The following is a 211,051-nucleotide window of genomic DNA, read 5'->3' as shown; positions in this document are numbered from 1 at the left end:
ATATGGCTCGGTAGCTCAGTCGGTAGAGCAGAGGACTGAAAATCCTCGTGTCGGCGGTTCGATTCCGTCCCGAGCCACCTTTATATGGAGGATTAGCGAAGTGGCCAAACGCATCAGACTGTAAATCTGCTCCCTTACGGGTTCGGTGGTTCGAATCCATCATCCTCCACCAGTTTTACGAGCCATTAGCTCAGTTGGTAGAGCACCTGACTTTTAATCAGGGTGTCGAAGGTTCGAGTCCTTCATGGCTCATCAGAAGTCATCAACCTATAGTTGATGGCTTTTTTTGTGTTGTTTTAAGTTATGTTTTTATATAGCTTTTTTATTTTACGGTATCGACAGGTTATAATGAGTTCATTATGTTCGCTTAGTGCTTATTCTATATTCTAAAAAAAGTGAAGTGGTGATCGCGTGACTCTGAATACAGAATGGATTCAGCAACAGCTTCAGAATATTATTCAAGCGCCTTTTACCATAGTGCCTTGGTACCCGGAAATGATGGCAGAGGGAGAGACAGCCGATTCAGTTATACCGGATAGATCGTTTGTCCATGACAACAAGCTATATTTTCCGTTTCGTGCGTCGGCAGGTGAACTGGCTGCCTTTGTGGTAGAGGCCAGATATTTGACGGATCGAGAACGGAAACTGGTAGAAGCGCTATTGGGGAACATGGAGCAGGTCTGGCAGAACGGTCCACAATTGTCGGATAACCCAGTTTATAGCGAGGAAGAGCGGATGAATCGTTTTGGACAATGGCTCATACAGCAGGCTGCCAATCTAAACAGGGAAGAAGAGGTTCCTGATGAATTGCAGCTTCGTGATTCGCTATCAGCGTGCATGGTCCCGATTTTACTGAATGGCGAGGGAACACAGGAGGGGGCTATTACTTATACGCAGCTCCATCGATTGTTCGCGAGCTATTTTGGGGGGGAAGTGCTGCTTACTCCATTGGACGAACAGTCTTGGCTGATTATGGCTAAAAAGGAGCTTTTATTAGGAGCGGACGATGAACGGGATAAAGACACTGAATCCAGGGATGCAGATTTTACGGAATCGCTGGAGGAGGTTCTTACAGCTTTTAGCTTGGGCCTATATGAGCTTATTGCGAATGAGTGGGTGGGTGTATTCCATTTGGCGGTTTCTAAGCCTTCGATCCCTTTGCAAAGTCTTCCCCAAGAGCTGAATTTGTTATGGGAGACGATACATCTGGGCAAGATTTTTCATGTAACAGAGCACATCCACTTTTCATGGGAGCTTCATTTAGAAAGGCTGTTAAACCGCATTCCCAAGGAACAACGCGTACTATTTTTAGAACAGGTAATGAAATCATCTGTCATACTGGAAGACTCAGAAACGATGGCTACATTAGATATCTTTTTTCAATTGGATTGTAATGTGAGTGAGACAGCTAAGCGTCTCTATGTGCATCGAAATACATTGATTTACCGTTTGGACAAGATCAAACAGGAGACCGGATTGGACGTGCGGACGTTTAATGATGCAGTTTTGGTCAAGCTCTATCTGCTATTGTACAAAGTGACAAAAAGGAAATAGCATCTTTGTGCAGTTTGCGAATAGCCACGCTACAAGGACTAGGGTAAGATACAAGTAAGAAATGTATTCGATTTCATAACTTGATCTTAGGGAGGCAAATGCTATGGCTGGTGTACGTTTAGAGCATATTTTCAAAAAATATCCGGGTGCAGATAAAGCTACGGTTGTTGATGTCAATTTGGACATTCGAGATAAAGAATTCCTCGTATTGGTTGGTCCCTCCGGTTGCGGGAAGTCTACTACACTTCGTATGATTGCTGGTCTGGAGGAAATTTCAGATGGTAAATTGTACATTGGGGATCGCGTTGTGAATGACGTGGCTCCAAAGGACCGCGATATAGCGATGGTATTCCAATCCTACGCCCTGTATCCGCACATGAGCGTGTACCAGAACATGGCGTTTGGTCTGAAACTGCGCAAAGTTAAGAAAGAAGAAATCGACAAGAAAGTACGCGAAGCTGCCAAAATCCTCGATATCGAGCACTTGTTGGAACGTAAACCTAAGGCGCTGTCCGGTGGTCAACGCCAACGTGTCGCTCTGGGCCGTGCGATCGTCCGCGATCCTCAAGTCTTCCTGATGGATGAGCCGCTCTCCAACTTGGATGCTAAACTTCGTGGTCAAATGCGTGCTGAAATCACTAAACTGGTTAAACGCCTTGAAACCACTTGTATCTATGTAACACATGACCAGATTGAAGCCATGACGATGGGTGATCGGATTGTAGTTATGAAGGATGGTATTATCCAACAAGCTGCATCCCCAGATGAACTGTACAACCGTCCAGTGAATCTGTTCGTTGCTGGTTTTATCGGCTCTCCTACGATGAACTTTATCACAGGTCAGCTGGTTGAAAAAGCAGGTGCATTGCATTTTACTGCGCCAGGTCTGGATCTGTTCGTACCAGAAGGTAAAGGACAGATTTTAAAAGCGAAGGGCTATATCGGCAAAGATGTGATCTTGGGTATCCGTCCTGAGGATATTCATGAAGAGCCTGTATTCTTGGAGGCTTCTCCGAATACGATCTTTACATCCACTGTGGATGTAACGGAAAATCTCGGTCATGAAATGCTGTTGTACCTGAGCGGTGCCGGAAATGATACGATTATTGCCCGTGTAGACGGACGTTCCAATACTCGTGATGGTGTCAAAGCAAAGTTGGCTGTTGATATGAACAAGGTTCATATTTTTGATAAGGAATCGGAATTGAGTATTCTGGTTGGCGAATAAAATTTGCCTCTGGAAGAGAGTCGTAGTTTTCCCCAAGCGGAGAACTGCGACTCTTTTTGTATATCGTATACGGCTACTAGCTTCGGCATTGCATTCATTGGAAAATTCCGATACGATGGGTACAATGGTACAGGTCTACATGCAGGCAAGGTTCGTTGGCAGGAGTCCTAGATGGGATCAACCCAGCTGTCGGAATAGAGTTAGCCTGGAACCATAGTGTTAAATCAAGTGGAGTGTGGATTGATGCAGTGCAGCATAGACTGGCGTTGGGCTGTTGGTTAATAGGGTAAAGCTACATAAATCAAATGACGTATAGAATCCGGTGTTGCAGATGAAGGGGAGAATACAATGGCTAAACAGGTAAAGGTATCCGAGCTTGTACAGCAGTTTCAAATGGAAGTTATTTCTGGTGAAAAAGGTCTGCGAAGACTGATCACAGTGGATGATTTGAATCGCCCAGGTCTGGAGATGGCCGGGTATTTTGAATATCATACACAGGAGCGGGTACAGCTTCTGGGAAGGTCTGAGTTGGCTTTTCTGGGGATGCTTCCTCCTGAGGAGCGACGGGATCGGATGGAGCGTCTGTGTACAGAGCTGACTCCATGTATCATCATCACACGTGGTCTGGAGGTACCGGCTGAGTTAGTGGAGGCGAGCGCAGAGCGAGATATTCCTGTACTGCGCACTAATATGGCGACGACGATTTTATCAAGCCGCATCACAGGCTTTCTCGAAAGAAAGCTGGCTCCTACGGCGACTATTCATGGTGTACTATGTGACGTGTATGGCGTGGGAATGCTTATCACAGGAAGTAGTGGAATTGGTAAAAGTGAAACGGCGCTGGAGCTGGTTAAGCGTGGACATCGCTTGGTAGCAGATGATGCGGTAGAAATTCGGCAAACGTCCGATTTTCAGCTGCATGGTACAGCACCTGAGCTGATCCGTCACCTGTTGGAAATTCGTGGCGTGGGCATTATTAATGTGATGACGCTGTTTGGTGCTGGTGCAGTTCGTAACAACAAACGGATTACATTGGTTGTCCGTCTGGAGGCATGGCAGCAGGACAAGCAGTATGACCGTCTTGGTCTTGATGAGGAAACGACACGCATTATTGATACAGATGTTCCACTGGTTACGATCCCAGTTCGTCCGGGCCGAAACTTGGCTGTTATTATCGAGGTGGCGGCGATGAACTATCGTTTGAAACAAATGGGCGTTAATGCAGCCCTGCAATTTACAAACAAGCTGACTGCTACGATTTCTGAAGATATGGAAGAGATGGATTAAGTTTGGTTTGTTCGTTTGCAAGGAAGAACGAGGAGTGAGAGAAACATATGTCAACGGCAACATTACTGCTGAATCCGATCGCTTTTTCAATCGGGGCAATCAAGGTCCACTGGTATGGGCTTATTTTGGGGCTGGCGGCGCTTGTGGGTTTATATCTCGCCATCCGTGAAGGAAAAAGATTCGGTATTCCGCAGGACTTTTTTATGGATATGCTGCTTCTGGGTGTTCCATCAGCTATTATTGGAGCGCGTATTTATTATGTAGCCTTCAAATGGGAAGACTACCGAGATAATAATCTATGGGATGTTTTTAAAATTTGGAATGGCGGTATTGCGATATACGGTGCCTTGATCGGGGCCATTATATGTGCGGTCATTTATTTCCGGTATAAAGGGTATAACTTCTGGCGTATCGCTGATATTTGTGCACCAGGCCTACTGATCGGTCAAGCGATTGGACGCTGGGGTAATTTTGTCAATCAGGAAGCCTACGGTGGACCGACGGAAGAGACTTTTTTGCGAAATCAACTGCATCTGCCGGACTTCATTGTGAATCAGATGAACGTTAACGGGGTGTTTCATCACCCTACATTTTTATATGAATCACTGTGGAGTATTGTAGGTGTGATTTTGCTGCTCGTCATTCGTCGTATGAAATTTGTACGTGCAGGCGAAATGTTTGCGTTTTACTTCATTTGGTACTCGATTGGTCGTTTTTTCATCGAGCGTGTACGGACGGACAGTTTGGCTTTTCAGGGACCGGATTGGCTCGCTTCCTTTGTAAATGCCCTGTGGTCTCCTATGGTATGGTTAGGGTTTGAACCAGGGCATCTGGACCCAAGTTACGGTAACGTACGGATATCACAATTGCTGCCTATTTTCATTGTGGTAGCTGCCGTGATCTTCATTTTGGTTCGTCGCCGGAAGGGCACATCTGTTGCTCGGTATAGCGATCCGATTATCTCTAGCAAAGCGGGGATTGATCAGGTACCTGACGTGACGCCAGAACAGGTATCCCGTCCAGGACAAGATGCGGTTCCTCCAACAGCTACGGCGGATAAGCTACCTAAGGAAGACACGGACGAGGACAAGAAGGAGCATCTATGATAAATACGATTTTGTTTGATTTAGACGGCACCATCATGGATACGAATGAGTTGATTATTAGCACATTTCTACACATTTTGAATCATCCGGATGCTGATCCGCTGACGCGGGAGCATATTATTCCTCATATGGGTGGAACGCTGGACGATCAACTCCGTACTTTTTCGGGATTAACGGATGTATCTGGGCTAGTTAAGGACTACCGTGCTTATAATCAGATTCATCATGATCAAATGGTGAAGCCATTTCCATATGTCATTGAGGTTATTCAGGAGTTGCGTGCGAGAGGAATTAAGCTAGGGGTTGTGACCACTAAAATACGACCATCCACGATACGTGTACTTAATCTGTTCAATCTGACTTCCTCTATGGATTATATTGTGACGGTGGACGATGTAGAGCATCCTAAGCCACACGCTGAGCCAGTCCTTAAGGCCTTAGCAGGCTTGAATGCTGATGCAGAGCATACATTGATGGTCGGAGACAGTTCTTTTGATATTTTGTCAGCTCAGGCAGCAGGTGTGAAATCGGCTGGTGTAGCTTGGTCGCTCAAGGGCGAGGAAACTCTGCGCGGATATGGGCCTGACTACATGTTGTATGATATGCGGGATTTGCTGAAGCTGGAGCTTCAAGGTGTCAACGTATCGTGAGAAAGGTGAACCGCTATCCTGTAGAAGGTCCCAATGCGTTGTGGCAGATTTATCGGACGGTGAGCCGCTGGAAAGGCATTAAGAACTTTATTTTTATACAGATTGCCCGGTATTGTCCTGTGCTTTCTCTGAAAAACGTCATTTACCGCAGAATGCTGGGAATGAAGGTGGGGCAACATGCGGCCTTCGGCCTGATGGTGATGGTGGATGTTTTTTTTCCGGAGCATATTACGATAGGGAACAATTCGGTCATTGGATATAACACGACGATACTGGCTCATGAATACCTCATTGAGGAGTATCGTATCGGTAAAGTGGTGATTGGTGATCATGTGCTGATCGGCGCCAACACAACCATTCTGCCGGGTGTCACCATTGGTGACGGAGCTATCGTAGCGGCTGGAGCGGTCGTGCATAAAGACGTGCCCGCAGGTGCATTTGTGGGTGGCAATCCGTTGCGTGATTTAAGACGCTCTGGTGTGGATGAGTAGTAAATAGCACAATAAGGAAGGCCCCTTATGTATTAAGGGGTCTTTCTTGTGTTGTTTTTCTGTATAATAAGTGGGTAATGCATGTTGATTATGTTTAAAAATTGATAAAAGACATATTTGCAAGGCGATATGGGGAGCGTGTTGATTTGGTCAAAAAAGAACGTATACCAGAGCTTGATATTTACCGGGGAATATTAATTGCAGCCGTTGTTACCATTCATGCGACTTCAATGGCTTTAATTGATGCGCGTCATTCTCTATTGTTTTATCCTTTTCTATTTTTAAATATGTTTAGTAGCTTTGCGGTGCCCGTATTTATTTTTGTGAGCGGATTTGTTTTATTTTACAATTATGTCGATAGGCCGCTTCGTGGTAAGAATATGCTTCTATTTTTCCGAAAAAGACTGATGTTTATTGTGTTACCGTACGTTTTGTTTTCTCTTGTGTATTATTTGACCTTGGTAACACGTGGGTTGATGCCGCTCAGTGATCTTCCACTCGTGCTGTTAACGGGAAAGGCATACACGCATTTGTATTATGTCATCATCATCATCCAATTTTATTTGGTCTTCCCGCTGTTGTTGTGGGGAGTGCAGCGCTTATGTCATTGGATATCGAGTCCACGGAGAGCAGCCTGTATCATTCTGACAGTAGGGTTAGCCATTCAATGGGGATTCGTATTGCTGAACAAATACGTTTGGCAAGAGGAAAGAGGAAGTCTTGCGATTACGTATATCAGTTATTTTGCCTTGGGCGCAGCTGTAGCGATTGGATATGAAGGGTTTAAAAAGTGGCTTTTTCCAGTGTCAGGTACAGTAATTAGACGTGGTCAGTTGATCAGTTGGTGGGGGTTGTGGGCGGCTTGGCTACTCGTGGGTATAGCTTATGTACAAATATGGTTTGTAGCATATCGCAAAGGCATCTATGCAGACTCACTGATCTATGAACTACTCCGTAATGCACATGCCCTCGTATCTGCATTAGTGTTGTTTCAGTGCTCGGTTTTATTATATCGTCATACTAATGATAGGCTGCGAATGTTAATCAGTTGGTTGGGGGCATGTTCTTTCGGTATTTATTTACTTCACCCGGCGTTACTGCGGGTGTATCGCAAGTTAGATTTGCATGGAACACCGATAGAATATATCTTCTCCGTTGCCGGTGGATGGTTGTTGGCGCTGTTTGGCTCATGGCTGATTGTGACGTTGTGTTTTCGATATGTTCCATTTGCATGGATCGGTTTGGGCACGGTTCCGAAGTTTCCTTCCCGGAGTAAAGATGAACAGGTGAATAATAGCTAAATATTTTGATTTGGACTGTTAGCTTAAAGCTGGCAGTCTTTTTTTAGAGTATAGAGTTTTTAAATTTTCAGTGGAGCTGAACAACTCTATATGCACAAAAAAATTAACGTAGGCGCGGTCTTGCTCCGTGAAAATACGTTGATAGATGTTTTTCATATAGGATTCATGTATTTTGCATTGGATAAAATATAGAGAGGGCAGCAGCTTGGCGAATCTGTAAAAAAGGGCTGCGCCGTTCGGTTGACGTTCACAAGTAGAGCATGATAATATATCGAATATACTTTAGTTTGTTAGCACTTTACCATGATAAAGATATTGTGAAATCATGAGGTGATAGAGATGTCTAAGCCAAAAGGATTCGAGATCCCTGTAGGGGTTCGAGATTATCTTCCGCGTGCAGTGTCGAAGCTGCGGGCCATTGAACTGAATGTACTCGAATGCATGGAGCGTTGGGGTTACCGCCAGATTATGACGCCTACGATGGAATACTACGATACGGTGGGAGTGGCTAGTTCTACTTCCGATCGGAAGCTGTTTAAATTACTCAATAACCGGGGGACCACGTTGGTGCTGCGATCGGATATGACCGCTCCAATTGCACGGGTGGTATCTTCGTTGCTAAAGGAAGAGGAAGTACCTCTCCGACTTTCCTATCACGCAAATGTATTTCGGGCGATTGAGGAAGAGGCAGGAAGAGAAGCGGAGTTTTTTCAGACGGGTGTGGAACTGGTGGGTGATGATTCACCTGAGGCTGATGCAGAAGTTGTAGCATTGGCAATTGCATCATTACAGGCAGCAGGGGTGACCTCTTTTAAAATTGCGATGGGGCATGTGGGATTCCTGAACGGTTTGTTTGAGGAAATCATTCCAGGCCGCCAGGCTGAACAACAAGCGCTAAAGGAACTATTGCTCAGTCGTGATGTAGTGGGCTACCGAACAGCGATTGAAGCTTTGGGCTTGGCTCCCGAACATCGGGATAAACTTGAGGCTATTCTGCGGCTGCGCGGTGGAAAGGAAATTTGCGAACAGGCTACTCGTCTTAGTGTGGAGCAGCAGACGATTCAATCCATTGCACATTTGTGTGAGGTATGGGAAGTGCTGGAGGCTTACGGCGTATCTGAGCATGTGTTAATCGACCTTACCATGATTGGGGATTTCTCATATTATACAGGAATGACTTTTGAGGGCTATGCGGCGGAGATTGGGTTTCCCGTATGCAACGGAGGTCGCTATGACAATCTGCTTCAGCAGTTTGGTCGATCCGTACCTGCAACGGGATTTGCATTGAAGACAAACCGGATCGTCGATGGTGTGGATGGTATCCAAATGGAGACGAAGCTTCCTGTACTTATCCGCTATGACGAACAGGGACGCCAAGAGGCGTTATCCGTAGCGGCAGAGCTACGCGCAACAGGTCTTACTGTGGTGACAGGGCTCACGGGTGGCCCGGAAGACCGACGCCGTGAGCAGCAGGGCCTGTACGCAGAGGTATACAGCTATACAGCTGAAGGAAGACAGCCAGTACAAAGGAGGGAATTGCCATGACGGAAACATTGAAGGTAGCCATGCCAAAGGGACGGATTTATAAGCAGGCTTCTGAGCTGTTTCGCCGAGCAGGGGTTCCCATTCCGCTGGATGTGGACGAGACGCGCAAGCTGGTCATCCCACTGCCCGAGCTGGGTATGGAATTTATTATGGCGAAGCCCGTTGATGTTCCTACGTATGTGGAGTACGGGGCGGCGGACATCGGCATTGTGGGCAAGGATGTTTTGCTGGAAGAAAACAAGGATGTGTATGAACTGCTGGATCTCGGGATAGCCCGTTGTCGGATGTCGGTGATTGCTTTACCAGATTGGCAGCCAGGTATTCGTCAGCGGGTCGCTACAAAATATCCGAATGTGGCTTCCCAGTATTTTCGGGAGCAAGGCCAGCAGGTGGAGGTTATTAAGCTGAATGGCTCCATTGAGCTGGCGCCGTTAATTGGTCTGGCAGACCGCATTGTTGATATGGTGGAAACGGGTCAGACCTTGCGGGAGAATGGATTGGTCGAGCAGATCAGCATACTGGATATTACCAGTCGCCTGATTGCCAATCGGGTCAGCTACCGGATGAAAAACAGCTCGATTCAGGCATTGTGTGATCGATTGCATCAGGTGATTCCAAATGCGGTGGCACCCCGGGAGTAAATGGACTAAAGGAATAAGCGAAGGGTTAAAGGGGCATTCTGCAAGCTGCAAGTAAGGGGGAATGGACAAATGAAGATCGTATCAGCCCGTGATTTCAGTCTCCAACGGGAGGTGGATTACGGCACACCTGAGCAAAATGAGGCTGTGCGTACCATTATTCAGTCGGTACGCCAAGAGGGGGATGAGGCTGTCCTGCGGTATACGCAATCGTTTGATGGTGTATCGCTGATAGCAGAGCAACTTCGTGTGACGGAGGAAGAATTGAAGGTGGCATATGATAAGGTAGAGCCTTCTTTTTTACAGGCGATTCGAGAGGCAGCGGATAATATCCGTGCTTTTCACGTGAAGCAAAAACGTAATTCGTGGATGGACTTACAGCCAGATGGTAGCTTGCTCGGTCAAATTATCCGACCGTTGAAACGTGTAGGCGTGTATGTTCCGGGCGGTAAAGCAGCCTATCCATCCTCGGTGCTGATGAATGTTATTCCCGCTCAGGTGGCTGGTGTACCGGAGATTGTCATGGTGACCCCCCCGGCGACGGGCGGCAAGGCAGGGATAGATCCATATACACTGGTGGCTGCGGCAGAGGCTGGTGTAACGGAAATATATAGGGTTGGCGGAGCGCAGGCGATCGCCTCTCTCGCTTACGGAACACATAGCATTGAGCCAGTCGATAAAATTTGCGGTCCAGGCAACATTTATGTAGCGTTGGCGAAGCGCGAGGTGTATGGCGCGGTGGATATCGACAGTATAGCGGGACCAAGTGAAATTGTTGTGTTGGCTGACGATACAGCAAATGCCTCTTATGTAGCAGCTGACCTGCTTTCACAAGCAGAACATGACGAAATGGCCTCAGCCATACTGGTTACGCCTTCGCAACGCTTGGCCGAAGATGTATCAGGTGAAGTACAGCGCCAATTGGCGGAGCTGCCGCGCAGAGATATTGCTGCTGCATCGGTGGAGGCATATGGGGCTATCATTGTCGTCGACACTTTGGAAGAGGGCATCCATATTGTAAACCGACTGGCGCCGGAACATTTGGAAATTATGACAGAGCAGCCGATGGAGCATGTGGGTCTGATTGAAAACGCGGGAGCTATTTTCCTAGGAGCATACAGCTCGGAGCCAGTAGGCGATTATTTTGCCGGACCTAACCACATTATCCCGACGAATGGAACGGCGCGGTTTTCTTCGCCAGTGGATATTGATGATTTTATCAAGAAGTCGAGTATGATCTATTACAGCAAGGAAGCACTGCTGCGCAATGGAGAGACGATTATGCAGCTTGCCCGCCATGAAGGACTGGAAGGACACGCACGGGCGATACAAGTTCGATTGGACAATGAAAGGAAGGCGGTGGATGGCGATGGGGAACGAAAATAACGTAACAGAACGTACAGGCAGCGTCAGCCGAAAGACGAACGAAACGGATATTCAGCTATCTTTTGCAGTAGACGGCACAGGGCAGGCTGAGATTGAAACGGATGTCCCGTTTCTGAATCACATGCTGGATTTATTCACCAAGCACGGACACTTTGACCTGAATGTACAGGCCAGAGGGGATGTTGATATCGACGATCATCATACCGTAGAGGATATTGGTATTTGTCTGGGGCAAACCTTGCTGGAAGCGTTGGGTGATAAAAAAGGAATCAAGCGCTACGCCAGCGTCTTTGTACCGATGGATGAGGCGCTCGCGCAGGTTGCCATTGATCTGAGTAACCGCCCTCACTTTGAGTATCGTGCGGAGTATCCGTCACAGCAGGTAGGGAGTTTTTCGACGGAGCTGGTGCATGAATTTTTGTGGAAATTTGCGTTGGAGGCTCGCATGACGCTACACGTCATCGTTCACTACGGGCAAAATACCCACCATATGATTGAGGCGGTGTTCAAAGCGCTGGGACGTGCACTGGATGAAGCGACATCCATTGATCCGCGGGTGACGGGAGTGCCTTCAACGAAGGGAGTGCTGTAGTCCATGTCCATTGCTATTGTGGATTACGGCAGAGGCAATCTGCATAGTGTGAGCAAGGCGGTTGAACGTCTTGGCTATGAGGCTGTAGTAACGGGAGATGCCCAAGTGATTCGTTCCTCCAGCGGTGTGATTTTGCCGGGTGTAGGGGCATTCGGGGACGCTATGGAGCATTTGCGTTCCAGCGGATTGGATCGGGTAATTCAGGAGGTTGCCAGCGCTGGACAACCACTGCTCGGTGTTTGTCTAGGAATGCAACTGTTGTTCACTCGTGGTGAAGAATACGGCAGTCACGAAGGGCTTAATATTTTACCAGGCGAGGTCGTTCGATTTGCTCCTGATCTGGGGGTTAAAGTGCCGCATATGGGCTGGAATCGTCTGTGTATGATTCAGCCGGACCACCCGTTGTTACAGGGCTTGGAGGAAGGACATGTGTATTTTGTGCATTCCTATCATGCGAAGCCGGAGGTCGAAAGTGACCTGCTGGCGGTGACCGATTATGGCGGGCCCGTAACAGCTATCGTGGGCAGAGGCCATGTATATGGCATGCAGTTCCACCCAGAGAAAAGCGGGGCAATGGGGATGCGACTGCTTCGTCAGTTTTTGGAACTAGCGGAAGTGGAAAAGCGAGCGTAACGATTCGTGAGTATGCAGTTGGTGGTACGCCCACTTTGGTCGTTGATTGATGTAAAGGCATATAGATGTTGAATAGCTCACAAGGGGGTCATACTTTGTTCACGATATACCCGGCGATTGATATTCGCGATGGCAAATGTGTACGACTGGTACAAGGAGATTATAACCAGGAGACGATATACAACGAAAACCCGGTGGAGGTTGCCCAAGAATGGGAGCGTTTGGGCGGCTCCTACATTCATTTGGTTGATTTGGACGGTGCTAAAGCAGGTCAACCGGTGAACGATGAGCTCATTGGGCGCATCGCTTCTGCGGTGCAAGTGCCTGTACAAGTGGGTGGCGGCTTGCGTACACGTGAACATGTAGAGCGACTGTTGTCGCTGGGCGTGAGCCGTGTGATCTTGGGTACGGCAGCGATTGAGGACCGTGCTTTTACGGAAGCGGTATTGGGTACCTACGGTGATCGGATCGCCATTGGTCTGGATGCACGGAATGGCTATGTGGCCACGCGCGGATGGCTTGAAACCTCGGAGGTTCGAGCGGACGAATTGGCTGCTGAGTTGGCCTCCAAGGGAGCTGAAACGTTCATTTTTACAGACATTTCCCGCGACGGAATGATGCAAGGCCCGAATGTGGAGGCGATCGTAGCGCTTGCGAAAAGCAGTCGACGAACCGTGATCGCTTCCGGCGGTGTCAGCAAGATGGACGATCTAATCACGCTGAGCACCTATGCGAAAGAGGGTGTAGGCGGTGCTATTGTGGGTAAGGCATTGTATACGGGCAGCATTGATTTACAGGTCGCCGTACAAGCTGTAGCAAAGGCATAGGGGGAGTAGGCATGCTGGCTAAACGTATTATTCCCTGCTTGGATGTAAAGGATGGCAGGGTGGTTAAGGGCGTTAATTTTGTGAACTTACGCGATGCAGGCGATCCGGTGGAATTGGCGGCACTTTATGATCGAGAAGGGGCGGACGAAATCGTATTTCTGGATATTTCTGCTTCAGTTGAAGGGCGTGCCACCATGGAAGAAGTAGTTCGTCAGACAGCCGGGGAAATTGCCATTCCTTTCACCGTAGGTGGCGGGATATCTCATGTCGATGATATGAAACGCATTTTGCGTGCCGGAGCTGATAAAATCGGCGTAAATACGGCAGCTGTCCGTAACCCTCAGTTGATTGCGGAGGGTGCGCGCAGCTTTGGCTCACAATGTATCGTTGTTGCCATTGATGCCAAGTACAACGAGGCGTGGGACGAGTGGGAAGTGTATACACACGGAGGTCGCACGCCATCTGGTATCCGAGCCTTGGCCTGGGCCAAGGAAGCTGAACAGTTGGGAGCCGGTGAGATTCTGCTGACCAGCATGAATGCGGACGGAACCAAGGACGGCTTTGACCTGCCACTGACTTCCGCGGTATCGGATACCGTCGGGATTCCAGTTATCGCTTCTGGCGGAGCAGGAAAACAGGAGCATTTCTATGACGTGTTTACGGCGGGTAAAGCGGATGCTGGATTAGCAGCAACGATTTTTCATTATAAAGAAATAGGAATCCCTGAGCTAAAACGGGATTTGAAGCGCAGAGGAGTGGAGATACGATGAGCAACGAATTGAACCAACAGCTATCTCTGGAGCAGATACTGGATAATGTACGCTGGAATGAGGCAGGACTTGTCTCGGCGATTGTGCAGGATGATGCTACGCTTCAGGTGCTTACGCTGGCCTACATGAACCGCGAGTCGCTGAAACTATCTTTGGAGTCGGGAGAGACCTGGTTCTGGTCACGTTCCAGACAGGAGCTGTGGCACAAGGGGGCTACTTCGGGGAATACACAAAAAATCACCTCCATCCAGCTGGATTGTGACGGTGATGCCCTGTTGGTACGTGTCATTCCGAGCGGTCCTGCCTGTCATACAGGAGCAACGAGCTGTTTTTTTCGTAATATTTCCGCGCTAGGAACGGCTGTAGCACCTATTGCAGGAAATGCAGTAGACCACACGTTGGTAAATGATGTTTCCAGTGCTTCAGCAGACCGCTTTGAGGTACTTGCCCAGCTGGAGGCGATTATTAAGGAGCGCGAAGAGACACGTCCTGAAGGGGCCTACACGACTTATCTTTTTGATAAAGGTGTAGATAAAATCTTGAAAAAGGTTGGCGAAGAAGCATCCGAGACAATCATTGCCGCCAAAAATAAAGATAATGACGAACTGCGCCTGGAGGTCAGCGATTTGATTTATCACCTGCTGGTGCTGTTGCAGGAGCGCAAGCTACCGCTCGATGACGTTCTGGCTGAGCTGAATCGCCGTCATGAACGTCCTCGTCGTGATTAGTACGGTTTGTTGTAGTGTTGAAAGGGGGAGGGTCGCATGAAAATTGACTATCATACGCATCACGCCCGCTGCGGGCATGCCATAGGGAGTCTGGAAGAGTATGTACAGCAGGGAATTCGGCTAGGGCTGGATCAGCTCGGCTTGTCCGATCACATGCCACTACTGCATGTAAAACCGGCTGACTATTACCCGGAAATGGCAATGCCTATGGAGGAGCTGCCCCGATACGTGGAAGAATGTTTGGAACTGAAGGAACGTTTTAAAGGGCAAATTGATATTCGTGTTGGCTTGGAAGGCGACTACATCGAGGGCTGGGAACGAGAAATCGAAGACATCATCACCGCGTATCCCTGGGATTATGTGATTGGTTCCGTCCACTTTCTCGGTGAATGGGATGTCACGGACTTCCGTCAGGTACACCATTGGGAAGGCAAAAATGTGCTTGAAGTGTATCGCACGTATTATGATGCGGTTTCTAAAGCGGCAGCTACCGGTTTGTATGACATCATGGGTCATTTGGATGTCATTAAGCGCTTCGGCTATCATCCGAGGCCGGAGGAAATGGAGGAGCTGCGTGAACTGGAGCGTGCCGCAATTTCAGCCGTTGCCCGAAGCGGTCGGGCGATGGAACTGAATGCATCAGGGCTTTCGAAGCCCTGTGCCGAGATGTTCCCGAGCCGCCGCATGCTGGAAGAAGCTTTTTCGCTAAGCATCCCACTGACCGTAGGATCGGATGCTCATGATCCGGCGAAGCTGTCCGAGCACTTGGAGAAGGCACGCGCGCTTCTATATGAAGTCGGCTATCGCGAGCTTGCCGTATTTCAGCATCGCGAGCGCTCGCTGGTGCCGCTGACGCTTTAATTATACGTTTATTGGGTCTAAGTATTATTTCCAGTGGTTAGCCGAACGCTCCCTATTTCTACAGGGAAAAAGCGCTCGGCTATTTAGCGTATTCTTATATACATATCTATAGGTATACAAGAGTGTATCCGATTTTTGGAATGAGGCAGGATCGACTGTCAAGTCGTTTTGAAGTTGTGGTATACTGAAGGGTATGAACATGCCAGTTACTTTTAAAGGAGGTGCCTTGGTTATTTATGAAAGGGAAACATCTGCGAGTATCGGAACCTAGCCCTAAAATTATTGCTTTGCGTTTCGACGCATCTTTCTTTTTTGAGAAAGCTGTGCGCTCGCTTGATCGCAATCATTATGACAAGGCATTGAAATATTTTCGCAAAGCCGTTGAATATGAACCGGATAATCCGGTGAATCATTGCAATATGGCGGGTATATTATCAGAGATGGGGGATTATGCAGGTTCGAATGAGATCCTGTCCTCTGTTCTGAGTGACGTAGACTCGTCGATGACAGAGTGTTATTTCTATATGGCGAATAATTACGCTAATATGGAGCAGTTTGAAGAAGCGGAGAAAGCATTGGTCACGTACCTGGAGGAGGACGAAGAAGGCCAGTTTCTTGATGAAGCGGAGGAAATGATGGAGCTGCTCTATTATGAGCTGGACCGTCCAACGAAGCTGAACCGCATTAAGGCCCGGCAGGGAGTAGTAGAGCATGATCAGGCTCGTGTCCTGCTGGAGGAGGGGGAATTTGCTCAGGCAGCCCAGTTGCTCAAGCAAATTTCAGAGGAACAACCGGATATGTTCGCTGCGCGGAATAATCTGGCGCTGGCGTATTACTACATGGGATTGTTCCAAAATGCTAAGGCTACCATTATTCAAGTGCTGGAAGATGAGCCGGGTAATTTACACGCATTGTGCAACTTGGCGATCTTTTATCAGCACGAGGGCGGCGGCCCGGAATTGGATCGTCTGGTGCAGACTTTGGCGGTTACTATACCGTTTCAGGAGGAGCAGGTATTCAAGCTGGCGACCACTATGGGGATTCTCGGACGCCATGAGGAGGCCTACAGACATTTCCGCAGGTTGCTTCATGGCGATGGAGAGAACAATGCGGATGCTTCTTTGTACCATTACACGGCGGTAGCTGCTAGCAATACCGGAAGATATGCGGAAGCTCGGCGGTTGTGGAGTCATTTGCAAAAGCAGGATGCTTCCTCGGAAGTTCCGCGGTTTTTCCTGTCCCGACTGGAGGAACTCCAGCAGGAGGGTACACCGTTGCAAGTGCTCAGCTATCATTATCATCTCCCGTTTGAGGAGCAATTCCGCATGTGGGAGAAGTTTGGTGCTGACCAGGTGCCTGACAGTATGAAGAAGGACCCGCTAATCCGGTCATCCTTCTTCTGGGCCTTGCGCCACGGGGATCGGGCGACTCAGCTTCAGGTCATTCAGGCGTTAAGCTTGATCGGTGATGATGAGGTGCGTCAGGCACTGGAGTCCTTCGTAGAAGACCCGGACCAGGAGGATGAGCTGAAACGCCGTGCCTTGCAAGTATTGCAAGAACTGGCGGAGCAGGGTGAGCAGAAAATGTACCCGGAAACGGAACATTCTGATCAGTTGGAGGTTGAGAACGATCCGCATACAATTGAAGGTGGTGTATCTGCTTCCCCGGTCGATCCACAATGGCAGGCAGTGCTGGATAAGGTACTGACCGTCATGAGCAAGCCATCAGATCCGGCCATGCAGCACGATTTGAGATCGCTTTGGCTGGAGTATTTGGATCGGCTTGCCCCGGAAGTTCCGATGGTTCAGCACACTGAGGGATGGGCAGCGGCGCTGGAATATTTGACAGCTAAAATGCATCATCATTCAGTCACCTATCAGGAAGTAGCCGATCGTTATGGTATTTCCGTATCGACCGTAAGCCGCTATGCACGCCAGATTGACAGCGTGTGTGGTATCAAACAGAAGCTGAAGCAACCGCTCTCCACGTTTAAAAAGCAGGTCTGAGACCTGCTCCAAACATCACTTAAAGGAGGCAACAAACGTATGTATAAATCCATAATTATTGGTACAGGTCCTGCAGGCTACACAGCCGCTATTTATTTGGCACGCGCTAACATGAATCCGCTGATCATTGAAGGGATGCAGCCCGGTGGGCAGCTTACTACAACGACCGAAATTGAAAATTTCCCGGGTTTTGAGCAAGGTATCCTCGGGCCTGAACTGATGGATAATATGCGCAAGCAGGCTGAACGTTTTGGCGCTGAATTTACTTCCGGTTGGGTTGAGGAAGTGGATTTCAGCAAACGTCCTTTTAAAGTGAAGGTAGAGGGTAAAGGCATCATTGAGGCGGAGTCGGTCATTATTGCTACAGGTGCGTCCGCCAAATATCTAGGCATTCCGGGCGAGCAAGACAATGTAGGTCGCGGAGTCAGCACGTGCGCAACTTGCGATGGCTTCTTTTTCCGCGGGAAAAAGATTGTCGTGGTTGGCGGTGGCGATTCAGCCATGGAGGAAGCGAGCTTCTTGACCCGTTTTGCCTCCAGTGTAACCTTGGTCCATCGTCGCGATGAGTTGCGGGCGTCCAAAATTATGCAAGATCGCGCGCGTGAGAACGAAAAAGTACATTGGGCATTAAACCGGACTCCTCTGGAAGTTGTAACGGGAGAAGCTGGCTTAAAGGGTTTGAAGGTACACAATAATGAGACCAATCAGGATGAGCTGATTGAGGTAGATGGCGTATTCGTAGCCATCGGTCATACACCGAACACAGGTTTCCTGAACGGACAAATCCATACCGATGAACACGGCTATATTGTAGTGAAGCCAGGCACAACAGAAACGAATATCCCCGGAGTTTTTGCCTGTGGGGATGTACAGGATAACCGTTACCGGCAAGCTATTACGGCTGCGGGAACGGGCTGTATGGCGGCTATGGACTGCGAGAAGTATCTCGAAGGCAGTGCTGTTCACGACTGGAGCGAAACACTGGATCAATAAAAGAGTGACTATAGTACACAAAAAGGCTAACGGGAGAGCGAAGGAAGCCTCTGTTATGCCGTATCTTTTGTTCAGGAAGAGAAAGCCTGCTGCGTTTGCACAGGCTTTCTCCTTTTTATGGGTGCATGAGGTTAAAAGTTCCGCTAATCGTACACTTTTCAACAAGGAAGTGTCCTTGACCGTAACGGGGGCTTCAATTATAGTTGGAACGTAGGATTACTATTGTGAAGTAGGAATTGTAAGCATATATTTCATACCAGGTTTTTAAGTAAACATAAAGGTGGCTTGAAACATGTCTGAAAGTATCTATGTAGGTGTCGATTTGGGCGGTACCGCGATTAAAGTCGGCATTTGTAATGAAAACGGACAGCTTTTGCACACATATGAGGGACCAACCGAAACCGATAAAGGTGTAGACGTTGTCATCGGTAATATCGAAAAATATGTGCGGCATATTGTTGAGCAATCTCCTTATGAGTGGGATCAACTAAAGGGTGTCGGTGCAGGCGTTGCAGGTTTTACGAATGTTCGTGATGGTATTATTGTCCTCGCTCCTAATATTGGCTTTCGTGACGTACCGATCCGTGCGCTCCTAGAGAACCGGATTGGCAAGCCTGTGAAAATAGACAACGATGCGAATGTTGCTGCGCTGGGTGAGGCTTGGGCTGGTGCAGGCAAAGGCATCGAAAACTGCGTGTGCTATACCCTGGGAACAGGAGTAGGTGGCGGAATTATTATAAACGGTAAAATATACCAAGGTTCTTCGGGCATGGCCGGAGAAATTGGCCATATCAGCGTCGTACCTGATCTGGAGGCTATTCAGTGTGGATGCGGCAAAATGGGTTGCTTGGAAACTGTATCTTCCGCAACAGGCATCATTCGTATGGCCAAGGACGCTGTGGAACGTGGCGACCGGACCTCTCTGGCGCTGGAAGATCAAATTGCTGCCAAGGAAGTATTTGATGCTGCTAAAGCTGGAGATGAAGTCGCGCTGCGTATCGTGAACCGGGCTGCCTTTTATTTGGGGAAATCCATGGCAGCGGTTGCCGCTGTGCTTAATCCAGAGTTGTTTATTATAGGCGGCGGTGTTTCTAAAGCAGGCGACTTTTTATTTGAAGAGATGCGTCGCGTATACGCCAAGTTGGCACCTGAACCGCTTCAAAAGGGTGTATATATCGTACCAGCGGTGTTAGGCAATGACGCAGGTATCGTAGGGGCTGCAGGGTTGCTGCTACGCTCCTGATTCACAGGTTATTGATAATACGGGTACTGGTATAGAGCGAAGAAGCAAAAGGAGAGGGAAGTCCATATGACAGACAACCTAAAAAATGCTGCGCCGTGGGCAACGCTCATTATTATTACGGGGATGTCAGGCGCAGGGAAGACCATTGCGGTTCAGAGCCTGGAAGACTTGGGCTTCTTCTGCGTTGATAATTTGCCCCCTGTACTGATTCCCAAATTTGCCGAGTTGATTGAGCAGTCGAACGGTAAAATAGGCAAGGTGGCACTCGTAATTGATTTACGCGGACGAGAATTTTTCACTGCCTTGTCGGAATCTTTGAATTATATTAAAGATCATTTTACGATTCATTGTGAAATTTTATTCTTAAATGCGAATGATGGCGTTCTCGTACAGCGATATAAGGAAAGCCGTAGACGTCATCCGTTGGCTCCAGACGGCATGCCTTTGGATGGGATTCGGTTGGAGCGCAAGATGTTGGAAGAACTAAAAAGCTCAGCTACACAGGTTATTGATACAAGTGTGATGAAGCCTGCAACCTTAAAGGCGAGGATTATTTCACGATTTTCTCATTTGGAGAGCAGTATGCTTTCCGTGAACATTACTTCTTTTGGCTTCAAGTATGGTATTCCCATTGATGCCGATCTTATATTCGATGTGCGCTTCCTGCCTAATCCCCACTACGTGGACCAACTACGTCCCCACACGGGACAGGATAGCGATGTATATGATTATGTCATGAAATGGCCCGAGACTCAGGCATTCTTGACCAAGTTGCTGGATATGTTACACTTTTTGATTCCGCAATATCGCAAAGAAGGCAAAAGCCAGGTCATTATTGGCATTGGCTGTACTGGCGGTAAGCATCGTTCTGTTGCAATATCGGAGTATTTAGGAAAAATGCTGGGTGCCAGCGAGACAGAATCTGTTTCTGTTTCGCATCGGGATGCTGATCGGGACCGGCATTAATGAGGTGAAATCATGAAAGAGACCGGATCACAACGGGAGCGCCCACGTATTGTTGTTATGGGCGGCGGAACCGGCTTGTCCGTCATGCTGCGGGGCTTAAAGCAAAAGCCGCTAGATATTACGGCTATTGTTACAGTCGCTGACGATGGCGGAAGTTCCGGGATTTTGCGCAGTGAGCTGCAGATGCCCCCTCCAGGGGATATTCGCAATGTGCTGACTGCCTTGGCTGACGTGGAACCAGTGATGTCAGATATGCTGAAATACCGTTTCGGTGCGGGATCAGGATTGTCAGGCCATAGCCTAGGTAATCTGATTTTAGCAGCGATGACCGATATATCGGGAGATTTCGTAACGGCGGTGCGTGAGCTTAGCCGTGTATTTGCTGTCCGGGGACGTGTGTTGCCGGCAGCCGAGGAAGGCGTTGTGCTAAGCGCCGAGATGGAGGATGGCACGGTGATTACCGGGGAGTCCAAGATCCCGGAAGCGGGCGGACGCATCAAACGCGTCTTTCTTGAACCGACTCACGTGGAGCCGTTGCCTGAGGCTGTAGAGGCCATTAATGAAGCCGATGCGATTTTGATTGGCCCCGGCAGTCTATATACCAGCATATTACCAAATTTGCTTGTACCTAAACTCGCTGAAGCTGTAGTAAAATCAGACGCTATCAAAATATTTGTCTGTAACGTTATGACCCAGCCTGGGGAAACTGATGGTTATACGGTAGGAGATCACCTGCAAGCTATTTTTGAGCATGTAGGGCATCATCTCTTCGACTATGTCATTGTAAATAACGGAGAAATTCCACCCCAAGTACAGGAAATGTATGCCGAGCAGGGAGCCAAGCCAGTTCAAGTAGACATGGGCGAGCTGACCGACCGGGGATATAAAGTGGTGGCAGATACATTAGTTCTGTTCCGCACGTATTTACGGCATGATGCCGACAAATTGAGCCAGCATATTTACCAATTGGTACAAAACTGGATATTAAGAAGGAGGTGAGTCCCTTGTCCTTTGCGGCACAAACGAAAAAAGAGCTTACGATGATTGAAAGCCAGTCCTGCTGTGAGAAAGCGGAACTATCTGCACTTATACGTATGCTCGGATCCGTACAACTGTCGAATAAAAGGGTGATATTGGACGTGTCCACAGAAAATGCCGCGATTGCAAGGCGGATTTACTCCTTGATCAAGAAGCATTTTCAACTTCATATCGAACTGCTTGTACGGAAAAAAATGCGCTTGAAAAAAAATAATGTGTACATTGTCCGTATTCCCAATGGTGTGCAGCAACTGCTAAAGGATCTTTATATCGTCACAGAAGGTTTCTTATTCACTGACGGGATTAATCGGGATATCGTTCGGAAAAACTGTTGTAAGAGGGCTTATTTGCGGGGCGCCTTTATGGCAGGTGGCTCTGTCAACAATCCTGAAGGATCGTCTTACCACCTTGAAATTTCTTCGATGTATGAGGAGCATTGTCAGGCACTCGTTGATCTTGCGAATGAATTTCATCTAAATGCTCGCTGTATTGAGCGAAAAAAAGGTTTTATTCTCTACATCAAGGAAGGCGAGAAGATCATCGAGCTGCTCAGCATCATTGGGGCGCATCAAGCCTTGTTCAAATTTGAAGATGTACGCATTATGCGCGATATGCGCAATTCCGTAAATCGCATTGTCAATTGTGAAACGGCTAATTTGAACAAGACGATCGGAGCTGCTGTCCGGCAAATTGAGAATATTAAGTTGCTGGAGAGGGAAGTTGGTTTGGAGACCTTGCCGGATAAACTGCGAGAAGTGGCAGAAATTCGGCTCGCTCATCCCGATTTGAATTTGAAAGAAGTCGGGGAAATGCTCAAAGGGGTCGTGAGTAAATCGGGTGTAAATCATCGGCTTCGCAAAATTGATGAGATGGCTGACAAAATTAGGGGCGAAAATGGCCTGATTCCGTAAAAAGAGTGTCCATGGGGCTTTTAGCCCCGGTTTTTTTAGTTTTTTTTCTAGTGTCTGTCCCGGGTTAATGTTATAATGTGATAAATAAAATGGAGTAAGTAGTGTCCAGATTTATTTGATGAGGGGGTAAGCTGACATGTCAAAACATCCGGTAGTCGTACGCTTGAAAACAGGACTGCACGCCAGACCTGCTGCGTTGTTCGTACAGGAAGCGAATAAATATTCATCTGAGATTTTTGTGGAAAAAGATGACAAAAAGGTTAATGCCAAAAGCATTATGGGTATTATGAGTCTTGCCATCAGTACAGGTACTGAAATCAATATTAGTGCTGAAGGTGCGGACGCCGAACAGGCTGTAAACGCTTTAGTAAGTCTGGTTAGTAAGGTAGAGCTGGAAAATCAATAAACAAAGATTTGCTTTGTAATATGGTGTATGCTCTTAGTGAAAAGCCCCCTTTGGGGCTTTTTTTTGTATCCAGAAAAAAGTCTTCGAACGCTCCTCCGTTAACTGTTCTATGTGTGGATTTGTTGAATTCCATGGTCATGCTCTGTTTCGGAAATATGTATGCTTGGCTGCAACCTTTTTCCGTCATTTCCGTCTGGAAGGTACAAACATTTACAAGAAAGAGGTTGAATTCAATGAGACTTTGGACAAAAACAGTAGCCACGGCAGTTCTCGCAGGAGCATTAATGGCAGGGGGAGTAGCAGGAGGATTATGGACAGGGGCAGATCGTGCTTATGCTGCGTCAACAGCTTCGACGGTAAACGGTGTAATTAATGTGACTGGAAGCGGGGAAGTACTGGCGAAGCCCGATATTGCTTATCTCTCTATCGGTGTACAATCGGAAGGGAATACGGCAGCCGCTGCTCAAAAAGCCAATGCTACAAAATTGAACAAGGTTACACAACTGCTGAAAGAAAAGTGGAGCATCAGCGCAGATGACATTCAGACCAGCCAATTTTATGTACAGCCTAACTACACCTATAACGAAAAAGAAGGGCAGAAGCTCAAAGGCTACACTGCCAACCATACACTTTCCGTCAAATACCGAGATTTGGATAAAATTGGTCAGTTATTGGATGAGGCGACCAAGTCTGGAGCCAATAACGTAGATAATGTACGTTTTTCCGTGGAAGATCCTTCGACTTATGAAGAGGAAGCCATTACTAAGGCATTGGGAAGCGCACAATCTAAAGCCAGTGCTGTAGCTAAAGCAGCCAAACGCGGGTTAGGTGCCCTTGTGAGTGTGACGGTAGATGGCGGAGAAGCACAAGTCTTTACACAACGTGAAAATGCCATGTCAAAATCGCTCTTGGACGTAGCAGGTGGCGGGACAGAGATCCAATCGGGACAAGTAACAGTGAAAGTTCAGGTGTCGGCTCAGTACGAAATGAACTAATACAGATCATCAAACGAAGCCACAAGCGGCCTGCATCATGCGTAGGCTGGCTTGCTGGCTCTTTTTGTATATCGAAACCTTTTTGTAATGAGTCTGTCATAGCTAAGGGTTATTAGGTGTACATATTGAAATCGGAGAGTGTACAGATTGTAAACTACATACAATAGGGTATAGATATAATAGGAAAAGTAATTATCACACATAGACAATACAGATCAATAACAGGAGGAATACTTAATATGAGTAAGCATGCGAAAAAATGGGGTTCAGCACTGCTGGCAGCAGGGATTTTAGCAGGAGTCGCAGCTGTTCCCGTTTCCTATATCCAGGCAGCATCGATCAAACAAGCGACAACACAGCAACCAGGAATCACCATCCAATGGAATGGTAAAACGTTGCCCGCTAAAGGTGTTCAAGTGAACGGGAGTACAATGATTCCGGTGGCCGCACTGCGTGACAGCCTGGGGATTCCAGTAAGCTATGATGCGAAAACAACGACATATACCGTAGGTAGCGGGTACAATAAACTTTACATTATGGCTTCTTCCTCGGATGCCTACGTCAACGTCAATGGAATCAATACACGTAGTATGGATGCCAAACAGATCGCTGGGAAGCTATACATTCCTATGAGTCTGCTGAAAGACTATCTAGGCATAGATGCTCAATGGAATGCTGCTCAGAAAACAGTAACGCTGAGTAAAAGCCAGCTAAATCCGATCACCATTGCGTCTCAAACACTTCCAGCGTCGAGTAATGCAAAGGTGTCCTACAAGATTAAGTACCCGCAAATCAGCGGCAGCCAGCTGAATCCTGAGGCTCAACAGGCCATTAACAATGTGCTTAAAAAGCATGCAGAGGGTATATTGGCAGCAGGCAAAAAGATGATGTCTGAGGGAGAGGCTACAACAGAAAGACCGTATGAGTTCGGAAATGATTTTGCAATTGCCTATAACAAAGATGGTATTCTGAGTGTGATTATGCAGGATTACTCGTATACGGGTGGCGCACATGGCATGACGGCACGTAAAGGATATACGTTCTCGCTCGCTGATGGTAAACTGCTGCAATTGTCTGACGTTTTGAAGGCAAATCCGAACTACAAAAAGTTCCTCAATGCTGATTTGAAGAAAAAAATCGATGCGCTTCAGGCTGGCGAAGGATTCGGCAAATTTAAAGAGCTGGCGGCAGATCAGAATTTTTATGTGACGAGCAGTGGAGTAACAATTGTGTTTGATTTGTATGATTATGCGCCATACGCGTATGGAATTCCGGAGTTTACCTACTCGTTCGGTCAACTGCTGCCTCAAGGCGGAAAGCCTTTTGCGGGACAGCATGAATAGTAGGAGTAAACAATTCCAATTGTCTATAACCTAAAAAACAATAAAGCAAAAAAAGCTGCCTACCGGATAAGAACATCCGGGGCAGCTTTTTCATTTACCAGCTATCGAGAGGCGAATTTCTTCTCTTATACACCTTCTGGAGAGGAGCTAGTTAGCACTTTATCAATAATACCGTATTCCTTGGCATCATCAGCGGACATGAAGTAGTCACGGTCTGTGTCTTTTTCAATGCGCTCCAGTGGTTGGCCTGTGCGATCTGCGAGAATGCGGTTCAATTTGTCACGCATTTTCAGAATGCGGCGTGCACGGATTTCAATATCCGTTGCCTGGCCTTGTGCACCACCCAGTGGTTGGTGAATCATAATTTCACTGTTTGGCAAAGCGAAACGTTTACCTTTGGCGCCTGCATTCAGCAAGAATGCGCCCATGGAAGCCGCCATACCTACGCAAATCGTAGATACGTCAGGTTTAATGTATTGCATCGTATCGAAAATGGCCATACCAGCTGTAATGGAACCGCCAGGACTGTTAACATACAAGTGAATATCTTTTTCAGGATCTTCGGCAGCCAAAAACAGCATTTGCGCAATAATAGAGTTGGCTACAACGTCATTGACGTCCGAGCCTAACAAAATAATGCGATCCTTCAACAGTCTGGAATAAATGTCATAGGCGCGTTCGCCGCGGTTACTTTGTTCTACTACCATAGGAACATAGCTCACGTCAAAAAACCTCCCTTAAATATCGTTAGTGGATTTGGTGGACATGCCGATTACACGTCCCTTATTTATAAACTGTTACCGTATTAACCACATGATAAACAATTTCAAACAAAAAGTCAAAGAAAGTCAAACTAATGATTAAAAAAAAGAGCCCTCAGCGCTCTTATTGGTTAAAACATTATATAGAAGCATTTATGCGTTCATTAAAATGGCGCGCCCGCGAGGAATCGAACCTCGATCTCAGGCTCCGGAGGCCTACGTCATATCCGTTGGACCACGGGCGCATAGTTCAATCAATGCAAACAACTAACTAATTAAACAGCTAATTGGAAACAAAGATGATTATATGATATACAGCAGTGAATTGCAAGCTTTTATTAAATGCGCATATTCAGGCAAATGGTTGAGAAATATAGGTTCAGATAGACTTGCATGTGGAGCAAATATTGGTTAAGATATACGTGGGACTTAAAAAGTTATCCCGGGACGTTTTAAGACCAGTTAGAGATAGAGCATTAGAGACAGAACTTAGAAGTGTGCGGGAGTGGAAAGCATGCGAAAGATATTAGAAATACAGAAGCAGCTTCTGCCCGACCTCATGGATGTTTTGAAAAAAAGGTACACGATCCTGCATCAGATTATGCTGTCCGATGTTGTTGGACGCAGAACACTGGCAGCTTCACTGAACATGACTGAGCGCGTGTTGCGCGCCGAAACCGATCTTCTTAAAGCTCAAGGGCTAATTGAGATTGAGAGTGTAGGCATGAAGGTGAGCAAAGCAGGACTGGATCTGCTGGAACAGCTGGAGCCGATTGCGAACAACTTGTTCGGCCTGTCCCAATTGGAGGACCAGATTCGTCAAGCCTATGGTTTGAGGAAGGTGGTTGTCGTTCCTGGGGATTCGGATGCTTCTCCGTTAACAAAGCAGGAGCTGGGGCGCGCTGGAGCAAAAGCGTTGCTGAGTGTTATGGACGACGAGGATGTGGTCGCTGTAACAGGTGGCACGACGATTGCCGACGTGGCGGAACAACTGGCACTACCTTCTAATGGCCCACTTAAGGGTGGGTGGTTTGTACCGGCACGCGGGGGTTTGGGAGAAAGCATGGAAATGCAGGCCAACACAATTGCTTCCACAATGGCTCGCAAGGTAGGCGCTCAATACCGTCTGCTCCATGTACCGGATTTGCTCAGCAATCATGCTTACAACTCCTTGCTTGAAGATACGAACATTCAGGATATATTGAACCTGATTCGCGAGAGTCGTATCATCATTCACGGGATAGGCAACGCCATAGCGATGGCACATAGACGTAAACTTGATCCCGAAACCTTTGCCCAGATCAGCAGTGAGGGGGCCGTTGCCGAATCGTTTGGTTACTACTTTAACGAAGATGGCGTCGTTGTTCACAGAATGCTGACGCTTGGACTTCGATTAGAGGACATCAGGCGTACCGATACGGTTCTAGGCGTAGCTGGAGGTAAGAGCAAGGCGGCCGCTATTCATGCGGTACTGCGTTTCGGACAAGAAGACATTCTAGTCACCGACGAAGGCGCTGCTGCCGAGATTGTAAGTCATTATTTAAATGGTTAAGATGGATTTATGAATGGTGTTGTCTTGACAGGCTTTCGGGTCTGTCTTGAATATATAAAACTAAACTAAACGAACTTTGGGAGGAACTCACTCATGACAGTTAAAGTTGGTATTAACGGTTTCGGACGTATTGGACGCCTTGCTTTCCGCCGGATTCAAAACGTGGAAGGTATTGAAGTAGTAGCAATCAATGACTTGACAGATTCCAAAATGTTGGCACATTTGTTGAAATATGATACAACACAAGGTAATTTCCAAGGACAAGTAGAAGTACATGATGGCTTCTTCAAAGTAAATGGTAAAGAAGTTAAAGTTTTGGCTAACCGCAACCCTGAAGAACTGCCTTGGGGAGACCTGGGTGTAGACATCGTTCTGGAATGCACAGGTTTCTTCACAACAAAAGAAGCTGCTGAGAAACATTTGAAAGGCGGCGCTAAAAAAGTTGTTATCTCCGCTCCAGCTACTGGCGACATGAAAACTGTCGTTTACAACGTAAACCATGAAATTCTGGACGGTACTGAAACTGTAATCTCCGGTGCTTCTTGCACAACTAACTGCCTGGCTCCTATGGCTAAAACACTGCAAGATAAATTTGGTATCGTTGAAGGTTTGATGACTACAATTCATGCTTACACTGGCGACCAAAACACTTTGGATGCTCCACATGCTAAAGGTGACTTCCGTCGTGCTCGTGCAGCAGCTGAAAACATCATTCCTAACACAACTGGTGCTGCTAAAGCAATCGGTTTGGTTATCCCTGAGTTGAAAGGTAAACTGGATGGCGCGGCTCAACGTGTTCCAGTACCTACAGGTTCCCTGACTGAGCTGGTAACAGTTCTGGAGAAAAACGTAACTGCTGAAGAAATCAACGCAGCGATGAAAGAAGCTTCCGATCCTGAAACTTATGGATACACTGAAGATCAAATCGTTTCTTCTGACATCAAAGGTCTCACTTTCGGTTCTTTGTTTGATGCAACTCAAACTAAAGTTCTGACTGTTGGCGACAAACAACTGGTGAAAACTGTAGCTTGGTATGATAATGAAATGTCCTACACTGCACAATTGATCCGCACGTTGGAATACTTCGCTAAACTGGCTAAATAAGAACCTTTTTATTGAGCAACATCATAGAGCGGAAACAGGTTATTGTTTCCGCTCTTTATATATCAAATGTGCCTTAAATTCCTGTTTCGTAAAATTATAAGGGTGCGGAGGAATATGGAGATGAACAAAAAGAGCGTACGTGATATAGAGCTGAATGGAAAACGGGTGTTTGTTCGTGTAGATTTTAACGTTCCGGTTGAGGACGGTAAAATTACGGATGACAAGCGTATTCGTGAAACCTTGCCAACCATTAACTACTTGATTGAAAAAGGTGCAAAAGTTATTTTGGCGAGTCACTTTGGACGTCCAAAAGGTCAGGTTGTTGAATCCATGCGTCTGACTCCTGTTGGCGTACGTTTGTCTGAGCTGCTGAAAAAGCCAGTAGTTAAAGTGGACGAATCAGTAGGCGAAGCTGTTAAAGCGAAAGTGGCTGAACTGCAAAACGGCGACGTGCTGTTGCTTGAAAATGTACGTTTTTATGCAGGAGAAGAAAAGAATGATCCTGAATTGGCGAAGCAATTTGCTGAATTGGCCGACGTTTTCGTGAATGACGCATTTGGTGCAGCACACCGTGCTCATGCTTCCACTGAAGGTATCGCTCATATTCTTCCGGCTGTTTCTGGCTTGCTGATGGAAAGAGAATTGTCTGTTATTGGTAAAGCTTTGTCGAATCCAGACCGTCCTTTTACAGCCATTATTGGCGGTTCCAAAGTAAAAGACAAAATCGACGTGATCGACAACCTGCTGAACATTGCAGATAACGTAATCATTGGCGGCGGTTTGGCTTATACATTTTTTAAAGCTCAAGGTCATGAAGTGGGTCAATCTTTGCTGGATGAATCCAAACTGGACGTAGCTCTTGGATTTATTGAAAAAGCGAAGAAGCTCGGCAAAAAATTCTACCTTCCGGTGGATATTGTCATTTCTGACGATTTCAGCGCTACGGCGAATACTAACATTGTGGACATCGATGGTATTCCTGCAGATTGGGAAGGCGTGGATATCGGACCCAAAACACGTAAAATCTATGCAGATGTGATCAAAAACTCCAAACTGGTTGTATGGAACGGACCAATGGGCGTATTTGAAATCGAGCCCTTCGCTGGTGGTACTCGTGAAGTAGCGGAAGCTTGCGCAACTACTGAAGCATACACCATCATTGGTGGCGGTGATTCTGCGGCTGCGGCTGAAAAATTCCACTTGGCTGACAAAATGGATCATATCTCTACTGGCGGCGGCGCATCACTTGAATTTATGGAAGGCAAAGCACTTCCGGGTGTTGTTGCACTGAACGATAAATAATCAAACGCACTATGCGTGAATAAAGCTTTAGGGCACCTAATAGTTAGGAGTTGAAACCATTGAGAACACCGATTATCGCGGGTAACTGGAAGATGTTTAAAACCGTACCAGAAGCTAAAACTTTCATCGAAGAGATCAAAGGCAAAGCAGAGGTTGCAGGAGTGGAAAGCGTGATTTGCGCACCATTTACGAATCTTCCTGCTCTGGTTGAAGCAGTAAAAGGTACGTCTATTAAAATCGGCGCACAAAACCTGCACTTTGCAGAAGATGGTGCATTTACAGGTGAAATTAGCGGTGGAATGCTGAAAGATCTGGGCGTAGATTACGTTGTGATCGGACACTCCGAGCGTCGTGAATATTTTAATGAAACAGACGAAACGGTGAACAAAAAGGTTCATGCGGCATTCCGTCATGGCCTGACTCCAATCGTGTGTGTAGGCGAAAAGCTGGAAGATCGTGAAGCTGGACAAACCAAAGAGGTTGTAAAAGTGCAAACTGTAGCAGCTTTTGCTGGTTTGGCTAAGGATCAGGCTGCACAAGTAGTTGTTGCTTATGAGCCGATCTGGGCCATCGGAACAGGCAAATCCTCCACTTCGCAGGATGCGAATGAAGTGATTTCCTATATCCGCAGTCTGATTAAAGAGCTGTATGATGAAAATACAGCAAATGCTGTACGTATTCAGTATGGTGGCAGTGTAAAACCTGAAAATGTTACTGAGTACCTGGGTCAAAGCGATATCGACGGCGCGCTCGTGGGCGGTGCCAGTCTTCAACCGGCGTCGTACATCGCGCTTGTTGAGGGGGCGAAGTAAGATGACAGCACCAAAACCGGTAGCTTTAATTATTATGGACGGGTTCGGATTGCGTGACACCGTAGAAGGTAATGCGGTTGCGCAGGCCAACAAACCGAATTACGACCGGTATTTACAACAGTATCCTCATACAACGCTGACGGCTTCTGGCGAAGCAGTGGGTCTGCCTGAAGGACAAATGGGTAACTCCGAAGTAGGTCACTTGAACATCGGCGCAGGCCGAATTGTATATCAAGACTTGACTCGTATTTCGAAGTCCATCCGTGAAGGTGAATTCTACGACAATGAAACACTGGTCAAAGCAGTGCAACATGCCAAGAAGAACAACACGAAACTTCACCTGTACGGACTTCTGTCCGACGGCGGCGTGCATAGCCATATCAGCCATCTGTTCGCTATGCTGGATTTGGCGAAAAAAGAAGGCTTAACAGAAGTGTACATTCATGCTTTCATGGATGGACGCGATGTTATGCCTGACAGCGGCGTAGGCTTCATGCAGCAACTGATCGCTAAAATTCAAGAAGTGGGCGTAGGCAAAATTGCGACTGTACAAGGACGCTATTATGCTATGGACCGCGACAAACGTTGGGAACGTGTAGAGAAATCCTACCGTGCAATCGTGTACGGAGAAGGTCCTCAATACACAGACCCAATGGAAGCATTGAAAGAATCGTACGAAAAATCAGTGTTCGACGAATTTGTGGAGCCAACTGTTATTGTGAAGGCTGACGGAAGTCCTGTAGGGCTGGTCGAAAGCAATGACTCTGTTATCTTCCTCAATTTCCGTCCTGACCGTGCGATTCAACTGTCTCAGGTATTTACAAATGCGGACTTCCGTGGTTTTGACCGTGGCCCGAAATGGCCTAAAGATTTGCACTTTGTTTGCCTGACGTTGTTCAGCGAAACGGTTGAAGGCTTTGTAGCTTACGAACCGAAAAACCTGGATAACACGTTTGGTGAAGTGTTGGTTCAAAACAACAAAAAGCAATTGCGTATTGCTGAGACTGAAAAATATCCGCACGTTACTTTCTTTTTCAGTGGCGGACGTGATGTGGAGCTTCCTGGCGAAACTCGTATTTTGATCAACTCGCCTAAAGTGGCTACATATGACTTACAGCCGGAAATGAGTGCGTATGAAGTAGCGGATGCTGCTGTTAAGGAAATCGAAGCCGACAAGCATGATGCGATTATCCTGAACTTTGCCAATCCGGATATGGTTGGACACTCCGGTATGCTGGAGCCAACGATTAAGGCGGTAGAGACGACAGATGAATGTGTTGGACGTGTTGTAGATGCGGTTAAAGCCAAAGGCGGCGTGGTTATTATCATTGCTGACCATGGTAACGCGGATATGGAAATTGATGAGCAGGGACGTCCGTTCACAGCTCACACAACTAATCCGGTTCCGTTCATTTTGACTGACGAAAATATCGTTTTGCGTGAGCATGGAATACTTGCTGACGTAGCTCCAACGCTTCTGGATTTGATGCAACTTCCGCAACCTGCGGAAATGACAGGAAAATCTATGATTGCATCCCGCAAGTAAGCTTGATTTAATAAGTATAGGCTTGACCAACAAATCATGATTCACAAAGGAGATTAAGTACAAATGACTATTATTTCTGACGTGTACGCTCGCGAAGTCCTCGACTCCCGTGGTAACCCTACGGTTGAAGTTGAAGTTTATCTGGAATCCGGTGCTATCGGTAGTGCTATCGTTCCTTCCGGTGCCTCCACAGGCGCTCACGAAGCTGTAGAGCTTCGTGATAACGACAAATCCCGTTACCTGGGTAAAGGCGTTCTGCAAGCTGTTAAAAACGTGAACGAAATTATTGCTCCTGAAGTAATCGGCTTGGATGCTGTGAACCAAGTAGAAATCGACACGCTGATGATCAAATTGGATGGTACACATAACAAAGGTAAATTGGGTGCAAACGCAATTCTGGCAGTATCCATGGCTGTAGCTCGCGCTGCTGCTGAAGCTCTGGGCTTGCCACTGTACACTTACCTGGGCGGATTCAATGCTAAACAATTGCCAGTACCAATGATGAACATCGTTAACGGTGGCGCTCATGCCGACAATAACGTTGACGTACAAGAGTTCATGGTTCTGCCTGTAGGCGCTCCTACATTTAAAGAAGCTCTGCGTGTAGGCGCAGAAATCTTCCACAACCTGAAATCCGTACTGAACTCCAAAGGTTTGAACACAGCTGTTGGTGATGAAGGTGGTTTTGCTCCTAACTTCAAATCTAACGAAGAAGCTCTGTCCACTATTATCGAAGCGATCGAAAAAGCTGGTTACAAACCAGGTGTTGACGTATTCCTCGGTATGGACGTTGCCTCCACTGAGTTCTTCAAAGATGGAAAATACACTTTGGAAGGCGAAGGCAAATCCTTCACTTCTGCTGAGTTCGTTGACCTGCTTGCTTCTTGGGTTGATAAATACCCAATCATCACTATTGAAGATGGTTGCTCCGAAGATGACTGGGAAGGTTGGAAATTGCTCACTGAAAAATTGGGCAACAAAATCCAATTGGTTGGTGACGACCTGTTCGTAACAAACACAGAGCGTCTGGCTAAAGGTATCGATGAAAACATCGGTAACTCTATCCTGATCAAAGTAAACCAAATCGGTACGCTGACTGAAACATTCGATGCTATCGAATTGGCTAAACGTGCAGGATACACAGCTGTTATCTCTCACCGTTCCGGTGAATCCGAAGACAGCACAATCGCTGATATCGCTGTTGCAACAAATGCAGGCCAAATTAAAACAGGTGCTCCTTCCCGTACTGACCGTATTGCGAAGTACAACCAATTGCTCCGCATTGAGGATCAACTGGGTGAACTGGCTCAATACCACGGCCTGAAATCTTTCTACAACCTGAAAAAATAATATTGCGCAAAAATGCTGATGGCGTCTCTTGACTCATGGTTTATGATCATGAAGTCTGAACGCTCAAAGCTTTTTCGCATGAATAAAACAGGCCTACTCGTCACCGCGAGCAGGTCTGTTTTTTGTTATTATGGATGTGTATGAGAATTTATAACTTTGCAAAGGCTTAATGGCTGAGTGACTTGCTATAGCTGTTGTTATCTACTGGAAGCTGTGGTAGAATAGAAATAGTGTTTTGCGTTAATTTCCGGCTATTTATAACATGATATGTACATGTTTTCATAAAAGAGGCTGTGTTGTTTTGCAAAACAGATGTATAAGCTCAGGAGGTGGGATTTTTCATGGAAATCTTTTTGAAAGTGCTGCTCGTTGTGTTCTCGATTGCTGTTATTGCGGTTGTTTTACTGCAAAAGGGGAAAAGCGCAGGTTTGTCCGGTGCCATCTCTGGCGGTGCTGAGCATCTGTTCGGCAAGACAAAAGCTCGCGGTATGGATTTGATTTTACAACGCGCAACTGCTGTTTTGGGTGCGGGTTTCATGATCGTTTCTGTTTTAGTTGCATTTTTTGCAAAATAAGATAAATATGTACCTTAAGCCTTCGTTTCGCGGGAAACGGGGGCTTTTTTTAGATTTTGGACAGGCAGGGATGCCGTCGATTAAATTCGTGTATACTAGGGTATGAGTATATTAAGAGCCTTGTATCAGGAACAAGGACATGCGGATTTATTACTGAAAATTAAAGGTCACCCGAGGTGGACAATATTATGATAACAGAGCAACAACTACTCGATTTTATGCGCGAGACCGCATACAAACCCATGACTTACCAGGAGCTGGAGCAGCACTTTGATATTAAGGATGCGGAAGATTTTCGTGAATTTCTTAAGCTTTTGAATGCTTTGGAGGAAGAGGGGAAAATTCTGCTGACCCGCACAAACCGTTATGGTGTGCCGGAACGAATGGATTTGCAGCGTGGGCGTTTGCAGGCTCATGCCAAGGGATTTGCTTTTCTGATTCCAGAGGACCGGGAGCACCCGGATGTATATATTCATGCCAATGATTTAAAGAGTGCGATGAATGGAGATACGGTACTGGTAAGAGTGTCCTCGAAGGGACCTGCGGGCGGTCGACTAGAAGGTGAAGTTGTACGGATCGTGAAGCGCGCAGTGCTTCAAGTAGTAGGCGTGTTTCAGAGCCACGAAGCATACGGTTTCGTTTTGCCGGATGATAAGCGTATTAACCGAGATATTTTCATTCCAAAAACAAGCTTCAATGGAGCTGTAAACGGTCAAAAGGTCGTTGTGCGTATTGTGAGCTATCCAGAAGGACGAGCAGCAGCGGAAGGCGAAGTGTTGGAGGTTTTGGGTCATAAGGATGATCCAGGCGTTGACATTTTGTCCGTTATTCGCAAGCATCAGCTTCCAGAAGCTTTTCCAGATGAAGTAACAGAGGAAGCGGAAAAAGCTCCCGACGCGATTACGGAAGAAGAGATTGTCCGTCAGGGACGGCGCGATTTGCGTGATAAGATTATTGTTACCATTGATGGCGAGGATGCTAAAGACCTGGATGATGCTGTCAATGTAGAGCGCTTGCCGAACGGAAACTACCGTCTGGGCGTTCATATTGCCGACGTAGGGTATTATGTGCGTGAGAACTCCAAGCTGGATCAGGAGGCATATAACCGCGGTTGTAGCGTGTATTTGGTTGACCGTGTCATTCCTATGCTTCCACACCGACTTTCGAATGGAATATGTTCTTTGAATCCACAGGTGGACCGACTGACTTTATCCTGTGAGATGGAATTCAATGAGCATATGAAGGTCGTAAAGCATGATATTTTCACCAGTGTGATTAAAACGAAGGAACGGATGACGTACACTAACGTTCGCAAAATCCTCGAAGAGGAAGATGCTGAACTGATGGAACGGTACAAGGATCTCATTGATGTATTCAGCACGATGAAGGAATTGGCATTGAAGCTGCGTGCTAATCGAATGCGCCGAGGTGCGGTTGATTTTGATTTTGATGAAGCCAAGGTGATTGTGGATAATGAAGGCAAAGCTGTCGATATTGTAAAGAGAGATCGTACGATAGCTGAACAAATTATTGAAGAGTTTATGTTGGCGGCCAATGAAACGGTAGCCGAACATTTCCATTGGCTCAAAGTACCTTTCTTGTACCGGATTCATGAGGACCCAGATCCAGAGAAGCTGCAAAACTTTATGGCTTTCGCAGCTAATTTTGGGCATCAGATCAAAGGTAGAGGAAATTCCATTCATCCGCGTGCGCTACAAACGTTGCTAGAGGACATTCAGGGTACGAAGGAGCAAACTGTGCTTAGCACGATGATGCTGCGTTCGATGAAGCAGGCAAAGTATGATGCGGAGTCGACAGGACATTTTGGCTTGGCAGCGGAGTATTACTCTCATTTTACATCGCCGATCCGTCGTTACCCTGATTTGGTGATTCACCGTGTCATTCGTGAGGTATTGGAGAATGGTGGGGCTTTAACAGCCGAACGTCAGGAATATTTGACTGCACGTATGCCTGATATTGCGCAGCAATCTTCCGAGCGTGAGCGTGTGGCTGTGGATGCAGAGCGTGATACAGAGCAGATGAAAAAGGCTGAATACATGCTGGACAAGGTCGGCGAGGAATTCGAGGGGATCATCAGCAGTGTAACCAGCTTCGGAATGTTCATTGAGCTGGACAATACAGTGGAGGGCCTGACGCGTCTGAGTGCGCTTACGGACGACTATTATCACTTTGACGAGCAGCATATGGCGTTGATTGGCGAACGCACCTCCAAGGTGTTCCGCATTGGGGATGAGGTTAAGGTTCGCGTCGCGCGTGTGAATATGGAAGATTACACAATTGACTTTGAACTTGTCGATATGAAGCAACGGCAACGCCGTGAACGGACGGGCGGTACAGGACAGGGTGGAGACTTTGCGCGTGGCGAGAGCCGTGGTAAAGGCAAAGGCCGAGAAGGGCGTGACCGCAAGGGCGGCAAGGACAAGACTGGCAAAGAGCGTAAAGGCGGTCATGATGTTACCGGGAAGCCAAAAGAAGCTGGCGCTGGTAACGGAGGGATTAGCACCGCAGGTCGTTCAGGGCGCGGCGGCGGAAACGGAGTTGGAGCCGGCTCAGCTAGCAACTTCGGCTTTGGCAGTGGCAAGGGCGGGTATAACTCGCCAACATCCGGGGCAAGCAAGCGACGGAAGAAGACGTCTGCCAGCGGTATTTTCATCGGCGGAGCAGCTACACCAGGGAGTGATGCCAGACCAAACGGTGAAGGCGCAGCACGTCGCAAGCGGAAGAATAAGGGCGGAAGTGGCGGCAATAGCACCGCGGGCTTTGTGCGGAAAAAGAAGAAGTAGGTAGCTAGAGCTTACTTACTTTGAAGGCTGGAGCTTTCATTGCAGTGAATGAAGCTGATTTGAAGCATAGGTTATACGGGCGGTTTCTGTCTGCTGTATTGGATGGAAGCCGCTTGGTTTTAAGTGTGATATAAGTGCAGTTAGAAATGTAGAAGACTTGACCTTTCTTGCTTTTACCATCTGAAATTTGTTACAATATATTTCTAGGTGGCTCTTTGTAGCCGGATTTTGATACCTGGATTTCAAGAGTGAATTACGTTATTCATAAGGAGTGGTATTCATGGGTAAGAAGGCAGACGGGAAAGTGCTCGCCCAGAACAAAAAAGCTTCCCATGACTATTTTATTGAGGACACTTACGAGGCGGGCATGGTGCTAACGGGAACAGAAATTAAGTCTCTACGGAATGGTCGCTCCAATATAAGTGATGCATTTGCTACGATCCGTAATGGCGAAATTCATATTCACAATATGCATATCAGTCCTTTTGAGCAAGGCAATCGTAATAATCCTACCGATCCGACCCGTACGCGTAAGTTGCTGTTGCATAAAGAACAGATTCGCAAGCTTATCGGATTGTCCAAACAGGAAGGCTACACGATTGTTCCGTTAAAGATTTATGTTCGCAATGGTTATGCTAAGCTTTTACTCGGACTGGGTAGAGGTAAGAAGCAGTATGATAAACGTGATGCTGCCGCTAAACGCGATGCACAGCGTGATATCCAACGTGCTTTGCGCGAGAAGCAGAAAATTGCAAGATAAGTTGCTGTATTATTGGGTATGGTACAAATTACGTGGAGATGTTACTTGTTCCTGTAATGGTGCTATTTTATAAGGCTTAAATAGCTTCATTTCGTTTCGTAATGACCTGTAATATGGTATACTAACGAAGTAGTCAGTTTTAAAGCTTTTAACTTTGTTCGAGTGTTGAATCTTAGAATTCAGCTTTTGATATTATGCATGCTTATGCTCCGGTATTTCCGGATTTATCCGTGGAGCCCTTTTATAATAAGGGGGCGTTTATGGATTCGACGGGGATAGTTCGAGCATGGGTAGCGGGTAGTGGGGACGCGTCCGCTTCATCAACGCTAAAGCCTATTAAACGGCAAACAACAAAACAACTACGCTTTCGCAGCCTAAGAAACTGTGTGCGTGCTTCTACCCAGCATCGTCCATGTGACTGGGATAGGGGCTAACAAATAGTGGAATACGCTGTCTCATCTCCGCCTGCGGTGAGCTGAAGAAGATAATCAGGCTGACCCGAAGGGAATCCGGTGACAGGGAGTTTCTAGGGTGACATCAAAACTGTCACTACACCCGTAGAAGCTTATGTGTCGTTATCTTCGGACAGGGGTTCGACTCCCCTCGCCTCCATTTAAAAAACCCGCTCATTGAGCGGGTTTTTGCTTTTTATGGAGTTAAAATTAGGCGAATGGTAGACATGAAATTATTAAGGGCCAAATTGTACTAGGACTTGTAGACATCATGTCTACAAACCTGTATTGTAATAAATTTATACTTTGGATGGGATGGTGATCGGCGATTTCCTATTGACATGGGCGCATGAGATGTAGAAGAAATGAAACAGTAGGAAACCATAGCCCCAGTCAGCTGAACGTTCCTCTGTCGAATGTCCAGCCTAACATTTGTTTTAGGAGAATTGGAGTAACCGTGGCAGAATTACACAAGACACGCTTTTACTCTTCTAAAGGATATATGGGTATCTGGAAAAAGGAAAGCGAGATAGATGCGTGTCCATCTGCTCTTGAATGAGAGCAACGAGGGCGCGTTTTTCTTTTTCCGTGAAGGTTAACGTTGACATGGTATCGCTCCATTTCTAAATGGGAATAGCGATGGTACTGACTTTGGCGTAGTATGACGCATTCGTGGGTACCATTGCTTTGTGGTGAGATTATACCGTGGAATCTGGAAGATAATTATTAAAAATATAGTACAAAAGTGCTTATTATGAAATTTATTATTAAAATTTTTAATTTAAATATTAAATTTATTCCTTATTGTACCGATAAAGTATATTAAAAGGAGGTGTGAGTATGAATTCTACTGTTAATTCTGTATTACATAAGGCATTCCCAAATGACGGAAATGTTGTGGGCAAATCCACTGCAACCGGTGCAGCAAGAGGAGCTGTAACTGGAGGTATTGCTGGCGCAGCCGCTGGGGGTGTAGGAGCTGTTCCTGGAGCTATTTTAGGAGGAACAATTGGTGCCGCTGGTGGAGCAATAACGGGCGGTATACGTTATGGTATCGGTGTGGCTATTTGGGGTAAAGGTAACTAATTAAAGATGAATCAAAAAACCAATACTGGCTTACTTGAGTATTGGTTTTTTGATTTACAGTATAGAAAGGCAGGTGGCTGAATATGAATATAGAATCTATTACAGTCTGTGAAGATACGACCTCAGATTTTAAACCAATTAATATAACGAATACCTTTTATCCTGAGCAGAGCGGGTCCGTTCAGGTATTAGTTCAGCTATCCGAAATTCATACGACAACAGATGTAAATTTCCAATGGTATATTTCTGATGAGCCAGAGGTTCCTCTTGCTACTTATACGTTCACCTTAGAAAGAAAGAGTAAAAAGACTAGATATGCAGTGGGGGCGTTGGATTTAAGAGCACTACTACAATTAAAAGAATTTAACATTTTTCAAAAATGGTTTACTATTATTGAGGTAGAAGATAGTAAACGTCGGGCGGATTTTTTCTTGAAAAAAATGGGTTATGGTCCTAGTACTCTAAGTAACAATTTTGTCAACGTACCTAGAATTAATCTGAAAGGGTGAAGAGGACTAGTGTCCATTTTATTGCCAGTAATCTATATAATAATTGATTTAATTATAGGATATTTGTTTGCGACAGTGTTTATCTGGATTTCCAATAAAGTGAATAAGACGGGGAAAATGAGCAGCTCCTTTAAAATGAAAGCAACTATTGCTATCGTTTGGACTATTCTGGGTGTGTTGATAAAGATAATTTATAAAAATTAAATACTCGCCGACTTTCAATAATGTAGAGTTTTTTTGGATTGGAAAAAAGCGACAGTACCGGCTCTGGCATAGAATGACACATTCGTCGATACTGTCGCTTTTTGATTGGAAAAGATTCATTTACAGGGTAAAAGGATCATCCTCTTTTTAAAATATCTACAACTCGAGTATCCTGGTCTATCGTCACAAACAGATTCGTACCATCCACATATCTGTTTGTTCCACTCTGATCGGTTGTTCTGATAATCACACGCACAAAAAAGGCCTGTTCGGGATGGAGCACTTCATGCTCTTCCAAACAGGCGGGTAGGAACTGTTTTTGATTGTGGGTGAACGGCCTAATCGCTAGCGCCATGATCCAAGTGTTTCCGAACGATTCAGGATTATTTACAACGTCCTCGTTGTATTCAATGACCTTTTTTAGCTTGTTCAGTACGTTGTCCTCATTTGTCTTTAAACTTCTGCTAGTTCTTTCTGCCATTGTTCGGCCTCCTTCAGGTGAATTCCGACTTGTGTAAACAAAGTGATGATGTAGTCATTGTTGTTCAGGACAGCAATTTTATAAATTTGGATGTTGCCGAGGTCATACAACTCGACGTATTCAGGGCAACTACTGAAAAGTCCGTCGTCTTCTCGTCTAAGACCTACGAGGCTGAATTCCGTGTTCAGATAAGTTGCAAGTTCGAGCAGAGCAGGGAGTCATCATCTTCTTCATCAACACTAATGCCTATTAACCGGCAAACAACATTACAACACGCCGTTGCCGTGCCACGGTTCATGTGCTAAAACCCTTGTCCTGTCAAGGGATTTGAAGATTTTAAGGGCAAGGGTTTGATACGGTCACGTATACTCCTTCCTCCAATCCCCACGATTTATTCAAATGAATTTCCAAATGTACAACCCAAATTTCTTGCTTAGCAGGATTGTATGGAACCTTGTAGAATTTTCTTATATATTACTCATTATCTCAATACATAGAGGTTGGTTATGGACGTAGAAAGATATTTAATTATGATTCGAGGCACAGATAAGACAGACAAAGTTGTTTCGTATGAATATATAAAATCCCGGGTTCGAATATTCTATAACAACTCCTTACAGGATTATAACTATAACTCTGCTGATGTAGTTATTCTGGAACATCCCAAAGTCACGGAGATAACGGAGGGCATGGTAGTTTTTTGTGATGGGTATCCTTTTTTCAATGTGATGCGAGTGCGGGATTTTGGTCCTATGACAAGGGTCCATTTTACAAATGGGACTAGCAGGTCTTATCAACGCGAGCGTATCCAGATTAAAAGTTGTGGCATCCAATACACAGATGCGAAACCGATCATGGAGTATTGGCGGGCTATTTCAAAGTATGTGAAGAATGAAGATGAGCAAGGCGATAAAGAAGCTTTTTTGACCAGAGAATTTACCAAGCTAACTTTTATCCACCCAGATAGCGTATTGAGCCAATATCTTAACGCTACTCCCATTCACAGTGCTAGTCCCGTTGATTCTAGCTGCATATTTCCGTTTCGGTACAATCTCAGTCAGAAGAGTGCGCTCCATCAAGCCTTGCAAAGCACTATCAGTATCATTGAAGGACCACCGGGCACAGGCAAAACCCAGACGATCTTGAACATACTGGCCAATTTAACCGTAATGCAGGGTAAGACTGTGGCCGTAGTTTCAGGTAATAATGCGGCGGTAGCGAATGTCCGGGAGAAGTTGGAACGGGAGGGCTACCACTTCTTTGCCGCTAGTTTAGGAAACCGGGAGAATAAAGAACGCTTCTTCCGGCATCTTCCCGGATGGGATGTCTCTGATTGGCGAAGTGAGCAGCCGGTGGCAGCGATTAAGGAGAAGATAGCTAGCTTGGACAGTAGCATACGCCGCTTGATGGAACTGGACCGAGAAAGGGCTGTTCTCAAACACAAGCTGGCGGAGTATCTGTTGGAGCAGGAGCATTTTGAATATTTTTATGCCCAAAAGGATGTGCAGCAACTAAGCAGATTGTCCTTTTACCGGCAGACGCCTGAGCGAATTTTGGAGTTTATGAAGGATAGCTTTCTAGCAGTAGAGTTGAGGAATGATGACAATCTTTTGTACAAGTTCAAACTGTTCTTCAAGCACGGTTTTACTCGCTTCAAGTTATTGAAGGATCAGGGGCATGAGGTGATGCTGAATTACCAGCGCCAATTCTATGTTCTCAAAGTGAAGAAAATGACCTCACAAATCGATGCCATCGAGCGTGAATTGAACGCTCATTCCTATCAACATTTAATGGATGAGCACCAGATCTATTCGACTAAACTTTTTCGGCATAAATTATATGAAAAATATCATAACCGTCAACAGTTGCTGTGCGACGAGAAATCATATATGAACCGGGAGCATTTTCGGTCTTTTATGGAGCATTATCCGATTGTGTTAAGCACGACTCACTCCTTGCGTAATAGCATCCCGGCCAATTATTTATTTGATTATTGTATTATTGATGAGTCCTCCCAAGTTGACCTGTTGACGGGAGCCTTGGCCTTATCCTGCTGTAAACGGGCGATTATTGTTGGAGATACCAAGCAATTGCCGCAAATCATAGATGTAAAGATCGAGAAGTTAGTGAAACGTGAAGCTTTTGATGGGATTAACGAAGCTTACAATTATTTTCAGTATAATATACTATCTTCGCTGCTGTCCTTATATGGTGATTCCATTCCTAAAGTGATGCTAAGGGAGCATTACCGTTGCCAGCCTCGGATTATAGAGTTTTGTAATAAAAAGTATTACAAAGGGGAACTCATCGTTTTTACACACGAGACTCAAACGGATACCCCGCTATTGATTTATGGAACGGTTGAGGGTAATCATATGAGAGATGGAAGAAAGGGGAAGTTTAATCAGAGGGAATTGGATGTGATTGAGCAGGAGATCCTTAAAGGAATGGTGGATGCTGCTGCAGGCCATACGGATATTGGAGTGGTAACGCCCTATCGCAACCAGGCGGATAAGGCCTCTAAGCAATTTGATGCGCTGGCGGAGAGTGACACTATCCATAAGTATCAAGGCCGTGAGAAACCGACAATGATTATGTCTACAGTGCTAGATCAGACTCGATCGGGAAAAATAGGGATGAAATTTGTCAATGATCCTTGTAAGATCAATGTAGCTGTGTCCCGTGCCCAGAATCAATTTATTCTAGTAACGGATCGAAGAGCATTCAGAAAATACGGGAATGAACTCAGCGACTTAATGAGATATATGGAGTATAGTACACTCGATCCCAATGTAATGGAAAGCGAGGTTATCTCAATCTTCGACTTGCTGTACCGAGACTACTCGGACAAACTCAGGGATTTTCGGGAAAAAGTAGGACAATATCAAAGCTCGCGGCATAAGAGTGAGAATATTATGCATACTTTGTTGGATACGATCTTAAAAGATAACCGCTACAAGGATTTCCGGCTGGCCAATCAGGTGTTGCTCATGAACTTATTTCCCAATCTGGACAAATTGGAAGAAGAGGAGCAGCGGTTCGTTCGGTATCGGGCATCCGTTGATTTTGTTATCTATCATAAGTTTGATAACTCTCCCGCCCTTGCCATCGAAGTGGACGGGTTTGCCTTTCATGAAAATAATCCGAAGCAGCTAGAACGGGATAAGAAGAAAGAGGAGATTTTTGAAAAATATGGCGTTGCCTTGCACCGTTTTCCGACGACAGGAAGTGGAGAGGAATATAAGCTCAAAGGACTACTGGATAAACATATGCTACTGAAGATGGAGTCAATTTAAATGGGTTAAGCTACCTCCCCAAATATCCTCAACATTACAACACGCCGAATTGTGGATTTACCGTGCCACGGTTCGCCTCCATTTAGTAAGCAAGAAAGCCATCAGCCAGTGATTCTGGTTGGTGGCTTTTTATTATGGCTCTAGTAATTGAGTTGAAGAGGTTTTACACAACTTGTAGCTTAAAGGTGTCTCTAAGTGTTCCGGCTGTTTTTTCTTTCACCTTTAAAAGCAACTCAAGAATTCATCTTCTTTTCTTTTAGAAAAAGTATTGACACGAATAAAAAAGTATTATATCTTTATATCAAGATAAATAAATTAAAGATAAAACAACAGCGAATTATGAACAGGGAGGTATATACATGCTTACCATTTTAGAAAGAATTAATCAGCTTGCAAAAAAAGCAAAAGAAGTTGGGTTAACTGAAATCGAAAAAACGGAACAAATGGATCTTCGCAAAGAATACCTTCAAATCTTTCGGGGTTCTGTACAAAGCATTCTCTTGAATGCTACGATTTATGATCCGAATGGAGATGATGTTACTCCTGAAAAGCTTAGAAAAGAACAGGCCCGAATCGCTAAACAATGAATTTAATTTTATCTAATATCTCTAATTTAATAATCTCTAAATAAATATAATGTGGAGGGTGATTTTTATGTTGGCAAGTGGATTGTTACTGATACGTTTGGTGGTTGGATTGTTATTGGTGGGGCACGGAGCACAGAAACTTTTTGGCTGGTTTGGTGGCTATGGTCCAAAAGGTACTGGCGGTTGGATGGAATCGATCGGCATTAAGCCTGGAGTATTCATGGCAGTGTCTGCAGGGTTGATGGAATTGTTGGGAGGAGCTCTATTTGCTTTAGGATTGCTCACTCCACTGGCTGCATTATTGATTGCGGTGACTATGCTCGGAGCAATTTTCAAAGTACATGGCCCAAACGGGATCTGGGCAACAGCTAATGGCTATGAATATCCGCTAGTTCTTATTGCAGTTGTAATTGGTATTGCGTTGACAGGAGCAGGTTCATATTCCATCGATGCATTACTTAGATAAAACATGATATTTAGGTCATTAAAAGTCATCAACAATAAAAATAAAGGTTCCTACGATTAAAGGAGGGTTTCATATGTCACTTCAAACTACAGGTATCCATCATATTACAGCTTTTGCCGGTAATCTGCAGGAAAATGTCGACTTCTATGCCGGCGTCCTGGGACTTCGGTTAGTGAAGAAAACAATCAACTTCGATGCTCCTGAGGTTTACCACTTGTACTTTGGTAGCGAGGCAGGAAGTCCTGGAACGATCATTACTTTTTTTCCTGCACCAGGAACTCCTAAAGGACGAATCGGAGGTGGCCAGGTGGGCATAACCTCGTATGTTGTACCCCCAGGTTCACTTGATTTTTGGCAGCATCGTTTGGAAAGCTTTGATATTCAAGTTACGAAAACAAGCCGTTTTTCTGAACAATATCTTCAATTTGAGGATAATGAGGGCTTACGCCTTGAGCTTGTTGAACGTGAAGCGGGAGCGAATAGTACTTGGTCTTACGGTGGTATTTCGGCTGATAAAGCAATTAAGGGGTTTGGAGGCGCCGTGCTATTTAGCGTCAACCCACAGAGAACGATGGATGCATTGGAGAGCATACTCGGATTTACGAAAATCGCTGAAGACGCCGAATATGCCCGTTATCAGTCCGTAGGAGAAATCGGCAACATCGTAGATGTTCCGCTCGCCAAAATGGGTTTAGGCTTTGGTGGAGCAGGCACGGTACATCACATTGCGTGGCGTGCAAAAGATTTTGAACAACATGAAGAATGGAGAAGCGCAGTCCAGCATTATGGATATCAGCCGACTCCCATTATAGACCGCCAATATTTTAATGCGATATATTTCAGAGAAGCAGGCGGTATCCTATTTGAAATTGCTACAGACCCACCGGGATTTGCTAACGATGAACCTGCCGAATCTTTGGGACAGGAATTAATGCTGCCAGAGTGGTATGAACCGCAGCGGGCTCAAATCGAGGCGAATCTGTATCCTATTAAAGTGAGAACATTAACGGAAAAACAAAAGTAAGAAAAAGTTGCATATGACTCTTCCATAAGACAGCTTGCCGAGTTTGGCCTGCTCTCAGATGGAGGAGTCTTTTTATTACGGGAAAAATTCATGCGTTTCGTGTCCTTCCGGCCTCTTGCTACTCCACCAGCTTTTCAGACTTCACTAGCATTTCTCGTAACACATGAGCGACTCGGCTTTTCCGGTTCGCTGCTTTCTTTTTTATCAAGTGTAATGATTTTTTGTATGCATGAGTATGGCTTTGATCGTAGAACTGTTTGGCTGCAATGCGTAGTGTTCTTCTTAATAACAGTGCTGATGAGCGTGTTAACCTAGAGCGGAATCCCCTGCGCAATACCCGCAATGTATTTTTGTAGGTCTCAAAATCCTCGGATGGAGGGATAAGGGCGAATAAATTTAACGAAGAGTCATTGAATCCGTAGGTTTCATACATGATTCTCAGATTTTCCGTATTTAACACGTTACCTCTAAGATAGGTTGGATGTTCCTGATGATATCCGACCACCTCTTTGATGCAATAAAAAGGGATTTTCAAGCGATGTAGTCTATAGCCAAGGTCCCAGTCTTCGAGTCCATACAGCACAAACCGTTCATTGAAACCTCTAATACGAATCAAGTGACTGCGTCTGATGGCTACACAACGAGTAACCAGCAGCATCCAGGGGGCTACGTCCGTTGAGGCAAATTGTTTCTGCGTATTCGGAGGAACCCTTGTGGGACTAACTACTTTAGACAGTGCACCCGTTTGGTGAAGGATATCTTCTGGGGCTATGATCGGAGTAATTTCGTTCGCTGCTTCATAGTCAGCATTCCATAAGTTGGACTGCGTAAGTATGTTGCGACATTGTTCTTTTTCTTCAGGGGAAAAGTCAGGGTAATAATGGGTAAAAGCATCGTCCCACGAGTGAGGAATGCCTGAAAGCACGGACTTGGGATATTTACGGTGATAACGGCTCACGATCCTAATGAATTCCGGTAATACTACAAAGTCAGCGTCGCAGAAGATGATGTACAGTCCTTTTGCACGGCGCAGTCCTAAATTTCGAACGGCAGATCGACCGCGTTGTTCCTGATGTGACACATAGATAAGAGGATAGGATGCTTTGAAGCCTTCGACCATTTCTTTTGTTCCGTCTGTAGAACCGTCATCAGCTACAATGACTTCGAATAGTTGCTTTGGATAGGTTTGTGTCTCAAATGAAGCGAGTGTAAGCAACAATTGCTGGGCTCGATTATAGGTTGGAATGATGATGCTGTAGCGGATAGCCAATATGATCTCCCCCCCCCACCATTCTTATTAGAAAACGCTTGAACAAGATAAATAATAACAATGTATTCAAGGATTTTAGCCTGGTCTAGTCAAACATCCCTCCAGGTTCGAAACAGGCTTGGTCTTATTACCGATATTAAGGTGGGGATTCTGTATCTTCTGCTGTTTTGCAGGTACGTTCAGTGGTGTTATGTATGTGTAATCATGGTATTATGCATAGAGATGTAAAGTAAAAGCGAGGGCGCTTCCTATCCGCTGAAAGCCCACTCAGCATACAGAAACAAACATGAGATGAAATGGGCAAGTTATGGTAAACTATATAGAGTTATAGAAGACCTGAAAGAGGAGTACTATATGACACAATTTGTCTATAAGCAAATTATTGACGATCTCAAGATGAAAATTTTTGCTGGAAAGTTTGCAGATATGAGATTGCCAGATGAACGTAGTCTTAGTGAGACTTACCAGGTTAGTCGTAGTTCAATTAAACGTGCTCTGACTAAAATGGAGAATGTCGGAATTATTTTCAAAAAACAAGGTTCCGGGACATTTATTAATCCATTATACATAAGAAATGAATCTATCTTTAACTACGAAGGCTCTAATCTAGGAGTCACTGATAATTTTCAAATGCATGGTAAAAAGCCAAAAATCAAAGTATTGAGTTTTGAGGTCATTCCGCCAACAGAAGAGTTACAGCGCGATTTGTTCTTGGAGACTCATGATTTTGTTTACAAAATTGTTCGCTTACGTCTGTTTGATGATGATCCTTTTATGATTGAAACGGGCTATATCCCCATTAAAATTGTCCAGAATTTAAATCAGACCATTATCGAGGGGTCCATTTTTAATTATTTGGAAGACTCGCGGAACTTGGCCGTCACCAAATCTTTTTTATCCATTTTTGCAGAACCGTCCCAAGAGAATGATCAAAAGCTGCTACATTTAAATGAAAACGAGCCTGTAGGTATTATGGAAGGTGTGTTCTTTTTAGATAACGGTACGCCATTTGAGTTTTCTCATATGCGATTTCATTACAAATATTTGAAATTTAATACCTTTGTATCGGTTCACTAATGATAAGACTGGAGAATTCTCCGGTCTTTTTTTTTATGGTTTTGAGAAAAGGATTGGAGCCTGCGTTTGCCTCGTTTATTGCAAATTTTATTGGTTTATACTTCTATATATTTTAATGTAAGAGCTTTTTTACTGTCTTTTTAATTTATATTTCATAGTATGTTCAAAATTTCACAAAATTGGACCGTATCACTTGTGAAAAAGGTTGAATTTAATCGGCGTAGCGTTATGATGTACATGTAGATGAAATTTCCGGAAATAAATTACAAACAAAACTACTTAGGGAGTGGACACCATGTCGTTATCACCCGTGTTAGCAGATTATTCATCTAAAACATATTTAGAAAAACTTGATGCATATTGGCGTGCAACGAACTACATTTCGGTAGGTCAGCTGTATTTAAAAGATAATCCTTTGTTGAGAGAACCTTTAAAAGATTCAGATGTGAAGGTTAAGCCTATTGGACACTGGGGCACAATTCCGGGCCAAAACTTTATTTATGCACATCTAAATCGTGTTATTAATAAATATGATTTGAGCATGCTTTACATTGAAGGTCCTGGTCACGGCGGCCAGGTTATGGTTTCAAATTCTTATCTGGATGGAAGCTACACTGAAATCTATCCGCAAATTACACAAGATATCTCAGGGATGAAGAAATTGTTCAAACAATTCTCTTTCCCTGGCGGTATTGCTTCACATGCTGCTCCTGAAACACCTGGATCTATCCATGAAGGTGGAGAATTAGGCTACTCCCTTTCTCATGGTGTAGGTGCCATTCTGGATAATCCTGATCTGATCTCGGCTGTTGTTATTGGTGATGGTGAAGCTGAAACAGGCCCATTAGCCGCTTCGTGGTTTTCTAACCGATTTATCAACCCCATCACGGATGGTGCAGTACTACCAATCTTGCACTTGAATGGTTTTAAGATTAGTAACCCGACGATTATGTCTCGTCAATCAAAAGAAGAATTGACCTCATACTTTAAAGGTTTGGGTTGGGAGCCGTTCTTTGTTGAAGGTGAAAATCCGGATCACATGCATCCAGAAATGGCGAAAGTATTGGATACGGCCATCGAGAAGATTGAAGCTATTCAAAAGAATGCGCGTGAAAATAATGACCTTACTCGTCCGGCTTGGCCGATGATTGTATTCCGTTCACCTAAAGGCTGGACGGGTCCGAAGGAATGGGACAACGTGCCGAATGAAAATTCATTCCGTGCCCATCAGGTTCCAATTCCGGTTGATCAAAAAAATATGCAGCACGCACCTGCTTTGTTAGAATGGCTGAATAGCTATAGACCAGAGGAATTGTTCGACGAAAACGGTCGTTTAAACCCTGAGCTTGCTGAAATTTTGCCTACAGGCGATAAACGCATGGGAATGAACCCTGCAGCGAATGCGGGTAACCTCATTAAAGACTTGATATTACCGGATTTCCGTAACTATGCGCTGGATAATTCCGTACCTGGTAAAGTGATTGCGCAAGATATGTCGGTTTTAGGGAAATACGTTAAAGATGTGGTTCTTTTAAATGAAGAAAATCGTAATTTCAGAATCTTCGGACCGGATGAAACGATGTCTAATCGCTTGGCTCCTGTTTTTGAAGTAACCAAACGCCAATGGATGGACCAAGTTATTGAACCTAATGATGAATTCTTATCATCCTATGGCCGCGTAATTGATTCTCAATTATCCGAACACCAAGCTGAAGGATTGCTGGAAGGTTATGTATTAACAGGTCGCCATGGTTTCTTTGCAAGTTACGAAGCCTTCCTGCGTGTGGTTGACTCGATGATCACCCAGCACTTTAAGTGGCTGCGTAAAGCAACGGATCAAGGATGGCGTGCAGATATCCCATCACTGAATGTCGTAGCAACTTCAACGGTGTTCCAACAGGATCATAATGGGTATACACACCAAGATCCAGGTTTGTTAGGTCATTTGGCTGATAAAAAACCAGAATTTATTCGGGAATATCTGCCAGCGGATGCCAATTCATTGTTGGCTGTTTTCGACACCATTTTAAACGACCGTCAAAAGATCAATTTGATTGTTTCGTCTAAACACCCACGTCCACAATGGTTTACTGCTGATGAAGCGAAAGAATTGGTGGATAAAGGGTTGAAGATCATTGACTGGGCAAGTACAGATCAAGGTGGAGAACCTGACCTTGTCATTGCTTCTGCTGGTACAGAGCCAACGATTGAAAGTTTAGCTGCAATTTCTATTTTGCATGAAAAACTGCCTGACTTGAAGATTCGGTATATCAACGTGGTAGATTTGCTAAAACTGAGAAGTCAAAAACTAGACCCGCGTGGATTATCCGACGCCGAGTTTGATCATTTTTTCACAAAAGACAAGCCCGTTGTTTTCGCTTTCCATGGTTACGAAGGTCTGATCAAAGATCTGTTCTTTGATCGTCACAATCATAACTTGCATGTACATGGTTACCGTGAGAATGGCGATATTACGACACCATTTGATATGCGTGTATTGAATCAAATGGATCGTTTTGACTTAGTGAAGGAAGCTGTTCTCAACTTACCTGACGCTGGGAAGTACACCAACATTGTGGATGAAATGGATGCTACGATTAAGAAACATCATCAATTCATTCGCGAAGAGGGTATTGACCTACCAGAGGTAGAGAACTGGGTATGGAATGGCTTGAAATAAAAATACAGACACTTCAACTTTGTGTTGGACAACCAAGCCATCAAGCATGAAGTGGAATATATGATTTGGTAGTGGTACAAGTGCCTGCCCCCTTGACTTCGAGTATGATTTCAATGGGGATCAGGCGCTTTTTGATTTAGCACAAAGAGAACTTGGTAGGGAAGTTACGAGCTAGTGGGTATATACATATATAGAGAACGGAATGGATTGGATTGCTATATTTTGCCGGAGCTTTGAAGAGGTGTGATGTTATATGAGAATAGTAAAGGAGGCTGTAATTATGAACCAACAAATTCCGGAGAAGGTATTGAATGATGGCATTAAAGTGCCCGTCATTGGATTTGGGACTGCTGGAATTAAGGGTGCAGATGGAGTAAAGACGATTATCGGGGCGATTGATGCAGGTTACCGTCTGATCGACACAGCGTTCAACTATGAAAATGAGGGTGCTGTTGGGAAAGCGGTCCAGCAGAGCTCTGTGCCCAGAGAAGAATTGTTGATTTGCTCCAAACTACCGGGTCGCCGACATGCTTACCAAGAAGCCATTGTAACGATCGAAGAGTCATTATATAGAGGAGGCCTGGACTATTATGATCTTTATCTGATCCATTGGCCGAATCCCCAAATTGATCGATATGTTGAAGCCTGGCAGGCGTTAATTGAGGCGAAGAAAAGGGGCTATATCCGTTCCATTGGGGTCTGCAATTTCTTGCCCGAGCATAATGAACGTTTAATTCGGGAAACAGGTGTCACGCCGAGCTTAAATCAAGTTGAATTGCATCCATTATTTAATCAGGAACATCAGCGTGCAAAAGATGCTGAACAGGGCATCGTGACGGAATCATGGAGCCCCTTGGGGCGCGGTCACAGCATGCTGGAGAATGAAGAGATTGGGAAAATTGCTTCTGCTCATAATAAAACGACTACACAAGCGATTTTACGTTGGCATATCCAACTTGGAGCAATCCCGATCCCTAAGGCCTCTTCTTTAAAACACCAAACGGAGAATCTAGATATTTTTGACTTTGAGTTGTCTCCAGAGGAAATGAACGTGATTTCGGCATTTAGCAGTGAGGATGGACGGATATGGGGACAGGACCCCAAGTCCTATGAAGAACTATAATCAGGAACAATAAATAGAAGGGTTCAAAAATCTGTCGCGGGTTTTTGGACCCTTTGCTTTTATAATAAAACGAACACACATCTGAAAGTGATCAATGGGCCAGTATATAGAGCTATGATGAACATTTTTTACCGGATTTGATGTATGATATGGTTGAATGTAGTCCTTTCGAAGGAGGTCATTATGGGGATTTTGTCAAGGTTTAGGGATATTATGAAAATGAATGTTAACGCCTTAATGGATAAGGTGGGAGATTCGGAGAAAACCATTGACGATTATATGCGGAATTTGAACAGTGATCTAGGCAAGGTGAAAGCGGAGACGGCTTCAGTGTTGGCTGATGAGAGAAGGACGAAAAGAGCACTGGATGAATGCAAAGCCGAGATCAAAAAGCTCCAGCATTATGCCAGTAAGTCTGTGGAAGCTGGTAATGAAGAGGAAGCTCGAAAGTTTCTGGAGAGAAAAGGTTTGCAGGCGGAGAAATTGGAACAATTACAAACATCCTATGATTTAGCTTCGACAAACGCCGTAAATATGAAACAAATGCAGGAGAAGTTGGTGTCCGATATGGAGCAACTAGAAGCGCGGCACGCTGAACTTAAAGGGAAGATGGCGGTTGCCAAAGCACAGCAAGCCTTGAACTCTATGGGCAGCAAGAATTCTGCTTTTGAGGTCATGGAAGAGCAGGTGAACAGAGCGTATGATGAAGCGATGGCTATAGCCGAGCTTCGGGCAGGAACGAAGGACGACCTGGATTCTTTATAAGGAATCATAACAGTATCTACATGAAGAGGTGAGCAGATGCCGGTTATCGAATACAAATGCCCCAACTGCGGCAGCGGCATGGTCTTTGACGGTGAGACAGGGATGTTATCCTGTCATAGTTGCGGAAGAGAGGACAATATCGAATCTATTCCTGATCCTCTGATAAATCGTATTTTTTCAGAAGATGAGGCCCATGAGTATCATTGTAATAACTGCGGAGCAGTGATTATGACCGAAGTGGAGACGAGTGCAACGGTGTGCAGCTTTTGTGGTTCTGCCGTGGTTCTTGGAGACCGACTGACCGGGAAGCTGGCTCCGGCGCAGGTTATTCCTTTTTCGATCAGTAAGGAGGAGGCCATAGATGCTTTCAAAAAATGGTGTAAGAATGGCCGTCTGACGCCGAATCGGTTCATGATAGCAGACCGAATCAAGGGAATAACCGGGATGTATGTGCCCTTCTGGTTATATGAATTACATAATAAAATTGAGGTTCAAGGTGAAGGTACCCAAGTGAGAACCTATACGAGCGGAGACTACGAATATACGGAAACGAAGCATTTTGATGTATATCGGAAAATCCGTTTGAATTATGTAAAGGTTCCGATTGATGCTGCGGAGAAAATGAACGACGAGCTGATGGATAAATTGGAGCCTTTTCCATACGATCAGCTAAAACCCTTTAAAACGCCATATCTAGCAGGTTATATTGCGGAGAAGTACAGTTATAACGAAGAAGAGCTCTTCCCGCGAGTTAAAGAGAAAGTGAAGGAATATATTGATGCTTATATTCATTCTACGGTGTCGGAGTATACGTCCGTGAGTTATACGGAAAAGCAAATTGATACTACATTAAAACAAGCGGATTATGTTCTACTCCCGGTATGGGTCATACACTATGACTACAATCAATTGGAGCATACGTTTGCTATGAACGGACAGACGGGCAAGGTAGTCGGTAAGCCTCCGATCAGCAAGTTCAAAGTAACAGCTTGGTTTGCAGGCATTTTCGGCATTACTCTCTTCTCATTAAGATTAATCACTTGGCTGATGATGGGAGGGGAATTCTATTGAAAAAGCATAGAGCCATTATAGCCGTCTTGTTGTTCTTTGCTGTTTTTCTGGCAGTTCCGATGGAAATGAAGGGCGAACCAGCAACGACAGAAATGAAGCCATTGATTTATGATGAAGCGGGTCTGCTCAATCAGGAAGAGTATGATGTGTTGAACACTATGGCTAATCAATACGGAGCGGAAAGAGAAACGGACATTATTATTTATACTACTCTCAATCCCGACAATATGGATGTTATGAAAATGACGCAGGACTTTTATGATGACCATGGCCCTGGGTATGACAGATCTCATGGGAACGCGGTCATTTTAACGATGGATATGAGAAATAGAGAGGTGTACTTGGCCGGATTTTATAAGGCAGAACGGTATCTGGATGATGACAGGCTTACTAAAATACGCCATGAGATTAGCCCGGACCTGACCAACGGCAACTATGGGCTTGCATTTCAAAAGTATATTCTGAGTGCACACAAATATTTGGCCATCCGTCCAGGGGTGAATCCAGACAGTATATTTTTTAAAGGATGGCTTCATTTGGCGGTAGCGCTGGGATTGGCGGCGTTGATCGTGGGTAAGATGGTTTCCAATTCTGGCGGTCGGGTTACGGTAAATCGGCAGACCTACGAGGATGCGAACGCTTCGGGAGTTCTGGAGCATCGAGATCAGTATCTTCACACAACGACAACGAAACGGAAGATTGAAAAGAGCAACAGTAGCAGCAGCTCAGGCGGTGGTGGCGGAACTACCAGCGGCGGTCATTCGCATAGCGGCAGCAGAGGATCATTTTAACTGAGGATTTTGCAAAAATCCAATAAGCGACTTTCAATGAAATATATATAGATCGAAATGGTCTAGTTCGTCTATATATTGCACTTTGGAGCGACTGGAATCGAATTTTGCAAAATCCTGAACTGAAAGGATGGATACAGCATGGGATTCTTCAGAAATCAATTTGCAAATGTTGTAGAGTGGGAAGAATTTAGAGATGATATGATTTTCTGGAAGTGGAGTAATCGTGAAATTAAAAAAGGCAGTAAATTAATCATCCGCTCCGGTCAAGACGCGATTTTTGTAAATAACGGCAAAATAGAGGGTATTTTTGAGAATGAAGGGTCATATAACATGGACTCTGACATTATTCCATTTCTATCCACCTTAAAAGGGTTTAAATTTGGTTTTAACAGTGGCATGAGGGTAGAGGTCTTATTCGTTAATACGAAGGAGTTTACGGTCAAATGGGGGACGCAGAATCCAGTGCTGATCCCGACCCCCCAGCTGCCAGGCGGTATGCCGATCCGTGCCAATGGCACATTTAATTTTAAAGTGAACGATTATGTTACGCTCATCGATAAAATTGCCGGAGTGAAGGACAGTTATCTCGTTGAGGATGTGAAAATACGCATTACTTCGGTGTTGGATCAGTTATTAATGAAGTGGATCAGCAGAGAAGGAAAGGACATGTTCAATCTGCAGGCGAATGCTTCTGATATTTCAAAAGGTATTCAAGAAGATCTGGATATGCAAGTGATGGACAATGGTATGACGATTACTGGCTTTCATGTGATGAGCTTCAATTATCCTCAAGAAATCCAAGATATGATCACGAAGACAGCTTCTCATGAAATGATCGGTAATCTGCAAAAGTACCAGCAAGTGACGATGACGGACGGGATTGCATCGGGTAATGTAAAAGGCGGCGGTGCAGCTTCGGATATGGCGAGTATGATGATGGGGATGAATATAGCAAATGAAATGATGAAAAATTTGAACCCGAACCCAAAGCCTTCGGCTGAGACTCAGCCTACACCTGCTGCCCCCTCTCCATCTGGAGACGGTAATAAGCCCAATTTTTGTCCGAATTGCGGTACAAAAAACGAAGGAGCTAATTTCTGTCCGAATTGTGGACAAAAATTGAACGGATAACCATAGCTACGACCAAGCTTCTTTATTTCGGAAAAGTTCCGACTGGGTCAAGCAATCCTGTAAGCCAAAAGGCAGTTGTCGCAGAGTATCTTCTGTGATGGCTGCTTTTTTATGTAGTTCGTTCAAGTATTTTCTTCATAAATCCGATTTATTGGATTGAAAAAGGTACTCAGGATAAGGTACTATAACTATATAGTATGCATTTATATTAACTAATTAGTTATTACATTAATAAACTATAGGTAAAGGAGCAACGAAGATGACCAAATTCCAAGATCAAATCATTGCACGTTACAAGTTTGATGATGCAGAGAACGTCGGCAAAGATAGCTCAGGGCAAGGTAACGATGGGGTTGCTTCAGGCACAGTAACACCTACGATTTCCCATGCTACCGGTAGAGCAGCTTTGACGCTTGAGGGAGGCCCCAACGGTACATCGTATATCCAGCTTCCTTCCGATCTATTCAAAGATGTAAGCGATAACACCGGTGTGACGGTTACTGCTTGGGTCAACTTCGGCAGATTCACAGATATGTGGGAACGTGTCTTTGACTTTGGTAAAGCCCATACAGGGCCCTATATGTTCATGACACGGAATCTGCGCGGAACTCTTTTCACCGAGGTAGATTTGTCCGTAGACCCGGGAAGAGGTTTTGTCAGGGATGAGTGGATTCACATAGCCCTGTCTGTGATCGGCACGGAAGGCGGCACATTAAGCAGTGCGGGTCCGGTGGTATATGTCAATGGTGAGGTAGTAGCGGATGGTTCCATCAGTCAAACTTCCAGCGGTAACTATGCCAAGTTGCGTAAATGGTTCGAAACGTTTACAGACTCGTCCAACTACAGCAACAATTTTATCGGTCGCTCCCAGCATGCGGCGGATGTAGACTTTGCCGGCTCCGTTTCAGACTTTCGAATTTATAAAGCAGGCCTGACGGCGGATGAAGTCATTGAGGTCATGTGCGATTCGTTGACAGATGAAGAGATCGTGAAGCTTGCCAGAGATAAATATTTGTCCTTTCCGACGACGATTGTAACCAAGGACATAACTCTGCCAACGGTTCTGATGGGCGGAAGAGTAGAAGTAACCTGGAAATCCAGCCAGCCTGGTATACTCTCTGACAATGGCCAGATTCAGGCGATTACCTCCGCACAAGGGGTTACCGTCACGGCTCTATTGACGAAGGGCTTAAGCCAGATTGAAGAGAGCTTTGAGGTATCCGTTCTTCCTGAACAGCTACCTCCGTATACGCTGACCATTCATGGAAATAAGGAAGTAGTGGATGTCAGTGAAGTGATGTACGGCTTGTTCTATGAAGATATCAATAACGCAGCAGATGGCGGGATTTATGCAGAACTCGTTCAGAATCGCTCCTTTGAATCTTTCGAGTTCGATACGTATTCCCATGCTTCCGGTGAATGCGGCTGCTCTACAGGACGGAACCGTAACCCGTTGTTCGCCTGGTCTGGTGATACGGATAAGATGACTCCACAACATAGCGGTGGATTAAATGAGTTTTTAGGCGCAAAAGACAAAGAAGTGAACTCTTATTATGTGACGGTAGCGGATGGTGCAACGATTCGGAACAAGGGCTTTTCCGACTCTAACCAGAATTGTGCCATGTCCATCCAAGAGGGTGCCAAATATGAGTTTACCATCTGGGCGAAGGCCGATTCAGCGGGCACAATCACACTGCAACTGCAAGACCCAAATGAAAAGGCTATTAGTGATTCGGTTACGATACAGGTGGAAGGCGGCAACACGTGGAAGAAGTACGGCATCGATTCCAAGCTTGTACTGACAGGCTCAGCTACGGTTCTCGGGCAGCTGGCGCTTACATTTGAAGGGGACATTTCGGTTGATATGGTTTCTTTATTCCCACAAGATGTATGGGGCGCAGGAGAGGAAGAGCAATCCCCATCGGCACATGCTAACTTCCAGGGTAATCCTAACTACCGACTGAGAAAAGATTTGGTGAACGCACTGGTTGGCATGCATCCGAAGTTTTTGCGGTTTCCAGGTGGTTGTATTTCCGAGGGTTCATTTATATGGGAAAATGTATACGATTGGAAGGAATCGATTGGGGATATCGAGCTGCGCAAGGAAAACTTTAATGTATGGGGCTATATGATGACCATGGGTCTTGGTTATATGGAATATTTCCAGTTGGCAGAAGACCTGAATGCAGCTCCGCTTCCGGTTATGGCCTGCGGCGTGCTCTGCCAAGCCCGCTCGGATTATGCTCATCCCGCTGGAGGCGCATTGAGAGAATACTATATTAAGAACTTTACGGATCTGATCGACTTTGCGATTAGTGTGGATTTTGAACATAATGAATGGGCTGCTATGCGTAAAAAAATGGGCCATGAAGCTCCGTTCGATCTGCGTTATTTGGGGGTAGGTAACGAGAACTGGGGTACAGAGTTTTTTGCCAACTTTGAAGTGTTCAAAACATCGATTGATGAGTACATGGAGAAAAACTATCCGGGTTATGAGCTACACATCATCTCCACGGTTGGCGCTCAAGCAGACGACGATGCCTATCAGCAGGGCTGGAAGTTCTTAAGCGGTAATATGACCGGTTCGGCTAAGGTTGCTTTTGCAGATGGTAACCAGGTGACGGAAGAAACGGTAACCTGGTATGAGAAGCAAAAGGACTATATGGACACCATTGCAGATGAGCACTATTATCGTTCTAACGAGTACCTGCTGAATAACGTGGACCGCTATAACTACTACTACAGAGCTTATAATGCGGACGGCAGTATAAATTGGAAAGCAACATCAAAGGTTTTTGTCGGGGAGTACGCCTCAACGGATAAAAATACATTGGCAGGCGCTGTAGCAGAGGCAGCGATGATGACGGGCTTCGAAAATAATGCCGATGTCGTTCGGTTGGCTGCCTATGCACCGCTGTTTAACAAGGTGCTGACAGATGGAACCTACAGATGGACGCCAGACTGCATCTGGTTCGATGACGAAACGGTGTGGTTTACGCCGAACTACTATGTACAGCAAATGTATGCTAAATATTTGGGGAATAAAGTATTGAGTACTTCTTTCTCTACTTACAAAAACGGCAAGCCAACGGATCTCATTCCTCAGGGGGGAATTGAAATCGCGACAGGCAATGCCGAGGTTATGATTAAGCGTGTGACTGTTACTTCCAACCAGGATGGCAGTGTGCTGCTGGATCAAGACTTTACCCAGGGATTAAATTCAGCTTGGCAGGTCATTCCCGGTTCCGTGGGCTCAACAGTAGAGGAAGGCAAGGGGCTTGTGCTCAAAGCTCAGAATAGCGGTCTGAATGGTCTGTACATCTTGAACGATAGCTGGGGTAATTACAAGGTAGAGGTGGTCGCCTCCCGTATTTCCGGCACGGACGGCTTTTATGTGGGTGCGGGTCTCACCGATATTTCTGCGGAGAAAAAGGACGTCGTTGAATACGCGATCGGCTATGGCGGCAAGGCTACCGGCGTGAAGGTTTACAAGCAGGGCATAGAAGGCTACACATTGGGTGACTACTCTTCCAGTACAGCGGCAGGTAACTTGAGAGCAGCTAGCTATGAAGAGTTGGCTGACAACACGGACTACACCATAACAGTGAACTACGGCGGTGAAACGGGTAGTAATCTGATTTGCTCATACACCGACGGCGAGACAACCAGCAAGGTGCTGGACTACAAGCTGGAGGCTTACAACAGAGACGTGTTCAACTCGGTAACCCAAGATGCTGAGCATGTATACGTGAAGCTGGTGAATGCCGACAACGTGGATAAGGTAATACAGCTGAATCTACAAGATTTGAGTGTTGAGTCCATCGCTAAGCTGGTTACACTAACCGGCGATTCCTCGCTTGTTCATGTACCTAACGTGAACAAGAAGAATGATGAGAAGGTAGTGCCTACCGAACAGCAGATCATGCTTCATACAGATTCTGTCCTCTTAGACTTACCGGCCAACTCGGTAAATGTGCTGGTGCTGGATCTTAAACCTATTCTCGCTTAAAAACAAAAAGGGGTGTCCCAAGCAGCCGGTTTATGGCTTTTGGAACACCTCTTTTTTTCTATGAATAGGGTCGGAATGTTGAGTTGATTTCCCCGAGGGGCATTACTTCGTGCTTCTGTTTACCAATTCACGCGGGTTGATGCCATCGTCTATCGTTAGCGGGGTAGGGGCTCCCGTAGCGATTCGCTCCCAGGGCACCATTTTAAAGTTCTGATTTAACTTTTTGCCATTTTGAAGATTTTCGTCATCTTGTGCAACGAAGATACCATGCGGGAAATTCTTGCCTAATCCGTAGCCAAGAACATCAATACCGTCTGTGACAGATGTACCATCAACGGTAGGGCTCGCGCTAATCGTGAAGTTGCTTATATATGCATTGTCGCCTTGTCGTTCATAGATCGCATAGCTGCTGTTTCCTTGGCTGGAGGCCATAAGATACCCTTTGCCATCTTTACCGTAATACAATGTAAGTCCCTCTATGTCATCGTGAAGTCTGCGTCCATCTGCAATATCCACACGTCGCAGCGGCTCGGTTGAACCGTCTGGCTCGGCACTATACTTCCAAATAGCGTAATCCTCTTCAGCGATGTAGACCGTGCCATATTCATCATCAGCAACCATGCCTTCGGATTGCGTATTCAGCTTGAACTGGCGGACAAGCTTACCTGCAATTTTGCCGCTTCCGTCGTCAGTCAGCTCATATTGCTCAAATTCACCCTCTTTGCCCAACACGAGCGCGTAAAATTTATCTGTCTTGAGGCTATGGTATAAGCTGAATCCGTACACTTCTTTCATAGATGCTTTAATAGGTTTGCCAACCACGTTGGTCAGCTTTCCTGATGCACCGTCAATGGAAAAGATATCGATCGTGTTGTTGGTTCGATTGGTTGCCCCTGCGATATCAATTTTTTTGCCGCCCAATGTGAAACCGTAACGAAGATCCACGTTATTCATTTTTCCGACCTTCATGTTTTGCAGTTGCTTGCCTTCCAGATCATAGACTAAAATCCCGCCGCCTTTATTGGTTGCTAAAATTCTACTTTTCTCTGGATCGGCCGGGTTGAGCCAGATTGCAGGGTCGTCGGCTGCATCTTCTCCATCCTCCACAGCTTCTGTTTCAGCAGAAGGGATCACTTTATAGGTAGGGACTGCGTCCTTTGGATCTGCATATTTGCTGTTCTCTGCTTCAAGCGCTGTAAGAAGTTTTGTAGGAAGATATACATTTCCATTCATCATCTTAATTTCCCGGTCCGCTTTTCCGCTTAGTCCAGCTAGACGATATTGTTTCTCACCCACTGTAAAGGTCCCGACAATGCCATTTTTCAGCTTGACCAAAACAGACTGGTCATCACTGTCCCATGTAATTGTCGCCCCCATTTTATCTGCCTGTGTTCGTAGTGATGCATACCCGGATGGCTGAATGTCTGCCGCATGGGTCAGTTCTGGTGATACCAGAATCCCCGTTAACATGGCTAATAATGCTAGTTTAGTTGACTTCATATGTATGCCCCTTTTCTGAAGTGAAAATGATATAACCGACTCAGTATAAAGCGAGAATATCAAAAGGATACAATGAAAATGTAAAGAGAATGTAAAGGAGGTGTAAGCATTCAATGGACTGGTTTCCAGTATTGTTGTCTGTAATTCTTGGGAGACATTCCGAATTTTTCTTTAAAGCATTTGGAGAAATAGCTTGCTTGGGAGAATCCCGTTTCCTCCGTAATTTGTTGGACAGACCAGTCAGTTTGCAGCAAAAGACTGCGTCCTTGATCTAGGCGATAATCCATTAAATACTCAAGCGGTGTGCGCTGGAAAGCGACCTTCATGCATCTGGCGAGATAGTTCTGATGTACGTGAAAATGGGTCTCCAAATCTTTATTGGTGATTGTATTTTTGTAATTCTGTTTTAGGTATATTTCGATCTGTTCCGCCAACTTAGAGGAGCTGTCTTTATTATTCTGATCATACTCCAAACTTTGGAAAACACTCGCAAACGTCTGTTGGGCCTCCCATAGTGCCAGTTTTCTAGGTTTTAAAGTAGAGGCTAGTAAATAGTCTAATTTCGAAAATAGCTCATGTGGATTCACCACTTTTTGAATTTTGGGCAAATGAATGGTCGTATGTTCTGAATGAAAGTGCAGCTCGGGAATGGGGGTGCTGGGTATAATAGGATTGGGCGAGGATTGTGCGCACCACATGCTATTGGTTTGAAAATGGAACCAGTAAAAGGAGGTTTGTTCTGTACATGCCTCAATGGGAAAATGATGTTTATCCGGTTCAAGAATGAGAGCGTAATTTTTAGTTACCTTCCACACTTCGTCCTCTTCGCCAATGTGCAGCAATCCTTCTTTAATGATTATTACGTCAAAATAACCCAGATTATACCTATTCGGGTGCCAATCCCCTTTTTGATATGTAGTAAAATTCCCCTCAATGAAATAAGGCAGCGGAGGAACAAGGAATGATAGAAAGTCTGTTTTGCTCATGGAAGCCAGCTCCTTTGTGTGTGAAATCGTATAAGTTTTAGTTAAAGATCGCGATTTTTTTTATAAATTCAGGTTGATAAAATAAGGACTGTAGCAAGGGGAGCTCAGGTTAGCTTGTACGATATTATCATTACTTTATCCTTATTTTCTCAAAAATGAAAGCGTTCTATTTCCAGGAAGGGATGTTTATCCAATGAAAACGGCAAAGCCAGTTAAGCATGTCATCGTTGACGATTTATTTTGGAAAAAGTATAAGCAGGTTGTGGCGGAAGAGGTTATTCCTTATCAGTGGAAAGCATTAAATGATGAATTACCAGATACAGAACCCAGTCATGCGATTGAAAACTTTAGGATTGCAGCCGGGGAATCTAGTGGGGAGTATTATGGAACCGTTTTCCAGGACAGTGACCTTGCCAAATGGCTGGAGACGGTTGCCTTTAGCTTAAGGGATCATCCGAATCCTGCGCTTGAAGAGCGGGCTGATGAAGTGATTGAATTGTTGGGAAGAGCTCAAGCTGAGGATGGGTATCTAAATACGTACTATCTGCTTAAGGAACCCAACAATCGCTGGACCAACTTAAGAGACAATCATGAGCTGTATTGTGCAGGGCATTTTATAGAAGCGGCTGTTGCTTATTATGAAACGACGGGCAAAACGAAGTTTCTTCACATTATGGAGAAATACGTAGACCTGATTCAGCAGGTTTTTGGTACGGAAGAAGGTAAACGGAAAGGCTATCCGGGACATGAAGAAATTGAGTTGGCCTTGATCAAATTATACGACGTAACTGCAAAGGATCAATATCTCAAATTAGCGCAATATTTTATTGAACAGCGGGGACAGCATCCTATTTACTTTGCAGAGGAACAAGAACAGAGAAAACATATTCAAACAGAGCCCACCTGGAATGATGATAACAATATTAATTTTGGCTTAGGCTTCGAATACCAGCAAGCACACCAACCTGTGCGGGAACAAAAAGAGGCAGTCGGCCATGCGGTAAGAGCGGTGTATCTGTATATTGCAATGGCGGACTTGGCCGCGAAAACAGGGGATGCTTCCCTGTTACAAGCCTGTGAAACGCTGTGGGATGATGTAACGAATCACAAAATGTACATCACCGCAGGGATCGGTTCTACTGTAAACGCGGAAGCATTCACTTGCCATCACGATCTTCCCAATGACAGTATGTACTGTGAGACTTGCGCCTCTGTAGGGCTGGCCTTTTGGGCCAATCGTATGCTGCGTTTAGCGCCAGACCGGAAATACGCCGATGTTCTGGAGCGTGCGCTATACAACGGGACGATTAGTGGGATGGACCTGGATGGGAAACGATTTTTCTACGTGAATCCGTTGGAGGTTAATCCCTTTCAAAAATCCAGAAAAGATCAGGAGCATGTAAAAACAGAACGGCAAAAATGGTTTTTCTGCGCCTGCTGTCCGCCCAATTTGGCACGAATGATTGCATCAGTTGAGGACAATATGTATACCCAAACGGACGATACGTTGTATACGCATCTGTACATTGCCAGCAAGGTGAACATGACTTTATCTGGTCATGAGGTTGAAATTACACAAACTCATCATTATCCATGGGACGCGGATCTAACCTTTTCGATCCACGTAACAGAGCCGACTTCCTTCAAATGGGCACTACGGATTCCTGGGTGGTGCAAGCAGGCAGAGGTAAAGGTGAATGGGGAAACCATATCATTAGACCGTCTGGAAAAAGGCTATATCGAGATTCAGCGCACTTGGAAGGACGGAGATGTGGTAACTCTGCATCTGGCTATGCCGGTTGAGCGCATTCGGAGTAATCCACTGGTCTCCATGAACCAGCAGCAAATTGCTCTCCAACGCGGACCAGTCGTGTTCTGTCTGGAAGAAGTGGATAATGGAGCGAATTTGGCAGGATTAAGATTGACGAAGGATAGCCTCATTACAGAAGAGTTCAGCGAAAATCTGCTGGGTGGCATTGTAAAGCTGACCATAGAGGGATACCGGGTAAAAAATTCGAATGCATTATATAGCTCGGAGCCTCCTGAATTTGTTCCTCAACAAATTACCGCCATTCCTTACTACGCCTGGTGCAATCGGGCCAAAGGGGAAATGCGTGTATGGGTTTATGAATCATAATTCATTCGCATGGGGAGAGGAAAGATCATGAGTACGAGAATTGTGAGTACGGAACCACCGGAAAAGACAGCCAGCACCGTTCCTTTTCATCGTAAAATCAGCTATTCATTAACGGATACAGCAGGCAATCTACTATACTGTGTTATTTCCAGTTATCTATTATATTTTTATACAGATGTATTCGGACTTTCTATCGGGATTGCCGGGACATTACTATTTATCACCCGTTTTATCGATGCCATTGATGCCCCGATTTGGGGCATCCTGATTGACCGAACCAAGTCAAAATACGGCCAGAGCAGACCCTATTTTCTATGGTTAGCGATCCCGTTCGCTGTGTTCATGGTCCTTACGTTTACGACACCCAATTGGAGTGAGTCGGGCAAAATTGCATATGCCGCCATTACGTATATTATAGCCGGCATCCTGTACACAGGGATCAGTACGCCGATTACGTCTATTCTGCCTAATCTGAGCACCAATTCTAACGAACGCGTAGTCTTGAACTCCTTCCGTATGGTCGGGGGGAACGTAGGTTTCTTCATTGCCACGACGTTTACATTACCTTTGGTCGCTTTCTTTGGACAGGGGAATGATCAAAAAGGATTTTCCTTAACGCTCGTTTTATTTGGTATCATGGCGATTATTATGTTTTTCATAGCGTTTGCCGATTTGCGAGAAAATGCAGCAGTGAAAACGAAATCTGTTCCCATTGCTAAAAGCTTTACAGCCATCAAACGAAACTGGCCCTGGATGCTCGTTGTAGCTGCCAACTTGTGTTACTGGATTGGTTTGAATATTCGTTCAGCAACGCTAATTTTTTATCTGCAATACAACCTGGACAGTAAGGACTTAGTGCCTTTAATCAATGGACTGACCTCCTTGCAATTGATCTCGATGGTTCTGATTCCGTTTTTCGCCAGAAAATTAAGTAAAAATGCAATTATGATTATCGGATTGATATTAGCTGCGCTGGGGCAAGTCGTGATTTTAATGGGCAGTACAGACTTAACCCTCATTATTATCGGCTGGATTATTGGTGCGTTAGGATCAGGCTTTGCATGTTCTATGCCGTTTGCGATGTTGTCAGATACAGTCGATTATGGGGAATGGAAAAATGGTATTCGGGCAAGTGGTTTCCTGACCTCGATTGGAAGCGCATTCTGTATTAAAGCGGGTAGCGGAATCGGCGGATTATTGCCAGCACGGATCATGGGCAGCACCGGTTATATCGCTGGGCAAGTTCAAACTCCTACGGCGTTGTCTGGCATTCAGTTTAGCTTTATCTGGCTGCCATTTATCGTCTTCTTGATCGGAATCATTCCTATGTTTTTTTATAAAAAATTCGAAAAGAATGAAGCTTCTATTCAACAAGATTTAATTGCGAGAAGATCATAGACATTCTCTTAACAATGTTTTAATGACATATTAAAACATTATAATGCTGCTCCAAAACCTGTTCACTGAGCTGAGCAGGTTTTTCTGTTGTTTTCTATTCAAATGTGAGCAAGACCATTGACAGGATTTTCTTTTGGAGTAATACTTCTATGTAGAGAAAAGTGTACAGAATCAAGAACTAGACACATCTAGCCTTGCAACTTTATACATTTTTTCGCCATGAAGGCTCTTCTGTTGAAGGGTTTTTTTCAATTTGAGAAAAAGAATGTGATGATATGAGTCAACTGAGTGTAAGGATGAGAACACATGGCTTTCTGAATAAGCATTTTTCAGGAGAGTCTATTGACTATCGACAGATTATTGCGCTGTTTATCCCGCTTTTGATTGATCAGGCTTTTATCGTGGGTCTTAATTTGGTGAACACGGCAATGATTAGCTCGTCGGGAATGGCGGCAGTCAGTGCTGTAAATATGATCGATTCTTTGAATATTTTTCTGATTAATGTGTTTGTTGCAGTGTCTACCGGGGGAACGGTTGTCGTGGCACAGTATAAGGGGAGCGGTAACGACCTCATGGTCTCTAAAGCCGCATCCGGCACCATTTCCTCCGTTTCCTTGCTGGCTTTATGTATCAGTTTGTTTATGATCGTGTTGTACAATCCGATTTTAAGTGTTCTGTTTGGTTCCGCCTCGCCTGATGTATTAGCCAATGGTAAGGTATATCTGCTGGGAAGCTGTATGTCTTTTGTGGGGATTGCAATCGTTGAGGCAGTGTGTGGAGCGCTGAGAGGAATCGGGAAGACGAGGGCATCGCTGGCTCTTTCGCTCATCATGAACCTCTCGTACGTGCTCCTCAATGTGGTATTCATTAATGTATTAGATATGGGTGTGCTGGGCATGACGATTGCCGTCAATGTGTCCAGATATGCAGGGGCAGTGTGCGCATTGATCTATTTGGTCAGAGTAGATGACGACTTGCGTGTTCAGCTTAGAGATATGCTTTATTTTAATCTGGCTATGCTTAAAAAGATTCTGTTTATCGGGCTTCCCTTTGCAGCGGAACAGATGTTTTTCAATGGGGGCAAAATTTTGACCCAAATTTTCATTGTGAGTCTGGGGACCAATGCATTGGCGACGAATGCCATTTGCTCATCCCTAGCTAACGTGTTCCAAATCCCTGCGAATGCTTTGGCTCTTACGATTGTAACCGTGGTCGGTCAATGTATGGGACGTCGAAATGTCGAGGATGCCCGGAAGTTTACCAAATCGTTTATTTGGCTGTCGTCTTGTTCGTTTATTGTAATGGGGCTCATACTGATGCCTTTGTTTGAGCCGATGGTGGGGCTGTTTCATCCGCCTGCTGAAATCGTAGATGACATTTTTGTTGTCATACTGATTAATACGTTGGCCCAGATTCCGCTCTGGTCCATTGCCTTTATTACACCCTCTGCGCTTAGGGCAGCAGGTGATTCAAAATTTACGTCCCTCACCTCAATGCTGTCCATGTGGTTGTGCCGGGTGGTGCTCGGGTATATTTTGGGCATTGTGTTCAACCTGGGGATTGTTGGTGTCTGGCTGGCCATGGATATTGAATGGGGCGTGCGGGGACTCGTTTTCCTTTGGCGCTTCCGCGGCAACAAATGGGTCCAGCATCGTTTGATCGACTGAATAGGTCCACTACCATAAAATTGACTTCTGGATGAAGGCATTTTACGGTAGTGGATTTTTTTCTATTCCTATACTTCGTTCAGATCTCTTACCCTATCCTGATCCCTATATTGCCTAACTGCGCTCCCTGCTGCATACGGTGGAAGGCTTGTGCTGTGTCTTGTAGAGGAAATACGCTATCTATAATCGGATGGAGTGCATGGCGCTCCATGAACTGAAGCATAGCTACGAATTCCTCGCCACTGCCCATAGAGGTGCCGATGATGCTGATTTGAGGGAAAAATATAGACCGCAGTGGAATCTCTATTCGGTCTCCTGAGCTTGCGCCAAATGTAACAATCCGACCGTTCGGCTTGAGGATATCCAAATATTTATCGAACGTAGCAGGACCGATACTGTCAAGGACCAGATCCACGGTGTCTCCGTTCATACTTTCTTTCCATTCGCTATGGCTGTCGAATGCATGATTAGCGCCATGAGCGAGGGCAGCCTGCCTTTTTGCTTCGTTGCGTGACGTGGCGGTGACCCGTGCGCCTGCTGCTAAAGCCATAAGCATGGCATACGTGGCTACACCACCGCCAATACCGGGAATGAGGACGTGCTCACCCTCCTGCAATTGGCCTCTTGTGAAGAGCGCGCGATAAGCGGTCAAAGCAGACAAAGGCAGCACCCCTGCTTCTTCCCATGAAAGGTATGCTGGCTTGCTGACCGCATTTTGGACGGGGATGATAACCGATTCAGCGAATGTCCCGTCTGAAGGTCCGCCCAGAATGGCTGGAACCAAGGGAACATGATGCGTATTCTCCCATCCGATACATGGATTGATAATTACATCAGTACCTACTAGCGAGGTTGGGACACCATCACCCACAGCCTCGATCACGCCTGCTCCATCCGACCCCAGAATGAGTGGAGCATCGTGGGCTGTTCGATCCGCCATGAGGAACAGATCCCGATGGTTTAAGCCTGCAGCTTTAAGTCTTACCTTCACTTCGTTGTGCCACGGCTGTCTGTCCGTGATGTCTGTATACATCAGGCCCTCAGGGCCGCTTTTGCTGGCATGGATTACGGCTTTCATTTTAAAACCTCCCGTGGTTCGAATTTAGATGCAATTGCATGTATATTGAATTGTACAGAGCGGCAAGCGTCCGGTAAAATGAACAAAATCGAATGTGAGTATCATAAATGATCATACCAAGCAGGTGACATATACATGGAAAGCAGTGATTTGAAAATTTTTCAGGCTGTCGCTCGCGAGGGCAGTATCACGAAGGCTGCGCAAGTTTTGAATTATGTACAGTCCAATGTGACCTCGCGGATTCAGCAGCTTGAGGCACAACTGAACGTACCGCTATTTCGTCGATCTAATCGGGGAATGACGTTAACGCCGGCAGGAGAGAACCTGCTGAAATACGCGGATACCATACTGACCTTGCTCGACGAGGCTGTAAAGTCCACTCAATATTCAGACCATCCTGCGGGACCTTTGCGACTGGGATCGATTGAGACGGCGGCGGTTACGCATCTGACTTCTTTATTGACGGAGTATCACGCTCAATATCCTGATGTCCATCTATCGCTTATGACAGGCAGCACCCATGATCTCGTACAAAAGGTATTGAATTACGAATTAGATGGAGCGTTCGTCTATGGCCCCGTCGATGATCCGCATATAGAGTATGTTGCAGCTTTTGAAGAGGAATTGGTGCTCATCTCGGAACCAGGGAAAAAGGACATGAACGAGCTGCTTGCCAAGCCTATGCTGTTTTTCGACGTAGGGTGCACGCATCGTACAAGAGCGGAAAGCTTTCTGAGTGAAGCAGGTGTGGCTGCGTATCAGGTTATGGAGTTTGGGACATTGGAAGTCATTTTGGGTGGTGTAGCCTCTGGCCTGGGAGTGTCCATGCTGCCACAATCGTCGATTGCAAAGGCAGAGGAGGCGGGAAGTATTGCTTCTCATCGTTTACCTGAAAAATATCGCAAATTAGAGGTGTGGTTTGTTCATCGGCGGGATTCGGTTTACTCCAGTGCACTGTCAGGCTTGCTCCGCTGGATGAAAAAGGATGTTATACTTAACTGGGATTAAATTGACATCAGGGGTGTATCATTTGGAAGAACAAGATGTAACGAACAATCCATCTACAGTAGCTCCGGGACCATATGCGACGTATGGCAACTACCATCGACGAGAACCGGATAAGATGGCGGTATTATCAGAAACATACGGAGGCTCTATCTTCTTCAGAAGATGGGCGGCCTGGATGATTGACTTCATTCTTATCGTCTTCGGGTATGGAGGGCTGGTTTATTTTACAGCGAAAAAAGTATCTGAAGTAGGAACCCCAAATATGGGCATGGTAGTGATGCTCTTCCTGATGGGCTCCTTCTGCTATTATTTATTGCTGGAAGGACTTACAGGCTATACGCTGGGTAAGTTTGTACTTCGCATTCAGGTCGTAAATGGAGAAGGGAAACCGCCGGGCATTGTGAAATCCTTGATCCGTACCCTTATACATTTGGTGGATACGAATCCGCTGCTTTTCTTCGGGCTACCCGCTGGTATATGTGTGCTGGTGACACCTCGGAAACAACGGATTGGAGATATGGCTGCGAATACGTATGTGGTTAAGGTACGGGATTTGGGGACAGTGAGCAGAAAAAAAACCGGAATTTTGTCCGGGGTAATCATCCTGATGACGATCATTTCGGTCATCTTCGCTGTATCCCTTATTTCTTCGCTCATCACACAAATGGTGAAGCCCGAGGTTTTTGTTAGTAAGGATGATCAGTTTGCGGTTACGGCTCCGTGGAATTGGTCACGAGATGATAGGATTAATGAGGACGCGGACATCTCCATTAAAAATGAATTTACCGAAAGATATCTGATTGTATTGTCTGAACCGAAAAGCGATTTTGACAGCAGTATGACTCTTCAAGAATATAAAGGAATCATTGAGGATCATTTGGTGTCAGGAATTATGGACCCTGAATTGGGGAACCCTTCCGACATCGAGGTAAATGGATACCCTGCCATCGAATTTACCCTGAAAGGAGAAGTGGAAGGTACTCCAATTATGTATAACGTGACTACGATTGAAACACCTTCGCATTATCATCAGGTGCTTGCCTGGACCTACGCTTCCCGATACAGTAGGGCACAGCAAGAGCTGCTCAAGATTAGAGACAGCTTCCGTGAAATGAACATGCTGTGAAGTGAACATGAAGCAATAACGATGATTCGAAGGTATAAGGCAGTAAGCAGAACAAGCAGACAGCTTATAGGAGCGTCTGCTTGTTGTTATATAAGCTTACTTTAAAAAATGAACAATTAAAACGGAGTAGGCGGAATAGTAGATTTATATAAATAATTTGATCATACAATAGAATGTCTGATTATCCGCAATCCGGCCACTTTCGCCACCTTACCTTGTGGATGGGCTGTGAATTGAATCGTCACTTCATTCTTGTGGCCCGTCACAGATAGAGGAAGCTCATAGGTGAACGTTTCGAATTTATTCATTTCCTCAGACTCCAGCTTGCCTTCCCCTAAAATCTGACCATCCGCAGTGATGTCAAAGTCACCATGAGGACGGCTCAAGTCCTTCAAATAAGTGACCGCCAATTGGACAGGCTCATCCGGAAGCACCTTCATGACAAAAGAGAACCAGCCCCCTGGCCAGGTATCGCGATATTTGCGGTTATAGATGGACCCCAGACCTACATGCTCACCAGTAAAGGCATGATCCCGTTCAGGTTGCATTTCGGCAGGCTGCACAACGTCCACTGTAAGTCGTTCCAGCTCTAGCTGATACGCTAACGCGGTACGATATTCTGCCTCTGTTGCTACCCATTCCTCCTGGGAAAAGAGATCCCAATAGACGGTATATGAACGATCATACATCTGATAAAACGGACGAAGCTTCAAGTCTCCGATATAGCCTAAGTCGGTCATATGGAACGTATTAGGCTCGTTCCCGTCAGCAATCAGCTTCGTTGTCAGGGAATCGGCCGATCCGATCAGAACAGACGCAAGCAGACGTTCCTCGTTGGACTCCTGTTCAACAGGGCCAAGGTCCCCAGCCAGTACAAGCGGGCCGTACATAAATGCAATTCGGCGCGGATTGTCCGGCATTTCCTCGACTCTCACGGTCATAGGAATGTCGTACTCGATCGTATCCCCATTGTTCCATTTCCGTTCAATTACAACGTAGCTGGTAGGACAAGCCTCTGTGACGTACTCTTCCCCGTTGATTTTAATTATCATCCCTTGCTCCGCCCAATGCGGGCATCTTAACTTGATCGCGAAGGATTTGGGCTCCTTGCTGATGACGCGTAGCGTTCCCCGTCCATTTTGCGGAAAGAGAGTGTCTTGTTTGAGCTGTACGCCCATCTCGTCCCATGTCACGGTAGAAGGGACATATTGATTGACATAGATCGTTTCTGGCGTGTGAAAATAAATCGCAGTGCCGTACATGGAGTGACTTTCCATACCGGAACCGACACAGCATGTAAAATCCTCATATTGAGAATTAAAGGACTTGTGTCCTCCCATTTCCAGCGATACAAAATAGCACACACGTCCATCGACAGGCTGCTGTGAAGCCAGGATATGATTGAACATCGCTCGTTCATAGTAGTCGGCATAGGCTGCATAGGCATCCCACTCGAACATATGTCTTGTTAATTTCAGCATATTGTAGGTGTTACAAGTTTCACAGGTACCTTCACCCAAACGGTCATTCAGCTTCCCGGGTTCACCAAAATGTTCATTATAGCTATTGCCGCCGATCACGTAGGAATGCTTGTGAACAACCCGATCCCAGAAAAAGCGGGAGAGGTCCGCATATTGCAGTTTGCCCGTCATTTCAAATTGCCGTGCAGCGCCAATGATTTTGGGAATTTGCGTATTGGCATGTCGCCCTGCCAACGTATCTTGGCTATCCGCGAGATCATTGAGCACCTCTCCGTGATAAAAGCGTTCCGCCAGGCTCAAAAAGCGTTCTTCTCCCGAATGTTCCGCCAAATCCGTTAGAACTTCATTCATACCGCCAAACTCGCAATGCAGCACCTGCTGCACCTGATCATCGTCCAGCCCTTGAAGTACATCCTCCAGCCAGTTGCCGAGTTTGATTTCTATAGACAGGGCCTTGGGATGATGCGCCAGCAGATGTGCATCACGCAAGCCCGCAAAAAGTTTGTGCATGGTATATAGTGGCACCCAACCGCCGTTCAGATCAAAGCCCTGGGAGCGAATATCTCCGGCTTTTACTTCCTCGAAAATCTCTTTCCCACGTGGAATGCCGGAAATGTATCCGTTTCCATGACTGTTTTGGCATATTTCCAGTTCGTCGACTACATAGTTCACGCGTTCCAACAGTCTTTCGTCGCCTGTGGAGGCAAACATCAGCGCACATCCGGACAGGTAGTGACCGAGTGTATGTCCGCTGATGCCACGCGCTTCCCAGCCTTCATAGTGAGCCGCTTTGGGCTTCAGTCCCGCATATTCACGAAAGCGCGATAATAAACGGTCGGATTCCAAACTCAGCAGGTAGGCCGTATTCAGTTTCATCGCATGTAAAAGAGGGCCGGAATCAATTCTTACTTTATGCAAGTTAAAAGCTTTAGCTTTCAAAATCATCGCTCCTTAGCTAAGATGAAAGTGTATATTTCTCCACTACATTAGCATTGCAATCGCGGTATGTCAGTAGCTTAACCATACAATGGGTGGACAAATCCGAACATGAATTTAAAGAGGCGATAACATGACCTATCTAAAAGTAAATGTAGATGCTCCGATCCAACTGATCTCGGCAGGCGAGTTTGTTAACGAGGTACCTTGGAAGCATATGAGTCGTTCCATTGAGAATTTTGAGCTGATCCTGGGTGTCCAAGAGACGGTATATATACGGGAGGAACGGGAAGATTTTGAAGTAGGAGAGGGAGATATTCTATTGCTTTACCCCGGTCGTACGCATAAAGGATACCGGGAATCTTTGCCGGGCGTGAAATTTTATTGGTTCCATTTCGATGTTCCCACGACCCCGAATGTATTATCTAATGAGGAAATGAAGCAGGAAACAAGTGCTTTGGATGGACGTTTGCAGCGTCACGGTGTGATGCGGGATATCTATTTACCGCAATGTGTACAGGCAGATAACGGAGATCGGATTCATATTATCGTCAATCAGATTTTGCATGTAGCCAACTCACATTATCTTACGTATCACAGCGCAAATTATTTGTTCACCTCGCTACTGATCGAGATATCTGAATTGGCGCTCAGCCGCTTGCTTTCCAATCCTGCCAGTTCACAGGGAAATGTGAGTTTTAACAAAATTATTGAGTGGACCCGTATTCATGCTGAAGAACCGCTGACCGTGACGGATTTAGCTCGAAAATTCAATTACAACAAGGATTATATCTCTCGTTTGTTCAAGCAAAATACAGGCATGCGTCCCCTGGAGTTCATTCATAGTATTCGTATTAACAAAGCCAAAGAGTTGATTTCCCGTACAGATATGAGCATTAAGCAGGTTGCCGAAGAGGCAGGATATACCGATGAGAAATATTTTATGCGTTTGTTCAAAAAGAGAGCCCATATGACTCCTTCCCAATACCGGAATGCCTATCACAAAACATTTATGAACAATGTATAGTGCATTTCCGCTTGGATCGTAAATGCAGAGCTGGATGTATCCACCATTCGCTTGCAGCGAAGATCGATGATTTGACCGAGGACTGACCAACCTGTCACCAGAGAAATAGCTTGTCAGACTGTAATTTGGTAATCTGATATAAGAGATTAAATGAGAGCAAGTAATACATAATACTTCAATGTAAAGGGGCGAGTGAGATGCTACAACCACCATTAAAGGATGAACTGACTCGAATACTGGAAGGGCATTCACTGGATGAAGATTTAAAAGAAGAGATTCATCAGGAAGCTGAAGTTACTATACAATTTCATGTGGAGCATGAGGAAAACTACGAACACATTGGAAATAGTCGGATCGCCGGCTATCCAGACCTGCCACCCACAATAGAGTGGCCTTGTAGTTCAGACGGGGAATATTATACATTTATTGCTCAAATTAATTTGGGGGAGCTACCTTTTTCACCATTTGAGGGATTGCCTCATCAGGGCATACTTTACTTTTTTCTTGGGCTGGATGAGCCCGCCTATGATATTGACCATAAAATCTTTTACTATAACGGTGACAGCAGCGTTTTGCAGAAAACATTACCGCCCGCTGGGCGCGTAGAGGTGTCAGCGGAACAACGGGGTTTCACCGCGTATGCAATTTCTTTTCATCCGATCCTGACGCTACCATCGGAGGGTGAGCTAGGAGATATTCTTGTAGATCAGTACGAAGAGCTTTATGAGCTTCTATATGAACATAGCGACACGGTGTGGGGGCAACATCAATCTTTTGCCGGGAATACCCGGCGGGATGCTTATCTACGCCGAAACGGGCTGGAGGGTCTTCTGTTTAACTGGCATAAGAGTGAGAGCCAGATTCATAAGGAAATCGAGCAAGCTATGCATAGGGGAAATACGGATTATGCGAAGCATTTACGATCCGAAGTGCTGACTCAGCTGCAAGAATATCAGACGAATCGGGAAAAGCACGATCAGGCTTCGGAAAATTGGCATGTTCTGCTCTCGGTATCTTCTTTGGATGAGGTTGGCATGTGTTGGTGGAACGCAGGGTATTTGGAATTTTTGATTGATCAAAGAGACTTGAAGAACCTTGATTTCTCGAAGACATATGTCAATCTTGCTACGAGCTAGCTAAAGTTCTAGACTGGGAAAATAAAGTATTAAAGGGACGTTGCTTCATTAAGTTGGCAAATAGCAACAAATCACAGATTAGTTTTGCCCACCAGCTCCATAAATCGTGAGAGAGCACTGGTCATGTATGAGTCACGACGCCTTATAAACACAGTGGGCACTGTTCTGTACGGTTCCGGTAATGGATGACAGTTAAGTCTTCCCTGCATCCGTGATTCAACCATAGATATTGGTAAGACGGTGACTCCTAACCCGTTTTCAACGCATTTAAGGACACCCTCTAGAGTGCCATATTCCATCACCTTCATAGGAGCATAGCCATTGTCCTCTAGCCATCGCTGCCAACGTCCCAAATAGATGCAATGCGCGAATGACGAAAGCAGTGGTTCATGTAAAATCAATTCTAATTGGAATGGTTCCGGAGAGTAGCTTGTAATCAAAACTAGAGATTCTTCAAAGACAGGGTATTCAACAATTTCCGGATGAAGAATTGGCCCATCCACAAATGCGCCGTCTACCTTATATTTGAGAATGGTACTAACCTGATCTACAGTAGGTGCCATATATAAGCTTAATTCTACTTGTGGAAATTTCTTGTGATATTGTGTAAAAATCAATGGCAATCGTGTAGAAGCAGTTGACTCCATAGCTCCAATGCGCAAAGTTCCCCGCGGGGCAGAAGAAAGCTTAACTGCCTCAATCGCTTCCTCGAAATCGTAAAGCAACTTGTTTACATGCGGCAACAGTTCACGTCCTGCAGGCGTTAAGGATACCTTCTTATGATATCGATATAACAGGGGAACGCCCAACTCTTGCTCAAGACGTTGTATTCGTGCAGTAACATTGGACTGTACATAATTCAATTTCTCAGCAGCTTTTGTAATGCTTTGTTCAATTGCTACTGCCTTAAACACCTCCAAAGATCTAATGTCCAAAACAACTCTCTCCTTTTTGCATCACAAAATGTGATTATCTATACACTATTTTTTAATTTTACGTGATGCATCGCAGTATGTAAACTTAGTGAATAAGAGGGATTTACACCAAAACCAAGTGATTGAGTACCTCGTTATCTGATGATGAGGAGGAGAATGGGGGAAAAGGAGATTCTAGCCGGGGCAAAATGCAGTACACGTTACCAATAATGAGGAGGGAATCTCATGATTTCGAAGGTCAATGTACAAGATAAATTTTTGCAAATAATTGATTATTGGAATCCCAGAATAGGTGGAGAGTTGAACGATTCATACGTAAAAATGGCAAAGATCAAGGGTGAATTCATTTGGCATCACCATGATCACGAGGACGAAATGTTCTTCGTATGGAAAGGGAGACTACTAATCCGTTTGAGAGACGGTGAAATAGCTGTTAACGAAGGGGAGTTTGTTATTATACCTAAAGGGGTTGAACATCAGCCAATTGCTGAAGAAGAGGTCCATTTACTATTAATCGAACCAAAAACTACTCTAAACACGGGAAATGTGGTAAATGAACGAACCGTTTCGATTCCTCAACGAATTTGATGAAACGCTAGTTGAACAAATAGTCTAAACCTCCTAATAGAAGCAAAACTAGAATTAATTGCCCAAGTAGGAGGCTTTATTATGATTTTAAGCGAACTTTGGCGTCATTATGAAGCGGATAAGCGAAATTCCTAAGTTCTTGATGGAGGAAGATGTAATTCATCTGATGACCTCTTGTCAGATACTAAGAGAAAGAGCTTTACTTGAGTTTCTCTACAGCACAGGCTGCCGAATTGGAGAGGTCGAACTGTATCGTCGATTTTTTTAGTATGTTAGCGGCTGATTCTCCTTTAGAGATCCGCCGCATTCAACTAAAGGGCAGGATAGTTAACAACGAACCAAGTTAATAATATGGTATATTGAACAATAAAAAGGAGGTATTAGTATTAATTACCAATCTATTAATCTGAATGAGAAGTTATCTAAGTTTAATGAGCATTGGTCTCCGAAAGTCATTGGTGAAATGAATGACTATCAATTTAAATTGGTCAAGATAGATGGGGATTTTGTATGGCACGATCATCAAGATACCGACGAGGTGTTTATCGTGCTCGAAGGGGAGATGTTCATCGATTTCCGAGATGGCCAAGTAAAGATTTCCCAAGGGGAGATGTTTATTGTACCAAGGAGTGTCGAACACAAAACTTTCGCTAACCAGGAGTGTCATATCATGTTGGTAGAGCCCAGGGGCGTAGTAAACACTGGCGAGACTGAGTCAGAATTAACAGCAGTCAATGATATTTGGATCTAATGCATTTAGCTTCAGTTCGATTACATCGTTAAAGTAACGGGACACGTTAACTAAACATTAAGGGGTAGTATGCCATTTGGCAGCTGCTCCTTTTTCATTAAATCAACGGGTAGGGGGTTAGAATTAATGACCGATATAGGAGTGGTTATTATGAAACGTGGGGGAGTAAAAATGCCAAATAGTATGTGTTTAGGGTGTCAATTTGCAAATAAAATAATTGAAACGAACACTGTTTATGAGAACGATTACGTTGCTTGCATTCTGGATATCGCACCATTAAATGAGGGCATGTTCTCATACTTCCTAAAAAACATTACCACGGAGTCGGTGACTTGGACGAAATTACTGCCAACGAGATTATGAAGGCATCTATAATGCTAAAAAAGATTGATAGTAACACAATTCCATCCTGATGGGATAACCTTCATTCAAAATGGTGGAATTTAATGATTTGTCACATTATCATATGTATTTCCTTCCACGCTATGATTCTGATAGTTTTGCTTGGGTGGAACCCTCCGACACCACGAATGCAAAGGGGCGTTTAAACGAAACCAGAGAAAAGTTGGTGAAATGAATAAACTAGCTGTAATTGCGCTATCGGGAAATGTTAGTTCAATAGAACAACGACAATCTAGGACTTTATTTTCTGCTGACAGTATGATTGGAATGATAAAATGCTAAAGCCCTTCCGGCTTTCCATGAGGGAAGCAGCGGAAGGGCTTTTGTTATATCTACTTGTCTAACAGTGAGCGTGCTTATTTATACTCGTTGCATGGTAAATTCGAATTCCAGCTTTTGATCGGCTGCGATTTGGTATTCTTCATGTACGGGAGCTCCCCAGCTGTCGTCGCCGCCTACACCCATTTGCTTTCCAGCTACGGTGACAACGGTGTAATACACGTTCGGCAGCTCATACAGATGGTAGGCACTTTCCAGCTCAAACGCTGTATACGGCGAAATATTGCATTCCACAGGTGCGGTGGCAGGAGCAGTAATGCGAATACCACGCTGAGAATCGTCGGTAATATCGACACGGCGCACGCCTGTACGGTTGCCGGATTCCTGCGGTACGACATACCCGGACACGTTATCCGCAGCTTCGTTGCGGAATACGCCTAGTCTTGCGCCAAAGGCACGGTCGATGTAATTCTCTTCCGGTCCCATCGCGTACCAGTCCAGATGGCGGTAGTCCGCTGGAACCTTGAACGAAAGGGCAAAGATCGGCAGGTTAGGTAGTCCTGAGATGCCTTCATAAGTCGAATTTACGTTCAGACTGCCATCCGCCAAGACGGTGTAGGCTACCGTTACCTGTACGTCTGCATGGATGCTCAGCGTGTAGCGGAATGTAACGGTTACACGGTCTGTCTGTTCTTCCGTGACCTCGATGCCCACGCATTTACGTGTCAGACTTGCAGCGAACCAGCCAGCGGCTTCAAAGCCTAGTGCGGTTCCCCGATCATTGTCTGTGGTCGCCCGCCAGAATAATGGGGCAGGAGGGATGGCGATCATCTCACGTCCGGCGTAGCGAAGTGAAGTCAGGCTACCTGCCCCTTTGGAGAACATCATACTGAAATCTGCACCGTGAACGCCAATGTTAACATCGCCATGCACCACTCGTAAGGCGCCACCCGAAGGGATTTTCAGTGGATTTGGATCTTCCACGATGAAAATATGCTGTCCAAAGGCCACTTCGTGTCCAGCCTCAGCCCAGAGCGTCGCTTCCTTCAAAACCAGAGCGGTGTGAATAACGTACTCACCAGGCTTTCCATCCGTATTAGGGAACGTTAGTGGAATATAGGCTTCGGTCTGAGCCGCTACATCTACATGAATGGCATTACGTGCGATTTCTTGGCCTTCATGCAGCAGGCTATATACTAACTCATAGTCGCCTGTTCCCTCGAACAGGTTTTCATTGCGCAGGGTTACACCGCTGCGATCCGGGGTGAGCTTCAGATTTTGATACAGGAATTTGACCTCCTGCATCTTCGGCGAAACCTTCCGGTCTGCATAGACAATTCCGTCCGTACAGAAGCCATAGTCTGTAGCACGGTCGTCAAAGTCGCCGCCGATTGCGAGGTACTCGCGTCCGTAGCGATCTTTTTTCATAACAGCCTGATCAATATAATCCCAAATAAAACCGCCCTGATACAGCTCGTATTTGTTCTCCAGCTCTGTATACTTGTGCATGCCACCTACGGAATTACCCATCGCATGCATGTATTCGCAACTGATATACGGCTTTTGCGGATTGTCGTTCAGATATTGCTCGATATCTGCGGGTTTGGCGTACATCCGGCTCTCCATATCGCTGGTATCATCGTACGTACGGTTGTGAAACACGCCTTCGTAGTGCACCAAACGGCTCGGGTCGGTGGCTCGGAAATAGTTGGCGACATTGCGCAGCACTTCACCTGCATACGACTCATTGCCGCAGGACCAGATTAGAATGGACGCATGGTTTTTGTCCCGTTCCAGCATGGAAATGGCGCGATCCATGACGATATCTTGCCACTCAGGCAGATTGGCGGGAATATTCCACGATGGCTCGACGGCACCGAGTTTTTGCCAGGAACCGTGTGTTTCCAAGTTCATTTCATCAATTACATAGACTCCGTACTCATCGCATAGCTCATACCACAGCGTCTGATTTGGATAATGAGAGGTGCGGACAGCGTTCATATTATTCTGCTTGAGCGTCCGAATATCCCACAGCATATCTTCACGGGAAATCGCACGTCCGGTGCGAGCGTTGAATTCATGGCGGTTCACACCTTTAAAGACGATACGTTTGCCGTTCAAATGCATGACCTTGTTGATCAGCTCAAATTTACGGAAGCCGATTTTTTGTGGAATGACTTCCACGAGCGATCCACTGGCATCATAAATTTGAATAAACAACGTGTACAAATAGGGTTTTTCCGCGCTCCACCGCTGCACTTGCTCCAAGGTTGCTGACAGTGAAGCCGTGCCATCCGTAAAGTCAGCTTTCAAAGAAGCTACAACATGACCGGTAGCATCTTTCACATCGACAGTTGCATAGGCCGTTGTCGGCTTTTCCAAGGTCAATTTCAGTTCCAGAAGGCCCTGCGTGTAGGAAGCATCCAGATCTGCCTTGGCATGCAGGTCACGTACGTGAAGCGTAGGGATGGTATAGAGGTACACATCTCTGAAAATACCGGAAAAACGCCAAAAGTCTTGATCCTCTAGCCACGCTCCCGTACTTCTTTGATATACCTCTACTGCCAGCTTGTTTTCGCCTGCTTGCAGGAATGGTGTCAGTTCAAAATCAGACGGTGTAAAGCTGTCCTCGCTGTAACCGACAAATTGTCCGTTCAACCATACATAGAAAGCCGACTCAACGCCTTGGAAAGAAATGAACACAGGTTGCGCGTCGGAAGCCATATTTTCCGGCAAAACAAAGCTTTTGATATAGCTTCCGACCGGGTTGTGATCCTCCGGAATATGGGGTGGGCGAACGTCCGAATGTCCGTCCCACGGATACATCGTATTCACGTACTGCATTTGGCCAAAGCCTTGCGTCTGAATGTGACCCGGTACCTGAATATCGCTCCAGCCGCCGTACTCAAAGCCTGGGGTATAGAACTCTACCGGACGGCTGGCTGGATTTGTTGCATAGTTAAACTTCCAGCTCCCATTCAGGCTATGACGCCAAGCCATATCAGCTTGCTGCTCCGCTTCCTGAAGCGTAGCGTAATATTTGTGATCGGAATAGGCGGGCAGCCGATGTACAGCAAATTTGGTTACGTCGGTCAGCCAGTCCAGACTAGGGGTATGGATGGTCAAGGCGAACACTCCTTATTTATAAAATGAAATGAAGATCGTACACAGAAGTTTGTTATTTAACCGAACCCACCATGCCCGCTACAAAGTGTTTCTGCATCAGGAAGAATACCAGTGCAGTCGGCAGTGTGGACAGGACAATGGCGATCATGATGACACCGTAATCCGGTGCATAGCTGGAGCCGAGGTTCGAGATCAACAGCGGAATCGTTTGATTCTCCGGCGTTTGCAGCACAATCAGAGGCCAGAGGTAGTTGTTCCAGCTGGACATGAATGTGATGATCGCGGCAGCGGCATAGGTTGTTTTCATCGTAGGCATATACACCCGGAAGAACAGACCCAGCTCGGATAATCCATCCATACGACCTGCTTCCAGTAGATCCTTTGGAAACATCTTGGTGCTTTGACGGAAAAAGAAGATCAGGAACGCCGTAGTTACGGTCGGAATGACGACAGAAGAGAGTGTATCAATACCGATCCACGGTATGACATTAGAAATGCTGCCGAACATCCGGTAGAGCGGGATCATGATCGCCGCAAACGGAATCATCATAGACATCAGCAGGATATTGAAGACAACGTCTTTCGCTTTACTTCTGTAAATTTCAAAGCCATAACCGGCCAGTGATGCGATTAGCATAGCCAGCAGCGTAGTTGAGATAGAGACTTTTGCAGAGTTACTTAGTGCGGTAACGATGTCTACTTTTTCAAGCAAATTGTGCATGTTATCCATCAGATGAGAGCCAGGCAGAAGCTTGCCTTTGGTCACATCGACCGACAGGTTCGTGGAGCTGGATATCATCCAGAGGAACGGGAAAATCGAAACGAACGACACAATGATCAGAAAGGCGTACGTAAATGCTCTTTTTGTTTTCATCATTTTTTCTCACCTGCCACTTTGAACTGGATAATCGACAAGATAATGATCATAATGACGATGGAATAAGATACGGTCGCCGCATAACCAAAGTCGGATGAATATTTGAAGGACAAATTGTAAATATATTGCGAAATTGAAGATGTTGCGTTCCCTGGCCCACCCTTGGTAATATTCATAATTTCATCGAAGAGTTGAAGTGTACCAATCGTTGATGTAATCGAAGTGAACAGGATAATCGGCTTAAGCAGTGGAACCGTAATGCTAAAAAACTGTCGGATCGGGGAAGCTCCGTCAATACGGGCCGCTTCGTAGATGGAACTGTCAATGTTCTGAAGACCGGACAGGTAAAAGATCATATTGTAACCAGTCCAGCGCCATGTGATCGCGATAATAATCGTAACCTTGGCCCAGAAAGGATCTGTAATCCATTGGATGGGCGTGCCAATCACGTGCAGATTCAGCAATAAGGAGTTTACCAGACCGTCGGACGAGAACAGGTACTTGAAGACAACCGAGTATGCTACAAGGGATGTGATACACGGCAAGAAGATAGCTGTGCGGAAAAAGCCCTTGAATTTCAGGTTTTTATCGTTCAACAATACCGAAATGAACAGAGCCAGAATGACCATCAAAGGTACCTGGAAAATTAAATAGATAAACGTATTCTTCACGGCGGTTATAAACATTTTATCGGTGAACAATCGCTTGTAGTTATCAATGCCGTTAAAGCTCAGATTAGACCCTGTACCTGTCTTAAAGGACAAGATAAGCGCCTGAATCATCGGATAGAAATAAAAAGCGGCAATCATGATCACTGCGATGGATATGAACAACCATCCTGTCATACCTGCTTTGAGACGTGTTGTAGTTATTTTGGGCGCGGCTGTCTTCATACCATGTCAACTCCCTGTGCAGCAATAAAACCTTGAACTCGCAAGCCCAAGGTTTTAAGTGCTTATCGTTTTATTGTTTAGCCTTGGCTAGATGGACTGTCTTATTTAAGCTGTGCTTCCGCCTGTCCTTGAGCATCTTTCAGAACTGCGTCTACATCTTTTCCGTTCAGATAGTTTTGAATTTCAACGGTCATGATATCCTCAATGGCATACGTGTGCAGGCCATAATTGACTTTTGGAACTTGTTTAGTCCATTCTGCAAATTTCTTGTATACTTTGTCCCCACCGAAGTACGGATCTTCTACGTCATAAGCTTTACCACTGGAAGCTGCGTTCAATGAACCAACAATTCCAATTTTGCTCAGCATATCTTGATACAGCTCTGGATCTGTTCCGAATGTCTCTTTCAGGAAATCAGCAGCGGTATCTTGACCGTCCGAGTTAAGAACATACCAGGAGCTGCCACCGAGGCTGGAAGCATTCACGGATTCAGGTATATTTTTCAGCTTAGGGAAAGGAACAACGGCCCATTTACCCGATTGCGAAGCTTCTGCTTTGATCGAAGGTGTAATCCAGTTACCTGTAGGTACGGAAGCAACTGCACCGCTGTTGAATGCGGCCAGGAACTGACTCCAGTCGGCATTCATTTTAACAATGTTAGCGTCGAACAAGGATTTGTACGTCAAGAGCGCTTCTTTCAGAGCTGGATTACCAGCCAGGTTTGGTGTTTTACCGTCTTCTTTCAGGTACCATGAACCTGCGGCTTGGATCATACCACGGATCAGACCGAGGTCATTCGGATCTTGAGTCAGCATTTCTTTGCCTGTTTTTTGTTTTACGGCTTTACCAATTTCAATAAATTTGTCCCAATCAATATTGGTCAGGTCTGCTACTTTGTAGCCGGCTTGTTCCAAATAATCCGTTCTTACATACAATCCCATAACACCGGAGTCGAATGGAACACCGTATTGCTTGCCGTTGTAGCTAGTCGGTCCGATTTTATAATCAGCGAAGTCGGATGCTTTGATCGTGCTGCTCATATCATGGAAAGAATCGGGATAGGCTTGCAGGAAGTTCTGTGCCCGATAATCCTCAATCAGAACCACGTTCGGCAGTCCTTTGGTAGAACCAGAGTTAAGACCGGCATTCATTTTTTGTACGATATCGTTTTGAGCATATTCAACAATGTTTACGGTTACATCTGGATGTTTGGCAACGTATCGATCTTTTGCCAGCTTCAGAGCTGCGATATTAAAGTTCGGGTCCCAAGCCCAGACGGTGATTTCTTTTTTGCCTGAATCTGTGGTAGTAGCTGCTTTCTCGGAATTGCTGGAGCACGCGGATAGCAAGATCAAGCTTGCAATCAGCAGAAGGAAAGTCATTTTTTTCATTTTGTTCAACCCCTACTCTTTTTTTATATGTTGCTTGCTAGTTCTAAATCTCTTAAATGAAAGCGGTTACCTTATTTATAAATCTAGTGTACCATCCATACTTTGTCGGCGTTAGGAATATCTTTATACGGATTGGTGTTATTATTATGATTTATCAAAAAAGGCACCGCTTACATTTGTATTTTGTTTTGGTTTAGGTACTTTTTTTAGGTTGAACTAAAGTTGTTCACGAAGCGCCACTGCGCGGCCGGATGGTGCTTCCCATCGCTGTTGCTTGTACAGCACCATTCCGCCCACTCCGTTCTTGTTCCACCTTCTTTGTTTAGTTCAGCCTATATTTTTTATGGGGTAGGAGGGGCGGGTTTTACGATCAATGGCAGGGTCATTCTGACTTTGGTGCCCTCGCCTTTTTTACTGGAGATGGTCACGCCGTATTCTTCTCCATATAAAAGGGTAATGCGGTTGTGCACATTCTGGATGCCGATGCCTGTGAACAGTTGGCGCTTGCTCTTGGGATTCGGCAGTCCGTCCTGCGCCGTATGCCCGTCCAATTCCATACCGTCTCCATCATCGACCACCTCACAGATCAATGTATCCTCCGTTTTGGACGCCAATATATAGATGTGGCCTACATTTTTTTCATTAAACGCATGGAAAAAAGAGTTTTCGATAAAAGGCTGAATGATGAGCTTGGGCACATGGTACTCCAGACAATCGGGTGATACAAAATAATTCACTTGTACCCGCTGCCCGTAGCGTACATGGTTAATGAACACATAATTTTGCATGTTGGCCATTTCCTGCTCGATGGTGATCGTTTCACTCACATTGCTGATTGTATTTTGCAGTAAGGAAATGAGTGCATTGATCGTCTCGGCGGCTGTTTCCTTGTTTCCTTTGAGCACCAGCATTTTGATCGAAGCCAGAGTATTGTACAGAAAATGCGGATTGATCTGCCGTTGTAGTGCAGCAAGCTCTGCATTCCGTTGACCCTTTTGCGTCTCTAAAAGCTTACGGATATAGTCATTTAGTTCATCCAGCATGTAGTTGTAAGCATGACTTAATTGTCTAACCTCATAGCTGCCCGTTACCGGGATATAATTATCAAAATTTTTCTCGCGTATGGTCGACATTTGCTTCACCAGTCGAGTCAACGAACGAATCAGTCGACGGGATATCAGAAAAACGATCACCAAAGCAATCAGTACGATGGCAATGCAGATCCATACAACGGATTTAACGTCTATAATTTGCCCAATGGCGGCTTGTCTGTCAATCATGTTCACCAGATAAAAATCAAATGAAGGGATATAGTTGGAAAGGAGGATACTCTCCTTATTCATCACATTCGCATTAATGTAGTTAAGTCCCTGTTCATTGATTTTTGTGGCATAGCCTAGCAGCTCACTGGAGCGTTGTCCGATCAGATCCTGGCGATTGCTCGATACAATCAGTCCCGACTTGTCCAAAATAAGCACATCATTGCCGTTGCTCGTGAAATTGTTGTAGAAACGGCGAAATTCAGGCTCTCGGATAGCGATGTAGATCATGCCGTACAGGGTGCCGCTGGTCCGCTCCATAAATGGTTTGGAGGCGATGATATAGGGTGTTGGCTTTTGCGGGGTACTATTCATTTGTTGCTGCAACAATTCAGTATCCAATTGATACATAAGCTGTGCCGGTCGTGCTACACTTCGGGCTGTAATAGCACTGCTCTTAAGCTCTTCCGCAGTTACAGGCCAATAGGACGAGTCGGAGTAAAAGCTCCGCCCGTTCAGACCTGTTACAGCGACACCGACATCATAGGCATCGACGTTCGATTTAATTTGCTTCATTTGCTGTGCCATTCCGAAGTAAATCCTCGCCGAGTTAATCGAGTCAGATTGACCGCCAGTCAGATAGTTCTTGACCGTTCCATTTTCCGAAGCATGGGTTACGGCATTCACGATAGAATCATTGAAGGATTCAAAGCTGGATTGAATCTGGCTGAGTACCTTGGCATTTGTAATACTGAATGTCTCAGCAAAAAGTCGTTCAGACATCCGAATCGTCACCAAAGAGGTCAGCAAGGACACCGCAGTGATGCTGACCACCATAACAATAAAGATTTTGAAGAACAGACCTTGATATTTGATCTTATGGATATATCTTTTCATATGCAATCTCTTTTCTACTGGCAGATGTGGCTTACTCTCTAATAGAGATGCTCCCGGCGGTACTGACTGGGCGAGTAACCCTTCACTTTTTTGAACACTTTGGTAAAATAGCTGGGGTCCGAATAGCCTACCGTGCTGCTAATATCCGAAATGGACATCGTCCCCGACCGTAGTAACTCCGCGGCTTTTTCAACCCGAATTTTGTTGAGATACTCGCTAAAGCCTTCTGTATGGTGTGCCGTAAAATAACTGGACAAGTAGGAAGGGTTAAAGTGAAAATATTGCCCAAGTGTCGTCAAATTGAGTGTTTCAGCATGATGCTCCTCAATATACTCCAGCAGTTTTTTCATGCTTGCGCTACTTCCTTGCTGTGTTTTAGCCATGATCTGCCTGTTCGCTTCCTCCAAAAAAGTCTCCAGAAGGCGCACGGCTTCATGTACATGAGGGGCGTCATTAATTGTTTTGAAATAGGAATATTTCGCCGCATCCAGCTCCTTCATATCATACCCCTGATTCCCGAGCAAAATCGTAATGTTGAACACGATATTTCCGAGAAGCGATTTGAATTCAAAAGCGGTAGAGGTATAGTTACCGGACATGGCGGCTACATAGGATCTCAAATCCTGAAAAGCTGTATCAAAATGCTCACGCTTCATCTCTTCTGTAAATTGTTTTAAGTTAAACGAGCTGTTTACCTGTACAGGCTGAGGGAGTTCGTCTTCTATTAACAGCGCTGTTCCTGGGAAATAAAAGCGGTAACTCAGCAGTTTTGGCAGTTCATCCTGATAGACGTCACTAATCTGATTGAACTCATCAAATAAATGGCTGACTGCCCAGCCTGTCTGTGGATCGACTCGCTTTGTCTCCTGAGCAACTTCCCTAACCGCAGCCATCCAGGCGTCTACTTCCCGTAGATCAAGATTGGCTAAAAACACAGCCGCATAGACATCAGACGGCAGTTGTCGCAGTACGATGGACTCACAGGCAGAGGCTACTCGATCTGTAAGCTTGGAAAATAGGTCCGAGGCAGAGATGGAGCGCCCTTTATCCTGCTGTGCCAGCTGTTCTATACCTATGAGCGCAAAACGGGCATAAGGAAATGCTTGCTTCAGCAGCTCGGCGTCATAGTCCATGCTATAACCGGAGATCAGCTTTTCGATCACATGATCTATCGTAATTTGACTATTCCCGGCATTCGCTTGATATTGAATGGATGGAATTTTGCGAGCGGTTCTCTGGAGCACTTGGAGCAGCTCATCCGTGTCCAGCTTGGGCTTTAAAATATAGTCAGCAACCCCTTGCTGAAAGGTGGATCGCACGTAATTAAACTCGCCGTAACTGCTAAGTACAATGACCTCGATATCTGGATAGTTTTGTCTGACTATGCGCGTCAGCTCTTCGCCATCCATGATCGGCATTACGATATCTGTAATGACAATATGAGGGCGCAAGGTTTCAATCAGCTCCAATGCTTCTTTCCCATTAGAAGCCTCACCTACAATTCGAAACCCATACTGTTCCCACGATAAATGGTGTTTAATTCCTTGCCGTACCAATATCTCATCATCCACAATCAAAATGTTGCATAGCTCATTCATGGCAGCACTCTCCGTAATTATACCTATTCGAGGATTTTGCAAAAATCCTGATTCAAAAAAGACCTCCATCACGTGGACGTTATATCATCTGAGGCACATATTTGACAACGCTTCCAAATTTAGCCCAAATCTAAAGCATTTAATCTTTACATGCTAACATAAACCACACGGGGATTCCAAAAAAATTTAGTCCAAATGGCATATAAAACAACAAAAAAGGCAGCCGAGAAAATCTCGACAGCCTAAACAACCGGGATTACCTTATACAGTACCCCATGTTCGATCTCCCGCCAAATATTTTTCAGTCAAAATAGACAGCAGTTGAATACCAACCTCATTGTGTCCTCCCTCAGGAAGGATCAGGTCAGCGTATTTCTTGGAAGGCTCAATAAATGCCTCATGCATCGGCTTAACGGTAGTCAAATAGTGATCGTGGATCGAATGGATGGTGCGGCCGCGTTCCTCAATATCACGAAGAACCCGACGGAGAATGCGCACATCAGGGTCAGTATCCACAAATACTTTGATGTCAAGCAAGCTGCGGAGCTTTTCGTCTGACAGTACGTGCAGACCTTCCAACATAACGATGTGATTTGGCAGAAGCTCTACCGTCTCGTCCGTGGAGCGTGCATGAACCGTAAAGTCATACACTGGCGCTTGTGTCGCTTGTCCTTTTTTCAGACATTGGAGATGCTCAATAAGCAATTCGTTGTCAAAGGCAAACGGATGATCATAATTGACCAAAGCACGTTCATCATAACTCAGATGTGAATGGTCTTTATAATAGTTATCCTGAGATATGAAAGTCACTTTATTAGATCCCAGACGCTCAACGACGGCGCGTGCTACCGTCGATTTACCGGAACCTGTACCGCCGGCAATACCAATAATAAGCATGGCGTTTCACTTACCCTTCCCTAAATGTATCCCGATACAACTCAAGTATTGTAGCACAATGCACACTTTTTTTCATCACTGTTGGACTTTGTATTTCTTCCATTTCCGTATCTTGGCTCTGAATGTTTTAAACGGTGCCACCGAGTTGATATGAATCCATCTTGCCATGGGCCATTTCGGATTAGTCCCTGTCCAGTCGTGAACGCCTTGAGTGAAGAGCTCTTCATGACTAAGTGTGTCGATCCAATCCAGCCACTTTTGCTCAGCCAACTTGAACATATCGCGTAATTCACGTAAAGATTGGTGGGAGTAGGTCTTGTAAAATGATTGATATAGTTCGCCTAGTCTATTCCATTTATAATTGGGGGCGGGCATGATCACGGTTTTTCCTTCCCGTTCGTCCCTGTCCCATGTCATGACAAGATGAAGCCATCCGAGCTGGTAGGCAATCATTTCTGCGGGTGTTTTATCTACTTCAGGGATACGGATATCCTTTTGGCTCTCGTCGATCTCCTGGAACTCACCGTCAAATCGTAAGTAGGAGACATGAATGGCTTCCTTTAACTCTGATTTGGAGGCGTATTCGTAACTGGACATCTCATCGCTCCTTTAAATGATATGGATGATACTCACCCCTTTATATGTACCATTCCCAATATGACAACCGTATGTCTTATTCAAAAATAAAAAAATATCGTTTTTTGTGATTTTATGAAACAGCAGTTGGTGTGTTCACGAAAAAGGATGCAAAATTAATAGAGAAATTAAGACAAAAGATAAGTAATTAGACATATTTTAATATTTATTTAAGTGTCTATAATTATTGGAGTATAGCGCTTAGGGCCCTCATTGGTGTTGGAATATTATTCCCTTCATCAGTACGTTATATACCGTTGGGCATGTCATGTCCGATAAACGGTGCAACCTTTGCTTTAGTATTCATGAATCTAATCGAGAAGGAGACTGTTATATGAAGTCGAGTTTGTTAAAAAAATGTGCAAGTGTAATGTTAAGCAGTACGTTGGTACTGTCTTTATCATTACCGTTGCTGGGTCATGCACATGCGGATGGGAATTTACAGATAAGTGATGATTTTGAACAAGGGGAAGCTCAAGGCTGGACCGCAGGATCGGGGAACTGGTCTGTGGTCAAGGATGGGAATGGATCTACATACCAACAATCTACTCGAAGCGAAAGCCATTCCGTCAAAGGTAACGCCTCATGGACGAACTATAGCGTGCAAGCAGATGTATATGTAAATGATTTTAATGGCTCCAATCGAGTCTACGTTGCAGGTAGATACACAGATTCCAACAACTTCTATGCAGCATCGTTGTATAACAAGAAAGACGGAGCTCTTGAGATTCGAAAAAAAGTCAAAGGCTCTATGAAGACACTGGCTACGAATAAAAAATACAAACTGGACACGAATACATGGTACAGAGTCAAGCTGGAACTATCCGGTTCGGAAATCAAAATGTATGTCAATGATCAACTGGAACTGTCCGCAACAGACACCAGCCTCACTGCTGGAGCCATTGGATTGGTAACCTCCAAAGCAGCTGCCCAATTCGATAATGTGATGGTATCCGGTGCTTCTTCTGAGGTAGATCCAGGAACACCGCCTGTGAATCCGACACCAGGTACAGAACAACCGACTCCTGGGGTGGACCCTGATGTAACCTCCAAAAATAACTATAATTTGACTGGATTTTCGTATGGTAACACCGGTGGTGGCAATATTGCGGATACCGATGCCAACTACAAAAAGGTATACAATGCTGTAGATCTCAACGAAGCACTGAAGAAAGGCAGCAAAGTCAAAGTGATTGAGATTATGAACGATCTTGATCTCGGTTGGAATGAAATTCCTAGTGCTGCCAAAGTAATGCCTTTTAGTGCCAACAATCCTGTACAGACGCATCCTGTTCTGAAAAAGACAGGAGTGAGCAAAGTCTATATCGAAAATATGAATGGGGTTACGATTTTCTCTGCCAATGGTGCGAAAATCAAACATGCTGGCTTTGTCATCAAAAGAAGCTCTAATTTGATTTTCCGTAACCTCGAATTTGATGAGCTTTGGGAGTGGGATGAAGCAACCAAAGGGAACTATGATAAGAATGACTGGGATTATGTTACCATCGAAGGTACAAGTTCCAAGGTATGGATCGACCACTGTACATTTAACAAAGCCTATGATGGTTTGGTAGATGTGAAAAAAGGTAGTAACGGAGTTACGATTTCCTGGTCTTTGTTCAAAGGAGATGACCGCAGCTCCAACAGCTGGGTAACCCAACAAGTCAACGCGATGGAAGCAGACAAGTCTTCCTATCCTATGTACGCGTATCTGAGAAGCAGTGCAGTAGGCATGAGTAAAGAAGATATCATTGATATTGCAGCAGGACAAAAGAAGGCTCATCTAATCGGTGCTACGGAAATGGCTTCCGACAATGCAGACCTGGAGGTGACGCTGCATCATAATTACTATTTGGATATTCAGGATCGCATGCCTCGTCTGCGTGGGGGTAATGCTCATGCATATAACATCGTTATGGACGATGCCGGATTGGCCAGAGCCAAAAAAAGAATTACTTCTGACATGGCTAAAGCAATTGCTGCAAAAGGATACCATTTTGATGTCGTGGGTAATGGTGCAATTTCAACAGAAAACGGCGCGGTGTTGCTAGAAAAGTCTTATTTGATTGATGTGTTCTCTCCAGTGCGTAATAATCAAAAAGATCCTAACAAAGCGGATTACACAGGTAAAATCAAAGCCGAAGACGTTATCTTTTCGAACAACGGTACCGTATTCAGAGGAGGCAGTGACGATGCGAATAGCCCGTTAGCCCCTTATCCTGCCAAGACCAAGGACTTCTCTTGGAATGGGTTCACAACGTTGCCATACAGCTATACAGCCGAAGACCCTGCCAATCTGGTTGCTCAATTGCAGGCCAAGGATGGAGCGGGTGCAGGTAAGCTGAACTGGTCGAGTGAAAACTGGCTCAAAACGGTGTACAATACGTCCGTTACGAAAAATGCAATAGTGGAAGAAGATTCCGAATAGGTAGGCCATATAAAAAAGCAGCCAGTACAGATAAGCTCTGTTGCTGGCTGCTTTTTTTGTTAACTACGTCTAGGCTGCGTTCGGTACGAACTTAACCAATAACGACAAACGAGGATACGCCAGCAGGTACGGATCTAACGCGGAATAATACTCCATCATCTCTAAAAGTACGCAGAATATAAGGCTGGTTCGTAGGTGTGCGAACATTGTTAAATCGCGCAGTACCAAAACCATCGAAGCCTGCAGCTTGGACAAAGCTTCCATCTAGACGCCGGAGTATAGCAAAGAATCCGGTTGTGTTAAAAGGAACACCGTTTGTGTTAGCCCAGATAACTGTAAATCGGCGTAGAGTTTGTGTAGGGCTCACATTGCGATATCTCGTAACAGGAACCTTTCTGCCCGTAGATTTCAATGTTTGTGGAGGACGAATGGCCACTTCAAATCAACTCCTTTGTTGTGATGAGATAGTAAATGCACACAAAGGAGTTTTGGACTGTGTTATTAACTACGACTTCTTAGAAATAGGTATATATATCGAACTCAAAATGACACTCCATGTACATTATCGTTCGATTCGGGACCTCATCATGCCCAATCGCGTCGTAGCGTAAAGAGGTCTTTTAACGCGTCTGTAGACAGCTCAGTAATCCAGCCCTCGGTACTGGTTATGATCTGGTCGCTAAGCTGCTGCTTGCTTTCCAGCATTTCATCAATGCGTTCCTCCAGCGTGCCCAACGAGATAAATTTGTGCACCTGTACATCCTTCGTTTGTCCCATCCGGTAGGCTCGGTCTGTGGCCTGATTTTCAACAGCTGGATTCCACCAGCGATCAAAGTGAAAGACGTGGTTGGCGGCCGTCAGATTCAGACCCACCCCCCCGGCTTTGAGCGACAAAATAAACACGGACGGCTGCTCGGCAGGGGAGAGCGTGTGAGATTGGAATTGATCAATCATTCGGTCACGCGCAGTTTTGGATGTGCTGCCGTTCAGATAGAGCACAGGCTCTTGCAGCTCCTGAGCGAGTACCCGCTGGAGCATCTGCCCCATACCAATATACTGTGTAAAAATAAGGCAGCGCTCGCCCTCCTCCCGCAGTTCCTTGACCATAGCCAGAATGCGTTCCAGCTTGGATGAACGGCTAATGACCGCTTCAAGATCGGACTGACTATAACCGGAATCCGCAGCATTCGGGAGTGCCTCCTTGGTTAAGAGGGCAGGATGGTCACAAAGCTGCTTCAACTGGGTAAGGGCGGATAAAATGGCTCCTTTCCGTTCAATCCCTTCCAGCTTCTGCATCCGTTCCATCAACTCTTTGACAATCTGGTCATAGAGCGCGCCCTGCTCAGAGGTCAGATGAATGTACGTTTTCATCTCATTCTTGTCAGGCAAATCAAGCTGTATAGCTGGGTCCTTCTTCTTGCGTCGCAGCATGAAGGGCTGAACCAGCTTTTGCAAATCTAACGTGCGCTGCTCGTTATGTTCCTTCTCAATAGCATTAATGAAGCGATTGCTAAAGGCGCGTGAGCTGCCCAGATAACCTGGGTTGATAAAATCATAAATGGACCATAGCTCGGACAACCGATTTTCAATAGGTGTCCCGGTCAACGCGATCCGATGACGTGCAGGAAAGCTGCGCACGGCTGTGGATTGCTTGGTTTGCGCATTTTTAATGTTTTGCGCTTCATCCAGGCAGACTGAATCCCAAGTCATGCTTTGTAGCAGCTCTTGATCCAGGGTTGCCGTAGCGAAGGAGGTCAGGATGACATCGGCCTGCTCGACTTCTTCGCGGAACAAGTCTCCCTGCTCCCGCTTGCTTCCATAGTGCAGCATCACCTTCAGCGAAGGGGCGAAGCGGCTGAGTTCCTTCTGCCAGTTGCCCAGCACCGAAGTCGGGCAAATCAGCAGTGAGCTGGAACGGACGCCCGTCTCGGCGGCAATATTCTGTAGGTGCAGTAAATAAGTAATAAACTGCACCGTTTTACCGAGTCCCATGTCATCGGCCAGACAGGCACCCAGTCCAAAACGCCGTAAAAAGGCAAGCCATGCATACCCGTCCCGCTGATACGTCCGTAGCTCGGCTTGCAGCCCGTCCGGCACGTCCAATGCAGGCCATTCCGACTGCCGTCCGAGCTGGCTGATCAGCTTCAGCAGATGGGCATTCAGCTCGACTTCCAGTCGGAAGCGTGCCGCATCCTCCGGCTGCTCGCCCGAGGCGTCGCCTTCAGGCTCGTCGGCGTTGCCGAGCAGGTGTAGCTGTAGGATGTCCTGAAAGGACAATCCCTGAGCACTGTCGATCCCGGCCATGGCCCGGCGGATCTGTGCCAGCAGCGCGGGGTCGAGCGCGATCCATTGCCCGCGGAAGCGCACCAAGCGCTCGTTGCGAGCGACCAGCTCGGCGAATTCCGACTCGCTCAGATCGGCGTCGCCAATGGCAACACGCCAATCGAACTGGACAATCGAGTCCAGTCCGAACAGCGAACTGCCTTTCGTGCGCTCTCCCGCCCCTTCGCCTGGGCGTACCTTGGCCCGCAGCTTCGGCTTCTTGCGGGTAGCTGCCTCCCACCAAGCCGGGAGCAGCACCTGCCAACCGCTTTCCAGCAGACGCTGGCTGTCGGTCGTCAGAAATTGCCACGCCGCTTCGTCGGAGAGCGGGTGATTCAGCACGTCATCGCGGCTTCCGGCACGCTGCCCGGCAGGCAAAATCGAGGTCAAGCGTTCTAGCCACCCGGCTGAGCGCTCACGGACATGTGCTGTCCAGGCATCGGGCCATGAGCCGGATGCGTACCCATCATCGGCGAGCTGTACAGACACCAGCAACGCCGGGTCCTGCTTGTCCTGCAACACAAGCTTGAGCTGCCAGGACGGCTCGTCGTCCTCCAGCTCTGGCTCCAGCAGTTGCAGAAGCGGCCGAAATGGCGCGGTATCGGCTTTCCAGCCGATGGCGATGAGCCAGGCCCGAACGTCTAGACCCGCCGCGGCCGGGCGGTTGGGGGCGAAGAGAATCGGATATTCTCTTCGCAAATCGGCGGCTTCCGCTTCGGTGCCGTACCAGCGCTGAAATACGGCAGCCGAGAACGCCGCTATCAGCCCATCCTGCTCGTCCTTCTCCAAGCTGCCTAGCAAAGCAAGCTCTGCCGGTTGGATGTTTTCCAGTGCTTCCGCATCCCACATCCATTGCAGCTTCCCTGCCTGGAATGCCGTGAAGCTGGGCACATATGCTTTCGCTTCAATACAGTGAGCAAGTAAAGGGATCAGCCGAAGCCACGGGGCATGGGCCTCGTCCCAGATCCATTCGATATGCTTTAGAAGCTCGCGCTCTGCCAGAAAAGGAATCACCTGCTCCGAAGGCAGCAGGATAATATCCGTATCTTGAACATGTTGAATCTCCAGCTCGGTGCCATAAAACGAAGCCTCATGCCAAGCAAACAAACGCTGCTTCAGAATTTGGCCGGAAATGCTATAGTTCATGGAGGAATCGCCATAGATCAGCGCGTCTCCATAGGTAGTTAATTGGATATGCACGGTAATCGTTTCGGTATATTGACTCATGATAACAATTTCCCTTTCCGCAATTCCTCCTGTAGCGCCCGCAGGCGGCTATGACGGCTGGTGAAGGTCGTGAAGAACAGCTCCCAGCGTGATTCTTGCTTCATTTTCTTGTACAGCTTGAACAGTCGCTTTAACAGCTTGACTGCTGCTTTATAGCTGGCCCTGTTTTTTTCTAGCACATAACGTTCTACCGCTTGATGGTAAAAGGGGAGTAGTAACTCAGGCGCGTTCTTTTCAATGGGCTGTAACACGCTCACTCGAAAACTCAATGGTTCACTGCATATGCTTAGCTGATAGTCGATCCATGACCGCCATTTTTCGTGGGCAAGCAGCGCCTCTTCATACATTCCTCCGGCAAATGGAAGCATACCCACTAGCGTGTCCCACATGTCCTGCTCCGCTTCTGGAAGGTGCTGCAAAACCATATCCCAATCATGCATATAATCCTGTAAATGGTCATCCCGATGACTGTGAAGCAGGGGACCGATATGCCGCAGTCCGTCCTTGAGACGTGCCCAATCCTCGGATTTGCGCAACGCATGTAAGAACAAAAGCAATTGGTTGGAAGAGATTTTTAGTGGAAAAGCTCGTTCCGCTTCCTGAAGAAGTACCCAGGCTTCATTATCCTGCGATTGGTAAATATGCATCCAGCTACGAGCCAACATCCATGGAAGTCGTGCTAAAGTTGTGCCGAGATCCTCCTCAGCCGCCTGTAAATGCTGTAATTCCTCCGTATATATGCTGGAGTCCTGTCTTTCGGGGTGCATCCAGTTCAGCCAAAACTGATAATACGTGTCTGAAAAATAAGTACCGTTACGCGATTCTGTCAGCATTTTTCGGCGCAAATAGGCTAAGGTTTCTGCGATACGGGCTTCTTGCATCGGTTCATCGGTCAGCCCCAGCGGGCTTTCAAAATCACGCTCGATAGCTTCTTTAAGCTCATCGGCGGCGATTTGCGTGTAATACCCCATATAGGTATGAGAGGGATAGCCCGGCATGGGAGACTGAGGCACCAGCTTTTCCAGCACACGCAGATGAGCATGCAGTCCGTATAGCTGTTGCATGCCAGGTGAAAGCGGCGGCATCACAGCATAGATCGAGGCTAAAGCGCTTTGGACATATTGGGAATTTTGTGTGTTCACACGGTTAAGGGCGATACACTGATCGAACAGATCATGCCACTCTGAAATGGGCATGTCCGGTATTTTGCTTGCTGTTTTGCTGAGAGCGTTTTTTGTTGCTTCCTTGTGATCCGGTGAAAGATTCGACCGGGAAGGAGGTGTGGTACGCGTGTCAGCTTTTGCCGCCAATCGGGTGAATCCCGCCGAATGAGCGTTCACTAAAGCATGTACAGAACGTTCCTGTTCATTCGCGTAATTCAGTAGTACGGCGATCATATGCTTGCAGTTGGTGTGGACAGGGCATGTACATCTGCTGGCAGCAAAAGCACTCAAGTGAAGATCCACCTCGTATAGCTCGCTTCCATCCACGACAGCTGCGATATGGTCGGCATCAGGCATTGCGAATTCTTTTACCTTTCCCTGCTTAAAATATTGAAAGCCTCGTTTGATCGTCACGTCATTAAAATGGTCAGCCACGTTTTGAATAAGCTGTTGCCACTGTATATCATCCATAAGATAGGTTGGTTTCATATGATTAGTCTCCTAAAAGAGAATAGTTGATCAGGTAGTAGCTTAACTCTTCCATTATATCAGTTCACGAATATAAATTGAGTGGAGGGAGAGTTGGAAAATTTCGAAGATATCCGCTGGATAAAGCAAAAAGCCCCCTTACTCTATAACGTAAGGGGACTTGAGTCATCGGGCAAGAATGGGGGCTATCCTCTACTGTTTCCCATCCAAATTCTCAACTCGGCGGAAGACCATGGAGATGACAAGAAGTACCAAGGGGACTGCCGCGCATATAATAATGCCGAAGTAACCTGTTATTTTATCGAAATTGCCTATTTCAATAAAACTTTGGGGATACATGCTCAGGGAAAATAATAAAATTAACGGGAGATAACAGATGTACCTGTTCCACTTTTGGGTGAGCTGGCTGATCCCCGCAACAATATAGAAATAATAGTTTGAGGCGGTCATGAAGATTTTGATCGTCCACAAAATGATAAATAATATTTCAAATCGTTCCAGGAATGCACCGGGGAATTCAATTTGCTGTGCAAAAGAAACGACCGGCCATTGCAATCGGGAAACTTCTTCAACTGACATACAGCCAACGACCATCGTTACCATCAAGAGATACAAACCCATTGCAATCGAGTAGCCGATCCAGCCTGCCTTCCACGCCTTTTGTGGATTGGCCATAACATTTGTTAATATGAGCACCGATTCAAAACCCATTGCCGAAAAAGGTACAACTTTAAGAGATTGGAAGATCGGGCCCCATCCTTTATGAAAAACAGGACGCAAATTATCGATGTCAAAATGATTGATATTGAAAACGATCAACAATAAAAAAACAATAAGGGTTAAAGGAAAAAAAAGCTCGACCAATCGAACCATCGCATGGAGACCGCCCCAAGTCAAATACCCTATAAGCAGAAGAAACGGAAAAATAATCATGCCTATTGGCGTTCTCTCCAATGCAAGGCCTTTGAGGAATTCCGCCATCATTCTGCATACAAGCGAGCAGATCATCGTGCAATATACAATAAATGCGATATTGATGAGTTGACCGATGAATTTACCTGCGATCACAGGATTGAACTCATAGAACGTCTTCCCTGGAAATCGTTGACACAATTTAACATGGATAAAAATCACGCCTATCCCAAGCAGACTTGCCAGCAAAAGTCCCTGCCACACGTCGGGCGTTTTTGTCTGCTCCGCAATGGTTCTTGGTAAACTGACAATACCCACAGCATACACGGTCGAAGTGACGGTAAATAAGGCTTGCAGAGTAGATATTTTTTCCTGTTTCATGGAAGGTATGTTGGACATTACGCTCCCTCTCCTTTTGTATAAGCACCTGTTCGTTCGATCTGTACTTTAGCTTGAACATAGATCGGTATTTGACTGAATGTATCTTGCCAATTTTCCTTTACCCGATCCCAGTAAGCGGGATAGTTCACTTTTACTTTTGTGCCAAAACCGACTACATCTGCTCTCATTTCTTTCTGGAGCGTGTTTAACGATAGGGATACTGTTTGTTTGATTTCATCTTGCGCCGCTTCTTTAGCGGTTTGGATGAATGATTCCTTCAGGAAGTCTACAGAATTATCCGAGCTTTCGTTTAGTTTGATATCTGCTTTAATACGAACTGTGAATGAGAGATCCTGCCCGTTGAGGTGGGGGATAAGTTTTGTATGGACATCCTCAACTTCAAACACCATGGATTGTTCCGATTTTGGGCCTTCGGTTCTAATAATTGAACCCTTCGTTTTTCCCAGCATCCAGTTGATCCCGGTGACTTCCTTTTCATCTATCCAATTAGCAAATTTCTTCGTTTTACCGCGGACCAAAGCTGCGCCTGAGAAGTGGTTGCCTCCATTGGTTTCTATGCATTGAATGATGAAGTCAGCGTCTTGTGAAGTGTGTGTAGAGATTTCTCCTAATGTTATTTCTTGGGGAATCTCGGAGTTGAGATCGCTATTTTTGGCCAAAGCCTCAAGGTCAATGGTAGGTATATCTTGATGTTTGCCCATCTTATTAAACGCTTCTTTCGCGCTGCCTTTTGTGATCATGACAAGTGATTTTCGACTCGGTTTATAGGAGCGAGTAAACGTATCTAACAATTGGTCGATTCTTGTTTTTTGTATAGCTTGGTCACTAATTAAAATCAAGCGAATAAAACTATATAAAGGAGCATGGGATACCTGCTTGGCCTGTTCCCTGGAGGCAGACTGAATGGAATCCTTGTTAAAGGTGGTTACGTTGCTGTACATACTTTTTTTGGATTTCTGAGCTATTAAGTGCTGGTAGGTTAGTTCCAACATATCCTGATCCATATCAATTGCGACGCCCTGAATGATACTCAATTTATCGATCTCCTTGCTATCCCAACAACCGATGAGGAGGGCACATGCGATCCATACGGTGATGCATTTTTGCACCCAGAGGGTTCGACGAAACAGAAAGATATAGGAGCGCATAGGCTTACTTCCTTTTCCATTTAGAATGTGTCTCATCCTTTGTCTTTAGCATCAAAGGACGCTTTTTGAGATATTTAAAAGGAACCCGAACGAAAGTATCCTGTTGATCTCTTAGCCGAATTGGGGCTAGAGGTGACATGTAAGGAACTCCAAAGCTTTTGATCTGGACCATGTGTACGCCTAAGCAAATAAAGGCTAAAATCACGCCATACAGCCCATAAATCCCTGCAATCATCATAATGGGGAAACGAAGAAGCCGTATTCCAATACTCCCGCTGTACTGCGGGCTTGCAAAGGACGCGATGGCCGTAAGACCAACGACAATAATCAGAAAAGCACTTACGACCGCCGCCTCGACCGCTGCTTGTCCAATCACAAGACCGCCTACAATACCGATGACTTGTCCTATGCCTTTAGGTAGCCGCAGACTTGCCTCGCGTAATATTTCCAATGATAACTCCATAATTAGAGCTTCCACAAAAACGGGAAAAGGAATTCCTTCCCTTGAGGCAACGATAGACATCACCAGCTCAGGCGGGATTAATCCAGGATGGAAAGAAATAAGTGCAACGTATAGCGAAGGCAGGAATGTTGCAATGAACAGAGCCATTAAACGAAGCATACGAAAAAATGTTCCTAAAGGGAAACGCTCGTAATAATCCTCTGGGGATTGAGCCAGCATCCAGAAGGTCATGGGAGCAATCAGGACAAAAGGAGTGCCATCAAGCATAATGACAACTCTTCCGGACATTAAAGCATTTATAGCTTTATCCGAGCGTTCAGAGGCTTGAATCTGTGGGAATGGAGACCATGAATGTTCCTCAATCCATTGCTCAATAATCCCGGTATCGGAAGCATCGTCCACATCAATCGTTTCGACTCTTCGTTTAACTTCCTGAACTAGCTCTGGATTTGCGATATCTGATATGTACAAGATCGCTAATTTCCGTGAAGATCTCCTTCCTATGGTCATTTTATCTATTTTGAAACTTAGATCTTTGATATGCCGCCTTACCATTGCCAAGTTGCTTTCCAAATCTTCAATAAAACCTTCTCTCGGCCCTCTAACCAAAGTTTCGGTGCTCGGTTCATCGACACTTCGCGAAGGAAACTGGCCCGTAGAAGCAAAAAAAACTTCATCGGTTCCTTCGATCAGCAGACAAGTATTTCCCGATAACACTTCAATTACACATGTCTCAAGGTCTGCCCCTTCTTTCGTACCGATCGTAAATGCCGTCTGCTGTATCAGTTCCTCCTTTATTTTCTCCAGATTAACTTGGGAGTGGTTTTCACGGATTCCAGTCAAAATGAGTGGCTTAACGATTTGTTCGTTAATTATGCCCGTATTCGCAATACCGGAGAGATAAACCATCACTACATGAATTCCCGTTTGTCCCACGTCCATTTTTTTGAAGACGACATCAGGAAGATGACCCAGGGTCTTTTTTAGATGGTCCAATTTCTCCTCGAGTGATCTCGCCATGACTTGTCCTCCTTCAAAAGCTTAAATCAACGATATACATGTAATATGTGTAAAATGGTAATATATATTCATGAAATGGTAATTTAGCGTGTTCGACGATGGAGGAGCTGAAGACGTGAGAGACAGAGGGAGTTTTTTGGAGTATATGTAAACAAAAACGAACACCAGTGGTGTCCGTCGTTGGTCATACATATGAGGCGAGAGTGCTCTATCCCTAAGATAACGCCATATAAACTACTCCGAGTGGAGGTCACTTTTTGAACTGGTAGAAATGTGCCTCCAACATGCTCAGAGAAAGCTCGGCAGTAGTGGCTACCACGATATCCGCACCTTGCATTTGCGAAGGTGTTCCTACACCGACCGCGAACATCCCGGCGCCTTTGATCGCCTGTATGCCAGCCTGTGCGTCCTCTATACCGATACAGTCGGCAGGCTGAACGCCCAGATTTGCGGCTCCGGTGAGGAAAATTTCCGGGTCAGGTTTGCCATGCCGAATGGCGGTAACATCCACCACACTGTCAAAATAGTACGCTAGCTCCAGTCGCTCCAGGATAAATGCTGCATTTTTGCTTGCAGAGGCCAGCGCGATGCCGATTCGGGCTTCACGAAGCTCTGTCAGAAGCGCTTTAATGCCTGGAAGAATGTCCGAGGGAGTTACAGCTGAGATGAGCCGCTGATACTCCGTATTTTTCCGTGTGGCCAGTTCTTGCTTGCCTTCTTCTGAAAACGTATCGGACAGGTTACCGCGCGCCAGTATTTTGTCGAGCGATTCCGTACGGCTGATTCCTTTTAACTGTTCATTGAATTCCCGATCAAAAGGGATGCTAAGCGCTGCCGCCAAGCTGCCCCATGCCTGAAAATGATATTCGGCGGTATCTGTAATGACTCCGTCCAGATCAAAAATGACTGCTTTCATTTGGTTTCCCCCCTGTCTGCCCGATTTATGAAACGCTGTTCGTCATTAACGACTGTCCACTGGTAATGTGCGTTGGCTCTCCATACAGCTCCAGCGTCAGCGGTTCTCCGTCCAACAGGGTAATGATCACTTCATTTTCCTGTACGAGAATACTTAACAAGCGACCGCGATAGTTGATTTTAAACGTATATTTGTTCCAGCCTTGAGGCAGGAAGGGGGAGAAGCTTAATGTTTCACGATACGTTCTCATCCCGGCAAATCCCTGTACAATCGCCAGCCAGCTTCCTGTCATGGAAGTGATATGAAGTCCGTCTTCGGTATCGTTATTGTAGTTATCCAGATCCAGACGGGCCGTCCGCTTATACATCTCGACTGCCTTTTCCTCCATTTTGAGTTCGGCAGCCAGCACGGCATGAATGGACGGGGACAGACTGGATTCATGAACAGTCATTGGCTCGTAAAATGCAAAATTGCGCGCTTTTTCCTCCAGCGTAAACTGGTCTCCAAAGAAATACAGCCCTTGCAGCACATCTGCCTGCTTAATGAAGCAGGAACGAAGGATTTTATCCCATGACCATTTCTGGTTTAGTGGAAGGTTGCTGGGATCAAGGGAGGATACAGGCTGCAAATCCTTATCCATAAAGGTATCGTGCTGTACGAAGACTTCCCGCTCCTCATCATAGGGATAATACATGTGAGTGATGATATCCTGCCAATGGGCAAGCTCATCAGCCGTAACCGCTAGATGCATTGATTTTTCTGCTGAAATTTGAGGTAAGACCGATAAGGTATATTTCAAAACCCATGCAGCCAGCGTGTTGGTATACCAGTTGTTATTGACGTTATTTTCGTATTCGTTCGGCCCGGTAACCCCGTGGATCATATACTGCTGCTGGCTTTTGGAAAAGTGAACCCGGTCGGCCCAGAAGCGGCTAATTTCGACCAGTACATCTATGCCGTACTGATGAAGGTAGGAGGAGTCCCCCGTATAGTTGGTGTAATTGTAAATGGCATACGCAATGGCCCCGTTACGGTGGATTTCCTCAAAGGTAATCTCCCATTCGTTATGGCACTCCACACCTGTAAAAGTGACCATAGGGTATAGTGCACCCCGTAGCCCTTGCTGGGCTGCGTTATGCTTGGCACCCTCTAGTTGTTGGTGACGGTACAGCAGCAGATTTCGGGTTACATCCGGGTCTGCAAGCGCCAGGTACATAGGCACGGCATATGCTTCTGTGTCCCAATAGGTGGCACCACCATATTTTTCACCTGTAAAGCCCTTGGGACCAATGTTCAGACGGGCATCTTCGCCGTAGTACGTAGAGAACAGCTGAAAAATGTTAAAGCGTATTCCCTGCTGGGCCTCTGTATCTCCCTCGATTTCTACATCGGCTTTGTCCCAACGTCGGGCCCAAGCTGCGATATGCTCCTGCTTGAGCGAAGCATAGCCTTTGTTCACAGCTTCCACGGCAAGTCGTTCAGCTTGTGGAATTAACGCATCCTTTTCCATATCCCGTGAGGTGGTAACCGCCACAATTTTTTGCAGCTGGATACTGTCGCCCGGAGCGACGCTGTATTGATAGTGGCGTGCAGCATACAAAAAGCTCTCTTCCGTCGTCTGCAGATCCTGTCCCTCGGTCACAATACCCATGGTAGCGTTTACGGTAAAGCGCGGAATACCGAAGGGATTATCTATAGTTGTTGTGGACAGGCTGATGAATTGTTCTTGAACTTCTCGGGCCTCCTCCAACCAAAAAACCTCATCATAGTTCGTGTCTTCATTCTTCGTATTGCCGTCCAAATAAGGGACAAGCTCTATGGTTAGAGGCTGCTCGCTTATATTCGTTGCTTGGTAATCAATCAGGCATAGCTCACGAGTGGTGATGCTCAGAAAACGCTCCGTAGTGATACGAACCTGATCGTTCACGGTGCAGGTGCGTCGCAGGATACCCTGTTTCATGTCCAACTCCTGCACAAAATCGCTGATGTGTGCCGTAAATAAGTCTACTTCCTCTTGGTTTATGATCAGACGGATGCCGATGAAGTTCATGGCATTGATGACCTTACCAAAATATTCAGGATAGCCGTTTTTCCACCAGCCGACCTTTGTTTTGTCGGGGAACCATACACCGGAGATATAAGTTCCCTGATGATGATCACCTGAATAAGCTTCTTCAAAATTGCCGCGCATGCCCATATAACCGTTGCCTATGGACGTTATACTTTCCTGTAATCGCATGTGTGTGCTATGTAGAGTGTGTGTTGTCAGCTTCCAGCTATCTACGTCAAATAATCGGTTGTAAACCATGATTGCGTACCCCTCTCGGAAAATGAGATCGTTGTTTTAACGAAACCAGTATATGAGCGAGTTCAGTATATAGTGCAACCGTTTGCCCTGTCAACGCAAAAAAACTGATTTTATGGGTTTCCACAAAATCAGTTCTTGTTCATTCCGCTAAGAATCATAGTAATTGGCTGGATTTGCGCTCCACGATTCGGTGGGGAACAATGATGTGTTTGGTCAATTCCTTGGGGTCCTCGATTTTTTCAATCAGGCTTTTGGCTGCCTGATAACCTAGAGTAAAGATATCAATATCCACGGAAGTCAGAGGGGGATTCATCAGCTCAGCTAGCATTAGATTATTGAAGCTCACCATGGATAACTGCTCTGGCATGGACACGCCTAGCTGAGAAAGCATTTTCTGTACTGCCATGGCTACAAGGTCGTCGCTAACGATCATCGCGGTAGGCGGCGGGGTGGCCTGCAATAATGTCCGCATGTCCTCCAGATTAAATGGCTCCCTGACCACGTATTCCTTGGGTAAAGGCAAGCCTGCCTCTCGCAACGCATCCTGGTAGCCTCGAAGTCTTTCAATATTCACGATGTGTTCATGATCACCGCCAACATAAGCAATGTGCTGATGATTCAGCCCAGTCAAATAAGTGACCACATCCTTGGCAGCCTGGTAGTTATCGTTATCTACATGGGTAGTTTCACTGACAAATTGCTGAGGCTTACCGATTACGGTGTAAGGTATTTTTTCTTTATGAAGGTACTCCACAATGCTATCTTTTTGCTTGGAGTACAGAACAATATAGCCGTCAACACGCCCGGTCCGGGTCATCAGCTTCACGCGGGATAGCAATTCATCGCTCGTTTTTCCTGTGACAATGGACAGTGTATAGTTGTGCTCATTTACCCATTCGCTGATCCCACGAAGGCTTTCCGGAAAGAACGGATTTTGAAAGATTGCCACATCCGATTCAGGCATAATGATGCCAATTGACTGTGTGACACGGTTAGCCAGACTCTGAGCTGAATAGTTGGGTTCATAGCCAAGCGCCTTCATTTCTTTACGGACACGTGCCTTGGTCGCTTCGCTGATTTTGGGGCTGTCTTGAATGACACGGGATACGGTGGAAGTAGCAACATTAGCACGTTTTGCGACATCTTTGATGGTTACTGCCATCGTCTTCGTCTCCTTTTGCTATCTCAAGCAGGAAATATTATGTTCTATCATACGATATTGCTCGAAAATCAACAAATTCGCGGCTTTTTCGAGTATTTCTATGATCATTAGCCAAGATATTTACAATTAGGGTATTGCCAATAGAAAGCGATATCATTATAATAATTGTGCAACCGATTGCATAATGTTTATAGGGTACAAACAACGCTGTACATACTATAAGGGATGGGGATTGAAGGAGCATGAAAAAACTTCTATCATTTGATTTTTGGCAAAAGCTCGGGAAAGCACTGCTAGTGGTTGTTGCTGTTATGCCGGCAGCCGGGATTATGATTTCGCTTGGTAAAGTAGTGGCGATGTTGGCTGGTGATATCCATTTCTGGTTGACCGTCGGCGGGGTTATGGAGAATTTGGGTTGGGGTATTATCAATAATTTACACATACTGTTTGCCGTGGCGATTGGTGGTTCCTGGGCTAAGGAACGGGCGGGCGGAGCTTTTGCGGCCTTAATTGCCTTTATTCTCATTAATATTTCAACAGGAACGATTTTGGGTGTGTCCTCGAAAATGCTAACCCAGGAGGGTGCCACCACCCACACTCTTTTTGGTGCATCCATTCCGGTTAGTGGCTATTTTACCTCTGTCTTAGGGGCACCTGCACTTAATATGGGTGTGTTTGTCGGTATCATCTCCGGCTTTGTCGGAGCCGTGGTATTTAACAAGTACTACAATTACCGCAAGCTGCCAGATGCTTTAGCTTTTTTTAACGGCAAACGTTTTGTTCCTTTTGTCGTGATTTTATGGTCTGTCATCGTAAGTTTGATCATGTCTGCCATCTGGCCATTTGTTCAGGGGGGGATTAATCAGTTCGGTATTTGGTTAGCGACTTCAGGGGAGTCGGCTCCTTTTGTAGCGCCATTTGTCTATGGTACACTGGAAAGACTACTAATTCCTTTTGGACTTCACCATATGCTGACCGTTCCTATTAACTATACTCAACTTGGTGGCGTTTACACGACACTTACGGGTTCCGGGGCAGGAAGCGTCGTTGCCGGGCAAGATCCGCTGTGGCTGGCTTGGGCAAGTGACCTGAGTGCGCTTCGTGGTACTGATCCGACAGCCTACAATAGCTTGTTGGAAGGCGTGACGCCTGCTCGCTTCAAGGTAGGACAAATGATCGGTGGAGCAGGAATCCTTATGGGACTAGCGGTGGCTATGTATCGCCGTGTAGACAAAGATAAACGCAGCAAGTACAAGTCGATGATCTTTTCGGCAGCCGCAGCTGTCTTTTTAACAGGGGTAACGGAGCCACTGGAATTCATGTTTATGTTCGTGGCGCCTGTGCTGTATGTGGTTTATGCTATTCTTACCGGTATTGCGTTCGGAATGGCCGACATCATACATTTACGTTTACATTCGTTTGGTATGATTGAACTGCTGACCCGAATGCCGTTGTCTATAAATGCGGGTTTGGTGCAGGATATTATTAACTTCGTGCTGACTTGTGTGGTGTTTGCTGTAGCAACCTACTTTATCGCGTATTTTATGATCGGTAAATTGAAAATGGCTACGCCGGGAAGACTGGGGAACTATACGGATGAGGAGCCTCAAGGGACTTCCGTGGCTGGGAGTACGAAGACAGAGGGTGTGGCAGCTGTTTCCACTCAAAATCAACTGGCTACGGATATCATCAAGACGCTTGGGGGTGAGCAGAACATTGTCGAGGTGGACGCTTGCATGACCCGTCTGCGTGTGACGGTGAAGGATACGGATGCCGTTGGGGACGAAAAGACGTGGAAAGCGCTGGGTGCCTTAGGCTTGATAAAAGTAGATAATGGGGTGCAGGCGGTTTACGGACCGAAGGCCGATGTGCTTAAATCAGATATACAAGACATACTCAACAGGTGATTACTTTGAAGTTGTTAACCTTAAATGCACATGCTTGGATGGAAGAAAACCAGCATGATAAGCTAAAGCAGCTGGCTGCTTTTATTGATGAACAGCAGTTTGATGTCATTGCTTTGCAGGAAGTGAACCAGTCCATGGAAGACACTCCTTTGTCGCCGGACGATTTGGGCGCTTATTATAGCGCAGATCCTGAAGTTGTCATTAAGCGTGATAACTATGCTTATGTGCTGAACGGGCTATTGTCCGATGCTTATCAGTGGACGTGGGCTCCCGCACATGTTGGTTTTGCCAAATACGACGAGGGTTTGGCGATTCTGTCCAAAACACCGATTACAGCTACGGTGAACGAATATGTTTCCTCGCTACAGGATTATGACAACTACCGCTCACGTAAAATTGTCGGCGTTCAAACTGTGGTGGACGGAGTGCGGGCCTGGTTTGTAAGTGGACATTATAACTGGTGGAATGATGAAGAATCCTTCCGTGGACTATGGGATCGTACAACCAAAGTGCTAAATTCTTTTGCTCCGACTCCTGTGTTTATGATGGGTGATTTCAACAACGCGGCTGAAGTACGCGGAGAAGGATATGACTATGTACTGCAATCCGGCTGGTCGGACACCTATCCGAATGCAGCAGTACGTGATGAAGGCCACACAGTGATTAAAGCTATTGCTGGTTGGGAAAGTAATGCGGAGCCGCTCCGTATTGACTTTATCTTCTCCAATAAGGCTGCACAGGTTCAATCCTCAACCGTTGTACTGAACGGGAAAACGGGACCAGTTGTATCGGATCATTTTGGGGTTGCAGTTGAGTTGGAGCTGTGAGAAAGAAAGGAGGCCAGTTGCTTATGCAATTGGCCTTTTTCTTATAGATTTCGACTTGAAACGAATAACATATTGGATAACTATAGCGATCAACACCAAAATCAAATTGTAGTAAAAGGGAGTGTTGATGCTAAACTGTTCTATGAGTGCACCTGCGATGATCGGAGACACAATGGCCCCCAATTCAGACAAAGATACAACGTTGCCGATAAATGAGCTTCTATTCTCCTCAGGAATAACATCCCCTAGTTGCGAGTAAAAGGAATCCAGATAGCTGGCTCCTCCTATACCTCCGATGAACATCCCTAAGTATACGATCCACGGTTCTGTGAACCAAAGAAATAAGATGATTTCCACCATGATCAACAATAGACCGATGATACAAAGCATCAAGCGATCCTTAAGTAGATCAGATAGTTTGCCAATAAAGGGGGCTGATATGAAGGTCGATATGCCGATAATGGTAAAAGCTAAGCTAATTTCTGCGGGGCTCCAATGGAGCTTGTAGGTTGCATATATGGAGAAGTACGTTAAAAATATAGCGAATGCACTCATTTCAAGGAAATGAACGGTGGAATAGAGCAGTAGCTGTTTCGTTAGCATGGTTTTTCTTTTCGACTCATGAAGGGGTGCGTGCTGTTGCTGAGGTTTGGAAGAGAGACTGGGGAAAGTCATTCTGGAGACGGCAACGAAGGATATACATGAGAAAATAGCAACGAAATAAAACGGAATGGATAAAGAAAAATAAGAAACAATAGCTCCACTCATCAGAGGCCCTAAAATCATACCGGCACCTTCACTGCTGCTGATATATCCATTGAGCATGCCTCGATTATCTGCGGTGCTCATATGGTTGATCGTGACTCTTACAAAGACGGTTAGCCCTATGGCTACCAAGCCTTGGAGGAGCCTCAGTAGGGATAGAATGATGAAGCTTGTTGCAATCGGAAACAGGAGCATACAAGCGATTTCGGCAATGAGTAAGCTCAACCCCAAGCGTTTTGCGCCAATCTTTTCATAAATTCGTCCTGCCAAGCCTCCACCAAGAAATCTACCTACATAAAATAGAGAAAATAAAATGCTCATGCCGAGTACGGATATCCCGAATTGCTCTACATAAATAGCAAAGAGTGGAAGGATCATACTTCCACTCATGTTAGCAATAAGGCTGATCACAATCATACAGGCAATATTACGATTTAAATATAAGTGTCTCACCATAACCTCGAAACCTCTCTTTGGTCTTGCATCATGGGAACCGTTATTCGGATTGCACCTGATTACGGGTAAACGGCTTCAGGTCGAGTTAGTAGGTTCCCATATAGGGTACGCAAGCGAGTTCCTCGCGGTGCCTAAATCCCATTGCAATGATGGAGGTATGGAGCAGCGGATGGGGGAAAGCTTGATTAGAGCATGGTGTTGCCTTTAGACTGGAAAGCCGCCTCCTGGTGGTGGCCAAGCTCCATAAATCCGGCGTAGCAGCACGATTTCACCCAAATGATATGAATTGTGGGAAGCGATATTCCGCAGCAGTCCTGCTTTCGTTTCACCTGGAAAATGAGCTAGTGAATCATCCAGTTGTGCGGTTTCGGCAATCTGCACAGCCTGATCTACGCCCTGTAAAAATTCGTTAATGACAGCCTGCCATGCCTCTTCGTTCTGCGGTCCAGTCTCTTCGGTCCAGCTTTCCATGACATTGCCCGGAAGCTGGGGTTTTCGTCCTTCCAAATGCTCCAGCATGAACTGCTGCCAGTAAATCATATGCTTCAGCAGTTGATAAATGCTGTAAGGCATTTCTGCATTTTTCTTCCCTGCCAGCTCGACGTCGATGTCTGGTAAAGCCCGAGCTACTCGAATATGTCCACGTTCCCCGACCAGTGATTTAACCAGTGCTTGACCGAATAATTGGTTTGCATCCGACATGTATCATCATCCCTTCTATGGAGAACTTGTTTCTAGCTTATTCTCATTTTACGATTATACAATTATATTTTATAAAATGGAAATGAATGCATGATTTAAAGTAAAGGGTAGAAATCTTTTTAATAAAGTGGTTGATAATTGTTCTCAATTAAATTACAATAATATTGTTTCAATAGAAACAATAAAAATGGCTGTATATGTTTGTTTGATATATACGGAAATGTTAAGGGGAGCTTTCTGTATGTATATATTGTTTCATGTGAAACAATTAGGTGGTGGGAATAAAGATTTTAGATAGGGGTGTGAACATGGATTACGAAGTGATTGTAGTAGGCGGCGGACCTGTTGGAATGTGGTTAGCTGCTGAGTTGGCATTAGCAAGCGTAAGCGTATGTGTAATTGAACGTTTAGAGGAGCCTAGTGGCCAGTCGCGTGCGCTTACGCTACATCCACGGACGCTTGAGATGTTTGATATGCGTGGATTGAAGGAGCGGTTTATGAAGCGCGGCAGACCTATACGTACGGGTCACTTTTCAATGCTGAATACCCGCTTGGATTTTTCTGTGCTTGATAGTTCTTCTAATTACACGTTGTTTATTCCACAGGTGATTACAGAGCAAGTGATCGAGGAGCATGCGCTCAAGCTGGGAGTTGTCGTCCATCGTGGCATGGAAGTGGTATCTGTGCGAGAGCACGAGCAGGGCGTAGAGGTGGTAGGTGTATGCACATCTGGACCACAAGCCAATGTATCGGTGATGACTGCTGCTTATGTCGTAGGAGCGGATGGGGCTGGGAGTATCGTGCGTAAACAAGCCGGGATTGCTTTTCCGGGCACGGATACGACTCTGACCGCTGTATTGGCAGATGTAGAGTTAGCCAATCCGCCTGAAAGTGGCGTACATTCCGAATATAGTGAACGAGGTGGGGTGATGATTGCCCCCGTGTATCCAGATATTTATCGGGTTATTTTGACTACACCGCGAATGATGGAGTTTCCGAAGGACGTACCTGTGACGCTGGAAGAAGTGCAGACAGGACTGTATGATCTGCTCGGTACAGATCTTGGCGTATCCAATCCTCGCTGGTTATCTCGATTCGGGAATGCAACGCGGCAGGCGCAGACCTATCGTAAAGGGAGAATCCTGCTAGCAGGTGATGCTGCGCATATCCACTTCCCAGCAGGTGGGCAGGGAATGAATGTTGGCTTGCAAGAGGCGGCAAATCTGGGATGGAAGCTGGCCGGAGTGATTCGTGGCTGGGCTCCAGACACGCTGCTGAGTAGCTATCATGACGAACGTTATCCGGTTAATACGCAGTTCTTACGGAATACCGAGGTTCAGACCCGCTTATTGGGCTTTACGCCTGCTGTATTGGCACACCGCCAATTACATGAGGAATGGTTCCGCCATCCGGGAATTAATCAATCTATGGCAGAGCAGATTAGTGCACTGGATGTATGTTATCCGGCGGCTGGCAATATACCGCAGCATCCACTGAACGGGAAACGGTTTGCTGATTTTGAATTGCATTTGCCTGACGGAATGACATCGTATGCTTACGATCTTCTTCATGAAGGCTGCTTTGTACTTCTCCATCTTGCACAGGATAATGAGGTATCGAATGAGTTTCGCCATAGCTCACTTTCACATATTTCATATGTGGAGGCCGTAGCCGAAGAATTGCCCGTGGGATGGAGAGATGTGCATACGGTTCTCATCCGTCCGGATGGGTATATCGCTTGGGCCATTTCTATGAAACAAACGGATATATTGAGTGTGATTAAGGACGGCATTGCCACATTGGTATAAAGGGGAAAGGGTATGTTCATAACATGACCATATTGTTTCTTGTGAAACAAATGTGGGCTATAATGAAAGGAGGAGTATGCCAAAGGAGTGACTACTTGTTCGTATGGAAAAGGCGACATCGGTTCAGCATGTCTATGATTTGCTTATTAAGATGAATCACCAGTGGGAGCAGCATCAGCAAAGAGAGAGCATGACCTTTCTCGAAGAAATCCGCGAGCACTTTGATGGAATGACTTCGCTCAATATGACGGATGTGCACGTTATGGATTGTATCGGGCGGCATGAGCCGATTAATGTTACGACATTAGCGGATCGAATTGAGCTGAGCAAGGGTACAGTTTCGAAAGTCAGCACCAAGCTGCTCAAGGAAGGCTGGATTCGCAGAACCCAGCTTAACGACAACAAGAAAGAAATTTATTTTCGGTTAACCCCTTTGGGGAAAAGACTCTTTCTTGTGCATGAACGACTGCATGTTAAGGTACAGCAGCAGTTATTTCAATTTTTAAATCGTTATAGCTCGGAAGATCTGAATGTCTTGAAACGTCTGCTGTCCGATGGTGTAGATCTCTTGGAAGCTATGGAGTGGCAGGACAAGAGTCTGGACTAAAGGGATATCTAATCATCAACGATGGGCACCTGTTAATCTCCAAGTAATAGATACATGGGGAGATGCAGGTGCTTTTCTTTTAATGTCAGCATTTTGCATAATTCGATTCCCAACGCTCGAGGGTACAATATATAGACGGGCTAACCCGTTCCGATCTATATATTGCTGATTTGTGAATACTCTTGGGATTTATGCAAAATGCTTAGTGTAATAGCCGTTTTGCTTCCATATAGAGCACCTGTACGAATTTTTTCGTATTAATGCGGGCTTGGGACAGTGAAGGCTCCACATTGTTTTGCAGCTCCAGCATTTTTTTGCGGATTTCTGTAAAATCAAAAAATTTGGATGCATAATTTTCAAATTTAGGATGGGTATAGTCAGTCAATCCGAGCGATACTATATGGCTTAGCGTCTGGAAAATAGCACGGCGGACACGTTGCTCCGATGCTTTGATTTCCTTACTCAGCTCTACTGCTGAGGCTGAAGCCCCTAACCGTTTGGACGCTACATTAGCAAATATATCCTTCAACGGCGGGAACAGATAGGGAGATAGATTGCCTGTTTCCTCCTCATACTGGTCCAGAAATTCCAGCATGTCCAGTAAATCCATACTCCCGGCTTCGCCGATCATCCCCATTTCGGAGAGCAGAAACTGCCCGGAAGTTACGATGTTTCGGGTCGGTTCAATTGTTGCCGTTGGGTTATTCGTTGTGAACATCGACAACCCTTGAAGCGTGCGCTGAATATCCGTAATCGACTGCTGCATGCGCAGACGCTCAGCCACCTTATGAATAACTGCAATAATCTCCAGTCGATTCAAAGGCTTGGCCACATAATATTCAATACCGAGCGAGTATGCCTCGCCGATCATGTTTTTGGATTCGATGCGAGAAATCATAATGATTTTGCCGCTGAATTGATCGCCGAGTGCACGCACGGTCTGAATGCCGTCACGAAGCGGCATCAGCAAGTCAATCAGCAATACATCAATCCGGTTCAGCTCCAGGAGGCCGCTATTCACGTAGGTACCATCCTCTGCTTCCCCGATGACTTCTCCTAGACCTTCGTCTTCAATAATGTCTGCCAGCATAGAACGAATTCCCTGATCGTCATCCACAATATAAAAACGCATCCGGGCTATCTTCCTTTCTCCGTCAGTTTCCGTAAAGGCAATGTAATTCTAAAAGTGGTCTGTAATCTATCTGTATTCTCTTCTTCATCCTGTTGCAGTTCAATCGTTCCTCCAAGGCTCTCCGCGACCTCACGTACATAAAACAATCCCATACCGGTCGACGGCTGTCCTTCCTCATCATACTTGGTCGTATACCCCGGTGTGAAGACCATTTCCCGTTTACGCTGAGGAATACCCGGCCCGTTGTCGGTGACAATAAAGGTTACTACATCCTCTTTTCCCGCTAGAAAGCGAATGGAAACGTCAATCCTTCCACTGTCTTTCATTGATTCAACTGCATTGGCTGTCAGGTTATTAATAAGTGTCAAAACGGTATAAACATGCAGCTTGGGCAACAAAGGATCGACATCTAGGGTAAAACGGATGGACTTGTCCAGCGATTGGGCGTATTTGCTGTTCGTTCGGATAATTAGCTCCCCAAGCTCTTGAGAAGCCATGTAATGCACTCCGCTTTCGGCATCAATCAGCTTGGACAAACCAGCAAAAATCCGCTGGCTGTCTTTTTTGATCTCGTGAACCTGTCCGGAAATACGAAGTGCCTGTCTGGCGTAATGTTCTCTATCCTTCAGAGATTCATCCTGCTGCAGCTCACGGTACAGCTCGTAGCTTTCACGAGTGATTTGTTCTGCATGTGACAGCGTTTTGCCTAACTGGACCGACTCCTCATACAAGTCCGATACAAGGAGTAAAATTCGCTCCGTCTGCTGCCTCTGTGCCTCTTCATGCTGGACCGATTGATTTAACCGAATCATATTATAAAACCCAAGCACGAAGAAGCTGCGGATCATAGCCATGAAAGCTACTTTGCTGATCTTAATGATGTCCCAGAAATCGCCGTCCATGCTCCACCGGACGCTAAGTTCCGACACACTGGCGGCAACCTCAATCCCTACAGAGAGGATGCCCACGCGGAGTGCGCGGTAAGGCTCAGCATTAATGTTAAGGACCTGGAAGAGCAGGCCGTAGACCATGTAATAAAAAAAGGTAGGGCCGTGCAGTGTCAGCAACTCTTCGAAGGGAAGGCCGGGCTGAGTGTAATGATTGAGTAAGATGCGAAAGGCGACTACCGCTATCCCTGTAAGCACTCCCGATAATGCAGGCGGAATATGACGAATAGATAACAGAAAGAAAAAAAATACAGGCGTACCAAAGCTGAGACGGAATGTATTAGCGAACGGGTGAATATTCAGCTCACCTGCGAGCGGTACAAATACAAGCATGAGCAGGAAAAGGAGCGTATTCAACTTCATTTATATTCACCTCCTGGGTATTCAGTCAGAAAGGCAATGTGAGCTAAATTCACAGGCTCGCCGTTAAAGTTTGTGAATTTATAGAAAAAAATAAATGCAGCTGTAGATAATTGTCGTTTTTTATAGATCAGATTGTAGTATAAATAACATCATTTGAATATTAAGAACAGCATACTGCAAAAATATACAAATCAGCCAGGGGGGACGCGAAGTGAAAAAGATTAATTTGACGATGCAAATCTTTATCGGTCTGGCTTTAGGTATTATTATTGGTGCCTTATTTTACGGCAATTCAGGGGTGGAAGTCTACTTAAAGCCAATCGGCGATATTTTCATCCGCTTGATCAAGATGATTGTCGTGCCTATTGTGATCTCAACACTCATTATCGGCGTTGCCGGCGTGGGCGACATGAAAAAATTGGGTAAACTCGGCGGAAAGTCGATCCTTTACTTTGAGATTGTAACGACAATCGCCATCCTTTTCGGACTGCTTGTTGCCAATCTGGTTCGACCGGGTGACGGCGTGGACATGTCCCACCTGGCCAAGAGTGATATCCATTCCTATGTAGAGACTGCAGAGAAGTCAGGCCATAGCTTTATAGATACGATTGTGCATATTGTTCCTACCAATGTTATTCACGCCCTGGGCGACGGAGATATGCTGGCTATTATATTCTTCTCCGTACTGTTTGGATTAGGGGTAGCGGCGATTGGTGACAAAGGCAAGCCTGTGCTGAATTTCTTTGAAGGCGTAGCCGACGCCATGTTCTGGGTAACCAATCAGGTCATGCGCCTGGCTCCGTTCGGTGTATTTGCCCTGATTGGAACGACAGTAGCCAAGTTTGGATTGGCCTCGTTATGGCCTTTATTGAAGCTTGTTTTGTCGGTGTACGGCTCCATGATACTGTTCATTGTGATTGTTTTTGGAATTATCGCCAAGCTTTGCGGTACCCGACTCTGGACTATGGTTAAAATTTTGAAAAGTGAGCTGTTGCTTGCATATTCGACGGCCAGTTCGGAAAGTGTTTTGCCTAAGATCATGGAGAAGATGGAGAAGTTCGGATGTCCTAAAGGAATTACGTCCTTTGTCATTCCGATTGGGTATTCTTTTAATCTGGACGGTTCCACCCTGTATCAGGCACTGGCTGCGATTTTTATTGCCCAAATGTATGGCATTGACCTCCCAATCACGACACAAATCACGCTGGTGCTAGTTTTGATTATTTCATCTAAAGGTATTGCAGGGGTGCCAGGTGCTTCCTTTGTCGTTTTGCTCGCTACACTTGGAGCAGTGAACCTCCCGCTGGAGGGGTTGGCTTTTATTGCTGGTATTGATCGCATTCTGGATATGGCGCGTACGGTAGTCAATGTATTAGGCAACTCGCTTGCCGCTGTGGTCATGTCCAAATGGGAAGGCCAATATGATAAAGAAAAGGGCGAGGAATACGTTGCTTCAATTAAATAAGATGCAACGAACTGAATAGTTGCCAGAAAGAGCACTTTTGCGAAGTAATGCGAAGGTGTTCTTTTCATTTCCAGACTTATTAAGGCCGTTCCTTTTTCGACATTTTTCGATGTTTTTTGTATGAATATTTAGGTATATGGACATAAAAACGATTCTTATTACCTATGCGATTTTAGATTTATTTATAATGATTCTTAATAAAATTCCGATATTAAACTATATCGTTTTATATATTGGCTTAGAAGGGAAGAGCATATATGTTTCTTAAAAAAAATGAGACCCACTCACTTGCTCCTTTAGTAGAAGAAAGCCGCAAACTTTCACAAAGAATACAGCAGAAGGATTATTCTGCCGCAATACAAGTTTCATCCAAATCTTCCGAGGTTCAAGAAATCGCTAACAATGTAAACCAAGCGCTTGAGTCCATGAAAAATGATGCTCAACATGTTGACATCCGTCTGAAGCTTGTTACCAAGGCTATAGAGATTGGCTTATGGGACATGGAGGTGGTTGCGGGTGATCCCGTCAATCCAAGTAATACGTTCACATGGTCAGAAGAATTTCGTGCTATGCTGGGGTATCAGAGCGAAAAGGACTTCCCCAATGTATTAAACAGCTGGGCATCCCGGCTGCACCCCGAAGATCATGACAGAGCATTGACCGAATTGTCGGATCATTTGCTGGATTTTACGGGCAAGACGCCTTATGACGTACAGTATCGTTTGAAGCTGAAGCATGGAGAATACCGCTGGTTCCGGGCTACCGGAACGACGATCCGCGATCAGCAGGGAGTGCCGCTTCGGATTGCGGGCGCTCTATTGGATGTGCACGACCAGAAGATTAAGTCCGAGGAGCTTCAGGCTCTAGTTACAAGATATGATCTCATCAATCGTGTTTTGGTGGAGGCTCCATATGACGTCATTCTGGCTGATGGAGATATCGAGAACCCGGATAATATATTTTGGTGGTCCCAGCAATTCCGCCACACCTTGGGCTTTAAGGATGAGCAGGACTTCCCGAGTGTACTAAGCAGTTGGAGCTCGCGTATACATCCTGACGATGCCGAGCATGCGTTTAAGGCTGTAGTTGACCATTTAAATGACTATTCAGATCGTACGCCATATGACATGGTATGTCGCTTGCAAAGTAAAAATGGCGAATATCGCTGGTATCAAAACAGTGGAAGAAGCATACGCGATAGCAAGGGAGTGCCTATTCGTATTGCGGGTACCATTCGTGATATTACTGTCGAAAAGGAAAAGCAGGCTGTCGCGGATGAGCTGACGCTCAAAATTCAGCATCTCTCCGATTCCATTACGGAAATGGTGAACGGCGTTAACTCGGTTAGTAACCAGGCGCAGGAGCTGGCAACGGCTCAGGAGCAATCGACAGAGGCAGCGAATCAAGCCAAAGTCAGTGCAGAAGAGACCCAAAACATTTCCAACTTCATTAAAGAGATTGCGAATCAAACAAATCTGCTGGGTCTGAATGCCGCCATTGAGGCATCGCGTGCGGGCGAGCAGGGGCGGGGGTTTGCGGTAGTTGCAGATGAAGTGAGAAAACTCGCCATACACAGTGCTGATGCGACCGGAAATATCGAGACTAGTCTGGACGAAATGAAGACACTCATCGAGCAGATTTTGCACAATATTGGTAATATGTCTACGCTGACACAAACACAAGCCGCGCTAACGCAACAAGTGAATGCATCTACAGACGAGATCAACAGCATGTCCAAAGCTTTGTTGGATTTTGCAAGAACGATGTAAGGCTTCATGTAGAAATGAGGCCGGGCCTTAGGCTCGGTCTCTTTACTGTTTTTGGAAGATGAACTATACTTTTCGAGGATAGATCTAAAAATCACCTCATAGTAACTTTATGTGGAAAAGAGGAATATACTTGAGCTTACTTAGTTCAATATTGGTCGGAATTGTAGCTCTGGAGCATGTGTACATTCTAATATTGGAAATGTTTCTGTGGACGACTCCGCGGGCGATGCGTACGTTCGGCACCTCGAAGGAGCTGGCGGAAGCAAGCAAATCCTTGGCTGCAAATCAGGGGCTGTACAACGGCTTTTTGGCAGCCGGATTGGTGTGGGGCTTGTTCTATCCGGATACTGTGTTCGGGCGGCAAATCCAATTATTCTTTGTCATTTGTGTGGTAGTGGCTGCGTTGTATGGTGCATTAACTGCCAATAAGTCTATTTTATTAAAGCAAGGCCTGCCTGCCATCCTGGCACTAATCAGTTTGTGGATACTCTGAAGACACCCTTAACGGGTGTCTTTTTTCTAGATTCGATCACATAATGTCTGGAATGCTAATGACAAGGGGAATAAACAGTTTTTGACCGATTGTAAATCCGACTATTCCGATTTATAATAAATTTATTACATACTAAGAGGACACGGGGGCTAGAGCGATGCGTCGTAATTTGACTGGTGTATTGGTATTAATTGTATTGATGTTGGTTGTAAGTGCATGCTCCAGCGGGAATTCTGGATCTACGTCTGAGACGAATGGGAATACGCCCGGTACAGCTACCACAACAGCTGATAACGGACAGCCTAAAGATGGCGGCAGCCTGATCATTGGCGTACAAGCTGATCCGGTGGTGCTGAATCCGAATTATGCGGGTGATCGGGTAAGTCTGACGATAGATCAGGCGATATTCGCACCATTGTTTCAAGTGAACAATGGCAAAAAGACATTTTATTTGGCAGACAGTCTGACTCCTTCAGCAGACAAGCTGACTTATACACTAAAACTGAAAAAAAATCTGACTTGGCATGATGGCGAGAAGCTGACAGCTGACGATGTTGTTTTCACCATTAACAAAATTTTGGACGAGAAGCAGCACAGCTTTTTGAGAAGTAATTTTATGGTTAATGGAAAACCGGTTCAGGCGAGCAAGGTTGATGATACAACGGTGGATTTCAAGCTTCCTCAGCCAGCTCCTGCTTTTGAGGCAGCACTGGTACAGGTATCCCCGATTCCGAAGCACATTTTCGAGAATGAAGCGGATATTGAGAAGAGTACAAAAAACAACTCTCCGATTGGATCTGGTCCTTTCAAATTTAAAGAGTACAAAACCGGTGAGTACGTTACACTCGAACGGTTCGATAACTATGTTGGCGGAAAGCCGCATCTGGATTCAGTAACATACCGGATTGTTAAAGATTCAAATGCTGCGAATTTGGCCCTTCAAAATGGTGAGATCAATGTAAACTATCTCGATCCGCAAAATGTGGAGACCATTAAAGCAACAGATAAGTTTGACATTTTCCCTTACAGCGAAGGTCGCTTGGCTTATCTGATGTTTAATGAAAACAGCGATACGAAGCAGTTGAACAAAAAAGAAGTACGGCAGGCGCTTTCTTATGCATTGAATCAGGATGAATTGATTCAGGTATCCTATGGCTCCAAGGATTATGCAGATACTGCGAAATCTGCTCTGACACAGGACGTACTGTATCACACGAACGACGTTGCATTTTTCAATAATGATGTGAACAAAGCAAAAGAGCTGCTGAAATCGGCTGGCGCTGAAGGACTGAAGCTGCGCATTATCATTCCGGGCGGCAACAAGGTACAAGAAGCACAAGCGCTCTATATCCAGCAGAAGTTAAAGGACATAGGCGTTCAACTGGACGTGAACAGCATGGATTCCTCGGCATGGTCGCAAAAATTCGTCGATACGAATGCCAAGGACTTCGATCTGGCGATCAGCGGCTATATCATGGGATATGACCCTGACGCGTATCGTATTTTGTATAGCACCGGATCATCTTCCAACTATTCACATCATTCAAATAAAGAAGTAGATAAGCTACTGGAAGAGGGCGCGGGTGAGTCGGATACGACTAAACGTGGAGCAATTTATAAAAAGGTACAAGAACTGCTGGCTGAGGATGCTGTCATCTACCCGATTGCTTACACCAAGACTATTGTAGCCTTCGACAAGCAGTATGGCGGTATTGATCAGGCTGTGTTAAAGCCGGTCGTGATTTTCGAGGATTTGTCCAAAATTTATCACAAATAAGACAGGGTTTTCAAAAATAAGCTGGGCTAACCAGCTTATTTTTTTCGAAAACAGCAAGGGGAAGGGAAACGTATGAGACAACTCATCGCCAGAAGGTTGCTGCAAGTTATACCGATGCTATTTTTTGTGTCCATCGTCTGCTTCGGCTTGATCAAGCTGGCTCCAGGTGATCCGGTTCTCTCTTTTGTTACACCGAATATGCATCTGGAAGACATTGAACGAATGAGGCATAGCTTGGGGCTGGACCAGCCTGCTTATGTGCAGTACATATTATGGCTTAAAAAGAGCCTGACGGGTGATCTCGGCTACTCGCTAATTAATCACCAGCCCGTGCTAGATCAGATTCTCGATCGTCTCCCGGCAACAGCCGGGTTGATGGGTGCATCCATCATACTGGCTGTGCTGATTGCAATTCCACTCGGTTTGACGGCCGCGGCTAATCGGAATCGCTGGATCGACAAGCTCATTAATCTGATGTCGTACATCGGGATTTCTGTTCCGCTATTTTGGCTCGGTATTTTACTTATTTATTTGTTTGCGATTTATCTGCATTGGCTTCCGAGTACAGGAATGCGTACCATCGGTACGGACTCGGTGCTAGATGTAATCAAGCATGGGATTTTACCATGTTTTGTACTGGCCTTCGGCTTTCTGTCTGTGTATGTGAGGTACATCCGTTCCAGCACGATTACGCAGCTCAAGGAAGAGTATGTGCAGATTCAATACGCGTTCGGATCTGGAAAAAGACTGGTTTTGTTTCGACATGTGCTTAAGCATGTGCTGTTGCCCATCATTACGCTGCTCGGAATGTCGGTTGCGGACCTGGTGGCTGGAGCCATTGTGACGGAGACGGTATTTTCCTGGCCGGGCATTGGCTCGCTGGGCATGACGGCGGTAAAAGGGATGGATTATCCCGTCATCATGGGGATTACTTTATTTTCCGCTCTGCTGCTGATCCTGGGTAATCTGCTTGCGGATATCTTGTACAGCATTGCGGACCCGAGAATTAAATCAACGAGGTGAATTCATGAATCGGAGCAAATGGCGCAACATCGGGATCGAGCTGATGACGAGCAAAATGGGCGCCGTCGCTCTCATACTATTGATCGTATTCTCGCTGGGGGCGATTTTCGCATTTTTATCGCCGCAGGACCCGAATAAGTTGAACGTGCTGGAGCGTCTCCAACCACCGGGAGCGGCACACTGGTTTGGGACGGATGATTATGGGCGGGACTATTTTACAAGAGCACTGTACGGCGGACGTGTATCATTGCTGGTAGGCTTCGCGTCCATGATTATTGCGACCAGTATTGGTGCAGTGGTAGGGATTGTGAGCGGGTATTTTGGAGGATGGATCGACAATCTGCTTATGCGGGTTTTGGAGCTGATCATGTCAATTCCGTCTTTCTTGGTTATTTTGCTGCTGAGTGTGTTTTTGAAGCCGGGCGTCGGCAATATCATTGTCATTATCGCCCTGCTCATGTGGATGAACATTGCCCGGGTGGTCCGTGCAGAGACAATGACGTTGCGCGAACGGGAGTATGTACTATATGCCAAAGCTTCGGGACAAAGTACGTTGGGTATTATTATGAAGCACATCGTACCGAATCTGATTCCGGTAATTATCGTAGGGGCGACGAACAATATCGCTTCAGCGATTATGATGGAATCGTCACTGAGCTTCCTTGGCTTTGGTGTTCAGCTGCCGAACGCTACGTGGGGCAGTATGCTGAATAATGCCCAAGGATATATTGCACAGGCCCCATATATGGCATTGTTCCCGGGTCTACTTATTTTACTGACTGTGTTGAGTTTTAATATTTTGGGAGATGTACTGCGTGTAGGCTTTGAACCCAAATTAGTAAAACGATGATTCATAGCACAGATCCATTACAAATGGCTCCAGGAGCGACAGGAAGGAGCGAAAACACAATGACAGAACATCTACTGTCCGTCGAACAGCTGGAGGTCTCCTTTTTCACTCGTGAAGGGGAAAATCAGGCAGTTCGAGGGGTTAGTTTTCATATTGATGCTGGAGAAACGGTAGGAATCGTAGGAGAATCCGGGAGCGGCAAAAGTGTTACAGCGAAAGCGATCATGTCGATGATTGCCCCGCCGGGCAAGCGGCTGAACGGCGATATTCGTTACCGGGGACAAAGCCTGACCGCTCTGACGGAAAAGCAATGGCGCAAAATACGCGGAAACCAGATTGCAATGGTTTTTCAGGACCCGATGACCTCGCTGAATCCGGTCAAAAAGGTTGGCTATCACCTGGTTGAGGTGATTCGCAGACATCAAGGACTGAGCAAGGAAGCGGCTACGCAAGCAGCTGTAGAACTGCTGCGACAAGTAGGCATTACCGAGCCGGAGCGCCGAATGAACCAATACCCGCATCAATTCAGCGGCGGGATGCGCCAGCGGGTGATGATTGCCATGGCGCTCTCGTGCAGCCCGGAGCTGCTGATTGCAGATGAGCCGACTACAGCACTGGACGTAACGATTCAGGCACAAATCTTGGAGTTGCTCAAGACGCTAAAGCAGCAATCCGACATGTCCATTGCTCTGATCACCCATGATCTGGGCGTCGTCGCCCAGGTGTGTAGCCGTGTCATCGTCATGTACGGCGGCATGGTGATGGAGGAGGGACGCGTGGACGATATCTTTTATCGTCCGGGCCACCCGTATACGCAGGGCCTGCTGCGTTCTGTGCCCCAGCGCACGAACGGCTTCCGCGAGCGGCTGGTGCCGATTGAGGGCACGCCGCCGGACCTGCTGAACCCGCCATCAGGCTGTCCGTTCATGGAACGGTGCCCACACGCGTTTGCCCGCTGTGTAGAGCGGCCACCGATGGTGGAGCTGCGCCCGGATCAGCGAGCAGCCTGCTGGTTGAACGAGCCGGACGCAGTGCCTGCTGGAGTCTGCGAGACGCCCGAAGCGGGCCACGCGGAAGGAGGGAATGACGGTGAGTGAAACAAACGATGTATTGGGTGAGCAACAGCCCTTGGTGGAGGTACACCAGCTTAAGAAGCATTTTGTGACCGCAAAGGATTTGTTAGGGCGTAGCTCTGAAGTGCTCAAGGCGGTGGATGGCGTGAGCTTTCAAATCAAGCGTGGCGAGACGTTCGGACTGGTCGGTGAGTCAGGTAGTGGGAAATCAACGGTTGGACGCTGTCTGACGCGATTATACGATTATACAGAAGGTACGGTACGCTTTGACGGTCAGGATATTTCCAAGCTGAACGATAAACAGCTCAAGCCGCTGCGTCGGCGTATTCAGAGCATTTTTCAGGACCCATATTCCTCTCTTAATCCGGGTATGAACGTGCTTGACCTGATCGGTGAGCCGATGGATATTCACAGATTGCATCAGGGTAGTGAGCGTAAAGATGCTGTAGTAGCTTTGCTTGAAAAGGTAGGGCTGAAGCGGGAGCATCTGTATCGCTACTCGCACGAGTTCAGTGGTGGGCAGCGCCAGCGGATTTCCATCGCTCGTGCTCTGTCCGTGAACCCCGAGTTCATCGTCTGTGACGAGCCGATTTCGGCACTGGATGTGTCCATCCAGGCGCAGGTCATTAACACGCTGGAGGATCTCCAGCAGGAGTTCGGGCTGACGTATCTGTTCATCGCCCATGACTTGTCGATGGTGCGACATATTTCAGACCGAATCGGTGTGATGTACCATGGGCGACTGGTAGAAGTAGCCGATGCAGATGAACTGTATGAGCAGCCCGCTCACCCCTACACGCAGGCGCTGCTATCCTCCATCCCTGTGCCTGATCCGAGAGCAGTCGGAGAACGGGAGGGACTGGGGGGAGGCTTGGCCCAACCAGACGGTTCATTAGTATGGGACAAGGATAACAACAGTACAACCGAGCTGAGAGAAATCAGCCCCGGCCATTATGTAGCGTACCCGGTTAACCATTAGGGTTAAGATCGGTTGTATGATGTGCATGACCCAAAGGAGGTAAAAAACGATGACTGAATCGACGACGAAAAGAGTACGTATTTCCCAATGGGACGCACTCTTGCTGGAATCATTACGCTCTTTAGGCTGGTCCCAAGAGGAATTAATCCGTCGGGTGCAGCAAAATGAGCTGCCAACGGACGGACCATCCGATTTTGATTATACAGAGCTTGTCACCGGGCTGGCGTCCCAGGAGCCGGAAGTGTTTGTCAGCGCGGTAACGGATGGATATCAGATTAAGTACAATACGATCCGGGGCATTCGTTCGTGGATTGCCGTTGCGTTCGGGCGGGAGCCTGAGCTGTCACTGGAGGAAGGAAGCGAAGCCGTTACATCCGAACTGACGAAGGCTGAGTATGATCGGCTGGAGAGAGTGCTGTCGTTAGGATGGTTCATCCAGAAAGTATGTCCCGCGGCGGGCGAGACTTCAGGATTATACCGAATTGTACCTGCTGCACAGACGAATTAAATCATGGGGGTGGAGTAACACCATTCACCAGAAATGGAAACGAGCTGACCGTGAAGGCCAGCTCGTTTTTTTAATGCAATCCTTCTTCATCTTTTTTTATTCAGCATAACCAGACTATTGTGAATGATCCGTGTCATGCAGTAAAAGAAGGCCATTCTGGTGGTTTGCATAATGGCTCCCAACAACATGGACATCGATTCCATATCGGAAAAGTGCCGGATAAGAATCCGATTAATAATTCCTTCACCAAACCAGACAAAATATAGCGGAACAATCATCTTTTGAATATAACGGGCTTTGCGCTCCAATTCGGGGTGGAGCGCAAAGTACCTGTAAATATGGGTGAATGTATTAGAGAATCCCCACAAGTTAATAAAAGGAATCATGCGAGCAATGGCTCCCACGGTACGAATCGGATAATCGGAATGCTTTTGCCGGATGGCTTTATGTACTTGAACTAGCCAGATCAGATAGGTTACAAAACACAAGTAGTGCAGCACAAAGCTAAAAACTGTAAATTTTTGCTCCAGCTCGTATAGATGATCATAATAAAAATCATTTGCGTAGATATACACTAATGTAAAAATAAGGATGATAAATTCGCCTATAGTGCCCACTGCTAGTAAGGCTTGATGTACGCTGCCAACTGTCTTGGATGGGAATGCTTTGGAATCTGGATCATTCAAGATGTACTTCCTCCCAGTCTAGTTGCTTCAAATACACGATAGCATCCTCCAGTGTTTCTACGGGGATAATGCGTAACTTGAGTCCATGCTCCTTTTGAACTCGGGCAGCCTCTGCTTCGTTGCCTTCCTCACCGTACCATTCATAATCTGCCGGTACGAAAAATAGATCAACCTTTGCCGCCTCGGCTCCCAGCAGCTTTTGCTCCAGCCCACCGACCGATCCGACATCTCCGTATTCTTCCATCGTGCCAGAGCCAGCGATTTTGTGACGTCCGCCATCTGAAAAGTCGATATTATTAGCTTCCTCATACAGTCCGATACCTGTCATCAGACCCAAGGAATTTCCCGAAAGATCCTGCAAATGAGTCAATAGCTCCGCATAGCGAGCATCCTCCAATTTGTTAAGATTCGAGAAAGTCGCCGTAGCCCCAGCTGTGTCGCTGTCTACGCTTAATTCCGTCGCTGCATGTACGGCTTGCATGGCAGAATATTTTAGCGTGTCCGTCTCTGTAAGGTCCTTCAAATAAGAGTCCACTTCATCAGGGGCAAGAGGTTCAAATTTAATCGCTCCCCCAGATACATTTTCACTGGAATATACATTCCAACGCTCCAGGAGATTGTTAGCAATACCCGTTTGCACAGACGCAAAAAACACGCTTCCCTGAACGCCAAGATCTTTGACCGGATGCATTTCTCCCTGCAAAATATACTGCGCAGGCATAGGCCTTGTTCCAATAAAGGCAGCGATAGCGGGGATCAGCAGCAGCGCGAAGATGAGTATACGTTCTTTGTTTATGCCAAATATCTTTTTGAGGAGATATGGATTACGGCTTGGCACCTCATTCACAACCTTTCCAACTGTTCTCATACGGATATCATCGGTTGAAATGATTAGAAAGGTTACATTTTTCACCATAAATGACCGATAAGAGTATAGTAGTGTTCATATTTTTACGCTCTGCTAGATCATCAGACGCTCATTTTTTATGCTATATTTTATACATAAGGAAAATTAGTGAGAGTTGAGGTGCAGCATGACATCAATGACTATTGTCGAATCATCCGTCAAACCAGGATTAATGGCTTTTCAGGCAAGCACTGAAGATCAGGAGCAGGTTCAGGAGTTAATTTTAAAGACGGCCAGATGGCTGCACAGCAAAGGCTCTACGCAATGGGGACGCTTACTAAAAGGAAAAGATGATCATAACCTAGGCGGTGCTATTGCACGCGGAGAAGTGGTTATTTTCCGAGCATCAGAGGATCATGGCTTGGCAGGCGCAGTGATCTTGCAGCAGCAACCCAGTGCATGGGACCGTAAGTTGTGGGGACTAGACGAAACGGATTCTGAAGGAGGAACCTCAGTATATCTGCATCGTTTGGTTGTGGATCGCGATAGCACCGGGAAGGGGCTAGGCCGTGAGCTGATGCAATGGATTGAACGAGGCATCCACTTCACAGGCAAGGATCGAATCCGTTTAGACTGTATTGCGGAAAATGACAAGCTTAGCGAGTTTTACAGACAATGCGGTTATACGTATATAGGCGAAACGAACGGCTATAATATTTTTGAAAAGATGCTAATAAAGTCATAGAAAACGGAATCATACTGAAGGAATACGAAAGAAGGAAGCAGGTGATCTGCATTCTTCTTTTTTTGTTGTGCAGCCCTTTACTTTCCCTTGGTCGCTGTCATATCAGAGCCCCAAAAGAAAAAAATTATATAAAAATGAAAATGGGGATATCGCGCCTCCCCCTCCTACATATGATGATAGGGAAAGTTTTGTAAGCGCTTCAAAAGAAGGATGACATACAACCATGCGAAGCTACAGGAGGCGGTTAAGGTGGACAATTACATGAGCTGGATAAAGATTGGATTTTTCCTCAGCGTTCTGTTTTTACTTGCAGCGGCATGCAGTACCTCTCCCAAAATAGAGAACACAGAAGGGCAAAAAGTGCGACTTACGATGCAGGCTTGGGGTAATCCTGCGGAGGTGAAGGTGTATCAGCGGGCGCTGGATGCATTTGAAAAGGAAAACCCAAATATCGAGGTTAAGCTGGTGCCTGTACCGGGAGACCAATATGAGCAAAAGCTGTTGACACAGCTTCAGGGAAGTCGCGGACCGGATGTGTTTTATTCGTATGAATCGACGATTGCGCGTTTGATCGGGGCGAAGCAGGTACAGCCTTTGGGTGAGTTTTTAAAAAGTGATGCGAGTGATGTGAAGGCTGAGGATTTTCCGGAAGGATTGTGGGGACCGGCAAAGCGTGATGGGGAAATTTATGGGGTCACTCCCGACTCCAACCCGATGGTCATGTATTACAACAAAAAGGTATTTAAGGAAGCAGGCGTGAAGACGCCGCAAGAATACTATGACGAAGGCAAGTGGAATTGGGACGCCTTTGAAGAGGTTACATCCAAGCTGAAGGCAGCCGGAAAGCAGGGTTATATTGCGGAAAACTGGTGGGCTCACTGGTATTCATGGGTGTGGTCGAATGGCGGTCAGATCTTTGATGAACAAGGTAAATATGTGCTGGACCACAATGAAAAGGGCAAGGAAGCCTTCGGTTTTATGTACGATATGGTGAAAAAGGGAAATGCGGTATATCTCGGCTCGCTTCCCAAAGGGCAAGGGGCTGACGCGATGTTCATGTCCAATCAAGTCGGTATGCTGGCGGCGGGAAGATGGCTGGAACCCTTGTTTAGCCAAAATAAAAGCCTCGACTTCGATTATATCTACTGGCCATCTAATACCGGTAAGAATGAGCCCGTTGCCATTCCGGTTGCCTATGTAGCTGTAAACAAAAATAGTCCGCATGTGCAAGAGGCCATGAAGTTGGCAGCATTCTACGTCTCTGTGAAGGGACAGGAGGCCCGGCTGGTTGAAGGTGGGAATGCCATGGGTACGCTTGCTGCCGCAGATGAGAGCATTATGAAAAAGGCGATAATTGAGCATTCAAGCTATTTGACCGAAGGACGTAACATAGGGCATGCTCATGGATCTGCACTGGCCTATGATGCTCAGGTGCCAGGGCTGAACTCGGATATCACGGAAACCATCGACCTGATGTTCCTGGGCAAGCAGGATGCTGCGGCAACCATTGAAAAGTTGAATCAGATCATATCCAAGGCGGTCAAGTAGGCACGGGATGGGCCGTGACCGGGGAGGAAGGTGACAAGATGCAGAAAAAGCATCAAGCGCTGTGGGGCTATCTATTTATTGGCCCCCAGTTTTTGGGTCTGTTATGTTTTTCGCTGTTGCCGTTGCTATATGCGCTTTACTTAAGCTTTGTAAACTGGGATGGATTTGGCGTCCCCTTGTTTGTCGGCTTGGACAATTTCAAAGGCCAATTATCTGATCCTGATTTTTGGAAGGCACTCATCAATACGATGTACTATATGGTGTTGGTCATCCCGGCGGGGATTATATTGGCTCTGCTCGTAGCCATCGTGCTCAACAAAATGAAGGGCAAGGAAATTTATCGCTTGTTCTTTTTCATGCCTGTCGTAACCAGTTCGGTATCGGTTGGTGTCATCTGGATGTGGATACTGAACGGCGAATTTGGCATTTTAAATCATCTGCTGCGAGCGATTGGGATTACAGGCCCGATGTGGCTTACCGATACGCAGTGGGTGATTCCGTCGATTGCGCTTTTGAGCATATGGCTGGGACTTGGATATAATATGGTCATTTTTCTGGCAGGACTCCAGGGTATCTCCAAAAGCTATTACGAGGCAGCCGAAATTGACGGGGCCAGCAAGTTCCAGCAGCTAAGGTATATTACATTGCCGCTGTTGTCACCAACGACCTTTTTTGTGACCATCATGATGGTCATCAGTTCTTTTCAGGTGTTCGATCAGGCGTTTGTCATGACGAATGGAGGGCCAGCCAAAGCAAGCTATACGCTGGTGTACCACATTTATGATCAGGCGTTCATTGACTTCACGATGGGAGAAAGTGCTGCGGCAGCAATGATTTTGTTCGTGATCATTCTCGTATTTACACTGCTGCAATTTAAAATGCAAAAGAGGTGGGTGCACTATGGAGATTAGTTCCAGAGGTAGGGTATTCCTGCGCCATGTGCTGCTCGCTGTCGGCTCTTTAGTCATGTTTTTTCCATTCCTGTGGACTGTTCTCAGTTCCCTGAAGGATATTTCTCAAATTTTCGTCGTCCCACCTCAATGGATTCCTGATCCGTTCGTATGGAGCAACTATCCGGCATCGCTGGAGGCAATGCCCTTCGTGCAGGCGTATATGAACAGCTTTTACATTACGGTGATCATCGTGACAGCGACACTGATTAGCGCGTCTATGGCGGCGTATGCTTTTGCTAAAATCCGATTTCCGGGCTCGAACATACTGTTTATCTTGTTCCTCGCTACGATGATGGTGCCCAAGCAGGTGACGATGATTCCGTTATATTTGGTGATGGATCGCATCGGTTGGCTGGATACACATTGGTCGCTGATCGTACCTGGAGCCTTGTTTAATGCATTCGCAGTGTTTCTGCTCCGCCAGTTCGTCATGGGTATCCCACGCGATCTAGAGGAAGCGGCGGTAATGGATGGGGCGGGCTACATTCGTATTTACTGGAGCGTCATCCTGCCACTCATTCGTCCGGCATTGGCGGCAATAGGGATTTTCACCTTTTTGGGTGCCTGGAACAGCTTTCTTGATCCGCTTATCTATCTCAATACACCGGAGAAATTCACGGTTCCGCTTTTACTTAACAATTTCAAAGGGTTATATACCGCCGATTGGTCACTGATGATGGCGGGTACCACCATTTCTGTCGTCCCGGTGCTAATCGTCTACATCATTGCCCAAAAGCAAATTATTGAAGGCATCACCTTGACGGGAATTAAGGGGTAGGGGCATCTCTCTACTCCTTTTTGTATTTTTTTCGGTACTGTAGTGGGGTGTGCCCGGTAAGGTGCTTGAATACACGACCAAAGTGAGCGATGCTGTCAAAACCCGTTTTTTCAGCAATGGAAGTCACTTTCCAGCTTGTTTCTCTTAAATACGCCCGAGCCTGCTGGACCCGCACATCCTGAAGATATTCTACTAAGGTAAAACCTGTTGTCTGCTTGAAAATACGGCATAAATACGTGCTGCTAATATAAAAATGCTCAGCCAGCCGATCTAGCGACAGGCTCTCGTCATAATGAGCATGCAGGTATGCGATGACCGAGTACACGCGCTGCTGCTTTTCGCTACGTTCCGGTGCAATGGTATCGGCAGTGGCCGATTGTATGCGCCGGATGCGGATAAGGAGTTGGAGTAGCAAGCTTTGGAGATATAGTTGGCGGTAGGCATGTTCTTGATGGTATTCATCTAGCATTTGCCGGAATAGATGCTCCAGCTCGCTCTGTTCTTCCGGGGAGGGGCGAAGCAGAAAGCTTTTTTCTGGCAGAAGAAGCTGATTCTGATCGCTGGAGGGAGAGACGGTCATTGACGAGGCTGCAAATTCTTCATCAAAGTTAATCAAAATCCGTTCATGGCTACCGCTACCCTTGTTACTCGTACGGTGAAAATCATGTTTGCTGATCCAAATCAAATCGCCCTTCTGGAGCGCATATACCCGCTGATTAATGTAGTAGTAGCGCTCTCCTGCCAGCAAATAATAGATTTCGTGCGCTTGGTGGACATGGTCGGCGGACATGCTGAATGGCACCTTCCGCAACGTTTGCTCGATGGCAAAACGGGGTGTAGCGATCATATCGATAGTCTCCTTTAATGAAAGAATGCATGAGGATAATATATGTATACTTTACGGGAAAAATCATAATAAAAGCGAAGATTTTGCTTTTTCTTATACTATAAAATAAAAGCAATTCATGTAAAGGGTGTGAACCAATTGGCTAAAATCAAATATGCACTTGTGGGTACCGGAGGAAGAGCCGAATTTTTTTACGGTGAAGTTGTTACTGTATTCAAAGATACCTCGGAGCTGATCGCGTTCTGTGACGTCAATCAGACGAGAATGGATTATGCCAATCAGCTGCTGCAGGAGAAATACGAGCATGAGCCGATTCCGACCTATAAAGCTCACGAGTTTGATCGGATGATCGCGGAGACGAAGCCGGATATCGTCATTGTCACGACCATTGACCGGGTGCATCATCGGTATATTATCCGGGCGATGGAGCTGGGCTGTGATGTCATTTCCGAGAAGCCGATGACGGTGGATGAAGATAAATGCCAAGACATTTTGGATGCCATAGACCGCACGGGACGGAAGCTGCGTGTCACCTTTAATTACCGCTATGCGCCGCATAATACGAAAATCCGTGAGCTGATCATGGACGGAACGCTCGGAGAGGTGCTGTCAGTCAATTTTGAATGGCTGCTGAATACACAGCATGGCGCGGATTATTTCCGTCGGTGGCACCGGGACAAGCGCAATAGCGGCGGTCTGCTGGTGCATAAATCGACGCATCATTTTGATCTGATGAACTTCTGGCTTGGCTCGAAACCGGAGACGGTGTATGCGATGGGGGATCTGAAATTTTATGGCCGGGAAAATGCGGAGCAGCGTGGCGTGACGGAGTTTTATCAACGGGCTTACGGCAGCAAGGCAGCGGAAAATGACCCCTTTGCGCTACACCTGGACCGTAACGAGCATCTAAAAAGCATGTATCTGGATGCTGAGCATGAGGATGGCTATGTGCGGGATCAAAGCGTATTTGGCGACAATATCAGCATTGAAGATACGCTGAGTGTCATGGTGAAGTATCAGAACAAGACGGTAATGAACTATTCGCTGAATGCTTACATGCCTTGGGAGGGCTTTATCATCGTATTTAACGGCACGAAGGGACGGATGGAGGTTCGGGTATCCGAGCAATCCTATGTTAATTCCGGTGGCAGCAAGGCAGATGAGGGTGCGCTAAAAGAGAAGACCATCACCATCTATCCCCACTTTGCAGCACCTTATGAGGTCGAAGTAGAGGAAGGCCAGGGTGGTCATGGCGGAGGAGATCCAGTTATGCTGCGTGATATTTTCGATAAGCCGGCAGAGGATCGGTTCCATCGTGCGGCCTCACATATGGACGGTGCATGGTCCATTTTAACAGGCATTGCCGCCAACCGTTCTATGCGTACAGGTCAGCCGGTGAAGGTGGAGGAACTGGTGCGCTTGTAATGAGCAGTAAATTTAATACCGAAAAGCCCCCTCTAACTAGATGAATAGAGGGGGCTTTTCGGTTGTATTTATATATAGAATGCACCTTACATCTTACGGCACTTTATTTTATTATTTATCGGCAGTCAGTTCCCGGGTTCCCAGTTGTTGTACAGGACGATGGTTATCGGGGAAAATGGCAGCAAACTGGTTGATTTGGTCTGCGGACATTTCAATAGGCTGCTCCAGCACAGTCCAATTTACATGTTCTGTGCATGGCGGGGTAGTCAGCGATCCGTTGTAGCGAACGGAGTGCAGGTCTTTTGGCAGCAGCGCAGCGAGATCTATTTCTTCATCTAGAGCCGCCGCTTCTTGGGAATTATCCTTCGGTAGTTTGGACCAAATGCGGTTGAAAGCCTTGTTTTCTTTGCCACTTTGGATAAGGACTCCTAAGACAGCTGTGCTTCCGTCGTCGCTTTGATGGACAAAGTGAAGCTCCATTTCAGCATTTTTACCATCTATTTGGTGTTCGCTCGGGTGATGAAAATGAAACTGCTTTAAAGTGAATTTAGTATCGTCCAGCATGATGCTATTGCTGGCATCGGCAACATTGATTTGCACAGTGTGCCCATTATTCAAAATGGATGCTTTCGTATTAGTATAATGAACTTGCAGCGGTTGCTGCGTTTGCGATGCTTCCAAATGGGTATGCTCTATATTGACAGGAGATTGTTCGTGGCCGTTACCACAAGCAACAAAATCTTTTTCCAGCTCTCCCCAATGCTCCGGTCCCTGATCTCCTTCATAAGACCAGTGCGGGCCTTTTTGAACAACCGCATGAGCGTTGGTAGCTGATGAGGATGAAGTGCTGGTGGTACTAGAAATGGCGGGCTGTGAATTGCATCCTGTTACCGACACAACCAAGATAATGGCAAATATGCTGAACAGGCAACCTTTCCAGTTTTTTTTCATGTTTCTTTATCCTTCTTCCAAATAGAGTATGTGAAACTTTTTACATTGTAAATTATTGTACAAAGTTCCTACAAGGGTCCAAGGACTTAGAAAGAAGCATTTTTCGATTAAATAGTTTTAAGTTAGTAAGTTAGATTTATGTTTGTCCTTTTTGGGCAAGAGTTACTATAATAATGGAGTGTGCATTACAAAATAATTCCATATTATTTAAAGGAGAGATCTACATGAAAGCAGCAATTGTTACAAAAGACAAGAAAGTCAGTGTAGAAGAGAAACCTTTACGCTCCCTGAAGCATGGGGAAGCGTTAGTCCAAGTCGAGTATTGCGGAGTTTGCCACACAGATTTACATGTAAAAAATGCAGATTTCGGTGATGTCACAGGCAGAGTTCTGGGGCATGAAGGTATTGGGAAAGTCATTGAATTAGGTGAAGGAGTAACCAGTCTTAAGATTGGTGATCGCGTAAGTATTGCCTGGATGTTCCAAAGCTGCGGTCACTGCGAATATTGCCTAACCGGGCGGGAAACGCTGTGTCGTGAAGTTAAAAATGCCGGATATACGGTAGACGGTGCAATGGCAGAGCAATGTATTGTCACAGCTGACTACGCGGTCAAAGTACCAGATAGTCTTGATCCTGCCGCTGCAAGTAGTGTAACTTGCGCAGGGGTTACCACATATAAAGCAGTTAAAGTAAGTGAAGTCAAACCAGGACAATGGATCGGTATCTTCGGCATTGGCGGCTTGGGTAACCTGGCTGTGCAATACGCCAAAAATGTATTCAATGCTAAAGTTGTAGCCTTTGACATCAGTGATGAAAAACTAGAACTGGCCAAACAAATTGGTGCTGACTATATCGTTAACAGCATGAAAGAAGATCCGGTCGCTCGAGCTAAGGAGTTAACAAACGGTGCTGGTCTGGATGCAACCGTGGTTACTGCTGTTGCCAAAACACCGTTCAACCAGGCCATCGACGTTGTGAAGGCTGGCGCGCGTGTCGTAGCTGTAGGTCTCCCAACCGATAAGATGGATCTGGACATTCCACGTCTGGTTCTGGACGGCATTCAAGTTATTGGCTCCTTGGTCGGCACTCGTGAAGACCTTAAAGAAGCGTTCCAGTTCGCTGCAGAAGGTAAAGTTGTCCCTCTTGTACAAAAACGTCCGCTCGAAGACATTAATGAGATCTTCGAGGAGATGGAGCAGGGCAAAATCCAAGGACGCATGGTCATTGATTTCACAAATTAAAATGATGTCCAATTCGTAACCCTTGGAATTCGGAGAGAGAAAGCGCCTGCTGATGTATTGCGGGCGCTCTTTTTGGCTTTACAAATTATTCAGAATGTTATCCTCCAAAACCGCAGATTTATCCCCATATTCTTTAATAATATGTCTTTCTCCCCAAGCACAAAGAGAATCTAAAATGCCTTTCAGACTACATCCATATTCACTAAGCTCGTACTCCACCTTGGGTGGAACCTGATTATAGCTAATCCGATTGACAATGCCGTCTTCCTCTAATTCACGAAGCTGCTGAGTCAGCATTTTTTGTGTTATGGAAGGCATCATCCGTTTTAATTCGCTTGTCCGCATCTTTCCATGTGTCAAATGACACAGAATGACGCATTTCCATTTCCCCCCGATCACCTCTAACGTCGCCTCAACAGAGATATTGTATTTTTTCTTCCCCAATGCCGATCCCCCCATGTGTATCGCTTCTGTTATACATACCTTAACAGCCTGTTTTAATTAAAAAGAACTTTATTTAGGGTACTTTTTAGTACCTATATCACTAAAAAGTACGTACTGTTCATATTTGCTTGAATAACTCATAATAACATCTGCTGGTCGAAGATTTCTATAGATAGGAGTGAAAAACATGTCGCCAGAATCAAAACGAAGTATCTGGCCATTACTGGCTCTAGCCGTAAGCGCCTTTGCGATTGGGACAACTGAGTTCATCAGCGTGGGACTGCTTCCCCTGATTGCTGAAGACTTGCACATATCTGTAACGATGTCTGCACTAACTGTAACGCTGTATGCATTAGGGGTCACCATCGGGGCACCTGTCTTGACCTCATTAACATCAAGTGTTCCCCGTAAAACGTTGCTGCTGTGGATCATGATTATATTTATTGCAGGCAACAGCCTCGCTGCGGTCTCTAGCGGAATTGCCTTGCTGCTGATTGCACGTGTGATCTCGGCGTTCGCTCATGGGGTGTTCATGTCCATCGGTTCCACCATCGCGGCCGATCTTGTGCCGGATGATCGGCGAGCGAGTGCGATTTCCATTATGTTCTCCGGGTTGACCGTAGCCACGGTTACAGGCGTACCTTTGGGTACCTACATTGGGCAGCAATGGGGTTGGCGGGCAGCATTTATGGCGATTGTGGTCGTCGGTGTAGTGGCACTCATCGCCAATCTGATTCTGCTGCCATCTACGCTGCGCAAGGGGAACAAGACTCCTTTCCGCGAGCAGGTCAAACTGGTTACCAATGGTCGCTTGCTACTCGCATTTATCATTACAGCTTTGGGGTATGGAGGCACATTTGTGGTATTTACTTATTTATCTCCATTACTTCACGACATAACCGGATTTCAGCAAAGTACGGTAACGTTTATACTTTTGCTGTATGGAATTGCGATTGCCATCGGGAATGTTATTGGCGGAAAAGCAGCAAACCGCAAGCCGCTTTCAGCTTTGTTTTACATGTTTCTGATTCAAGCAGTGATCCTGTTTCTCCTGTTGTTCACGGCACCTTTTAAAACGGCAGGACTGATTACGATCTTCTTTATGGGATTGCTTGCGTTTATGAACGTGCCCGGGCTACAGGTATATGTCGTCATGTTAGCCGAACGGTTTGCACCCAAAGCTGTTGATGTTGCCTCTGCTGTTAATATTGCAGCTTTCAACGCAGGGATAGCCATCGGAGCTTATGTAGGCGGGATTGTAACGGATTCACTCGGTCTCATTCATACGGCCTGGATCGGGAGCATTATGGTTTTCGTTGCGGTTTTGCTCACAGGCTGGAGTCGTATGCTCGAAAAAAGGGATACAACCCCCATTACAGGTTAAAGCTTTTAAAAAATAGAGAGGAAGATTCAAAATGACACAAAACTTACAAAGCACAACATTGTTAAACAACGGAGTTCGCATGCCTTGGTTTGGCATCGGGGTATTTAAAGTGGAAGAAGGTTCGGAGCTGGTCGATGCTATAAAGACTGCTGTAAAGCATGGCTACCGCAGTATAGATACAGCTGCAATCTATGCGAATGAAAGCAGTGTAGGGCAGGCTATTCAGGAAGCCCTTCAGGAAAATAATCTGTCCAGAGAAGATCTGTTCGTCACGTCCAAAGTGTGGAATGCAGATTTAGGCTATGAAGAGACACGAGCCGCTTATGAAGCCAGTCTGGACAAGCTGGGTCTGGAATATCTGGATCTATATCTGATTCATTGGCCAGTTCAAGGAAAGTACAAAGAAGCTTGGAGAGCGTTGGAATCCTTGTATAAAGAAGGACGGATTAAGGCAATTGGAGTCAGCAACTTCCAGATTCATCATTTGGAAGATCTCATGAAGGATGCCGAAATTAAGCCCATGATCAATCAGGTGGAATTCCATCCACAATTAACCCAAGCCGAGCTGTTGCAATTCTGTCAAAAGAACGACATTCAAATGGAAGCCTGGTCTCCGTTAATGCAAGGCCAATTGCTCGATCATCCGGTACTGCAAGACATAGCGACCAAGTACGGCAAATCGGTGGCGCAAGTGATTTTACGCTGGGATGTGCAGCAGGGAGTTGTCACCATTCCCAAGTCTACCAAGGCGCATCGGATCGTCGAAAATGCCGACATTTTTGACTTCGAACTGACGCGCGAGGATATGGATCGAATTCAGGCGTTAAATGCCGATCTTCGGGTAGGTCCAGATCCGGATAACTTTGATTTTTAAAATTACGTTCATCATGAGACGCCGTTTCCTTCTTCACTGAAGGGACGGCGTTTTGTTTGTGCATGATGGGTCTGGAGCTACAGCAATCCAATCCCGCCATATGGTATTATAGGGTTATGTGAAAAGAGACGTTTTGGAAGCTTGTGAATACGAAAAATCTCCGGGGGACTTCATGAATAAGACGATTGCAGATATAGCCCAAATGGCTGGCGTATCCAAGAGCACGGTATCCCGTTTTTTGAACGGCGGGTCTGTCAGCGTGGATACGAAACGAAAAATTGAAAAAGTGGTTAAAGCCACGGGCTATGTGCCCAATGCCTTTGCCCAGAGTCTTAAGGCGAAGCGGACCAACATCATCGGCACCGTTGTGCCGCGTCTGGATTCTTTTGCGACATCTCATACGCTGATGGGGATTGATGAGGAACTGCGTTCTCAGCATTATCAGATGCTGATCTCTAATACGAGCCAGGATGTACAGCGTGAAATCGAAGCCATTTATGAGCTGGGAAGACAAAAGATTTCGGGTATCATTTTGCTGGCTGCTCAAATTACAGACGACCATCTGACCGCGATTCGTGACATTGGTATTCCGGTGTTGCTGGTGGGCCAGCAGCACGAGCAGCTTCATAGCCTTATCCATGATGACTATCGTGCAGGATATGATATCGGCACGTACGTTTTGTCACAGGGACATCGCGAAATTGCCTACGTTGGTGTTACTGAAAAGGATGTTGCCGTCGGTGTGCAGCGCAAGGAGGGCTTTAGGCAGGCTGTTCGCGATGCATTGCCTGCAGAGTCTCATACGGACGATGCGATGCGAGCAGCAGGGTATGATATCAGATACTATGAGACCGGATTTAAAATGTCTGATGCACGGATTGCTGCATCAGACATTTTGGACCATTTCAAGCCGTCGTTAATGGTGTGTGCTACGGATAATATCGCGCTGGGCGTAATCAATGCGGCTTATTCCAGAGGGATTGTCATCCCGTTGGATTTGTCGGTAACTGGCTTTGGGGGATACGATATTACGGAGGTCATTCACCCTGCCCTGACAACCGTTCAATATCCGTATATGGAGGCTGGACGTGTAGCAGCGCAAAATATTATGCGGCTGGTAGAACATAAATCGGTAGAAAAAGTGACGGTCATGAATTATTCCCTGATCGAAAGAGAAAGCGTTGACAAACGCTGAACAAGTGGATTATAATTTCTTCGAAACCGGTTCCATAGCATTCGGGCATAAATGGAATCGGTTGCAAATCCATGGATGAGTATATTTTTTTAATCGTATGGGAACCGGTTCCGATCAAATATTTTTTTCATTAATTTGGAACCGGTTCCCGAAGCGAAGTTTTAATAAAAATGAGGTACACCTATGAAAATGACAAGAGAACAAAAGTATCGAATGATCGAGCAGGCAGAGCCCGGTGAAATAGCCGGCTTGGAGGAGAAAGTGGAGCAATGTCACTGGCGGCAGGCGTTTCATATCCAGCCACCGACCGGTTTGCTCAATGACCCCAATGGCTTTTCATATTACCAAGGTGAATACCACTTATTTTATCAGTGGTTTCCGCTCGGAACGGATCACGGGATGAAATATTGGTATCACCTGAAATCCAATGATTTGGTCACATGGAATAGTGCGGGCATTGGCATCGCACCTGGGGATTATTTTGATTCACATGGGGCTTATTCGGGCAGCGCACTGGAGCATGAGGGCAAGTTATATATGCTGTATACGGGAAATGCACGAGATGAAGAATGGATCAGACATCCTTATCAATGCATGGCTGTTATGGACGAGAATGGTCACATTACTAAATGGGAGCACCCCGTTATTTCCAATGTGCCAGAAGGGTATACAGACCATTTTCGTGATCCCAAGCTATGGAAAGACGGCGATAGCTTTTACTGTGTGATTGGTGCCCAGAGAACGAATTTAACAGGCTGCGCCGTCCTCTACCGATCAACCGACCTTCGTACGTGGGAGTTTGAGGGAGAATTGTGCACAGGCCTGGAGTCGTTTGGCTACATGTGGGAATGTCCAGATTATTTTGAACTGAACGAAGCGGGGGTCTTGATCTTTTCTCCTCAGGGCTTGGAGCCCTCTGGGGATGAAAATCGCAATATTTATCAATCGGGCTACGTAATCGGCAAGCCGTTGGATACCGGAACAAGAACGCTGGAGCACGGTGCATTCCACGAGCTCGATAGAGGCTTTGACTTCTATGCGCCACAGACGATGATTGACCCACAGGGGCGGCGTATTATGGTGGCATGGATGGGCCTGCCGGATATCGAATATCCCACAGATCCGAACGGATGGGCTCATTGTCTGACATTACCAAGGGAGCTTACGCTTCATGAGGGCAAACTCTTGCAGCGGCCGATCCCTGAGCTGACTACGCTGCGTAGAAATCGTGAGGATCGGGTAGCTGACACGTTATTTTCAGAGAGCAAAACCTATGAAGGATTTACAGGTACGGCCTATGAGCTGATCTGTGAGGTAGATCTTTTGAGCGCTAAGGTGTTTGGTATTGAATTCCGTGCGAGTGAGACTGAGAAGACGGTGATTAAATATAATGCCGTCAGTCGCAAACTTGTATTGGACCGTTCGCAATCAGGTGAGCCTGTAGCCACTTCCTATGGTGAGGTACGGCAGTGTCCATGGGATAAAGATCATATCAAACTACATTTGTTTGTAGATGCGTCTTCAGTTGAGATTTTCGTCAACGATGGGGAAGAGGTGTTCACCAGTCGTATTTTTCCGCATCCAGAGAGTGACGAAATACGCTTTTTTGCCGACAAGGGAGAGGCTCTCTTCCAGGCGGTAAAATGGGATTTTACATGAGTAGGCTAAAACATCAAGTGGTTCGTTAATCATCAAACATAACGGAATGAACGAGAGGATGAACATCATGGCGGAAAACAGAGAAATAGCTAAAGAAGTGATCCAGGCAATCGGTGGGCAAGAAAATATTGCATCTTTTGCTCATTGTGCGACGCGCTTGCGGATTATGGTGCATGACAAGGAGAAGATTGATCAGAAAAAAGTTGAGGAGATCGACAAGGTCAAGGGGGCTTTCTTCAATTCCGGGCAATATCAGATTATTTTTGGAACAGGTACGGTAAATCGAATTTTTGAAGAGGTCGAAAAGCTTGGCGTGACCGGTTCATCTAAAGAAGAGGTGAAGAGTCAGGCGAAAAAGGAAGGCAACGTATTCCAACGCTCCATTCGTACCTTTGGCGATGTGTTTGTACCCATTATTCCTGTGCTGGTTGCTACGGGGCTGTTCATGGGGCTACGTGGCTTGCTCACTCAGCCGCAAATTCTTGCTCTACTCGGCATGACGCCACAGGATATTTCACCCAATTTTCTATTATACACACAAGTATTAACAGATACGGCCTTTGCTTTTCTGCCCGCGTTAGTCGCATGGTCAGCCTTTAGAGTATTCGGCGGTAGTCCAGTGCTGGGTATCGTTCTCGGTCTGATGCTGGTAAACCCGGCCTTGCCCAACGCTTATAGTGTTGCGGACGGCTCAGCCCATCCGTTGACGATGTTCGGGTTCATTCCTGTAGTGGGCTATCAAGGCTCGGTATTGCCAGCTTTCTTCGTGGGCTTGATCGGAGCCAAGCTGGAGCGAGCGCTGCGCAAACGGGTGCCTGAAGCGCTAGATCTGATTCTCACACCGTTTTTAACACTGTTGATCATGATCACTTTGGGATTGTTTGCCATCGGTCCGATTTTCCATTCACTCGAAGAATGGGTGCTGCACGGAACAACGTTTGTGCTGGATTTGCCTTTCGGTATTGCAGGGATTGTCATCGGTTTCTTGCATCAGATTATCGTCGTTACAGGTGTGCATCATATATTTAATTTCTTGGAGATTCAACTGCTTGAAAAGAACGGCGTAAATGCCTTTAACGCCATCATTACCTGCGCTATGGCTGCTCAAGGTGCTGCCTGTCTGGCGGTTGGGCTGAAAACGAAGAATAGCAAGCTGAAAGCGTTGGCACTTCCTTCCTCGTTGTCTGCTTTTCTGGGGATTACGGAGCCGGCTATTTTCGGGGTCAACCTGAGATACATGAAGCCTTTTGTTATGGGCCTTATCGGTGGGGCGGTTGGCGGTTTTATCGCTTCTGTCTTCCATTTGGCGGCTACAGGCATGGCAGTTACGGTCATTCCAGGCACGTTGCTCTACATGAATCATCAGCTTCCGCTTTACATTTTGGCGAACTTGGCTGCTATGGTTGTAGCCTTTGTCCTGACCTGGATGTTTGGCTATAACGATAAAATGTTGGAAGAGGTCAAAACAGCGGGTTCCTCCAATTAACACCACCCAAGTAATGCGAATACACGCAGATTTATACGCGTAATTATAAATATGATGGTCGTTCTATATGGAACGCTCTTGGTCCCTAATCAAAAAGGACTACTAGAGCAGGGTTCCAGGTAGAACGACCATTTTTATTAACTGAGGATTTTGCAAAATCCTGTAACTATGAAATTCTGTTCTAGACCATCCAACTAAACAATCGAAGAGCGTTCATCCAGAAATTCGGACGGCGAGCAGCCTGTCAACCGTTTGAAGATTCGATGAAAATAGGAAACATCACTATATCCCACGTACTCCGAAATTTCACGAATCGTTAGCCGGGACTCGGTCAGCATGTAGATGGCGGTTTTAATACGTTGCGTATGTACATGCTCGCTGATCGTTTGGCGTGTTACCTCACGCAGCAGCGTCGCGGCATAATTGGGGGTTTTACGGATGGCGTCGCCAAGCTCCTCCTTGGTTACCTTTTCCCGGTAGTGGTTCTGGATATACTGTTTCATATGTTCCACATGTCGCTCTCGATCGCAAGAAATGGCGCCTTTGTCCCATTCCTGATTCATACATATCATTGCCTCGGTCAGCAGACAGTCAGCCATCATGGTGTAGTAGCTTGGGTGTTCAGTCCATTGATAGTACATCGATTTAATCCGTTCATGCAGCATATCGTAGCATCCAGGTTTGATCAACAACGGCTTGTCAGTATTCAGTATGGGAAGTGTGCTGTTCGTACATGTTTTGCGGCAATGTATCACATACTTGGTATGAAAGAGCGTAGGAATGCTCTTGCCATAGTAATCCAGATGACCGGGTAAAAGCAGTGTTTCACCCTTACCGAGAATGAATTTGCAATCGTTCACCCAATATACACATTTGCCAAAGGTGACCAAAATGAACAGTAAGTCATCGTTGTCGCTATTTGCACCAGCCTTTTCATACCAGTCCACACCGTTGTCCTGCCGAATATCCACCAATGTAATCACGAAACTCACTCCCCGATGTCTTCAACATTCATTATACTGTAGTACATTCATCATACTATAGTTCATAGTCTTGGTGCACGGGTACAGGTAGAATAGAGCTATATAAGTTTAATGTAGATAGAGAAGCAAAGTGGAATAGAAAACCATACAGTAAAGACATTCAGGAGGATGACATTACTATGCTTAAAACGAAAATTATTTGTACTATGGGACCTGCCTGTGACTCCATTCATTTGCTAAAAGAAATGATCCAGGCTGGTATGACTGTAGCCCGCTTGAATATGGCTCACGGGGAGCTAGAAGATCACGTTAAACGTATCGAAAATGTGCGTCAGGCTGCGAAGGAAATGAATACCTTTATACCTGTCATGATGGATATTAAAGGACCAGAAATACGGATTGGCAAGCTGAGAGAGGCATCTTGTCTGTTGAAACCAGGTAGCCAGCTCATTCTGACCACAGAAGAGATTCTAGGGGACGAGCATCGTATTTCAGTGAATTACCCGGATATGCCGAAGGACATCAAACCAGGCGACCGCATTCTCATTGACGACGGTTTGGTTGATCTGACTGTAACCTCCATCGAAGGTACGGAAATGATTTGTAATATTGTAAGCGGCGGTATTTTGAAACCGAGAAAAGGTGTAAACCTGCCAGGGATTCATACGACCCTTCCAGGCGTGACGGAGCGAGATGTGAGGCACATCCAATTTGGGGTGGAGCAGCGTGTTGAGCTTATTGCGGCTTCTTTTGTGCGTAAAGGCGACGATATCCGTGAAATCCGTGAGATTTTGAAGGGACATCATGCTGAGCATGTACAAATCTATTCCAAAATTGAAAATGCTGAAGGCATGGAAAACCTGGATGATATTATCGAAGCTTCCGATGGCATTATGGTAGCCCGTGGCGATCTGGGTGTCGAAGTGCCGATTCAAGATGTGCCTGTGATGCAAAAAGAAATGATCGACAAGTGTAATCTGGTCGGCAAACCCGTTATCGTAGCTACCCACATGCTGGAATCCATGCAGGTGAACCCGCGTCCGACGAGAGCCGAAGTTAGTGACGTGTTTAATGCCGTTATGCAAGGAGCCGATGTTGTTATGCTGTCGGGCGAATCAGCTGCGGGTAAATACCCTGTCGAGTCTGTACGGACCATGGCCGCTGTAGCTGCCAGAGCAGAATCGCAATTCGATTATCAGGAGCAGTTTGATAAGCGCAGAGCACGTCAAAGCACCAACATCACCGAAGTGATTAGTCAGGGTGCGGTGAGTTCGTCCCTGGAGCTGGATGCGAAAGCAATTATTACATCGACTGCCAGCGGATTCACGGCACGTATGGTATCCAAATATCGTCCGAAGGCACCTATTATTGCGGTTACTCCGAATAATACGGTATTCGCTAAAATCTGCCTGTTATCCGGCGTATTCCCGATCAAGGGGGATAAAGTAGCAACAACGGATGAAATGTTCGAATCCTCCATCCGTAACGCGCTGAATGCAGGATATATCCATAAAGGCGATACTGTAGTCCTGTCAGCAGGTGTTCCTGTCGCTGAGGCGGGCACCACTAACTTGATCCGAGTATACCAAGTGTAATTTACAACCAAATATAGACAAGCCAAAAGGCGCTGGTCCCCATGGGTTCAGCGCCTTTTTCACATTCTGTCATGTCACTAACTTACAGCCCGAACACACTTTTAGCAACGACCTGTGTCAATTCTGCCTTATGGGCTTGGTATTGCTCAGGTGTAATGCTCTTATTGGCCAGTCGTTGATCCAACTGCTCCGTTAACTGAGCTACCTGTAAATCAACGACAGCCTGTGCGTCCTTTTTATTGGTTTGTGCAATATCTGCCAAGGTTTGACCGTTATATAACGCATCATACAATTGCTCATCCGAGGATGCGCCCAGTGTTTTCAAAAGTTCATCATCCTTGGAAGCTTCATTATCCTGTACCTGAGGGGCTCTCTCTGGAGCCAGTGTAGCAGCATTAGCCCGACTCCCCCAAGTAGAAGACTGCCCAATAGATAACGCCAGCAACAGTGTACAGATGACCAACATTCGTTTTCGATTCATGAGTGTAAATCTCCTTTGTGTTCATTCAATTTCTGACAAGGTGGAGCCTTATATGGATATCCAACGGGAGTAATGTTTATGCCTTTAGCCGATCCGGCTTATGTAGTTACCAGATTCTAATATACATCATACACACCCAATCTTAGCGCCAGCTTAATACTCGTTTAAAATAAACTAAAAGAGGAGGATATAAACAGGTAAAACCAAAAAAAATTCACGGATACGAATAATGGATGTGATGTACCCTTTGGATTCTGCCCTTTTCTTTGACCACACTGTTCGTATCCCATGAATACAGAGCATCTGCTCAGACTTACTTTCGCTGTGCTGGATTGGCGGCTTTTTAACTTTGTTAGGGGAGAGGCGGATATGAAAAAAACCTCCTTCACAAAAGTGAAAGAGGTTTTAGACATCTACAACTATTACAATTTAGGGTTTTTTCCATACTTATTGTCGTTAGGCTGACTGTCTTGGCAGAAGAATACAATCAAAATAATTGACCCTACGAGAGGAATCAGACTGATTAGAATCCACCATCCGCTTCTACCTGTGTCATGCAGTCTACGGGCCATAACGGCCAAGGATGGCAACAGGACAGCAAGAGAATAAATCAAAGTCAATACCGGTGATAAGCCTACAAGACTATCGATCAGGCTGACTACAAAGCTAGCGATTGCACTAAATAGTACAAACATCCAATACTCTGTACGTCTTGCTCTACCTTGAAATCCTACATAGTTTTTTAATGCATTTAAATACCATTGCATATATTTTTCACCTCCTTATAAAATCTAAATGTTTCTATACACGTAAAATTGTTCTTTTAGGTATATCGGCAGGAAACATATAGAATTTTAGTTGTAAAATTATAACTTTAAACTAGAAATTTACGCAATACATTTATTAATGTTAATAATTCGATGAATAATTTATAAAAACATAAAATTACATATTGAATTTTCCATATCCATTGAATAATATAGAGGTACGGTTAACCGCCAGGTTTGAATCGTTCTTCTTAACAGAAGGTGCTTTTATTTTTCAAATCAATTGAAAGCGCTTTAATGCGAAATGGGAGGGATGACCAACATTAAATTCGAGGGTGAAGAAGTTAATACAAACATAATCCTGACCGCTTTCTCAATATTTTTTTATGTTATCAGAGATGTTCAAAACGAGAGGAGATTGATTTATGAAGCAATCATTTGTTCGTAAAGTAACGGCAGCTTCACTCGCAGGTGCGCTGTTGTTGCCTGCTTCTTTGGTAGGCGCGGAGCCAACACTCAATTCAGATACAGATGGAATTCAAAATGTAGGGCAAACTTCCCTTCAAGCTCAAGACCTAGAAAACTTTTCGATTCAAAGTAAAAAGGCTGTCTCTTTCAAGGAGACTTCCGTACATGATCCATCCATTCTGAAAGTGAAAGACACATTTTACATTTTTGGCTCACATCTGGCGGCTGCCAAGTCCAAAGACCTCATGAATTGGGATACGATTGCTACAGGAGTGGCGAATGGTAATGCATTGATTCCCAATGTCAAAGATGAATTAAAGGAAGCACTGGATTGGGCGCAGACGGACACGCTGTGGGCAGCTGATGTCATTCAACTGGCAGATGGCAAGTTCTATATGTATTATAACGCTTGCAAGGGTGACTCCCCGCGTTCAGCAATGGGCCTAGCAGTTGCTGATAAAATTGAAGGGCCTTATAAGAATAAAGGAATTTTTCTAAAATCCGGCATGTGGGGCCAACCGAGTGAGGATGGAACGATCTATGATGCAACCAAGCATCCGAATGCCGTGGACCCGGACACCTTTTATGATAAGAACGGCAAGCTGTGGATGGTATATGGCTCTTACTCTGGAGGCATTTTTATTTTGCAGATGGATGAAAAAACAGGGAAGCCGCTCCCTGGTCAAGGCTACGGGAAAAAGCTGACAGGCGGTAACCATGCTCGTATGGAAGGGCCGTACATACAATACAGTCCGCAAACGGACTACTATTACTTGTTCCTGTCCTATGGTGGATTGTCAGCGGATGGCGGATATAACTTGCGGGTGGCTCGGTCCAAAACACCGGCTGGCCCTTTCTACGATGCTGAAGGCAATGATATGATCAAGGTCAAGGCAAATCCTGATAAACCACTTTTTGATGACGCTTCCATTGAACCATACGGTGTCAAACTGATAGGTAATTACCTGATTCCAAGAGAAATTGGTGATCCGGGTACTGGACTGGGTGCAGGCTATGTGTCGCCCGGACACAACTCGGCTTATTATGATCCCAAGACGAAAAAGCACTTTGTCATTTTCCATTCCCGTTTCCCGGGGAGAGGCGAACAGTATGAAGTGCGGGTACATGAAATGTTCATGAACGCTGACGGTTGGCCTGTGGTTGCACCTTATCGTTATTCGGGAGATGAGGATTCACTGAAAAAGCTGTCAGAAAAGGATGTCCTCGGTCAATATTCGTATGTAAATCACGGGAAGGAAATTTCGGCAAATATTAAACAAGCCGTTAACGTCAGTCTGGATAGCGGCGGCAAGCTGTCTGGTGGAGTGAACGGTACATGGAAGTTGGGGGCAGGCAATCAGCTGGAAATTACAGCAGAGGGTACGAAGTACAAAGGCGTATTCCTGCAGCACCGTGATCCAGACACAGGTGCCAAGACGCTTGCTTTTACCGCGTTGTCCTCCAAGGGTGTTGCGGTATGGGGTTCGCTAAAGCCTGACCTGAAGGCCAGCAAGATTGTAGCTGCTGTGCAGAAGGATCTGAGCCTGGGCGATACGAGCAATGTTCTTTATAATCTGACGCTACCTACTCTAGCTGCACAAGATACCACTATTTCATGGGAGTCCACCCACCCGGAGAATATTTCTGTGACAGGTGAAGTATACCGTCCAGATGCCGGTTCTCAGCCTGTAGCAGTTACATTGACGGCGACCATCAAAAAGGACAAAGCCACAGCTAAGAAAAGCTTTACAGCCATTGTTCCCGGGCAGGCCCAAGGTTCTCAGCTTGCACGCTATTCGTGGAGTGAAGATCAAGGAACTTCGGTAGTCGACAGCACATACAATCATTTCGATGGTAAGATCTATGGTGGTGCCGCATGGGATAAAGACGGGAAGCTTGGCGGTGCTCTTGTCCTGAACGGCAAGGATGGTTACGTGCAGCTACCAGCGACGGTAACGGATGCGAAGGATTTTACCTTTTCCGCTTGGGTAAACTGGAAGGGCGGTGCAGCTTGGCAACGGATTTTTGACTTTGGCAACGGCCAAGCCCGGCATATGTTCCTCACCCCTTCCCAAGGAAGTGGTGTGCTCCAGTTTACAATCCATGAGGGTACGGATCAAAGCTTGCTTTCCAAATCATCATTACCTCTAAACCAGTGGACGCATGTAGCGGTTACACTGGAAGGGAATACAGGGAAGTTGTATGTAAATGGTGAGGAAGTAGCTGTTAATGACAGCATTACCTTCAATCCCGATGAGTTGCTGACGAGCGAGGCTTATCTCGGCAAAAGCCGTTTTGCCGCCGATGCTTACTTCAATGGCAGCCTGGATGAAGTTCAATTGTATAACAAAGCGCTGACAGCAGAGGAAATTAAAGCACTGGCAGAATTGTAGTTCAAAATGAGCAAATAAACGCAGGAGATGAGCTTTTAGTAAGAAGTTCGTCTCCTGCACAATGTTTTGTATATTTATTTCTTGATTGCTGGTATAATAAGAAGCAACTGCGGATATAATGTTTTAAGTAGGCGTTAATGACTCACTCCCTTCGAATGAACACAGCTTTGAAGCTCGCAATAGAGAACATAAGCACTCTGCATAAATTAAATTCACCAGTGCTTGCGTTTTCAATACACTTATGGTAATATGAGTATATTGAAATTGTGACCTGAGATTCGCATATTGTAGAGGGCTATTGTTTTAGGTTGAAATAACCTTGTGCAATATGTGAATTTTTATTTGTAAAAAATAAAGGTCATATAAATACATTTTGGAGGTAATTCCATGCAAACAGGTACAGTAAAATGGTTTAACGCAGAAAAAGGTTTTGGTTTCATCGAGGTTGAAGGTGGAAGCGACGTATTCGTACACTTCTCCGCAATCCAAGGCGACGGCTTCAAATCTTTGGACGAAGGCCAACGCGTAGAATTCAACGTAGTTGAAGGAAACCGTGGACCACAAGCTGAGAACGTTGTAAAACTGTAATTTAAAATTACAGCCTACTTCAGATGCCCCGAACATAGCGTTTGGGGCATTTGTTTTTATCTGTTCACAAGACCGTTTTTGAACTGATTACATCTTATCGCTTTATAAATCATGAAGAAAGAGGGATGTTTATGTACAATTCACGGAAAAAGCCAATGGATGAGATTCCTGAGGAAATTACAACTGTCTGGAATTGCGCCAGCGATACATGTAACGGCTGGATGCGGGATAACTTCGCTTTTTCTGTCGAGCCGACATGCCCCATTTGCGGTTCTGCCATGGTGAAGGGCGAGAAAAAGCTGGCAGTTTTAAATAATACGAGCTTCAATCATACCAAACAATCCTAAGCGGATAAATGTTTGTAGTGAAAGATGCCCCATAGCCATTAACGGCGCTGAGGCGTCTTTTTGTTTTTTATAAATATAAATTATACATAAGAATGAACAGGCTTTCAATTATGGTGTGTAGGATGGGGCTAGTATGCTCAGTAAGATAGAATTAAATTCAGGTAGCGCTTCGTAGAATACACCGTGGCCGCTACTTTCGAAAGGAATAAGCTTTGATCCGGCGATTCCTTTTTGAGTTTGGACAGCCAGGGGGAAAGGACAGACCCGATCCAGCTTGCCGTGTAGAATCCAAGTAGGCACGTGTATACATGGCAAATCAGGACGCAAATCAGAGTCACGTAGTGAATACAAAGTACAAGCCATGCTATGAACTGAAGCCGCAAAGCCCTGATCACGTAACCAGTCGCGTAAGCTCTGGCTGACCGGATTGGCAAACAACATTTCGCCAAAAGAAGTTACCAATTGTGGGCGATCTGTATAGGCTTGTTTGATGAGTTTATCTACCTCTGTGACAGGAGTACCATAAGGGAAGTCGCTGGTTGGGGTGAACCGGGGTGTAGCTGCTCCGATCAAGATCAACTGATTGACGCCAAATCCCCGGTGCCTGCTCATATAGCGTGTGACCACAGCTCCCCCCATGGAAAAACCGATCAGCCGTACCTGATTTAACTGTAGCGCCTGCATAATAGCCAGCAGATCGTCCGCCAATCGATCATAATTGTATCCATGCCATGGTCGATCAGACTTGCCGAACCCTCTAAGATCAACCTGAATACAGCGATACCCGTAAGCAGGCAACAAGGCGACCTGGTATTCGTACATTCGGTGATCCAGCGGCCAGCCGTGCACCATCAGAACAGGGATGCCTTCTCCAATATCCTCGACATACAGCTTCACGCCGCGTTCCACCTCAATATAATATCCCATCGTGTTCACCCCTCTAGAAATCACGTCATTTCATTCTCTCTCACATATATGTAGCCAGGGCTTAGCTCATTCGAAAAAGGGATGAGTCTGTCACGATATAAGCATATAATATGTCAAAAAATGTATGTCATCCTGTATAGGGATAGGATATAATTATGGAATGAAACAGCATCGGGAGAGTGGAACAATGACACCATCAAAAACATTAAAATGGATTACAGGCGGATTGGAGCTATTTTTAGCTATTCCCGTTTTGGGCGGGCTGCTCATCGTAAATTCCGCGTATACTATATTGTTCTTTATGCTGATTTTCCACGTTGTTACGTTGGTGCTATCGGTGACGAATAGAGAGTCTTATTATGGATCTATTTTAGGGATCGTGACCTCGGTTATTGGATGGATTCCGATTGTGGGTTGGTTGATGCATTTGCTCTCAGGCATATTTTTGATGATTACCGCAGCCCAGCAGCCGCGTGATCAGTATCGTAATCGCAATCCTTATGATGATTATCGCTATTAGGGTAAGTGTGGCCATGCAAAGATGAAAGATCCTGTTGAACAGGGTCTTTTTTTATTTATGAAATCTCCCCATGATTATGGTGTTGTAGTATTTACCATCTGAAAGAACCTTATCGTTTTTTAATAATCCTTCGATTTCAAATCCATGTTTTTTATAAAGCTCAATGGCTTTATCATTCGTTTCCAAAACTTGTAGAGTTATTTTCTTGATGCCATTGGAGTCGGCCCAGGAAATAGATTCTTTTAAAAGATTCGTCCCGATCCCGTAACCCCAAAAATCCTTTAGTACACATACGCCGAATTCAACTTTATGAGAGAATCTGCTCAGAACATGGCCCTCACATCTTGAAAATCCCACGATTTTATCATGAACTACCGCAACTAAAAATAGGTTTCTGTTATTCTCTGTATCTGATTTAATGAGCTGTTCAAAACCGGATGTACTTATAAACGCTTCTCCCTTCTCTCTATCTAAATTTTCAGTTTCTCCATCAATCAGCAAGCGGATTTCAGACAAATTCTTCGCATCTTGAATTATGGCTGATCTGATCGTATAGTGTATTCCTTGCACATCAAATTCCTGTTTATTTATTTTCATTACATTCTCCTTATTATGAATTAGAGTGAAAAATGACCTCTGGATCATATTAGTCTACCACATATTATCTTGTTTACATGACAAATAAGCCTGTCTCCTTCTGTTGTATCGCAGCAGGGGACAGGCCTATTGATTTCTCTACCCGTACAGGGAAGCCGGATGGAGATTTATTATACATGGGTGGATATGTCTGATTAACAAATGGTTTTTATGAATGCGACTTATCGAGCTACAGCTTTTGGAAAACAGGAGCTGTAGCTATTTCTGCTTAGCAGAGGCTTTAGCTGCATTGGTTTTAGCAGAAGCCTTGGTTGCATCTCCCTGAGCAGGAGCCTTACCTTCACCCGCTTTACCGTCATCTACTGGTGGCTTGGATGGTTTCACGCCATTCACCATATCTGTCATCATTTGCTTCAGATTAGAGACACGTTGGTTATATTCAGTTGCCGTAATCTTGCCGTTTTGTTTTTCCGTAGCCAGTTTTGCTTTCATATCTGAAACCATCACATCAATAACGGAATTTACGCTCACGCCCTGTGCTTTGGCGATCGTAGCAAGGGATTTACCTGCTTTCAGCTGTGTATCCAACTGAGTGGAGGACAATTTCAATAATTTCAGGAGAGCTTTGTTCTCAGCATAGTTACCTCCTGCGATTTTAGGACCATTAGCATCACCGGGATTCCCCTTAGGTGCCTGTGCTTTGTCTGCGATGGGAGCCTTCTCAGATGTAGTTGAAGCAGCATGGGCTGCGCTTGTGGAGTACAGTGCCCCGCCTCCTAAAAATGCCAAGACCATCGCTCCAGCCAAAATTGCTTTCTTGGTGCTCTTCATCTTCATTTTCCACCTTTCGGTTATGGTTTGTTTGGTACGTGATACATCATAAGGGATCAACTTGAATGCTATCTGAGCGCAAGCTGAGCATTTACTGAATGAAATTTGGGTGGCATGACTAAAATTTCAGCTAAGTAAACTTGTATTAAGTGTATTAAGTGATATAATACACTACAGGCACGATAGATGCAGCCGATTAGGGGGAAACACCCATGGAAGAACAACGGGTTGGCTCGTTCCGATTTTTAATTGATTTTAGCCAGCCATTATATGAACAAATATTAAATCAAGTACGAAGCTCCATTGCTAAAGGGGAGATCGAAATGGGAAGCAAAATGCCATCTGTTCGTGATCTGGCGCAGGAATTACGCATGAATCCGAATACCGTGATGCGGGCATATCAAGAGCTGGAGCGGGACGGATTGACTGAGAAGCGGCGCGGGCTAGGCACTTATGTTACTTCGTCCAGTGAACGGATTGCCAGCTTTCGGGAACAATTGGCTATAACGTATATAGATCAGTTTCTCGGACAGATGAGTAGCCTGGGGTTATCGTGGGAAGATGTACAGCAGTATATACGAAGCAAACAGGACGGAAATGACAAGGAAGGAGGCGATAAGGCATGACGGAGTCTGTTGTGGTTGCGAATCATCTGGTGAAGCAATACGGCAGTAAAAAAGCACTGGATCAATTAGATGTCATCATTCCGGCAGGACGTATTGTAGGCGTGCTTGGACCCAATGGCTGTGGGAAGTCCAGCTTCTTTCGAGCAATCACCGGATTGATTCAGCCAGATGGGGGCGAGCTTCAGGTGTTGGGCCGACAGCCTGGTTGGGAAACCAGCCGGGATATATCCTATCTTCCTGACCGGGCACGCTGGTACCCCAATCATACAGTTCAGCAGACGCTGGAATGGGGGAAGTCTTTTTTGCCTGGTTTCAATATAAAAGATGCGTATAAACTTGCTGATCATATGGACGTCGAGCTGGAACTTAAAATGACTGGGCTGAGTCGCGGGCAGGAGGCACGTGTGCTACTGATTTTATGTCTGGCACGTGAGGTTCCACTCATGATCCTGGATGAACCGTTTGCGGGTATTGATGTTCTCTCTAGAGAGGCGATTGTAGCCGGGATTATTGATTATTTGGAGGGGCGGCAGCAGTCGATACTCATTAGCACGCATGATATTCAGGAAGTGGAAGGCTTGTTTGACTACACGGTCATGATGGACCACGGACGGACCATATGGTCTGGTGATTCGGATGATCTGCGTGCAGAGCATGGCTCGCTGAATCAGGTGTTCCGCAATTTGTACAAAAAGGAGTGGAAGGCGTGAATTCATCAGGGCTGTTCAAAGATTTGATACGCCATGAATTTCGAAATAAAGGAAGCTGGAGAAAGCAGGGCCGCAATCGACTACCGAGATCGTGGAGACTCGTGTATTTCTCATTATTTCTAATTGCGGCGTTCGCTATTTCCTTGTACTTCGCACTTCACAACCAGCTCGAATTAACAAGGCTGTGGTATGTCACCCTGGGCCTGCCGTACATGATCATTTTTATGGGTGTGGGAAGCTTGAGAAGAGAATGGGAAAATGACACCTACGGATGGTGGCTGACCCTTCCCTATCCGCGCATATGGCTGATTAGCGCCAAATGGATTGCGGCTATTTTACAAACCATGGTCGTAATATTGCTTCTGTTTGTGGTGGGTTCTCTGTACGCGTTGTTCATCTCATCAACCATACAGCCTTATACGTTTGCGGATGCAGCGTCTTTTATTGTAGCCGGATTGAACTGGTTTGTGATGATTATCGCCTTCACACCGTTGGTTATTGCGCTGGGTCTATTGACGGCCAGTACCAAATACAGCACCTTGCGGCCGCTTAACCCGATACTGTGGATTCTTTTGATGGGTGGCGGGAGTGTCTTTTATTGGTCGGGCGATCAGGGGCTTTATGAGCAGTTTGACCATGCTCAAACAGGACAATGGTTTCCATTTACCTGGCATTTCCCGATTGCGGTGTTGATAAGTTGGGTTGCTGCATATGTATTAATCCGCTTGAGCGCGTATCTGCTGGAGAAAAAACTGTCGATTTAGGCTAGCGTATCTACAGGATCTATGAGGAAGGAGTTACTACACCATGACGACGATATTTATATATGTATTGATGGCTGTTCTGGTGGGGCTGATGATCTGGTTAAGGACCAAGAGACGAAGGGGACCGGTAAAAGGAAATGGAATCCGGATTCTGCTCCCCTTGTTTATCGCTTTCCCGCTTATGATGATGTCTGTGTACCAATTAATGCATATTCCCGGTCAAACGTACGAGCTCCCCGCCTTTTGGGAACTGATGGTTGCCGGGCTACTAGGGGCTCTGTTTGGCTATGTTATCTTGCTGCATACGGCGTATGAAAGACGGGATGACGGTCTTATTTATCCCAAGCCGAACCAATATTTTAAATATATTATTATCGCTATTATCTTGATTCGCGTCGTTTTGACCCAGTATCTCAGTAGTTTGGGTACGACCGAAATTAGCATGCTGGCAATTACGATGGCGCTGGTGTATATCTCAATCTGGCGAATCGGGAGCTTTATCAAGTTTCGGAGAACGTTATCCGTATAACAATAGCAATGGGGTTAACACAGCGGCTTACTATTCAAAAAGCGTTCATTCGCTTGGCGATAGGAGCCGCTTTTTGAGTTTTGGCATTAGCAAGTTATCACACATTGTTATTGCTCCCCATATCCTTTATTCTAAGGCTTGTGGCTTGCATTGTAGCAGTACAATTATAAATTTTTGAAAGGAGGGTTATTGAGGTTTCAAAAGATTTAAATGGGGTTTAAAGTTAGATAGGCGGGGAAAAGTTGCTTCTTGCGATTAGGTGTAACTATATTAGTTACATAAAAGGAAATTGTTTTCCACATTTTATTTTATAGGTTGAGAGGGGTTCACATTCATGAAAAAACATACGGTTACTGCTGCACTCGCTGGTTTGCTTGTTCTGTCTTCTGCTGTACCGGCTTTAGCAGCCGAGGTAAAACCTACTACGGGTATTCAGGTTTGGGTAGATGGCAAGAAGGAAGCTTACAAAATTGCGCCTATCGTGAGAAATAAGCAGGTCTTAATTCCCTTGAGACAATTGGCCTCCAGTTTGGGAATTCCGATGGATGCCAAACATATTACGTTCAATACGGCGCGACAAAGCACGACCATCCGATATGATCAGGCGACGGTTGTACTGGTGTCTGGCAGTCCGGAAGCGCAAATCAACGGGATTAAGGTACCTCTATCCACCTCGACCCTATTGACCAAGCAAGGGGTAACCTATGTACCGGTTGATGTCGTCAAAGAAGCATGGGGCAAGCAAGTGATCTGGGACCCGGCCAGCCAAACGGTGCAAATCGGGGTGAGTAATAAGGATAAGGTCATTGAAATCGTGAAAAGCTTTGAAACCGGAGACACGAAAGCGGCCGAGACTTGGATCAGCAAGGATCAGTACATTCAGCACAATCTGAGCTTTGCTAGCGGAAGAGATGCGTTGCTGCAAGGGATTAGCCAGTCGAAGGGAGCCAATGTACAGGTTGAAATCCAACGTGTAATTCAGGATGGTAATGATGTAGCAGTTCATTATAAAGAGTCCATTTCAGGGAAAACGAGCATTGTTTTTGATATTTTCCGCTTCGATAGCAATGGTAAAATTGTTGAGCATTGGGACAACATGCAGGACTCGGCTCCAGCCAATCCAAGCGGACACACCATGATTGATGGAACAACACAGATCACGGATCTCAACCAAACTGAGACGAACAAAACACTGATCCGCAAGTTTGTGGATGATGTCCTGGTTGGCAAAAATCGTGCTGCATTGGAAAGCTACTATAACGGTGACCATTACATTCAACATAATCCTCTTTTTGGTGACGGTGTATCCAATTTGAAACAAGCATTTTCCGCAGCGGGAAGCCAAGGAGCTTCTTTTGGATATGATCAGGTTCACATGGTCATTGGAGAAGGCAACTTTGTGCTGGTTGTGAGTGAATTGACATCGTCTAAGGGAACTTCAGCCGCTGTCTATGATCTGTTCCGGGTAGAGAACGGCAAGGTAGCGGAGCATTGGGACGTAGTTCAGGAGGTTCCAGCTAAAACAGAGTGGAAAAATACAAACGGCAAGTTTTAAGAAAGTGCATTTGTGGTATGGCGTGATTTGCATGCTTTCCTAATCGTCCTCTTCCTGTTAAAATGATGCAAACTTATAACAGGAGGTTGGACGATGGAAGGCTTGAAGCAACGTGTGGGCTGCCTGCATGCACATCACTCGAACATAGCCTATGTGGAACGAGCTTTTGCTTCTTATGAGGTGGAGCTGATACATTTTGTGGACCCTGGGCTTATGCGCCGGATCTCGTCAGACCCGCATTTTTCTGCGGACGATGCCAGTCGCAAGGTAGAAGAGCAACTGAGATGGATTGCTCAAAGCGATATAGACGTTATTTTGATAACGTGCACGAATTATATTGTTTTGGCAGAAAAGGCTCAATTGACCCTGTCTACACCAGTAATTGCGCTGGATGAGCCCTTTTTTCATGAGATATGCGATGATTTGCTGCCACGGACCTTGGTATTCACGAATCCGGCTACTGTAGAGGGAACGATGAAGCGTCTTTATCATACGGCTGCTCTGTTAGGCAAACCGGATATCTCTTCTTGGATAGAGGTTAAGGTGGTGGAGGACGCTTTTGAACTGATTATGCAGGGACGTGAAGACGAGTATAAGGAATTGCTGGTTCGTTCGCTGTATGAGCTAAGGGAGGTTGATCCAAGCAGAGGGCTGGCTGTAGCACAGTTGTCTATGGTTGATGCTGCGTTACAGGTGGAGCTGGAGACGGGGCAAACGATTGGTAATCCCTTACGGTCGTTGTCGAATTCAATTGAGGATTTGTTAAGTTAAATAAGTATAACCAAAAGAACTTCCACCCCGTGTTTTGGGCCTGTGGAAGTTCTTTTTTTTTGGGAGGAGGCTGGCGAGCAGGTTACTTCTACGCTGTTCATCACAGATTCTGTTGATCTTGGGTGATGAATGCTGCGCCTGCCGATTCTCTTTGGACAAGCGTAACGTATAAACGTTCATGCTCCACGTCTTCCCCAGCAATGATTTTGAGAACTTGTTCGGCAGCTACAGCGCCCCATTTACGCTTGGAATAGTCAATCGTTGTCAGACGGGGCTGAATATATTGCGCCAGCTCGATATTATCAAAGCCGACGATATGAATATCCTTGCCAATCGTCAGCTCTGACTGAGCCATTCGATTGTACAAGCCCACTGCCATTTCATCATTGAGACAAAATACGGCTACAGGTTCCGAACCCGGGCTAACGTGTTGCTGCAAAATGATCTCAGCCGCCTGTTCACCGCCCGATTTCTCAAAATCGCCGTCAATTTCGATCATTTCAGCCACGCCGCTACGCTCAATGGTCTGCTTGACCGCCTGCATCCGTTGCCAAGAATCGTAAGAACCTTCTGGTCCGGTAACCACATATAGCTTACGGTGTCCCAATTCCAATAAATGTTCGACTGCGAGAGCGGCGCCCGCTTTGTTATCCAGCAGCACTTGGTTAATGTTAGGATGATTCAGTTCACGGTCCAACACGACAATTTTATGTCCTCGCTCGGCGTAGTTCAGTAGCTCCTGACTATCAAACGTCTGATCCAGCACAATGGCGCCGTCGATCATGCGTTCCGGCAGCATTCGGTGAGACTGCTTACCGCTGCATACGATGAGATCATAGCCCTTGCGGTTCAAAATTTCCTTGATGCCATACAGTAAATCTCCATAAACGTCTCCACGGAAATCAGTTAGGAAAACGCCAATAATTTTGGTCTGCCTTTTCTTGAGATTACGTGCGGCGGCATTGGGCACATAGTTAAGCTCTTTGGCAATGGCTAAAATACGTGCGCAAGTTTCTTCTGTTACCTTATCGCTACCATTCAAGGCATATGAAACGGTAGATATGGAAACGCCCGCCTGTTTGGCGATATCTTTAATGCTGACCACATCGTCACCTCCTTGTCGTCCATCTTATAATTGCTATTGTATATTCATTATTAACCACATATCTATTCCAAATGTCTTAGTCCTACACATAAGCAGCAAAGGGCGATCCCGCAAGATCGCCATCCCTTTGTTGCCTATACCAGATTTAGCATTAAAAACGCTTTATAAAATAATCTCCAGCCGGTGTACACCATCATGTTCTGCCAAGGCTTGCTCGAAAATCCTACGTTTGATGCGCAAGGCACCGGAGCGGTAGCGATTATCATCGGCTGGCACGCTTTCCAGTGGTGTTCCGTTCAATACTGTACGGCCTTGCTCACCGCCAGTATGCTCTTGCAGCATGCGGTAGACGAAGGTAATTGGTTTTCCTGCAAAGGAAAATTCAAATTCCAACCCATCGAGATGATCCGGTAGCACGGGGTCTAGGATTAGATCTTCGCCCGACTGACGAACACCAAGGACATTCGATATGAGCTGATTCATATAGATTCCTGGACCACTGGAATAGATTCTCCAGCCGCCCTTGACGGGTACGGCTCCTTCACGCAGTTCACCAAACCGTTCCTGTGCTTCATAGCGGGTATTAAATTTACCATCCGAGCTGCTGAAATAGGCGTTACTTTGGCGCCATTCGGCATTCGGTACGGACGCACGGATGCCGACCGGATTGATGAGCTTCAAGCTGTGCCAAGCGTCATCCTTGCGTCCCAATTTGGCCATCGCTTCCGCAAAGCGGATATGGGCATGCACATATTGCAGCCCGACCTCACGTCCGAAGTTGGCCGCTTGCTCTGCACGCTTGAAGTGCGAGCTCACACCGCCATCATACTGTGCAGGGCGGTTCATCAGACGCACCCCATCCGGGCAGAGGAACTGCTCACGGATGAGTTGCTCATGAGCCAATGCTTGCTCAGGCGTAAGCAGCTGGCTGATCATGCTGCGTGTCATCGGCAGCAACCGATAATGGATTCCTGTCTCGGTGTCAGACGGATGGAGCATCAGCTTAGGTTGGCCGGGCTCTTCCATATACACGAAGCCCGGAATAATTCCGCTCTCCAGCATGTAGCGGTTAAAGTCTTTACGGATGCCATTGGCCATCTGATGTAGATCTTGTGCGATCTTGTCGGCTTCCCTTAATACACCCGCGGGGGCCTGCTCCAAAGCAGCAGCAAAGTTACTAATAACTTGGTAGGTGAGTGCAACCGTCCAGCTGCTCGCCATGTATTGCTTCAGCTGAGCATTGGCTGGTTGGAGGGTATCATCCCAATCGCCGTCGCCATAGGCCGACAAATACGTATCATGCAGGAAATTCTCGCGAATATATTCGATTTCCTTCAGGGCATGTTCCATGAGAGTCGCGGTCTGCTTGGTATAATCGAAAGTATGCCGATGGGTGTAAGGCACATTTTCTTCCAGAATACTGTAATCACGGGTAGCGGTCAAATAGTCGCCCAGTACCTTGAGTGGCCAGACGATAATATCTCCATGGCTTTCTTCTTGCTGCACGTGAGTATAGTTGTCAAACATAAACCATTGCGGCCAGTTTCCGCTGTCTTCGTACTGATGGCTGAAAACAGTCAGCAAAATGGAACGGACCTCATCGAACTTTTGCATAGCTGAGAAATATTCCACAGGCCCCTGACACACATCACGTGTTCCCCAGGCTGCACCACCGTATTGTTCCAGACCATGAGGCACAGAGTAGTGAACGAGCATATTGTGGGTGTACCACCAAGCCACTGCGTTCACACGGAATAGCTCGTTTGTTTCGTGTTGACCCAGCGACAGATGGAAACCGTTCATAAGCTCGGCAAAATATGCCCGATAGCGCTCGCGCTCATCTTCAAAGGAAGCATGACGCTCTTTGTGCGCTGATTCTTGCCCAGCTGAAAGCCCATTCAGCCAACCCTGCACGGTGCAGGTCCATTCGCTGCTGTCACCCAGCTCCAACACAACCAGAGACGCATCAGGAGAAGCTTTCCCCTGTAGCAGTGCGTGAGCGTCGCTCACATGCTGTAATGGAGCGCCCTCTATGTGCATTCGGTACAGCAGGTCTGGATAGGCCTCGGCGCTCAGAGAGGCGGAGTCTGCCCGGAAGAGTAGGGCGTCACCTTCACGTTCCATATGAAACGGGAGCTCATATTCGTTCACATGCATAGACATTTGCTGAGTGATGAGGAACGGATAGGTTTTGCCACTCGCCGCACGCATATGAAGCCGTACTTGTGGGCTATCGACATTCGTATGGTTTGTAATAATGAATGTATCGTCTGCCGTTTTGTAATACCAGCGCACATAATTGAAGCCAATCTCGAACAGGGAAGGCATCGTAAGCAGGCGGTATTTCCCTTGGATTCCGACATAAATACGTTGACCGGATGTCTTGGGAATATTGAGCGCATTACGCGCGTTGGTAATCATTTTGTTGAAATTTGTATTGCCGATTACGAGTTGGGAATTGAACACCCCGTACATATAGGAGGTGGTTGTAATGGTTTCTTCCTTACCTCCTGAGTAATGCCCGCCCATTAAAATGTGCCCATGGGGACGCTCTACACGAAGCTCTTTGGATTTGAGTACGACATGCTCATAGCTGTCCGTGAAAAAGGAAAGTAGCTCATCGCCATCCCGTTCTTCTTCCTGCCGTTTGGGGAAAAGTTGATCCACTTCGGCATCGGTCAAGTTCAGTGTACGCAGCGGCTCACCGATGGTTTGAGCTGGGGCCACACGCCCTGCCTGAAGATCACTTGCCGCGCGTACCGGTATGATGGTCTCGGAAGCGTCTACTAGAATGGCAGCTACTTCGTCACGTGCTTTTGTCACCAGTTCCTGATACTCCAGCTTTGTCACTGCGGCTGGATGATTCGGCTGGAACAGACCGTAAAAAGTAAAGCGAGCTTCCCCAGCCAGTTTCACCCGCTCAGATTGCAACGCGGTATAGGCGAATTCGTATTGGTACACTTCATTGGCGAGCGAATCGCGACGGAGTGCTTCCGGCTCATTCGTTTCTTTGTACGAAAGTCCAAAGAACTGAAATCCGTCAGTCGAGTAACCAACAGTGCGGGTTAACGAGCCTTGTTGAATGTATGGGAATGCCTGACTTTGAGGCTGGTTTTGACGTGAGCAAACGGTATAGCCTCTTTGTTCATCATGATACACGGTGTGGTCAATATATTGAGATAAATAAGCTTCATTACTGCGCACAGCAGCGGTATCGGCAATGCCGATATCCTGACCGTACACGACATCTGCTTCCACGTCATCGCCCTGTAGGGTTACATCCCAGAACCATACTCCCAGGCGGCTTAGCGTGAAGGTCACCTGATAGCCTACACCAGCGGTGAAACCTTCCCAAATAATCTGCTGATCCGTTTGTCGGATTACTCCCGGTGAGCGAACCCCAAGCAGGGGAGTGATACTTACACCGGACGGACGGTACAATCTCAAGTACAGATTGTTCAAGGAACCGTCGACTGAATTGGTCAACAGTTGGTTGATCATCGTTGAGCCGTGAGCGATCTTGTACACATCACCGCTGCTTAAGAAGGTAAAAGACAGGTCTCCGGTCCGCAGCAAAATATTTTGATCTAGACTTGTATTTATCAAAGGGAACGCCTCACTTTCCTGTTTCTTTTACTAACCGAAAATGGCCTTCTGTAGTATCTCGGCTGTTAGGTCCTGTAAAGACGGCAAATTCACCGCTGTCACTGTCAAAGCTCAAATCTGCATGATGATAGCGCAGCTGAGGCTCGGTCACTGTAAATTCCACTTCCCGGCTTTCGCCTGGGGCAAGCAGGACTTTGCAGAAATCTTTCAGTTCTTTCATCGGACGAACCGTATCACCGCTGATATCACGAATATAGAACTGGACGGTTTCCTCGACTGGACGCGTTCCTGTGTTCGTTACCTGCACTTTAACGGTCAGCTCCTGACCGGGAGTAAGAGTGTCGCCGGAAAGCTGTACGCTGTCATAGGCTACATTGGTGTAGCTCAGTCCATAGCCGAACGGGAATAAAGGTTCGTTCGGTACGTCTAGGTATTGGGACACGTAGCGTTCTTTTGTATTTGGATCTAACTGCGGGCGTCCTGTATTAAAATGATTGTAATACACGGGCACCTGCCCGACCGATTGTGGGAAGGACATCGTCAGACGACCCGTAGGTTCGGCATCACCGTATAACAAATCGGCAATTGCTGCGCCGCCTTCGCCACCAGGGAACCAGGCTTCCAGTACAGCGTCTGCTTCTTCAATGACGCCGTGCAGATCCAATGGACGACCATTAAACAGTACGGCTACCATAGGCTTGTTCAGCGTCTTCAGGCGCTTCACCAGTTCCAACTGGGCTTGTGGCAAGCGAATATTGGAACGGCTGCCTGCTTCACCACTCATATCCGAGCGCTCTCCAAGCGCCAACACGATAACCTCTGCTTGGCTGGCAGCTTGCAGAGCTTCTGTATATTGCTCCTCAGTCATATCGTCGATAGAGCAACCTGCCGCAACCGTGAGCAACGAGGAGGATATTTTCGATTGGAATCCGTCAACAACACGAATGGCTTCCTCTTGTGAACCGCTCCACGACCAAGAACCCAGAATATCGCCGCTCTCTGCAAAAGGTCCGATCAATGCAATACGTTGATTGCGATTCAATGGAAGAACGGAATCATTTTTGAGCAGTACGCATGATTTAATAGCTAATTCTTTGGCAACTGTGCGATGAGCGTCGCAGAACACAACTTCACGTTCACGCTCAGGGTCTGCGCCGCGTAGTGGGTTTTCGAACAAGCCCAGCTTTTGCTTGAGCTTCAATATACGCATCACTGCTTCATCAATGAGCGCTTCATCCAGCTGTCCGCTGCGAACCAGCTCAGGCAGATGCCCGTTATAGCAGGAGGTCATCATTTCAATATCTACGCCTGCCAGTAATGCTTTCTTTGCTGCCTCCCGCTCATCTTCGGCAATGCCGTGAGGAATAAGCTCTTTGATCGCGGCCCAATCCGAAATGAGTACACCATCAAAGCCCCATTCATCACGAAGCAAATCACGCATCAGGCGCTTATTGCCCGTTGCGGCTACGCCTTCTACGGTATTGAAGGATGTCATCACCATTTCACAGCCTTCATCTAAAGCAGCTTTGTAGGAGGGGAGATAATACTCTCGCAGCTGCCATGCGGACACATCAACAGTATTGTAATCCCGTCCGCCTTCGCCAGCTCCATATGCGGCAAAATGCTTCACGCATGCGGCCACCCGGTCGGTATCGTTCGTCAGATCTTTACCCTGAAACCCCCGCACAAACGCACGAGCAAATTCGCTGTTGAGGTAAGGGTCTTCCCCTGTAGATTCCATCACACGGCCCCAGCGCGGGTCACGCACCAGATCGACCATAGGGGCGAATGTGACATGAACACCGGATACAGCCGCTTCTCGAGCGGCAATGGTAGCGCTCTCTTCTGCCAGCTGCATATCCCATGAGCAACCAATAGCCAGCGGTATAGGGAAAATCGTTTTGAAGCCATGTACAATATCTGCCATAATTAAAAGCGGAATACCCAGACGGTTTTTACTCAAATGAGCCTGCTGAACACGAATTGCTTCCTTAGCCCCTGCGAGGCCAAGCACGGAACCGACGTTGTGGACATTTTTCTCTGTAATGCCGAGAGAAGCCATAGGGCCGGTAATTTGACTATCCGTTCCCGCTTCTTCAAAGAAGGCACCTACAAGCTGTAGCAGTTGATCGACTTTTTCTTCAAGCGTCATGTTTTCTAAATAGGAATTCAGGTGTTGTTCCATCATAATCCTCCATAAGCTGTATTGTTGGTGGACAGCTCTCTTTTTCAGATTCATGAGATTTTTTGGATAAAGATGATTCAAAAAAATGCTGAACAGGCTAATAGCTAGTATAGAAGCATAATATTCTGTCGTATTATTAATCGAAACGTTTCTATTATTGAACTCAGTTGGATTATATACGCTTTCAAATGGAGAGTCAAATCCAATTCAGCGGGTTTTTATAGGCTAAATAGCGTAATAAAGATGATAAAAACGAAAAAAAGTCAGGATTCCGAGCAAACAAAAAATAATATTGCTATTGAATACGGTTTCAATTTGTTTTATAATGACTATCGAAACGTTTCTATTGACGGGTATGGTCCTTGTGCTTTGAACATAAGTGTTATAGCGGTATGCTTTAATCGCTATGTATTTACATGCATCAGGATTTTGCAAAATTCGATTCCAATCAATTATTGTATTTTGCAAAATCCTCGTATTTGAATCCGTTATCATATTGCATGATCGGTAAACCGATCATCTCGGGAGGAATTCGTATGATGAAAAGAACGTTGGGGATCATTTTGGCAAGTACCTTATTACTGGGGGGCGCGCTGGCAGGCTGCTCGTCCAAGGATGATTCGTCTGGCAAAGATGCGAACGGCAAGACGACCATCACCATGTGGGGCATGGGGGCAGAAGGAAAACTGCTGCCTGAAATTGTAAAAGATTTTGAGAAAGAAAATCCAGATATTCACGTTGATGTACAGGCGTTGCCTTGGGATAACGCTCACGATAAGCTGCTGACAGCAGTTGCTTCAAAATCCGGTCCGGACGTGGTTCAGTTAGGTACATCATGGGTTCCCGAACTTGCGTCAGCGGGTGCATTGACGGATATTAGCCCTTATATCAGCAAGTATCCTGAACTGGAATCGAAGAATTTCTTCGAGGGTGCTGTAGGTACGACAAAATTTGAAGGGAAACCAGTCGGTGTGCCTTGGTACACTGAAACGAGAGTTTTGTTCTATCGTTCTGACCTACTGAAACAAGTCGGATATAATGAAGCGCCTAAAACGTGGGAAGAGCTTTCCGATGCTGCTCAAAAGCTGGCGGCTCGGGGCAAAGGCAAATATGGCATCTCCTTTAGTGCAAAGGAGCAGTCTATGGGCTTTATGTTTGCTCTCCAGAACGGTTCCAAGCTGGTTGACGAGCAGGGCAATCCGCTGTTCAATCAACCACCGTTTGTGGATGCTGTGAAGTATGTGAATACCTTTTTCCAAAATGGCTCTAACGCAGTGGATATTGGAATTGATTCCGTTCAAGGTTTGCAAGGCGAGGGTATCGTTCCAATGTTTATCAGCGGTCCTTTCATGATTAAAGAAATCAAGAGCAAGGCACCAGAATTGGAAGGTAAGTGGAATATAGCGGAGCTTCCTGGCAAAGTAAACAACCTGTCCGTTTTGGGTGGAGCCAACCTTTCAATTATGAAATTCAGCAAGCACCCAGAGGAGTCGGCCAAATTCCTGGCTTACATGAGCAAACCAGAAACACAGCTGAAATGGATGGATCTGTCCAGTAACTTGCCTGCAACTACTAAATCGTGGGAAGATGCCAAACTGAAGAGTGATCCGATGCTTCGGACGATTCGCAAACAGTTGGATCATTCCGCAGCATTGCCGCAACTGGCCGCATGGGAAGAAGTTTCTCAACAATTCATCAAGAGCTTCGAACGTATTTACCGCGGTCATGCCGATGTACAGAAGGAAATGGATGACTTTAATCAGCAGGCTGCAAGTATAATGAAAAAATAATGATCCATATCCGTCATTGTCAAAGGGAGTGAAGGCATGAAAGGAAGCTCGCAGAAGCTTGCGCCATACTTGTTTATCGGTCCCTCCATCATCCTGTTAACGCTGTTTTCGTTGTTGCCGATACTACTGGCGCTCGTGATCAGCTTCACGGATATGGATCTGTCCGGACTCGTTAATTATGAAAGTATTCGCTTTATAGGATTGGAAAATTACACGAACGTGCTTTTGGACCCTTCCTTTATAAAGTCCCTTGGTAATACCCTGTTCTTCGTCATCATCGGTGTTCCGTTGGTGCTGATATTTTCGCTTAGCATCGCGATTCTGATTAACATGGGGAAATCACGTGCTTTCAAAGTATTCCGCGTCGTGTTCTATCTGCCGTCCGTAACGAATGTGGTTGCGGTCGCAGTGGTTTGGAGTTATCTGTATAATCCGACGCTTGGATTATTCAACTACGTACTTGGTCTGATGAATTTAGGTCCCGTCCCATGGCTGACCGATCCAACAGTAGCGAAAATTTCGCTGATTGTGTTAGCGGTTTGGCGGGGCATCGGCTTAAACATGATTATTTTTATTGCGGCTATTAAAGGGATTCCGGGTTCTTATTATGAAGCGGCTCAGCTCGACGGTGCCAATACATGGCAGCAAATTCGTTATATTACGCTTCCGCAGCTTCGTTACGCTATTTTCTTCGTGTCCATCACAACGATGATCGGCTGGCTGCAATTTTTCGAGGAACCTTTTGTCATGACCAAAGGGAAACCGCTCGACGGCACGCTGACGGCATCCTTGTTCATTTACAATAACGGCTTCCAATTTAGTAAATTCGGGTATGCCGCGGCGGGATCGTTCATTCTGTTCTTCGCGATCATCGCGGTAACGCTGATTCAGTTCCGTTTGCAAAATAAAGCGGAGTCCTGATAGAGAGAGGTGATGAACGTGAAAACAGCTGTTCAGCAAGCCCGCGCCAATACGCGCAGTGGTGAAAAAACATTTCAATGGTTCGTGGCGATTCTCCTGACCGTGGGAGGTCTGTTGATGGTGCTGCCTTTTGCGTGGATGATTCTATCCTCCTTTAAGACAGAGGGGGAGGTAACCAAAATTCCTCCGACCATCTGGCCGCAGCACTTTACACTGGATAATTTTAAATTACTATTCGATAGCATGGCTTTTGGAACCTATCTGACGAATACGCTGATTATTGTTTTAGCTTCCTTCTTCGGATTATTTCTGAATGCCATGGCGGGTTATGGTTTTGCCAAATTCCAATTTAAAGGCAAAGGGTTTCTGTTCTATCTGGTACTGGCAACGATGATGATTCCAGGCCAAGTGACGATGATTCCCGTCTATTTGATTCTGAACCAGATGGGGTTGACCAATTCCATGCTAGGGATTGTCCTGCCTGGATTGGTAGGTGCGTTCGCGATCTTCCTGTTCCGGCAGTTCATGTCCGATATCCCGGAAGAACTGCTAGAGGCGACACGCCTCGATGGAGCAGGGGAGTTCCGTACTTTTCTGCAAATCGTATTGCCTATCTCGACACCGATTCTAGCAGTACAGGCCATTTTAACCTTTATCGGCGGATGGAACAGCTTCCTGTGGCCGCTCATTATTGCGAACGATGAGAAGCTGTACACATTGTCCGTCGGACTGTCACTGCTCAAGGGACAGAACGAAAGTCAATTTGCCCTTCAAATGGCAGGCTCGACCTTTATGGTCGTTCCGATCATGATTATCTTCATTGTTTTCCAAAAGTATATTATCGAGAACTATACGATTTCGGGGATTAAGTAGTAGTGTAATACGCAAAATGATAAAAACACAAAACGGAGAACTTCTTAGTTTAAGTCAAAGAAGTTCTCCGTTTTTTGTGTTTTTGTTTTATAGAAAAATAGGAAATCCAGACTAGTTGACATTCATTCTTAAAAGCTGCATCAGGTTTTGTTTATATATGAGAACGGGAGAAGAAAGATTTAGAATACAGATTGCGTGTTACGAAGGTGAATAAAAGTTACGACCTCCAGAATCATTAGGGTATGCATTACATTAACAACGACCAGTTTTTTTTAGCAAAGCGAATTATACTTTTATTATATTTAATTGAATATATTTCAAAAATAATATGTTAACAAATTTTATACAATTTTTTTAAAAAAAGTATAGAAATGCAATGAAAAACTGACTATATTGGAAAAGAAATAACAAAATATAAAAAATGAGGTGAATCAAATTGTTCGATCCTATTAACCAAGCAGCTGAAGGTAGTGTTTCTCCTATGACTTGCGTTTTTTGTGATACACGTGATCGTTGTGTAGGTTGTGATGCTACTGATTGGTTTTGTAGCAAAGAAAGTGGTCATTGGTGTACTAATAATGATAGCGATTAATTGAAGTAAAACTCGCAGCGATAGGACTTTCAAACACAGATAGTCAATTAGGAGGTCTGGGAACTAATCTTCTTGGACTTCCTCTTATTTTGTTAACTTTGAAAGGATGATTACTAGTGATTAGTGCTCCATTTGAAAAAAATCCCGTCAAAATCATAGAACAAAATGAAAAGTTATACTTATACAATATAAAAACAAATGGGCTTTTTCAGATTGATGATGTCGTAGTAGATATATGTAATAGCGAAGGTAAGGAAATTGAAGAAATATATGAATTACTTAAGCATCGTTCTAGTAGAGAAGAGGTAGATAGGCTATTAGCCAGTCTGGAGGAAGCATCGGTTATATATAATAAAGATTTGTCTATTCAAAAGGAATGTAAAAGTTGCAATGATGAGCAAGTAAGTCTATCATCTATAATCCTTATGCTGGTTCAAGAGTGTAATCTAAGATGCTCTTACTGTTATGGAGGAGACGGAGAATATAATGACCGAGGACGGATGGACACAGAGACCGCATTAAAAGCAGTTGATTATCTGTTTAATCATTCTGGCGAAGAAGAAGAACTGAATATTTGCTTTTTTGGAGGGGAGCCACTTCTGAACATTGAAGTTATTAAAGAAGTTGTAGCCTACACTAAGCTAAAACAAGAAAAATCAAATAAACGTGTTACATATAGTATGACAACGAACGGCACCTTGATTTCCAAAGAAATTGAAAACTTCTTATTAGATCATCATATTTCTATTCAGATAAGTCTAGATGGTGATCAAATGACGCACGATTTCAATCGATATTATCAGAACAGAAAAGGTACCTATGAAATCATTTTAAATAGAACAGAAAGTTTAAGAAAAAAAGGTGTCATAACAGCAAGAGCTACGATTTCACCAGTACAATTGGATATAACACATACACTTACACATTTAATGGGGATTGGTATCCGCCATGTTGCGATGTATCCTGCAGTCGAGATGCTTAGTGAGGAAGACTTTGAGAAGTATGCAAAGGAATTCACCAAATTGGTTGTTCATTTTGAATCTTTGCTTCAAGCTAAAAAATATGGGGAAGCACGTCAAATATCGAACATTCTAAAATACTTGAAGATGATTCATTCTTCTTCTAAGCGAGATTATTTTTGTGGAGCGGTCTCGCATATGCTTGCCGTTGATGTGCATGGTAATCTTTATCCTTGTCAACGATTTGTTAATGAAAAGGATTATTCTTTAGGGAATGTAAGGGAAGGGATGGATGTAAGAAAGAAGAGTGGCATGCTTAGTGAGATGCGTTTAGAGAAGAGAACTGTATGCGGAGAATGTTGGGCTAAGAATCTATGTGGTGGAGGTTGTCCTCAAGAAAATATGGTGCTTAGTGGTTCGATTAATGAGCCAGTGGATAAATACTGTAACTTTACTCGTAGTGCAATAATGGATTGTATGGAATTGTATTTACGATTAACTAAAGAAGACAAGAAAAACCTGTTCTCTGCTAAGCGGCAGCGAGAGCAACTATTGGAGGATGTCTCATTTGACAATTGATATTCAAGCTTTAAGTAAGTCATATGGTTCTCACCAAGTACTTAACGAGCTTCATTTCCACATTGATAATGGTATTTTCGGACTGCTCGGAGACAATGGGGCGGGTAAGACCACTTTAATGAAAATTCTTGCCACTTTACTTAGATTCGACCGAGGGGAAGTTGAAATATTCGGACATTCTTTGAAAAAAGAACCTGATGCTATTCGTTCCTTACTAGGGTATTTGCCACAACATTTCGATTTTTTTCCAAATGTAACGATTATGGAATCTATGCACTATTTTGCAGCTTTAAAAGGTATTCAAGGTAAGCGTCATATTCAAGAGGAGACATCTCAGCGATTAATTGAGGTGGGACTTATCGATCAAGTTCATAAAAAAATAAAACAGCTGTCTGGGGGAATGAAGCAGCGCTTAGGAATTGCCCAAGCTATGTTAGGACAACCTAAGTTGTTAATTGTTGATGAGCCGACGGTTGGACTGGACCCCAAAGAAAGAATTGCTTTTCGAAACTTGCTTCAGAATTATGGAGAAGAGCGGATTATATTGTTATCTACTCATATTGTTCCTGACGTTTCGAGCACATGTGACAAACTACTCGTTTTAAAAGAAGGCCGTTGTCTGTATCAAGGGGCTATAGACGATATGATTCGAACTGTCGAGGGTAAAGTATGGTTGGTTGATGTTGGCAAGCATCAATTGGAACAATTAAGCCAACAAGCTCGAATCACCTCCATTGTGCGGAAGGAAGGAAGAATTCAGGCTCGATTATTGTGTAACTACCCTCCAGATTGTTGTACAGAAGTCACACCTGAAACGGCTAATCTTGAGGATGCGTATTTATACATTTCCGATCCGGAGGAGAGTTAGCAGAATGGGACAAGTAATCAGAGCCCTAGTTCGATTTGAAGTTTTGCTTATGAAGAAAAGTGTAGTGTTTTTTATAGCACTAACGTTCTCTTGTTTTTTAATTCCTTTATTTTTATATCTAGGAGCAGGGAATAAGAATAACGAGTTATGGATATTTTTGCATCATGGACAAATGTTCTTTACCATATTACTAATGCCGTTAATGTATTCTGTTCTTTATGATGGCGAGAAGCAAAAAATGATCTCTTCTGTTATTATGCCTAAATTGCTTAAAGGAGCCCAATATTTTTATTGTAAGAGTTTTGTATTATGGGGAGTGGTTTGCTTATTTCAATTTGTCGCTTTAGCTATGATTTGTGTAGTTCAATGGTCGACTCATGGTAAGGCTCCATTCTTGATACTGCTTCATCTAACAGTAGCAGGTTTAGCAACTATGGGATATTCTGTTCAAATTACTGTCATATTGAACTTGCTCTTACGTAAACAACTGTATGTAAACATTGTAATGCTCGTTTACCTTTTAATCAGTATTACTATCAACTTTCCCTACATTTCAATCTGGTTTAACCCAGATTGGATTATTTCCAATTTCTTCACACAGTCGTTTGCTTTTGGTAGGATATTCCTATTTTTGTTTATGTGGGTATTGATGAAAGTCAGTAATCATCTATGGATGGCGAGGGTACAAGAATGAATGGAATTATAGTTCGTTTCTGGCTACAGCTTTTACTTCGAAGAGAACAAGCAGTAACCTTGCTCGTTTCCTTTAGTGTGGTTATTTTATTCAATTTAATAATGAATGAAGGTATTGCAATAACTTATAGTGTTAACTTGTTATTTGTAGCTTTTTTTTCTTTACAGATTGCGAGTATACATAATCGTAATCATACAGAGCCGTATATATATATTTCCGTCTTTCCTAATTACCGTTTAATCACTTACCAGCTTTATGTTTCTTTAATTCTTTCGTTTCCTCTCTTGCTCATGATGATAGGACTTTTATGGAAATCATTCGCTGATGTATCATTATGGAATTTGGTTATCATTGTGTTTTTTTCTAGTGTTTTTTCGTCGATGTTGGGTCTCTTGTTAGGGCAGGTAGTAAAGCATTATGGGTTGGCCTTCACTTTTCTCATTGCTTTTTACCTTCCTATAGGTTTAGTTTCCTGGTCTTTTAATGAAAAGTTACGTTACATATCTCCTGTAGTGAATATATTCAACCCCTATATGATCAACTGGCGAAATCTCTTTGGACTCTTAGGCTGTAGTTTATTATTTTATGGATTAGGCACATTGTTATCCAGTCGGCGCGGAGGGGGCAAAAAGTCTATAATCCCTTGGATTAGTACGGTCCTTGCTTGTAGTATACTGATTGGCGTATGGGGATATGAGAGGCTATTTAATGAGAATCTACAGACTTCGTCGTTTCAAAAAATAACTGTGGGACAAACACAAGTAGAGTATAAGGGGATTAGTTCGTATCAGGCGAGGCAATTTGCCACCCTCTTTGAAACGCTGTATCAAGTGGCTAAGAAAAAGGAGACACACCCGGTTCGCTATACCCTGGAAATCACCCGAATACACTCCATGTCATCGTTCGAGCCGAAAATAATAGTGCAAAATCATAATAAACTTCAAATCAATATTTATTCAAATAAGCTTTTAGAGTTTAATTTCGGAATGGATTGGGCGAGTAAGTGGATTGATTACATTTTGCCCCAATCGACCCACTTATCCAATGAGCAAGTTGACGCTTTTAAACACCTCAAAAATGACATTATTATGGAAGTTAGAAAGAAAAATCCCGAAAATGTCTATACAATTCATGGGGAATGAGAGCTAAAATAGCGAGGTTTCATGAAGAACGAATAATAGTAGATAAAAAGAAAGGGATGGGATGCATGGAACGTGAGGCAGAACATTTGAATTTCAGAGCTATATTTCATTCATTCCAATATTGGCCGAAGTTAACTAAGTTATTATGGAGTACAGAACCTATCTACTTTATTATCATTATTTTTGGCTATCTACTAAAAGGAATACTCCCGATTGCTAACCTTCTTTCCATACAGTATTTGGTTTCTGAATTAGAGACTAGCACGGTATGGCATAAGCTTCAAATAAGTGCAGTGTTCCCTGTAATTATCGTGATGTTTTCTAGTTTGCTTATTTCAAGTTTAATTGAATATTCTGATAAATTATTTCAAATTTCACTGATAAATAAATTACAAACATTAATAGTATCACAAACATCAACATTTAACCTTGCGGATTTTGAAAGTCCGCAAGTACATAATCAGCTCAAAAGAGTACAAAACGACTCAATAGATAGACCTATTCAGATCTATAAAGAACTCATTAATTTGTTAAGTTCCATGGTTACGTTATGCTCTAGTATTGCCATTTTAATAGCATTCAGATGGTGGATTTTACTGATTCTTGTTGTTTCCCCCCTAGCATCTTTTTATTCTTTATTGAGGTTCACACAAATTCAATATGTAGCCAAGAAAAAACGGGCTCCTTTACAACGTAAATCCAGGTATATTAATTACTTATTGACTAATGAGAAGTCTTTTAAAGAAATCGTATTGTATCAACTTAGTGACTACTTTACAGCAAAATATAAGGACATTTTTGATGTTTTCTACAAAGAGGATAAGTATTTAGCCAAAAAACGTATTGCGTTATATTTGTCTTTTCAAGTAATAAGTACATTATTTATAGCCATTGCTTTGATTATGATTATACAAATAGCTTGGAAAGAAGTATTTCTCGTTGGCAGTATTTATGCATTAGTTCAAGCAGTATTATTAGCTAATCAAAATATTAACACAGTATCTCAAGGATTGATTTCATTGTGTGATCATAATCTGTATCTAGATGAATTATTCGCTTTTTTTAACATAAAACATAAACAAGACAGTTCTAGTATGTTGCTAAGAGAATCAGGTATACAAGCTGATTCGACGATAGAATGCATAGAATTTAAAAATGTTTCATTTGCCTACCCAGATCAAAAAGAATTGGCTCTCAGAGATATAAGTTTTAAAATGAAGCGTGGTGAATCTCTTGCTCTAGTGGGCAGGAATGGATCAGGGAAAACAACAGTGATAAAACTTTTAATGGGATTATATGAAGATTTTAAAGGGGATATTTTAATTAATTCTATCTCGATTCGAAATTATCATAAAGAAGTACTTTATAAAAAAATAGGTGTTATATTTCAAGATTTTGTTCAATTCGATTTTTCAGTAAGAGAAAATATAGGTTTTGGTAGTATAGAACATCTTGAATTTGATACTAGGATATGGAAATCGGCACAACATACAGGAGTAGATAAGATAATACGAGATTTGCCTAATCAATTAGAACAACAGCTAGGAAGAAACTTTGAAGGGGGTATACAGCTTTCAGGAGGGCAGTGGCAAAAGATAGCTATATCGAGAGCGCTCTTCAAAGATGCTGACGTTTACGTATTAGATGAGCCTAGTTCATTTCTTGATCCAGAATCAGAAAAACAAGTATTTCGCCAATTTCAAAATTTTGTTATTGATAGGCTTTGCCTCTACATTTCTCATCGTTATACCTCTGTTCTATATGCAGGTAAAATTTTAGTTCTGGATAAGGGGCAGATTATAGAAGAAGGAACTCACCAAGAACTAATTGAAAGTCGAGGGCTTTACTATGATCTATTTTCTGATGAAATTAATACATTCCAGGAAGCGCTAGTTACTAATGATACACGCTAACTGTGTATAGGGATTCTGGCATATATTTGGACTGTGAACAGTATTGTTTTTTACCTAAAGAACTAGACTAAGTAGAATATACAAGTCATAGTCACAAGAACGACAGCGGAGCTTCTCTTTGGAAGAGGGGCTCCGCTTTTTTGCTTTACATGGATATATTTATATATGAGTTAGACAATATTGATGGGATAATGTACGAAGTTTTCTTTTCAGTCTATAGATTCGAGTCGTTGTAGCCGTAACCGAAATATTATATTTGACAGCGAGGAAGGGTACAGGCCGCGTATTTTGCAGTCTGATCGGGCTATTATGTGTATAGTACAATTAGGAGGGTGCTTTCAGACGAACGCTATCGTTCAAAGAAGCACCTCCGTTTACTCTAATGGAAATATGATCAGCAGGTATTCACTCAATAAGTTTGTTTATAAAACGAAACACTTAGAAATACGTAACCAATTGCTTATCGTTTATCTTGAACGTTAATAGATACATTAAGTATTTAATAATAATATTGACCATGATAAATCTGGTGTGTTATATTAAAACCGTAAATAAAACGGCTTCTTAGTCTTGGTGGTACAACGGATTTTATTTTCGCATTCAGAGAGGATGGTTTAGGTGGCAGCAGCTGTAAAAGCAAAGATGATCGTAGACAAATCTTTTCGTATTGCTGAAGTCGATAAACGCATTTATGGCTCTTTTGTAGAGCATCTCGGGCGTGCCGTATATGGCGGTATTTACGAGCCTACTCATTTAACTAGTGATGAAAGCGGTTTCCGAAATGATGTTAAAGAGTTGGTAAAACAGCTTGATGTTCCTATTATACGCTATCCGGGAGGCAATTTTGTATCCGGTTACAATTGGGAGGACGGTGTTGGCCCTGTCGCGTCCAGACCTAGACAGTTGGAGCTGGCGTGGAGAACGGTCGAGCCGAATGAAGTGGGTACGAATGAATTTTTCAAGTGGGCCAAGGATGTAGGTTCCGAAGTCATGATGGCGGTTAATCTGGGTACGCGCGGAATTGATGCTGCGCGTAATCTGGTGGAATATTGCAATCACACAGGCGGCTCCTACTGGAGTGATCTACGTCGTAGTCACGGTGTAGAGCAACCACATAAGATTAAAACCTGGTGTCTTGGTAACGAGATGGATGGCCCATGGCAGATTGGTCACAAGACAGCAGAAGAATATGGCCGTCTGGCTGTTGAATCTGCAAAAGCCATGAAGCTGATTGATCCTGACATTGAGCTTGTATCCTGTGGCAGCTCCAGTTCCACAATGCCGACGTTCCCGGAATGGGAAGCAACCACACTGGATCATACCTATGAGGTAGCGGACTATATTTCCTTGCACCAATACTACGGCAATCATGACAATGATACGGCTAATTACCTGGCACGCTCCATGGATATGGATCATTTTATTCATACGGTCATTTCGACTTGTGACTATATCAAAGCAAAGAAACGCAGCAAAAAGAAAATGATGCTCAGCTTTGACGAATGGAACGTATGGTACCACTCCAATGATGCGGACAAAAAAATTGATCCGTGGTCTGTGGCACCGCCGCAGCTTGAGGATATCTATAACTTTGAGGATGCATTGTTGGTAGGCAGTATGTTGATTACGTTCCTGCGCCATGCGGATCGTGTGAAAATGGCTTGCCTCGCCCAACTGGTTAACGTTATTGCGCCGATCATGACCGAGAATAACGGAAAGGCGTGGAAACAAACGATTTTCTATCCGTATTTGCATGCCTCCCGTTATGGTCGTGGCATATCGCTGATGCCTGTCGTGGATTCGGAAAAATACGATTCCAAGGACTTCACAGACATTCCTTATCTGGACAGCGCTGTAGTTTATGATGAAGAGGGAGACGCACTGACTGTCTTTGCAGTGAACCGTCATTTGTCTGAATCGCTGGAGCTGACAGTAGATGTACGCAGTTTTGAAGGCTACCGCATTGTCGAGCATACTGTATTGGAGCATGATGATCTTAAAGCGACCAACAGTCCAGCCGGTGAAAAAGTTACGCCTCACAACGGCGGCAATGCTAAGCTTGAAGACGGAATTGTAAAAGCTCATTTGGGCAAAGCATCGTGGAACGTTATCCGTCTCGCTAAGTCTCATTAATTCTCTTCTGTAAAAGGTACAGCTTCGACTGTATCTAAATAAGCTCGCATCCTCTCTTGTAAGAGTATTACAAGAGCGGCAATGCGAGCTTTTTGCGTAAAATGAGCCATTTGTCCCTCCATAGATATAGGTCTCTAAGAGAAGGGTGGATTTTAAATAAATATTATGTTTATTACTAAATTTAACTAGACAAAGATGATCCTTATTCACTAAGTGCTCGTACTCCGTACATTTTTATGAAGTTAATTAGACCCAGTGCCAGACTTCCCAGGTGAAAAAAGACCCTATTATATCGTTGTCAACGTACTGATATCTGAAATGCAGGGTGTGCAATCCGACTTAAATCCACGTTATACTTTAAAAGACAGTCTATTTAAATCCAAATGGTGGTTGTAGTATTTCGAGAAAGGAATGATCTGTATGAGTCAAACAGACGAATATCGTTTTCAAGTGAACTTGGGCGGTATGATTGATATTTTGGCCAATCATTTATATAGCAGTCCGCGAGTGTTTATACGTGAGGTTCTGCAAAATGCAACAGATGCGATCACGGCTCGCAAGGAGCTGCGGAAGGTTGCTGCTGAAAGTAATGTATTACAAGAAGACAAGGCCCTTGAAGATACAGCTTCTGAGAGTAACGACTATGAAGGTAAAGTCATCGTGGAGTTATCTGGTTCCGGGGAGCATCAGGTATTGATGATTCAGGATAACGGCATTGGATTGTCAGAAGAAGACATTCACCGTTTTTTGTCGATCATCGGTCAGTCTTCCAAGAAGGGAGCCGATTTGCTGGCTTCTGAGACTTCGTTTATCGGACGCTTTGGGATTGGGTTACTATCCTGCTTTATGGTGAGCGATGAAATTGTAGTGCTGACCCGCTCGGTGAAGGAAGGCATCTCCATGGAATGGAGAGGGAAGCCGGATGGGACGTATACGATTCGTCGATTGGAAACCGAGCTGCCTGTAGGGACACAAATTTATTTGCGCTGCAAGCCGGGAAGTGAGTTTTATTATGAGCCAGCGCAGGTGGAGGAGTCTCTATTCTATTATGGGGCGTTGCTGCCGTATCCGGTCATGCTGTCTGTAGATGGGGAGACCAAACGGGTCAATCTTCCGTCGACGAGCTGGATGCAGGACCCAGATCAATTACGGAGTCGCCGTAGTGAGGTACTGGATTTAGGCTATCGCCTGATGGGCGAGCGCTTCAGTGATTTTATACCGTTGCGGACGACATCGGGCAGAACAGGCGGGATTGCATTCATTTTGCCTCGCAGTGTTAATCTGAACAGCAAGCGGCTGCATCGGGTGTACCTGAAGCATATGCTGGTGTCGGACAAGGCGGAAAATGTTTTGCCGGAATGGGCATTCTTCATTAAAAGCCTGATTTGGACAGATGAATTGCAACCAACGGCATCACGTGAGTATTTTTATGAAAATGAGCAGCTTGACGATGTTCGTTCTGAACTGGGGACCTGTATTCGGGAAGAACTGCTACGCATGGCGCAGTATGAGCCAGACCGCTTGCAGCACTGGATTCGTTTGCATGAGCTGTCCATGAAGGCGCTCGCCGTGGAGGATGATGAATTTTTGCGGATAATGTACCGTTGGTTTTCCTTCGAAAGTACATTTGGGCGGCGTGAGCTGAAAGAACTGATCCAAGAGGCGGACGGACGTCCACTGCATTACACATCGACAGTAGATGAGTATCGTCAGATTACGCATGTGGCGGCGGCGCAATCCATGTTGGTGATCAATGGCGGCTATATTTATGATTCAGACATTTTGGAAAAGCTGCATTGGATTGACCCTAACCTGCAAACAGAGCGTCTTAGCCCTGAGGAAGTATCTCTTTCATTTACCGGGCTAACGCAGGAAGAACGCGAGAGTTATTACGGTGTGCTACGTGTCATGGATGCTGCTTTGCAGCCGATGCGTTGCCGCGCTGAGTTGAAGCGTTTTGAGCCTGTGAGTTTGCCAGTGTTGTATACTATTTCTCAGGATGCCCTGACCTTGCGCTCTATGGAAAACACGGTTGAGGAGACAACCTCACTTTTTTCCAATGTGCTTGATAGTCTGAAAGCAGGAGTTCAGCAAAATTCGGGCTATTCCACCTTATACTTTAATCTGAACAACCCGGTGGTGGCGCGGATTCTTGAAGCTACCGATACGCAGATGGTCACGGCAGCTACAGAAATGATGTATGTGAATGCGCTTATGATGGGGCACTACCCGATGAACCGCAGTGAGTTGGGACTGATGAATCGGAGTGTGCTGCATTTTATCAATTGGGGATTAGGGAACGGACAAAATGCGTAATTGCGTAATTATAGGGGGAGCCAAATGGAAGATACGATATATGAATTGATGGAACAGGCGCAGGATCTGCCCGGGGGTGCAGCAAAGCTGGCGATTCTGGAAGAAGCTGTCCGCTTGGCAGACACATCCGGGTTGAAGGAACTTGCTTATGAAATCCGGGGAGAGATTGTAGACTGCGCTATTTTTAACGGATATCCATTGAAGTCGCTGATTGCTTTTTCGTGGCAGCTGGGCCAATTTGATCAAAATCCAGAGGAATACGACGCAGATGAGCTGTTGTGGAATTACAAATGGATACTCGGGAAGGTGTGCAGCTTTTCCAATATATCGAAGACTCAAATAGAAGATCTGGCCGAAGATATGCGCAGACGTTATGCCGAATATGGGTATAATGAGCGTCCATATTACTATTATAAGTTCCGCATCGCGATGGACATGGGTGAACTGGATGAAGCACGGCGATATCTGGATACCTTCCGCTCGGTCGAGCGGGACAGTATGAGTGATTGTGAGGCCTGCGAGCAAAGCCAGATGGTGCGTTTCTACTACTTGACCGGAGAAGACGAGCAGGCGCTTGCCGTGGCAAAACCGATTTTGTCGGGACGGATGAAATGTGCAGAAGTACCGCATGTGACGCTTTCTCAGGTACTGTTGCCGCTTTATCGTCAAGGCGAGGTTGATGAGGCAAAGGAGAATCATCGCAAAGGCTATCGCCTAATTCGGGATGAACGCGACTTCCTGAAAACGATAGCGGAGCATATCGAATATTTGGCGATTGCCGATCCAATTCAAGGAATCGAAGTGGTAGAGCGTCATCTACATATGGCACTGGACTATGAGAGCGGGCTGGAGCAGATGTATTTTTACGCGACGATGGTGAGTCTACTGCAAAAGTTGGATACTTCGGGAGAAAAACGGTTGATCCGGTTGCCGGCTTCCTTGGAATGGGCTAGAGAGGATCGCACATTGACAGAAATCATTGCGTATTTTAGGCCACTGGCAGAATCAGCGGCGGCTGATTTTGATCGACGGAACGGGAATACGTTTTATTCCGATTGGATCGGGAAAATTGTTCAAACGGCATAGAAGAAGTGGTAGCTGTGACGAATATTTTATACAGCCCAAACAATGAGCAGGTATAATGTTCCTGTGAAATGACAGGAGGGGTTATGTTGTGACCGTAACCGAAAAGGTGATTAATTTCGCACACCGCGGAGCTTCAGGTGTATGTCCCGAGAATACGATGGCGGCATTCCGCCACGCCTTGGAACTGGGAGCAACAGGTATAGAGACGGATGTGCAGCGTACCCAAGATGGGCATCTGGTGCTAATTCATGATGAGTCGCTCAAGCGTACGACAGGTTGCTCACTGGATGTAAAGGATATTACGCTAGAAGAATTAAATAAACTGGATGCGGGCAGCTGGTTTGATGAGAAATTCCGAGGTGAGCGGGTCCCGATGCTGGATGAGCTACTGGAACTAGCCCAGTCCTTGAATACAATTATTAATTTAGAGTTGAAAAATAGCATTTACCTCTATCCGGGAATGGAGGAAGAGGTCATTGCTGCCGTGAAGCGTTTTGGGTTGGAACAGCGGGTAATCATATCCAGCTTCAATCACGAATCGCTGGCGCTCTGTGCGCAGCTTGCTCCTGAGATCAAGACGGGGGCGCTGTATATCGAAATTATGGTTCGTCCATCGGAGTATGCCACCCAATTCGGGGTTACAGCACTTCATGCCTACAAACAAGTTGTTACACCAGAAGCTGTATCAGAGGCTTTGGCATTAGGCGTCGTCTACCACCCATGGACGGTGAATGAACCGGAAGAAATGAAGCGTCTGCTGGAGGCCGGGGTGAACGGCATCATCACGGACTACCCTGATCGGTTGGCGCATTTGTTGGCTGTTCGCTCTTCCTAAGTCGAAACACACAGCGGAACTGTGACTTAGGTTTGCAGGGATATGACTGTGACTATTTATTGAAGTGAAAAAGACTCTCCTATACGCACTCGTTTTTACGAGGCGAGGGAGAGTCTTTTTTGCCTTAAGCCGAAGAGCGTATCATCCACGATGACCTTGATTCCTTTCTACTTGATGCCGAGCCGCATGCGATAGCTGAACAGGATATCTAGTGTTCTGCCCTGAAAATGATTCTCTACCAGCTTCACGAAGCGGGCTATATCGTCGTCAAGCGCTCGATTGCCAAGTTTGAAAAGACTTTGAATACCCCCTTGGCTGAGAGCGAGCCCTGTATAACGAGCTGCGTCACATTGCTCACGGTTGTGAAAGACAATCTCCCGGGTATATCGGAAGTGTCCGCTGCGGTGCAGATTAGCTAAATGCTGATCCTTGCTCCATTTATGAGCTTGCTGCTCTACAGGGGCTTCCTGTTCCAAAAGGGTATCCGCCTTGGTGATAAGCTCTGTATAAGCTTGCTCTATCTGCCATTGCAGCACCGGAGGCCAGTCACAGTCAAAGGCCGCGAACACGCCGCCCTGAGCCAAGACCCTGCCCGCTTCCTGAAGCGTGCTCTCGGGGTCCATCCAGTGAAAGGATTGAGAGCAGGTAATGACGTCTACAGTTCCGTCTTCAAAGGGCAGGTTGTTGGAGAACCCGCTTTTGAAGGAAATGGTTTCTGCCATTGTCGTTCCTGCTGTTTCCAGCTTGTGCTGTGCTTTTCCTCTCATGTCCGGGTTAGGCTCGATACCGACGATTTGCCGAGCGGCGTTTTCCCATATGAAAGTTGAAAGTCCTGTACCGCAGCCAATATCGGCAACTAGCTCTACATTTCGCTCCAGATAGCGGCTGATGATTTCCACGACGAGTGACGGTGCTTCCGGGCGGTGCTGATCGTAGTTGTCGGCAAAACCGTTGAAACGATCCACATTACTTTGCAGATTTCCCTCAGGGATCATAGGTCCTTTTCCTCCTTAGTTTCGACTGGGCGGCCGTGTAGATTCAAATGCTGCGTACTCCTATATTGTACAAGTTTACATGTTCATCCATCTACTCTCGTGATTTCACAGCACCCGTCGGATTTCGGAGGGAGGAAATTCCCCTATTTTATCATTGAAGCAAGCGCCCACTCGCGCATCATGGAGTCAAGCATCGGACGCAAATCTTCGCGTTGCATACCCATGTGGAGCACGGCTTCCAGATATCCAGCTTTATCTCCAATATCATAACGTGTGCCTTCCAGCTCTAATGCGAGCAGTTGGTTCTGCAATGCTACTTGATGAAGGGCATCTGTCAATTGGTATTCACCGCCCGCTCCAGTGGACAGGTTTTCCAATATAGAGAAAATGGAAGGCTCCAACACATACCGACCAATGACTGCCTGCCGCGAAGGAGCCTCTGCCGGAGAAGGTTTTTCAACAAGCCCACCGACTTCGTGAATGAGACCGTTCTGGTGAGTGGAGTCAATAATGCCGTATTTACTTACATCCTGTTCTTCCACTGTGCGCACGCCGACCACTTGCTTTCCAGTCGCTTCGTAAACATCCATCATTTGACGAATCGCCGGGGTGGAGGAATTCATAATATCATCGCCCAGCAACACGGCGAAGGGCTCATCGCCAATGAACTGACGAGCGCAGCTGACCGCATGTCCCAGGCCGAGGGGTTCTTTTTGACGGATATAGTGAATGACTGCTTTACCCCCGATGCTTTGAACTTCACGTAGGAGATCATATTTACCTTTGCTCTCCAGTACCTGCTCCAACTCCACAGACTTGTCAAAATGATCCTCGATGGCTTTTTTATTACGCCCCGTTACGATAATGATGCTCTCAATTCCGGACTTGATGGCTTCTTCTACGATATATTGAATAGCCGGCTTGTCTACGATTGGAAGCATCTCTTTCGGTAAAGCTTTCGTAGCTGGTAGAAAACGGGTTCCTAATCCGGCGGCTGGAATAACAGCTTTTGTAATTTTTCTCATAGAAACTCACTTTCCTTTCGTGATGGGGAACCGAACACCCAGTATCGGCTCCCGATATAATTGATGATCATTCCGGCTGCGGTGGCGATCAGCTTGCTTAAAGCAAGTGGCAGCTCGGTTCCAGTGTGAAGCACCTGCAGTAATAAGGAGGTTACCCCCAATACGATGAGGTTGATGACGATAAATTTAGGTAATTGACGCTTATTAGTGTTGTTTGATAGTTGTTCGTTGAATGTCCATTTGCTGTTCAAAATATAACTGTTGGCTGTGCCGCAGCTGTACGAAATAATCTGGGCTACAATGACCGGCACTCCGACCCAAGCCAGCAGCATAAAAATGATATAATCTACACCCGTATTTACCAGACCTACGATGCCAAATCGGATCATAGGAAGCAGCTGGGCCATGCGACTTTTCATGGTTTAGGCTCCATGACCGGATTTGGGTCCGGTATATACCGCACTGTTGCCGTGCACTGTGCGTCCTGCCGAAATCAGGCTATCACGGGCTCCTTGCATGTACAGGGATTCACGGGGTTCAGGGGCTTTCATAGCATGTGTCGGACCGTTTTCGTATTGTCCACCCAGATGCTCACGGACAATGTAAAGCGGACGTGCTTTGGTTTCGTCATAAATCCGTCCAACATATTCACCCATAATACCGAGAATGATCAGGATCACCCCGTCGAAGATCAGGCTGATGCTAATCATAGACGACCAGCCCTTCATTACATAGGAGTCGGTGAAAAAGTTGAGAAACAGTACGTACATCAGATACAGGAAGCCGGACATGGATAGAAGCGCACCGATATACCCTGCCAGCTTAAGCGGTTTAATCGAAAAGGATGTGATCCCGTCCAGACTGAGCTTGATCATTCGTTTCAACGGATACTTGGTTTCGCCTGCGAGCCGCTCGTCACGCTCATATTCTACAGCAGTTTGTTTGAACCCGATCCAGCTGACCAGTCCACGAACGAATCTGTTATTTTCCGGTAGCCGTTTCAATTCTTCTATGACCTTGCGATCCATTAGGCGGAAGTCCCCGGTGTCGACCGGGATATTAATATCCGTTGATGCTTTAAGTACACGGTAGAAGAGGCTGGCAGACCATTTCTTGAAGCGAGTTTCGCCATTGCGTTTGAGCCGTTTGGCGTAGACCACCTCATAGCCTTCCTTCCACTTGTTAGCCATCTCAACAATCAGTTCCGGCGGGTCCTGGAGGTCGGCGTCAATGACGACGACCGCCTCTCCTACCGCATAATCCATCCCGGCAGTAATCGCTAGCTGATGACCAAAATTGCGAGAGAAATCAATCAATACAATGGTGTCATCTCTGAGACTGAATTCCTTGATCAATTGGACGCTGCGGTCCGAACTTCCATCATTTACGAAGATCAACTCGTAGGGCTCACCCATTGAGCCCATGACTTGTTTCAGCCTCCGGTAGGTTTCCGTAATAACGGCTTCCTCGTTGTACATCGGAATAACTATGGAATAACGGATGGGTTCACTCATTCGTAGTTCCTCCTCATTTATAATGTGATTTCGTATAAAGTACCGCTTCCGCCACGTTCGTCTCCGCCAGGGCCACCTTGACCATCCTGGGCGTTTGCATTGCTGTTTGTGGTGTCGCTTCCGCTCTCGGTAGCTTTAACGTCTGTACTTGTTGCACCTGTTGTTGTTTTCCATTCATCTGTAGGGATCACTTTGCCGTGTTCTTTGATCCATGCAGTGACTTCAGAGTTACCGCCGTCCGGTCCGCCGCCTCCACCAGAAATCATGAAGTACTTCACTTGGCCGCTTTCGACCAGCGCCTTGATTTTATCGACGGTATAGACTGGATCGGAAGATACAAAACCATTCATAATAATTACTTTTTGTCCGGCCTCGACCAGGTAAGGAGCAGCCGTTGAATAATTACTTGCTGCGAAAAGGTAGGTTTCACCTGTGTTGTTTTTTTGCAAATAGCTCAACGTTTTTTGATCTAAACCTTGGCTACCGTTGGGTCCCCCCATCCCTCTGGAGCGGGTAGAAGATTTTTGTTCCGTGTCTGTACTTGTTTGTGTGCTTGAAGTATTTCCATCAGGACTGGAATTCTCTATATTATTGGTCTGGTTATTCGTTTGAGTTCCCTCGGCTTGTTGTCCATTAGCGCTCTGGCCTCTATTGCGATCATTGCCACCCGGCATTCCCCCACCACCGCCGCCAAATTGAGTCGGTCCGGCTTGTGGAATCATGCTGTTCCCCCCGTAGACGATCGGTGTCAATGCCCAGTACACAGGGCCGATAAACATAGCGAGTACACTTGCAATGATGGCGAATCTTGTGAACTTCTCAGATTTTATTCGTGCTACTACCAGTAGCGCCGTGCCGATGATCCCTAGGATCAATACCGCGATGGACCAGCCGCTGCCAATGGTATCGTTGTAATTTTGCAAAACAAACCAGCTAAATACCGAGGTTGCCAATACTGCGGCGGGTAACAGCCAGGAGAGCCAGTTGGAACGCTCACGATACTGGTTCCACAATTCTACGAATCCTGCTCCAAAGAGCGCTGCAATTGGTGGTGCGAGCATAATCAGGTAATAATGATGAAAGAATCCTGCTACGCTGAAAAATGCAGCTACGGGAATCAACCAGGCCAACCAGAAGATGACCTCTTTGTGCTTTTGTGTGATATTACGACGTCGAATGCTTGCAAGCAGACCGATGGAAGCAATCAATGCGAATGGAAGCAGCCAGCTGGCTTGACCTGACAGGGAAGATTGGAACAACCGCAAAGGTCCTTTTTCGCCAGTGCCGAACATGCCACCACCGGAATTTCCTCCCGGTCCACCGCCAGGAACACCCTGGCCACCTTGCCCGTCTCCAGGACCACCTTGCCCGTTGCCGCCGAATCCGCCTGTTGCCATGTTGTTGGCACCAGAGTCATCCGTAGTGGTAGTGCTGTCCGATGATGTAGTCGTCTGAGCTTGATCTGTGTTCGTATTGCTGCTATTCGTTGTAGCGATATTGTCCCGATCTGTGCGTTCACCGCCACGAGTGCCACCTGTACCCTGATCTCCTGTCAAACGGGACAGGCCGTTATAACCAAAGGCCAAATTCAGCACAGAATTGGTACCGCTACTCCCCATATAAGGGCGTTTGTCTGCTGGGGTGGAGTCCACCACGACTGCCCAGGAGAGCGATACGATCAGGAGGACAACTGCTGATCCTACCAGTGTTACTGCTTTTCGTTTCCAGTTAAACTTGGAGGCCAGCAGATAGAACAGTCCCAAAGCGGGAACGATCATATAGGCTTGCAACATTTTTTCGTTAAAGGCGATGCCTACGACTGCGAAAGCAGCAAGGATCAGCCCGGTTTTGCTATTTCTAATGCCTCTGAACAATAGCCATGTTGCGAGCAACAGTGTGAAGACCAACATAGCGTCGATGTTATTCGTGCGGCTGACCGCTACGGCTATCGGTGTCGTTGCCATGGCGAAGGCGGCCAATCGTGCGGCCATCGTACCGAAGCTCGGTTTGACGAGCAAGTAAACGAGCAAGACCGATCCGACCTGAGCTAGCGCCTGTGGCAAGATAACGCTCCATCCGTGAAGCCCAAATATATAGGCGCTCAGTGTCTGAATCCAGAACACCACAGGCGGTTTGTCTACCGTTACTGATCCGGCAGAATCAAGTGAGGCGAAAAAGAAGTTGTGAAAGCTCTGTAGCATGCTTGCTACGGCCGTCGTATAGTAGGTGTTTACATATTTGTCTTGCCAGATGTTGTATCCGTTCAAAAATGCGGATATCAGCATAATGATGATCAGGGGGATGTCTGCCCTGGTCTTAAACCATTTCTTAATCATGTTCATTCCACTCCCTGTGAAAATTCTTTGTAATTATTCCGTTGTTCTAGCCGCTATCTTCAGGACTGCGGAATGACCAGTCGCTTCTGATCTTGGCCCGGTGAACTACCGGCTTGCTATTATCATGTCATACGTACCTTAATGGGTTCTGAGCGCTCCCTGAACGTTAGCTGAAAGCTGAGCAGAGGTGCTTTTTTTGCGACAGGATTCAGGTATATTAGATACAGGTAAAAAATGAACCGACTTTTTTATGAGAAAAATGCGGCAACATGAAAGGGAAGATTAAATAATGAATCCAATACACGGAGTTAAAATTATGCTGGCAGATGATGAGCCTCATATTTTGCAATTTTTAGAGCTTGGACTGATTAATGAAGGATACGAAGTCAGAACCGCCGAGAACGGGAGTGAAGCGCTCGATTTGGCAAGAGAGTTTCGTCCGCATGTAGCGGTGCTGGATGTGATGATGCCGGAAATGAACGGTTTTGAGGTGTGCCAAAGTCTCAAGGAGACGGAGGATAACATCGCGGTTATTATGCTGACCGCCAAGGATGATGTAGACGATCGGGTAAAGGGTTTGAAGATCGGCGCGGATGATTATGTCGTGAAGCCCTTCAGTTTTAATGAGTTGCTGGCTCGCATTGAAGCGCGCTTGCGCAATCAGTTCCCCGATCTGCTGGGCGAAGTGATTCACGGACCCTTTCAAGTGGATGATCGACGGAAGGAAATTCGTTATCGGAGTCAGGTGCTGGAGCTGTCGCCTACCGAATATGAACTATTGAAGTTTCTGGTGCTCAACCACGGGATTGTGCTGAGTAAAAGTCGTATACTGGACCGGGTATGGGGGTACGATTTTGGGGGCGAGGATAATATTGTTGAAGTGTACATCCGCTCCTTACGTGAAAAACTCAAAGACAAGGAGCACCGGGTCATTCGTACGCTGCGCGGTGTGGGATACCGGGTGGATCTGCTATGAAGGCGGGAGGGAAAAGTCGGAGGAAATATGCGCTCCGTTCTCTCCGATCCCAGCTTTTAGCCAGAACGTTACTCATTTTGGCTTTACTGCTCGTATTAATTGGTTTTCTACAATATTTTCTGATGAAAGATTTTCTGTATCGCAGTCGGGCAGAAGCTATGGATACGCAGCTGAATTCAATTCCTGCTGATTTATTGATTAAGGATTCACAGGAGCAGAGTGGGGTAACCGCTCCCCAAGAACAAACCAATCGGAGGAATAATCGACCGGGGCCGTTTTTGTTCTGGCCGGATATGTCGCTCGCTTCTATAGATATAGATGGCACCTTCCAGAGCTTGTCCAACGAAAACGGGCTTAAGCCGCCACGTCTCACCATTGAGCAATATCATGCGATGCAGCAGAGCAAACGTATGCGTCACGGCTATCAATTAATCACGGATGCTCAGGGGAAAGAGCAACTGGTTGTATTCCGTCCGCTCGGTCCACCTGACCGTTCGTTCGGTTTACTTCAAATGGGCGTATCCACGACTTCTATGCAAGAGCAGTTGATTAACCAGCTCCGCACCTTTATTTTATTGTCACTGATTGCGCTTGCGATTGGGTTGGCGCTTATGCTTCCTGTGCTGCGCCGCACGTTGGTCCCCCTCTCCAAGATGGTCGAGGCAGTCAAACGTATTGATGCGGGCAATCTGGCCGAGCGCTTTGACGCAGAGCAGGGGCAGTATGAGGTGGATCGTTTGGCAGTTTCATTTAACGGGATGCTGGAACGGTTGGAGCATTCGTTTGCTGCCGAACGGGAATTGCAGATGCAGATGAGACGATTTATTGCGGATGCTTCCCATGAACTGCGCACCCCGCTCACATCTATTCACGGTTTCTTGGAAGTGCTGCTTCGTGGAGCAGCATCCAATCCGAAGCAGCTCCAATCAGCACTAGAAAGTATGTATGGTGAATCCAAGCGCATGAATAAGCTTGTCTCTGATTTACTATTGTTGGCTAAGCTGGACCGAACACCGGAGTTGAAACTGGAGGACATGTCACTAGATGCGTTGCTGTTGGAAATGAAACCGCAGCTCCTTATGCTGGCAGGTACACGTAAGGTAGTTTTTGATATGACGGCAGGTATACGGGTGTTGGCAGAGGGGGATAAAATCAAGCAGGTAGTGCTCAACCTGTTTCACAATGCTGTTCAACATACTGATATGGAAAGAGGTGTGATCCAGGTAAACCTGTCTGCAGGTAAGAAGTTGGTGGATATCCAAATTCGTGATAACGGACCAGGCATGAGTAAAGAACAGCTGGAGCGGATATTTGAGCGTTTTTATCGTGGAGATGAATCGCGTACACGTAGCTCAGGCGGGGCGGGCCTTGGTCTGGCCATTACACAGTCTATCGTGGAAGCACACGGCGGGAACATTACGGCCGAAAGCACACCGGGAACGGGAAGTGTATTCAAAGTAACGCTACCTTTAGCGGGAACAGTATAGTATTTAAGATTATGGCGTAACATAAAAATAGCCCCCCGAACCGCGACTTTGGTTAAATAACGGCTCGGGGGGCTTTTTAATTGTTAGTTAATGAGTGCAGCTTTTTGTAAGAGCACATGCAGCACCTTGGCAGATGCCTCACGTGTTGTAGGTGCATTCGGCTGGAAGTAGGAAGAGCCTTTAATCGTGGCTCCGTTAATAATACCTGCCGCACTTACTTTTTCAATACTATCCTTGGCATAGCCTGCAAAGGATGAAGTATCATGGTACGGTGTGCGTGCAGGACCATCGGCTGCTGTTTTGATTTGAAGCAGATCTACTGCTTTGCCCAGCACAACAGCAATTTCTTGACGACTGATATTTGCTTGCGGATCAAACTTGTCGTTGTTGCGACCTGTAATCAATCCGGCCTCATAAGCGGCTGCCACATCCCCGGCATACCAGCTACCTGCCGGAATATCACTGAATGGTGCAGTAGTACCTGGTGTCAGGCCAAGTGCCCGGGTGACCAAGGCTGCAAATTCTGCACGCGTCACGTTTTGCTTCGGTGAGAATTTCGTGTCGGTTGTGCCGTTAATGAGCAACTTATTCGAAAGCGATTGAATTTCGGATTGGGCATACGACGATGAAATATCTTCGAAGCTAACAGGACGTGTCGCCGCTGCATATGTTGAGAAGCCCGGACGGCTTACCTTAACGACGGTAGATCCATCAGCTTGCTTGGTGAAGACGGATGGAACTGGATAGACATTTCCATTCGCCGTATAGAGCACACCAGCTGTATTAGGATCAATTTGACCAGGTACGGTAAAGGATCGGCTAATAAATTGTCCTGGCGCAACTTTGAGCGATTGACTCTTGCCACCAGTGACAAGATTAGCTTCAAACCCTACCGGGGTGCCGATCACATTGGAGCCTTTCAGCTTACTTGTAAAAGTGCTGCTCGCCTCTGTCTGGCTGCTGATTACCACTTCAATGCCTGCACCAGCAGGAACATTTTTCAGAGCGGATACTGGCAAAGCCATAGAAGAGCCTGTATTGCTTACAATCAAGCTGCTTCCTGCTGAAGCCTTGCCTAACGTTACCAGTTGTGTGGAAGTGAGCGATGCCTTCGTCGTTTGGCCTGCTTGGCTAGTAGCCGACAGTACAATAGCTGTCGGGCTGGAACCTGCTGCTGTCACGGCAGCCTGCAAATCTGCATCGGTTACTGTCAGCGACTGTACATTATTGTTCAATGCAACGGCTGTAGTGATAGTTTTAACAGCCTGTCCTTGTTTCACAACGCTTTGAAGTGAAGGTGCAGATGTAGGGACAGGAGTGGATGTGTTCGTTGTAGCAGAAGGTGTAGTATTGCTTCTACCGCCACCTCCACCACCTCCGCCTCCACCACTACCGCTAGATGCGGCGCTATTATCCACGCGAATAGCTTTAGTGGCGGTGAAGAGTTTAGGGCCGTCGGCATTGCGTACGACTTCGCCGTCTTTATTCAGTTCTGGAGAACTGACTTCCAGCTTGTATACGCCGTCCTTCAAATGCTGAATCACGGGCTGACCATTAGCATCCAGAACAGGTTTTCCCTTGTCATCTAATTCGACGTAACTTCCGTCAATATCCTTGAAGGAATATGCACCTTGTTTGAGGCGAGCATTGTCACCTTGTTCCTTGGAGGTCGTAATTCCATCGATCAGACCGATTAATTTATCATCTACGCCGTATACATAAAGCGCGATCTGGTTGGTTTTATCTGTGGTCAGGCGGAATGTCAAATCTGTTGAACGTTGAGCACCTGTACGACTCGGATAAATAATCGGGTTGGTGACACTCAAGTCCTGCAAGCCGAAGCCAGTTGTAGGATTTTCTTTGCCCACATGAACGACGAACGGCAGATGAAGTGTTGGCAGTCCGGCGCTTTTCAGAATAACTTCCCCTTCATATACACCTGTGGCTGCACCCGAATTTGGTTGTACAGACAGGAAGAACGGTTGCGATTTGTCTGGTTCTGCGGAGATGGCTCCATTTGCGCCAACCCCCTGCAACTGAACGGCAATGTTGCTCACATCAGGTGTTGCAATAGGCTTGGTTGGATCAGAGGTAACTTTATCATGTAAAACATAGCTGGCTTCATATTGCACAGGCTTAGCGGACAAGTTTTTGAGTTGAAGCTGAATTTGCTTCGCTTCACTACCAGGTCGTAACACCCCAAAGCTGGCGGAAGGATTGTAGTTCACAACTTCCTGACGATTAAAGTTCTTATCAAGAATCGTAATCTTTTCAACGGTTTCCAGCAGGGCTGGAGTCTGGATTGCATTCGCAACGTTTACAAGACCTGCACCTTGGGAATACACATCATATTGGATTTTATCTTCATCAAAGAGTGTAATCGAAGTGTTGGCGAGCGCAGCGCGGATATCAAACGGTGTCCAGTTCGGATGCTGCTGCTTCAGCAGCACGGCAAGTCCAGCCACATGCGGAGATGCCATACTCGTTCCGTTGCTGCGTTTGTAAGCCTGCGCATAAGATGCATCCGGATAAAACTTGGCAAAGGCAGGGTACGTTGACATAATGCCAACCCCTGGTGCGCTCACGTCCGGCTTGATGCTCAGCAGTTCATCGCCATTTGGTCCGCGGGAGCTAAATCCGGCCATGGTATTACCAGGATTGTCAGTACGACGATACTCTTCACCAAAAGTAATTAAGAATTTTTGTTTGTGGTTTTGGCTTTCAATGATTTGTCTTGCCAGTGCTCTACCTTCTTTTCCTATCATGTCAAAGGTAGGAATATAATCTACATTGTCTCCTTGATTCGAATTAATGTAACCGTCGTAACCAGGGATAGCTTCACTCAGATTGGCTTGTGTACTGTCGCTAGACTTCGCTTGGCCATTAAAAATAATAATAGCCTTTGCACCATTTTGTTGTGCGTTTGCGATTTTATCTACGAAGCCCAAGACGCCACGCGATACGATCACAACCTTACCTTTTACATCTTTAGAAGTGAAATCATCTGGATATCCCAAGTTGGCATAAACTAATTCCAATGGTTCTGACCCCAAAATAGAAGAAAAATCCTCATGAAATGTTTGCCAACCCATCATGTTAAAATTGTAATAGGTATCTGATGTAACTGTTTTCGGCTTTTCATCATCACCATAGGTTACAAGACTGACGGATGCTTTATTTGAATAGCTATGGCTCGGCGAAGTAGCTGCACCGACGGAAATCGCCAGCTGTGATGTTGCGGGAGAACCCATGGAATAAAAATAAGGGCCATCCTGTGCCGCATTACCATTCGCTATGACCGCGACTACGCCGGAAAGTACAGCGTTATTAATAGCAATGGAATCTGGGGAGTTCGGGTCCTTTTCGGAATCCGAGCCCAGCGACAGGTTAATGACGTTCATACCATCTTTGACAGCGTGTTCAATGCCATCAATGACCTGTGCGGAGGAACCGGAGGAACGACCCGTCTTGGTATTGCGTCCAAGCACTTTATACACGTATAAGTCCGATTTATAGGCAATACCCTTTTGTACAATATCTGAGGATTTATTTGCGGCTTTACCGGCAATCGTGCCGGAGACGTGAGTACCATGTGTCGTTCCGCTAAAACCTGTGCCGTATGGGTCATTCTCTTTTTCAAGGAACGGTTCCTCGTAAGGGTCGTTGTCCTGTTCAAAAGAGTCATATCCGCCTTTATAGGCTTCTTTCAAATCCGGATGCTCATAATCGATACCGGTATCAATAACCCCGACCTTGATTCCCTCGCCATTCAATCCTTTGGCCCAGGCTTCAGGAACACCAATCTGGTCCAGCGGTGCGTTATCATAAGTGGCTTCACTGGCTGTAAGTGTTGGTGGGTCCTGTACGGGGATGGAATAATACGTTTTGTTTTCATGAATGGATTTTACGCCTGGCAGTTTAGCCAGTTCTGGAATCTTATTGGCCGGCAATGTGACCTCCAAGCCGTTAAGCACCGTGTTGTACTGGTAATTCACCTGGAGAGAAATACCATGCTCAGCGGCTTGGTCCACGAACGTAGTTTGCTCGGTGGCAATCGCGGATTCCGCTTTTTGCTCAGATTGAGCTGTGAAAGCTTGGACGCCTGAACGTGCCGCATATTTGTCTACGGCTAAGGGCTCACCATCAAGCTGTACGATGACTCTGACCTGGCGGGAAGAGTCTGTGCTTAGCTCTGGCGAAATGAAGGCAGGAGCCGCCTCAATAGTCAATGCTTGCTGAGCTTCCAAAAATGAGTTGAGTTGTAGATCTGCGGTAGCAGCAGAACTGACAGACGGCAGAGACAAGCTTACCGTCAAGGCAAGAGCGAGTGATACGACAGGTATTTTTTTCAAAATGATCGGCTTTTTCAAAGATTTCCCTCTTTTCAATCAAAATATGATATGTCTACATACTAGGATTTGAAGCCACTGCCGTTGTTCTCACGCCTCCCTTAATATCTAAAATAATAGAATTGACCACTGGTGACTAACTTGCCAGTTTTGAGGCATATCTTACCATATTGGTGGGATATATTACTATATGTTTTTTATATTTTTAGAAAAAATAAGGGTAACATTACATGTAGATTCCATGGAAATGTTATGAATTTACTAGATTATTTTTGAAAACAATCAAAGGGGAATGGGAGAATGCGAGATTTAATGATATAATCTGCATTGGAATTGTTGAGGTTTCACAATCATGTAAAATGCCTAAGGCAAAGGAGTCGATTATGTTGGCAAAAACGTTGATTTTCGGGCATAAAAATCCGGATACGGATACCATTTGCTCAGCTATTGCTTATGCAGACTTAAAAACCAAACTGGGCGCGGACGTAGAGCCGGTTCGTCTGGGCGAGGTGAACGGGGAAACGCAGTATGCACTGGATTATTTCAAAGTGAGCGCGCCACGTCTGGTTGAGCAGGTTGCTGCTGAAACGGACAACGTCATTCTGGTCGATCATAATGAACGCCAGCAAAGCGCCGCTGATATTGACAAGGTACGTGTAACTGAAGTCATCGACCATCACCGGATTGCTAACTTTGAAACAAGCCAGCCGTTATACTTCCGCGCTGAGCCGGTGGGTTGCACAGCCACCATTTTGAACAAGCTCTACAAGGAAAATGGTATAGCGATTCCGAAAGAAATCGCAGGTCTAATGTTGTCCGCGATTATTTCCGATTCCCTGTTGTTTAAATCCCCAACCTGCACGGATCAAGACGTAGCTGCTGCTCGTGAACTGGCTGAAATTGCTGGTGTAGATGCAGATCGTTACGGTTTTGACTTGCTTAAAGCGGGAGCTGATTTGAGTGGTCATACCATTGAACAGTTAGTAAGTCTGGATGCCAAAGAATTTCAGATGAATGGTCACAAAGTGGAAATTGCTCAAGTGAACGCAGTAGACGTCAATGATGTGCTATCACGTCAAGCTGACCTAGAAGCTGCATTATCCCAAACCATTGAGGCCAAAAATCTCGATCTGTTCCTGTTCGTTGTAACAGACATCGTGAACAGTGATTCCATTGGTATTGCCCTGGGAAGCCAAGCACAAGCGGTTGAGAAAGCCTATAATGTTCAGTTGGACGACAATAAGGCTGTTCTAAAAGGCGTTGTATCGCGCAAATCGCAAATTGTGCCTGTATTGACTGACGCTTTTAACAGTTTGTAATGATAAATAATAAGCCTCCTGAACCCGACTGCATAATGGCAGTGGAAGCAGGAGGCTTATTTTTATTTGTTCAGTTCTGCCAGGACATCTTCGATGCGGAATTCAAATGCCAATTTCAACTGATCGCTCATCAGATGCCAGGCGTTTTCAGCTACAGCGAGATCGCCGCTATGAGTAAAGGCATGTGCGGCACCCATGTATTTTTTATATTTCACGGGGACATCTGCTTCAATCAGCCGTTTGGCATACAACTCGGCTTCGTCAGCCAAGGAGTCCAACTCCGCAGTTATGATCAGAGCAGGAGGGAGATTATGTAGTGATTCTGCAAAAATGGGGGAAACCAACGGATTTCGCGCCTCATCTGGTGAGTTCAGATAACTTTCATTAAAGATTTTTGCTACTCGTGGCGGAATCCCCTTCTCGAATTGGGGCTTCAATTTGGGATCTGTAGCAATATCCAGTGGTGGGTAATCCAGTTACCTGATATACAATTGGAAATTCCTTGCGCTCCCGGGCCATAAGACACAGCGCCGCCGCTAGATTGCCACCCGCACTGTGCCCCCCGACCGCAATGCGTTGAGGATCTACGTTAAGCACATCAGGATGCTTGTACAACCATTGGGTCACCTCATAGCTTTCCTGTAGCGGGATAGGGAATTTATGTTCTGGGGCCAAGCGATAATCAACATTAACGACGACGCAATTCGCACGTTCAGCAATGACCGGGCACCAAGGATCATCCATCTCGGCGCTACCCATTACAAAACCGCTGCCATGGAAATTAACGAATACAGGGAGTGGATCAGCAGACCGGTGAGAAGGTTCATATACAATCACCCTGGAGTCACCAATAGAGGTGGGGATGTTTCTTTCTTTCCGATGTACTTTGGGAGAATGGGAAGGTTTGAAATCGGACGCAGCTACCATTCTGCCAGCCGATATGCGAGCAAGTTTGACGAACAGTTTTTGTCTCAGTCTTCGCACCATTTTTCTCTCTCCTCTCTGGAGTCGGTTAGACGCGAACCTTTAACATCTTCAAACGCAGAACGTACGCGTGACAAATAGGTTTGGAACTGACAGATTTCCGACTCACTAAAGTCTGACATCAGACGTGAAGCCAGCCCTAGGAAAAAGGGATCCATCTGTTGAATTTTACTTCTTCCTTTATCGTTCAGGGACACGAACACTCCCCGCTTGTCATTGGGATCGTCATATTTATTAATGAATCCCTCTTGTTCGAGAGAAATAACCATAGAACTGATTGCTGCCCGGCTTACACCCATCTTATCAGCCAAAGCAGAAGGAGATGACATTTCATCTCTTTGCGCTGAAAGTACACAAAGCGCGATATATTGTCCGTAGGAGAGACCAAATTCACGTGAACGTTTTTCCATATTTTTTCGTATTTCATACGTTATGGAAAATAAATCCACCAAAACACCAATCGGTTTATTGCCACCTGGAAAGAGATTATAGGCCAGTTGACGAATTTCGGAGTCCAAAAAAAAGAACATGCGATCCACCTCGATGTAGTTAATTAGTTAACTGTAATTTAATTAACCACTGGTTGCAATGATTTATACAAACTTTGTTCCGCATTTTTAAAAAAATATATCTGCAAAACGTCATATCCAGGGGCCGATACACTGATCGAGGCCCTGATTCACAAAGGCTTGTATGGAGGGCTGGCGCAGGGTACGTCCTTCTTGCCATCGCCACTCACTATATTGAACCTTGGCGGTATACATGGGTTGCACCCAAAATGCGTCTTGATGCCGATCCGGTTTATTGCTAAAAGGTCGCTCCGATATGGTATGTGGCAGCAGGCGCTCGGTAAGCTGACGCCAATCTTCCCGAGTCAGCTTACCCGTACCCACATGCCCGATATAGCGCAGCATTCCTTGTTTATCATATTGGCCCAGCAACACAGCGTTGATAAGGCCTCCGTTTAGGGTATAGCCACCGATAACGGCAATGATATCGCCATAATTTTTGACTTTGACCCATCGTCCGTCTTTTCCGCCCAATGTGTACGGACTATCCAGCTTTTTACACACAATGCCTTCCATTCCTTGGCTGCACATGACCTGAAATAGAGCTTGTCCATCAGGATGAGCGGGAGCCAGTTGAATCCGTTCATTCGGTATGATGATCTGATGCAGCAGTTCAAGCCTTTCCTGTAACGGTTTAAGATGAACCCACTCCCCGTTCAGATAAACAATATCAAACAACATGTAAGTAGCGGGTACAGCTTCATAGGCTGACTGAATTCGATCCGTTCGACGAATCAGATCCCTTCGCATAATTTCATGGAACGATGGCTTACCGTCGGCACCGAGTGCGATCATTTCCCCGTCCAATATGACCGAATCAGCTTTACAGTAGGAGGGGAAGAGAGCAAGCTCCGGGTATAAAAGCGTTCGTTCGTGCTGTTTGCGGTTGAACAGACGCGTGCTGCCCTGGTCGTGATACGTCAAAATTCTCGTACCGTCCCATTTTATTTCGTAACGCCAAAGGCCTGTTGCATCTACAGGTACTTTTTCGCTCAGTTCCGGTTCAAACGGGATGACAGGTTTTAATTCCGTACGCAACGCAGCACCTCCCTTGCCTTCATTGGAATAAATATAGTGTCGACGATAGATCTTATTTTATGTATGTGATGTTTCGCTGATTCCTAAATAGGGGAATGATAAGGATATCTTGCGCCGGCACGAAGTGATTGCAGTAATTCGTAATTCGTTAGCATGGAGTTGTAACGGGATGTTCTTCAGTCAGAAAGGAGATTGGTTTCATGAGACAAATTCGCGAGGAGGACCATGCAGTAGTCATGGTGGATGATGGGCAGGTAGTTGCAGAAGTAGGCTATAAATCCATAGATGACCACTCATTGGTCATTGACCATACATTTGTATCCGAGCAGTTACGGGGTCAAAAAATCGGCAAGGAGCTTATCGACCGAGTGGTTGATATGGCAAGGAATGAGCATAAAAAGGTTATTCCTGCTTGCTCGTACGCGCTTGCTCTGTTCAAGCGCCATAAGGAATACAGTGACGTATGGCAGCAATGAATATGGACCATCAAGGCTGCTTAATTGCATAACCGATACAACACCGGAGCGGGTAATCAGACCTTCCCGGTGTTTTTTGTGTGCATAAAGCTTGTAAAATCAATGCATTCTACCGTTGATATAGGGAAGTAAAGGGCTATTCTCAAATGTTGAATCATATTTTCTGACAGATGGCTATGAAATTGTTCATACTGTTGTCACTTCACAGGCTGTCCATGAGTTCTATATAATATATTATGGTTATGACTACAACAGTAACGAAAACCTGAATTTAAACGAAGGAGACGCTCATGATGAATAAAGCGAGTGAGGACAAGCAGTACGTTCCAACGAGCAATCGTAATTTTACAGCCTTGATTATCACCGTTTCCATAATAGCCAACGTGATTATTTTGCTGCTGTTCTTTTCGCCGATCGGATACCAGGGTAGTGTGAGTTTTGATCTCACTATTTTCCCAAGGCTGAATGCGATTTTTAACAGCTTCACATTTATTTTTCTGGTGGCTGCACTGGTTGCTATTTTCAAAAAGAACATTAAGCTTCATAAAACCTTTGTTTTGCTGGCCTTCGCCAGTACCGTTTTATTTTTATTTTCCTATTTGACCTTTCACTACATTTCGCCGGAAACTGCAAAATATGGTGGGGTGGGTATCCTTCGGCCGATTTACTTTACGCTGTTGATTTCGCATAGCATACTGGCTGCGATTATTGTACCGCTGGCCCTGTTCACGGTTGTATGGGGATGGACGATGCAGGTAGCAAAACATCGTAAGATTGCACGCTGGACGATGCCGATTTGGCTATATGTGAGCTTGACCGGGGTACTGGTATACGTTTTCATGGCCCCATACTATTAATAGATTAAACCCTTTGCGGGTTGATTTAGGGAAATGGCGTCTCTACTGAAGAGACGTCTTTTTTTGTATCCAATAAAAGAAAAATTATTCCTTCTAAATTTATTTTATTGAAAAAACGTTCCTTCTTTAGCGGTATTTCTGCTATAATTTGCCTTAATCAACTAAGAACAAGGGGGTCACCATGTGACAAAGAAAGCGAAAGGCAGGTTACGGTTGCTTGTATCTATGTTAGCGCTGGTTGTACTGCTGAGCAGCTGCGGTGGTGGAGGATCAAAGTCGGAAAAGGTTGACGGAGGGAAAGTAACACTGCAATTTTGGACCATTGCACTACAACCTACATTTACCCCGTATTTCAATCGGGTGATTGCCGATTATGAGCAGAAGAACCCCAATGTCAAAATTGACTGGAAGGATTACCCTTATGACGCAGTGACCAACAAGCTGTTGACAAGTATCGCTAGCAACAGCAGTCCAGATGTAGTCAATCTCAATACAGAATTTGCTAGCCAAATGGGCTCCAAGGGTGCTGTTGTTGATATGAATGAGCATTTGTCGCCCGAGGAAAAGGCTGCTTATTTCGAGGGTATTTATAATTCTACAGTTATTAACGGTAAAGCTTATGCGCTACCCTGGTATACCGGTACAGAAGTGCTTTACATGAATACAAAGCTGGTCAAAGCTGCCGGATTGGACCCTGCTCATCCGCCCAAAACCCGGGAGGAATTGTCTGAATGGGGCCGTCAGATTAATAGAAAAATTGGCAAGGCAGGCTATGCTCAGCAGCTTGTATCCAAGCTTTTCGCTGTGGACGGCATTCCTATCCTAAATAAAGAAAAGACAGCAGCGGCGTTCAACACACCAGAAGCAGTCACTATGATTGATAATCTGAAAAAACAGATGGAAGATGGCATTGTACTCAAGGAAGACGCTGAATTCTCACAACAAGTGAAATATTATGCCGGCGAGCAGGTTGCTTTCGAGCTGGCAGGCCCGACGTTCATCAATTTTATCAAAACGGCAGCGCCGGATGTTTATAAGAACACAATTGCTGTCCCTGTCCCAACCGGCAAAGCCGATGTGCGGCTCTCCAACTCCATGGACCTGGTCGTACCTGCTAAGTCTGCACATGTGGACGAAGCAGTGAAATTTGCTGTGTTCTTGACAAACGCAGAGAGTCAAACAGCTTTTTCTAAAGCGGCGAATACACTACCTTCCACGAAAGAATCCATTAAAGATCCATATTTTACTCAGTCTGACAAATCATTAGAAGCACAAGCCAAGGTAGTATCCGCGCAAAGCTTGGATAAGGCGACAGATTATATGGTCGGTGTGCCTAATGCCAAAGATGTGAACAGTGCCATCGCGCGAGCTTTACAAAATATGGTATTGAATGGCACGGATACGAAGCAGACGCTTACTGCTTTGGAGCAGGAAGTGAACGATATTTTAAAGCAATAGGTTTGACAGGGGAGTAAGTGAATACTCCCCTGTTCATTTATCAAAATCAGGTGGTGATGCAGCATGATCAAATGGTTGAGGTCGGAGTCCTTTACGGCCTGGGCCTTTATGACGCCGGGACTGTTATTGCTTGCCGTCTTTGTATTTTGGCCTATTATTTACAGCATTCCGCTGGCATTGACGGACTACTCTGTCATATCAGACACCCATTTTGTCGGCTTGGATAATTTTGAAGCGGCGTTTAAGGACCGTAACTTTCTTATTTCGATTTGGAACTCATTGTTGTACGTGCTCATTGTCCCCTTTCTTCAAATTTTCTCCATCCTGATGGCTGTGCTTGTGAATAGCCGTATCCCGGGAATTAAAATATTTCGTACGACCTACTACATCCCTGTTGTGACTTCGATGGTAGCGGTAGCCTTAATTTGGAGCTGGCTGTTGGGCAAAAACAGCATAGTGAACTACTTGCTCATGCAGGTCGGCTTGATTAGCAAAGACATACACTGGTTATCGGACAGCAACTTGGCTTTGTATGTACTAATGTTCATCACAATGTGGAAGGGACTCGGGTATTATATGATGCTCTATCTGGCTGGATTACAAAATATTCCCCAAGATCTGTACGAAGCCGCTAGAGTCGACGGAGCAAGCCGATGGCGTCTGATTGTCCATATTACTCTTCCGCTGCTGAGACCCTACGTTCTGTTCTGTACCCTTATATCGCTCATGTCAGCTATTCGCGTATTTGATGAAGTATATGTACTAACCAAGGGTGGGCCGGGAACGGCCACGTTGACATCCAGCTTGTATATTTTTCAAAAGGGCATGGAGCAGTTTAATTTTGGATATGCTTCCGCGCTTGGCTTAATTGTCGGTGCAATGATTGCCGTACTTAGTATTATCGTATTCCGATTCAATAGGAAAGGCGGTGTCAATCCCTATTGATGAATCTAAAGGATGACAAAATGCTACGCTCATCTCTTCCTAAAAAGGAAAGCAGCCGCATCATGCGCAGTCTTGCTCGAATACTGAGAATGACGGTCATCTACGTGCTTCTAGTGCTACTCGCCCTCTTTTTAATGGGACCGTTCCTATGGCTGCTCAGCGTATCCCTCATGCCAGGCCGCAACATTTTTTCAACGCCACCCGCTATTTTTCCGACCTTTATTGATTTCGACAACTACGTTCAGGTGTGGCAGTTCATGAATTTTCCAAAGTATATGCTGAATACGGTCGTCATTACGGTGTTGGGCGTTGTGCTTAATGTGGTGCTCGCCAGTCTGACAGGATATCCCTTGGCTGTGTTTCGCTTTAAGGGTAAAAATCTGGTGTTTACGCTGCTGATTGCCACGATGATTATTCCTTCCTACACCGCATTTATTGTGCATTATCTGACCATTCAAGGGCTTCATCTAGGCAATACCTATTTAGGTGTGGTGTTGCCTGGGGCAGTCTCCGTTTTCAACATTTTTCTAATGCGACAGACGTTTATCCATATTCCTACCGATGTGCGTGATTCCGGTAAAATGGACGGCGCCTCGGAGTTCCGAATTTGGTGGCAGCTGGTGCTTCCGCTGGTCAAGCCAGCGCTGGCTGTAATCTCTCTATTGGAGGCGATGTCGTTCTGGAACAGCTTTCTGTGGCCAATCGTTATTTTGAACGATACGGAGCTATATCCGCTGGCAGCTGCGCTCACGTATCTCAACGGTCAATTTGCCTATAACTTCGGCTGGATTGCTGCAGGCACAATGATTTCGGTACTGCCGATCATTATATTGTTCCTGTTTACGCAGCGCTACTATATGGAAGGTCTGGCGGGAGCGGTAAAAGGATAAGCCAGTAGTCACGGCTACGAAGAGCCTGTGAAGGGAAGGAGACGATTGCGATGAAATTGTCCAAAGGAATGGGGCCTCATTCAGGTGTAGGGCTATCACGGCAGGAGATACAATATTATTTTCGTGATGTGTATGACAGCGGGGAAAGGCTGGTTATCTCCGAACCGCGACTGATCTGTGAACTGTCCTCTCGCTTTGCAATGAATCAGGAGTATGAAGGTGTGCTGGACCCTGAGGGACCGATCAAGCTCATTGTACCTCCAGGACCGGGTGTACCGACTGAAACACGGGGAAGCGTACAGTTGGTGCTCGAATATGACGGAACGCTTGCTGCAGACGGATATCGGTTGGACATTCAGAAGGACGGGCGGATTGAAATCCACGCTTCCAATAAAAGAGGGCTCAAATACGGCATGGATGCCCTGCATCTCCTGCTTCAGGTGGAACAGGAGCGATGTGCTCTGCCGGTGATGTCTATTCGGGATGAGCCTTCCTTTCCGGTCCGAGGAATTATTGAAGGCTTCTATGGGAAACCGTGGAGTTTCGCGGATCGGCTGGATGCCGTCCGTTTTATGGCTACGCACCGGATGAACACGTTCATGTATGCCCCGAAGGATGATCCATATCATCGTGAGCTATGGAGAGAACCGTACCCTGAGGATACGTTTGACCAGATTCGCGAATTAAAGGAAGCTTGCGAACGGCATGAGGTTGATTTTCATTATTGTATCAGCCCAGGGAACGATCTGAGCTTTGGCAGCGATGAAGATTTCCTCAAATTGACGGAAAAGCTGGCGGCCGTGATTGCGATTGGCGTACGTCATTTTTCTGTATTAATGGATGACATTGACTATGTACTCAAAGGGGAAAATCGACATTTGCTGGGCCGCTCGGGTCACGCTCATGTCTTTTTGACGAACAAGGTGCATGCATGGCTGGCTGAACGACTGCCTGAATTTACGCTGACGGTCTGTCCTTCGGAATATTGGTCATATTGGGATACTGAATACAAAAAGGATTTCCGTGAGCGGCTGCATCCGGAGATTAAGGTGTTCTGGACGGGGTACTTTGTTTTTGCTCCACAGATTAGTCGCGAGCACGCCGCTGATAATCATGCATACTTTGGGCATGAGCTGTGGCTGTGGGATAACATCCCGGTGAATGATTGTGACCATGATCGGTTATTCCTTGATCCGCTGCGCGGACGGTATTCCGGGCTACCGGACTGCGGACATACCGGTATGGTGGCCAACCCGATGAATCAGTGGGAATGCTCCAAAGTGACGCTCATCACGATGTCCCACTACATGTGGAACAGTGAACGGTATATGCCTGAGCTATCTTGGGAATGGGCTGCGCGGGAGTTAGCGGGAGAGCGTGCGGATGAACTGATGTTTTTCTGTCGTCAAAACAGGAACAGCCGATTAGGCGGCAACACGTATGAGGACGTGGACCTTGCTTTGAAAATGCGCGATATCCCTGCGCTGGATATGTACTTTGAGCGGCTGCTTCAGGCGGTGAGCGTCCTGCGGAACGTGCCTGCCGATGATCTAGCCGCAGGGTTCGTGTTCCAGGCTGCACCGTGGCTGGAACGTGCCGAGCTGGACGCGGGCCTGTGGCAGGTGCTGCGTCAAGCTGCGCTCAGCAGCGAGCGACAGGACGATGCACAGTCGGGGGAGAGCAGCACGCCGAGCGAAGAAATTGACGGGCCAGAGCCGTCGCCTCTGACGGACGAAATCGCAGGAGAACTGCGACGCGGTATCACTGCTTGCTTAGAAGCGGAGGTTCGGCTGGGTAGCAATCCGGCGATCCGTGCTGCCGCGCAGTGGGGTCATGTCGATCAGGATGAACAAGGCAAATATCGGCTGATCTTGTGAGTGTTTGCGATGGATTAAGAAACCAAGGCAGCATAGCTGCCCTGAAAATAATCATTTGCCGTTAGGATAACGGTAATTTTCAGGAGAGGTGGAATGTACGGTGAAGTCAAACACCCGATTACTTTTTATACCGCTGGATGAGCGGCCCTGTAATTATCAATTTCCTTATTTACTGGCACAAGGCACAGACTTGGAAATGGAGCGGCCCCCATTAGAATGGATGGGACAAAAGAAAACCCCTGGCGATACGACCAGACTATGGACATGGCTCGAAGAACGCGCAGCGACTGCTGATGGAGCCATTGTTGCGATGGATACGTTGCTGTACGGAGGAATCGTACCTTCTCGACTACACGGTATGTCGAGCGAGCAGGTCAGAGATAGAGTGAATCGGCTTCGCAAGCTAAAGCAGCTATATCCGCAACTGACTCTGTATGCATTTCAACTGATTATGCGTTGTCCGCAATACTCTTTGGCTGATGAAGAACCGGATTACTATGCCGATTGGGGTCGTGAGATATTCAGAAAGGGCTTCATTGAGCATCGTCAGGAACTGGGGATCGCTACCGCAGAAGAGTTGCTTGAATTAGTTGATATTAACGAGCGTTTGCCAATGGAAATACTGGATGATTATCTGGGACGTCGCCATGTGAATTTGGAGGCCAATGAAGTTGCACTGGATCTCGTAGCAGAAGGTATCATTGATTTTATGATCATCCCACAGGATGATTCGGCTCCCTACGGCTATACCGCCAAGGATCAGCAGCGCCTAAGAAGTCGTATTTCTGAGCTTGAGCTGGATTTGAATGTATACATGTACCCGGGGGCAGATGAAGTGGGTTGTACGTTGCTGGCTCGTTGGGTTAACAAGATGAATAATGTAGTCCCACTGGTGTATCCTCGATTGTCTGCTTTGCAGGGGGCATTCGTAGTTCCGCTTTTTGAAGATCGCTATTTTTACGAAACCTTAAAATATCAGATTATGGCGGCAGGTGGGCTAATAGCTTCCTCAGCAATGGAGGCTGATTTGATTTTGTTGGCTAACACACCCGGTGACACCATGGCAGAAGCTTCATCCCAGCAGCGTGCAATGACCGGATATGATGTACATCGGAATGTAGTAGAGCTGGTTGAGTACGGTTCTTATATGCTGCAATATGCAGGTCAAAATGTTGCAATTGCTGATGTGGGCTACGCCAATGGAGCAGATCTCAAGCTAATTAGACTATTGAAGCAAAAAGGACTGCTTTTTAAGCTGGCAGGTTATGCAGGCTGGAATACCAGTTCTAACACGCTGGGCACCGTCATTGCCCAGTCTATGCTGTATACCCACTATGGCCCTACGGAGGAACATTTGGATTTTCTGTCGCTGCGCTACGCCGAGGATGCCTGTTATTGCGCTGTGGTACGTACGGCTATGAATAACGGGATTGTGGAGCAGATGGGTTTTACCAAGTTTATGCTCGATGGACCGAGAGGCTCGGTAGCTGCGGTTATTCGCGGACGGCTTGAGCAGGCGCTCAATGAATATGTGAACGGGCCGGAAGGCCACGTGGAAATTACAGATTGCTACATGCCGTGGAACCGCACCTTTGAAGTCGGATTAACCGTACGGCATCATGCCGAGAAGAGAGGGTGATTCCTATGGGAATGGAAGGTGTGTTATCCAAAGTTCAGCACGGACTGATCGTATCCTGTCAGGCGCTGCCAGGCGAACCGTTACATGGAGCAGATTCTATGGTCAAAATGGCGCTTGCCGCACAGCAGGGTGGAGCTGTAGCGATTCGCGCCAATGGCGCATCGGATGTACGTGCGATTAAACAGGCGATTTCTCTACCAGTCATTGGCTTGATTAAGCGGGATTATGATGATTCTGATATTTACATTACGCCTACCCTTCGTGAAATGGAGGAACTGGTGGAGGCAGGCGCGGATATCATTGCGCTGGATGCCACATTACGACCGCGCCCAGCGGGATGCAAGCTGAAGAGGCTCATAGATTATGCCCATGAGCAGGGAGTTACTTCCATGGCAGACATTTCGACACTGGAGGAGGCGCTTCATGCGGCCTCTCTTGGCGCAGACTGCGTATCCACCACGTTATCCGGGTATACACCGTACTCTACTCGGATTGAGGGTCCTGATCTGGAGCTGGTTCGGAGAGCGTCAGAACTGGTTCCCGTTCCTTTAATTGCAGAGGGCAAAATCTATGATCCGGCGCAGGTTGAGGAAGCATTCCGAATGGGAGCACATGCAGTGGTCGTAGGCTCGGCGATTACCAGACCCCAATTGATTACGCAGCGGTTTGCCGATGCCGCAAGGAAGGCAGTGAAATGCATCTATGGAGATGAACGACCGAATTAACACGTATTATCCTTCATTAACGAAATCGGAGCAGAAAGTCGCCTTGTGCGTACTGGAGCATCCCGCAGACATCATATATTTTTCCGTGACAGAGCTTGCGGATTTTGCAGGTACAGGCGAAACGACCGTCATGCGCTTTTGCCGGAAGATTGGTTTCAAGGGTTATCAGGATTTCCGACTGTCCCTGGCACAAAACCAGACTTATCGTAAAACCGATATGGGCGAGGAGAACATCGACCCAGATGACGAACAAGATATTACGCGTACGGTGTATCACAACATGCTCGATATTTTGCACTCCAGTATGGGACTGCTGGACCATTCAGAGCTTGGCCGTGCGATTGCGTGTCTCGATCAAGCGGGCTATGTTCAATTTTTCGGTGTAGGCGCTTCGGGAATTTCTGCGCAGGATGCTAAAAACCGTTTCTTACGGATCGGGCGTCGCGCCGAGGCTGTGGCAGACGGACATATTCAGTCGATGATGGCGGTGTCCATGAACCCGGGTGATGTGGCTATCGGCATTAGTGTATCAGGAAGTACGCTGGATACGAACGATATGCTGCATAAAGCCAAGCAAAACGGTGCAACTGTTATCGCAATTACGAATTATGCCAAATCACCCATTACCTCCATTGCGGATATCGTGTTGCTGACCGCAGGCAAGGAAGCTCCAATAGAAGGTGGTTCCATCGGCGCTAAAATCTCACAACTATTCGTGATTGACCTCATCTGCGAAGGGCTTGCTCGCAAGCATACGAATCACACCAAACAGATGAAGGAAAAAACAGCGAGGGCCGTTATTGAACGAAGCTATTGAGATTTTTCAGTTGTGAATTGAAAACTTGTGCTCCGACAGTTCAATGACTTGTGTTTGTGACGCTTATGAATGGTTATTTCAAGTATTGCTATTAATAGAAGGTTTGTACAAAGAGCTAGTAAGCTTTTATGTAGGGCAACAAGGAGGTTGGTGTGGTGGTAGCTGCTGTGAACAGAGTCATTGGAATCGACATTGGGGGCACATCGGTGAAGGCCGCCATAGTGGCACGGGACGGATCGGTGCTTGATGAAATCCGGCTGGATACGGACGCTTCCCGTGGACGTGAATGGGTGTTGTCGCAGGTGTCAGAATCTGTGCTCGGACTGTTGCGTTCTTTTGGGGATACCAGCATCGGTGCATATATAGATATAGGCGCTCTAGGTATTGCTACTGCTGGCAGAGTAAATGTGGAGAGCGGCGTAGTTGTGTATGCCACAGATAACCTACCTGGCTGGCAAGGTACATCCTTAGTAACGTGGGCTAAAGAAAAACTGGCTTTACGAGCGGTTGCTGATAATGATGCGAACGCCGCTTTACTTGGAGAAGCGTGGCAGGGAGCGGGGAAAGGCAAGCGACGCTTGGTGATGCTCACGTTGGGAACAGGTGTCGGAGGTGCATATATGGAAAATGGCCTCTTGTGCAGAGGGGCTTATTGGAGCGGCGGTGATTGGGGGCACAGTATTCTATACCCCGGAGGACACCCCTGTAATTGCGGAAAAAAAGGGTGCGCCGAGCAATATGTATCGGGGAGCGCCCTGTTACGTCGAGGTAGGGAACACGTCGGTAAATTGTACCGCTCGGGAAACGAGATTGTGAAAGAGGCCGTTCACGGTAACCAGGAGGCAATCCAGGTGCTGGATGATTACACCGCAGATTTAGCTGTACTTCTAGCTAACATCTCGGTGACTCTTGATCCTGAGGGGATCATTGTAGGCGGAGGAGTAGCGGACACGGGAGAGGTCTGGTGGCCTATGCTGGAAAAGCATCTGCACCAATTTGGAGTTCAAACGGAAGTAAGTCGGGCATTGTTGGGCAATCGCGCTGGAATCATCGGCGCTGCACGGCTTGCCTTCGAAATGACCGAGTCCTAGTACAAGAATGAAAGGGGAACGAACCATGACGCAAAAACGGCTTGATACCGACATTGTTGTGATTGGCGGAGGTCTGGGGGGGACATCGGCAGCTCTTGCGGCGGCGAAGGCTGGCATGAGAGTCATCGTGACAGAGGAGACGGACTGGTTAGGGGGGCAGTTAACTTCACAGGCGGTTCCTCCAGATGAGCATCGATGGATCGAACAGTTTGGTTGCACAGCAACATACCGTGAGTTCCGTAATCGTGTACGTGACTATTACCGTCAGAACTATCCGTTAACCGAAGAAGCTCGAAATAATCCCATTCTCAATCCTGGGAACGGTTGGGTAAGCCGTCTGGCCCATGAACCACGGGTAGCTCTGCGGGTGCTTGAAGATATGCTCGCTCCTTATTTGAATACGGGGCGCGTTCATGTATACTATCACACCGTGCCTATTGCCGTTCAGACGGATGGGGACTGTATTACTTCTGTAACTGTCCGTACCTCGAATAGCGCTGATCATAAGTGTGGATTTAGAGTGCTGCACGGAACGTTTTATCTGGATGCGACAGAGTGTGGTGATCTCCTTCCGATGGCGGGCGTGGAGCATACGAGTGGAGCGGAGTCGCGGGCTGCTACAGGTGAACCTCATGCACTGGAGTGTGCTAACCCTTTTGATATGCAATCTATCACACATGTGGCAGCCGTAGACTATATTCCCCAGGAAAGTTTCATTATAGAGCGGCCGCAACAATATGATTTCTGGAGAAATTATATTCCGTCCTTTTCCCGTTTTCCGATTTTGAGCTGGTTTGCTACTGACGCGGATGATACCAGTAAACTAAAACAGTTCACATTGTTTCCTAACGATCAGGGCATTGTATCCTTATGGGATTATCGTCGTATTGTAGATCCCTCGATATGGAGCAAACCGCTAAATGATGGTGAGGTAACTCTTTTAAACTGGGCGCAAAATGATTATTACCTAGGGCCATTGATCGGTGTTACCGCTCAAGAGCAGGCAAAACATCGAGAAGGAGCGCGTGAGTTGACTCGTTCATTAATATATTGGCTTCAAACCGAAGCGCCCCGATTAGATGGAGGGTTCGGCTATCCGGGAATTCGACCACGGGGTGATATTCTCGGCACTTCTGACGGTCTGGCTAAAACGGCTTATATTCGCGAGTCACGCCGAATTCAGGCCAATTATATGATATCTGAGTTTGATGTAAGTCGTGAGCTTCGGGGAGAAGAGGGTCCTAAGCGATATATAGACAGTGTAGGTGTAGGTAGCTATCATTTGGATCTTCATCCAACTACGGTATCTCAGCGAACATTCTACATCCCTAACTATCCCTATGAAATTCCATTGGGCTCACTTATTCCGGTGAGGGTGCGCAATTTACTTCCTGCCTGCAAAAATATAGGGATGACCCAAATAGCCAATGGCTGCTATCGATTGCATCCTACAGAATGGAATATAGGAGAATCAGCGGGAAGCCTAGCGGCTTACTGTGTCTCCAACGAAGTATATCCCATTGAAGTGAGCCGATCAGCAGAGCATCTTGGATGTTTTCAAAATGTTCTTCTTCGCCAAGGTGTCGAATTGCACTGGCCTGCAGAGGTATTTGAGCCAGAGGAAGTCATCAGCTAATGAAGGGGCAACTAGCCCCTCGACTGATTTTAAATGAGCTGAAAGATGAGTGGATTTATTCTAAAATAAAAAAACAAAAAAAGTGCTTGCTAAGTTGCTGGGGTTTATGATATATTATTTGAGCTGACAACAAAACAGCAGTTTCAAAAGCGAAAAGCTTGGGTGAAATGATCTTCAAAAAAAGAAAAAAATAACCCTTGCATTTTTGAAACGAACATGGTATGATCTTATAGCTGCTGAAAAACGCGGCGAAAGAGAAATGTTTGATCTTTGAAAACTGAACAACGAGTGAGTAAAATGATTTTGCTTGCAAAATCAAACAAGAGATATTTTATCTCGTCAGTTTCAAAATGAGCTTATCGCTCTTTCTATAAACCAGCTTCGGTTGGTCTTTAATGGAGAGTTTGATCCTGGCTCAGGACGAACG

At 45.9% G+C, this 211,051-nt stretch carries 171 protein-coding genes, 4 tRNA genes, 1 other RNA gene and 1 pseudogene; 124 read left to right on the top strand and 53 right to left on the bottom strand.

Annotation, left to right across the window (positions count from 1 at the left end; all coding sequences use genetic code 11):
• Positions 1 to 4: 4 nt before the first annotated feature.
• The 28 genes from ACUYLD_RS20745 to ACUYLD_RS20610 all read left to right on the top strand — a co-directional run bounded on the left by ACUYLD_RS20745 (position 5) and on the right by ACUYLD_RS20610 (position 25,498).
• Positions 5 to 77, top strand: a tRNA-Phe gene (locus tag ACUYLD_RS20745).
• Between the two features lie 9 nt (positions 78 to 86).
• Positions 87 to 172: transfer RNA gene (locus tag ACUYLD_RS20740), tRNA-Tyr, on the top strand.
• A 7-nt stretch (positions 173 to 179) separates the two neighbouring features.
• Positions 180 to 252: transfer RNA gene (locus tag ACUYLD_RS20735), tRNA-Lys, on the top strand.
• A 159-nt stretch (positions 253 to 411) separates the two neighbouring features.
• Positions 412 to 1,554, top strand: coding sequence for a PucR family transcriptional regulator (locus tag ACUYLD_RS20730; RefSeq protein ID WP_254351804.1), 1,143 nt, complete (start codon positions 412 to 414; stop codon positions 1,552 to 1,554).
• Between the two features lie 103 nt (positions 1,555 to 1,657).
• Complete coding sequence (locus tag ACUYLD_RS20725) at positions 1,658 to 2,782, top strand: ABC transporter ATP-binding protein (RefSeq protein WP_250267154.1); 1,125 nt, start codon at positions 1,658 to 1,660, stop codon at positions 2,780 to 2,782.
• A gap of 348 nt (positions 2,783 to 3,130) precedes the next feature.
• Positions 3,131 to 4,069, top strand: coding sequence for an HPr(Ser) kinase/phosphatase (gene hprK, locus ACUYLD_RS20720; RefSeq protein WP_013308232.1), 939 nt, complete (start codon positions 3,131 to 3,133; stop codon positions 4,067 to 4,069).
• Between the two features lie 47 nt (positions 4,070 to 4,116).
• A complete protein-coding gene (gene lgt / locus ACUYLD_RS20715; RefSeq protein ID WP_446675888.1) occupies positions 4,117 to 5,175 on the top strand; it encodes a prolipoprotein diacylglyceryl transferase in 1,059 nt (352 codons plus the stop codon).
• A complete protein-coding gene (gene ppaX, locus ACUYLD_RS20710) occupies positions 5,172 to 5,825 on the top strand; it encodes a pyrophosphatase PpaX (RefSeq protein ID WP_446675887.1) in 654 nt (217 codons plus the stop codon). The genes lgt and ppaX overlap by 4 nt, the downstream gene beginning before the upstream one ends.
• Complete coding sequence (locus ACUYLD_RS20705) at positions 5,822 to 6,316, top strand: acyltransferase (RefSeq protein ID WP_134902363.1); 495 nt, start codon at positions 5,822 to 5,824, stop codon at positions 6,314 to 6,316. Before ppaX ends, ACUYLD_RS20705 begins: the two co-directional genes overlap by 4 nt.
• A gap of 146 nt (positions 6,317 to 6,462) precedes the next feature.
• Positions 6,463 to 7,617 carry an acyltransferase gene (locus ACUYLD_RS20700; RefSeq protein WP_446675886.1) on the top strand — a complete coding sequence of 385 codons (1,155 nt, stop codon included), beginning with the start codon at positions 6,463 to 6,465 and terminating at the stop codon, positions 7,615 to 7,617.
• 339 nt (positions 7,618 to 7,956) lie between these two features.
• On the top strand, positions 7,957 to 9,162 hold the full coding sequence (locus tag ACUYLD_RS20695; protein WP_446675885.1) for an ATP phosphoribosyltransferase regulatory subunit: 1,206 nt from the start codon (positions 7,957 to 7,959) through the stop codon (positions 9,160 to 9,162).
• A complete protein-coding gene (hisG, locus tag ACUYLD_RS20690; protein ID WP_061830205.1) occupies positions 9,159 to 9,803 on the top strand; it encodes an ATP phosphoribosyltransferase in 645 nt (214 codons plus the stop codon). The genes ACUYLD_RS20695 and hisG overlap by 4 nt, the downstream gene beginning before the upstream one ends.
• 69 nt (positions 9,804 to 9,872) lie before the next feature.
• Positions 9,873 to 11,186: a histidinol dehydrogenase gene (gene hisD / locus ACUYLD_RS20685; RefSeq protein ID WP_446675884.1), complete on the top strand. Its 1,314-nt coding sequence runs from the start codon at positions 9,873 to 9,875 to the stop codon at positions 11,184 to 11,186.
• The gene (gene hisB, locus ACUYLD_RS20680; protein ID WP_446675893.1) at positions 11,170 to 11,778 is read left to right on the top strand and encodes an imidazoleglycerol-phosphate dehydratase HisB; all 609 of its coding nucleotides are present in this window, start codon (positions 11,170 to 11,172) and stop codon (positions 11,776 to 11,778) included. Before hisD ends, hisB begins: the two co-directional genes overlap by 17 nt.
• Positions 11,779 to 11,781: 3 nt before the next feature.
• Positions 11,782 to 12,411 carry an imidazole glycerol phosphate synthase subunit HisH gene (gene hisH / locus ACUYLD_RS20675; protein ID WP_069290799.1) on the top strand — a complete coding sequence of 210 codons (630 nt, stop codon included), beginning with the start codon at positions 11,782 to 11,784 and terminating at the stop codon, positions 12,409 to 12,411.
• A 95-nt stretch (positions 12,412 to 12,506) separates the two neighbouring features.
• On the top strand, positions 12,507 to 13,238 hold the full coding sequence (gene hisA / locus ACUYLD_RS20670) for a 1-(5-phosphoribosyl)-5-[(5-phosphoribosylamino)methylideneamino]imidazole-4-carboxamide isomerase (RefSeq protein ID WP_165179530.1): 732 nt from the start codon (positions 12,507 to 12,509) through the stop codon (positions 13,236 to 13,238).
• Positions 13,239 to 13,249: 11 nt separating this feature from the next.
• Positions 13,250 to 14,008, top strand: a complete 759-nt coding sequence (gene hisF, locus ACUYLD_RS20665) for an imidazole glycerol phosphate synthase subunit HisF (RefSeq protein ID WP_254327312.1) — start codon at positions 13,250 to 13,252, stop codon at positions 14,006 to 14,008.
• Positions 14,005 to 14,736 carry a bifunctional phosphoribosyl-AMP cyclohydrolase/phosphoribosyl-ATP diphosphatase HisIE gene (hisIE, locus tag ACUYLD_RS20660; RefSeq protein ID WP_446675883.1) on the top strand — a complete coding sequence of 244 codons (732 nt, stop codon included), beginning with the start codon at positions 14,005 to 14,007 and terminating at the stop codon, positions 14,734 to 14,736. Before hisF ends, hisIE begins: the two co-directional genes overlap by 4 nt.
• A gap of 36 nt (positions 14,737 to 14,772) precedes the next feature.
• Positions 14,773 to 15,597 (top strand): histidinol-phosphatase HisJ, encoded by an 825-nt coding sequence (gene hisJ / locus ACUYLD_RS20655; protein ID WP_446675882.1) that lies wholly within the window; start codon positions 14,773 to 14,775, stop codon positions 15,595 to 15,597.
• 236 nt (positions 15,598 to 15,833) lie between these two features.
• A complete protein-coding gene (locus tag ACUYLD_RS20650) occupies positions 15,834 to 17,603 on the top strand; it encodes a tetratricopeptide repeat protein (RefSeq protein ID WP_446675881.1) in 1,770 nt (589 codons plus the stop codon).
• A gap of 39 nt (positions 17,604 to 17,642) precedes the next feature.
• Positions 17,643 to 18,596 (top strand): thioredoxin-disulfide reductase, encoded by a 954-nt coding sequence (gene trxB, locus ACUYLD_RS20645; protein WP_013308252.1) that lies wholly within the window; start codon positions 17,643 to 17,645, stop codon positions 18,594 to 18,596.
• 292 nt (positions 18,597 to 18,888) lie between these two features.
• On the top strand, positions 18,889 to 19,839 hold the full coding sequence (locus ACUYLD_RS20640) for an ROK family glucokinase (protein WP_013308253.1): 951 nt from the start codon (positions 18,889 to 18,891) through the stop codon (positions 19,837 to 19,839).
• Positions 19,840 to 19,905: 66 nt separating this feature from the next.
• Complete coding sequence (rapZ, locus tag ACUYLD_RS20635) at positions 19,906 to 20,805, top strand: RNase adapter RapZ (RefSeq protein WP_013308254.1); 900 nt, start codon at positions 19,906 to 19,908, stop codon at positions 20,803 to 20,805.
• Between the two features lie 12 nt (positions 20,806 to 20,817).
• Entirely contained in the window at positions 20,818 to 21,804 is a 987-nt protein-coding gene (locus tag ACUYLD_RS20630) for a gluconeogenesis factor YvcK family protein (RefSeq protein WP_023986485.1), read from the top strand.
• A 5-nt stretch (positions 21,805 to 21,809) separates the two neighbouring features.
• A complete protein-coding gene (gene whiA / locus ACUYLD_RS20625) occupies positions 21,810 to 22,754 on the top strand; it encodes a DNA-binding protein WhiA (protein ID WP_061830212.1) in 945 nt (314 codons plus the stop codon).
• Positions 22,755 to 22,890: 136 nt separating this feature from the next.
• Complete coding sequence (locus ACUYLD_RS20620) at positions 22,891 to 23,160, top strand: HPr family phosphocarrier protein (protein ID WP_013308257.1); 270 nt, start codon at positions 22,891 to 22,893, stop codon at positions 23,158 to 23,160.
• A 233-nt stretch (positions 23,161 to 23,393) separates the two neighbouring features.
• Positions 23,394 to 24,155 carry an SIMPL domain-containing protein gene (locus tag ACUYLD_RS20615; protein WP_250267166.1) on the top strand — a complete coding sequence of 254 codons (762 nt, stop codon included), beginning with the start codon at positions 23,394 to 23,396 and terminating at the stop codon, positions 24,153 to 24,155.
• 239 nt (positions 24,156 to 24,394) lie between these two features.
• Positions 24,395 to 25,498, top strand: coding sequence for a PdaC/SigV domain-containing protein (locus tag ACUYLD_RS20610; protein WP_446675880.1), 1,104 nt, complete (start codon positions 24,395 to 24,397; stop codon positions 25,496 to 25,498).
• Between the two features lie 125 nt (positions 25,499 to 25,623).
• Here ACUYLD_RS20610 and clpP read toward each other — a convergent pair whose 3' ends face one another.
• Positions 25,624 to 26,220, bottom strand: coding sequence for an ATP-dependent Clp endopeptidase proteolytic subunit ClpP (gene clpP, locus ACUYLD_RS20605; RefSeq protein ID WP_025686039.1), 597 nt, complete (start codon positions 26,218 to 26,220; stop codon positions 25,624 to 25,626).
• Positions 26,221 to 26,429: 209 nt separating this feature from the next.
• Positions 26,430 to 26,504, bottom strand: a tRNA-Arg gene (locus ACUYLD_RS20600).
• 269 nt (positions 26,505 to 26,773) lie between these two features.
• On the opposite strand from ACUYLD_RS20600, the gene ACUYLD_RS20595 reads away from it, so the two are divergent.
• The 12 genes from ACUYLD_RS20595 (at position 26,774) to ACUYLD_RS20540 (ending at position 40,111) form a co-directional block, all read left to right on the top strand.
• Positions 26,774 to 27,811, top strand: coding sequence for a sugar-binding transcriptional regulator (locus ACUYLD_RS20595; RefSeq protein WP_013308261.1), 1,038 nt, complete (start codon positions 26,774 to 26,776; stop codon positions 27,809 to 27,811).
• A 93-nt stretch (positions 27,812 to 27,904) separates the two neighbouring features.
• The gene (gene gap / locus ACUYLD_RS20590; protein WP_023986488.1) at positions 27,905 to 28,915 is read left to right on the top strand and encodes a type I glyceraldehyde-3-phosphate dehydrogenase; all 1,011 of its coding nucleotides are present in this window, start codon (positions 27,905 to 27,907) and stop codon (positions 28,913 to 28,915) included.
• A gap of 120 nt (positions 28,916 to 29,035) precedes the next feature.
• The gene (locus ACUYLD_RS20585; RefSeq protein ID WP_061830216.1) at positions 29,036 to 30,217 is read left to right on the top strand and encodes a phosphoglycerate kinase; all 1,182 of its coding nucleotides are present in this window, start codon (positions 29,036 to 29,038) and stop codon (positions 30,215 to 30,217) included.
• Between the two features lie 59 nt (positions 30,218 to 30,276).
• Positions 30,277 to 31,029, top strand: coding sequence for a triose-phosphate isomerase (gene tpiA, locus ACUYLD_RS20580; protein ID WP_013308264.1), 753 nt, complete (start codon positions 30,277 to 30,279; stop codon positions 31,027 to 31,029).
• Between the two features lies 1 nt (position 31,030).
• Positions 31,031 to 32,575 carry a 2,3-bisphosphoglycerate-independent phosphoglycerate mutase gene (gene gpmI / locus ACUYLD_RS20575; protein WP_013308265.1) on the top strand — a complete coding sequence of 515 codons (1,545 nt, stop codon included), beginning with the start codon at positions 31,031 to 31,033 and terminating at the stop codon, positions 32,573 to 32,575.
• A 63-nt stretch (positions 32,576 to 32,638) separates the two neighbouring features.
• Complete coding sequence (gene eno, locus ACUYLD_RS20570) at positions 32,639 to 33,925, top strand: phosphopyruvate hydratase (protein ID WP_013308266.1); 1,287 nt, start codon at positions 32,639 to 32,641, stop codon at positions 33,923 to 33,925.
• 341 nt (positions 33,926 to 34,266) lie between these two features.
• A complete protein-coding gene (gene secG, locus ACUYLD_RS20565; RefSeq protein ID WP_013308268.1) occupies positions 34,267 to 34,500 on the top strand; it encodes a preprotein translocase subunit SecG in 234 nt (77 codons plus the stop codon).
• A gap of 188 nt (positions 34,501 to 34,688) precedes the next feature.
• The gene (rnr, locus tag ACUYLD_RS20560) at positions 34,689 to 37,304 is read left to right on the top strand and encodes a ribonuclease R (RefSeq protein ID WP_446675879.1); all 2,616 of its coding nucleotides are present in this window, start codon (positions 34,689 to 34,691) and stop codon (positions 37,302 to 37,304) included.
• Between the two features lie 280 nt (positions 37,305 to 37,584).
• Positions 37,585 to 38,064, top strand: coding sequence for an SsrA-binding protein SmpB (smpB, locus tag ACUYLD_RS20555; protein ID WP_013308270.1), 480 nt, complete (start codon positions 37,585 to 37,587; stop codon positions 38,062 to 38,064).
• A gap of 250 nt (positions 38,065 to 38,314) precedes the next feature.
• Positions 38,315 to 38,679: a transfer-messenger RNA gene (gene ssrA / locus ACUYLD_RS20550) on the top strand.
• Positions 38,680 to 39,356: 677 nt separating this feature from the next.
• Entirely contained in the window at positions 39,357 to 39,602 is a 246-nt protein-coding gene (locus ACUYLD_RS20545) for a hypothetical protein (RefSeq protein ID WP_342445327.1), read from the top strand.
• A gap of 83 nt (positions 39,603 to 39,685) precedes the next feature.
• A complete protein-coding gene (locus ACUYLD_RS20540) occupies positions 39,686 to 40,111 on the top strand; it encodes a hypothetical protein (protein ID WP_446675878.1) in 426 nt (141 codons plus the stop codon).
• A gap of 340 nt (positions 40,112 to 40,451) precedes the next feature.
• Here ACUYLD_RS20540 and ACUYLD_RS20535 read toward each other — a convergent pair whose 3' ends face one another.
• Complete coding sequence (locus tag ACUYLD_RS20535; protein ID WP_446675877.1) at positions 40,452 to 40,796, bottom strand: hypothetical protein; 345 nt, start codon at positions 40,794 to 40,796, stop codon at positions 40,452 to 40,454.
• A gap of 506 nt (positions 40,797 to 41,302) precedes the next feature.
• Between ACUYLD_RS20535 and ACUYLD_RS20530 the strand changes: the two genes are divergently transcribed.
• From ACUYLD_RS20530 to ACUYLD_RS20515, 4 genes are all read left to right on the top strand, one after another.
• Positions 41,303 to 44,092 carry an AAA domain-containing protein gene (locus ACUYLD_RS20530; RefSeq protein ID WP_446675876.1) on the top strand — a complete coding sequence of 930 codons (2,790 nt, stop codon included), beginning with the start codon at positions 41,303 to 41,305 and terminating at the stop codon, positions 44,090 to 44,092.
• Positions 44,093 to 44,451: 359 nt separating this feature from the next.
• Positions 44,452 to 44,679 carry a DUF896 domain-containing protein gene (locus tag ACUYLD_RS20525; protein WP_446675875.1) on the top strand — a complete coding sequence of 76 codons (228 nt, stop codon included), beginning with the start codon at positions 44,452 to 44,454 and terminating at the stop codon, positions 44,677 to 44,679.
• 67 nt (positions 44,680 to 44,746) lie between these two features.
• On the top strand, positions 44,747 to 45,145 hold the full coding sequence (locus ACUYLD_RS20520; RefSeq protein ID WP_069290807.1) for a DoxX family protein: 399 nt from the start codon (positions 44,747 to 44,749) through the stop codon (positions 45,143 to 45,145).
• Between the two features lie 73 nt (positions 45,146 to 45,218).
• Positions 45,219 to 46,169 (top strand): ring-cleaving dioxygenase, encoded by a 951-nt coding sequence (locus ACUYLD_RS20515; protein ID WP_446675874.1) that lies wholly within the window; start codon positions 45,219 to 45,221, stop codon positions 46,167 to 46,169.
• A gap of 118 nt (positions 46,170 to 46,287) precedes the next feature.
• Here the strand turns inward: ACUYLD_RS20515 and ACUYLD_RS20510 are convergent, their stop codons facing one another.
• Complete coding sequence (locus tag ACUYLD_RS20510) at positions 46,288 to 47,439, bottom strand: glycosyltransferase family 2 protein (protein ID WP_446675873.1); 1,152 nt, start codon at positions 47,437 to 47,439, stop codon at positions 46,288 to 46,290.
• Between the two features lie 354 nt (positions 47,440 to 47,793).
• On the opposite strand from ACUYLD_RS20510, the gene ACUYLD_RS20505 reads away from it, so the two are divergent.
• The 8 genes from ACUYLD_RS20505 (at position 47,794) to ACUYLD_RS20470 (ending at position 60,089) form a co-directional block, all read left to right on the top strand.
• Positions 47,794 to 48,516 carry a GntR family transcriptional regulator gene (locus ACUYLD_RS20505; protein WP_023986502.1) on the top strand — a complete coding sequence of 241 codons (723 nt, stop codon included), beginning with the start codon at positions 47,794 to 47,796 and terminating at the stop codon, positions 48,514 to 48,516.
• Between the two features lie 295 nt (positions 48,517 to 48,811).
• Positions 48,812 to 51,196, top strand: a complete 2,385-nt coding sequence (locus ACUYLD_RS20500; RefSeq protein WP_446675872.1) for a phosphoketolase family protein — start codon at positions 48,812 to 48,814, stop codon at positions 51,194 to 51,196.
• Between the two features lie 280 nt (positions 51,197 to 51,476).
• A complete protein-coding gene (locus ACUYLD_RS20495; protein ID WP_446675871.1) occupies positions 51,477 to 52,319 on the top strand; it encodes an aldo/keto reductase in 843 nt (280 codons plus the stop codon).
• 183 nt (positions 52,320 to 52,502) lie between these two features.
• Complete coding sequence (locus tag ACUYLD_RS20490; RefSeq protein ID WP_235306922.1) at positions 52,503 to 53,084, top strand: PspA/IM30 family protein; 582 nt, start codon at positions 52,503 to 52,505, stop codon at positions 53,082 to 53,084.
• Positions 53,085 to 53,120: 36 nt separating this feature from the next.
• Positions 53,121 to 54,155, top strand: coding sequence for a TFIIB-type zinc ribbon-containing protein (locus ACUYLD_RS20485; RefSeq protein WP_235306923.1), 1,035 nt, complete (start codon positions 53,121 to 53,123; stop codon positions 54,153 to 54,155).
• Positions 54,152 to 54,946, top strand: a complete 795-nt coding sequence (locus ACUYLD_RS20480) for a TPM domain-containing protein (protein WP_446675870.1) — start codon at positions 54,152 to 54,154, stop codon at positions 54,944 to 54,946. Before ACUYLD_RS20485 ends, ACUYLD_RS20480 begins: the two co-directional genes overlap by 4 nt.
• A 141-nt stretch (positions 54,947 to 55,087) precedes the next feature.
• Positions 55,088 to 56,080 (top strand): SPFH domain-containing protein, encoded by a 993-nt coding sequence (locus ACUYLD_RS20475; RefSeq protein ID WP_069290815.1) that lies wholly within the window; start codon positions 55,088 to 55,090, stop codon positions 56,078 to 56,080.
• Positions 56,081 to 56,339: 259 nt separating this feature from the next.
• Entirely contained in the window at positions 56,340 to 60,089 is a 3,750-nt protein-coding gene (locus tag ACUYLD_RS20470; RefSeq protein WP_446675869.1) for an alpha-L-arabinofuranosidase C-terminal domain-containing protein, read from the top strand.
• 102 nt (positions 60,090 to 60,191) lie between these two features.
• On the opposite strand, the gene ACUYLD_RS20465 is transcribed toward ACUYLD_RS20470, so the two are convergent.
• Together ACUYLD_RS20465 and ACUYLD_RS20460 are read right to left on the bottom strand one after the other, a co-directional pair.
• Positions 60,192 to 61,589, bottom strand: coding sequence for a phytase (locus ACUYLD_RS20465; protein ID WP_446675868.1), 1,398 nt, complete (start codon positions 61,587 to 61,589; stop codon positions 60,192 to 60,194).
• 110 nt (positions 61,590 to 61,699) lie between these two features.
• On the bottom strand, positions 61,700 to 62,575 hold the full coding sequence (locus ACUYLD_RS20460) for a helix-turn-helix transcriptional regulator (protein ID WP_061830230.1): 876 nt from the start codon (positions 62,573 to 62,575) through the stop codon (positions 61,700 to 61,702).
• Positions 62,576 to 62,768: 193 nt separating this feature from the next.
• Between ACUYLD_RS20460 and ACUYLD_RS20455 the strand changes: the two genes are divergently transcribed.
• The 3 genes from ACUYLD_RS20455 (at position 62,769) to ACUYLD_RS20445 (ending at position 67,777) form a co-directional block, all read left to right on the top strand.
• A complete protein-coding gene (locus tag ACUYLD_RS20455) occupies positions 62,769 to 64,712 on the top strand; it encodes a glycoside hydrolase family 127 protein (RefSeq protein WP_442435675.1) in 1,944 nt (647 codons plus the stop codon).
• A gap of 27 nt (positions 64,713 to 64,739) precedes the next feature.
• On the top strand, positions 64,740 to 66,110 hold the full coding sequence (locus ACUYLD_RS20450; RefSeq protein WP_446675867.1) for a glycoside-pentoside-hexuronide (GPH):cation symporter: 1,371 nt from the start codon (positions 64,740 to 64,742) through the stop codon (positions 66,108 to 66,110).
• Positions 66,111 to 66,385: 275 nt separating this feature from the next.
• The gene (locus tag ACUYLD_RS20445; RefSeq protein ID WP_103048395.1) at positions 66,386 to 67,777 is read left to right on the top strand and encodes an MATE family efflux transporter; all 1,392 of its coding nucleotides are present in this window, start codon (positions 66,386 to 66,388) and stop codon (positions 67,775 to 67,777) included.
• An 88-nt stretch (positions 67,778 to 67,865) separates the two neighbouring features.
• On the opposite strand, the gene ACUYLD_RS20440 is transcribed toward ACUYLD_RS20445, so the two are convergent.
• Complete coding sequence (locus tag ACUYLD_RS20440) at positions 67,866 to 68,855, bottom strand: zinc-binding dehydrogenase (protein ID WP_446675866.1); 990 nt, start codon at positions 68,853 to 68,855, stop codon at positions 67,866 to 67,868.
• Positions 68,856 to 68,990: 135 nt separating this feature from the next.
• On the opposite strand from ACUYLD_RS20440, the gene ACUYLD_RS20435 reads away from it, so the two are divergent.
• Both ACUYLD_RS20435 and ACUYLD_RS20430 read left to right on the top strand, forming a co-directional pair.
• Complete coding sequence (locus tag ACUYLD_RS20435; protein ID WP_446675865.1) at positions 68,991 to 69,863, top strand: LysR family transcriptional regulator; 873 nt, start codon at positions 68,991 to 68,993, stop codon at positions 69,861 to 69,863.
• Positions 69,841 to 70,989 (top strand): RDD family protein, encoded by a 1,149-nt coding sequence (locus ACUYLD_RS20430; protein ID WP_322174181.1) that lies wholly within the window; start codon positions 69,841 to 69,843, stop codon positions 70,987 to 70,989. Before ACUYLD_RS20435 ends, ACUYLD_RS20430 begins: the two co-directional genes overlap by 23 nt.
• Before the next feature lie 161 nt (positions 70,990 to 71,150).
• On the opposite strand, the gene ACUYLD_RS20425 is transcribed toward ACUYLD_RS20430, so the two are convergent.
• Positions 71,151 to 73,409: a beta-L-arabinofuranosidase domain-containing protein gene (locus ACUYLD_RS20425; protein WP_446675864.1), complete on the bottom strand. Its 2,259-nt coding sequence runs from the start codon at positions 73,407 to 73,409 to the stop codon at positions 71,151 to 71,153.
• A 130-nt stretch (positions 73,410 to 73,539) separates the two neighbouring features.
• Here ACUYLD_RS20425 and ACUYLD_RS20420 point away from each other — a divergent pair, with 130 nt between their 5' ends.
• Together ACUYLD_RS20420 and ACUYLD_RS20415 are read left to right on the top strand one after the other, a co-directional pair.
• Positions 73,540 to 74,433, top strand: a complete 894-nt coding sequence (locus tag ACUYLD_RS20420; RefSeq protein WP_446675863.1) for an AraC family transcriptional regulator — start codon at positions 73,540 to 73,542, stop codon at positions 74,431 to 74,433.
• A gap of 197 nt (positions 74,434 to 74,630) precedes the next feature.
• Entirely contained in the window at positions 74,631 to 75,569 is a 939-nt protein-coding gene (locus ACUYLD_RS20415) for a YwqG family protein (RefSeq protein WP_446675862.1), read from the top strand.
• Positions 75,570 to 75,640: 71 nt separating this feature from the next.
• Here ACUYLD_RS20415 and ACUYLD_RS20410 read toward each other — a convergent pair whose 3' ends face one another.
• Positions 75,641 to 76,504, bottom strand: a complete 864-nt coding sequence (locus tag ACUYLD_RS20410; RefSeq protein WP_446675861.1) for a LysR family transcriptional regulator — start codon at positions 76,502 to 76,504, stop codon at positions 75,641 to 75,643.
• A 225-nt stretch (positions 76,505 to 76,729) separates the two neighbouring features.
• Between ACUYLD_RS20410 and ACUYLD_RS20405 the strand changes: the two genes are divergently transcribed.
• From ACUYLD_RS20405 to ACUYLD_RS20395, 3 genes are all read left to right on the top strand, one after another.
• A complete protein-coding gene (locus ACUYLD_RS20405; protein WP_013308297.1) occupies positions 76,730 to 77,092 on the top strand; it encodes a cupin domain-containing protein in 363 nt (120 codons plus the stop codon).
• Positions 77,093 to 77,477: 385 nt separating this feature from the next.
• Positions 77,478 to 77,843 (top strand): cupin domain-containing protein, encoded by a 366-nt coding sequence (locus ACUYLD_RS20400; protein WP_069290827.1) that lies wholly within the window; start codon positions 77,478 to 77,480, stop codon positions 77,841 to 77,843.
• A gap of 126 nt (positions 77,844 to 77,969) precedes the next feature.
• Positions 77,970 to 78,206, top strand: a complete 237-nt coding sequence (locus ACUYLD_RS20395) for a hypothetical protein (protein ID WP_446675860.1) — start codon at positions 77,970 to 77,972, stop codon at positions 78,204 to 78,206.
• Between the two features lie 399 nt (positions 78,207 to 78,605).
• Here the strand turns inward: ACUYLD_RS20395 and ACUYLD_RS20390 are convergent, their stop codons facing one another.
• The 8 genes from ACUYLD_RS20390 to ACUYLD_RS20355 form a co-directional block, all read right to left on the bottom strand.
• Positions 78,606 to 81,650, bottom strand: a complete 3,045-nt coding sequence (locus tag ACUYLD_RS20390; protein WP_446675859.1) for a glycoside hydrolase family 2 TIM barrel-domain containing protein — start codon at positions 81,648 to 81,650, stop codon at positions 78,606 to 78,608.
• 52 nt (positions 81,651 to 81,702) lie between these two features.
• Positions 81,703 to 82,527: a carbohydrate ABC transporter permease gene (locus ACUYLD_RS20385; RefSeq protein WP_069290830.1), complete on the bottom strand. Its 825-nt coding sequence runs from the start codon at positions 82,525 to 82,527 to the stop codon at positions 81,703 to 81,705.
• Positions 82,524 to 83,420 carry a carbohydrate ABC transporter permease gene (locus ACUYLD_RS20380; RefSeq protein WP_013308301.1) on the bottom strand — a complete coding sequence of 299 codons (897 nt, stop codon included), beginning with the start codon at positions 83,418 to 83,420 and terminating at the stop codon, positions 82,524 to 82,526. The genes ACUYLD_RS20385 and ACUYLD_RS20380 overlap by 4 nt, the downstream gene beginning before the upstream one ends.
• Positions 83,421 to 83,521: 101 nt before the next feature.
• Complete coding sequence (locus ACUYLD_RS20375; RefSeq protein ID WP_235306937.1) at positions 83,522 to 84,811, bottom strand: ABC transporter substrate-binding protein; 1,290 nt, start codon at positions 84,809 to 84,811, stop codon at positions 83,522 to 83,524.
• Positions 84,812 to 85,152: 341 nt separating this feature from the next.
• Entirely contained in the window at positions 85,153 to 86,967 is a 1,815-nt protein-coding gene (locus ACUYLD_RS20370; RefSeq protein WP_446675858.1) for a cache domain-containing sensor histidine kinase, read from the bottom strand.
• Positions 86,968 to 87,005: 38 nt separating this feature from the next.
• On the bottom strand, positions 87,006 to 88,565 hold the full coding sequence (locus ACUYLD_RS20365; RefSeq protein ID WP_446675857.1) for a response regulator transcription factor: 1,560 nt from the start codon (positions 88,563 to 88,565) through the stop codon (positions 87,006 to 87,008).
• A gap of 261 nt (positions 88,566 to 88,826) precedes the next feature.
• Positions 88,827 to 89,462, bottom strand: coding sequence for a uridine kinase (gene udk, locus ACUYLD_RS20360; protein ID WP_013308305.1), 636 nt, complete (start codon positions 89,460 to 89,462; stop codon positions 88,827 to 88,829).
• Positions 89,463 to 89,537: 75 nt separating this feature from the next.
• Complete coding sequence (locus tag ACUYLD_RS20355; RefSeq protein ID WP_446675856.1) at positions 89,538 to 90,059, bottom strand: ClbS/DfsB family four-helix bundle protein; 522 nt, start codon at positions 90,057 to 90,059, stop codon at positions 89,538 to 89,540.
• Between the two features lie 373 nt (positions 90,060 to 90,432).
• Here ACUYLD_RS20355 and ACUYLD_RS20350 point away from each other — a divergent pair, with 373 nt between their 5' ends.
• Positions 90,433 to 92,526, top strand: a complete 2,094-nt coding sequence (locus ACUYLD_RS20350; protein ID WP_446675855.1) for a pectate lyase family protein — start codon at positions 90,433 to 90,435, stop codon at positions 92,524 to 92,526.
• 91 nt (positions 92,527 to 92,617) lie between these two features.
• Here ACUYLD_RS20350 and ACUYLD_RS20345 read toward each other — a convergent pair whose 3' ends face one another.
• From ACUYLD_RS20345 to ACUYLD_RS20305, 9 genes are all read right to left on the bottom strand, one after another.
• On the bottom strand, positions 92,618 to 92,962 hold the full coding sequence (locus ACUYLD_RS20345; RefSeq protein ID WP_061830247.1) for a hypothetical protein: 345 nt from the start codon (positions 92,960 to 92,962) through the stop codon (positions 92,618 to 92,620).
• Between the two features lie 149 nt (positions 92,963 to 93,111).
• Complete coding sequence (locus ACUYLD_RS20340) at positions 93,112 to 96,075, bottom strand: DEAD/DEAH box helicase (protein ID WP_446675854.1); 2,964 nt, start codon at positions 96,073 to 96,075, stop codon at positions 93,112 to 93,114.
• Positions 96,072 to 97,727, bottom strand: a complete 1,656-nt coding sequence (locus ACUYLD_RS20335) for an SWIM zinc finger family protein (RefSeq protein WP_446675853.1) — start codon at positions 97,725 to 97,727, stop codon at positions 96,072 to 96,074. The genes ACUYLD_RS20340 and ACUYLD_RS20335 overlap by 4 nt, the downstream gene beginning before the upstream one ends.
• Before the next feature lie 192 nt (positions 97,728 to 97,919).
• On the bottom strand, positions 97,920 to 99,038 hold the full coding sequence (locus ACUYLD_RS20330; RefSeq protein ID WP_069290839.1) for a GerAB/ArcD/ProY family transporter: 1,119 nt from the start codon (positions 99,036 to 99,038) through the stop codon (positions 97,920 to 97,922).
• Complete coding sequence (locus tag ACUYLD_RS20325; protein ID WP_446675852.1) at positions 99,038 to 100,189, bottom strand: Ger(x)C family spore germination protein; 1,152 nt, start codon at positions 100,187 to 100,189, stop codon at positions 99,038 to 99,040. Before ACUYLD_RS20325 ends, ACUYLD_RS20330 begins: the two co-directional genes overlap by 1 nt.
• A gap of 4 nt (positions 100,190 to 100,193) precedes the next feature.
• The gene (locus ACUYLD_RS20320) at positions 100,194 to 101,672 is read right to left on the bottom strand and encodes a spore germination protein (protein WP_446675851.1); all 1,479 of its coding nucleotides are present in this window, start codon (positions 101,670 to 101,672) and stop codon (positions 100,194 to 100,196) included.
• 250 nt (positions 101,673 to 101,922) lie between these two features.
• Entirely contained in the window at positions 101,923 to 102,588 is a 666-nt protein-coding gene (gene pgmB / locus ACUYLD_RS20315; RefSeq protein WP_446675850.1) for a beta-phosphoglucomutase, read from the bottom strand.
• Between the two features lie 25 nt (positions 102,589 to 102,613).
• Positions 102,614 to 104,896: a glycoside hydrolase family 65 protein gene (locus ACUYLD_RS20310; RefSeq protein ID WP_446675849.1), complete on the bottom strand. Its 2,283-nt coding sequence runs from the start codon at positions 104,894 to 104,896 to the stop codon at positions 102,614 to 102,616.
• A 154-nt stretch (positions 104,897 to 105,050) separates the two neighbouring features.
• Positions 105,051 to 106,058 (bottom strand): LacI family DNA-binding transcriptional regulator, encoded by a 1,008-nt coding sequence (locus ACUYLD_RS20305; RefSeq protein WP_103048414.1) that lies wholly within the window; start codon positions 106,056 to 106,058, stop codon positions 105,051 to 105,053.
• Positions 106,059 to 106,300: 242 nt separating this feature from the next.
• Between ACUYLD_RS20305 and ACUYLD_RS20300 the strand changes: the two genes are divergently transcribed.
• Both ACUYLD_RS20300 and ACUYLD_RS20295 read left to right on the top strand, forming a co-directional pair.
• Positions 106,301 to 107,965 (top strand): PTS transporter subunit IIBC, encoded by a 1,665-nt coding sequence (locus tag ACUYLD_RS20300; protein WP_069290844.1) that lies wholly within the window; start codon positions 106,301 to 106,303, stop codon positions 107,963 to 107,965.
• Positions 107,966 to 107,970: 5 nt separating this feature from the next.
• A complete protein-coding gene (locus tag ACUYLD_RS20295) occupies positions 107,971 to 108,792 on the top strand; it encodes an endonuclease/exonuclease/phosphatase family protein (RefSeq protein WP_446675848.1) in 822 nt (273 codons plus the stop codon).
• Positions 108,793 to 108,813: 21 nt separating this feature from the next.
• On the opposite strand, the gene ACUYLD_RS20290 is transcribed toward ACUYLD_RS20295, so the two are convergent.
• Both ACUYLD_RS20290 and ACUYLD_RS20285 read right to left on the bottom strand, forming a co-directional pair.
• Complete coding sequence (locus ACUYLD_RS20290; protein WP_322174141.1) at positions 108,814 to 110,013, bottom strand: MFS transporter; 1,200 nt, start codon at positions 110,011 to 110,013, stop codon at positions 108,814 to 108,816.
• Between the two features lie 204 nt (positions 110,014 to 110,217).
• Entirely contained in the window at positions 110,218 to 110,715 is a 498-nt protein-coding gene (locus ACUYLD_RS20285) for a DinB family protein (RefSeq protein WP_446675847.1), read from the bottom strand.
• 308 nt (positions 110,716 to 111,023) lie between these two features.
• Between ACUYLD_RS20285 and ACUYLD_RS20280 the strand changes: the two genes are divergently transcribed.
• Positions 111,024 to 112,523, top strand: coding sequence for a monooxygenase (locus tag ACUYLD_RS20280; protein WP_446675846.1), 1,500 nt, complete (start codon positions 111,024 to 111,026; stop codon positions 112,521 to 112,523).
• Between the two features lie 103 nt (positions 112,524 to 112,626).
• Positions 112,627 to 113,130 (top strand): MarR family transcriptional regulator, encoded by a 504-nt coding sequence (locus ACUYLD_RS20275; RefSeq protein ID WP_446675845.1) that lies wholly within the window; start codon positions 112,627 to 112,629, stop codon positions 113,128 to 113,130.
• A 202-nt stretch (positions 113,131 to 113,332) separates the two neighbouring features.
• Here the strand turns inward: ACUYLD_RS20275 and ACUYLD_RS20270 are convergent, their stop codons facing one another.
• Together ACUYLD_RS20270 and ACUYLD_RS20265 are read right to left on the bottom strand one after the other, a co-directional pair.
• Positions 113,333 to 114,262, bottom strand: coding sequence for a response regulator (locus ACUYLD_RS20270; RefSeq protein ID WP_061831911.1), 930 nt, complete (start codon positions 114,260 to 114,262; stop codon positions 113,333 to 113,335).
• Between the two features lie 5 nt (positions 114,263 to 114,267).
• Entirely contained in the window at positions 114,268 to 115,572 is a 1,305-nt protein-coding gene (locus ACUYLD_RS20265; protein ID WP_446675844.1) for a sensor histidine kinase, read from the bottom strand.
• A 211-nt stretch (positions 115,573 to 115,783) separates the two neighbouring features.
• Between ACUYLD_RS20265 and ACUYLD_RS20260 the strand changes: the two genes are divergently transcribed.
• The 9 genes from ACUYLD_RS20260 to ACUYLD_RS20220 all read left to right on the top strand — a co-directional run bounded on the left by ACUYLD_RS20260 (position 115,784) and on the right by ACUYLD_RS20220 (position 125,509).
• Positions 115,784 to 117,037, top strand: coding sequence for a cation:dicarboxylate symporter family transporter (locus ACUYLD_RS20260; protein WP_446675843.1), 1,254 nt, complete (start codon positions 115,784 to 115,786; stop codon positions 117,035 to 117,037).
• 257 nt (positions 117,038 to 117,294) lie between these two features.
• Positions 117,295 to 118,806: a methyl-accepting chemotaxis protein gene (locus tag ACUYLD_RS20255; RefSeq protein ID WP_446675842.1), complete on the top strand. Its 1,512-nt coding sequence runs from the start codon at positions 117,295 to 117,297 to the stop codon at positions 118,804 to 118,806.
• Between the two features lie 130 nt (positions 118,807 to 118,936).
• Positions 118,937 to 119,299 carry a DUF1304 domain-containing protein gene (locus ACUYLD_RS20250; RefSeq protein WP_061831915.1) on the top strand — a complete coding sequence of 121 codons (363 nt, stop codon included), beginning with the start codon at positions 118,937 to 118,939 and terminating at the stop codon, positions 119,297 to 119,299.
• Between the two features lie 157 nt (positions 119,300 to 119,456).
• Positions 119,457 to 121,076: an ABC transporter substrate-binding protein gene (locus tag ACUYLD_RS20245; protein ID WP_446675841.1), complete on the top strand. Its 1,620-nt coding sequence runs from the start codon at positions 119,457 to 119,459 to the stop codon at positions 121,074 to 121,076.
• Positions 121,077 to 121,148: 72 nt separating this feature from the next.
• A complete protein-coding gene (locus ACUYLD_RS20240; protein WP_023986565.1) occupies positions 121,149 to 122,099 on the top strand; it encodes an ABC transporter permease in 951 nt (316 codons plus the stop codon).
• 4 nt (positions 122,100 to 122,103) lie between these two features.
• A complete protein-coding gene (locus ACUYLD_RS20235; RefSeq protein ID WP_446675840.1) occupies positions 122,104 to 122,949 on the top strand; it encodes an ABC transporter permease in 846 nt (281 codons plus the stop codon).
• Between the two features lie 59 nt (positions 122,950 to 123,008).
• Positions 123,009 to 124,046: an ABC transporter ATP-binding protein gene (locus ACUYLD_RS20230; protein WP_446675839.1), complete on the top strand. Its 1,038-nt coding sequence runs from the start codon at positions 123,009 to 123,011 to the stop codon at positions 124,044 to 124,046.
• The gene (locus ACUYLD_RS20225; protein ID WP_250259866.1) at positions 124,033 to 125,001 is read left to right on the top strand and encodes an ABC transporter ATP-binding protein; all 969 of its coding nucleotides are present in this window, start codon (positions 124,033 to 124,035) and stop codon (positions 124,999 to 125,001) included. Before ACUYLD_RS20230 ends, ACUYLD_RS20225 begins: the two co-directional genes overlap by 14 nt.
• 49 nt (positions 125,002 to 125,050) lie before the next feature.
• Complete coding sequence (locus tag ACUYLD_RS20220; protein WP_446675838.1) at positions 125,051 to 125,509, top strand: hypothetical protein; 459 nt, start codon at positions 125,051 to 125,053, stop codon at positions 125,507 to 125,509.
• Positions 125,510 to 125,595: 86 nt separating this feature from the next.
• On the opposite strand, the gene ACUYLD_RS20215 is transcribed toward ACUYLD_RS20220, so the two are convergent.
• Positions 125,596 to 126,195 (bottom strand): hypothetical protein, encoded by a 600-nt coding sequence (locus ACUYLD_RS20215; protein WP_446675837.1) that lies wholly within the window; start codon positions 126,193 to 126,195, stop codon positions 125,596 to 125,598.
• The gene (locus ACUYLD_RS20210; RefSeq protein ID WP_254327271.1) at positions 126,188 to 127,063 is read right to left on the bottom strand and encodes a hypothetical protein; all 876 of its coding nucleotides are present in this window, start codon (positions 127,061 to 127,063) and stop codon (positions 126,188 to 126,190) included. Before ACUYLD_RS20210 ends, ACUYLD_RS20215 begins: the two co-directional genes overlap by 8 nt.
• Positions 127,064 to 127,229: 166 nt before the next feature.
• On the opposite strand from ACUYLD_RS20210, the gene ACUYLD_RS20205 reads away from it, so the two are divergent.
• The 4 genes from ACUYLD_RS20205 to ACUYLD_RS20190 all read left to right on the top strand — a co-directional run bounded on the left by ACUYLD_RS20205 (position 127,230) and on the right by ACUYLD_RS20190 (position 131,066).
• The gene (locus ACUYLD_RS20205) at positions 127,230 to 127,787 is read left to right on the top strand and encodes a GNAT family N-acetyltransferase (protein WP_446675836.1); all 558 of its coding nucleotides are present in this window, start codon (positions 127,230 to 127,232) and stop codon (positions 127,785 to 127,787) included.
• 249 nt (positions 127,788 to 128,036) lie between these two features.
• Positions 128,037 to 129,335 (top strand): ABC transporter substrate-binding protein, encoded by a 1,299-nt coding sequence (locus ACUYLD_RS20200; protein WP_069290860.1) that lies wholly within the window; start codon positions 128,037 to 128,039, stop codon positions 129,333 to 129,335.
• Positions 129,336 to 129,373: 38 nt separating this feature from the next.
• On the top strand, positions 129,374 to 130,246 hold the full coding sequence (locus ACUYLD_RS20195; RefSeq protein WP_446675835.1) for a carbohydrate ABC transporter permease: 873 nt from the start codon (positions 129,374 to 129,376) through the stop codon (positions 130,244 to 130,246).
• The gene (locus ACUYLD_RS20190; protein ID WP_013308340.1) at positions 130,236 to 131,066 is read left to right on the top strand and encodes a carbohydrate ABC transporter permease; all 831 of its coding nucleotides are present in this window, start codon (positions 130,236 to 130,238) and stop codon (positions 131,064 to 131,066) included. The genes ACUYLD_RS20195 and ACUYLD_RS20190 overlap by 11 nt, the downstream gene beginning before the upstream one ends.
• Positions 131,067 to 131,076: 10 nt before the next feature.
• Here ACUYLD_RS20190 and ACUYLD_RS20185 read toward each other — a convergent pair whose 3' ends face one another.
• Entirely contained in the window at positions 131,077 to 131,913 is an 837-nt protein-coding gene (locus ACUYLD_RS20185) for a helix-turn-helix domain-containing protein (RefSeq protein ID WP_446675834.1), read from the bottom strand.
• Between the two features lie 138 nt (positions 131,914 to 132,051).
• On the opposite strand from ACUYLD_RS20185, the gene ACUYLD_RS20180 reads away from it, so the two are divergent.
• Positions 132,052 to 133,338: a Gfo/Idh/MocA family protein gene (locus tag ACUYLD_RS20180; protein ID WP_446675833.1), complete on the top strand. Its 1,287-nt coding sequence runs from the start codon at positions 132,052 to 132,054 to the stop codon at positions 133,336 to 133,338.
• A 111-nt stretch (positions 133,339 to 133,449) separates the two neighbouring features.
• On the opposite strand, the gene ACUYLD_RS20175 is transcribed toward ACUYLD_RS20180, so the two are convergent.
• Positions 133,450 to 134,289, bottom strand: coding sequence for a carbonic anhydrase (locus ACUYLD_RS20175; protein ID WP_446675832.1), 840 nt, complete (start codon positions 134,287 to 134,289; stop codon positions 133,450 to 133,452).
• A 224-nt stretch (positions 134,290 to 134,513) separates the two neighbouring features.
• Between ACUYLD_RS20175 and adhP the strand changes: the two genes are divergently transcribed.
• Complete coding sequence (adhP, locus tag ACUYLD_RS20170) at positions 134,514 to 135,530, top strand: alcohol dehydrogenase AdhP (RefSeq protein WP_061830749.1); 1,017 nt, start codon at positions 134,514 to 134,516, stop codon at positions 135,528 to 135,530.
• Positions 135,531 to 135,608: 78 nt separating this feature from the next.
• Here the strand turns inward: adhP and ACUYLD_RS20165 are convergent, their stop codons facing one another.
• A complete protein-coding gene (locus ACUYLD_RS20165; protein ID WP_069292048.1) occupies positions 135,609 to 135,974 on the bottom strand; it encodes a winged helix-turn-helix transcriptional regulator in 366 nt (121 codons plus the stop codon).
• A 187-nt stretch (positions 135,975 to 136,161) separates the two neighbouring features.
• On the opposite strand from ACUYLD_RS20165, the gene ACUYLD_RS20160 reads away from it, so the two are divergent.
• The 5 genes from ACUYLD_RS20160 to ACUYLD_RS20140 all read left to right on the top strand — a co-directional run bounded on the left by ACUYLD_RS20160 (position 136,162) and on the right by ACUYLD_RS20140 (position 142,572).
• Positions 136,162 to 137,358, top strand: coding sequence for an MFS transporter (locus tag ACUYLD_RS20160; RefSeq protein ID WP_061830747.1), 1,197 nt, complete (start codon positions 136,162 to 136,164; stop codon positions 137,356 to 137,358).
• A 31-nt stretch (positions 137,359 to 137,389) separates the two neighbouring features.
• Complete coding sequence (locus tag ACUYLD_RS20155; RefSeq protein WP_446675831.1) at positions 137,390 to 138,232, top strand: aldo/keto reductase; 843 nt, start codon at positions 137,390 to 137,392, stop codon at positions 138,230 to 138,232.
• A 172-nt stretch (positions 138,233 to 138,404) separates the two neighbouring features.
• Positions 138,405 to 139,427, top strand: a complete 1,023-nt coding sequence (locus tag ACUYLD_RS20150; protein WP_446675830.1) for a LacI family DNA-binding transcriptional regulator — start codon at positions 138,405 to 138,407, stop codon at positions 139,425 to 139,427.
• A 183-nt stretch (positions 139,428 to 139,610) separates the two neighbouring features.
• The gene (locus ACUYLD_RS20145) at positions 139,611 to 141,086 is read left to right on the top strand and encodes a glycoside hydrolase family 32 protein (RefSeq protein ID WP_446675829.1); all 1,476 of its coding nucleotides are present in this window, start codon (positions 139,611 to 139,613) and stop codon (positions 141,084 to 141,086) included.
• Between the two features lie 67 nt (positions 141,087 to 141,153).
• Complete coding sequence (locus ACUYLD_RS20140) at positions 141,154 to 142,572, top strand: sucrose-specific PTS transporter subunit IIBC (RefSeq protein ID WP_013308350.1); 1,419 nt, start codon at positions 141,154 to 141,156, stop codon at positions 142,570 to 142,572.
• A gap of 194 nt (positions 142,573 to 142,766) precedes the next feature.
• Here ACUYLD_RS20140 and ACUYLD_RS20135 read toward each other — a convergent pair whose 3' ends face one another.
• Positions 142,767 to 143,555: a helix-turn-helix domain-containing protein gene (locus ACUYLD_RS20135; RefSeq protein ID WP_446675828.1), complete on the bottom strand. Its 789-nt coding sequence runs from the start codon at positions 143,553 to 143,555 to the stop codon at positions 142,767 to 142,769.
• 179 nt (positions 143,556 to 143,734) lie between these two features.
• Here ACUYLD_RS20135 and pyk point away from each other — a divergent pair, with 179 nt between their 5' ends.
• A complete protein-coding gene (gene pyk / locus ACUYLD_RS20130) occupies positions 143,735 to 145,150 on the top strand; it encodes a pyruvate kinase (RefSeq protein ID WP_023986598.1) in 1,416 nt (471 codons plus the stop codon).
• Positions 145,151 to 145,232: 82 nt separating this feature from the next.
• On the opposite strand, the gene ACUYLD_RS20125 is transcribed toward pyk, so the two are convergent.
• Both ACUYLD_RS20125 and ACUYLD_RS20120 read right to left on the bottom strand, forming a co-directional pair.
• A complete protein-coding gene (locus tag ACUYLD_RS20125) occupies positions 145,233 to 145,631 on the bottom strand; it encodes a hypothetical protein (RefSeq protein WP_061830737.1) in 399 nt (132 codons plus the stop codon).
• Positions 145,632 to 146,053: 422 nt separating this feature from the next.
• Positions 146,054 to 146,398, bottom strand: a complete 345-nt coding sequence (locus tag ACUYLD_RS20120) for a DUF805 domain-containing protein (protein WP_254351723.1) — start codon at positions 146,396 to 146,398, stop codon at positions 146,054 to 146,056.
• A gap of 425 nt (positions 146,399 to 146,823) precedes the next feature.
• Between ACUYLD_RS20120 and ACUYLD_RS20115 the strand changes: the two genes are divergently transcribed.
• The 3 genes from ACUYLD_RS20115 (at position 146,824) to ACUYLD_RS20105 (ending at position 150,194) form a co-directional block, all read left to right on the top strand.
• A complete protein-coding gene (locus ACUYLD_RS20115) occupies positions 146,824 to 149,259 on the top strand; it encodes a LamG-like jellyroll fold domain-containing protein (RefSeq protein WP_446675827.1) in 2,436 nt (811 codons plus the stop codon).
• Between the two features lie 387 nt (positions 149,260 to 149,646).
• Positions 149,647 to 149,847: a cold-shock protein CspD gene (gene cspD / locus ACUYLD_RS20110; RefSeq protein WP_013308356.1), complete on the top strand. Its 201-nt coding sequence runs from the start codon at positions 149,647 to 149,649 to the stop codon at positions 149,845 to 149,847.
• A 131-nt stretch (positions 149,848 to 149,978) separates the two neighbouring features.
• Entirely contained in the window at positions 149,979 to 150,194 is a 216-nt protein-coding gene (locus tag ACUYLD_RS20105) for a cold-shock protein (RefSeq protein ID WP_013308357.1), read from the top strand.
• A gap of 108 nt (positions 150,195 to 150,302) precedes the next feature.
• Here ACUYLD_RS20105 and ACUYLD_RS20100 read toward each other — a convergent pair whose 3' ends face one another.
• A complete protein-coding gene (locus ACUYLD_RS20100; RefSeq protein ID WP_446675826.1) occupies positions 150,303 to 151,121 on the bottom strand; it encodes an alpha/beta fold hydrolase in 819 nt (272 codons plus the stop codon).
• A 187-nt stretch (positions 151,122 to 151,308) separates the two neighbouring features.
• Here ACUYLD_RS20100 and ACUYLD_RS20095 point away from each other — a divergent pair, with 187 nt between their 5' ends.
• Complete coding sequence (locus ACUYLD_RS20095; RefSeq protein WP_254351720.1) at positions 151,309 to 151,641, top strand: hypothetical protein; 333 nt, start codon at positions 151,309 to 151,311, stop codon at positions 151,639 to 151,641.
• Between the two features lie 51 nt (positions 151,642 to 151,692).
• Here ACUYLD_RS20095 and ACUYLD_RS20090 read toward each other — a convergent pair whose 3' ends face one another.
• Together ACUYLD_RS20090 and ACUYLD_RS20085 are read right to left on the bottom strand one after the other, a co-directional pair.
• A complete protein-coding gene (locus ACUYLD_RS20090; RefSeq protein WP_254351719.1) occupies positions 151,693 to 152,238 on the bottom strand; it encodes a GNAT family N-acetyltransferase in 546 nt (181 codons plus the stop codon).
• 258 nt (positions 152,239 to 152,496) lie between these two features.
• On the bottom strand, positions 152,497 to 153,069 hold the full coding sequence (locus ACUYLD_RS20085; protein ID WP_446675825.1) for a hypothetical protein: 573 nt from the start codon (positions 153,067 to 153,069) through the stop codon (positions 152,497 to 152,499).
• A gap of 212 nt (positions 153,070 to 153,281) precedes the next feature.
• Here ACUYLD_RS20085 and ACUYLD_RS20080 point away from each other — a divergent pair, with 212 nt between their 5' ends.
• The 6 genes from ACUYLD_RS20080 (at position 153,282) to ACUYLD_RS20055 (ending at position 158,024) form a co-directional block, all read left to right on the top strand.
• A complete protein-coding gene (locus tag ACUYLD_RS20080; protein ID WP_235306978.1) occupies positions 153,282 to 153,695 on the top strand; it encodes a GntR family transcriptional regulator in 414 nt (137 codons plus the stop codon).
• On the top strand, positions 153,692 to 154,405 hold the full coding sequence (locus tag ACUYLD_RS20075; RefSeq protein ID WP_446675824.1) for an ABC transporter ATP-binding protein: 714 nt from the start codon (positions 153,692 to 153,694) through the stop codon (positions 154,403 to 154,405). The genes ACUYLD_RS20080 and ACUYLD_RS20075 overlap by 4 nt, the downstream gene beginning before the upstream one ends.
• Positions 154,402 to 155,169, top strand: coding sequence for an ABC-2 transporter permease (locus tag ACUYLD_RS20070; RefSeq protein ID WP_446675823.1), 768 nt, complete (start codon positions 154,402 to 154,404; stop codon positions 155,167 to 155,169). Before ACUYLD_RS20075 ends, ACUYLD_RS20070 begins: the two co-directional genes overlap by 4 nt.
• 43 nt (positions 155,170 to 155,212) lie before the next feature.
• Positions 155,213 to 155,698 (top strand): cytochrome c biogenesis protein CcdC, encoded by a 486-nt coding sequence (locus ACUYLD_RS20065; RefSeq protein WP_446675822.1) that lies wholly within the window; start codon positions 155,213 to 155,215, stop codon positions 155,696 to 155,698.
• A gap of 334 nt (positions 155,699 to 156,032) precedes the next feature.
• Positions 156,033 to 157,253, top strand: coding sequence for a stalk domain-containing protein (locus ACUYLD_RS20060; RefSeq protein ID WP_061830715.1), 1,221 nt, complete (start codon positions 156,033 to 156,035; stop codon positions 157,251 to 157,253).
• A 93-nt stretch (positions 157,254 to 157,346) separates the two neighbouring features.
• Positions 157,347 to 158,024 carry a hypothetical protein gene (locus tag ACUYLD_RS20055; protein WP_061830713.1) on the top strand — a complete coding sequence of 226 codons (678 nt, stop codon included), beginning with the start codon at positions 157,347 to 157,349 and terminating at the stop codon, positions 158,022 to 158,024.
• 100 nt (positions 158,025 to 158,124) lie between these two features.
• Here the strand turns inward: ACUYLD_RS20055 and ACUYLD_RS20050 are convergent, their stop codons facing one another.
• The 3 genes from ACUYLD_RS20050 to bglX form a co-directional block, all read right to left on the bottom strand.
• Positions 158,125 to 159,129: a LacI family DNA-binding transcriptional regulator gene (locus tag ACUYLD_RS20050; protein ID WP_446675821.1), complete on the bottom strand. Its 1,005-nt coding sequence runs from the start codon at positions 159,127 to 159,129 to the stop codon at positions 158,125 to 158,127.
• A 162-nt stretch (positions 159,130 to 159,291) separates the two neighbouring features.
• Positions 159,292 to 162,732, bottom strand: coding sequence for a GH36-type glycosyl hydrolase domain-containing protein (locus ACUYLD_RS20045; RefSeq protein ID WP_446675892.1), 3,441 nt, complete (start codon positions 162,730 to 162,732; stop codon positions 159,292 to 159,294).
• Positions 162,733 to 162,745: 13 nt separating this feature from the next.
• Positions 162,746 to 164,920 carry a beta-glucosidase BglX gene (gene bglX / locus ACUYLD_RS20040; protein WP_446675891.1) on the bottom strand — a complete coding sequence of 725 codons (2,175 nt, stop codon included), beginning with the start codon at positions 164,918 to 164,920 and terminating at the stop codon, positions 162,746 to 162,748.
• A 536-nt stretch (positions 164,921 to 165,456) separates the two neighbouring features.
• Here bglX and ACUYLD_RS20035 point away from each other — a divergent pair.
• From ACUYLD_RS20035 to ACUYLD_RS19980, 12 genes are all read left to right on the top strand, one after another.
• On the top strand, positions 165,457 to 166,710 hold the full coding sequence (locus ACUYLD_RS20035) for an extracellular solute-binding protein (protein WP_235306985.1): 1,254 nt from the start codon (positions 165,457 to 165,459) through the stop codon (positions 166,708 to 166,710).
• Between the two features lie 36 nt (positions 166,711 to 166,746).
• Complete coding sequence (locus ACUYLD_RS20030; RefSeq protein ID WP_235306986.1) at positions 166,747 to 167,631, top strand: ABC transporter permease subunit; 885 nt, start codon at positions 166,747 to 166,749, stop codon at positions 167,629 to 167,631.
• Between the two features lie 18 nt (positions 167,632 to 167,649).
• The gene (locus tag ACUYLD_RS20025; RefSeq protein ID WP_023986622.1) at positions 167,650 to 168,504 is read left to right on the top strand and encodes a carbohydrate ABC transporter permease; all 855 of its coding nucleotides are present in this window, start codon (positions 167,650 to 167,652) and stop codon (positions 168,502 to 168,504) included.
• 708 nt (positions 168,505 to 169,212) lie between these two features.
• Positions 169,213 to 170,634 (top strand): PapB family radical SAM/SPASM ranthipeptide maturase, encoded by a 1,422-nt coding sequence (gene papB, locus ACUYLD_RS20020; RefSeq protein WP_250267223.1) that lies wholly within the window; start codon positions 169,213 to 169,215, stop codon positions 170,632 to 170,634.
• Positions 170,624 to 171,502, top strand: a complete 879-nt coding sequence (locus ACUYLD_RS20015; RefSeq protein ID WP_446675820.1) for an ABC transporter ATP-binding protein — start codon at positions 170,624 to 170,626, stop codon at positions 171,500 to 171,502. The genes papB and ACUYLD_RS20015 overlap by 11 nt, the downstream gene beginning before the upstream one ends.
• 4 nt (positions 171,503 to 171,506) lie before the next feature.
• The gene (locus ACUYLD_RS20010; protein ID WP_250267225.1) at positions 171,507 to 172,196 is read left to right on the top strand and encodes an ABC transporter permease; all 690 of its coding nucleotides are present in this window, start codon (positions 171,507 to 171,509) and stop codon (positions 172,194 to 172,196) included.
• Positions 172,193 to 173,338, top strand: coding sequence for an opsin family protein (locus ACUYLD_RS20005; protein ID WP_250267226.1), 1,146 nt, complete (start codon positions 172,193 to 172,195; stop codon positions 173,336 to 173,338). Before ACUYLD_RS20010 ends, ACUYLD_RS20005 begins: the two co-directional genes overlap by 4 nt.
• 65 nt (positions 173,339 to 173,403) lie before the next feature.
• The gene (locus tag ACUYLD_RS20000; RefSeq protein WP_446675819.1) at positions 173,404 to 175,251 is read left to right on the top strand and encodes an ABC transporter ATP-binding protein; all 1,848 of its coding nucleotides are present in this window, start codon (positions 173,404 to 173,406) and stop codon (positions 175,249 to 175,251) included.
• A gap of 618 nt (positions 175,252 to 175,869) precedes the next feature.
• Positions 175,870 to 177,384, top strand: coding sequence for an arabinosylfuranosidase ArfA (arfA, locus tag ACUYLD_RS19995; RefSeq protein WP_165179623.1), 1,515 nt, complete (start codon positions 175,870 to 175,872; stop codon positions 177,382 to 177,384).
• 420 nt (positions 177,385 to 177,804) lie between these two features.
• Positions 177,805 to 179,700: an HSP90 family protein gene (locus ACUYLD_RS19990; RefSeq protein ID WP_069290877.1), complete on the top strand. Its 1,896-nt coding sequence runs from the start codon at positions 177,805 to 177,807 to the stop codon at positions 179,698 to 179,700.
• 24 nt (positions 179,701 to 179,724) lie between these two features.
• Complete coding sequence (locus ACUYLD_RS19985; protein WP_069290878.1) at positions 179,725 to 180,786, top strand: hypothetical protein; 1,062 nt, start codon at positions 179,725 to 179,727, stop codon at positions 180,784 to 180,786.
• 88 nt (positions 180,787 to 180,874) lie between these two features.
• Positions 180,875 to 181,621, top strand: a complete 747-nt coding sequence (locus tag ACUYLD_RS19980) for a glycerophosphodiester phosphodiesterase (RefSeq protein WP_446675818.1) — start codon at positions 180,875 to 180,877, stop codon at positions 181,619 to 181,621.
• Positions 181,622 to 181,788: 167 nt separating this feature from the next.
• On the opposite strand, the gene ACUYLD_RS19975 is transcribed toward ACUYLD_RS19980, so the two are convergent.
• The 5 genes from ACUYLD_RS19975 to ACUYLD_RS19955 form a co-directional block, all read right to left on the bottom strand.
• Positions 181,789 to 182,616 (bottom strand): class I SAM-dependent methyltransferase, encoded by an 828-nt coding sequence (locus tag ACUYLD_RS19975; protein WP_446675817.1) that lies wholly within the window; start codon positions 182,614 to 182,616, stop codon positions 181,789 to 181,791.
• Positions 182,617 to 182,759: 143 nt separating this feature from the next.
• Positions 182,760 to 183,641, bottom strand: coding sequence for a UTP--glucose-1-phosphate uridylyltransferase GalU (gene galU / locus ACUYLD_RS19970; protein ID WP_025723867.1), 882 nt, complete (start codon positions 183,639 to 183,641; stop codon positions 182,760 to 182,762).
• Complete coding sequence (locus tag ACUYLD_RS19965) at positions 183,638 to 184,060, bottom strand: GtrA family protein (RefSeq protein WP_254351710.1); 423 nt, start codon at positions 184,058 to 184,060, stop codon at positions 183,638 to 183,640. The genes galU and ACUYLD_RS19965 overlap by 4 nt, the downstream gene beginning before the upstream one ends.
• 3 nt (positions 184,061 to 184,063) lie before the next feature.
• Positions 184,064 to 185,155 carry a glycosyltransferase family 2 protein gene (locus ACUYLD_RS19960; protein ID WP_254351709.1) on the bottom strand — a complete coding sequence of 364 codons (1,092 nt, stop codon included), beginning with the start codon at positions 185,153 to 185,155 and terminating at the stop codon, positions 184,064 to 184,066.
• A 17-nt stretch (positions 185,156 to 185,172) separates the two neighbouring features.
• On the bottom strand, positions 185,173 to 187,491 hold the full coding sequence (locus tag ACUYLD_RS19955) for a glycosyltransferase family 39 protein (protein WP_446675816.1): 2,319 nt from the start codon (positions 187,489 to 187,491) through the stop codon (positions 185,173 to 185,175).
• Positions 187,492 to 187,780: 289 nt separating this feature from the next.
• Between ACUYLD_RS19955 and ACUYLD_RS19950 the strand changes: the two genes are divergently transcribed.
• Entirely contained in the window at positions 187,781 to 188,467 is a 687-nt protein-coding gene (locus ACUYLD_RS19950) for a response regulator transcription factor (protein ID WP_446675815.1), read from the top strand.
• Positions 188,464 to 189,954 (top strand): sensor histidine kinase, encoded by a 1,491-nt coding sequence (locus tag ACUYLD_RS19945; RefSeq protein ID WP_446675814.1) that lies wholly within the window; start codon positions 188,464 to 188,466, stop codon positions 189,952 to 189,954. Before ACUYLD_RS19950 ends, ACUYLD_RS19945 begins: the two co-directional genes overlap by 4 nt.
• Before the next feature lie 83 nt (positions 189,955 to 190,037).
• Here ACUYLD_RS19945 and ACUYLD_RS19940 read toward each other — a convergent pair whose 3' ends face one another.
• Positions 190,038 to 194,324 (bottom strand): S8 family serine peptidase, encoded by a 4,287-nt coding sequence (locus tag ACUYLD_RS19940; protein WP_446675813.1) that lies wholly within the window; start codon positions 194,322 to 194,324, stop codon positions 190,038 to 190,040.
• A gap of 365 nt (positions 194,325 to 194,689) precedes the next feature.
• On the opposite strand from ACUYLD_RS19940, the gene ACUYLD_RS19935 reads away from it, so the two are divergent.
• Positions 194,690 to 195,622 carry a manganese-dependent inorganic pyrophosphatase gene (locus ACUYLD_RS19935; protein WP_446675890.1) on the top strand — a complete coding sequence of 311 codons (933 nt, stop codon included), beginning with the start codon at positions 194,690 to 194,692 and terminating at the stop codon, positions 195,620 to 195,622.
• 62 nt (positions 195,623 to 195,684) lie between these two features.
• Here the strand turns inward: ACUYLD_RS19935 and ACUYLD_RS19930 are convergent.
• From ACUYLD_RS19930 to ACUYLD_RS19920, 3 genes and pseudogenes are all read right to left on the bottom strand, one after another.
• Positions 195,685 to 196,609: pseudogene (locus ACUYLD_RS19930) on the bottom strand (alpha/beta hydrolase).
• Positions 196,594 to 197,136, bottom strand: a complete 543-nt coding sequence (locus tag ACUYLD_RS19925) for a MarR family winged helix-turn-helix transcriptional regulator (protein WP_061830683.1) — start codon at positions 197,134 to 197,136, stop codon at positions 196,594 to 196,596. The pseudogene ACUYLD_RS19930 and the gene ACUYLD_RS19925 overlap by 16 nt, the downstream one beginning before the upstream one ends.
• 111 nt (positions 197,137 to 197,247) lie before the next feature.
• Positions 197,248 to 198,213 carry an ATP-dependent DNA ligase gene (locus ACUYLD_RS19920; RefSeq protein WP_446675812.1) on the bottom strand — a complete coding sequence of 322 codons (966 nt, stop codon included), beginning with the start codon at positions 198,211 to 198,213 and terminating at the stop codon, positions 197,248 to 197,250.
• 200 nt (positions 198,214 to 198,413) lie between these two features.
• On the opposite strand from ACUYLD_RS19920, the gene ACUYLD_RS19915 reads away from it, so the two are divergent.
• The 11 genes from ACUYLD_RS19915 to ACUYLD_RS19865 all read left to right on the top strand — a co-directional run bounded on the left by ACUYLD_RS19915 (position 198,414) and on the right by ACUYLD_RS19865 (position 210,624).
• A complete protein-coding gene (locus ACUYLD_RS19915) occupies positions 198,414 to 198,689 on the top strand; it encodes a GNAT family N-acetyltransferase (RefSeq protein WP_069290891.1) in 276 nt (91 codons plus the stop codon).
• Between the two features lie 290 nt (positions 198,690 to 198,979).
• Positions 198,980 to 199,546 (top strand): DUF420 domain-containing protein, encoded by a 567-nt coding sequence (locus ACUYLD_RS19910; protein WP_013308403.1) that lies wholly within the window; start codon positions 198,980 to 198,982, stop codon positions 199,544 to 199,546.
• A gap of 183 nt (positions 199,547 to 199,729) precedes the next feature.
• A complete protein-coding gene (locus ACUYLD_RS19905) occupies positions 199,730 to 201,004 on the top strand; it encodes an ABC transporter substrate-binding protein (RefSeq protein WP_446675811.1) in 1,275 nt (424 codons plus the stop codon).
• A 63-nt stretch (positions 201,005 to 201,067) separates the two neighbouring features.
• The gene (locus ACUYLD_RS19900; protein WP_061830675.1) at positions 201,068 to 201,949 is read left to right on the top strand and encodes a carbohydrate ABC transporter permease; all 882 of its coding nucleotides are present in this window, start codon (positions 201,068 to 201,070) and stop codon (positions 201,947 to 201,949) included.
• The gene (locus ACUYLD_RS19895; RefSeq protein WP_446675889.1) at positions 201,949 to 202,839 is read left to right on the top strand and encodes a carbohydrate ABC transporter permease; all 891 of its coding nucleotides are present in this window, start codon (positions 201,949 to 201,951) and stop codon (positions 202,837 to 202,839) included. Before ACUYLD_RS19900 ends, ACUYLD_RS19895 begins: the two co-directional genes overlap by 1 nt.
• A gap of 50 nt (positions 202,840 to 202,889) precedes the next feature.
• The gene (locus ACUYLD_RS19890) at positions 202,890 to 204,716 is read left to right on the top strand and encodes a beta-N-acetylglucosaminidase domain-containing protein (RefSeq protein WP_446675810.1); all 1,827 of its coding nucleotides are present in this window, start codon (positions 202,890 to 202,892) and stop codon (positions 204,714 to 204,716) included.
• 100 nt (positions 204,717 to 204,816) lie between these two features.
• A complete protein-coding gene (locus tag ACUYLD_RS19885) occupies positions 204,817 to 206,355 on the top strand; it encodes a DUF4127 family protein (protein ID WP_446675809.1) in 1,539 nt (512 codons plus the stop codon).
• Positions 206,356 to 206,360: 5 nt separating this feature from the next.
• Positions 206,361 to 207,080, top strand: coding sequence for an N-acetylmannosamine-6-phosphate 2-epimerase (locus tag ACUYLD_RS19880; RefSeq protein WP_061832130.1), 720 nt, complete (start codon positions 206,361 to 206,363; stop codon positions 207,078 to 207,080).
• A complete protein-coding gene (locus ACUYLD_RS19875; protein WP_061832131.1) occupies positions 207,058 to 207,897 on the top strand; it encodes a MurR/RpiR family transcriptional regulator in 840 nt (279 codons plus the stop codon). The genes ACUYLD_RS19880 and ACUYLD_RS19875 overlap by 23 nt, the downstream gene beginning before the upstream one ends.
• A gap of 152 nt (positions 207,898 to 208,049) precedes the next feature.
• Positions 208,050 to 208,988 (top strand): ROK family protein, encoded by a 939-nt coding sequence (locus tag ACUYLD_RS19870; RefSeq protein ID WP_446675808.1) that lies wholly within the window; start codon positions 208,050 to 208,052, stop codon positions 208,986 to 208,988.
• A 25-nt stretch (positions 208,989 to 209,013) separates the two neighbouring features.
• Positions 209,014 to 210,624: an FAD-dependent oxidoreductase gene (locus tag ACUYLD_RS19865; RefSeq protein WP_446675807.1), complete on the top strand. Its 1,611-nt coding sequence runs from the start codon at positions 209,014 to 209,016 to the stop codon at positions 210,622 to 210,624.
• The last annotated feature ends 427 nt before the right edge of the window (positions 210,625 to 211,051 follow it).

The sequence above is a fragment of the Paenibacillus sp. SER-28 genome (assembly GCF_052906305.1).
The sequence above is the reverse complement of the archived record's forward strand: the minus strand, read 5'-3'. Positions and strand labels throughout refer to the sequence as shown.

What these genes read in the sequence shown, in the direction of transcription:
- ACUYLD_RS20280 (WP_446675846.1), top strand. Translation starts at nt 111,024, where the DNA reads ATGGATTACGAAGTGATTGTAGTAGGCGGCGGACCTGTTGGAATGTGG.
- ACUYLD_RS20300 (WP_069290844.1), top strand. Translation starts at nt 106,301, where the DNA reads ATGAAAAAACTTCTATCATTTGATTTTTGGCAAAAGCTCGGGAAAGCA.
- ACUYLD_RS20285 (WP_446675847.1), bottom strand. Translation starts at nt 110,715, where the DNA reads ATGTCGGATGCAAACCAATTATTCGGTCAAGCACTGGTTAAATCACTG.
- rapZ (WP_013308254.1), top strand. Translation starts at nt 19,906, where the DNA reads ATGACAGACAACCTAAAAAATGCTGCGCCGTGGGCAACGCTCATTATT.
- ACUYLD_RS19875 (WP_061832131.1), top strand. Translation starts at nt 207,058, where the DNA reads ATGGAGATGAACGACCGAATTAACACGTATTATCCTTCATTAACGAAA.
- ACUYLD_RS19965 (WP_254351710.1), bottom strand. Translation starts at nt 184,060, where the DNA reads ATGAAAAGTCGCATGGCCCAGCTGCTTCCTATGATCCGATTTGGCATC.
- ACUYLD_RS20105 (WP_013308357.1), top strand. Translation starts at nt 149,979, where the DNA reads ATGTACAATTCACGGAAAAAGCCAATGGATGAGATTCCTGAGGAAATT.
- ACUYLD_RS20490 (WP_235306922.1), top strand. Translation starts at nt 52,503, where the DNA reads ATGGGGATTTTGTCAAGGTTTAGGGATATTATGAAAATGAATGTTAAC.
- ACUYLD_RS20620 (WP_013308257.1), top strand. Translation starts at nt 22,891, where the DNA reads ATGTCAAAACATCCGGTAGTCGTACGCTTGAAAACAGGACTGCACGCC.
- ACUYLD_RS20375 (WP_235306937.1), bottom strand. Translation starts at nt 84,811, where the DNA reads ATGAAAAAAATGACTTTCCTTCTGCTGATTGCAAGCTTGATCTTGCTA.
- ACUYLD_RS20420 (WP_446675863.1), top strand. Translation starts at nt 73,540, where the DNA reads ATGACCTATCTAAAAGTAAATGTAGATGCTCCGATCCAACTGATCTCG.
- ACUYLD_RS20125 (WP_061830737.1), bottom strand. Translation starts at nt 145,631, where the DNA reads ATGAATCGAAAACGAATGTTGGTCATCTGTACACTGTTGCTGGCGTTA.
- ACUYLD_RS20435 (WP_446675865.1), top strand. Translation starts at nt 68,991, where the DNA reads ATGGAAAGCAGTGATTTGAAAATTTTTCAGGCTGTCGCTCGCGAGGGC.
- ACUYLD_RS19880 (WP_061832130.1), top strand. Translation starts at nt 206,361, where the DNA reads ATGGGAATGGAAGGTGTGTTATCCAAAGTTCAGCACGGACTGATCGTA.
- ACUYLD_RS20140 (WP_013308350.1), top strand. Translation starts at nt 141,154, where the DNA reads ATGGCGGAAAACAGAGAAATAGCTAAAGAAGTGATCCAGGCAATCGGT.
- ACUYLD_RS20075 (WP_446675824.1), top strand. Translation starts at nt 153,692, where the DNA reads ATGACGGAGTCTGTTGTGGTTGCGAATCATCTGGTGAAGCAATACGGC.
- ACUYLD_RS20120 (WP_254351723.1), bottom strand. Translation starts at nt 146,398, where the DNA reads ATGCAATGGTATTTAAATGCATTAAAAAACTATGTAGGATTTCAAGGT.
- ACUYLD_RS19950 (WP_446675815.1), top strand. Translation starts at nt 187,781, where the DNA reads ATGAATCCAATACACGGAGTTAAAATTATGCTGGCAGATGATGAGCCT.
- bglX (WP_446675891.1), bottom strand. Translation starts at nt 164,920, where the DNA reads ATGGAACAACACCTGAATTCCTATTTAGAAAACATGACGCTTGAAGAA.
- ACUYLD_RS20460 (WP_061830230.1), bottom strand. Translation starts at nt 62,575, where the DNA reads ATGAGCAAAACAGACTTTCTATCATTCCTTGTTCCTCCGCTGCCTTAT.
- pyk (WP_023986598.1), top strand. Translation starts at nt 143,735, where the DNA reads ATGCTTAAAACGAAAATTATTTGTACTATGGGACCTGCCTGTGACTCC.
- ACUYLD_RS20115 (WP_446675827.1), top strand. Translation starts at nt 146,824, where the DNA reads ATGAAGCAATCATTTGTTCGTAAAGTAACGGCAGCTTCACTCGCAGGT.
- ACUYLD_RS19975 (WP_446675817.1), bottom strand. Translation starts at nt 182,616, where the DNA reads ATGATCCCTGAGGGAAATCTGCAAAGTAATGTGGATCGTTTCAACGGT.
- ACUYLD_RS20085 (WP_446675825.1), bottom strand. Translation starts at nt 153,069, where the DNA reads ATGAAGAGCACCAAGAAAGCAATTTTGGCTGGAGCGATGGTCTTGGCA.
- ACUYLD_RS20240 (WP_023986565.1), top strand. Translation starts at nt 121,149, where the DNA reads ATGAGACAACTCATCGCCAGAAGGTTGCTGCAAGTTATACCGATGCTA.
- ACUYLD_RS19895 (WP_446675889.1), top strand. Translation starts at nt 201,949, where the DNA reads ATGAATCTAAAGGATGACAAAATGCTACGCTCATCTCTTCCTAAAAAG.
- ACUYLD_RS19865 (WP_446675807.1), top strand. Translation starts at nt 209,014, where the DNA reads ATGACGCAAAAACGGCTTGATACCGACATTGTTGTGATTGGCGGAGGT.
- ACUYLD_RS20235 (WP_446675840.1), top strand. Translation starts at nt 122,104, where the DNA reads ATGAATCGGAGCAAATGGCGCAACATCGGGATCGAGCTGATGACGAGC.
- ACUYLD_RS20190 (WP_013308340.1), top strand. Translation starts at nt 130,236, where the DNA reads ATGGAGATTAGTTCCAGAGGTAGGGTATTCCTGCGCCATGTGCTGCTC.
- ACUYLD_RS20540 (WP_446675878.1), top strand. Translation starts at nt 39,686, where the DNA reads ATGAATATAGAATCTATTACAGTCTGTGAAGATACGACCTCAGATTTT.
- ACUYLD_RS20515 (WP_446675874.1), top strand. Translation starts at nt 45,219, where the DNA reads ATGTCACTTCAAACTACAGGTATCCATCATATTACAGCTTTTGCCGGT.
- ACUYLD_RS20210 (WP_254327271.1), bottom strand. Translation starts at nt 127,063, where the DNA reads ATGAGAACAGTTGGAAAGGTTGTGAATGAGGTGCCAAGCCGTAATCCA.
- ACUYLD_RS20335 (WP_446675853.1), bottom strand. Translation starts at nt 97,727, where the DNA reads ATGAAACCAACCTATCTTATGGATGATATACAGTGGCAACAGCTTATT.
- ACUYLD_RS20610 (WP_446675880.1), top strand. Translation starts at nt 24,395, where the DNA reads ATGAGTAAGCATGCGAAAAAATGGGGTTCAGCACTGCTGGCAGCAGGG.
- ACUYLD_RS20630 (WP_023986485.1), top strand. Translation starts at nt 20,818, where the DNA reads ATGAAAGAGACCGGATCACAACGGGAGCGCCCACGTATTGTTGTTATG.
- ACUYLD_RS19915 (WP_069290891.1), top strand. Translation starts at nt 198,414, where the DNA reads ATGAGACAAATTCGCGAGGAGGACCATGCAGTAGTCATGGTGGATGAT.
- ACUYLD_RS20340 (WP_446675854.1), bottom strand. Translation starts at nt 96,075, where the DNA reads ATGAGTCAATATACCGAAACGATTACCGTGCATATCCAATTAACTACC.
- ACUYLD_RS20305 (WP_103048414.1), bottom strand. Translation starts at nt 106,058, where the DNA reads ATGGCAGTAACCATCAAAGATGTCGCAAAACGTGCTAATGTTGCTACT.
- ACUYLD_RS20205 (WP_446675836.1), top strand. Translation starts at nt 127,230, where the DNA reads ATGACATCAATGACTATTGTCGAATCATCCGTCAAACCAGGATTAATG.
- ACUYLD_RS20185 (WP_446675834.1), bottom strand. Translation starts at nt 131,913, where the DNA reads ATGATCGCTACACCCCGTTTTGCCATCGAGCAAACGTTGCGGAAGGTG.
- ACUYLD_RS20030 (WP_235306986.1), top strand. Translation starts at nt 166,747, where the DNA reads ATGAAAGGAAGCTCGCAGAAGCTTGCGCCATACTTGTTTATCGGTCCC.
- ACUYLD_RS20290 (WP_322174141.1), bottom strand. Translation starts at nt 110,013, where the DNA reads ATGGTGAGACACTTATATTTAAATCGTAATATTGCCTGTATGATTGTG.
- ACUYLD_RS20395 (WP_446675860.1), top strand. Translation starts at nt 77,970, where the DNA reads ATGACCGATATAGGAGTGGTTATTATGAAACGTGGGGGAGTAAAAATG.
- hisD (WP_446675884.1), top strand. Translation starts at nt 9,873, where the DNA reads ATGAAGATCGTATCAGCCCGTGATTTCAGTCTCCAACGGGAGGTGGAT.
- eno (WP_013308266.1), top strand. Translation starts at nt 32,639, where the DNA reads ATGACTATTATTTCTGACGTGTACGCTCGCGAAGTCCTCGACTCCCGT.
- ACUYLD_RS19945 (WP_446675814.1), top strand. Translation starts at nt 188,464, where the DNA reads ATGAAGGCGGGAGGGAAAAGTCGGAGGAAATATGCGCTCCGTTCTCTC.
- ACUYLD_RS20220 (WP_446675838.1), top strand. Translation starts at nt 125,051, where the DNA reads ATGACTGAATCGACGACGAAAAGAGTACGTATTTCCCAATGGGACGCA.
- ACUYLD_RS20470 (WP_446675869.1), top strand. Translation starts at nt 56,340, where the DNA reads ATGACCAAATTCCAAGATCAAATCATTGCACGTTACAAGTTTGATGAT.
- ACUYLD_RS20355 (WP_446675856.1), bottom strand. Translation starts at nt 90,059, where the DNA reads ATGTCCAGTTACGAATACGCCTCCAAATCAGAGTTAAAGGAAGCCATT.
- ACUYLD_RS20445 (WP_103048395.1), top strand. Translation starts at nt 66,386, where the DNA reads ATGAGTCAACTGAGTGTAAGGATGAGAACACATGGCTTTCTGAATAAG.
- ACUYLD_RS20035 (WP_235306985.1), top strand. Translation starts at nt 165,457, where the DNA reads ATGATGAAAAGAACGTTGGGGATCATTTTGGCAAGTACCTTATTACTG.
- smpB (WP_013308270.1), top strand. Translation starts at nt 37,585, where the DNA reads ATGGGTAAGAAGGCAGACGGGAAAGTGCTCGCCCAGAACAAAAAAGCT.
- ACUYLD_RS20405 (WP_013308297.1), top strand. Translation starts at nt 76,730, where the DNA reads ATGATTTCGAAGGTCAATGTACAAGATAAATTTTTGCAAATAATTGAT.
- ACUYLD_RS20155 (WP_446675831.1), top strand. Translation starts at nt 137,390, where the DNA reads ATGACACAAAACTTACAAAGCACAACATTGTTAAACAACGGAGTTCGC.
- hisH (WP_069290799.1), top strand. Translation starts at nt 11,782, where the DNA reads ATGTCCATTGCTATTGTGGATTACGGCAGAGGCAATCTGCATAGTGTG.
- ACUYLD_RS20270 (WP_061831911.1), bottom strand. Translation starts at nt 114,262, where the DNA reads ATGCGTTTTTATATTGTGGATGACGATCAGGGAATTCGTTCTATGCTG.
- ACUYLD_RS20175 (WP_446675832.1), bottom strand. Translation starts at nt 134,289, where the DNA reads ATGAAAAAAAACTGGAAAGGTTGCCTGTTCAGCATATTTGCCATTATC.
- ACUYLD_RS20465 (WP_446675868.1), bottom strand. Translation starts at nt 61,589, where the DNA reads ATGAAGTCAACTAAACTAGCATTATTAGCCATGTTAACGGGGATTCTG.
- gap (WP_023986488.1), top strand. Translation starts at nt 27,905, where the DNA reads ATGACAGTTAAAGTTGGTATTAACGGTTTCGGACGTATTGGACGCCTT.
- ACUYLD_RS20725 (WP_250267154.1), top strand. Translation starts at nt 1,658, where the DNA reads ATGGCTGGTGTACGTTTAGAGCATATTTTCAAAAAATATCCGGGTGCA.
- ACUYLD_RS20100 (WP_446675826.1), bottom strand. Translation starts at nt 151,121, where the DNA reads ATGGGATATTATATTGAGGTGGAACGCGGCGTGAAGCTGTATGTCGAG.
- hprK (WP_013308232.1), top strand. Translation starts at nt 3,131, where the DNA reads ATGGCTAAACAGGTAAAGGTATCCGAGCTTGTACAGCAGTTTCAAATG.
- ACUYLD_RS20005 (WP_250267226.1), top strand. Translation starts at nt 172,193, where the DNA reads ATGAATGGAATTATAGTTCGTTTCTGGCTACAGCTTTTACTTCGAAGA.
- ACUYLD_RS20010 (WP_250267225.1), top strand. Translation starts at nt 171,507, where the DNA reads ATGGGACAAGTAATCAGAGCCCTAGTTCGATTTGAAGTTTTGCTTATG.
- ACUYLD_RS20060 (WP_061830715.1), top strand. Translation starts at nt 156,033, where the DNA reads ATGAAAAAACATACGGTTACTGCTGCACTCGCTGGTTTGCTTGTTCTG.
- ACUYLD_RS20000 (WP_446675819.1), top strand. Translation starts at nt 173,404, where the DNA reads ATGGAACGTGAGGCAGAACATTTGAATTTCAGAGCTATATTTCATTCA.
- ACUYLD_RS20535 (WP_446675877.1), bottom strand. Translation starts at nt 40,796, where the DNA reads ATGGCAGAAAGAACTAGCAGAAGTTTAAAGACAAATGAGGACAACGTA.
- hisB (WP_446675893.1), top strand. Translation starts at nt 11,170, where the DNA reads ATGGGGAACGAAAATAACGTAACAGAACGTACAGGCAGCGTCAGCCGA.
- ACUYLD_RS20505 (WP_023986502.1), top strand. Translation starts at nt 47,794, where the DNA reads ATGACACAATTTGTCTATAAGCAAATTATTGACGATCTCAAGATGAAA.
- ppaX (WP_446675887.1), top strand. Translation starts at nt 5,172, where the DNA reads ATGATAAATACGATTTTGTTTGATTTAGACGGCACCATCATGGATACG.
- ACUYLD_RS19985 (WP_069290878.1), top strand. Translation starts at nt 179,725, where the DNA reads ATGGAAGATACGATATATGAATTGATGGAACAGGCGCAGGATCTGCCC.
- ACUYLD_RS20080 (WP_235306978.1), top strand. Translation starts at nt 153,282, where the DNA reads ATGGAAGAACAACGGGTTGGCTCGTTCCGATTTTTAATTGATTTTAGC.
- ACUYLD_RS20450 (WP_446675867.1), top strand. Translation starts at nt 64,740, where the DNA reads ATGAGTACGAGAATTGTGAGTACGGAACCACCGGAAAAGACAGCCAGC.
- ACUYLD_RS20255 (WP_446675842.1), top strand. Translation starts at nt 117,295, where the DNA reads ATGTTTCTTAAAAAAAATGAGACCCACTCACTTGCTCCTTTAGTAGAA.
- ACUYLD_RS20385 (WP_069290830.1), bottom strand. Translation starts at nt 82,527, where the DNA reads ATGATGAAAACAAAAAGAGCATTTACGTACGCCTTTCTGATCATTGTG.
- ACUYLD_RS20350 (WP_446675855.1), top strand. Translation starts at nt 90,433, where the DNA reads ATGAAGTCGAGTTTGTTAAAAAAATGTGCAAGTGTAATGTTAAGCAGT.
- hisF (WP_254327312.1), top strand. Translation starts at nt 13,250, where the DNA reads ATGCTGGCTAAACGTATTATTCCCTGCTTGGATGTAAAGGATGGCAGG.
- ACUYLD_RS20195 (WP_446675835.1), top strand. Translation starts at nt 129,374, where the DNA reads ATGCAGAAAAAGCATCAAGCGCTGTGGGGCTATCTATTTATTGGCCCC.
- adhP (WP_061830749.1), top strand. Translation starts at nt 134,514, where the DNA reads ATGAAAGCAGCAATTGTTACAAAAGACAAGAAAGTCAGTGTAGAAGAG.
- ACUYLD_RS20530 (WP_446675876.1), top strand. Translation starts at nt 41,303, where the DNA reads ATGGACGTAGAAAGATATTTAATTATGATTCGAGGCACAGATAAGACA.
- ACUYLD_RS20090 (WP_254351719.1), bottom strand. Translation starts at nt 152,238, where the DNA reads ATGAAAATAAATAAACAGGAATTTGATGTGCAAGGAATACACTATACG.
- ACUYLD_RS20245 (WP_446675841.1), top strand. Translation starts at nt 119,457, where the DNA reads ATGCGTCGTAATTTGACTGGTGTATTGGTATTAATTGTATTGATGTTG.
- pgmB (WP_446675850.1), bottom strand. Translation starts at nt 102,588, where the DNA reads ATGAAAGCAGTCATTTTTGATCTGGACGGAGTCATTACAGATACCGCC.
- ACUYLD_RS20095 (WP_254351720.1), top strand. Translation starts at nt 151,309, where the DNA reads ATGACACCATCAAAAACATTAAAATGGATTACAGGCGGATTGGAGCTA.
- ACUYLD_RS20310 (WP_446675849.1), bottom strand. Translation starts at nt 104,896, where the DNA reads ATGGTTTACAACCGATTATTTGACGTAGATAGCTGGAAGCTGACAACA.
- ACUYLD_RS20365 (WP_446675857.1), bottom strand. Translation starts at nt 88,565, where the DNA reads ATGAATGAGCTATGCAACATTTTGATTGTGGATGATGAGATATTGGTA.
- ACUYLD_RS20230 (WP_446675839.1), top strand. Translation starts at nt 123,009, where the DNA reads ATGACAGAACATCTACTGTCCGTCGAACAGCTGGAGGTCTCCTTTTTC.
- ACUYLD_RS20330 (WP_069290839.1), bottom strand. Translation starts at nt 99,038, where the DNA reads ATGTCCAACATACCTTCCATGAAACAGGAAAAAATATCTACTCTGCAA.
- ACUYLD_RS20415 (WP_446675862.1), top strand. Translation starts at nt 74,631, where the DNA reads ATGCTACAACCACCATTAAAGGATGAACTGACTCGAATACTGGAAGGG.
- hisJ (WP_446675882.1), top strand. Translation starts at nt 14,773, where the DNA reads ATGAAAATTGACTATCATACGCATCACGCCCGCTGCGGGCATGCCATA.
- udk (WP_013308305.1), bottom strand. Translation starts at nt 89,462, where the DNA reads ATGCTTATTATTGGTATTGCCGGCGGTACAGGTTCCGGTAAATCGACG.
- ACUYLD_RS20615 (WP_250267166.1), top strand. Translation starts at nt 23,394, where the DNA reads ATGAGACTTTGGACAAAAACAGTAGCCACGGCAGTTCTCGCAGGAGCA.
- ACUYLD_RS19925 (WP_061830683.1), bottom strand. Translation starts at nt 197,136, where the DNA reads ATGTTCTTTTTTTTGGACTCCGAAATTCGTCAACTGGCCTATAATCTC.
- lgt (WP_446675888.1), top strand. Translation starts at nt 4,117, where the DNA reads ATGTCAACGGCAACATTACTGCTGAATCCGATCGCTTTTTCAATCGGG.
- ACUYLD_RS20640 (WP_013308253.1), top strand. Translation starts at nt 18,889, where the DNA reads ATGTCTGAAAGTATCTATGTAGGTGTCGATTTGGGCGGTACCGCGATT.
- ACUYLD_RS20430 (WP_322174181.1), top strand. Translation starts at nt 69,841, where the DNA reads ATGTTATACTTAACTGGGATTAAATTGACATCAGGGGTGTATCATTTG.
- ACUYLD_RS19990 (WP_069290877.1), top strand. Translation starts at nt 177,805, where the DNA reads ATGAGTCAAACAGACGAATATCGTTTTCAAGTGAACTTGGGCGGTATG.
- rnr (WP_446675879.1), top strand. Translation starts at nt 34,689, where the DNA reads ATGATAACAGAGCAACAACTACTCGATTTTATGCGCGAGACCGCATAC.
- gpmI (WP_013308265.1), top strand. Translation starts at nt 31,031, where the DNA reads ATGACAGCACCAAAACCGGTAGCTTTAATTATTATGGACGGGTTCGGA.
- ACUYLD_RS20055 (WP_061830713.1), top strand. Translation starts at nt 157,347, where the DNA reads ATGGAAGGCTTGAAGCAACGTGTGGGCTGCCTGCATGCACATCACTCG.
- ACUYLD_RS20485 (WP_235306923.1), top strand. Translation starts at nt 53,121, where the DNA reads ATGCCGGTTATCGAATACAAATGCCCCAACTGCGGCAGCGGCATGGTC.
- ACUYLD_RS19955 (WP_446675816.1), bottom strand. Translation starts at nt 187,491, where the DNA reads ATGATTAAGAAATGGTTTAAGACCAGGGCAGACATCCCCCTGATCATC.
- galU (WP_025723867.1), bottom strand. Translation starts at nt 183,641, where the DNA reads ATGAGAAAAATTACAAAAGCTGTTATTCCAGCCGCCGGATTAGGAACC.
- ACUYLD_RS20320 (WP_446675851.1), bottom strand. Translation starts at nt 101,672, where the DNA reads ATGGCGAGATCACTCGAGGAGAAATTGGACCATCTAAAAAAGACCCTG.
- ACUYLD_RS20145 (WP_446675829.1), top strand. Translation starts at nt 139,611, where the DNA reads ATGAAAATGACAAGAGAACAAAAGTATCGAATGATCGAGCAGGCAGAG.
- ACUYLD_RS20150 (WP_446675830.1), top strand. Translation starts at nt 138,405, where the DNA reads ATGAATAAGACGATTGCAGATATAGCCCAAATGGCTGGCGTATCCAAG.
- cspD (WP_013308356.1), top strand. Translation starts at nt 149,647, where the DNA reads ATGCAAACAGGTACAGTAAAATGGTTTAACGCAGAAAAAGGTTTTGGT.
- ACUYLD_RS20695 (WP_446675885.1), top strand. Translation starts at nt 7,957, where the DNA reads ATGTCTAAGCCAAAAGGATTCGAGATCCCTGTAGGGGTTCGAGATTAT.
- ACUYLD_RS20650 (WP_446675881.1), top strand. Translation starts at nt 15,834, where the DNA reads ATGAAAGGGAAACATCTGCGAGTATCGGAACCTAGCCCTAAAATTATT.
- trxB (WP_013308252.1), top strand. Translation starts at nt 17,643, where the DNA reads ATGTATAAATCCATAATTATTGGTACAGGTCCTGCAGGCTACACAGCC.
- ACUYLD_RS20525 (WP_446675875.1), top strand. Translation starts at nt 44,452, where the DNA reads ATGCTTACCATTTTAGAAAGAATTAATCAGCTTGCAAAAAAAGCAAAA.
- ACUYLD_RS20370 (WP_446675858.1), bottom strand. Translation starts at nt 86,967, where the DNA reads ATGAAAAGATATATCCATAAGATCAAATATCAAGGTCTGTTCTTCAAA.
- ACUYLD_RS20225 (WP_250259866.1), top strand. Translation starts at nt 124,033, where the DNA reads ATGACGGTGAGTGAAACAAACGATGTATTGGGTGAGCAACAGCCCTTG.
- ACUYLD_RS20475 (WP_069290815.1), top strand. Translation starts at nt 55,088, where the DNA reads ATGGGATTCTTCAGAAATCAATTTGCAAATGTTGTAGAGTGGGAAGAA.
- ACUYLD_RS19960 (WP_254351709.1), bottom strand. Translation starts at nt 185,155, where the DNA reads ATGAGTGAACCCATCCGTTATTCCATAGTTATTCCGATGTACAACGAG.
- ACUYLD_RS20585 (WP_061830216.1), top strand. Translation starts at nt 29,036, where the DNA reads ATGAACAAAAAGAGCGTACGTGATATAGAGCTGAATGGAAAACGGGTG.
- ACUYLD_RS19900 (WP_061830675.1), top strand. Translation starts at nt 201,068, where the DNA reads ATGATCAAATGGTTGAGGTCGGAGTCCTTTACGGCCTGGGCCTTTATG.
- ACUYLD_RS20380 (WP_013308301.1), bottom strand. Translation starts at nt 83,420, where the DNA reads ATGAAGACAGCCGCGCCCAAAATAACTACAACACGTCTCAAAGCAGGT.
- ACUYLD_RS20325 (WP_446675852.1), bottom strand. Translation starts at nt 100,189, where the DNA reads ATGCGCTCCTATATCTTTCTGTTTCGTCGAACCCTCTGGGTGCAAAAA.
- hisIE (WP_446675883.1), top strand. Translation starts at nt 14,005, where the DNA reads ATGAGCAACGAATTGAACCAACAGCTATCTCTGGAGCAGATACTGGAT.
- ACUYLD_RS20500 (WP_446675872.1), top strand. Translation starts at nt 48,812, where the DNA reads ATGTCGTTATCACCCGTGTTAGCAGATTATTCATCTAAAACATATTTA.
- ACUYLD_RS20455 (WP_442435675.1), top strand. Translation starts at nt 62,769, where the DNA reads ATGAAAACGGCAAAGCCAGTTAAGCATGTCATCGTTGACGATTTATTT.
- ACUYLD_RS20495 (WP_446675871.1), top strand. Translation starts at nt 51,477, where the DNA reads ATGAACCAACAAATTCCGGAGAAGGTATTGAATGATGGCATTAAAGTG.
- secG (WP_013308268.1), top strand. Translation starts at nt 34,267, where the DNA reads ATGGAAATCTTTTTGAAAGTGCTGCTCGTTGTGTTCTCGATTGCTGTT.
- ACUYLD_RS20595 (WP_013308261.1), top strand. Translation starts at nt 26,774, where the DNA reads ATGCGAAAGATATTAGAAATACAGAAGCAGCTTCTGCCCGACCTCATG.
- ACUYLD_RS20440 (WP_446675866.1), bottom strand. Translation starts at nt 68,855, where the DNA reads ATGAAAGCCGTAATCCATGCCAGCAAAAGCGGCCCTGAGGGCCTGATG.
- ACUYLD_RS19910 (WP_013308403.1), top strand. Translation starts at nt 198,980, where the DNA reads ATGATGAATAAAGCGAGTGAGGACAAGCAGTACGTTCCAACGAGCAAT.
- ACUYLD_RS19890 (WP_446675810.1), top strand. Translation starts at nt 202,890, where the DNA reads ATGAAATTGTCCAAAGGAATGGGGCCTCATTCAGGTGTAGGGCTATCA.
- hisG (WP_061830205.1), top strand. Translation starts at nt 9,159, where the DNA reads ATGACGGAAACATTGAAGGTAGCCATGCCAAAGGGACGGATTTATAAG.
- ACUYLD_RS20545 (WP_342445327.1), top strand. Translation starts at nt 39,357, where the DNA reads ATGAATTCTACTGTTAATTCTGTATTACATAAGGCATTCCCAAATGAC.
- ACUYLD_RS20520 (WP_069290807.1), top strand. Translation starts at nt 44,747, where the DNA reads ATGTTGGCAAGTGGATTGTTACTGATACGTTTGGTGGTTGGATTGTTA.
- ACUYLD_RS20065 (WP_446675822.1), top strand. Translation starts at nt 155,213, where the DNA reads ATGACGACGATATTTATATATGTATTGATGGCTGTTCTGGTGGGGCTG.
- ACUYLD_RS20160 (WP_061830747.1), top strand. Translation starts at nt 136,162, where the DNA reads ATGTCGCCAGAATCAAAACGAAGTATCTGGCCATTACTGGCTCTAGCC.
- ACUYLD_RS20275 (WP_446675845.1), top strand. Translation starts at nt 112,627, where the DNA reads ATGGAAAAGGCGACATCGGTTCAGCATGTCTATGATTTGCTTATTAAG.
- ACUYLD_RS20265 (WP_446675844.1), bottom strand. Translation starts at nt 115,572, where the DNA reads ATGAAGTTGAATACGCTCCTTTTCCTGCTCATGCTTGTATTTGTACCG.